Source organism: Streptomyces sp. P3 (assembly GCF_003032475.1).
Taxonomy (GTDB): Bacteria; Actinomycetota; Actinomycetes; order Streptomycetales; family Streptomycetaceae; genus Streptomyces.
In genome coordinates this window covers 6185363-6416048 of the sequence record NZ_CP028369.1, presented here as the reverse complement: position 1 = coordinate 6416048, position 230686 = coordinate 6185363, and the positions used below count along the sequence as shown (strand labels likewise).

Sequence of the window (230686 nt, the reverse complement as noted above, 5' to 3'; positions counted from 1 at the left end):
TGCGAGTGGAAGGCGGTCCACCGCTCGGTCTCCACCCTGGCCCGGGTGAAGCCCAGCACCTGAGCGACGGCGGAACTGAGGTTGTCGTAACGGACCTTGCCCGTCGGTACTCCGCCCAGCACTCTGAAGGCGTGCACGTGTCCCTCGAAGAACGCCTCCTGACCTTCGGACGCGAAGATCCTTCTCTGCACTATGGCCTGTTCTGCGGGCAGCGCCGCAGAACAGGCCATAACGGATGCACTTAAAGGTGCATTTCAGGCGGAAATCCAGTCCAGCGCAGTTCAGCAGACAGGTGCCGCATGTCGTTGTAGAAGAGCACGGCGGCGGGACGACCGGGCGTGTAGCGGATGACCGTCAGGGCGGCATTACCGTGGTTGAGGCCGAGCCAGCGCCACTTCGGCGCGTCCATGGCGTCCCGGACCAGCCAGCCGACCAGAAAGTTGTGAGTGACGACCAATTCGTGGCGTGCCTCGCTGCCGGTAACGGGGCCGGTGAACTGTTCCAGTGCTTCGCGTGCAAGTACCGGGCCACGCTCTCGCTCCGAGGGCGTGAATTGGTCGAGGAATCGGAGAAAGTCGGCTGATTCCGGGGGAAGTTCCTCGCGGAGCGGTATGTGGGGTGGATAGTCCCCGGCAGCCTCCGAGGCTTGCAGGGCAGCACCGTCAAGCTGATCCTGGATCAGGTGCGCGGTCTGCGTTGCCCGGGGCAGCGGGCCGTGGTGCACCACCGAGATCGGGCTGTCAAGGAGTCGCTGGCCCAGCAGGACTGCCTGCCGTCGCCCGTGTTCCGTCAGCCCACTCTCGTCCGGCAATGCCTCCCCATGCCGGACGAGATATAGGTAGCGGGTGGCCGTTCCACTCATACCTGACATGTTTCCCTGCCCCTTTTCGTGATCTTGTGCACAGTCCTGAGGGGGACGTCGCGACCTCGAGCCCCGGTTCCTTCAGCCGAGTGCTCCGACACCGGCCTCACCGTGACCGGCTTGGGCGCGAAGGCGTTCGACCTGCTGTTTCTTGGCGGCGATGTGCCGCAGGCTCTCCTGCAAGCCGGCGACCTCGCCGAGCCACTGCATCCGCTGGGCCTCTCCCAGGCGCTGGCGGGTGTTGGCCTCGATCTCCAGCAGCCGGGGTTCCTGGGCCAGGTTCAGCCGGAGCATGGGGCACCTGACGCCCCGTTGACTGAACGAAGCCTGGAGATTGCCCAGTTCAGTGGGCGGATGGAGTCATTGGGCACTACGTTCACCGGTCGTGATGAAGGATGCTCCCCGACGAGATTTGGCAGCCCTGGCGGTTCCCCAGTGGGGTCGGCTGATGGAGACCGGCAACCGGTACGAGCCGTACCGGCTGATCGATCCCGACGGAGCGGCCGTCGAGCCGGTCGCCGTCTACTTCCAGGAGTTGCTGGCGGCCGGGAAAGCGCCGTCAACGGTTCGCTCCTACGGGATGGATCTGTTGCGGTGGTGGCGGTTCCTGCGGGCCGTGGATGTTCCCTGGGATCGGGCGACCCGCCGGGAAGCCCGGGATTTCAGCTGCTGGATCCAGCAGACCGTCAAACCCAGGAAGGTCAAGGCCCAGGAGCCGCGGGCGGTAGGGGAAGCCGGTGCCGCGAACCCGGTGACCGGGAAGCCGTCGACCGGATCCGGGTACGCTCCGGCCACCGTCGTGCACAGCGAGACGGTCCTGCGCCGGTTCTACGACGTGCACCGCGATGCGGGGACCGGCCCGCTGCTCAACCCGTTCCCGCTGGATCTTGCCCGCCGCTCTGGACGGGCTCACGCGCACCACAATCCGATGGCCGGCTGGAAGCTTGAACGCGTGGGCCGGTACCGGCCGAGCCTGCCGCGGCGAATCCCGCGTTCGATTCCGGAAGCATGGTTCAACAAACTGTTCGCGGCGCTGCCCTCCAACCGCGACCGGGCCTTGGTCGCCTTCTGGATCTCCACCGGGGTGCGGGCTTCGGAACTGATCGGCATGCGTCAGCGCGATGTCGACCCTGGCCAGCAGTTGATCAGCGTGGTGCGCAAGGGCTCGCGGGCGGTCCAGCAGGTGCCGGCATCTGCGGACGCTTTCGTATGGCTGCGCCTCTACCAGCAGGAGGTACAAGGCCAGGTTGTGCGAGGCCGCACCCAGCCGGTGTGGTGGACACGGCGAGATCCGATCCGACCCCTGACCTACCACGGTGCCCACCGGATGTTCGAGCGCGTCAACGCCTCGCTCGGCGCCGACTGGACCCCTTCATGACCTGGGGCACAGCACGGCCGCCCGTATGGTGCGCGACCCGAAGCTGGCGCTGTCCGACGTGCAGTGGGTGCTCGGACACGCTCACCTGTCCGCCACGGAGGTATATCTGACGCCGCACAGAGACGAGGTCGTGACCGGGGTGCTGGCGCACCACGCACGCCAGGCCCGCGAGAACATCCAGCCGGCGCCTCCGCCGCCGGCACCGGGCTACGACTCGGCGTCGCTGGACGTCCTGTTCGGGCGCTCGTCATGACGGCCGTCGTCAAGCACGCGACGCGCAAGACGTTGGAGATCACGAATGCGACCGCGGAGCAGGCCCAGGCGCGGAACAGCCGACTGCGCGAGCAGTTCCCGGCCCGGACCGCGGAACGGTGGTGGTCCCAGACCGCGCAGTCGTCTGAGGAAACGCTGCGACACCTGACGATGGCGCCGTTCCTTCCGGTGGCGAACGGCACCCGAGCGGGACGCCGCCGCGGGGTGACCAGGCTCCTGCACTGGCTGTCGAGCCAGCCCGGGGATACCTGGCAGCAGCGCTGGATGGCCACGGGAGCCGAGGAATTGTCCGGAGCCTCCTGGGTGGAGATCCCCAAGCGGTGGCTGAGCGAGCACGGGCCCTCACCGTCGCATGACCGGGAGGACCTGGCCTCTGGGCTGCTCATGCTGATCTGCGGAGACGTCATTCGTCCGGCTCTGCCGTGGATGCTCACCCGCTCGCACCGATATCTCGCTTCTGTGATGGCCGAGACCCGGGACCCGCATGGATTCGCGCGCCTGCGCCAGCTGGCCGCCGCCGGGCCGGCGAGCGCGCGCCAGGATGCGCAGACCGCCGCGACGCGGATCGCCATCCTGCTGGCCTGCAAGGGCGGGCGGATCGACGACATCACTGTCGGCGACTGCGTGGAGCTCATCGATACCCAGCGCCGGGTGCATGCCCGCGGCGGACAGAAGAAGGTCGACTTCTACCTGCGGCTGCGGGCTATGGGCTATGGGCATCTTCCCCGAGGACGCCCCGGCCACGATCCGCGCCTTCGGGCTCGCCCTGGGCCAGTCGAGCATCGAAGAGCTGGTGGACCGCTACCAGATCCGCTGCCAACCGGTACGCGACGTGATCGTGGACTATCTGCGCGAACGCCAGCCGTCGCTGGACTTCACCAGCCTGGACGCGATCTCCCGTACGCGCGCGGGCCTGTTCTGGGCCCGCATCGAAGATCTGGCACCAGGAATCGACTCTCTGCGACTGCCCCCGGCGGTGGCTCGCGCCTGGAAAGACGACCTGAAGGTCAAAAGGCGCAACATCGTCGGCCCCGACGGCAAGAGCATTGAAATCACCAGCCCGCGGCTCAACGCCAAAGACGAACTCATGCGCGTCCGAGCGTTCTACCTCGACATCGCGCAATGGGCGGCCGAGGAACCGGCCCGCTGGGGGCCATGGGCCGTGCCCTGCCCGATCAGCGACGGCGAGATCCACAAGGCAAAGGAACGCAAGAGACGCAAAGCCCGGATGGACCAGCGCACCCGCGAGCGGCTTCCCGTCCTCCCCATCCTGGTCAGCGCCACCGACCGGCGGCGCCGCGAAGCCGCCGGCCTGCTCCAGGCGGCGCGAGACACCGAGCCCGGAGAGCTGATCCCAGGCACGGACGGCGCCCTGCGCAGAACCATTGCCCCGAAGGCTGCGGGCCACCTCACCTGGGCCGAGGAGAGCTCCAGCGGGCGTCGGCGGAATCTCTCCTACGAAGAAGAGGAGGCCTTCTGGGCGTTCGCCGTGATCGAAGTCCTGCGTCTGACCGATGTTCGCAACGAGGAGCTTCTGGAACTCACACACCACAGCGTCATCCAGTACCGGCTCCCGTCCACCGGCGAGGTCGTCCCGCTGCTGCAGATCGCTCCGTCCAAGACCGACACCGAGCGACTCCTGCTGGTCAGCCCGGAACTCGCCGACGTCCTCAGCGCCATCATCAGTCGGCTGCGTCGCCCCAGCGGGATGGTTCCGCTGGTGGCCGCCTACGACGTCCGTGAGAAAGTCTGGAACCCGCCGATGCCACTGCTGTTCCAGCGTGGCGTCGGCTCCGAGCACCGCGCTTTCACACCAACCGCGATCCGCAAACTGCTGATCAATGCGCTGGCCGCGACCGGGCTGACCAACGCCGACGGTGAGGCACTGTTCTTCTCTCCCCACGACTTCCGGAGGATCTTCGTCACTGACGCCATCATGAACGGACTGCCCCGCACATTGCCCAGGTCATCTGCGGTCACAAGAACATCGACACCACAATCGGATACAAGGCGGTCTACCCTGCCGAGACGATCGAGGCCCACCGAGCCTTCATCGCCCGCCGACGAGCCTCCCGCCCCGGGGAGGAGTACCGCATCCCGACAGAGGAGGAGTGGGACGCCTTCCTCTCCCACTTCGAGAAGCGGAAGGTGTCCATCGGTACATGCGCACGCGCCTTCGGATCCCCTTGCATCCATGAGCACGCTTGTGTCAGATGCTCGCTCCTCCGGCCTGATCCAGCCCAACGGTCACGGCTAACTGACATCCGTGACAACCTGATCGCCCGGATCGCTGAGGCGGAGCGGGAAGGATGGCTGGGCGAAGTCGAGGGCCTCCAGGTCAGCCTCACCGGCGTGCAAGGCAAGCTGGACCAGCTCGATGCCGAAGCAGCCCGCCGACCCTCCACAGTCGATCTCGGCATGCCGACCTTCGCCGACGTCGCCATCCGCACCACCACTACTTCGACGGACCAGCACCGTCCCTGAAATCCATGGTCGCCACGAAGCTGAACTGCCTACGCTCCAACCCATGCGAACTGTCTTCGTGTTTCCCGCAGGTGAGCGAGCTGCGACCGTCGCCTCGCTCAATCGGCATCTGCCCGAGCAGCGCAATCCATGGACTCTGGACGGCAACCTCTACATCGACATCGACGATGAGCAGACCGGCTACCTCTTCTCCGATTGGGATCCCGAGGATGTGGCGATCCTCGAAGCGGCCGTCGGACATCACCCCACTTGGGCGGTGCAGATCGACATCTCCGGGCGGATCGACGGCACCGCAGAGGTTCACCGAATGATCGCGCTGCTGCTTGAGCATGGAGGCGTGGCAACGGACGACTACACCCCCCACCCATGGACCTTTCCGGAAATCCTGTCTGGAGCGGTGATCGACGGCCTGCGGTTCTTCGACTTCCGCGGCTACCACGAGCTCCACCGCGAGCACGGGCGCTCCTGACTCTGTCCGCTGCTCCCTCCTGCGCCCCGACCCCGCCCAGCGCGGCCGCCTAACGAGCTCGTGCATGGTTGGCGGCGGCACGTCGCAGATTGCGGTTTGGCGCCGGGGTTCACATGTGCGCATCGTCGAGGACGGTGGCGGTCTGTTGGTGGGAGAGCAGTGCGGCGACGGCTTGGATGATGTCGGTCATGTGCTCGCGGCGGCCGTGGTGGCGTGCGAGAGCTCGCCAGTTCTTGAGGTGGGCGATGCCATGCTCGACACGGATCCGGCGGGAGGAGTGGGCCTTTCGCTGGCGTTCGTGCATTTCCTCGTACCAGTCCGGGGCGTTCTTCTTGAACTTGCGGTGCGGTGGTGTCACCACCCGGCCGCCGGTCTGTGCTCCCAGTCCCTGGTAGCCGGCATCGGCCAGGACCTCCACGAAGGGCCCGTCCGCAAGCAGTCTGACCAGCCCTAACTGGCGCGCATGGGTGATGTCCGCGCAGCTTGCGGGCTCGACAGGACTGCAGAACAGCAGCCTGCCGTCAGCATCCGTGACGACCATCGACTTGACAGCGTTCTGCTTGTTCTTGCCCGAGATGAACTTCTCCCGGTCCTTGCGTCCGGCGGCCGGGCGGCGGACCCGGATCTCGGTGCCGTCGATGATCCCGGTCTGCCCGCTCGCACCGAGATAGTCGACGACTTCGGCGAGGGTACGCAGCCTGCTGCCGGGCGCGACGGTGCAGCCGCGCGCCGCCAGCAAGGGTCGTAGCTCACCGATTGCGCGCGTGATGGTGGAGCGGTCGACAGCGAACCAGCAAGCCAGCACATCGTGCGTGACGCCGTGCCGCAGGTGAACCAGGGTGGCCAGCAAGCGGTCGACGAAGACCAGCTTGTGCTTCGCCCCGGCCCCGACCGCCCGGCGCCGAGGGCGCGACTTGAGCACGGCCTGGTGCCGCTCGTGCCACAACGGGCCGATCTCAGCGACGAGTTCAGCGATCACATCTGGCGACAAGCCCGTGATCCGCTGGCTCCGAACGATGGCTGTACGCGCTCGATTCCCCACCACGGAAGCCATGATCAACGATCACGGCTTCACCTCGCCACCGCCAACCATGCACGAGCTCGTTAGGTCCGGGAGCACGGTGGTGAGGAGGGCGGGGTCGCGTGGGCTGACCGGAGTGCGGGCGACGCGTCCGTGCCGGGTCATCAGTGGTTCCCGAACACGTCGGCGAGGTCGTCCGGGTCGTATGTCCAGCCGGTCAGTGGCTGCGGTGGCGGTTTGGGCCGCGTGTAGTGCTCGTGGACCTTGGTGATGACCTCGTCGATCCTGGGCCGCAGGTAAGTGCTGGTCGTGGTGATGCGCCGGTGGCGCATCACCTGCTGGGCGTCGACCAGGGTGATGGCCGGGTCCTCGATCAGGCGCAGACACAGGGTGTGCCGCAGGTCGTGCAGCGTGATGTTCGCCCCGATCCGGGCGTTGATCCGGTTCAGCACCGCCCGCAGGGCGGTGTAGGTCAGCGGGCGCGTCGGTCCGCGCAGGGTCCACCACACCGGCTCGTCCGGGGCGGGCCTGTGGCCGTCCTGTGCCAGCTCGCCGAGGTGCAGCGCCAGCCAGGCGAAGGCTTCCGGGGAGGCCGGACATGCTTCCTTCTCCCCGCCCAGGCCCTTGGTCTGCACGTAGATCCGGCCCGCGCCCGGGTGGACGTCGCCGATCGTCATGCCCAGCATCTCGGCGGCCCGTGCGCCGCTGGACAAGAACATGGCGAACAGCGCCCGGTTGCGGTGGCAGCCCAGCGAGTTGAAGAGGTCCTCGACGACATCGTCGGGGACGGCGCGGGGCTCGCGGTCGACCTGCTTCTGCCGGTAGGCGCCCCGGCGGTGCAGCCGGAACGGCTCCAGCGGGTTGTGATGCGCCTCCAGTCGGCGCCCGTCACGCGACTGCGGTGGCACCGGGGAGACCAGCGGACCCTGCCCGCTCTGCAGATGATGGTCGTAGAACGCCGCAAGCACCGATACCGCGTGATTGATGGTTGCCGGGCATAGCCCGACTTCAGGTACGGCTTGCCGGTGCGCGCGTTCAGCGAACCCGGCGCGGGTGCGTCGGGGCGGTTCCGGTCCCGCGCCGGATTTTGGCACGTCCGCAGCCACAGGACGAAGTCACGTACGTCCACGCGCTTCGCACGGCTCCATTTGACGTCCACTGCCGCGAGGAACCGGAACCAGCGCAGCAGGTCAAATGCATAGGACCGGCAAGAAGCCGTGGTGTTGCCGCAGGCCAGCAGCTCCCGAAGGAACTCGCTTGCCGGTGTGATCGGCCGCCCGGCGCCATCGACTACCACCCAGGGCAGCGTGGCGGCAGTGGTCGCCTCCACGCTTCCGACCCGTGCCACCACCAGGCCGGACACTTCGCGTTCGGGTATCACTACGCCGTGATCCATCGCATCTCCGTCTCATCGGGCACATCCCGAACGGAGACTCCTCGCCCTCACCAAGCCGACACGTAGGACACGCCGATAGTGCGGTCAACGGGTCGGTGCACGGCCTTGCCGGAGTAGGACAGGCGGAAGGTGAACAGCGAGCACTTGGTCGAGACCCCGGCCAGCTTCACGTAGACGTCGCCGAAGTCGGCCTCCGCCTCGACGCCGGGACGGTGCGACTGCGGAATGAACACCTGCGCCGGCCCCCGTCCCTCCTCCACGCGGATCTGCGGGCGGCGGCGGGCCACGTACTCACGCACCAGCGAGTACGAAATCCCTTCCATCCCCAGCTCGTCGACCAGCCGGTCGTAGATCCGCTTCACGGTGTGACGCTGCTTGTGGGGCGCATCCAGATCCGTCTTCAGCATCTGATCGATGGCCGGCTTGAACGGGTCCAGTCGCGACGAGCGCGGCGGCGGCTTGCGGCGAGGTGCCGGCCAGGCCGAGGACAGCGCCTCGCGCACCGTCCTGCGGTGCACGTCGTACTTACGGGCCAGAGCCCGGATCGACAGCCCCTCGATCCGCGAATCCCGCCGGATGGCCGCGAAGAGATCGACCTTGGACTTCGGCCGCATCGACGCCTCCTCCCACCGGAGAGCACATCGATACTCCCACCACAAGAAGGACGGCGGGCCAAAACTCGCTCACATCACCATCCCCCCAACGCCGGTGGGGCCAGCCCTGAGCGCCAAGTGGGGCCACGGACCGCTGTCAGAGCCAATGCCTACCTCAAGGTCGCCGGCGGGCTTATTGCCGACAGCGCGCAGCAGGTCGATGGTCCGTCGACGACCCGTACGACTTCGATGCGCGGCTGCACGCCGACAACCTCGCCGGGGCTGCGGGCGATGCCTGACGCGCCTTTCAGTGGCTCTCCGTCCAACACCCGTCACCGCCTTGGGAAGGTCACCGAGCACACCGACCCCACCCCCAACCTCACGATCCCGCTCTCTAGCCGGACGCCCAGCTGCAGCCCCGGGGATTCCTCCGCGCGGGTGGACCACGACTCCCCGGCGCCCACGTTCGTTTGTGATTCGCGCTGTCCCGCTGACCATGACGGTAGGCGGGAGAGGCCCGCCCATCATGGTGACGCGGGCGGAGCGGCGGATGCGCAACAGATTCGGTTTGACGGTCTCACTGATGGCGGTCTGTCTGGCCACCGGCAGCCTCACAGCGCCCTCCCTGGCCGCCCCCGTGAACACCCGCGCCGCCGACGTCACCACGGTCTCCACGGACAGCTACCGCACCGGCTGGGACTCCGATGAGCCCGGCCTCGCCCCTGACCAGGTGTCCAGCTCCGACTTCGGCCAACGGTTCTCCACCGCTGTCGACGGACAGGTCTACGCCCAGCCGCTGGTCGTGGGGAAGACAGTCGTCGTCGCCACCGAGAACAACAAGGTGTACGGCCTGGACTCGGCCACAGGCGCCGCGATCTGGACAAGGAGCCTGGGTGCGGCCTGGCCCGCCTCGGCCATCGGCTGCTCCGACCTGGCCCCCGACGTCGGCGTGACCGCCACGCCCGTGTACGACCAGGCCACGGACACCGTCTATCTCACGTCCAAGGCCAATGACGGGCCCGACGTCCAGCATCCCAACTGGTACGTCCATGCCCTGAGCGCCACCACCGGCGCCGAGCGCACCGGCTGGCCCGTCAAGGTCACCGGCGCCCCGACGAACGACCCGGCCCACCCCTTCAACGCCTACACCGCGATGCAGCGCCCCGGCCTGCTGCTGATGGGCGGCTCGGTCTACGCGGGATTCGGCTCCCACTGCGGCCACGCGCCCTACGTCGGCCATGTCCTGAGGGTCGACACCGCCACCCGCAAGACGACGCTGTGGTCCGCCGGCACCTCCTCCGACAACGGCAAGTCGAGCGTCTGGATGAGCGGCGGCGGCCTCGTCTCCGATGGGCCCGGCCGCATCCTGCTCACCACCGGGAACGGCGACGCCCCGGGCGTCGGTCCGGGCTCCAAGCCGCCGGGACAGCTCGGCGATTCCGTCGTCCGCCTCGGCGTCAACAGCGACGGCACGATGTCGGCGAAGGACTTCTTCAGCCCCTCCAACGCCCCACTCCTCGGCCTGCTCGACGCCGACCTCGGCTCGGGCGGTCCGACCGCCCTCCCCGACGATGCCTTCGGCACGGCCCAGCATCCCCACCTCCTGGTCCAGATCGGCAAGGACGGCAGGCTGTTCCTCCTCGACCGTGACGATCTCGGCGGCCGCAGCCAGGGAGCGAACAGCACCGACAAGGTTCTCGGCATCTTCGGCCCCTACGAGGGCGTCTGGGGTCATCCGGGCGTGTACGGCGGGCAGGGCGGCTACGTCTACACGATCGGGAGCAAGGGCCCGCTGCGCGCCTTTCGGTACGGCGTCACCGGCGACGGCGTGCCCACGCTGATCGACGCCGGCCGGTCCTCGGAGACCTTCGGCTTCAGCTCCGGCTCCCCGGTGATCACCTCAACCGGCAGCACTCCTGGCTCGGCCGTCGTGTGGGCCGTCTACGCCGATGGTTCGAGCGGCGCGAACGGTCAGTTGCGCGCGTACGACGCGAATCCCGTGAACGGCACGGTGACGAAGCTGTGGTCGGCGCCGATCGGCACGGCCTCCAAGTTCTCGGTGCCCGCCGCGGACGGCGGCCGAGTCTACGTCGGAACCCGTGACGGCCATGTCCTCGCGTTCGGTCGGCCCTCCACCTGACCTCCGCGCGAACTCGGAAAGCGCCCTCCTGCGCGACTCAGTGGGCTGCCGGCACCGCTCCTGGGCGACGGTAGACGTAAGGGGGACGTTCCCGGGAGGGGCTGTAATCGACGAGTCCGCGGACGAGGTGGTGGTCGGGGGAGAGTCGGCACGCAGGATCGGTGCGGTCGGCGTCACCGGTGAGGGCGTACGCCTGACAGCGACAACCGCCGAAGTCCTCCTCCCGGCGGGGACAGCCGCCGCAGGGGCCGGTCATCCAGTCGGTGCCACGGAAGCGGTTGAAGGCCGCGGAGTGGTCCCAGATCCAGGAGAGCGAACAGTCCCGGACGCTGGGCGGGTCGAGGTCCGGCACGGAGGCGGCGGCCGGGCACGGCAGTACGGTGCCGTCCGGTGTGACGGTGAGCGAGACCGCACCCCACCCGCCCATGCAGGGCTTGGCGGCGCCGTCGAAGTAGTCGGGGACGACCCAGAGCAGGTCGATGCTGCCGACGAGCCGCTCCCGCCACCGTTCGACGCTCTCCCGTGCCCGCACCAACTGGTCGCGCGCCGGCAGCAGCGCGGCACGGTTGAGCAGACCCCAGCCGTAGAACTGGGTGTTGGCCAGCTCGATGCGGTCCACGCCCCAGGCCACGCCCAGTTCGACGAGGGCGTCGACGGCGTCGAGATTGTCACGGTGCAGCACCACGTTGAGACCGAGAGGAAGCCCAGCCCGGCGTACGAGTGCCGCGGCCCGCTCCTTGGCGGCGAAGGCCGACGGGCGGCCGGCGATCCGGTCGTTCGTCAGGGGATCCGCGTGCTGGACGGAGAGCTGAACGCTGCGCAGCCCCGCGGTGCTCAACGCGCTCAGCCGGGCCTCGTCCAGGCCGGTTCCGCTCGTGACCAGCTGGGTGTAGATCCCGGCGGACTCGGCAGCGGCGACGATCTGCTCCAAATCGGCGCGCAACAGCGGCTCACCACCGGAGAGATGGGTCTGCACGACGCCCAGCACACCGGCTTGACGCATCAGGTCCGTCCACTCCCCAGTGCTCAACTCGGCCGAGCGACGTTCCAGTTGCAGCGGGTTGGAGCAGTACGGGCAGTGCAGAGGGCAGGCGTGGGTGAGTTCGGCGAGCAGGGCCCAGGGGCGGGGCGCGTTCACAGTGTCCGGGGAAGCCTGGGGCATGGTCATTCCAGCCAGCCCTCCTCGTGCAGGCGGTCGAGGAAGGGGGGGACCTCGGTGGCCACGGGGGCGCCCGGGTAGCGCTCGGCCAGTACGTCGACGATCCCGCAGACGGTGCGGGTGCCGTCGCACAGGCCGACGACCTGGCCGGCGTGTCCTTCGAGGACGACAACGCGTTCCGGCAGGAGGAGCAGGTCCGCCCCGCGCACGCTGTCGTGCCGCAGCATCAGGGCAGGGGCGAGGGCCGGGCGCCACAGGCTCTCGGACACCGGCATCACACCTGCCCCCGGCCGGGCGGCTGATCGTCCTGGCCCTGCTGCACGGCGTCGAGCAGGGCCCACAGCACGTCGCACTTGAAGGCCAGTGCGGCCACGGCCCGCTGCTGGTCTTCGCTGGTGCGGGCCCACTCCAGGACGAGGGCGAGGGCCTCGCCGCTGTCGCGCCGCCCCTGGCCGACGCGGGCGCGGAAGTAGTCGAGCCCGGACGGCTCGATCCAGGCGTAGTGACGCTCGAAGGCGTCGATGCGCAGGCGCATCAGGTCGGGAGCCGTCAGTTCGGTGAGCGATGCCGCGACCGCTTCCAGCGGCGGGCTCAGGCGGCAGAAGTTGACGTAGCCGGCCACGGCCAGTCGTACACCGGGCAGTACCGACTCACTCGCCTGCAGGCTCCCGCGGTCGAGGCCGGCCGCCTCGCCCAGGCGCAGCCAGCGCTCGATACCCCCCTCGCCTTCCCGGCGGCCGTCGTGATCCTCGATGCGCCGCAGCCACATGCGCCGCAGCCGTGAGGAGTCCAGCTTCGCGATGATCAGCGCGTCCTTGACGGGGATGTGACGCTGGTAGTGCAAGCGGTTGGCGATCCAGCGGCGCACCTCCACCGGGCTGAGGTCGCCTTCGTGCATGCGAACGTTGAAGGGGTGGCGGTCGTGGTACCGCTCCTGGCCCACCGCACGCAGGCGGGCCTCGAACTCGGCGGGGCTCCAGGGTTCTGTCGGGGCGGCGCAGGCCGTGGTCACAGTTCGATCACCATCTTGTCGTCGGCCACCTCGATGCCCAGTCCCGCGAGCCGCTTGTGCTGCGCTGTGGTGGGGTCCACGAGGGGATTCGTGTTGTTGAGGTGCGTGTACAGGCAACGGGCGGACAGCGTGGCCAGGATGCCTGCGGTGCCGCCCGGTCCGTCGATGGGCAGATGCCCCATGCCGGTGGCGGTGCGGGAGGAAATACCGGTGCGGCGCGGCTCTTCGTCGTCCCAGAAGGTGCCGTCGACGATGACGCAGTCGGCCTCGGCGGCGACCTGGTGCAGCGCGTCGGACCACACGGCCACGGCCGGAGCGTAGACAGCTGACCTGCCGGTTGCCGTGTCGTACAGGTGCAGGGCCACCACCCAGGAGTCGTCGTCGGGGGCGTCGTCAGCGTAGCGGGGGCGCTTGCCGGACACGGGGACGGCGCTGATCCGCACGCCGCCGCCGGACGGGACCGACGCGTCGACGCTCAGCAACCGGGTGCTGTGGCACGGCAGTTCGCGCCAGGTCAGAGCGGTGTAGGGGCCCAGTACCTCACCGAGGCGCAAGCGGTCCTGCAGCGCCTGGCGGACCGGGCCCGTCGCGAGAATCTCCAGGCTCTCGGCCTCACGCAGCCGCGCGATGCCCAGGGTGTGGTCGAGTTCGGCGTCGGTGAGGACGACCCCGGCGACCGGTGTCTGCCGGGGGCCGGGTCCCGGGTGGAGCACCGGGTGGGCTTCGATCTGGTCGCCGATGTCGGGGGTGGCGTTGACGAGGTACCAGCGGCCCTGGTCCGCGCGGACGGCGAGCGAGGCGTGACGGCGGCGCCGCTCGGGACGCGCGCGTGCCCCGGAGCACCCGGAGCACGCGCAGTTCCACTGCGGGACGCCGCCGCCGGCCGCGGTGCCGAGCACCTGCAGCAGCATGGCGGCGAACTAGCGGGCGGAGAGGGAGTAGGCGGTGACCTCCAGTGCGGTTTCGACGACCGTGTAACCGGGCGTCTGCCAGGAAATTCTGTCGGCCTGCTCGGCGAGGGTCCCGGCCGGCTGTTCCGACTGCTCGTTGGTGTCCGCCATGGTGTGTACCTTCCTTTCTCTTCTGCAAGGAGTATCGAGCACCCATTTCCGTGCGGGCCATCTGCATTCCGCCATCCGAAGGCGTGGCCACCCGGACGGGCTCATTTGGAGCCGGTGGACGACCGGCGGTGGATGGCCGAGCACCGGTACCGGGCGGTCCTCCAGGTGATGGACGGGGCGCCGGTCTCGCAGGTGGCCCGCCAGTTCGGAGCGTCGCGGCAGTCGGTGTACGCCTGGGTCGAGCGGTACCACGTCGGTAGGCTGGACGCATTGGTCGACAAGTCCCGCCCTGCGTTCCGCGCAATTCAGGGGCCGACGAGGGTGACGACATCGGCTGGACCGTGTCGGTGGACTCAACCGTCTGCCGGGCTCACCAGCATGCCGCCGGAGCCAGGAAAAGGGGGGCAACACTGGACCGGGCCGAACCCGACGATCACGGTCTCGGACGCTCACGCGAAGGCCTGAGCACGAAGGTCCACCTTGCCGGCGACAGCCGTGCACGACCGCTGGCCCTCAGCGTCACCGCAGGCCAGGCGGGCGACGCACTGGCGTTCGAGGCCGTCATGGCCAGCATCCGTGTTCCACGATGTGGGCCCGGCAGACCGAGGACCCGACCGGATGCGGTCCTGGCAGACCGCGCGTATTCATCCCGCGCCATCCGAAGTCACCTCCGTCGGCGCGGGATCCGTGCCGTCATCCGTCAGCCCTCCGACCAGGTCGGACACGGTCTGCGGCGAGGTCGCGCCAGCGGTCGGCCACCCGCCTTCGACGCCGAGGCATACAAGCAGCGCAACGCGGTTGAACGATGCATCAACCGGCTCAAGCAATGGCGCGGCCTGGCCATGAGAACAGACAAGCTCGCCATCGCCTACCAGGCCGCACTGCACCTCGCGTCCATCCTCATCTGGGCTCGGCGATAGGCCGCTGCCTCCGCGATCGACTACCCAGCGCGCGCCCGCAGGCCAGATTCCCGTGCTGACAATGTGCTCCACGAGCCTGAAATGCCTCACCGATGGGCACGGCGTCTTCGTCCGGGTACTCGTCGTGCTGCCAGTTGGAGACAACGAACCCCTCGCTCGATCCCATGGCTCCTGGCTCCACGGCATACTCGCCGGGATCGCCCTCTGCTTCGAGCAACATCACCATCGCCCGCTCGGTGTTCGTCACGAAGCCCAGCGATCGGCCCGACGAACTGCTCAGCCATGTCTCCAGCTGACTTCTGGCGACCCTCGCCCGAAGTGTCTGCAGTACCACCTCGGACGACTCAGAGACGGCGCTGCCATCGTTGATCACCCAGGACTCGATCACGAACACGACGATCTCACGGACGGATCTGAGAGACAGTCCCAGGGCGGACCGCTTCCAGGATCTGCGTCCAGGACGTGGCACCCATTTTCCAGCACGGTGACGAACCGGGAGGGCCAGCCGGGGATGAACTGGGAGGCCGTCTTCGCCCTGCCGTGGACGTGGCAGAACAGACGCTCCGGCGAGCACGGTGCGTCCGGCCGCAGCCACGGCGAGACGTCGACGGCCCTTGCCAGGCATTGACGGCGATGCGCGGACCGGGCGCCATGCACCGCGTCGGCTTCGCACCCTCAGGGGCGTTACCCAGGGGCGTTGCAAGGCCGGGGCTGGCGTGTCACCGTCCGTTCACCAGGGATACCCGGGAATGTGGGGTTCCGGGAGCAGGCTCCACGTGTGAGACGAATCATGGGAATCGTCCTCGCGGTACTGCTGATGGCGGGTGTGGTGGTCGCCGTCGTCGCGGGTCGCAGCGATGAGGACAAGGGCACGGCAACGAAGACCGTGCGGATGGTGATCGGGTCGGAGAAGGCGGAGTTCTTCGCGGATCCGGACGTGGTGAAGGCCCTCGCCGCCAAGGGCTACACCGTCAAGGCCGAGACCTCCGGGTCCTGGGCCATGGAAGGGTTGAACCTCAAGGGCTACGACCTCGCGTTCCCCAGCAGCCAGGCGCCCGCCGTCGAGCTCGCGGCCAAGTACAAGGTGCAGGGGACCCTCCCCCGCCCCTTCTACTCGCCCCTCGTCGTCGTGGCGCACAAGAGCGCCGCCGGGGTGCTCGCGGCCAACGGCCTGGCCACCCTGGACGCCGCGCACCGCGGCACCCTGAAGATGGCCGCCTATCTGGACGCGGCCCGCGCCGACCGGACCTGGCAGCAGCTCAAGGGCGCCGAGAAGTACGGGGAGCTGACCGGCACCCTCTACCTCTCCAGCACCGACCCGGAGACCTCCAACTCCGGCGCGCTCTATCTCGCCGCCGCCTCCTACATCGCAGGCGGCGGCAAGGTCGTCGCGAGCACCGCCGAGGTCGACAGGACCGCGCCGCTGCTGCACAAGCTGGTCAGCGTCCAGGGCGCCCAGCAGTCCAGCACGGAGGCGGCTTTCCGGGACTTCGTCAGCGGCGCCGGCAACCCGCTCGTCCTGGTCTACGAGTCGCAGGTCGCCTCCCTCCTCGCGGACGGGCAGCAGCCCGACGACCTGGTGGTCCTCTACCCGGACACCACCGTCAACAGCGACCACACCGCCGTGCCGCTCACCGAGAACGGCTCCGGACTCGCCCAACTCCTGTCCACCGAACCGGGGTTGCGCAAGCTGGAGATCCGGCACGGGTTCCGCCCGCAGGGCGTCGCCGCCGAGTTCGCCTCGGCCGGCACCTACCTCAAGCAGCAACTGACCGGCGTCCGCCAGGCGCCCGTGCCCACCTCCGCGGTGCTGCACGAGCTGGCGCGATGGGCGCGCGGATAAGGGGGACAGCAGCAGATGAGCAGCACCGACAACGACTTCACCCTCACCCCGCCCGAGGCCGTCGCCGCCGTTGCGCGCGAGCGGGCCGGCGGACTCGTCCCCGTGGACGACGGCGTCCGCACCGACATGGCGACCAGGGCAGCCGCCTTCGTCGACGGACTCGCCGCCCTCGACGCCCGCTCGCCCGAGTTCGTCGGCAAGGTCGGCGAGATCACCGCGCTCGGCGCGGGCGAGATGCGCACGGCCGCCGCACAGTCCAACCGCATGCTGGAGCGGACCGTCCGCAGCCTGCCCGACAAGGGCGGCGACGCCCAGTCGAAGGTGGCCGGCTCGCTGGTCGAACTCCGGCGCGTGGTCGAGGACCTGGACCCGCGGGACCTGCCGACGAGCAAGGGCCGCAAGTTCCTCTCCAAGCTCCCCGGCGGCAACAAGCTCCGCGACCACGTCGCCAAGTACGCCTCCGCGCAGGGCACGTTGAACAAGATCGTGGGCTCGCTGCGCGGCGGCCAGGACGAACTGCGGCGCGACAACGCCGCGTTGCAGACCGAGCGGGTCCGGCTCTGGGAGACCATGGGCAAGCTCCAGGAGTACATCGTCCTGACCGACGCCCTGGACTCCGCCGTCGAGCAGCAGATCTCCGGCACCGAGCTCACTGACCCCGAGCGGGCTGACAGCCTGCGCGCCGACGTCCTCTTCCCGGTCCGGCAGAAGCACCAGGACCTGCTCACGCAGCTCGCGGTGTGCGCACAGGGCTACCTCGCCATGGACGTCGTCCGCCGCAACAACGACGAGCTGATCAAGGGCGTCGACCGGGCCGCCACGACCACCGTCTCGGCGCTGCGCATCTCGGTCATGCTGGCCTCCGCGCTCGACACCCAGAAGAAGGTCATCGAGCAGGTCAACGCCCTGCGCGGCACCACCGAGGACCTCATCCGGGGCAACGCGGAGATGCTGGCGACGCAGAGCGGGGAGATCCAGCGCATCGCCGCCGACCCTGCCGTCGGCGCCGAGACCCTGCGCTCCGCCTTCCAGCAGATCTACCGCACCCTCGACGCCATCGACACCTACAAGGTGCAGGCGACCGAGGCCATGGCGGTGACCGTCGAGAACCTGACGGCCGAACTCCAGCAGGCCAGCACCTACCTGGACCGCAGCCGCTCCCGCAGCGCGCTGGAAGGCGGCCTCTCATGAGACGACCCCCCAGGCCCCTTCGGCCCCTTGGTCCCCTGCGGCCCCTCCTCGCGCTGACCACGCTCGCCCTCCTGCTCACCGCCTGCTCGGCGGTGGCCGACGGGGACGAGAAGGACCCCGACGCGCCCCGGCCCGGCACCCTCCGCGTCCTCGCCTCCAGCGAGCTGAGCGACATGGCCCCCGTGCTGGAGCAGGTCCGCAAGGACACCGGCGTCACGATCCGGCCCACCTACATGGGCACGCTCGACGCCGTGAACGTGCTGGCGAAGCCCGGCACGGACGGCAGGTACGACGCCGTGTGGCTGTCCTCCGACGACTATCTGCGGCTGCGCCCCGACGCGGCGAAGAAGGTCGTCTCGGAGACGCCGATCATGTCCAGCCCGGTGGCCATCGGCGTGCGGACGGCGACCGTCGGCTCCCTCGGCTGGAAGCCCGAGCACGTCACCTGGTCGCAGATCGAACAGGCGATCCAGGACGGCGAACTCACCTACGGCATGACCGACCCGGCGCGCTCCAACTCCGGTTTCTCCACGCTCGTCTCGGTCGCCTCGGCGCTCTCCGCAGCCCAGTCCGCGCTCACCGACGCGGATGTCGCGAAGGCGACCCCGAGGCTGAAGGAGTTCTTCAAGGGGCAGCAGCTGACCTCGGGTTCGTCCGGCTGGCTGGCGAGCGCGTACGCCCGGCGCGGCGACGTCGACGCGCTCCTCAACTACGAGTCCGTACTCAAGGGCATCCCCGGGCTGACCGTGATCCGCCCCACCGACGGCGTCGTCACCGCCGACTACCCGCTCTCCTCCCTAGCCGCGACCGACGCGACGACCCGCGACAACGTCAAGCGGGTGACCGACGCGCTGCGCACGGAGGCCGTCCAGCGGCTGATCACCGCCAGGACGCACCGCCGCCCGGTCGTCGCCTCCGTCCCGCCCGCGGCCGGACTCGACACCGCCCGCAGGCGCGAACTGCCCTTCCCCGGCACCCGGTCCGTCGCCGACGGGCTCCTCGACGCCTATGAGAACGACCTGCGCCGCCCCTCCCGGACGGTGTACGTCCTCGACACCTCCGGCTCGATGCAGGGCGACCGGCTGCGCCGCCTCAAGTCCGCCCTCACCGACCTGACCGGCGACTTCCGGGACCGCGAGGAGGTGACGCTGATGCCATTCGGATCGGACGTGAAGAGCGTGCGGACGCATGTCGTCAGCCCCGCCGACCCCGACGCCGGGCTCGCCGCGATCCGCAAGGACACCGAGGAGCTGTCGGCCGACGGGGACACGGCCGTCTACACGTCGCTGGAGAAGGCGTACGACCACCTCGGCGCCGACCGGGACGCGTTCACGTCGATCGTGCTGATGACGGACGGCGAGAACACGGCGGGCGCGAAGGCCGGCGACTTCGACGGCTTCTACAAGAGCCTCAGCGCCGAACGGCAGGACATCCCCGTCTTCCCCATCCTCTTCGGCGACTCCGACCGGGGGGAGCTGGAGCACATCGCCGAACTGACCGGCGGCCGCCTCTTCGACGCCCGGAAGGGCTCGCTGGACGGCGCCTTCGAGGAGATCCGTGGCTACCAGTAGGTTCGTCGGATACCTGGAGTCCCGCAAGAACATCGGCGGCAGCGCGGCGGGACTGGCCGGCCTGGTCCTGACCTTCACGGGCGTCGCGGGCCCGTACTGGCCGGTCGTGGTCGTCGGTCTCTACGGCGTGGGCGCGCTGATCGCCCCGCCGGAGCGGCCCCCGCTGCCCGACTTCCCGGACCCGTCCGCCCAGCTCGACGCAGTGCGCGGCGACTTCGAACGCCTCGGTGCCTACCTCGCGGAGGTCGACCTGCCCCCGGCCGCCGGGGGCCGCCTCAGCGAACTCACCGGCCTGCTGACCGCCCTCCTCGAACCCGGCTGGGTCGCGGAGATCCTGGCCCAGGACTCAGAGGGCGTTCACACCCTGTCGAGGGCGGTGCGGCAGGACGTTCCCGAGGCGGTCGACACCTTCGTGCGAACGAGGTGGTGGACACGGCTGGCACCGGGCCAGGATCCCCCGGAGCGCCATCTGGAACGCCAGTTGACCCTGCTCCAGGAGGAGGCGGAGCAACTGGCGGGCGCGCTACGGGAAACAGAGGCCAGACGCCAGGAAGCCCACACGCGTTACCTGGAGGACCGCGCGCATTAGCCGCCTCGGGGCCGGGGGTCGGGATCGATCACGGGCGAGGGTCCGTCGTCGTGTTCCCGGTCGGGGCGGAAGAGGAACACGACGACGGACCCAGAGCCGCATACGCCGCTGTCGCGGCCTCGCCGATCATGGTGCGGGCCTGTCACAGTGCGGCCGCTGCACCAGCGCAGGCGTCCGCCAGGGCCAGGGGTCGTAGCCACGGCGCCGCTCGAACGGCGGCAGCCCGGGCAGCACCACGCCGGCCCACTCCGACACTTGCGGGCCCGTGCCGAGCAGGCCGTCGCAAAAGGACACGTCGCGCTGTTCGTTGCGTCCCCGCCACCACCGGTCCGGCCGCCCGGACAGACCCATCCCGCGAATTCCCAGGTCCAACCACCGCTTGTAGCCGCCCGGGTCGAGCCACTCGACGTCCTCGCTGCGGGCCACCCGCGGGGCGTCGAACCCATCGAAGGGGTTCAAGACGCCGTAGCGTTTCACCCACCGGGAGAACTTCTTCAGCGCGGCTAGGGCTGTGACCGTGATGGTTCGCGGTGTTGGTGGTCGTGGCGGTTGGATGTGCGGTGACGTCCCATCCAACCGCTGCAGGCGCGGTGACAGAGCCTGTCCGTGTGCGCCGACTCACCGACCAGGAGGGGCAGCGGCTGCAGCACCCATCCGCCCGGCGGCGGGATCGTGGGCTGCCCGGGCGGTGTGGGTGTGGAGTGCGTCATCGTTGCGGTCGATGACGACGGTGACGGGCGGCGGGGTGCGGCGGGTGGTGGTCATGCCAGGCGGCGAAGAGCTCACGGGGCTGCCTCCCCGCCCCCTCTCCCGCCGAGCCCCCCGGCCTCCCCGCGCCACTCGCTCCATACAGCCGGGTGACCTCGCCGGTTTCGTCGTCGCGCGAGCGTCACCCGGCCGTCGCAGGGCTCAGGGCTCAGGAACCCTGCGGAGGATTCCCGAGCGGATCATTCAGCGCCTCTCCGCTCGTCGGCACCCCGTGTATCGGGCCCCACCGTCTCCGGGACGCCGGGCGGGGGTGAATGACGGGTGCCAGGCAGCTTCCGGGTCCGGAGACGAGCTGCCTCTCAGCCGCGCTGTGCGGCGTCGTAGACGGCCCGCGCGGTCTTGTCGAGCGTCGGCCCGTACATCGGGGAGCCGCCGTCGCCCGCGCCGTGGCTGTTGACCGACACCACCGTGCCCTTGCCGGTGGCGGCGTTGAAGCCGGCGAGCCACGGACCGCCGCTCGCGCCGCCGCCGAGGTCGCACGGGATGCGCTGCTCGCCTTCGGGGGCGCCCTGGGAGGTACCGGCGCAGTGCAGCAGTTCCTCGCCCCGCTGAGGGTCGGTCGCCGGATAGCCGAAGGCGGTGACCCGCTCACCGGCGGGACGGCCGAAGGCGATGTTCTGCGCCCCCACCGCGTCGGTGAGTTGCTTCCCGTACTCGGGGGTGGCGACGACCATCGCCGCTACGTCGTTCACGGTGTCCTCGGCCCAGGAGCGCGGTGTCACGGTCGCCTTGACGGCGTAGCGGCCGTACGGCGCCTTGCCCTTGGCGTAGCCGGGGACGAAGACGATGTCGCTGTAGGTGTTGACGGGCGAGGAGCCGAGGCGCGCGCAGTGAGCGGCGGTCATGATCACTGAGTGGTTGCCGCTGGTGACGGCGCTGGCCGTGCACCAGGTGTCCTGCCCCCGCGAGTCAGAGAAGAAGAGCCGGCCGATGCTGGGAATGCCCTTGCCTGTCCAAGGCTTGCTGAGCGGTCCGGTCGGCCCCAGGTCGACGGTGCGGCTGACCTGCTTCATACGCGCGGGCGTCCAGTACGCGAGGGCAGCGGTCCGCTCCGCCGCCGTATAGCCGACCGTACTGACCTGCCCGCCTCCCGCGGCGGCCGCCGCAGGTGAGGCAGGGGCCGCCAGGGGACCGGCCAGGGCCAGCAGAGCGGTGGCGAGAGCGGAAACAGTTCGGCGCGCGCCGCGGGACGGGCTGGGCGACATGGGTGTCCTCTCGAATGATGGGGATCGGGACATCACTGGGGAGGATGCGATTGCGGCGAGTGGGGTGCATCCGCTGTCTGATCTTTCGTGGCCACGCGGCCCCGCAGGTGAGAGGTGGTCCCGGCCGACCTCCCGCTCGCCGCCTGCGAACGGGCCCTGTCCCCGAAGGAGCCGGTGCAGTTGCCCCACAGGCACTTCGACGCCTACACGGTGCATTTCGAGGAGTCCAGCGGCGCCGCGCTGTCGTGGTTGCACACTCACCTCGCCCCGGGCGCGGGCCTCAACCGGCTCGTGAAACGGAGGAGGTTGCGGCTGCTGCCTGCACCGCCTTCCCGGCGGGCGAAAGCCACCCCTCACTCCTCGCGAAGCACTTCCGGAACATACTGAACTTGATTGGGTGATGTCGGAGCAGTTCGCCTGACGGTGGGAGGGCCGTTCCGGTAGCCCTGGACTGTGAGATACGCGCAGGGCGGCGGGCTGACCGACGCCGGGAGGGCCGCCCGGGAGCAGATTCGGCTGCAGGCCGTGGAAGGCTTCGAGGGCGGGCAGAAAAGTCGGGAGATCGCTGCCGCGCTGCGGGTCAGTGAGCGGTCCGTGGAGCGGTGGCGTCGCCAGTGGCGCGAGCGTGGGAAGGACGGCGTCCTGTCGAAGGGATCCCCGGGCCGACCGAGGCTCAGTGATACGCAGATCGCCCGGCTGGAAAGGGAGTTGGAGCGCGGACCGCTAATCCACGGCTGGGTGGACCAGCGGTGGACCCTTGCTCGGATTAAGACACCGATCGGTCGCCTGTTCCACGTCTCGTACACGGTCAAGGGCACATGGCTGCTGCTCAAGCGGCATGGCTGGTCGTGGCAGCAGCCTGCCCGGAGGGCCATGGGCCTTGTCCCCGAGCGTGACGACACCTCGGTCGAAGTCTGGAAGAAGGAGACCCGGCCGCAGGTAAGAGCATCGCGGCGGAGCGGGGGGCCTGGATCGTCTTTGAGGACGAGGCCGGGCAGTCGATGACTCCGCCGCGTGCCAGAACCTGGGGCCGCCGGGGCTGCACGCCGGTGGTGCGGGTGCGCGGGCCGCGGTTCCGGGCGAGTGTCGATGGTGGGCATGACCTGCTACAAGCCTGGTGAGCGGTCCCGGCTGTTCTATGCGGTCCGGGAGTACAACGGGCGCAAGGACCAGCCGAAGGGCTTCGGCTGGCGCGATTTCCGTGATCTGATCGTCCGGGCCCGCATCCAGCTGGGTGGCCCGATCGTGCTGGTCCGGGACAACGTCCGACTGCATCTGACGAGGCCGCTGCGCGAGTTCATCGACGCGAACGCCGAGTGGCTTACCGTCGTTCAGCTGCCCACCCACGCGCCCGACCTCAACCCAACCGAGGGCGTGTGGTCCCTGGTCAAGCGAGACATCGGCAACCTTGCCGCCGCCAGCCTCAGTCAAGTCACCCGCGCGGTCAAGCATCGGCTCAAGAAGCTCCAGTACCAGTCAGACGTGATCGACGACTGTCTTGCCGGCACCGGCTTGGCCCCTGGGCACGTGACTCTCCAGGCCTGGGCCTGACTGTGTCGCTCGTCCGGCGATAGGAGACGATGCAGCCCACGCCAGCGCACGAAAGCGAGCAACGCAATGACGGAACCCGCTCCGATGGATCTGATCCACCTCGCCGATCCGGATGGGAACCGCTGTATCGTGCGCGTCACAGGACGGTCCCAGCCGGGCGTGCTGACCGGCCACGACATTCTGCACGCGGACGTGCTCGTCTCCGCGAGTTTCGTCGACGCCCGGCTCGACCTTTACCTCTTCCAGCATGACCTGGACTCCTGGGAGCAGGAGCTGTCCAACCTGGGACCAGGCCAGACGGTCAGCATCGGCGGAGACCGCGGCCTGAGCCTCGGCATCCACGTGCATGAAGACGGCTGGCTGTCGATCCAGGTCAGCGACCCGGACCGCCTCACGACAGCCCTGGGAACCCGACCCCAGGAAGACTGGATCGTCGAGCACCGCGGGCGCCTGGAACAGGTCCGACTGACCTGGCCCTGCGAAGTCATCGAGACGGCACCAGGAACTTACGAGTGGAGCCCCAGTCGCAAGCGGTGACCGCCTGATCCCAGCAACCGACATCCCGCTTTCAAGTTCAGTAGCAGCGCGTCCACGCGCCACCTGGCAGCGTCAGCCATGCCGTGGACCTCGTGGGGTGCCGCACCCACCCCGTTCGCCGGCCCATCGGCGACAGGTGAGTCAGCGCGCCTCGCCACCCAGATTGACCTGCACAGCCGGTGGTGCCCTGTCTCGCTCCACCGGTCGCACATCGGATCAGACCGGTTCGCGCTGCGGTTCGCGTCGCGGTTCCGGGTGGGCCGGTACCGCCGTCCGTTGCGACAGCCTGGTGATCCGTGCATAGCCATAGACCACTGACGCCGTTGCCAGCATGAGCAACGGGCCGAACACCCACGGATGGGCGGCCATCTGAGTCGAGAGACAGCGGTACGACGCCAAGAACGCAGTGAAGACCGCCGCGCCGTGGACGACGAACCGCTTCGCCGACCGGTCCCAGCCACGGTCGAACGAGCGCAGCGCCATATCGATCGTGAGGGTGAACACCACACCGGCGATGATGTCCGCGCCGTAGTGGTAGCCGAAGCCCAGCGTCGCGCCCAGCGGCCGTGCGCAACACGTCGAGCGGCACGGGGGGTTCGCTCCAGCGCCAGTCACCGATGACCTTGCACCAGCCGGAGGAGGCGGCGGCCTCCTCGACGGCGGCTGCCGCCAGCTCGTCGAGCCCGACGTCCCGCCCGAATCCGGGGAAGAACCGCCCCGGCGTGGCAAGCCACCGCCCCGCCGACCGCACCCGGGGCAGCCCGGCGTCCTCGTGTCCACCCAGCCGGTCATCCGGGCAGCGGTACCCGGAGTGCGCACGAGCAGCACCCCGGCATCGCGGTGCTGGACCAGATGCCGCCGCAAGTCCCGCTCGTTGAAGGGCTGTTCGAGCGACTCGGTGCCGGGGTGGGTGCGGGTGTCGACGAGCCCCGGCACCAGCCATCCTCCATCGACGACGGTCTCGGCCCCGGGCACGGGCTCGGTGCGCAGCACGTCCCCGTCGATCCAGAAGCTCCGCTCCTCCCGCTCGGGGAGCACCACCCCGCGGACGTGCAGCACCATGTCGGCCCCTCCACCCGTCCGCAAGTGTCCCGCTCGCAGCGAAGATCCTTCCATAACTGATCAACGTGGGCGGGCTTCCGGCCCGGCCGGCAGAAGCGGGGGCTCCTCATAAATGCGCACAGGATGCCCCCATGTCCACCGAAGTCAGCGGCATGATCGAGTGTCGTCCAGGTATTCGCCTCCGAGGCCCAGATGACGAGGACTCGTGGGGGGGGCGCCGCCATCGATCTCTCCCTGTTCGACGGCAACGCCTACGTCGCCCTCGCCTGCCTCGTCGATATCCGCAACTACATCTGTTTCGTCCCTTGACCGAAGACCGCGGCTTTCCGAGACTCACACCCTCCCGGTGGGTCGCCGGCAAACAGCCCGACAGTCCAATCTCCCGTGACGGCGGGCTCTCGCACAGCCCCATACGGAACAGGCCCGGGACCGATCAGGGGTCCACCGTTACGGCTGCTGTTCGGTTCACACCATGTCAGGCACAGCCGTCTCAGCTTCGCTGAACGGTTGTTGTGGCACGCAGCAGGGGCGGATTGAGCAGCCAGGCCTGTCCACGGCGATAGAGAGCGGCTGGACGGCCGGTAGGGGGCAGCCACTGGTCTCCTGTCGGCTGCACGAATCCCGTGGTGTTGAGGATTTTGCGGCGGAAGTTGCTGGGATCCAGTTGCCGGCCCCAGATCACCTGGTACACCGTGCGCAGATCTCTGAGGGTGAAGGTCTCCGCGCAGAACGCGGTGGCCGCAGCGGTGTACTCGATCTTTCGGCGGACCTCTTCCAGGGCCTCCGTCAGGATTGCCCGGTGGTCGAACGCCAGGTCGAGCGTGCCATCCTCCAAGTGCGCCACGGGTGCCCAGAACGCGCGTGCGGCATCGGTCCCGCCGACGGGGGCCGGCAGATGTGGCCCCAGTGCGAGGTAGGCGACCGTCACGACTCTCCCCCGCGGGTCGCGCCCTGGGTCTGCGTAGGCGCCGAGCTGCTCCAGGTGCAGTCGACTGCCGTCGATGCCGGCCTCTTCCGCCAGCTCGCGCAGGGCGCCGTCGCGTAGGGTCTCGTTCTTTTGTACATAGCCTCCGGGCATCGCGGGCATGCCGTGGAAGGGGTCCAGGCCGCGCTCGACCAGGAGCACCATCAACTGGTCGTCTCTGAGGGTGAAGATCGCGAGGTCTACGGTCAGCCAGGAGGGTCCGATCTCGTCCGAGTCTTTCAGCCAGTCGTCCACCCGCACCCCTAAAGGTCTCATTGACTTAAACTCCGCCGACACTTATGGTCACAACAACCTTAACCATAGGAGCCGGGGGTAGGACATGACCACGTCCGACGCGCCACCAGCACGGGAGACAACGCTCGAACCCACGGCCGCCACCCGTCATCTGTGTGCCGGCGTGTACGTGGACGAACGTTTCCGTGACCTTGTGATCGACGAGGTATGCACCGCGCCGCATCGCAGGGTCGCCCCTTCCTACGGCTTCGACATCGTCCCCGTCATGCGGCACGCATGGCGTGCCGCTGCCCTCAGAGCCCTCGCCCGTACCACGGTCGTCGCCACGACAGCAGGTCCCCTGCTCACCGGAAGCATTCCCGCGGCCATCCTCGTTGCCAGCGGCTTCGGTCTCCTGCTACTGCTGCGTCTGGCCGTACTGCTGCGGGGCGTCGACAGCAAGTCGACGGCGGCCGGCAAGTCCCGACGTCGCGTCCCAGATCCCTTACGGGCTCATCGCCATCTCCTCAGGTTCTTCCTCCCGCGCGTCACCACGCCCAACACACGCGTGGTCAAACGCGTCGTCACGACCACACTGTGGCTGGCCCTGACCATCCTGGTCATCGGCCTCCTCTATCCCCGGCAGGCTCTGGTGGCGCTCCTGCTGGCGGCGGTGCTCACACTCGTCTACCTGGCCGTCGGCGCCACGCGTCAGCTGATCCTCAACCACATACTGCGCACACCTGCTCTGCGCCCCTCCCACCTGTCCGGCCGCCAGCGGGCAGCCGACCGCCAGCAGCACCACATGTGCGCCGTGTACCGCCGAACCCGGCACAGCGACGACGAGGACGACGACCTCACCATGTTCACGCTCTTCGGTGACGAATCGCCGTTCATCGGGGCGGGGGAACTCGTCTACCAGTGGAACCCGCCAATGAGCATCCCGCTGCTGCGGGCCGAATCCGACGAGGAACCGCTGCATGAGCGTGAGCACGCGGTGCCGCCCTTCAAGGCACACGAACTCGTCGAATACTTGAGCGCAGCCGTTCTGCCGTTGAACGCCGACAGCCACGATGTTCGGCTGCCTGCCGAGGTCCGGGACCGCGTCTACGTCGCCGAGACCGATGTCGCCGTCGACCGGTCACTGCTTCCGCACCACTTCACCCGCAGCGAACTGCGCTCCATCATCAACACGCCGGAATCGAAGCAGCACCACTTCCTCGAGATCATCACACCCGCCGACGGATCCGAATTCGTCGCGACCGTCCTGCTGCATGTCAGCCTGCAGGGACGCACCCTGAGCCTGTCCACGGCAGCATGCGTACTCGCCCACACACCGCGCGCATTCCAGCGGGGTGAAGAGTTCGGCCACCACGGCGCTACCGCCGTCATATGGGCAGCCTTCAACGAGCTGAGAGCGCTGCCCACCGACATCCAGTACTCATGGCGGGTCTTGCGATACCTCTACAGAGTGGCCAAGGCCGCCATCCTGCCCCGGGACCTCACCAAGACCCCCATCCGCAACATCCTCATCGGCAGTCGCGTGAGCATACGGGAAGAGTCGTCCCAGACCTGGACCAAGGTCCAACTGGAAAAGAGCGACATCCTCGGGCGCCTGAAAACCATAGAGCAGCGCCTTCTCAGCGCCGCCGGCGACTTCCTCCAGGCCAGGGGCGTCGATACATCCAGTTTCAACGACCGCGCACTCAAGATAATCAACAGCGGAATTTTCAACTTCGGCGACAACAACAGCTTCACCAACAATGCCGTAGGAGACGCAGCTCAGGTCAACGTCCCCGCGAACCAGCCCACACAGGCCGACAACGGAGCAGCCGCATGACCAACAACAAGGGCATCATCAGCCGCGGCAACAACAACACCTTCAGCACCATCGCCATAGGAGAGAGTGCCCAAGCCTCCACGACCACCCCTCTGCCCTCCGCGGAGCCCGCCACCGAGGCAGGCATTCCGTGGGACCTCGGGATCGTCACCATCCTCAGTGAGGAACTCCGCTCCGTCATCGACGAGTTGAAACTCCGCCGCCACAAGACACCCAGCGGCCTCTACTTCTACCAGGGCGAACATATCGCCCCCGACGCCACGTTGCGCATCGTGGCCACACAGACGCAAAGCCAGGGTCAGCGCTCCACCATGGCCGCCCTGGAAAACCTCCGCCGTCACTACAATCCCCGCCTGTGGGCCCTCGTCGGCATCGCCGGAGGCATCCATGAGGACCACGCCCGAATCGGCAACGTCATCGTCTCCACCGACGTCGTCTACTACGAAAACCGCAAGATCAATCCTCAAGACACCCGCCGCCGTGGAGAACACCGGCAAGCGCCGGCGCACATCGTCCACGCCGTGAACGCCTACTTCACCGAGTACGGGACACCGGCACGCATCAACGGCCAAATGACCGCACACGCCAGCGACCAGTACGAGGTCTACCCCGGAGTCATCGGGTCCGGCGAAGCCGTCATCGCCGACCGGGCCAGCGACATCCGCACCTACCTCACCGACTACCACGAAAAAGTCCTCGCCGTAGACATGGAAGCCGGAGGCCTCAGCCAGTACTGGCAGGAGAACTCGGTCCACGGCACGGCCAACCCCGGCTGGATTGTCATCCGCGGCGTGTCCGACAACGCAGACGAACACAAGGGCCACAGCCATCACGAACTCGCCGCACGAAACGCCGCCCATGTCCTCAGCCGGCTACTCCCCTACTTCTGAAGGTCCGGCCCCGAGCACCACCGGTACAGCCCAAAGTGAACTCCCACCACCGGAGCCTCAGCATGAACGCCTTTCTGCTCGGCGTACTCAGCTCGCTCGCCACCAGCGCCCTGCTGCTCGTCCTCAGCCGCTTGCACGCCGCGCGCCCCCTGTGGTGGCTCACCGCCGCCTGTTCCTGGTTCAACGGCACAGGACTCCACCGCGTCTACCGCCGTCAAGCCTCCGCAGAGCGCGCCATGCGCCAGGATCTCGCCCGCGCCCAGTGGGTCAAAGTCATAGCAGGACGCGGCAACGTACTCACCCGCGAAGCATTCGCCCCCCTGTGGTCCGGCACCATCTCGCCCGCATCCGTCCAGATCCTGCTCCCCGATCCAGACACACCACACGATTCCTGGCTCGACCGCCGCTCCCACAATGTCGCCCGCTTCGACCCGGGCTACACCCCTGACCTGCTCAGAAGCCAGGTCCGAGCCAACATCGACTACCTCACCCAAGCCGCCCAAACACACACCGGGCTCCGACTGCGCCGCTACAACCTCCCCCACACGTGCCGCATCATCGCCACCGACAAGGTCGCCTACCTCACCTTCTACAGCGACAACGCTCACGGCAGGAACTCACCCTGCCTCTACGCACGAGCACCCGGCCTCCTGTACACCATCGCCCTCCAGCAATTCGACACCGCATGGGCGAACAGCACGGAAGCTCCCACCCCGCAGCACCCCTGACATCGCATCGGACTGGATGCCCGCGGACCGGCCGCCGACGACGTGTACTGCATGGGCTACGCCAGCATCACTCCGCATTGCGATCAACGGGCCGCAGCCGACAGAGCCTGCCACTACCTGGAGAACAACGCCGCCCATCTCCACCAGGGGCTGTCCCGTCAGGCCACGGCGTCTCCCCCTCGGCCGGCCGGCCCTGAGGCGGCACACGCCAGTCCTCGTCCCCCCACTGCTCCTCCGCCTCCGCCCCGCTCAGCGTCGCGCTCACGTCGAAACCGCAGCGGTAGGGGTCCATGACCAGCTCGGGCAAGGTCACGGCGGCCGGTGGGTACTGCCACTCCTGCATACAACCTCCAGCGTTCGGCGTTCGCTCGGTGTCCAGGAGGCGCCCTGCACGTCCGGCAGTTGCAGCGACGGCGGCAGACCACCCGAACGACCCCAAACCCATCTCGTCACACCGCAACGCCACCCGGCACGACCTCTCAGGTCCTCGCGCCCTCCCGCACGAGGGCCGAGCCGCCCGGACTCTCAGCGGCTGTCAACGACCGCGGGCGCGGCGGCCGTCGGCACTGCACGGCGACAAGGGTTACGGCCACCCCCCGCCCTGCGTCGACGTCTCCGCGAGCGAACCATCGTTCCTCGCGTCGCCCCGCTCGGAGCCGGGAGCGACCAGCGCCTGGTCCGGAACCGCCGGGCGGTCGAGCACACCAAGTCCTGGCTCGGCGGATGCCGTCGGCTCCGCCGGCTGCGAACGCAGGCCCGAGCATGTCCTGGCACTCACCGCCATGGCCGACGGTCACGAGTCACCATCGACTCACCGCCGGAAACCAGATCCAGTGCCCGGGGCTGCGGGGTGCCACACGCAGGGGTCGCGCGCACGAGCGGACGCGGCAGTCGGCGGGAGGCGGCGGACGGCGGCGTGCGGGTCAGTAGAGTGGTTGCCGAAGCGAGGGAGGAGCAGTTGAGAGCCGCGCGAACCCTGGCGACCCTGGACGAGGTCGCCACCAGTGACCACGTCTGCCAGATGCTGGATCCCACGGACGACGTCATGGACCGCAGTCGGGCCTTTGTCGCCGACGGTGCGCTGTTCGGCGACAAGGTGGTGATCGTCGGACCTGCCATGCAGACGCAGAGCGAATTCGCCCGGCTGGTGCTCGACCCGGCGCGGCTGGAGGGTTCCTTGCTGGCCGCGGTGCGCCGCGAGGCGGCGAGCGCCGGGCGGGAGGGTTTCCGCTCGCTCCGGGTTCTGCACCACGCCTGTCCCGACGGCTCCGCCCAACGTTCGGAAGAGCTGCTGCGCAGCGAGCTCGAGCTGGAGGAGTTCGCCGCGGACAGCGGTGCACTGGTGGTCTGTGCCTACAGCGGCGCCGGCTGGGACGCTCCTACACTGGATCAGGTCAGGTGCGTACACCCCCACCATCTGGGCAGCCGCCCGGCATCACCCGCATTCCAGGTGTACCGGACGAGAAAGGACGGCTGGACGGTGAACGGGGTCATTGACAGTGAGGGCGCCTCGGCCTTCGGGGCCGTCCTGCGCACCCTGCTCGCCCGGACGGCGACGGTGCGCCTGTTCTGCGACGCCCTGGACTTCCTCGATGCGGCCGGAATGAGTGCCCTGGCCGACGCGGCCGGACGCCTGCCGGATCGCAAGGTGGTCCTGGAAGGGGCGAACGAGACCGTGCGGCTGGCCTGGGAACTGTCCGGCTTCGCCGCCCCCCGCGTACCGGTGGTGATGGCGCTGTGACCATCTCCCGTCCCCCTTCCGGGCCCGCCACGCCTGCCGAGCCCTCCCTCACCGGGTACCGCCACGAGCTGTATCCGTACTCCGGTCCGGGCGAGTTCGCCGAGGGCACGCTGGGCTTCATCCAGGAGGCGCTCGACGGCGGCGAGGCCGTCGTCGTGGCCGTACCCGAGGACAAGGCCTCCCTGCTGCGCGCGCAGATCGCCGACGACGCTGCGGTGCGCTACGTCGACACCACGGTCACCGCGCACCATCCAGGCCGGCTCATCGGAGCATGGCAGGAGTGGATCAAGGAGCATGCCTCCGACGGGCGCCCGGTGCGCGGGATCGGCGAGTCGCCCTGGGACGAGGCCCGCAGCCGTGCCGAGGCGCAGGAACTGCGCTATCACGAGTGGCTGCTGAACAAGGCCTTCGCCGACAGTGCGGCCTGGTGGCTGCTGTGCCCCTACGACGTCGCCGGCAAGACGGCCGCGCTGGACGAGATGACCCGCTGCCACCCCGAGATCCGCACGGGCGGGCGCACCGTGCCGAGCGCGGACTACGACCCGCAGGCGCCGTACGCCTTCGTCGCGCTGACCGATCCCTGTGATCCCTACGACGAGTTCGTCTACACCAGTGGTGACCTGCCGGCGGTGCGGGAGAAGATCGAGCGCTGTGCCGAGCGGCACGGAGTGGACGGCCGGCGTCTGCGCGAACTGCACCTGGCCGCCACGGAGGTGGCGGCCAACAGCATCCGGCACGGCGGCGGGCACGGTGTGCTGCGGACCTGGAGCGAGAACCGCCGACTGATCTGTGAGTTCCGCGACGCCGGTTACATCGACGATCCCCTGGCGGGCCGGTTGAAGCCCAACGGAACGCAGATCGGTGGACGCGGTCTGTGGCTCGTCCACCAGCTGTGCGACCTCGTCGAGATTCGCTCCACCGCGGACACCGGCACCACGATCCGCCTGCACACCGAGCTCTCCGGCTGACCGCCCCCCACCCCTCACACACAGTCCGGCCCCGGCCCGGTTGGCCCCGGCCCGGTCCCCCGGTCGGCGCCGGGAGCGGAGCCGACGAGGCCCGCCGGCGTGCTCGGTCCGGCCCCTGCGCAGGGAACCCTCGGGGCGCGGTGAGGGTCCGGCCGAAGTGTTCCGACCGGGACCCTCACCGCGGTTCGCGCCCGCTGCTCACGCCCCCGTTCGCGCCCGCGACTCGTGCCTGCATACCGCTCAGGCGCCGGCAGGGGCGCCGCCGAGCAGCGCGGAAGCCTCCTGGAACGGATCGAGAGCCCTGGCGGACGGGGCGGCCCGGGGGACGTCGCGGCAGGTGAAGCCGAGCTGGGTCATGGCCCGCACGACTTCGTCGGCAGTGAAATCGCGGCGGTCCTGGCGCGTGACCACCTGCCCGACCTGCTTGACGGGGTAGGTGCGGCGCCCGACGATCACGGACGTGCCGAGGACTTCCTCGGGCTTCACGCCCTTCATCGATTCCAGGACGCCGCTCCTGGTGAGGTCGAACGGAAAGCGGGCGATGACACAGCGCATGATGCCTCACAGGAAGTAGGGCGACGAGGGGTGCTGGGGTCTGGACGATTCAGCGGGCGAGGAGCGCGAGGGGTCCACGGCGTCGGCCGAGGGCCTGTGCACGGCGAGGGTGTTCGGCGAGCGGGACTGCGTCTGGTCCGGTGTCAAGGGGGTGCCTCCTGCCGGAGCGCGTGAAACCGCGGATCACGAGCGACACGTATCAATGAATTACCTCATCAGAAGAACAGCGCGGGGTATCACGATAACGGGCCGGAATGGAAATGCGGAATCGGATCTGAAGCGAATCTGCGGCGAATCTGAATTGCAGTGGATCCGGTACGGGTGCAGGTGACGAAACGCGTGACGTCATGCGGTCATGAAATCCCGGACGCCGACCGGCGGCGCTCCGAGGGGGTGCGCGTCGTCGAGGGATCGCTGCGGGTGGTCTGCCGTCGCCGTGGGAATGCCCGCAGCTGGGGCCCGCACCCCGAGGAATGCGGGCCCCAGCTGCGAAGTGCGCGCCGACGTCAGGCAGGAACGATGTTCTCGGCCGTCGGGCCTTTCTGACCGGGCGCGATGTCGAAGATGACCTTCTGGCCTTCGAGCAGCTCGCGGAAGCCCTGGGCCGTGATGTTCGAGAAGTGGGCGAAGACGTCGGGGCCGCCGCCGTCCTGCTCGATGAAGCCGAATCCCTTGGCCGCGTCGAACCACTTCACGATGCCTGACGCCACGTCATGTCTCCTCTGGGGCAGTACGCCGGGATCCGTGCCGCACGGGTACCGGGTCGCCGCGATGATGCCCCGTCCGGGCGAAGACCGGCAGTACATAAAAGCTTCCGCCAGCCATGAAATACCGGTGCCGGAGCTTGAATTTTTTGGGAACCACGACTGTAACTGAGATCGACAGTAGCATGCGGCAGCGGCCCGCGTGCCGAGGATATTTCCCCTCTGCCGGGTGCGTTGAAAACGCTCCCGGCGTGGCGTGGTAAATCTTCACGCCGGGGTCACAGATATTGTCCGGCCCGGATCGCGGTGTTTCGTGGACGGGCGATCGCTTTTCAGGCCGCGGGGGCGCAATGTTCCCGCGACGGCTGTCCTGCACGGAGGCTCGGGTGCCTCGGGTGCTTCGGCCCGTCGCGGCCGCAGAGTCCTTGCGCTCGCCGCGGCAGACCGCGGCGTGACGGCCCCGGCCGTGCGGTCCGGGCGACGACCAACCGGACAACCGGCGCTCTGCTCTGCAGGTGACGGGGCGCTGTCCGGCGGCGCGGGCCGGGCAGGTGTCTGAACGGGAGCGTCGCGGTCGGCGTTGCTCGGCACGCGCACACGGCGTCGAGCCCCTGTGATGACCGCGGTCGCCGTCAGGGGCGCTGCGGTGGCCCCGCGCCGGCGGGCGCGTCCGTGGTGGACGCACCGCAGCCCGGTGGTGTGGGACGTCACCGGCGCCATCAGGTCGCCGAGCGGCGCGCAGGCACGGCGGTCCTCACCGTGTCCGCGGTGCATCGACACCGCAATGCGGGGCATGAGCCCCTCGCACGAGCCCTCCCGGGGGACCGTGCAGGCGGTGAGCCAATTGCTGTGTCGCGGCGCCGTTCACCGTGGGACCGCGCCGACCAGCAGCACCGCGGGCGCCCCGGCTGCGTGCGGGCTGCTGTTGCTGTGCCGGGTCGCTCCTCCTTGCCTGTCCTATTCCTGGCCGCGCGCCGTCACCGCAGCGCGCTCGGGGGTCAGAAGGTCGGCCAGATGCCGGGCGGACGCGTCCCAGGACCAGGATTCCCGGACCCACCGGCGGCCCGCCTCGCCCATCCCGGCGGCCCGGTCGGCGTCGAGCAGTATCCGGGTCAGCGCGCCCGCCACCGCCGCCGGGTCGGTGCCGTCCACGACGTGGCCGGTCCTGCCGTCGAGCACGGTGTCCGGAGCGCCGCCGGAGTCGCCGACGACGACCGGCAGACCGCTCGCCGACGCCTCCAGGAACACGATGCCGAGCCCCTCCGCTTCCAGACCGGCCCTGCGGGTGCGGCACGGCATCGCGAAGACGTCCGCGGCGGCGTAGTAACGCGGCGTCTCGGAGTGCGTCTTGCCGCCCGCGAAGACTACCGAGCCGTCGTCGGCGCGGCGCCGGGCCAGCCTGCGCAGCCGCGCTTCGTCGGGGCCCCGGCCGACCAGCAGCAGCACCGCGTCCGGGACCTCACGCCGGATCAGGGGCAGGGCGCGGATCAGCATGTCCTGGCCCTTGCGCGGGACCATCCTGGCCACGCACACGATCACCCGCTTGCCCTGCAGCCCGAGTTCGGCGCGCAACCCTGCGCCGTCGCCGCTGTCGGCGTCGGGCCGGTAGACGTCGGCGTCGACGCCGGGCACGAGGCGGCTCATCCGCGCGCGCGGGCCGAGGGCGGGCGCGATCCGGTCGCGGGTGTACTGACCGAGGTAGGTGACCACGTCCACGCCGTCGCCTATCCGCCGCATCATCCGGCGGGCTCCGGGAATCCTGGCCCACCAGATCTCATGACCGTGAGTGGTCGCCACCATGCGCCGTATGCCGCTGCGGCGCAGGGCCGGTGCCATCAGGGCGAGCGGTGCCGCCGCTCCGAACCAGACCCGGTCACAGCCATGGGCCCTGGCTAACTCGACGGCTTTCCTGGTGACCCGCCGGGTCGGCAGGAGCATGCCGGTGGAGTCCCGCACGACCGGAAACGGAAGCGTCGCGTCATAGTCGGTGCCGCCCGGCTCGTGCGAGGTGTAGACGACGACACCGTCATGCGGCATACGCGTGACCATGGCGTGCACGAATGTCTCGATCCCGCCCTGCCGGGGCGGGAAGTCGTTGGTGATGACGAGGGTGGACCCCATGGGTGTGTCAGTCCTTCAGCAGGTGTGGACAGGGCGTGCCGTGAAGAGATAGTTGCGGCAGTCGACCGTGACCTCGGCCACGGGCTCCCACCTGCGGTCGCGCCAGCGGTACATGCCGTAGCCCAGGGCGGTCAGGCGGCGCACGAGAGCGGCAGGCTCCATGCCGTACTTCGCGAGGTGGCGGTCCTCGATCTCCAGCAGGAGGACGGGCCGGTGGCGCAGCAGCGTGGTCCGGGCGCCGGACAGCACGGCCGCCTCCGCCCCTTCCACATCGGCCTTGATGAAGTCGACGCGGTCGAGACCCATGCCGCGGCACAGACCGTCCACCGTCCGCACCGAAGTGGTCACCGGACGGGACCGGGCGAACTCCGCGTTGGGGCCCGGCCCCGACGCGCCCTCGGTGAGGTACGCGCGCCCATGGACGGGCAGCAGTCTGCGCCGGGGCAGACTCATCGTGCCCCGCCGCCGCGCCCGCTCACCGAGGGCGGCACGGTGCACGGTGACGTTGCCGCAGCCCAGAACCGCTGCCGCGGTACGCAGCCAGCGCGCGGGGCCGTGCAGCGGCTCCACGCTGTACACAGCGCCGGAAGGACCGGCCAGCGCGGACAGGGTCCAGGTGTAGAGGCCGTACTCGGCGCCGATGTCGAGGCATACCGCGCCCGGCCGCACCCACGGCCTCAGCCCCGCCACCTCCTCCTCGACGAAGCTGTACCGCGACGCCGCCCAGCGCAGCGCGAGCGCCACCGACGTCACCCTCACCCCCGCGTAGCGGGAACCGGTCCGGCGCACCGACGTGCCCGTCATCCCCCGACCCTTCAACTGCGAGGCGAAACACCCCGCACCTCACCGACAATGTGATCATCCGACCGGGAGGGTAACACCGGGGAACATCGCCTCCAGGAGGGCGAGGTCTGTATTCGGAAATGCGGAATTACTCTCTCCGCTACGGTGCGGAAGCGACGCGCGGTGCATTCCGCCCAAAGGACGCGCCGGCCTCGGATCACCGCGCGGCGCCGGACGTCACGGGCCCCGTCCGGCCCTTTCACCCGGCCCGGCCGCCGTCCACGGTCCCCAAGGTCCCGAACGACCGGATGGTCGGCCAAGGGACCGGACGCTGCCGTTATGCACTCCGCGCTGGTGATCGGGCACAGGGCTCATGGGAGCCTCCGTCGCGCTGGCACTGCGCGCGCACGGCGTGCCGGTGCACTTACGCGATGCCGACCCGGCCGCGGCACGGATGCCCGCCGCTCGGGGCCGGAACGCAGCACCTCATGGCTCGTCGCGTCAGCGGCGGACGGTGGACTCGGCCACGTTGTTGCCGCCCGTCATGTCGGCCAGGCGCTGGTCGTGCCGCAGTACGGCCGGGACGATCACCGCTCCGCTCCCCTGGCGGCAGGATCCGCCACCTGGAACGGATCACCTTCAGAGGGTGCCCCAGCGCACCGGCGAGGTGGTTCACGGTGCGCGTGGACAGCGGTGGACCGCACTGGTAGGTAAGTGCGCAGGAGTTCTCAGTGTGCCCTTTGGTTTCCGTCACACGCCCTCAACTGCATGGGAAAGGCTGCCAGTTGCGCCCGCCACATCGCACCGGCTCCGACGCGGGAGGGTGCCCTTCGGCTCCCGCCCCGGTATCTGCTGATGCCGTTGGACAAGAGGTGAGGCACGGTTGGAGGCGTGAGTGAAGGACCCTGATATGTCCCGCGGTGCCCGTCTGGCCGCCCACGAGGCCGTTTCCACATCGCTGGCGCTGCGCAGTGAGCGCAGTCTGCGCGAGTTCGTGGACGCCGGCGCACCGCTGGGGTCGGGCATCGGCGGGAAGACGGTCCTGCTGGAGGTCGAGGGAACCCCGGTCTTCGTCAAACAAGTACGGCTGACTGATCTGGAGCGACGGCCGGAGCATGTTCACTCCACCGCGAACCTGTTCGGACTTCCGGTCTTCTGCCACTACGGCATCGGCACGATCGGCGGCCCGGGGTTCGGGGCCTGGCGGGAACTGGCCGTACACACCATGACGACGAACTGGGTGGTTGCGGGAGACCACGAGGGCTTCCCTCTGATGTACCACTGGCGGGTGATCCCGGACTCTGGCCAGCCGCTGCCCGAGGAACTGGCCGATGTGGATCGAGCTGTCGCCTACTGGGGAGGCGGATCAGCCGTACGCCGGCGGATCGAGGCTCTCCGGCATTCCACGGCAAGCCTCGTACTGTTCCTGGAGTACATCCCGCAAAACCTGCACGACTGGCTGGGTGTACAGATCGAGGCCGGCGGCGAGCCGGCCGAGCGGGCCTGCGCCATGGTCGACGACGAGCTGAAAGCCAGCATCTCGTTCATGAACGCCCGCGGGCTTCTGCACTTCGACGCCCACTTCGAGAACATCCTCACCGACGGCCGACAGCTCTTCTTCACCGACTACGGACTCGCGATCTCCGCACACTTCGACCTCACACGGGACGAGGCCGACTTCTTCGAACAGCACCGCACCTACGACCAGTACTACGCCGTCACCCACCTGGTGAACTGGCTGGCCGTCGCTCTCTACGGATACACACCGGAAGAACGCAGAAAGTTTGTGAATGCGTGCGCCCAGCGGGTGGCCCCACAGGACGTTCCCGCGTCGGTCGCGGCGCTCCTTGTCCGTTACGCGCCGGTCGCCGCGGTGATGGGCAATTTCTACCGCGAGTTTCAGCAGGGGAGCCGAGCAGTTCCCCATCCGCTGGCAACGATCTCGGACGGGGCGAAGCACGTGATCAGCGGCAGCCGCTCACAGGCGGGGGGTAAACCGGCCGTCGGGTAGCTTCAGCAGCCAGCCACGGTCGACGAGTCCGACGAGCTTCCCGCGCAGTGGTTCCAGCTTGGCCCGCACGTTGACGTCCACTCCCGGCATCCCACCGACCTGCCGGGCCATGACGGGTCCAGCTGCCTGCCGTACGGCGGCGGGTATTCGCTGGTAGTCCGGTGGAAGCAGCAACATTTGCACCCCGAGCTTGCTTCTTATCTCCCGGCTTCGAACCGTGTGTCGATCTGGGTCGCTCATCCGGGGATTCGCCGGACGCGGGGGCGGCCTTCGTCTGATCACTCGCGCATGGGCCCGCACCCGGGGACGAGGCCAAACCGGACACCCTGGCGCGGATCGCCGAGGCCGTACCCCCGCACTGCGGAGAACTCATCGGCACCCTCGCACGTCAATACGCAGCCACCTGGCTCGAATTCGCCGAGGAAATCGACCAACGCGACCGCGCCGTCCCCCACAAAGCAGCCGTATAGCAACCCATCCCCACCACCCCACCACGAACACCCGGCCCCCACCGCGCCCGGCCAACCCACCAACCACAACGACCAGGAGCCTCCCGCACCCCGCACCCCGCACCCCCACGCCCCACGCCCGGGAACGAAGCCACGAGGGTCCCCGCCAACCGCCGACACATAGAGCGTGGCTCTCTCATGGGTTGATCGGATGTATCTGTCCGGTTAGTGATCACTGATGTGATGTGGGACCGGATCGAGCCATTGATGCCGGCCGATCCGGCCCGTGGGCGGAGGTGGGCCGATCATCGCCGCGCCCTTGAGGCCATCGCGTGAAAGTACCGCACCTGCTCGCCGTGGCTCGATCCGGCAGAGGAGCTCGGGCCCTTTCCGACCGAACACAAACGGCTGATCAGATGGGAGGTGGACGCCACATGGGAACGGGTCCTCACGGCTGTCCTTGCCGAGGCTGATGCCGGTGACGACGTGAGCCGGACAGTCTCAGTGGACTCAACCGTCTGCCGGGCGCACCGGCATTCAGCGGAGCAAGAAGAAACAGCAACCGGCCGGTCCGAGCGCGAGGATCACACACTCGGGCACTTCCGCGGTGGTTGAGAACGAAGGTCCGTTTGGCCAGTGACAGCCGAGCGCGGCGAGGCTCTCCTTCGAACCGCCCAGGCAGCCGGCCACCACTGGCCTCGTCAGGGCCGTCAGCCCCTTCTTCCGCCCGCGCTGTCGCGGGTTCTTCGGCAACGGACCCGCGCACGTTCAGGGGGCTCTCCCTAGAAGTGGGGTACCACGGCGACGGGGCAGCCGACGTGGTGGATCGCGGCATGGGTGACGGCTCCGGTGCGGGGGCCGACGGGATGTTCGGCGAGGCGGTGTCCCACGACGAGGAGGCTCGCTCCGGTGGCGGCCCTGACCAGCGCCGTGGAAGGCTTCTCGTCCACGACCGTCTCGAGGACCTCGACGTCGGGGTACTTGTCGCGCCACACCTGGAGCACAGCCCTGAGGAAACCCAACCATTCCTCGCCCTGCCAGGTGTCCTTCACCAGACCGATGTCACCCGGTCCGAGGCCGATGGGGGTGACCGTGTGCCAGGCGTGCACGGCCCGCAGGCGGGCGTTCCGGAGCCGGGCGGCTTCGAAGGCGAACTCGATGACCTCGTCGCATGCCTCGCCAAGGTCGACGGCGAGCACGACGTCCCGATAGCCGGTGTCCGTCGCGGCACTTCCGTCACCTGCCGGTACGTGTTCGTCCGCCGCCTCCTCGTCCGCCCGGACGAGAACGACGGGGCACGTCGACTTCGCGACCACGCCGAGCGCCACCGAACCCACGAGAAACCCGGTGAACCCGCTCCGCCCGCGTGAGCCCAGAACCATCAGATCGGCCTGGTCCGCCGCCTTCAGCAGGGCGGTGACGGCCGGGCCTTCCCTCTGCTCTTCGGCCAGACGGACGTCAGGGCACTCGGCGCGGACATGCTCTACCGCCTGCCGCAAGAAACGCCGGGCCAGATGCCGCTGGGCGGCACTGGCGATCTCGCGCTCCTCTCGGCGGGAGTGCCAGTCCCAGGCGTGCACCAGGTGAAGCGGTCCGTGCCGTCGCTCGGCCTCGCGAGCCGCCCATGCGGCTGCGGCCAGACTTTCGGCTGATCCGTCGACTCCGGCGACAACGGGTCGAAGCATCTCGGCACCTCCAACGCTCGGTCTGTCATCGGATACCAGCGTCACTCCGCGGCCTGCGCGGAGGCAGAGGCTGCCTGGCCCCCTCCGGGGGCCGTACGGCCCCTCTCCGTGAGGCCCGCCGTCAGCTCGGAAGCACGAAGTGACGCTTCTCGCCCGGTCGCATGCAGACCGCTCGGTGTGGATCAGCGGCGGTGGGGGCAAGCGTATGTGCGTGGGCTGTTGCTGGACGGGCCCTTAGGACAGTTCGCGCTTGAGAATCTTCCCGGTGGCAGTCATGGGCAGGGCGTCGACGAACTCGACGATGCGCGGGTATTTGTAGCCTGCGAACTGCTCTTTCCCCCAGGCTGTCAGCTCGGCCTCAGTCGTACTGTCGCCGGCCCTCTTGACGACGACGGCCTTGATCTCTTCCCCGTGACTCAGGTGTGGAACTCCGATCACAGCGACCAAGGAGACCGCGGGGTGCTCCATGAGCACCTCCTCGAGCTCACGCGGGTAGACGTTGAACCCCCCGCGAATGATCATGTCCTTGGACCGGTCGACGACGAAGTAGAAGCCGTCCATGTCCTTGCGAGCCAGATCTCCGGTGCGGAACCATCCTTGGTTGATGGACTCCGAGGTGGCCTCGGGGCGCTTGTAATAGCCCTTCATGATGTTGTAGCCCTTGATCGCGATCTCCCCGACCGCGCCGGGGTCGTCCTCCACATCCGACCAGTCATCTTTGATGAGCTTCATATGGACCCCGGTGATGGGCCGGCCGATCGATCCGACACGGGGCTCCTCGCCGTACTTGGCGAATGACGCGATGGCCACCGTCTCCGAGAGCCCGTAGCCCTCGAGGATCGTCACACCGAAATGTTTTTTGAACTCTTGGTGGATCTTCGCGGGAAGCGCGGAACCACCGGACACGGCGATGCGCAGGTTGGCGGCCAGTCGGACAACGTCAACGCTGTCGTCGAGTGCCTCGAGCAGGCCCCAGTACATGGTCGGTACGCCGCCGAAGAACGTCACGTCATGGCCGAGCATGAGCTCCAGCGCCTCTCGGGCGTTGAACCTCGCTTGCAGGACGAGTGTGCCGCCGAACCCGATGGCGCCGTTCTGGATGACCATCTGGCCGAAGGCATGGAAGAGTGGAAGCACGCACAGGTAGACGTCGGGTTTCGCGGGGTCCGACTCGAAGAGCTGGACACCGGCTCGGGCGATGTCGTACACGTTCCGGTGTCTGAGTTCCGCGCCCTTGGGCTGCCCGGTGGTACCGGACGTGTAGAGGATGACCGCGGTGTCGTCGTCGGCACGCTCGACCGTCTCGAACGTCTCTGGCTGCCCGGCGACAGCGGCGGCAAAGATCTGGTCCGGCGTGACGCCATCCACAGATGCGCCGCTGCCGATGAGGAAGAAGTGCGCGGCCCGATCGGCGGCCTCAAAGGCCGACCATGCCTCGCGCCCGATCGGGAGATCCGGACTACCTTCGAAGGCGAAGTACGCCGCCGCGTCCGAGTCGTTGAGGTGGTAGGCAATCTCTCGCGCCTTGAGGAGCACGTTCAACGGCACGACGACCGCGCCGGCCTTGAGGATCCCGAAGTAGATCGTCGTGAACTGCGGGATGTTCGCGCAGGACAGGGCAACCTTCTCGCCAGGGCGAACGCCGCGCTCGATCAGCAGGTTCGCCACCCGGTTCGACGCCGCGTCGAGTTCCGCGTAAGAGATCCGATCGCCACCGAAGACGATGGCCGTGCGCGCCGGGTGTACCGACGCGGTGTGGGTCAGCAGTCCGGACACATTCCGGGTCGAACTCGTCATCAATGGCTCCTGGTCTGTGCGTAGTCGGGGCACCGCGTTGTTCCTGACATCAGGTGGTCAGGAAGTTTTCGCCTTCACGCGTGTCGAGGAGTCCGAGAATGCTCTGGACCGCGTTGTCCTGCGCCAGGCCTGAGTCCATACCGGGCGCGATGATGCCGCGGGCCCTGGAGACCACGGTCCATCTGCGCGGACGAAACACCCGCGCATCCCGGCGACACAGGCCCTCGACGATGGCTTTTGCCGCTTGCTGGGGGCTGATGCGCTTACGCAGGAACCTCGGCTGGGTGCCGAGCAGCGCCTGGGCTACTGGATCCTCGTCGAGGCCCTGCCGGGTCATGTCCGTGTTGATCACCGCGAAGTACGCGGTCGTGACGCTGACGCCGTGAGCGGCGAGCTCGACCCGCAGTCCACGGCCGAGTTGCTCGACAGCTGCCTTGCTCATCGCGTACGGGATTGCGCCGGCCCCATTGACGAAGGCGAACACCGACGAGATCAGTACAAGCCGACCACGGTTCTCGATGAGGCCCGGAAGGGTGGCACGGACCGTGTTGAGCGCACCACCGACGTTCACGTCGAAGAGTCGGTCGACCGCCGAAGTCGATGACGCCCGGAGGGTCACGCCCCGCCCGAGTACACCTGCGTTCGCGATCACGATGTCCAGGCGGCCGGCGTCCCTGATGACGGTCTCGACCGCTCGGCTCATGTCGCCGAGGTCGGTCACGTCGCCGACCAGGTAGGTGACCCGCTCATCGATCGCCTCGCCCGCAGCCGGGCGTTGCAGATCGATCACGAAGACCCGGGCGCCAGCGGCGGTCAGGGACCGCGCGGCGGCCGCACCCAGGCCCCGGCCGCCGCCGGTGACGAGGGCGACCTTTCCGGCGATCGACTGGTCGGACCTGTCAGTCATCGAGGAACTCCAGAACTTGGGGGACGAACTCCCGGTGGTGCTGGAAGACGCCGCCGTGCCCGGAGTTCGGGTAGATCTTCAGGCAGGCATTCGGGATCCGGCGGGCCATGTCGGCTGAGTTGCTGCTCGCGACCATGAGGTCGTGATCACCGTTGGCGACGAAGACCGGTTGGGTGATGACCGAGAGGTCGTCGGGTGCGTGCAGTCCGGCAGCGCGGATGGCCTTCAGCTGCGCGCGTCGAGCCTGCAGGGAGATTTTTTTGTCGCGATTGTGGGTGCGTTCCTTGAGCCGGGTGAGGTAGTCCTTTGCGGCTCGTTTGCCCTCGGCGTTGCGGGGGAAGAACAGGAACGTCCTGGCGTCTTTCAGGGTGAGCGCGGACTTGACGTACGCCCTGAGCGCGACCTTGTTGATCTCCTTGATGCCGCCGCCTCCGCGGGGACCGGTCCCGGCCAGGATGATCCGGCGCACGAGTTCGGGTGCCTGCAGGGCCACCATCTGTGCGACTCCGCCGCCGAGCGAGAACCCGAGGAGGTCGACCTTCTCGAGTCCCATCGCGCGGATGAAGGCGACGGCGTCGCGGCCCATCTCCTCGACGTCGGGCGGCACGGATCCTCCGGACGCGCCGACCCCGCGGTTGTCGAACGTGATCACTCGGTGGCGGGCGGCGATGCCGTCGATGATCCTTGGGTCCCAGTCATCAAGGACGGCCATCAAGTGGTGCAGGAACACCACCGGAACGCCTTCGGTCGGGCCGAGTTCGCGGTAGGCGAACGGCACCCCGCCGACGTCGATCGTGCGGGTGGGTACGTCGATCCACTTCATGCTCTTTGTCGTCTTCATCTGGCCTCACCGGATACGACCGAGGACCGCGGCTCCATGCAGTTGCCTTACGGTCATTTAACTTACGGTTGTAATACATACAGGGAGAATGAAGTGGTGGCAAGTGCTCTGCGTCACTGAGCTTGACTCTGTCGGGGATCTTGGAGTTTCGCAGTGCGGCAGCATGATCAATGGGCATGCTCGGGTCGCTCCGATGACCGATGCAGCTGTCGAGGTGCCCGTTGTCCCTCCGTCCCCGTTCCGGCGAGCAAGTCCCGCCTCTGACTGGGCAGATCGCGCGGGCGAGCAACCCGGGCGGTACGACGGCGATATGGGTGCGTGACCGGCTCGATGGGCTGTGGTGCGACGAGGACTTCGTCGACTGGTATCCGCGTGACGGGCGTCCGGCTCTTTCGCCCGCCCAGCTGGCCACCGTCTGTGTGCTGCGGTTCCTGCTCGGTCTGTCGGACCGGCAGGCCGCCGAGGCGGTCCGCTGCCGCATCGACTTCAAGTACGCCATGGCCATGGAGCTGGATGATCCAGGCTTCCATCACAGCGTGCCGGCCGGTTTCCGCGACCGTCTCGCCGAAGACGACCGTGCCGACTGGCTCCTCGACCTGGCGCTCGCCCGCCTCAAGGAGGCCGGCCTGGTGCGCGAACGCACCACGCAGCGCACCGACTCCACCCATGTCCTGGCCGCGGTGCGGGATCTGACCCGCCTGGAGCTGATCACCGAGGCGGTCCGCGCCTCACTGGAAGAAGCCGCCGGCGTCTCTCCTCACCTGCTGGACGATCTAGTCGATGAGGAATGGGGACGCCGCTACGGCCGCCCGGTCCGCCTGGGCAAGAACCCCACCAAGCCCAAGACCAGGATCCTTGCCACCGGAAACGACGCCGTCCGGCTCCTGGAGCACCTCTACCGTCACGGAGCGGACCGCGCGTTGGGCCCGCGTGTCCAGGCCCTGCGCCAGATCATGGTGCAGAACTACCACCGTGACGCCGCAGGACACCTGCGCTGGCGCACCGCCGAGGCAGAAGGCGGACCCGGGCTGCCGCCCTCGTCCCGGGCGATCGTCTCTCCCTACGACACCTCGGCCCGCTACGCACGGCACCCACACATCATCAGCTGGAAGGGGTTCTCCGCCCACCTGACCGAAACCTGTGCTCCCGACGGCCCCAACGTGATCACGGACGTGGCCACCACCGCTGCCACCACCCACGACAGCCAGGTCCTGCCCGGCATCCACACACGGCTGCGGCGCTGCGGCTTACTGCCCGCCGAGCACCTGGTCGATGCCGGCTACACCTCCCTGCCCCACCTGGAAGAAGCCGCACGTGAACACCAAGTCACCGTCTCCGGGCCACTCCGCAGCAACCCCACCCGCCAACACCGCCGAGGCGAGGGCTTCGCCCGGGACGACTTCCACATCGACTACGACAAGCAGCAGGTCACCTGCCCCCAGGGCCAGATCAGCGCGGGTTGGCACGGCCCCTACCCGACCTCCTCACCCACCGCAGCCCCACTGATCGTGGCCAGGTTCACCAAGAGCCAGTGCCACCCCTGCCCGGCCCGCGCCCAGTGCACCGCCTCCCGCGAAGGCACCCGCACCGTGGGATTTCCCCCACGAGAACTCCGCGACCTGCAACTCCGCGTCCGCACCGAGCAGCAGACACCCGAGTGGAAGACCCGCTACGCAGTCCGCTCCGGGGTGGAGGGCACGGTCAACGAGTTCGCCCACGGACACGGCATGCGCCACTGCCGCTACCGAGGACAGGGAAAGGCCCACATCCAGCACGTCCTGACCGCCATAGCCATCAACATCGAGCGCCTCAGTGGACTGACGCCGACTGAGGAAACCCTCACGCCCCGCCGGCCGACTGCCTTCCAGAACTACCTCGACCGGCGCGAGATACCTCGGCCGAAGTCCTGGCGAACCCTCGGCACCTGACCTCGGCAACTCCAAGATTCCCGACAGAGTCACCTGCGGGACGGGGGGCCTTCGCGCGGAAGTGGCGGAACCCCCGGCGGACCCGGGCCGGGGTGAGCCGACGGGGCTCGCTGGGCCGTTCCCAGGGGCGACGGAGGTCTTCGGCGAGCGGTCGGGCGAGGCGGAGTTGGGCATGGGCGGCGATGATCAGCCAGGTCCACAGGTCGGCAGGTCCACAGGTCGGCAGTGTGCGGGTCGCGGACCTTGGGGACGGTCCAGCCCAGAGTCTGCTTGAACAGCCGGAAGGTGTGTTCGAGATCGAATCTGCGGAGGAATGCCTGCCAGCGCAGGTCGATGTCCTCGCCGGTCATCGAGGTGCGTGAGGACCACAGCCAGACCGGTTTCGGGTCGCGGTCGCCGGGCAGGTGATCCACCTTCAGCCGGATCAACGTGCCGTGGATCAAAGGGAGTTCGCCGCAGTGGTCGAGCCAGGGTCCACGGACGGTCAGGCGGGGGTGCATCCGGTCCCAGGCGAGGGCTTCGGCCCGGCGTGCCTGGTCGGCCGGGTGCGAACGCCAAGGTCCAGGTCAACCGGGCATCTCTCCCGCCGGACGCCGACCTCCGTGCGGCCTACGCGCAATCGCTCACATGGCCGGGATTCCAGGAGCGTGTGCCGCGATTCGGTCAGATCGTCGCGGAAAAGGGTCCCGAGTTCGCGGCTCCGCATGGGTGCATTCCTCGGCCTCGTCAATCAGCAGTCGTAATCCTCCCGCTCACGATGGCACCACGACGGCAGGCACGGCTGCCTTCCCGGCAGGCCCACCCATCGCAAGATGTCCGACGCGTTGCCTGCCTGCGGCATCTCGGCGCCATCCAGCAGCCCGTCCTGGTCGCGCATTGCGACGCACACCTTGGTCCCCACCCAGAACTCCTGCACGGTGTGCAGCATCGCCAACGGTTACGACGAACCCATCCCCCATGGCAGACGACCCCGGCATCGAAACCCTGCACCATGTCTCCGCGCTGGTCACACCCCATGAGCGTCGGCTGGAAGGCGGCGGGCGAGCGCGCGGGCTCCGCAGGCACTGCCCGTCAGCCAGGGTAGGGGTACCTTGTGCCTATGGGTACTGACACCCATGCCTTCCTCAGCGATCTCGCTCGGGGCCTGACACCCCGAGCGGATCAGATAGCCCATGTAATACTGCAGCACCTACGCAGCGAGCTTCCCGAAGTATGGAAATACGAGGACATTGCCGCCGTGGCGCCAGTGGCGTTGTCTGAACACATCGCAGCCAGTCTGAATTTCCTTGAGCGCGGCCTCGACATGGCTGAGGTCAGGACACCGCCCGCCGCCATCGAGTTCGCCGGCCGACTCGCTGAGCACGGGGTGCCGATCAGCCAGCTCCTTCGCGTCTACCGGCTCGTCCACGCGGATCTGCTGGATCAGCTCTATACGGAAACAGCCCGTGCCGCCGGGTCCCAGGAGCTGATCAACGCGACGACCGTCACCCTGAGCGCGATGGCCTTCGAGTACGTCGATCGCACGTCGCAACAGACTGTCGCCGCTTACCAGAGGGAACGCGACCGCTGGCTGCAGAAGCGGCTGACCGTGATCAACGAGGCGGGAACACGGATCGGGACCACCCTGGACACCACCCGTACCGCGCAGGAACTGACGGATGTCGGTGCCGACCACCTCGCGGACCTCGTCATCGTCGACCTTCTTTCCTCCGCTCTCCAGGAAGAGGAGACAAATGCGGCAGCCGGTCCGGCGACGCTCCGCCGAATCGCCCAGGCGGTCTCACACGGCTGTCCCGCCCCGGCACTCGGCACAGGACAGACACACACCTATCCGGATGGCTCGGAGCCGGCTCACGTCCTGGCCACCGGACAGCCCCTCCGGCTCGCCCTCACCGCCGACGACGTCCCCGCCTGGCTGGCAATGTCAACAGACCACGCGCGCTCCCTGCGCGCTCTGGGCCTGCACTCCTTGCTCCTGGTCCCGCTGCGGGCTCGCGGAAACGCGCTAGGACTCGCCCAGTTCGTCCGCCGTCGCCCGGCGGACCCGTTCGATGACGACGAGCTGCTGCTGGCCCAGGAGATCGCGTCCAGAGCAGCGGTGAACATCGACAATGCCCGCCGCTACACCCAGGAGCGCTCCACCGCGCTCACCCTCCAGCGCAGCCTCCTGCCGCACCACATGCCGCAGGACACCTCCGTAGAGACCGCCTCGCGCTACCTGCCCAGCGGATCACGAGCGGGCGTGGGGGGCGACTGGTTCGACGTGATACCGCTCTCCGGAGCCCGCGTCGCCCTCGTCGTGGGCGACGTGATCGGTCATGGCCTGCATGCCGCGGCCACCATGGGCAGACTGCGGACAGCCGTCCGCACGCTGGCAGACATCGACTTGCCCCCCGACGAACTGCTGACCCATCTCGACGACGTGGTCATCCGCCTGCAGCATGAAGAGGAAAGGGACACGGACGAGATCAGCGCCACCTGCCTGTACGCGATCCACGACCCCGTATCCCGCACCTGCTCCCTGGCCAGCGCCCGACACCTTCCGCCGGCCGTGGCGACTCCCCCGGCCGCCGACGGCACCGGCCCCGCCGCCCGCGCGGTCGACTTCCCGGAGCTGCCGATCGGCCCGCCCCTGGGTCTGGGCGGACTCCCCTTCGAATCCGCCCGGTTCGAACTGCCACCAGGCAGCCGGCTGGTTCTGTACACCGATGGCCTCGTCCAGAGCCGCTCTCGTGATGTCGAGGCTGCCCTCGCCCTGCTGCGCGACGTTCTTACCCAAGCACCGGCGTCGCTCGAGGAGACCTGCGACGAACTGCTGTCCGCGCTGCTGCCCAGCCGCCCCGCCGACGACGTCGCACTCCTTGTGGCACAGACCAGAGCTCTTGACGCCGATCACGTCGCCGCATGGGACCTGCCCAGCGACCCGGCAGTCGTCTCCAAAGCCCGCATCCATGCATCCGATCAGCTGACCGTCTGGGGGCTGGGAGAACTGGCCTTCACCACCGAACTCGTGGTCAGCGAGCTGGTGACGAACGCCATCCGCTACGGCAAGAGCCCGATACAGCTACGGATGATCCTTCAGTCCGCTTTGACGTGCGAAGTGTCCGACGCCAGCAGCACCGCCCCGCATCTGCGCCGCGCCCGGGTCTTCGACGAGGGCGGGCGCGGCCTGCTCCTCGTTGCCCAGCTCACCGAACACTGGGGTACACGGCACCACCGCGAAGGCAAGGTCATCTGGGCGGAGCAGCAGATTCCAGCTTTCCTGGGCGAGACTTCATCCGCTGCGCAGTGAGGTTTTGCGCGACGGGAAACCGGCAATGGCTCGCGTCGACGCCGACGCGAGACTCGCGTATCGGGTCGTACCCGCATGTCCGCGTTGAGGGCAGCGGTCGTGGAGTGGTCTCGCAGGCCGGGGCGGTGCTGCTGGTGGAAACGGTCCGCAAGACGGGTCTGGATACTGCGATATCGGCGGCTCTGGCGCCCTGGCGCAAGCCGCGGGCGCTGCACGATCCCGGCAAGATCCTGCTGGATGTGGCGCTCGCGGTCGCTCTCGGCGGCGACTGCCTGGCCGACGTCGGGATGCTGCGGGCCGAGCCGGCCGTGTTCGGGCCGGCGGCCTCGGACCCGACAGTCTCCCGGCTGATCGACACGCTCGCAGCGGGCGGCCAACGCACCTTGAACGCGGGGTCAAGGCCCAACCAACTCAGGCACTGAAGAGATGTTCAGTTGATCGTGCGGGCGGCACGGACGTGCCCCGCCCCCGTCAGCTCTGGTTACGAGCCGGGCGCACGATGCAGGGTCCTGAGGTGGCCCGTCGCTCAGGCGTCGGCTGCTCGATAGAGCCACCTGGTGGACACGCACGGGGCCGATCCAGTTCAGAGAAGTGACCAGGCCAAACGAGATGGCGCCGCTCCAAATGGTTCGGGGCTTGGCAGACCTCCGCCGCGTGTAGCCCCGAGCACCACCAGCCTAGGAGCACCCACCCCGGCCCGCACCCGCCGTGACCCAGGGCGTCGGCGTAGTCGTCGGGCATCCGTTTTCGTGATCACGTGAGCTGAAGGAGGGCGAGCGGACGGTTCCCTGCCCACGGACGTACGCCTCGGAGCTGTTGCGTCTGCCAGCACCGTCAGGTGGAGCGAGCCGACTGTGTTGGGGGATGATCTCCTGCGTGGCTGAAGAGGCAGGTACTGGTGCGGACGACGCTTGTCTATGGGATGAGCGACTGAGCTGGGCATTCGGACTGATAGCGGATGATCCGGCTGCGAGGACCGCAGCGCTTGCCCATCTGGCTGAGGCACGGAGGCAGGTCGAGGACGCGCGCGGTCGGTTCAACGAGACGTGGCGGCTGACGCGGCCCCTGGGAGCGGACGAGCAGTACCGGGAGCCGGCCTTCCTCAAGGCGCGTCGGAGGTATCAGCAGGCGCAGAGACGTTCGCTGCCCGACGGGCTGTGGGATCGCCCTGCGAGCGAGGATCTGGCCACTTGGCAGGGGTTGCCCTACGCGTTGCTCTTCCTGGAGTGGGAAGCGAGATTCCCGCAGGACTGGACGCAGCATGCGAAGGCGTGGAGTACGAAGGAGAGCCTGATCCGGGAGGTGGCCCGTGCTCGCCAGGAGGAGGCGATCAAGGCGAAGCTCACCGACCTGGTCGAGATCGTCGTCCACCGTGTGTATCGCTGCAAGGACCGCGAGTACGTGCGGGTTGCCCAGGCTGTCGACAGCGCTGACCTGCGCGGCAGGCTCGATCGGGCAGCCGATTCCGACAGTCCGTGGACCCGGAGCCATGCAGGGTATGTGCTCTGGCTCCTTGACCGCCCTGACCTGCCGAATACCCGTCATGTCTGGCAGACCTGGGTGGCAGGCAAGGCTGCGGCGTTGATGTGACCTGAGGACGATGCCGGGAAGGTCCCGTGATCATGGAGTGTCTACGCCTTCGTGACCTGCCTGGAAGTCCCTGCGCGGCGCGGCTAAGGCTCGGGGGCGGAAGATCCACCTGCTTGCTGCGGTGGAGCACAACACCGGGCTCGTCCTGGCTCAGCTCGACGTCGGCGAGAAGACCGGGGAGACGAGGCGCTTCCAGCCGCTGCTGGACAACGTCGCCGACCTGGCCGGAACCGTGGTCATCAGCGACGCGCTCCACACGCAACGCGAGCATGCCGCCTACCTCCTGGGCCGCCGGGCCCACTACATCGCTATCGTCAAGGGCAACCAGAAGAACCTGCGTAGGCAGCTGAAGTCCCGGCCCTGGAAGGACATCCCGCTCCCAGGCCGTACCCACGGTACAGGCCACGGCCGCGCCGAGATCCGTCGCATCAAGGTCGCCACCGCGGGCAACCTGCGCTTCCCCGGCGCCCGCCAGGCCGTGCAGATCAAGCGCCGACGAACCGACCGTAAGACCGGCAAGACCACCCTCACCACCGTCTACGCGGTCACCAGCCTGACCGCCGAGCAGGGCACTCCCGCCCAGCTCGCGAAGCTCATCCGCGGCCACTGGAAGATCGAAGTCCTGCACCACGCCCGCGACACCACCTTCGCCGAGGACGCCTCCCAACTGCGGACGGCAACGCACCCCGCGCCATGGCGACCTGGCGCAACCTTGCCGTCGGCGCCCTGCGAATGAGCGGCGTGAAGAACATCGCCTCCGGCCTCCGCCAGAACGCGCGCGACGCCCGCCGACCCCTCGCGCTCCTCGGCCTCGCGTGATCACGAAACGGACGCCCGACCGACTACGCCGAAGCCCTGCGCCGTGACCCGGGACATCTACGCGGGGCTAGCCAATCGTCCGTGAGCCGATCAGTGGTCCTACTGGCGCACCACTGGAATGACGGCCTTCTCCCAGCCCTTCGTCTCGTCACTGGACCAGCTCCCTACAACGGTCACGGGCCGGGGAATGTGGAGGATGGCGTTCTTGGCGTCGTTGAGCCCCTGATTGGTCAGGCGTTCCAGCAGCTTGATTGCCTAATAGCAAGTGGTGGCGGGCCTCAACAGCATGCACGCCACCACGAGCAGGGGCTGCGTGCCGCTCTATGCGGAGGTGTCAGTAAACCCGGCCGGCCGGAGACATCGCAGTCTCATGCTCGAGCGTCTCGAGAAGCATCCGCGTGGGGCCGGAGGCGATCGGGGACATCGCGCGGACGCTCGGAGCGTGACCTCCGCCCGGTGGTGAGTGCTTGGGTCCCGAACCCCTTCGGCAACGAAACCGAACGGCTGGACGGGCCCGTCGCCGCGGCGTGAGCGAGATGTGCAACCGGGGTGGGCTGACCGGTCTGTTCGGCTACTGCAACGGCGTGATCGGCGGGTGCCCGCCGGGCTCCTGCGGCCTGAGTGGACAAATATCGTCGTACTAGTGATCATGCCTTTGAGGAGTGAGAATGCGCGTTCGTAACGCTGCGATTGCCTCCGCCATGGTGATCGGTGCGATGGTGACGACGTCCCCCCGTGCGACGGCTGCCGACACGACCACCACGTTCACCGTGACCGCGACGACGGGGCTGACCATCAGCGCGCCCGGGAGCGCCAACCTGTCCTCGGCCGCGCCCGGCGGGACGGCGTCCGGCTCACTCGGCAATGTCACGGTCAACGACCAGCGTTCCCAGTTGAGCACCACCTGGACCGCGACGGTCGAGCTGACCACTGTCTTCACGACGGGCAGCGGCTCGGCTTCCGAGACGATCTCGGGGGCCCAGGTGACGTACACGCCGGGGAACCCCATCACTGAGACCAACCCTCCGCACACTCCGGGAACCGCCGGAACCCTGGCCGCGCAGCGCACGGCGTATTCCAGGGGCACTGGTGACGGCGCCAACTCGGTCACATGGAACCCGTCGGTATCTGTGGACGTGCCCGCGAGCAATGTGTCCGGCACCTACACCGGCGTCATCACTCATTCGGTGTCCTGAGTGTCCGAAGGCGTGCGAAAAGGCAGGTCGGTCCGATTCATGGGCGCGGCTGCGGCCGCGCTCGCTCTGCTGCTCCCGGGGATGCCGCGATCCGCTGCGGCGACGGCGAGCGACGGTTCGGCCGATCCCGGATACATCGGTTTCCGTCTCCTCGAAGCCCCGGTCGTCCGTCGTGACGACCCTCGTGCGTTGAAGTACATCGTCGACCATCTGAAACCGGGAACTGTCATCGAGCGCCGGTTCGAGGTTGACAACCAGACCGCCACCGGGCGCAAGGTGCAGCTGTACCCGGGCGCGGCGAAGATCGCGGACAACGCGTTCGTCTTCGCCGAGGGCCGGACGCCCAACGAACTGACCAGGTGGACCAGGGTCAAGCCGTCCGCCCTCACTCTCGGACCGTGGGAGAAACGGGAGGCGAAGGTCACGATCACGGTTCCCGATACGGCGACGCCCGGAGAGCGCTATGCGGTGGTGTGGGCGGAGAGCGGAACTCCACCCGACGAGCATCACAACATCGGCTCGATCATGCGCGTGGGAACGCGGGTGTACCTGGACGTTAGCAACAGCGGTGAGTACGCGGACTTCCGGATCCAGAAGATCATCGCCGTGCGCGACAAGGACGGGAGGCCGAGTGTCGTCGCCCGTGTCCGCAACACGGGCAAGCGGGCCCTTGATCTGAGAGGGAAGCTGCACATCGGGGAGGGTCCCGGCGGGCTGGACGCGGGGACGCATCCGGTCACCGAGGGCATCACCCTGCCACCGGGAGGCTCGGGAACCGTCAAAGTGGAGGGGCTCGAAAGGAGTCTGCCCGCCGGGCCCTGGAAAGTGCGGTTGGAGCTGGAGAGCGGAATGGTGCGGCACAGCCTCTCCGCGCGCCTGACCTTCCCGAAACCGGGGGGCATCTCCGCCGCGTGGATCATGAGCTCGTCAACCCGCCCCTACTGGTACGCCGGGGCAGGTTTTCTGGCTCTGAGCGGTGCCGTTCTGATGTTCGTCAGGTCCCGGTCCCGACGGATCGCTTGAATGTACGAGTGAAGAGAGGATCTTCCCTTGCCGAACGGGTGAACACGGCCCGACTCCGGTGCCGAAAGCCACAGGGGGTTCCTTTTTTCATTCAGTATGAAAATGGCCATTCAGCGGACTATCGGAAGGAGCATGGGTGGGATCGCGATCCCTCTCATGGCCCCGCCTCTCTTTGCGGATCGGGACCGGCGGAGCACTGTGCGCGAGTTTCCTGGTGCTGCCTCCAGAGACAGCGGCCAGCACCATGACGGTCTCGGCGGTCTTCGCGGTCCCCCAGGCCGTATTGGCGCCCCCCGTGATCACCGTGCCGTCCCCGACCAATATGGGGACGGTACGGGCCGGCGCGACATTGAGCGTGGCACTCGGATCGGTAAGGGTGACCAGCAGCGGCAACAAGAGCTGGACGGCGACGGTTTCGGCGACCAGCTTCAAAACGGGGAGCGGCTCGGCCTCGGAGACCATCCCGCAGAGCAATCTGAGGTACTGGTCCGGCCCCCTCGTGACGAAGTCCGGCCCGGGAACCTTCACCTCCGGCCAGCCCAGCTCGAGTTACTCGGTAGCAATGGACGCCTCCCGCACCGCCTTCTCGTACAGTTCGACCCTGACGGTCAGCAGCTCCGTGACCTGGCAACCGACGCTGAGGGTGTCGGTGCCCGCCACCGCGGTGACAGGCACCTACACCGGCAAGGTCACGCATTCGGTCGCCTAGCGGTCGGATGCGGCCTGCGTCTTGCGGTTCATTCCAGTGGTGTGGCTCAGGGAGTGGTGTTGAGCAGGACCGACACCTCGTCTGTGTCGTAGACGGCGGCCGTCGCGTCCGGCAGCGAATCCTCGTCGAAGTCCCCCACTGCGACGGAGAACGCCGAGGCGGGGACGCCGAAGTCGGACCTGGTGCCGAAGGTGCCGTTACCGTTGCCCGGCAACACCGACACCGATCCGTCACCGTTCGCGGTCGCGAGATCAACGGCCGAATCACTGTCGAAGTCCGCCAGCTCCACCGAGAGGGGCGACGAGTCGGTCACGTAGTCGGCCTTGGCGTCGAGTGTGCCGTCGCCGTTGCCCAACAGCACCGACACCGTGCTGTCCTCCAGGTTGGCGATCGCCAGGTCGGCGTTGGTGTCCCCGTCGAAGTCCTCCGTCACGACCAGACCGGGCTGAGCCCCCGTCGCGTAGTCGACATGGGTGTCGAAGGTGCCGTCACCGTTGCCCAGGAGAACCGACACCGTGTTGTCACCGACGTTGGTGACGGCCAGGTCGGCATTGTCGTCCTCGTCGAAGTCGGCCACCTCGATCCCGTAGGTCCAGGTTCCCGCTCCATAGTCGACGTGGGTGTCGAAGGTGCCGTCACCGTTGCCCAGGAGGATCGACACCGTGCCGTCCATGACGTTGGTGACGGCCAGGTCGGCGTTGGTGTCCTCGTCGAAGTCGGCCACCGCCACGGTGTACGGATACGCTCCCACGCCGTAGTCGACGTGGGTGTCGAAGGTGCCGTCACCGTTGCCGAGCAGAACCGACACCGAGTTGTCGTCAGCGTTGGCCGAGACCAGGTCGACGTGGCCGTCCTCGTCGACATCAGCCGTTTCGATTCCGCTCGGGAGGCTGCCGACGGCGTAGTCGACGTGGGTGTCGAAGGTGCCGTCACCGTTGCCGAGCAGAACCGACACCGTGTTGTCGTCGAAGTCGGCCACGGCCTGGTCGAGGTGGCCGTCCTCGTCGAAGTCGGCCACCTTTATGACGACGGGGCCGCCGCCCGTGCCGTACTCGACGTGGGTCGCGAAGGTCGGGGCCCCCGCCCACGCGGTCCCCTGAGTCAGGAACAGCGCCGTGGCCAGGGCCACGACCGTGACGACATATCTGCTGCTTCGTAGGCCCATGTGGGCCTGATCATGCTGGGGCATGTTTTCCTCCTCCGCGCCGGCATACCGTTTGTCCGAGCGGCGACCCGAGAAAATGCCAAGTCGATGACTTCTACGACGTGGCGGGAATCGTGCTCGGTCGTGGGCGGCTTCAGCACGCTTCCCTGATGGGCCGTCAACGCCGGCGCAGAAAAGAACGGGCCCTTACGTGAGAAGGTCTCGATAGTCGGGAGAATTCACCCGTGAGGCACGAGAAAACACACTGAAACCACACATACGGTCTCGCCACCGATGACATACCGTCAATCCGCAGAACAACGCCATGAAGGACCAATTGGCGCATTCGGCCGTCTCGCACTGGTGGTGAGAAATCCGTCGGCGTGCGCCGGAGCCGACCGACCGCCGACAGCTCCCGCGGGGGTGGAACCGGACCCGGCCCTGCTGCTGCACGGACGACTTCACCCGGGACGCGGGCCGCCGTCTGATGGGCCAAGCCCTGCAAGGAGGGGCTGGAGTTCACGGCGGTCGTCGCCGCCACCGACATGGTCGCCGTCGGCGCGCGCACCGCCGTGCACGAGGCGGGCCTCGACGTCCCGGGGGACGTGTCCCTCGTGGGCTACGACGACATCCCGTTCGCCCGTGACCTGCGCCCCCGCCCTCATTGTGGTCCACGTCCCGTACGAGAAGCTGGGCCGTTTCGCCGTCCGTACGGCACTGGGCAGACGCGCGGACGCCCGGCGGAGTACCTGTTGAGGGGGACGCATGTGGTGGTGCGCGACTCGCTGGCGCAGGGGGGCGACGACGGACGCTGAGCGCCGGACTGCGTGACCACTGTCGGCGGACGGCGCCGGAGCGACGGGCCGCCGTACCACTGACCGCAGTTCCGTACCGCGCGTGGGCGAGCCGTCGGCCCGGTCCGACGCGGGTGCGGATTCCTCCTCGGGGCCGAGGGCGCGGGTGGCCTCGGCCGCGGACCGCACGACGAGCTCGGGGTCTCGCAGGCCGTGCGCGGTATACGGGTCGTCCAGGGCCTCCGGGCTGCCGTCCAGTACGGCCGATCCTGGCCCGGTTCGGCCGTCTGCTGCGCCGACCTGGAGGCCGGGTCGGGGGGTTCGTTCCACGGGTTCCGGTGGTCGTCGGGGTCGCTGCCGAGCTGAAGGCTGATCAGATGGGATGTGACGGCGTCAGCGGTGTGGGCCGCGGCGTGGGTGCACGTCGACTCCGATGCCGGGCACCCACAGTTCGCCGTTGTCGCCCGCGCTGATGTCCCAGGCGGTGACTTCGTCTGGGCACACGGTGCCGCGGGCGCGCAGATCGGTGACGATCATGCGTGCGAGCGTGGCGGGCGCGGTCGGGTCCGTTTCGGGCAGTCTGGTGCGCCAACGACCCACCTCGTCCAGGTCCTGCCAGCCTCTGGCGCGCATCTGCGTGGCACGTTCGGTTGTCTGCTCGTGGTCGCGGTCGTCGATGGAGGCGTAGAACTCACGGTTCGTCTTCGATGGCTCGTAGGAGACGATCATGGTGCGTCCCCAGTCGCGTGACGCCCAGAGCTTGAAGCTCACCCAGTCGCCGGGAGCTTGAAGGGCATGTGCTCCGCCCAGGAGGCGATAATCCCCGCCAGATGCTCCTCGGCCTGTGCCCAGCCGTTGGCCGCGGCATGTCCGTTGAAGGTCCAGCCATGGTCATGGCCGGGGCCGTGGCGGTCCAGCTGCCACGTGTAGGGCAGGTCGCCCGAGTCGAGACGGGAGAACTCTGCCTGGACGAACGCTTTCGCCTCGTGCGCGGACAGAACCACCTCACTGTGGTCGCCGGACAGCAGCAGGATCCGCTCGCTTCTGCTCCACCGCACACTCGGGCCGTGTGCGGTGCCACCCAGCAGCTTGGGCGGCCCGATGCGCGCCACGCTGGCCTCGTAGAGGGGCCGCAAGGCATCACGGCATTCGATCAGGCTGCTCGCCCGCCGTGAGTCAGAACCGTGAACCGCCGATCCAGATCGGCATCGTCGTCAGTGAGAAGCCTTTGCGCCAGGTCCGCCACATCATGGCGGACCATCCCCGTGCCCGGACAACGCCGCTTCACCACTACGCGTTGCGTGAGCTGGTCGCGTACGAAGACGACCGATCGGCCCGTTGCGGTGCTGGCACAAGTGACCGTCCCCAGGACCAGAAAGGACGCCGCTCCAAGCGCCGACAAACTCGCCGCTCACCGGACTGGGGAATGGGCACAACGAGGTTAACCGGCACTCCGGAGCAGATCCTCGAACACCATCACGGCCAGTGGAGGCCGATGCAGCCGGTGGTCGCTCTCCCCCGAGGACGGGTGGACAGGACAGGGGAAGGGTGCGGTGACAACTCGGCCATGATGGCGACGCGGGGTCTTCGGCGCAGCGTGATGCACTCGTGGACACCGGCGCACCGGAATGCCGGCCAGGTCCAGAGGGCGCTGCGGACAGCGGATGCGATCACGAAACCGTCGGCGGCTTCGGGGTAGAGCGCTCAGGCGCTGTTGGGCCGGTCTCCGCGAGCGCCTGCGCTGTCACGCGGCGCAGCGAGGGGGCGGTGAGCCAGAGGTTCGTCCTGCCGGCCAGGTACGCCACCGCGCGGCCCACCCAGTCCGCGTCGCCGAGAAGATGCGGCGTGCCCTCGGCGACGAGCTGTCGTAGCAGGTACTCCAGCCGGAGGGCGTCCACCGCCCGGTACGGGCGCGCGTGCCGGTCGAAGCGCATCCGGTCGTCCTCATACGGGTGGAGACACGGCTGGCTGATCGGCGGGTACAGGAGGCCGCAGAAATGTCGCGTAAACGTGGCGTGGCTGGTGTGGGCCCGGGTACGGCCGGTGGTCGACGTCGTCCCTACCGCCGTCGACGTCACGGCCGTGGTGTACGTGATGCGCGGTGTGTTCAAGCGCCGGCACCTGCTCGCCGAAGCCCGCCGCCACCTCTCCTACGTTCTGCGCGGCCGACCGCACCAGGCGGGCCTGGACGAACGGATCGTGCAGGCGGTCGTCGACGACTGCACCCGCCCGGTCGGCGCCGGATGATGACCGTCGACCTACGCGCCCTGTACCCGAGCGACACCGAGGACCAGGCCGTACTGCGCCCGCTGGCCCGCAAGCGCACCGCGCATCCGTACGACAGGCCCTTCCCGGCGGTCGGACGCAGGTCATAGGCGGGTGCTGAGCCGGCGCACGTGCGGACCCCACTGCTTGATGTGGGCCTGCGCGATCGTCTTCGCCAACTCCGCCTCGTCCAGCCGAAACTTCTCCACCCGCGCACGGTCGGCGCAGTCACGGCAACCGCGCGGGGCGTCGCCGTGTTGCTGCGCCGCCCTGGCGATGCTGTCGTACGTCGGGACGATGTCCGCCTTGCGCCTCTCACAGATACAGGGCCACTCCGCCTTCACGCTGCTGAAGGCGGACTTGGGTCTGCAGCCGTTCCGCAGCATCAACTGCCGCGCCTCTTCCAGATCGACCGGTCGTCCCGACACCAATGTGACCGCCCCCGGTGCGTGCCCCGTAACGTCGCAGCGACTCTATGCGCAGGCACCGACATATCGTCCTGGGGCCGGGTTTCGGCCCGAGCCACTGCCAGAGCACGCACGGTGGGCGAGTCACGGGTGACGTTGGAGCGGCTGCTGTCCGTCATGAGGGTGGGCGCCGTGGCCCGTCTCGCGCCGTGCTCACCGCGCTTGCGGGTAGGCGGGGCCCGTGGTGGCCTCCTTCGGCCGTGATACGTGGGCGACGAGGAAGACCAGCACGCCACAGGTGGCGACCAGGATCCAGCCCGGGCGGGACGCGTGCGCGAGCCCCCTCGGGCTGGTGGCCGTGGCCAGGCCGCCAGCGAGAGCGATGCCGACGGCGGAGCCGAGTTGCCGTGCGGTGGAGGTGATCGCCCCGGCCACGCCGGCACGGGCAGGTGGCAGTCCATTGACCGCGGTGTTGGTGATCGGGGCGTTGGCGAACCCGAACCCGACGCCGATGAGCGAGTATGCGGCCAGAAGCAGGAGCACGCTCGTGTGTGGAGTGAGCCGGACCAGGCAAAGCCCGCCGGCCGTGATGAAACCACCGGCAAGGAGCAGCGGAAGCCGCGGTCCCGTGCGGCCGACCATGCGGCCGGACCACGGGGCGCAGACAGTCGCTCCGACGGCCAGGGGCAAGGTCGCCACTCCGGCGGCCAGCGGCGTCCATTCCCGGGTGTGCTGCAGGTAGAGGGTGTTCAGCAGCAGTGTCATGGTGAGAGCGACGAAGACCGCCACCGCGCCCAGGACGGCACCGCTGAAGACCGGGCTCCTGAAGATCCGCGGATCCATCAGCGGCTCACGTCGGCGGGACTCGACCCACACGAATCCGGCTGTCGCCACAGCAGCCCCTGCGTATCCCGCCAGCGCCGCAGGCGACGTCCAGCCGATGCGAGGCCCTTCGATCAGGACGCCGACCACGACCGCGAGGACCACGGTCAGCAGGACCTGGCCGGGCAGGTCGAGACGCCGGACCCGCGGTGCCCGGGACTCCGGCACGAACACCGCACTGAGCAGCAGAGCGGCCGCGATGACCGGTGCGTTGATCCAGAACAGCGCCCGCCAGCCGAGCCCCGCGAGCAGCGCACCGCCCGTGACGGGACCAGCGGCCATGCTCAGCCCGAACACTGACGCCCAGATGCCGATCGCCTGCGCCCGTTCCTTCGGGTCCGGCATCGCGTTCACCACGATCGCGAGCGCCACGGGGCTGAGCATCGAGGCACCGATGCCCTGCAGGGCGCGGGCCGCGATGAGTACGCCCACCGACGGGGCGAGCGCGCAGAACAGCGAGGCCGCGCCGAACACGGCCAGCCCGCACTGGAACACCCGGCGGCGTCCGAAGCGATCCGCCAGTGCGCCGGAGGAGATCAGGAGACTGGCCAGGACGAGGGTGTAGGCGTCCACGATCCACTCGAGACCGCGTGTGTCGACATCCAGGCCACGCCCGATGGCCGGCAGACCCACATTGACGATGGTGGTGTCCAGGCCCACCAGGAACATGCTCAGGCAGCAGACGGCCAGTACCGTCCAGCGTCTGCGCGCACTCAGCATGGGTTGAACAGGGGGTGTCGTCGCGGTCACGGTCTACCTCTGATGTCCGGGAACAGTGCCCGGCAAGGCTCAGCCCAAACGACAGTCGCAGCCCATCAATTTTGCGAACACTGCAAAAATGAACCATGAACACAGGAGCCAGGGATGCGGAGCTGGAACAGATTCTCGATGGCATCGGGGCCCGGCTGCGCATGCTGCGCCGGGAACGGGGGCTCACGCTCGAGGCACTCGCGGCCACGACCGGGATCTCGGTCAGCACACTGTCCCGGGTGGAATCGGGCAAACGGCGCCCGACTCTGGACCTGCTCATTCCACTGGCACGAGCCCACCACGTCGCACTCGACCAACTGGTGGCGGCGCCCGCCAGCGGTGACCCTCGGGTGCACCTCCGGCCCGTGCGCAAGGAGCGCGGCAGCGTCCTCGTACCCCTGACGCAGTACCCGGGCCGAGTGCAGGTCTTCAAGCAGGTACTGACCCCCCGCCGGCCGGAACTGGTCACCCACGAGGGCTACGAATGGCTCTATGTCCTCGCCGGTCGGCTACGCCTCATCCTCGGGGCGCAGGACTTCACGCTGCGGCCCGGCGAAGTGGCCGAGTTCGACACCACCGAGCCCCACTGGTTCGGCCCCGCGGACACGAGCACTGTGGAGATCCTGCACCTGTTCGGTCCACGAGGAGACCAAGCCATCGTCCGCACCAGACCGTCCACAACGGATCTCGCCCCGCCGACCGCCCCCAACCCACCGTCAACAACGTCATGACCCGCAACACCTAGTACTCCAGCAGTGCTTCGTAAGGCTCTGCCTCCGGCTCTGCTGGTGGTGAGGGCTCGGCCGCAGGTGGTGCAAGCGCCGGTCAAGCACATCAGGCTTATCGCACGCCGCCCGCGGCAAAGCAGTAGGTGGCCGTTTCTCGGCTTCATGCCGGTTCGAGGGGCAGACCTGAACGCTCGTGCAGGGATTCGAGTGCGGTGGGGTCCACGGCCGCGACGCGCAGAGTTTCGGTGAGGTAGGAGTAGCTGGCCACAATGCGCCTCGATGGGTCGATGAAGCTCAGCCAGTGACCGCCCTTTTGCATCTCGCGAGAGCCCAGGTAACCGAGTGCCGACTCAATGACCCCCAGTTGCCGCTCACGGATACAGCACGTGGCTTGATGTGGAAGCGACTCCACAGCCTGCATGCCAGCGACATTGATCAGGAAGGACGACAGTCTCCGGCATTCGCTGTACCACGTCCCGCCCGACTCTCTCCGGCCATGGACCCTGGGGTCGGGCCAGCCGAAATCGTCCGGGCGCATGCTCAGTCGGGCGGTCCCTCGATGATACCCGCTGAAGACCAGATGTCCGTCCTCGACGTTCAGGTCCTCTGGAGCGCTCATCCAGAAGGTGTGCTCGTGGCTGCTCATGCCCATCAGCTTCGGGTGCCGACCGGCGGCAGCGTAGTAGTCGCGCAAGGCGTCCGGCAGGCTGATGCCCAAGCGATCCACGGCAGTCGTGACTTCGGCGTCAGTGCATCCGTCCTGCGGAGTCCAAGCACCGAACGCGGTCGACATGAGTTCCTGAAGCGACTCTTCGATCATGGCAGGCCCCAAGCCGATGGGATCATCACTCACTGCGAGTGAGCGTTCCGTCCGCGATGATCATAAGTGACCTGCCCACACCCTCTGCTGTGACGACAGATTTTGCAGTACGGACGTGGCTTTGGGCCGGCTGCCGGGCTGACCAGGCACCTGGCACCTGGCACCTGGCACCTGGCACCTGGCACCTGGCACCTGGCAGCGTCAGCCGACCAGCGGCGGCTTGCTCGGCCAGTTGGAGGTGGCTCCCTTGCGGGCGAGGCATCGGGGCAGGGGGTGGTGGCGGCCCAGGCGATGAGGGATTCGGAGTGCAGTCGGCCTCCCTTGTCCAGGTCAGCGAGGGTCGGCCCTTCACCCGGATCGCGTTCCCTCGTACAGCTCCGCCAGTTCGGCTGCGACGGCGGTGAGTTCGGCGCGGGCCTCGGGCGGGTCGTAGACCTCGACGCTGGCGCCGAGGGAGAGCAGCGCGCGTATGTCGGGCAGTTCACGGAAGGCGAGCTCGGCGTGGGCCCAGTCGTCGTCCACGGGTTGGGGCGGGGCTGTCAGGTGGGAGGAGAAGAGCCGCTGGAAGATCTCCAGCTGTGCGCGGCGCACCCGGCAGCGGACCCGGATGCCGTCCGGCAGGTTCTCGAAGCGTTCGCGCAGCAGAGTCCAGACGGTGGCGAGGTCCTGGCCGGGGCGACGGCGGACGGGCTCGTCGGTGACCTCGGCAGCGTGGATGCGGTCGGCGCGGAACAGCCGGGGTTCCTCCTCCCGGTCGGCGACCAGGTACCAGATGCCGGCCTTGCTGACCAGCCCGTACGGGTCGACGGTGTGACTGCGCGGGGTGCGGGCGTCGCCGCTGCGGTAGATCAACGTCAGGCGCCGGTCCGCGAAGACGGCGTGCTGCAGCTGGGCGAGGTCCGTGTCGAGGACCGTCTCCGTGCCGTGCATCCAGCGGGCCGGGTCGACGAGGATCCGCTGGCTGGTGCGCTCGGCGTCGTCGCGATGCGGGGCGGGCAGCGCGGCCATCACCTTGCGCAGGGCGGAGCCGATCGCCTCGCCCAGCCCCAGGGCCTCGTGGGTGCCCTCCGCGGCGAGCACGAACAGGGCGCGTGCCTCGTCATGGGTCAGGCCGGTGACGTCGGTGCGGTAGTTGGGCAGGAGCCGCACCCCGCCGCTGCGTCCGCGCTCCGTCCACACCGGGACGCCGGCCGCGGACAGCGCCTCGACGTCGCGGTAGACGGTGCGGACGGAGACCTCCAGCAGCTCGGCGAGCTCGACATGGGAGACGCGCCCCCGCGTCTGCAGGAGCAGCAGTATCGACAGCAGTCGGTCGGCTTTCACACGGCTGAGCCTAAATCCTGACACAGGGTGTCACGAATGGCTGGGATGCTGCCCAGGCAACGCAAACATCGCAACACGGAGAAACAGGCACAGACCATGGCAGATGCCCTCCTGGTGGACACGACCGGCGGCACCGTCCGCGGACTCACCCTCCCCGACGGCGGCCGGCTCTTCGCCGGCATTCCCTTCGCCGCACCTCCGGTGGGTGAGCTGAGGTTTCGTCCGCCGCAGCCGCCCCAGCCGTGGCAGGGCGTCCGCCCGGCCGATCGTTTCGCACCGGCCCCCGCCCAGGGCGTCTCGACCCTGATGCCGGAGGCAGGTCAGAAGTCCTCCTTCCCCACCTTCCCCACCGCCGAGATCACGGAGACCTCCGAGGACTGCCTGTACCTCAACGTGTGGACGCCCGGGACACCGTCTGAGGGAGGGCCGCTCCCGGTGATCGTGTGGATCTACGGTGGCGGCTTCGAGGCCGGCTCGGCCGCACCCCCCTACAGCGACGGCGCCTCCCTCGCCCGCCAGACCGGCGCCGTAATCGTCACCGCCGACTACCGGCTCGGGGCCCTGGGATTCCTGCACCTGGCGGACCTCGGCAGCCAATGGGCGGGATGCACGAACCTCGCCCTGCAGGACCAGATCGAGGCCCTGCGGTGGGTGCGGGACAACATCGCCGCCTTTGGTGGTGACCCGGGCAACGTCACCGTGGCGGGCCAGTCCGCGGGAGCGTTCTCCATCGGCGCGCTGCTGGCCGTCCCCACGGCGGCCGGTCTCTTTCACAAGGCGATCCTCCAGAGCGGCAGCACCTCCCGGCTCTTCGACCGGAACACCGCCACCGCCATGGCCGAGGACCTGATCACAGCCCTCGGCCTCGACGACGCCGAGGGCCTGCTGACCGTGCCCGTGCAACGGATCCTGGACCTGCAGAGCACCGTCGTCACCGGGGACATCGGCCGGCGCAACCTGCCCGGCGGCCGGTCCTGGGGCGCCGTGCTCGACGGCAACGTGCTGCCCGCCGCGCCACATCAGGCCGTCACGCAAGGGGCCGCCGCCGCGATCCCGCTGCTCATCGGCGCCACCCGCGACGAGGTGCGCGTCTTCCAGATGATCGGCGGCGACTCCTTCCGGCCCGCCGACGAGGCAGCTCTGCACGCCGAGATGCGACGTGCGGGGATCGCCGAGCCGGACAAGCTCCTCGCCTCCTACCGGCACCGCGTTCCCGAGGCCGACGACCTGGCGAACCTGCGCAGCGCCTTCCTCAGCGACGCCGTCTACCGCAGGCCGGCGACGCGCCTGGCCCAGGCGCAGGTCGCCGCAGGCGGCCGCGCCTACCACTACCTCGTGCTCGACGAACCCTGCGGCCCGGCCATGGGCGCCTTCCACGGCGTCGACCTGCTGCACGTCTTCGACAAGCTCTCCCTCGTCGGCGCAGCCACCCCCGAGCACCTGGCCGCACGCGACACCCTGGTCGGCGCATGGGCCGCGTTCGCCGCCACAGGCGACCCCGGCTGGCCCGTCTACGACGCGCACGCCACCGGCAACTCCCGGGCCGTCGGCGGCCCCCCGACCGCCGAGCAACCGATGATCACCGAGCCCCCAACGGACGACGCCACCGCGCTCTGGCCCACTGGGACCTGAGCGGCAGGCTCCGGCCCCAGTGGGCCAGAGCGGCACCGAATCCCAGGCAGCCGGCCGACCGCGCAAAAGCCGTGCCAATGCTGACGCTCGATGTCAGGTACGGGGCGAAGACCGGCTGCCGTCGCGACGATCTTGCACACGAAACCCTTCTGAGGAGCAAAGCACCATGGCCTATGCCTTCGATCCCGAGCTGGCCCAGTGGGCCGCGATGATCAACGATCTGCCCTTCGCCGACATCGTCGCAGCCCGCGACGCCGAGAAGGCGATGACGGCGAACATGCCCGTGTACGAGCCGGTCCAGCCGGTCGACGTCCACGACACCCTCGTCCCGGGGCCCGAGGGCGCGCCGCAGATACCGGTCCGGATCTATACGCCGACCGCCGCCGGGGCGGAGGGCGCCGTGCTGCCCGGGCTGGTGTACATGCACGGCGGCGGATACGTGCTCGGCACCCTGGAGTTCTGCCATTCCGACCTGCTGCGGATCGCCGACCAGGTAGGCGCCGTGGTCGTCTCGGTGGACTACCGGCTCGCCCCGGAACACACCTTCCCGGCCGGGTTGGAGGACTCCTACGCCGCACTGGTGTGGACGACCGCGCACGCGGCGGAGCTGGGCATCGACCCGGCCCGCCTCGCCGTCGGCGGCGACAGCGCGGGCGCCGGGCTCGCCACGGCCGTCACCCTGCTGGCCCGTGACCGCCGCGGCCCGGCTCTCTGCTTCCAGTACCTCGGCGTCCCCAAGCTGGACGACCGGCTGACGACGCCCTCGATGCGGGCCTTCACCGACACCCCGGTGTGGAACCGTCCCATCGCCGAGATCTGCTGGAATCACTACCTCGGCGGCGAGGAGCACCGCGGCGGCCCCGACGTCTCGCCCTACGCGGCCCCGGCGCGCGCCGGGGACGTCTCCGGGCTGCCCCGGGCGTTCGTCTACGTCTGCGAGTTCGATCCCCTGCGCGACGAAGGGCTGCACTACGCGCAGCGGCTGACGCAGGCCGGAGTCCCGACCGAGCTGCACCTCTACCCGGGGACGTTCCACGGCTCCACGGGGTTCACCATGACAGCCATCGGCCGGAAGATGGTCGGGGACGTTCTGGACGGACTCCGGCGAGGCCTGGCGCGCCGGGAACAGTGAGGCCCCCACCCGTAATCCCCAGCGCCGTGAGGTGAGGACCGTGACGCCGGGCGGGCGGGCGGGCGGGGCAGGACTACTCTCCGGGCAGGAACAGTGGTTCCTGTGCGGCGAGTTCACCGAGGCCGTTGACTTGTTGTGGCCGGAGCCGAGGAAGAGGCTTGCGCGGTCACCGGCCCCCGCACAGCGACGCTGACAGCGGTCGTCACAAAGGTGAGCCCGGGCGGCCCGGACGAACTGGGCAAGCAGGTCGGATTCAGCGTCTACGACGGTGGCAAGGACAGGGGCCGCTCCGACGACCGCGTGGGCTTCTCCTGGAACGGTGTAAACCTGCTGCCGGGCGGCGACACCGAACCTGCGGAAGCCCCCGTCGGAACCTGTATGGCCCCCGCGCCGTACGCCCCGGTAACCAAGGGCGGCTACACGGTCCGGCACGCCGAACTGCCTCCCATGCCGAAGCGCTGACACCCCCTGCCGGACGCTTCTCCGACCTTGCGGATCTCCGTGCGCGGCGGTGCCGGCGGTTGTCACAATCGCGGGCCCGGCGGTGTCTTCATGTCTGACAAGCAAACGCCCAAGGAGGACACCATGGCACTGCGCGTTCCGAAAGCCGAACTCCCCACCGAACTCAGCGAAAACATGATCAAGCAACTTGGGGCCGTGGCCGAGCCCGTCGAGGTGGTGTGGCACAGCCCCAAGGTCGCCACGTCCAACCTGGAGTTCTCCGCCAAGCTGGCCGAGTGGGACGAGGCCGACGCGAGCCTCAAGTCGTTCGCGCACATGGCAGTCGCGACGCAGGTCGGCTGCAGCTGGTGCCTCGACGTCGGCTACTTCCAGGCGCAGAACCAGAACCTGGACCCGGCCAAGGCGAGCCAGGTGCCGAGGTGGCGGGAGTCGGAGGCGTTCACCCCGCTGGAGCGGGACGTCCTCGAGTACGCCGAGGCCATGACGCACACGCCGCCGACCGTCACCGACGAAATGTACGCGAGCCTGCTCGACCGGCTCGGCCCGGCGGCGATGGTCGAGCTCACTGCGTACATCGCCTTCGTCAACATGGCGACCAGGAACAACAACGCGAACGGGATCAGCTCGCAGGGCTTCTCCGACGCGTGCGAGATTCCGCTGGCCACGCGTCCTGACACCCGCGTGGCGTCGTCGGCATGACCGAGAACGCCTTCGTCGCCCATCGCAGCCTGCTGTTCACGGTCGCCTACGAGATGCTCGGGTCGGCGGCCGATGCGGAGGACGTGGTGCAGGAGTCCTGGCTGCGGTGGGTCGACGTCGACCACTCGCAGGTGCGTGACCCACGGGCGTACCTTGTTCGGGTCGTCACACGGCAAGCGCTCAACCGCCTGCGTTCGTTGTCGCGCAGCCGCGAGGAATACGTTGGCGAGTGGCTGCCGGAGCCTGTGCTGACCAGCCCCGATGTCGCCGACGATGTCGAACTCGCGGAGAGCGTCTCGATCGCGATGCTCACCGTGCTGGAAACGCTCGGGCCGACGGAGCCGGCGGTGTTCGTGCTCCGCGAGGTCTTCGAGATGCCGTACGACGAGATCGCCGGGGCCGTCGGGAAGTCCGCGACCGCGGTCCGGCAGATCGCGCGGCGGGCACGCGAGCATGTGGCGGCTCGGCGGCCGCGGGTGCAGGTGAGCCGGTCGGAGCAACAGGCAGTGGTGGAGCGGTTCTTGGCCTCGTTGCGAACCGGGCGGTTGCAGGAGCTGATGGAGGTCATGGCACCGGACGTGGTCCTGATCGCCGACGGTGGCGGGCTTGCGGCCGCTGCTCTGGCTCCGATCCACGGGGTCGAACAGGTGGCGAAGGTGCTCGCGCGCGCGAACCGGGTGGAGGCGACCGCGCTCGACGCGACGGCCGTGTGGCTCAACGGCGCGCCCGCGGGCCGGATCGAGATCGACGGCGAGTCGGTCACGGCGCTGAGCCTCGTGGTGGAGAACGGGCAAGTCACCCGGGTCTACCTGGTGAGGAACCCCAGGAAGCTGACGCGGCTGGACGCATCGGTCGAACTCGCCAGGTGAACAATGGCTGTTGCTCTGGGTCGTGGGTGTTCCGGGCGGCGAGAACCGCCTGGAACACCCACGACCGCAGTTTGAGGACGGGTTACTGCAGCCGTCTCGGCAGGCCAGACGCCGCGCCCCGGCCGTGGCCTTCCAGCCCTTCGGGAACGGCTACGGGACGTCCACGTCCCACGCAGGCCGGCGACGCCGCGGACGTCGGCTCGCCCGGCGGGGCCGATCAGTACGCGCACTTGTACGGCGCGTGGGTGCCGGGCAGCGGGTGCTACGCCTCGACCGTTTCCTTCGACACCGTCGTCGACGCTCCTTCCAGCAATTCCGACGGCTATGGCTTCGCCCTGGGATCCGGTGACGTCGGCGACGACGATCAGCCGGTGGGTTCCACGCTTCCAGGACGAGTGGCAGGACGACGGCGGCTTCTACGCCCGCACGGTGCAGCTCCCCAGCGGCGCCTGGATCGGATCCCAGCACCAGCAAGGGGTTGCGGACATCACCCGCAGCCATCACATCGCCGCAACCCGGAACGGCGACACATACGACGTGACCATCGACAGCGCACTCGTCGGAAGGTTCCCAGCACCGGCAAAGTGCCGCGGACTGCTGCTGCGGGTGTGGGGCGGCGCCATGCTTCACGTCGCCCATCTCGAAGTCTGAGCCGCCTTCCGCGTCGTCTCTCTGTCCCGTCTCTGCAACCACCTGATGACCTGTGCAGAGAGACGGCTCACCTCCTGCTGCACCGTGCACAGTGAAGAGTCCGAACCCGGCTACAGCCCAAATGGCGGCAGGAAAACAATTCGCAAATGAGCCTCTGTCCAATCCGCCACAGGATAGCCGCACAGAGAGTGAGTCCGTGATGACGCAGCACTTCGCCGCCGCTTTTATGAGGATTCCTCTCCGAGCGGCGATCATTCCGAATAGGTCGGATCCCCCTGAACCGGAGGCGACAGCGAGAATGGCGAGGGGGCTCCAGCCGGTAACAGGAGCCCCCTCTCTCTCGTCCCTGTCGATGCGCTGCTGTGCCCAGGAAGGCAGTTCGGCATCTTGAGGACGCGCGGCCGGAGCCGCTCACAGCACCAGGTCACCATCACCATGGCTCTATCGCAAGATCCTTCGGACGTTCCGAAGGACCTGGACGACAGATGCGCAGTTCGGGTGGCTTGTTCGGAAACCGGGCGCGCCTCGCCTCCGGAGCAGGACACGGACTTCGGGCGCTGGACGGGGAGCACAGCGACGACTCGGCGGCTGGCTGGAAGGTGCTTGGAACGAGCCGCTTGAACGAGCGGAAAATCAAAGAACGAACCACTAATTGAGCGTGATTGTTCGGTTTATTTCCGATGACGCCAACCGGGTTGTTTCGGTTCCGCAGAGACAAACAATGAGAACCAGACACCTCACTCCGCATCTCGGCCGGTAACCGGAAGTGGAGCTCTCAAGTCGGCACTTGTGCCGCGCCCAGGAAGGCAGGTAGCCCGTCATGTCTCTGCGCCTTTACCGAAGGACACCCCCACAGCCCGCACCCGCATCTCAGGTTCAGTGCGGAACGGCTCTCACGCCCGGACACCGCATCACCGTCTTCACCGTGATTCTGGTGGTGGTCGTCGTCTGCGTCGCGAGCGGGCAGTCCGTCACGACCGCTCTCGGCATGGTCATGGCCGCCGGCGCCGCCGCGGCGCAGATCGGCTCCTGGCTCAGCGAGCAGCGTCTGACCGCCTCGTCCCCGGGCGGCGCCCAGTGACCGAGCAGACTCAGGACGCAGCGGGGGCGGGAGACGCGGGCGGCCAGGTGTCCGACCCACTGCGGATCGCGGATCAGCGGGAGTTCCGCCAAGCGCTCAAGGAATTACGCGAGCGCAGGGGCATCACGCTGAAGCAGTTGGAGGTCAAGACGGACCGGCAGGGTTCGAAGCGGCTGACGTCTCCGACGGTCAGCACCACGCTGAAAGCGGATGATCTCCCCGACTGGGATTTCGTGGCCGCCTACGTGACCGCCTGCGGTGTGACGGGCGAGGGGCTCCAGCGGTGGGAGCGGGCCTGGGACGCCGTCAGGAAGGGGACGGCGCCGGTGGAGCCCGACGCCACCGTGAGCGCCCCGCCGATGCCGCCGTCGGAGCCCGACGGGCGGTGGCGGCAGCGAGCCGGCGGATGGGTGAGGACCCGCCGGGGTCTGGTCGCCTGCGGCGCAGCGGCGACAACAATGGTGCTGGCCGCGGCCATCGGCGGATGGCAGATTCACACGCGTCACGTCCAGGCACAGCGCGACCACGACAAGCAGGTGCAGGACGAAGCATTCGAGCGCAAGCACTGCGGCAGCCGGAACACGTCCCTGATGACGCATGCCGGGGAATGCACCGGCGTGACGGACGGCCAGGACGGCGCCGGGGTCTTCGGCACCGGCCTCGAGCCGGTCCTCACCGCTCTCGACGCGGAGAACCGGCAGACGGTGAAGGACGGCAACTTCGTCACGATCGGATTCCTGGCGCCGCTGACCTCGCGGGGCAAACAGAAGGACCTGACGCTCGACCAGTTCGTCGGGGAGATCGAAGGCGCCTACACGGCCGTCGAACGGGCGAACGAGAGCGACAGCCACCCGAAGATCCGACTCGTCCTGGCCAACATGGGCAGCGGCGAGGAACGGTGGGAACACGCCGTCGACGGCCTGAAAGCCGAGAAGGGACTCGTGGCAGTGGTCGGGATGGGCCTGAGCCAGCAGCAGTCCGTCGACGCCGCCCGGGCGTTGAGCAAGGTCGGCATTCCGATGGTCGCCGACCTCATCACCGCCGACGGGTTCGACAGCACCGGCGCCATCGACCCCCGCGGGCCGATCAACGGCCTCGTCCGCATCGCCATGCCGAACAGGGACCAGCTCACCGCCCTCGGAAGGAACCTCGACACCGGCCCGCACACGGTCGCTCTGATCGGAAGCGACGTGACCCCCACCGGGGGAAGCGACCTCTACACGAAATCCCTCGACCACGGCTTCCGAACGATCCCGTCCCTCAGCAAGTACCTGGACGACGACTCCCCCGACTTCCCCTTCAGCCCGCAGGGCGGGGCCGACGCCGCGATGCCCAGCATCAGCCAGAACCTCTGCCGCGGCGCCGACAGCATCGACGTCGTGTACTACGCCGCCCGGGCCAAGTACCTGCCCACCTTCCTCGAAGCCCTCCGGCACCGCAGCTGCTACAAGAAGCCGATCACCGTCGTCACCGGCTCCGACGCGGCAGCACTCGACCCCGGAATGAAAGCCCTCCACGACCCCGAGGCGCCCATCACCCTCATGTACGCGTCCTTCCCCTCCCCTGCCGGTCTCGCCGCCGCCACCAACCGCGACCACGGCCTCTACACCGGATTCGTCCAGGCCTTCGTCTCCGACCACCACGGCCTGCGCTTCCCCGCCGACCACCTCAAAGGGAGCTACTGGCCCGTCCTCGCCCACGACGCCGTCCTGACCGCCACCACCGCCATCCACACCGCCACCGCCAACACCAATGGCCACACGCCCAACCGTTACGACGTCACCAACCAGCTCTACACCCTCGGCAACGAAGCCGTCCCCGCCGCAACAGGCCGCCTCGGCATCAACCGCCACGGCAACCGCACCAACCTCCCCGTCACCGTCCACACCGTGCCCACCCCCAACTGAACCGTCGGCCGAAGAGGCAGGCAGGGGGAGACCGATCCGGTCTCCCCCTACCTGCCGACCGCGAAAGCTCGCCAAGGCTCACCAGTCGCGACGATCCGGGGAGCGACTCCGTCGCTGAGTGTTCTCGGGCGGGACGCGGCCGGCGCGATCCGGCGTTCAGCGGGTTTCTCTAGTCGCCTGATCTGCCGGGCAGGTCCGGCACGCTGCGGGTTCGCTCTGCGATCCAGCCTGCCATCGCCCGTACGCCGAGGCCGATGGCGCGCTCGTCCGGGGCGAAGTCGGGGTAGTGCGGGTAGCTGTGGGTGATGGGGGCGCCGGGAGCGCGGACGCCGAGGAAGGTGAACGTGCCCGGGACGCGGTTCAAGTAGAGGGCGAAGTCCTCGCCGCTGAAGGGCGGGAAGGCGGCGTGGAGGTTGGTCACTGCGTCTCGACCGAGTGTGCGGCGCAGGTGGTGGGCGAGGACGAGGCCGTCGCGTTCTGGGCAGACCATGGCGGGGAACGGCTCGGCGGGGAACGTCACACCGGCGCCTGGGTATGACGTGGCCAGGCGGCGAATGTGCTCGCGTACCTCCGGGTACCGCTCCGGTGGCCAGCAGCGGTAGGACACACTCACCTTGGCTTCCTGCGCTCGGGCCCGGATGGCCACGAATCGGGCCAGCGGCCCGTCGGGGGTCTGGGCGTCGGCGACCATCCGCTCCAGGTCCGCGGGAGTCTGCGGCGGTGTCACCGTCGCGAGCGCGCCGATCTCGGCGGCCAGTCGTCGCGCGGCGTCGGGCGCGTCGGGCCCGGAGAGCGTCACTTCCGCCTTGTCCTGACCGGGCAGCCCGTAGCCTGCGGTGACGGCGAACCGCCCGACGGGGAACGGTCCGCAGTGCAGCGCGTGGATCTCCTCCACGCGCGTGCGCTCCAGCACTCCCGCCTCGATCATCGCGCGGGCGCCGGACAGTGCCTCCTCGGCGGGTTGGAAGAGGAAGACCACCGTTCCGCTCAGTTGCTGCCGCAGCCGAGCCAGGACCTGAGCGACGCCGAGGGCCACTGCGGTGTGGATGTCGTGTCCGCACAGATGGGCCGGTGCCGGGCCTCCCCCGACGATGTCCGTGGGCGGCACCGCGTCCATGTCTGCCCGGTACGCGACGGTCCGACCCGGGCGCGAGCCCCTCAGCACCCCGACGACGCCGTGGCCGCCCACCGCCGTGGTGACGCTCAACCCCGCCGCGCGCAGCTCCCGGGCCACCACAGCGGCGGTGCGCTGCTCCTGACCGGGCCCTTCGGGATGTCGGTGGATGTCCCTCCGCAGCCGAATCAGCCGCTGCTTCAGACGCGCCGCCTCGGCGTCCACCGCTTGTTGCCCCGCGGGGCGCCCCCACCCTCCGGCGACGCCCCTCCCCGCAGCTCCCCACACGATTGCCGCACCGGCCCCCGCCGCACCAGCCAGCAGGGTACGGCGCGCGGGAGAGCGCTCCATGGGACGATCCACTGTTCCCCCTTCATGATCCCTTGAGGTGGCCATCCGGAGACCTGACTGGCAGTCGGCTCTCGACACAGTCTTCTGGACCGCCGCCGCCAGTTCAGCGGAAAGCCTGACTACGACACGATCGCCGCCCGCACCTGCCGTTGCCCATCAGGCTGGCCACCACTTGGGAGTGGGGATATCCCCATCATGGCGGGACCGCTGTCACCTCGGATCGAGCAAAGCCGCACCGTCGGCGTCGTGCGGGTCGGCGGAGCAGACGCGCACGGGCGCCAGGGCGAGTGCGCCCCGGCCCCGGCCGCGTCTGCGCCGTCCAGCCCGCCCTGCCTCATCCTCAACTCAGCCGGTGCATGGACGAAATGGGGTCGCGAAGGGGATGCCCGACCCCGCACGCCGGCACGCCCGCACGCTACTCAGCAGTTGGGCAGCGGGTTCGTCTCGCTGGAGATCGCTGTGTCCTTCATCCAGCCCCACTGCCCGTTGTCCGCCTTCGTGAACTCCCAGCGCGTCGGGTGCGGTCCGCCCACCCAGGCCTGACCGTCCATCTTGCAGTCGAACCAACTGGGGTTGGAGTACATGTAGCCGACGATCACGTCGGGGTCGGGGTACTGCGTGCTCGCTCCCATAGTGCCGTAGACGGGTGCCCCCGAAACGTTGTTGCACCACCAGCGCCCACCGCTCTGCCAGCACCCGCCGGCCGTCCCGGCGGATGGCGCGCCGGCCCCCACCACGGCGACGGCTATTGCGGCGGTGGTCAGCACCGCACCCACCCTGCTCCTCTTGCGCATGTGAATCCCCCGTAAGTCCCTTGCGTGGCGCTCCCCTCACGGAGCACCGTGACACCCCCCATCACAACACGGGCGGATGCCGATGACGATGGATCGTCCCGTACACCACAAAACAGCTACAAACCACGCCTCGGATCCCGCACCTACGCAGCTCGCCTCCGTCAGCTCGTCATGCCCATATGCTGGATCGACCTGCATGGACTTCCCGGCGTTGCCGTGCCGGTCAGGGCTGAGACGGCATGGGCGACGGGCCCACGCCCGACCCCCTGATGCCGGGCCTCGACCGGCCCGGCATCCCTTCGCTCAGTCAAGGCCGGGCGTGGGCTCCTCCCACCCGGCGCGAATACACCGGGCCACTCGCGTGCCGCTCTCGACCGCGCCGTCGATGAAACCCGCCCACACGTTGGCATGGTCGCTGCTCGCGAAGTGCAGGACCCCGTGGCTCTCCTGCTGGGCCCGGTGATAGCGCGTCAGTTGACCCGGTCCTGGCTGGCGCGGATCCTGCCCTCCGGCAGTGCGGGGGTGACGTCGAGCTGGTGCAGGGTGTTCTGCGGGAGCGTGATCACCACACGCCGAGCACGGCACCGATGCGGGCGTGCTCCACGTCGAGCGTCGGCCGACGGAGATCTACCTGGCGCGGATCGAGCTCCACCCCGACCACCACAGACACGGCATCGGCAGTCGGCTCATCCGCAGCCTCCTGCACCAGGCTCGCCAGCAGGCCCGGGACCTCACCCTGGACGTCCTCGTCGTCAACCGGCGGACCCAGGACCTCTACCGGCGACTGGGCCTGCACGAAGTCACTCGTCACGGCGAGAACGACACCAAGATCACGATGTCCACCAAGCCGCCTCAGCCTGGTTCGATGCACAGATCTTGACCATGACCCACACGGTCAACCGCTTCGTCAGCGCGGCTGAGGCCAAAGGCGGCGGCGAGCACTTGGAGCGGGGCGGCCGACCCGATTCTGACTGAGCGTCACCGTTTGTCGCAGAAGGGGTTGTTCGGGCGATACGCGTCAGTGCAGAATGCTTCCACTCGCTCGCACGGGACCGATCACCCAGGGGTCACATGCAGTTCATGCAGCAACGGGAGCATCATCCGGTTCGAACCGCCGTCTTGATCGCGGCCACCGTGATGACCCTGTTGCTCGGCGGTTGCACTGGCGAGAGCCCGTCAGACGATTCCACCGCGACCGTGGGCGCAGAAGGCGGAGAAGTCAGCGGAGACGCCGGCGAGCAGCGTGTCACGGTCACCGTTCCGCGAGAGGGCGCAAGGAACGGCACCGAAGTACAGTTCCGGGAACTCCCCGAGGTGGACACCGGCCCCACTGACAAACACCTCGGCGTGGCCGGCTTGGGTGCTCCCGTGGAGATATCGACCACCCGAGGCGCCCTTGCGCGGGGCCGCGTCAGCTTGTCGTACGACTCCAAAAAGCTGCCCCGTGGTGTGACGGCCAAGCAGATCGGCATCATGGTCTTCGACTCCGGCCTGGGTGCCTGGTTCCCGCTGCTCGATGCGGCAGCAGACCCGAGAACGCACCGCGTGACGGGCACGGCACCGCACTTCTCTCTGTTCAGGACGTTCTTCGTGAAGCCGGGAGAGCAGCTCCTGCACATAGCCGGCCGCGGAATAAAGATGACAGCCGACGCCGGCACCACGGTCATGGGTTACTTTCAGAAACTCATCACCGCCTCGGCGGTCGCCATCGTCAAGGACCTCTTCGCGATCCCACCAGATCTCAAGTGCGACAAACCGAGCGGCACTGTCGTCGCCAAGGCCAGTACCGCCGTCGGCGACAACTCCTTCTCTGCCTGCGCCGACGGCGACGGCAAGCAAGTCACCCTCAACATGGTCAACGGTATGGCGTATCCGATTCGGCTCGACCGTCTCCCGAGTGGGGTCACCGTAACCGGCAGGGACGTCCTCCTCGGTAGCGGTGACTCCATCACCGTCATTCGCAACGTGTTCTGGATGACACAAGGGCAGAGGATCATTGCGGGGGCGAAGGCCGGGAGCGTCACTGTCAACGAGAAAATGAAATCTGCCCGGCTTCACGGCCATATGGACGGCAGTGCAGTCGCCTTCGATGTTCTCCTGGGTACGCTATTGGCCTTCATGCCCGCCCTCAGTGCCGACAAGACATGGATCGAGGGCATCGCACAGAAGGCGGTGAATTCTGCGTCCGCCAAGGAAGGAGGAGCGGGACTCGCCCGGGCGACACGGGCGACGGTCGACGACGCATCCACGTCAAAGAAGCCCGAAGGCCAACCTGACGTAGTCAGTCAGTTCGGCACCTTGATGGGGGCCGGCGACTGCCTCCTGGACGTCAAAGACGCCTTGAGTGAGAACGGTTCGGCCAACAAGCGCTTCGAGTCGGCGGTCAAGGCTGCTCAGACCTGCGCCAAGCTTGCTTTGGGCCGGGTCGAGGCAACCGAACTCATCCCAGCCCTCCTTGACAGCCTCAAGCTCGTACCTGAGATTGTCCAATCCCAGATCGCAGGGATCAGCAACATCCTGACCGGCGGAAAATACAAACTCACCAGCGTCTTCGTCGATCTGAGCCGTTTCGATTCCGCTGCAATCATCAAGGCAGAATATCAGGGGACCTGGCAGGCTCACCGTCGCAAAATCTCCATCGAAGCGAACGGCTCTGGAAGATACAACTGGTCCCCCTTCTTGGACTATGCCGACCCCAGCAATGACCCGCCGTGCGCCACCGCCCAGCCCGAGGGGTGCGAAGTCAGTTTTCGGCTCACCCTCACACCGGCCGGGGCGACAGCTGAAGTCACAGCGTCCAACGACCTCGAAGAATGGCCGATAGGCCGCAAAGTACGGGTTTCCAGCAATGTCGGAGCCGACACAATAGTATTCGACACCGATGACAATGTCGATTATGACGGAGCTGGGAGCAACGAATTCTGCGGTCCTCGTGCCACCCGGTACTGCGGAGCCTGACCCGCGCATCGTCCGGGTGAAGGGGTCAGCCTGTGCAGCGAACCCGGCCAGCCCGCGCAGCCAGAACGCGCAGGCAGCCGAACTCGTCTGTTTGCGCGTCAGACGCAGCCGCCACCGGCCCCGCGCCGCTCACCGCCGCCCGGGCCCGGCAGTGCCGGCACGGCTGGGCCGCCTCCCCTTCCCTGTCGGGTACTGCTGGAGCAGGCGGCCAAGCCGACTGAGGGGGACTCCCAGGCGGGACGCCGCGGCTGCGCGCAAGCGGAGAGCCGGCCGCGCCGACCCCCCGGCCACGCGCCCGGCTCCGGCCCGCCCCTTCCCGCTCTCATTCCTCGCCCGAGGGAACTCGCCGAGGTCGGCCGGCGGAGACTACCCTCAACCCCCTCCCCCGCCCCCGTCCTGCGGGGTCAGGCCTTCCTCAAGCGCAGACCGAGTTAGGTCAGCCCGCCCACCGGGAGTCGAGCGCGATGGCCTGCAGACGGTCGAGCGTGAGCGGGGGCTGCGGTCGCGTCACCTCACCGCCCTCGGCGTAGGAGTTCACCTCCTGGACGATGACCCGGCGACCGTCGCGGTGGAGGGTGTCGACCAGCCACACCACGGCCGAACCACCCTTCTCCGACGCCCGCTTGGCCCGCTTCACCTGCGTGCCGTCGGCGAGGGTCAGGGCTCGGCACTCGATGTACGTGCCCTCGCAGCCCATATGTCCTTCGAGGACGTCGCCCATGTCGTGCTGGGAGTTCACCCCGATCATGCTCTTTCCGTGGCCGTCGTCCCAGACCAGCGCGCCGTAGCCTTCCTGGCCCTGCTGGTCGGAGACCTTCGCGCCCTTGGGCAGCAGGGACTTCAGCACCCGGATCATCTGACGGCCCGACAGCGACGTGCCCGAGTCGGAGCGCGCGAGGGACGAGGACGAGGCCCTGACCTCCGCGTCGGCGATCCGCGGAGCGGCGGAGGCCTGCGCCGCCGTGCCGAGTCCGAGAGCCAGGACGAGGCCGGCGGCGACGGCCACGCCGCGGCCCGGACGACGGCGTGCGGGAGTGCTGCTGTTCATACGGTGACTTCCTTCTCTGTCAAAAGGTGAGCGAACCCTGCGTCACCGGACGGCGCAGGGGTGGGGCTTCGAACACCGTCCCGCCATACAGGCGCAAGGCGGTGGCTTTCGTGCTGCCGGCGCGGCGGTCGTGCCGTCTCGGCCGGTGCGACGTCCACAGATTCCACGGCCACGGGGACCCTCGACAACGGTCACCGCCGCACCCGGGACGATGGAACCATCCCACCCCTGTTGACCTGGGAAAACAGGGGTCCTTGGGATGCTGTTCCGGGACGCGTGGGTGACTCCCGCGGTGTCGGCCGGCCTGCCGTCGGGGCTGCGGAACCAGTGGTAAGTCAGTGTCTTGAGGCTGATGGCACGAACGGGCGGTCAACCAGGTGCGGACCTACGACCTGCTGCGGTCGTTCGGCGGCCCGCGGCCAGTGGCGGAACGCTCTGATGACGCTCGTGAACGAACTCGTCGGAGCTGCGGACGTCGGTCAGGACGTGTTTTCGCGGTTCATCGCTCTGCTCGGGCTCAGCCGCAGATCTGGCGTCCCCACTCCCCGTACGGGTAGGCCGTCCCTGACCCTGTGTCGGCGTTGCCGGTGCCGCAGGAGCGGGTGTTGGGGGTGTAGACCATGAGGCTCCACTGGTAGGGCTCCCCTGCGGCCACGTTGCCGCGGCCCACGGTCAGGGCGGGGCCGTCCGAGCCCGCGGGGCGGGTGATCTCCGCCTTGTTGCGGCAGGGCTCACCGCTGCAACGGGTTTGGTTGGAGTAGACGCGGATCCATTGCGTCATGCAGGTGTTGCTGTAGCGCATCTCGATGGTGCCGGCCTGACTGGTCGTGTTGGGCAGGTAGAGCGGCGCGGAGGCGAGAGTCTTGGCGTTCGACGCACAGCCTGTGGCGGCCGGGTCCGCGCCGTCATAGGGGCTGGCGGCATGGGCGGCGGAGGCGCCCTGCCATGTGAGGACCGTCGTGCAGGCGGCCGCGGCGAACGTCATCGCCAGCGTCTTGCGGCGGCGGCCCCTGTTCAGTGAAAGCATTCGTGTACCCCGTTCTGATCGTCGTGTTTCCAGTCATGTGCTTCTGGCCCTGGTTGCACTGCTACTTCGGACTTGAGCACAGTGGGACATCCGGCAATCGATTGTCCGGATGGCTTATGTAGATGTTGGAGATGTAGCCGCCGTACTGGGGCAGGTACGCCCACCAGTCGTTGGTGTACGGGGGCACGGAGACGGACTGGCCCTTTTTCTGGCAGCCCACCAGTACCTCAACCCCCGCGGGCAGTCGCGTCAGCGCGTTGTCGCCGATGCGTGGTTCACTGCGGACGACGACCTCCGAACTCCACGTCCCGTACCATTTTCCGGACGGCGCGACGCCACCGGGAACACTGAGTGAACGGGTCAGTCGACCGATGTCGGTGAAAGCCTTCCCATACGAAGTACCGGGCTGGTGCAGTGTGTAGACGGCCACGATCGAGCGGTCGCCGGCGCCGACGGTGCCAGTGGAATGCAGGGCGGGACGGGTCAGATCCACGGCCGCGGCGGCGGGACCGACGCCGGCCGCCGCCCTGGGCGAGACCGGGCTCGTGTGGCCGCATGTGCCCTTCGGGTACGAGTCGCCCGACCAGCCCTGCTTCACGGCCCAGGGTCGGTTGAAGGCACCGACGATGCCGAAGTGCTGGTCGAATTTGTCCGACGCGCAGCGGGTCGACTGACGAAGGTTGTCCATGATGAAGTTGCGTACGGGCGCGTGGGCCTTTTCCAGGATGTAGCGGTAGATCGTCACCGTGTCGCGGGCCGAAATGGCTGTGTAGCCCCAGAAGTTCGGGTCGCCAGGGGGCTCCGTGTCGCTCAGCCCGAGGTTGCCGCGCATACGGGTGACGATCGATGAATAGCCGTGGCTCGACCAGTATTGACTGGCCGCGTCGTCATCGCTGCTGCGGAGCATGGGGTCCAGCCAGGCACGGTCGGCGGCCGGAACGACGTAGTCGGAGCCTCGGTTCCAGAAATAGTCCAGAGCCATCAGCAGTTTGACGATCGAGGCCGAACGGAACTGCATGCTCGGGTTCAGTTGCTCGGTGAAACCATCGGTCTGGCGATCGAAGACAGCGATCCCGGCGGTGACGCCGACGGGCACGACGGCACTTGTTCCTCCCACGGCCGAGGTGTTGTCGGGTCGTGATGGTGCGGCCGCGGCCGGCGGGGAGAACGCAATGCCGATGAAAGCCACGGAGAGAAACGCGGTGACCATGGCGAGAAGGCTCCTGCGCCTGTGGCCCGCGGCGGCCTTGAGGGAGGCAGTGGAACGCATATCGTCATCGACCCTTGCTACCGGCAGTTCGTGATGGAGTTCACGGGGTTCCAGTCCACGTGGTAACCCTGCGAAGAGAATGCGGAAGGCATGTCCCACCAGCTCAAGTCCCTGAAGTACAGCCGTGGAACGGTACCGGTGGTCTGATTGTTCATCCAGGATCCCTCGGAGACCCAGGGGATGAAGTAGTTGTCGCAGTTGTACATGCCGATGGAGTCGCCCCCGCCCCACTGGAGCTGATAGGCGCAGAACCACCCGTAGGGCACTGGATTCCATGATGAGAAGTCCTTGCACACGGTCGCCTGAGGGGCGGCTCCGCTGTGTTGCGCGAGCTGTCGGGGCCGCGCTTCCCCGGGGACGGTTACGTTCAGGACCGCACCGTTCATGCTGATCTGGTTCGGCGAGACCTGCTTGCCTCTCCCCTGCAGCTTGACCAGATAGTCGTCGACCTTGGCCTGCAATGCCGCGGCCTTGTCGGTCGACAGCCCGGCTGCTCGTGCCTGTGCCGTAAATCCTGCGTCGGTCGAGGACGCGACCGCTGCTCCCTGCGCGCCTGCCCCTATGAAGAGCCCCATGACCAGAGCAGTGATCAACCACCGGATGCTCACTCGCAACTTGAATCCCCCTGCTTCTACCGGGCCGCCTTGGCCGCAGCCCGCTCGCAAGTACTGCACACCGTTGCCGGGTTTGGCCGTACGTGCGGATCGACTGCAGCATATGAAGGGCGGACGACCGCTTGCTATCCGTTCTCCGCTGACTGGTTCGCGCATATCGGATTGCCAGAACGGTGCGCATTCGTCACGGCCCGGTGGGCAGAGCCCGGCAGAAACAGATCTCCGCTCCCAGCAGGACCTCCGGGAAGGATGGGACGCGATGGGCGAGTTGGCCTGCTGAGCCGCAAACGCCAGGTCAGCAGTCATGGGACCGTGTGATGGCGACTGGTGAGGAACGGTCATGGTTCCGTCACCTTCGCCGCGCGGAGCGGTCATGCACCGCTGTGAACCTCCTGTGTGTCCCCGCGACTGAGCCGGGGAGAAGGAGGGGCTCAGACCGTGTCAGCACTGCCCGTTCCGCCCAGCCGCGTGCGTCGAGCACGGAGCCGTGGCGTGCTCCTGCGAACCATCACCGTGGAGACCTACCGCGCGTTCCTCGCGTCCTCCGCCGCCACCGCGCGCGGCACCGGGTTCCCGCAGGGCCCGTCACGGGCCGCCGTCAAGGAGGGCTGGCGCGCCCAACTGCTCGGTTGGGGAACGAATCCGGAGGCGGGTGCGCTCAGGGGCGTGGCCCTGGTGCTGCTGCGGCAGGTCTCCGGCGCCAGCGAGGACGTCGCCCATCTCCCCGAAGAGCCCTTAGCCGACCGGCGTTTCGCCTCCGCCCTCGCGGACGGCGACTCCGTGGTGGCCGAGTGGCTGGGGACCGCGCATGTCTCCGCGCAGCTCGAACAGGTCCTTGCGCACAGCCTGGTGGATCTCCAGCCGCAGGACCACTCCGCCGTCCTGCCCCCGCACGGCCGTCCGGCCCTTTCGAGTGCCGTGCGACGGGCCATGGCGTACTGCGAGGACCACGCGGGTGACCTGGTGTCGGTAGCGGACATGGCGGCGGCAGCGCGGGTCAGCCCTCGTACCCTCCAGGACCGCTTTCGGACCGACCTCGGGACCACCCCGACGGCCCACCTGCGGCGCGTACGGCTGGACCGGGTGCACCAGGACCTGCTGCGCATCGCGGACGGTTCCGCGTCCGGAACCGTCACCGACGTCGCTGCGCGCTGGGGCTTCACTCACCTGGGCCGCTTCGCCGCCTACTACCGTGAGGCGTACGGGCAAGTGCCGTCCCGCACCGCGGAAAGACGCTAGAGTCCGCCGCTTCGAGGAGTACATCGGTCCCGTGTATGACCTGATGGATGCCGGCGTGGATCAGGAAGCAGGCCGGCTGTCACTCCTCTCGCAATCGCGCCCATGTATGAGTGTCGAGACCGTCATAGGGTCCCTGGCGGGCGAGTTCGACGCCGTCGCGTCCCAGGGCCACGATCACGGGACGGACTCCCCGACGTCCGGGCGGAGTCATCCACACGGCAATGAGCCTGCGCTGCTCGGGTACCTCGATGCGGCGGCCGCCCAGGAGAACCTGCCGCACGTCTCGCCCGAGTCGCAACGTGACGCAACTGATCCACGGGGCCGCGGTGATGGAGCGCGGAGGGTCAAGTCTGCGGGTGAGACTGAGCACGCCACCGCCGTCATGAACCTCGAGCACATCGGCATCGGCAGGACCGTCCTCGCAGCCGCTACTGCTGCTGCCTCCCACGTACCGCCACCGCTCGCCGAACCACTCCAGAAGTGCAACAGACTCACGGGCCCGTGACGACTTCGGACGCCAAAGGATCCAGATCGCGCCGACACCGGCAGCGTCGTCGACGTCGGCCGACACCACGCTCACCACACGCCGCGGCATCCACCACGGTTGCGGCTCGTCACCCGCCAGCGCCCGCTGCACCACACTCCGCAGGAAACCCTCCCGCCCAGACCCCGCCCACACGACCTTTCCCCATACCTGCATGTGCGTGCGATACCCGGCGCCCGGGGTATTAGGCCGCAGCCACTTCCGCCGCGACAGGAACGACTCTTCGTTTCCTGTACGAGCTGCGGGCGTGGTCGGGGCGACGGAGCAGGGGTGCGCAGAGGGACCGACCTCAGCGGTCTCTCGGATATCGCGGCTTCTCAGCGGCGATGGGCCAGGACCGCTATGTCCGCGCCGAAGCCGACCACCAGCCGCCCGTCGGGCGCCACTGTCAGTGCCCTGATGCGGGAAGGAAACTCGTACGCACCGATCTGCTGCCCTGTGCTTGCGTCCCACGTCCATACGGTTCGGTCGCCGCCGGCGACGACGACAGGGCGACCGTCCAGCATGCCGGTCGCCCCCGAGCGCACCTCACCGGTGTGGCCCGTCAGCGGCGGTGCCAGCAGTTCGCCCGTGGTCAGGTCCCAGAGATGGACGCCCTCTGCCCTGTCGCCGGTCAGAATGACGTTGCGGCCTTCGAGTTCCTCCAGGGCCAGGGCGCCTGGTCGCCGCGGCTGCACTCCGATCCATCGGCTCGCGGTGAGGTCCCAGACGCGGCCTTCCCCGGTCACACCGACGAAGCTGCCATCGACCACCGCGAAGAAGTCGATGGAGGGGCTGGTGTATTCGCTGGTCGATCGTCCGTGCAGCTCTTGACGGGTGGTCAGGTCCCATATCCGCACCGTCCTGTACCGATCGTCGCGCGTGAGGAGGGTGAGCCGTCCGTCCACCGTCCCCGCCGCCAGCAGATCCACGCCGGCGGTATGGCCGGTCAGGGGTTCACCGAGTTGTCCCGCACCGTCGAGGTCCCAGATCCGCACACTCGTGTCCGAGCCGCCGGTGACGATGACGCGACTGCCGTCCACGTCGGCCGTGATGAGCCCTGTCACCGAGCCGGCATGACCCGTCAGCCGGCCGCCACCCGTCCCCTTCTCACCGTCGAGGTCCCAGATGCGGACCGACCTGTCGTCGCCTCCGGTTACCGCGAGCTGTCGTCTGTTCACCACCGCCGTCGCCGTTCCCCGCACGGCCGCCTCGTGACCCGTCAGCGACGGCTGCAACGGCCGGAGGGTGGCCAGATCCCACACTCCGACCGCTCCATGGCCCGTTGCGACGAGCGCGGCGGGATGGTCGTGGAGCACCGTCACGGCCGCCGTTTCCACGAACACGGCCGCAGGCTCACCGACCTGCTCCCGTGTGGCCAGGTTCCAGACGTGCACCTCGTAGGCGTTGGCGCTGACGGCGATCGGGCACTGGCACTCCGGATCCGTCACCAGAAAGTGCGCCGCGGTGTTGACGTCCAGACTGACGCAGCGCCCCGCCTCCCCTTCACCGTCACTGTCGCCTTCCACCGTCCGGTCGGACGCCCGGTCCGCGAACACGGGAGGCTGCTCGGGAGGTTCGCCCAGGGGGCCGAACTCCCGTCCCGTGATCAAATCCCACAGTCGGACGGTCTCCTCCCCCGTGATCGGGTCCGTCGCCGCGAGTTCCTTTGAATGGCTGGTGACGGCAACGGGACGGCCGTCCACCACCGCCGTCGCCAGAGCGGACACAAAGCCGGTGCGGATGGTCAACGGTTCAGCGTGCTGGGAGAGCGTGGCGAGATCCCACACTCTCACCACGTCGTCGACGCACGCGCCGACTACGACCGGCCGGCCCTCGACCAGTCCCGCGGCCAGCGATTTCACCCAGGAGTCGGCGTCGGCGGAGCACGTACCGACCAGTTCTCCCCGCGCCAGGTCCCATACTCGGACGCTTCGATCGGAACCGGCGGTCACCGCGACGGGTCGGCCGTCCAGCACCGCCGTCACCAGCGCAACGACGGCGCCGGTGCGCGCGGACACGGCCTTCCCGAGCCGGCTGCCCGTCGCCAGATCCCACGCGTGCAGCGTGCCGTCCGCACAACCGGCGACAGCGATACCACGGCTCCCCACGACCACGGTCGCCAACGCGCTCACCTTGGCCGGCACCGGCAACGCGTAACGCAGCCGGGAGTCCAAGTCGCTGCCGGTAGCCCACTGCACGACCCAGAGGTCGTTCATCCCCTGGCGGACCGCGACCCGGGCGATGTCCCTCGCCAGTTCTCGGTTCCCGTACCGGGCGGCGTCCAGCGCCAATACCTGCCGCCGCACCCCCGCGCCGGCGTCACGGTGCACATGCCCCGACGTCCGGTACACGACAGCCGCCAGCGTCTCCTCCTGCACATCAGCGCCGTCCAGGCACGCGAGGATCAGCTCCGGATCCCCGTGCACCAGCCATCCCGGATCGGTCAACCGGCCCCCCGCCGCCCCACCGTCACGGGCCGGACCGCTGCTTCGGCGTTCACGAGACATGACCGGCATGGTAGCCACGCCGCCCTCGTCAGCCACCGGGGCACTCACTCCGAGGAGGTGTTTCCCGCGGCGACAGGGGCCAAGGGGTCGTCGGTCGGGTGACGAGCGGAGCGGAAAGCTGCCGGACACCAGGCTGCCTCCTGATTGTCAGTGCCGTCTGCGAGACTCGTCCCATGATTCCGAAGGTGCCCTTGGACAGCCCTCGCTGGCATGGTTTGGACGGTGTGAAGGCCGAGGAGGTGCAGGTGCTCCTGGAGCAGTTGACCTCTGCCGGTGCCATCGGGGGCGGCGACGCGTGGCGGCGCACCTGGACGGATCTGTCCAGCGGCCTGTTGGACGACGGGGTCGTCGCCGACGGGGCCTATGCGGCCCTGCCGCATCTCGTCGAGGCGGCAGCGGTCCTGCCTCCGGAACAGACCGTGGATTTCTGGGTGGACCTCGGATTCCTCGTGACCGCCGATTACCGGCCACCCGTCCCGGCCGATCTTGAGGCGGGCTTCGGCGCCGCTGTGCGGCTGGCCGAGCGGGCGGCCGCCCGGAGCCTCCTCGCCGCCGATGTCCCCGGACCGGTCTGTGCCCGACTCGCCCTCTCCTGCGTGGCCTTGGCCGGACACCTCATGGGCGAGGTGCTGTGGCAGTTCCCGGAGGAGGGAGAGAGCGAGCTCCTGTTGTCGTGTCCCGCGTGCGGAAGCGACACGGAGATACCCGACTTCTACGTGGGCGCGGCGCGCCCGCCCCTCGATGCGTCACTGCTGCCTGAACCCTCCTCCCATGTCCGGCAGGACGGACATCCCTGGAGCGAGGCCGCCGCTGCACTGCGGGAGGAGGCCCTGGGGGAGGGCTGGGAGCCTTTTCTGCGGGTGGCTCGCGACGTCGCGGCGCAGGGAGTCTCCCCCGAAACGCCGGGACAAGCCGTCCTGTGCCTGGTCGCCGGGATCGTCGCGGTCAGGGGCACGCCGCAGCGGGCCGCGGGGGAACTGGCCCGCCGGCTGATGTCCCTCACCGGGCACTTCGACTGCTGGGACTGCGAGCGGACGTGGACGATCGCGGACGGCCTGGCGGAGAGCCCGGAGGGTGCGCTCTCCCCACACCGTCCGGATCGAGCGCCGGCGGACTCCGACGGGTCGGCAGCCGGAGCGCAATCGGCGGCGGCCGGAGGAACCAGCCAAGCGGCGACCCGGTTCCGGCAGGAACAGAACGCGGTGATCGCGGCCGACGGCACGCTCTGGGGCCGTATGTCGGTCTTCTCCGATTCCTTGCCCGGTTCGTCCGGGGGTGTCGACGCCCTGGCGGTGGTATCTCGCCCCGGTCGGCCGACCCTCGTGGCCGGCGGCGGGGACAAGGGCGTGGTGTGCCTGTGGGACGTGACCGACGGCCGACTCGTCCACGACCCGCTGCCAGGGCATCCTGACGCCGTCCGCTCGATGACGCCCCTCCCGCTGCCCGACGGCCGCGTCCTCCTCGCAAGCGGAGGCGACAGCGGGACGATCGCCGTGTGGGACCCGTTCACCGGGCAGCCGGTGCGTGAACCTGCCGGCGACTGGCCCGGCGGGGTGACCGCGATGTGCACCGCTGTCGTCCCCGACGGCGGCACCCTTCTCGTCACCGCCACCCCACGAGGCACCGTCCGAGTGTGGGAACCGGACAGCGGTGAGTGCGTCAGGCGCCTCAACCCCTACGGCAGTCCGATCCGGTCGATCACCGCCGTCCCGATCTCCGCCGACCACACTCTGATCGCCGCCTCGGACACCGCGGGCCGCGTGCACGTGTGGGATCCAGCCGTCGACGACCCCTGGGAGAGCTGCGCGGCCGTGCAACTGGACGCACGGGCGCTCGCCGGTGCCGACCACCAGGTGGCGGCCGTGGAGGCTGTCCTGACGCCCGACCGAACCATGCTGGCCACGGCAGACGGCCTCGGTGTCGTCATGCTGTGGGATCCGGCCACCGGCGCCCCGGTCGGCGATGGTCTGCCCAGCTCCACAGGCACCGCCGGCCCGCCGCTCATCACCGCCGCCACGCCGCACGGCGGCCGCACGGTCCTGGTCGCCGGCGCCCGTCACGGTCACCGGCTGCGGCTGTGGGAACCGGAGACCGGCGCGGTGCGGCACATCGCCCTGGAGGTGTCGCCCACCTGCCTGGCGACCGCGGGCGCGGACCTGATCGTCGGACATGACCGCGGAGTCCTCAGCCTCCCGCTCACCAGACAGTGAGCGCGATCGGCCCCACGTTCAGGACACCATGGCGTAGACCGCGGTTCCCAGGAGGAGAAGGGCCAGGGTCAGGACGACCGTGCAGGTGAGACGGAACCGGAATCTGCTCCAGTACTCCGCCCGCTGACCTTCGCGGCAGTGATCGCTTGACTGGCTGCCCGGTCTTGTCGTTGTGCCAGATCGTTCCAGGTCGAGCTGTCCCTTGAAGGTCTGGTTGATCGACTCGATGACCTGCCGCAGCGGCGTGACCAGATGCGCCCCGGCCCGCTCGGCCTCTCCCTTGCGGGCCGGCCGCGGCAACTCCAGGTGACGCTCGGCGAGGTCCCGTTCGAACTCGCGGCCGTAGTAGTTCTTGTCCCCGATGATCGTCTGGCCCGGGTGGGAGGCCGCCACGTCGGGTGCGGCATCGAGCATGTCGCGCAGTGTCTCGCGCTCGTCGGCCTTCGCACCGGTGAGGGCGGAAACGCGCGGGTTCGCGGATTCCTGGACTGGTCTAACGACGAACCCGGCCGCCTGTCCATCGTTGGAGGCGGCTCGGGGAGCGGGTTCCACGGCCATTACTGGCGTCGGCGCTTCAGGGTGATGGTGGTGGGAGGTCGGGGGAGAGGCCGGTTCCCGCGAGGAATCCCCCGAGGGACATCGCGGCTCACGCCGGCTTCGGTGCGGGCCGTCTCCCTGCGCCAGCACCTCTCGGCGGCGATCGGCGCCTCCCCGACCGCCTACCGGCGGGCCTTAACGGGCGCCCTGCCGCTGGTCTGACGGCCGCGGGTCTCAGGCGTCGATGCGTACCCAGGTATGGCCGGCTCGGAGCCATAGGGTTCCGTCGCGGCCGTGGCCGCACTTCATGACCACCCGCCCGGGCACCCGCACTCGCTCCTGGCCGATGGCAACGCACACGTCGCCGACCAGCTCCGCGCGGGTCACAGTGGTCCTGCGCTTGTAGTGGTCGCGGCTGGTCAGAACCACCCGCGTGCCGCGCACTGCGACTCCATCCGGGGCCTTCACCGGGCTGCGATAGCTCATGACTTCGCCGGTGGAGGGTGTGATCCGGGTGAGGAAGGTTCCTTTGGGGCTATACCAGACCAGCCACACCGACTCGCCTTCCGTGGCGGCCGTGCAACCCTCCAGTGGCCAATCGGGAAGTCTCCCCTCCGGCACCCACGTCGCGACACCCCGGGTGTTCCAGCCCGCCAGGCCAGCCCCGGACTCCGGGTGGTTGCCGTAGATGCCCTCGTCACCGTAGGCGGTCCAGATGCCCCCGCTGCGGTCAGTGACCAGGGCCGGGATGTCGTCACCGATACAGAAGGCACCCTCCGGCTGGCCCTCGGGGGAGTACACGACGGCGTTCTTCCACCAGGCTCCCTCCGTGTCCCGGTGGGTACGGCCCGATGCCAGCAGGAACCGGGAGCCTGGGAGCAGGGCCAGGTGGCTGGGCCGCACGTCGATCCCTTCGACCGGGATACGCCGCTGCTCCTGCCCGGAGGCGATGACCAACTCTCCGTCGAACGGCGTTTCGGCACGCCATCCGACCCACCCGCGAGGATACTTGTCGCGGCTCAGGTACCGCCGCTGGACCAACATCACGGCGAGTTCGCCGGCCGGTCCCACGGTCCACCACAGCGCACGCCACCCCGCCTGAACCTCCTCGGGGGACAGCCTCCATGCGACGGGCAGCTCGTCGATCGTCATGGGTATTCACCTTCGGGACTCCGGTGGCCTACGCCATCCGAAGATCGCCACGTTACAGGTCGGGCAATCCCCATTCCCGCCGGGGAAGCGAAGACCGGCCCTTCGCGAGACCCGGCCACCGCCAGCGGACACCCTGCCTTCTCCGTGTTATGGGGAAGGCAGGGTGTCAGACCTGCCCACTGCTCATCCGTCAGCAGGCGAGAGCGGTCGCTCGTGGTCTACCGCGGCCGGTAGGAGGTGGCTAGGACGGAGACGGTGACCTGGTCGGGCATGAGGACGTGACCATCCAGGTCCGCGCTTGGCATGTGGCGCGCGCTCGGTGTCATCCCCACCAGGTCGAGGACCTCCTGCCTGGCCAGAGATGCGGGGTACTCAATCAGTTCGGTGACGGCGGCGTCGAAGAAGGGATTCAGCGCCCTGTGCAGGCGCTCTTCTTTGGCCGGGTCGATCGTGACCATTGCGGGGAGCGGACCGCGCAGCTCGGTCAGGTGCCGCTGGGTGGGACGCACGACGATTAACCGGCCGATTGAACGCAGCACTCGGTGGAACTCGGAGGGGTTCCGGGGCGAGAACACGTCCAGCACGACGTCAGCCACCCCGTCGGCCAGCGGGAACGGACGGAAGACGTCCCAGGTCGCTGCGGCGGCTCGTTCATGGGCTCGCCCCGCCGAGCGCAGTGCGCGCACTGAGGTATCCAGGCCGAGCCCACGGGCGAAGGGCAGTTGATCAAGTACACCGGCCAGGTAGTAGCCGGTGCCGCACCCGACGTCCACGACCGTGCCTTGTTCGGTCACAGCGTCTGTCGCCAGGCGTGCCACGGCCTGGCGGATGGGCCCGTACTTGCCGGTGGACAGAAACCGGGCCCGGGCCCGGGCCATGGCGGCGTCATCGCCGCTGGTGGCGCTGGTGCCCGACAGAAGGCTGACGTAGCCGTGGCGAGCGACATCGAAGGTATGGCCCGTCAGGCAACGCAGCGCACCACCACGGGGATGGAGGTGCGCGCGGCACGTCGGGCAGTGCAGCAGGTCGAGGAATGATTCGAGGGCAGGGCGAAGCACGGACACGAGGCTCCTGGCAACGGTGGAGGGAAGGGACCGTGCCCGTCTACGTGCATCCGAAAGGGGGCCGCCCCCGGAACACTCAGGTCCAACGCCTGGTCACCTGGGTGCGGCAGCGCCGAGAGAACGGGATTTACGCAGCAGGCACGCCGAGGAGGGCGACGCCGTCCGGCATCGCCCTCAAGACCTCCCGATCACAGGAAGCAGTAGTGCGGGGTGCTCGTGAATGCCACGCCACAAGTCTACGATCTTCGACGGAAGTCTCCCGCGCCGCCTCTGAAGTTAAGAGACACGACCGCTACCTGGGCAGCTTCGCGGTTCGCTCCGGGTAGGCGGTGCCGACGTAGCGCATGGCGGTCTGTTCGCTGATGCCGAAGAGCCTCATGAGCTTGAGCGGGTCGCCGGTGGCGAAGGCTTCGTCGAGGATGCGGTCTTGGCGCAGTCGGTCGAGGGTCGGCCCGTTGGGCAGGATCTGGCTCAGGGTGACCCTGTGCACGGCCGGGTGGTCCGGGTCGAGGGCGGTCTTCTGGCTGACCAACAGGTGGGGGTTGACGGAGGCGGGCCAGCGCTGGTGGCGGTAGACCAGCCAGTCAGCGGCGAGCTGGTGGGTGAGCTCCTCCAGGTAGAGGGTGCGTCGCAGCAGACCGCGGCGTATTTCGAGGGTTCCGCAGGCGAGGTTCAGATCAGCGGTGCGCACGGTGCGGATCTCGGCGGCGGGAACGGCGTGGACTGCGGCCAGGGCGATAGCGAGGCGCGCGAACGGGGTCTCGGTACGGTCGAGCAGACCGACCAACAGGTCGGAGGGAACCGGCCGCGGGATGCCTGTCAGATCGCCCACGGCGAGGTAGCGCGCAAGGTCGCGGAAGATCACCCGCTTGCGCTTGAGGGCCCGAAACAGGCTGCGCAAGGCGGTGGCGAGCTGGCGTCGAGCGGTCCCAGTCAGATCCTCCAGCGTGACCTGGAGATGATCCGAGGTAACTTCCCGAAGGGTCGTCATACCAGCCGCCGTCCATGCGATGAGAGCCGGTTGGAGGGTGGTCAGGTAGCGGCGGACACCCTCCCAACTGCGCGGCTCGTCCTCACGGGGCCCTTGGCCGCGCAGCACGTCCACCCATATGCGGACCTCGTCGGCGACACGTTGCGGCAGCGCGTGGAGCGCGGTTTCGATCCAGGCCAGGTCGCGGTCCTGGTGGAGTTCGGGGTCGTCGACGAGCAGGCCGCGGGCACGCAGGAACTGGCAGACGGGTTTGGCCGCGAGGTGCGTGTCCAGCCGAGTCAGGTCGTGCACATCGCGCTCGTGGATCGCGTTCTCGACTCCGAGCCAGTACCCCAGGATGGCGAGGGTGCGGATGTTCTTGCGGAAGCCCGACGCCTCCTGGTCGCGGCGAAGCTCGGCGAAGTCCTCCACCAGCGCGACGGCCGCGCCGGTCAGAGGCAGTTCGCCCGGCGGCCGACTCCGCAGCCGGGCCAGCACCGGCGACCAGTCGCGGCGCATAGTGAACAGACTCTCCTGCCCCGGCCCGACCGTCGTCGCAGGCGTCACGTCCGCGAGCAACGGTAGGGGCTCGTCGGCCTGGAGCGGCAGGGCGGTTCCGCCCACGCTGGCAGGCAGGTCAATCACCAGTTGCGTGGCTGTCACGGCGGTCGGTCGCGCCCGGTCGGCGTCGCGGTGGGGATGGCAGGTGCGGCAGTGGCCGGCACGCAGCGGTAGCCCGTCCCGGTGGCAGCGCGTGCAGTCCCCGGCCTGTTGTCGCTCCCGCCAGAATCGGCAGGGATCGCAGAGGAATCCCGCATGCTGCCTTTCGGGCATCCAGGCTTGGCAGTCACTGCACTGGCGCGGTGTGAACCATGAGTTCGGCACTGGGGCGACATCGGGGGCCTGGGGTCGCCCAGCCTGGGCGAGGTGTCGTGGTTGCGGCGCGGCCAGCAGGCCAGCGCGTAGCAGGACCAGGCAGACCGTGTCACCGTTCGTCGGTAGGTCCCGCAACAACGTCTCGGGGGCCGGCTCGACGCCTTCCGCTTCGCGCACGGCCAGAGCGAGGCGGACCATCTTGGCCGCCCGGTAGTACCAGGCTCTGGTCAAGCGGCGTTCGGCCGTTAACGCCTCCAGCACGGGTTGTGCCTGGTCCCAGCCGGCGACCGTCCGGGTGGCGAGAGCGCGGACCGTGGCGTCGGTGAGGGTGCGCGGCAGCGTGAACAGGGGAAGCTGGCCCCACACCTGCGGCTCCAGTACCGCCGCACCGGCCGGCTCTTCATACTGCTGACTCAGCGCGCGTCTCCACCTGGCGTTCACCCCACGCCCGCCGCTCTCACCGCGCACGATCTTGCGGGCCTGCGTCGCGTAGTGGCGGTAGGTGCCGATCGTGAGCTGAAGGGCACGCGGCCGTGCCCCGGGGACGGCCAGCGCCCATTCCGCGTCGTCCTCGGCCCGGATGGCTTGAGAAGCCGTATGCCTATCGATCATGAGCGCGGTTCTGATCGAACGGGGTCCCAGGTCGAGTGATCTTGGCCGCGCGGGCGCATGAAAGCAGGACCTCCGGTGCAGCACGAGGGTTGCGAAGCCAACTCGAGCGCCAGGAGGCCCTGTTGTCCCAGTCTTGCGTGACGGACCTGTTCCCGTCCAACTCCCGCGTGTCGGCGTGCGATTGCCTCGCTCACCGGTTCGGGAACGCGGCCGACCGCCCGGAGAGGGCGCCGGTGTATCCCTCCGACATGACGGATGAGGAATGGGCGGTGGTGCGCGACGCGATGCCGGTCCCGGCCTGGCTGGAGGGCCGGGGCGGACAGCCGGAGGGCTACTGCCACCGGCAGATGCTGGACGCGATCTTCTACGTCACCGACAATGGGATCAAGTGGCGCTCCCTGCCTGTCGATTACCCGGCATGGGACCGCGTGTACGCCTACTTTCGCAGGTGGCGACGGGCGGGCCTGGCCCGGGAGTTCCACGACCGGCTGCGCGGAAGGGTCCGTGAGGCCGAGGGCCGTCAGCCAGAGCCGACGGCAGCGATCATCGACTCGCAGTCGGTGAAGGGCGCCTCCTCGGTGCCCGCCGCCTCACGCGGCTACGACGGCGGCAAGAAGATCAACGGAAGGCGCCGGCACGTCATCACGGACAGCATCGGCCTCGTCTTGATGGTGCTGGTGACGGCCGGACACGTGACCGACCGGCAGGCCGCCCGCGTCATGCTGCCCCATCTGCGGGCGCGGTTCCGCACGATCACGCTGGTGTGGGCCGACGGCGGCTACACCGGCTGCCTGGTCGACTGGGCGAAGGAGAAACTCCAGCTCACGCTGGAGATCGTCAAACGCAGCGACGACATGAAGGGGTTCGTGGTGCTGCCGAGAAGGTGGGTGGTCGAGCGCACCCTGGGATGGCTGATGCGCTCGCGGCGCCTGGTGCGCGACTTCGAGACACTGCCCGCCTCCAGCGAGGCGTTCATCTACTTCTCGCAGGCCATGCTCATGAGCCGCCGTCTTGCCCGGACAGCCTCCCGGCCCCGGCAGGAGCGGTCACAGTGGACTGCCGCGGCGTGAACCGTCCAGACGGCGACACCGCCAGCCAGCCCCGCTCGGCCAGGCGCCTCGCCTTGGACCGCACCCCCTCGATCTTCGCCGGCACCAACTCCAGCCCCAGCCCGGACGCGATCTCCTTCGCCGGCACCCCCTCACCGCCTCCCGGACCGGACTCCACCACCTCCACGATCCGCCGGTAATCCGGCGCGAGCGCCTCCACCGTCGTCCCCTCCCCGAAGTGCGGCACGATCGACCCCGCAACCGGGACCTTCACCGCTGTGGTCTCCGGCACCGGTTCTGGCGCCTCCCGCACGGCCGCATCCGCCGCATCACCAGGGGCGGCCAGGGCCTCGGCCAGCTCCGCCCGAGCGATCGCCCGGCGTTCCAACACCGCCTCGGCCGCGGCGAGTTCGGACAAGATCCGGTCCGCCTCCACCTGAAGTTCCTCCACCCGCACCCGGGCAACGGCCTCCCGCTCCTCCAGCAACCCCATCACCGACGCCACCGGCCACCTCCGCATCATCCAGGACGAACTGATCGCCCGAACGCTCCCACGACGACACCGGAACCATGCCTGAGCAGCGGAAACTCAGTGATCACATCCGGAAAGACAACGGCTTCTGAAGGCAGGACTTGCACAGTCCCTCGGTGTTGAGGTGGGCCTCGTGTCGGCATCGCGGGCACACCCCGCGTGCGGGGAAATCGTATTTCCAGTGCTCGCAGCCGTGGCAGATCCGGCGCCCATACAGCACCGACCAGCTCAGGCACATCTCGCAACTGCGGGCACGCCCCGTCTTCTTCGCCATGCCCGTTCCTCAGCTCGGCGGCAGTGACCGTGGCCCGCCGCTATGGCGGGTACGGGGGACGGGCCTCACCGGCCCCGGCTCCCGCCCCTCGGCGCCGACCGCCAGTTGGCCGGAGTCCTGGGCGGCCTGCGCGTCGGCGACGGGCTCGGCCTGGAGCAGGTCGGCGACCGTGCAGTCGAGCGCCGCGCACATCAGGTCAAGGTCGTCCAGGCGAACCGTGACCGGCTTGCCACCCCACAGCGCGGCGACCTTGCTCAGTGACGGGTTGAACCCCACCTGCTGGAACGCGGCCAGCACTTCGGTCGGCCGCCATAGGTCCCGTTGGGCGGCGACCATCCGCAGATTCCACTTCACCGCAGGTTCCCCTTGTCCATCACCAGTCGTTGGGCTGCCCGGGCACTGGCGGCCAGATTCGCGTGTTCCGGTTCGGCGTGCGCGGTCGCCATGTACCGGAGTGTCGTGGTGGCCCAGGCGTGTCCGAGGACCTTCTGCACCTCCCACAACGTCATCCCGCGCTCGTAGTTGTGGGTCGCGCAGGCGTGACGCAACAGGTGCGGGAACAGGTCGGTAACCGGCCCGGTCAGATAGGTGTCGGCCGCGTTGTGCAGGGCCCGGCGGAACGTCGAGGGGACGATCGCCGGGGCGATCGGCAGGTTCAGCGCCGCGACCGCGGTGGGCTTGCGCTCCGACGGCCACAGCGGCGCCTTCGGGTGCTCGGCGTCGTCGCCGAACTCGCCGCGGATCTCCTCGATGTACCACCACAGGAGGGCCCGGCCCTCCTGGAACATGTAGGCCTCGCGCGGCCGGGGCCCCGACCCGCCGGCTCCCTTGCCGAGTACGACGAAGCGGCCCCACTGGCCGTGCTCCCAGTGCAGGTCGCCCATGCACACCCCGCACAGCTCGTTGGCCCGGACTCCGGACAGGTACGCGATCTTCGTCATCACGTAGTCGCGGCAGGCAACCAGGTACTTCCGGGTGCTTGGCAGGTCCTCGCGCCAGCGGCGGAAGAAGTCCCGCATCGCCGTCTGCGAGGGCGGGACGCGCAAGCCGAAGTCGCCGCGGTGCCGGGGCCGGTTGAACGGGTCGATCGGCGACTCAACGGCGTGGCCGAAGCGGCGCATGATCTCGCCGGCGTAGCGCTGTTCGAGGAACGCGAAGTACGCGTCGATCTTGTTGATCTTGCCGCGCAGGGTCGACGGTGCCCGCTTGCCCGCACCGGCGAAGTATCGGTCCAACTCCCGGGGCGAGAGCTTCCATGGCACCGTGCCGTAGAACTCGCAGACCTCGATCACCGGCTTGATCAGCCCGTCGAGCGTCGTCGGTGCCAGGCCGGCCGCGTCCCTCGCCCACTGGTACTCGGACAGCGTGTCGAGGAAGAAGCTCTCCTCGTCGTGCTCCGAGACGCGGGCCTGGCGGCGTCGCTGAAGGGTGACGACGTCCGCGAGACCGGACTCGACCGACACCGCAGCCGGATCTACCGGCACGGCCAGCTCTGGCCCGGGTCGCACGAGCGTCAGCACGCGACTTTCGGAATCTGACACGAAGCCGCAGATTACGGCGACCACTCTCAGAATCTGCGAGTTACTGCTGAGATCTCACACCAACGAGTGAACTACCCACACAAGGCGATCTACCAGCTGAGATGCGGATTCACGGCCACTGGGAGGGCTCCGGGAACCCGCGCGTACTCCAATAAACAGGACCGGTAGCCCGCCGAGCGTGCACACCAGGTGCAGCCGCAGCCCCCAGAAGTACCGTGAGTGCGACGCGCGGTAGCCGTACCGGGTCCAGCCCGCCAGGTCCGAGCGTTTGGCGGTCTCCCGCGAGCATCCGCAGCCGACCGGGGTGGAGTCGACCAGCCACACATCGTCGCTCCACAGAGAGGTGTCCCGGGCCAGGATCCAGGATCATGCTGGTGAGCAGCGACGACGCGGCGCGCAGCCGCTTGCTGTAGACGGACTGCTGGGGCACGTAGGGAAAGAGACGGCCGAGGTCCCGCCCGACGCGGCGCAGCCAGCGCCGCTCGGATGTGTAACCGAGCAGCGCCGACATGACCGCGAGAGTGACCAGTTCGGCGTCACCGAGCGTGGGCGCGATCCCGACGGCCGGGCGGCACGGGGCCAACCACGGCGAAGCCTTCAACTCGTCGTCGATCCGGGCATAGAGTGCCGTTGCGAGGGTGTCCAGGTCCGTCTTCACACACTGACATTGGACGCCCTCGTCCTATGTCCGCAGGCCATCCCTTGGACTCATTCATCCAGGTGGGTCTGCGGGAAGATCAGCTGTCCGTCACCAGGGATGTTTCATGTCCGCCAGCGGGAGGCCAACTGACCGCCGGCGGGGAGTCTGCCGTGTCCTCTGACACCTGCCGGACCAGGTCGGCTGCGGTGCCGGGTCCGTCAGTCGTGCGGCACCACCGCGACCGGCGCGGAGGCGTGTTGGAGTACCGCGTGGGTCACCGGGCCGATGCGACCGCCGACCAACGCCTGGTTCCTCTTCCGCCCGACGACGACCAGCGACGCGTCCCTCGAGGCGTGCACGAGATGACGGCCTGCGCTGCCGACGACGGCCTGCGCGCGCACCTCCACACCGGGGAACTTGTCCTTCCACGGACGCAGGAGGTCGCTCAGTCCCTGCCGTGTTTCCGCCGCCAGCTCGGCCTCGAGTCCCGAATCCAGGACGGCACCGTAGCCGTAGACGGCCGCCGGGTTCCAGCCGTGGACCACCCGCAGGCAGGCCGCGCGACGCCGGGCGGTCTCGAAGGCGAACTCGACGACCGCGTCGCCCGGATCCTCCAGGTCCAGCCCCACCACGACGTCGCGGTACTGGGTGTTGCTCGACGCGGCGCCCGCGGCGTCCGGCAGATGCTCGTCCTCGGCATGCTCCCCGGCCCGCACGAGGACGACGGGCCGTTCCGTACGTGCCACCACGGCAAGGGCGACGGAGCCGACCAGGAAGCCGGCCACCGTGCCGAGGCCCCGGGAGCCGAGGACCAGCAGTTCGGTGTCCTCCGCGGCCGCCAGCAGAGCCGGGACGGCCTCGTCCTCTGCCTGCAGGGTGGTGATCCGCAGGCCGGGGTGGCGTTCCGTGAGCCGGGATTGCGCCTCGCGCAGCAGGTGGGCGGCCCAGTCGCGCTGCGCTTCGAGCACGCCCGGTGCCGAAGCCCCCATGAAGGGGGTGTACGGCGCCCCCAGCGCGTCCCGGGCATGCACGAGACGCAAGGGCGCCTCTCGTTGCGTTGCTTCGCGAGCAGCCCAGTCTGCGGCGGCGAGGCTTTCGGGCGAGCCGTCGAGGCCGACGGTGATGGCTGGCATGTGCGGACCTCCTTCAGGGGTGCGCTGTCAGTTTCCAGTCCGCGCGGCTGCCGCACGAGGGGCCAGGAGTCCCGGTCGGGGGCCGATCGGCCCCCACGAAGAGGCGACCGGCGCTGTGCCCGTCACGGCGGGATCGATCAGCGCACGCCGTATGGGCCGGGAACCAAGTCCCGGCCCATGAAAGCCATGCCGATCGCTCGCCTCAGCAGTGCGCCGACGTGCGGTGCTCCTTCCGGTCCGGCCGGCGCGGCTGGTCCAGCCGACGCGGCTGGTCCGGCACCGGCGGCAGCGCCTTGGGGATCCGACGGCGCAGCAGCCGGACGGCAAGACTGTCGAAGACCGCCGCGAGGACAAATGTCAGCCCCATGGCCAGCACGAACAGCACCACGAACCGTTCCCAGAACTCCGGTGTGAGACTGGTACCCACTGTCCTCAGCCCTCCCTGGTCGGCATTGTTCTCCCTGCTTCCACCCAACGCCTCGACAGGTCAGGACGCATGAGCCGAAGGGACCGAGGAGAGGTCCGAAACAGCCCTTGTACGCGGGGCCGCACGGCCCGGTGCGCGTCGAGCCGGGGACGGTCGGTCCTGGTGGCCGAGCCGGTCCCGGTGGTGTGATGGAGGTGGCGGGGAGAACCCGGCAGAGGCACGGAGGAGCGGCCCGGACGGCCGCCGTCGTCGGAGCGGGCACGGCATCGCGCGCTGCCGCGCAGAGAGCCGCGCAGCGCGCGACCGGCACAGTAGCGGTGCCGCTGGCCGGGGAATCGAATCGGGCGAGTGCCCGACGTGCGCCCGCGGCCTGCGGTTCAGCCGACGGCGGGCTCGGGCATGCCCCGCAGCCCCGGGCCGTGGCGCACCCCCGCGACGAACGGATCAGGGGCGTCCGCGGGAGAGGGACGCACCCGCCTGGGCCGACCGGCCCCGTGGAGGGGACCGACAGCACCTGCCCCTGCCGGTCCCGGCGGCCGGACGATGGAGAGGTACCCAGCCAGAAGCCACCGGAGGAGACCGGCGTCATGGTCCGTTACGTGTACGACTTCGCATCAGGCGGCCGGGACATGGCCGCCCTTCTCGGCGGCAAGGGCGCGAACCTGGCCGAGATGACCCTGCTGGGCCTGCCCGTTCCGCCGGGCTTCACCGTGACCACCGAGGCCTGCCGGGTCTTCCTGGCCACCGGCACCGAGCCGGACACGCTGGCCCGCGAGATCTCCGAACATCTCACCGCCCTGGAAGAGGCCGCGGGACGGCGGCTGGGGCAGCCCGACGACCCGCTCCTGGTCTCCGTCCGCTCCGGGGCTCGCTTCTCCATGCCCGGCATGATGGAGACGATCCTCGACATCGGTCTGGGAGACGAGTCCGTACTCGGTCTGGCGAAGGTGTCCGGGGACGAACGCTTCGCCTGGGACTCCTACCGACGCCTTGTGCAGATGTTCGGCAGTACGGTCATGGGCGTCGACAGTTCCCTCTTCGAGGAAGCCCTGGCCGACCTCAAGCGGGTCCGGGGCGCGGCGGACGACCTGGGGCTCAACGCGGCGGACCTGGTCGCGCTCGTCGCGACGTACAAGGACCTGATCCGTGCGGAGACCGATGAGGACTTCCCGCAGTCCCCGGTCGAGCAACTGCGCCGCGCGGTCCTTGCCGTCTTCGAGTCCTGGAAGGGCGAGCGCGCCCGGCTGTACCGCCGCCGCGAGCACATCCCGGACGACCTGGGCACCGCCGTCAACGTGCAGACCATGGTCTTCGGCAATCTCGGGTCCGACTCCGGCAGCGGCGTCGCCTTCACCCGCGACCCGGCCACCGGCCGGCCCGGCCTGTACGGCGACTACCTTTCGAACGCGCAGGGTGAGGACGTCGTCGCAGGCATCCGCAACACCGTTCCGCTGACCGCTCTGGAGGAGCTGGACCCGGTCTCGTACGGGCGACTGCGCGGCCACATGGGCACTCTGGAGACGCATTACCGGGATCTGTGCGACATCGAGTTCACCATCGAGCGCGGCCGGCTGTGGATGTTGCAGACCAGGGTCGGCAAGCGCACCGCCGAGGCCGCGTTCGCCATCGCCGCCCAGCTGGCCGACGAGGGGCTGATCGCCCCTGACGAGGGCCTGGCCCGGGTCAGCGGGGACGGCCTCGCCCGGCTGATGTTCCCCCGGTTCGACACCTCGGCCGTCGGCGAGCCGCTCGCGCACGGGCTTCCGGCCTCGCCGGGTGCGGCCGCGGGTGTGGCGGTCTTCGACTCGGCCGAAGCGGTCCGCCGGGCCGCCGCGGGAGAGAAGGTCGTCCTCGTACGCCAGGAGACCACCCCCGACGACCTGCCGGGCATGATCGCCGCGGAGGCGGTCCTCACCAGCCGCGGCGGCAAGACCAGCCACGCCGCCGTCGTAGCGCGTGGCATGGGCACGGTGTGCGTGTGCGGTGCGGAGGAGATCGCCGTCGACACCGCGGCACGCAGGTTCACCGTGGGCGACACCGTCGTCGAGGAGGGCACGGTCATCTCCGTCGACGGCTCCGAGGGCGCCGTGTACCCGGGCGCCGCACCCCTCGTCGACTCCGCGGTCATGCGCTACTTCGAGACGGGTGAGCGGTCCGCCGGGCTGGTCGAGGCCGTGGCCCGCAGCATGGAACGGGCGGACGGCGCCCGGCGGCTGGAGGTACGGGCGAACGCCGACACCCCCGAGGACGCCGCCCGTGCCCGGCGGTTCGGCGCGCAGGGCGTCGGACTGTGCCGCACCGAGCACATGTTCCTCGGCGAGCGCCGCAAGCTGGTCGAGGCGATGATCCTGGCCCGCGACGAGACCGAGCGCGAGAAGGCGCTGGGTGCGCTGCTGCCTCTGCAGCGGCAGGACTTCATCGGCATCCTCGAGGCGATGGACGGTCTGCCGGTGACCATCCGGCTCATCGATCCGCCCCTCCATGAGTTCCTGCCGGATCGCACCGAACTCGCTGTGCGTATCGCCACGGCCGAGGCCCAGGACACCGGACCAGCCCCGCACGACGCCGAACTCCTCGACGCGGTCAACCGCATGCACGAGGAGAACCCGATGCTCGGACTGCGCGGAGTACGCCTCGGCCTGGTCGTGCCGGGACTGGTCGCCATGCAGGTACGGGCGATCGCCGAGGCCGTCGTGGAACGCGTGCGGGCAGGCGGCTCCCCCAAGGCGGAGATCATGGTGCCGCTGGTCGGCGCCGTCGAGGAACTGCGCATCGAGCGGGCCGAGGTGGAACGCGTCCTCGCCGAGGTGTCCGAGGAGTCCGGCGTCCCCGTGCACTGCCCGGTCGGCACCATGATCGAGCTGCCCCGGGCAGCGCTCACGGCCGGCCGGATCGCCGAGGAGGCGGAGTTCTTCTCCTTCGGCACCAACGACCTCACCCAGACCACCTGGGGCTTCTCCCGCGACGATGTCGAGGCGGCGTTCTTCTCCGCCTACCTCGACAAAGGCATCTTCGCCACCTCCCCCTTCGAGACCCTCGACCGTGACGGAGTGGGACGGCTGGTCCGCATCGCGGTCGACGAGGGTCGCGCCGCACGCTCCGATCTGAAGATCGGCGTCTGCGGCGAGCACGGCGGGGACCCCGATTCCGTCCACTTCTTCCACGACGCGGGACTGGACTACGTCTCCTGCTCGCCGTTCCGCGTCCCGGTCGCGCGTCTGGAGGCCGGACGGGCGGCGCTCCCCGAGGCGGGGACGAGCGACAGCAGGTGACAGGGACCTGGCTCCGCCGGGAAGAGCCCGACAGGACGCCCCCGGGGTCCTGTGGCCCCTGCCCCTGCCCCTGCCCCTGCCCCTGCCCCTGCCCCTGCCCCTGCCGAGATACGACGAGAAAGGAAGTGGGCACCATGGCACGCATCGTCGGTGAGGTGATGACCGTCGACGTCGTCGAGGCACACCCGAAGACGACGTTCAAGGACGTGGTACGGCTGCTGGACCGGCATCGGATCAGCGGCCTGCCCGTGGTGAACGAGGACGACAAGGTCCTCGGAGTGATCTCGGAGACCGATCTGATCCGCCGCCAGGCGGCCAGGTCCCCGGACGGCGGGATCGTCACGGCGCAGGAACTGATGTCCACGCCCGCGGTCACCGTGCATCCGGAGCAACGCATCGCGGACGCGGCGCGCGTGATGGAGCGTCATGGTGTCGAGCGCCTTCCGGTGGTGGACGAGGAGGACCGGCTGATCGGCATCGCCACCAGACGGGACCTGCTGCGCGTCTTCCTGCGTACCGACGACGAGATCCGCCAGGAGGTCCACGACGAGGTACTCACCCGCGTCCTCGGCCGACCGGACCACGGCGTGACCGTCTCGGTCCGCGACGGCATGGCCACGCTGGTAGGGCCCCTGGAGCACAGCGGAGACCTTCCGCTCGTGATCCGGCTGACCTATCGCGTGGACGGTGTGGTCGGCGTCGTCAACAGGCTGACCGTCCGCACCGCCTCGGGGCCGGTCGGCCCCGCCGAGGGACCAACGGGACCTGGGGCGGAACACCTCTGACGAGAGACGCTGCTGATGGGAGCGGTCCCGGACAACATCCCCCGCAGTACCGCTCCCTCCCAGCGCCGCCAACCGCGCGGCGCCGCCCTCTCAACGACGGAGGCTCGCCCCATGACCCGCCACGACGACCGCAGCGCGACCACCGACTCCGCCGCCGCGCCGTCCGACATCGCCATCGCGGTGGACCGCCTGGTGACGAACGGGCTCAAGGCACTCGCCGACTACGAGGCGCTCGACCAGGAGCAGGTCGACCACATCGTGAAGAAGGCCTCGGTCGCCGCTCTGGACCAGCACACCGCGCTCGCGCGGCTCGCAGTCGAGGAGACCGGGCGCGGTGTCTTCGAGGACAAGGCGGCCAAGAACATGTTCGCCTGCGAGTACGTCACGCACGGCATGGGCCCGATGAAGACCGTCGGTGTCATCGCCCGCGACGACATCGACGACATGACCGAAGTGGCCGAGCCCGTCGGTGTGGTGTGTGCGATCACCCCGGTCACCAACCCGACCTCCACCACGATCTTCAAGGTGTTGCTGGCGCTGAAGACCCGTAACCCGGTCGTGTTCGCCTTCCATCCCTCCGCCCAGCACTGCAGCGCGCGGGCGGCCCGCATCGTGCGGGACGCGGCGGTCGCGGCGGGCGCGCCGGAGCACTGCGTGCAGTGGATCGAGACGCCCTCCGTCGAGGCAACGGGCGCCTTGATGCGACACCCCGGCGTCTCACTGATCCTCGCCACCGGCGGCAACGCCATGGTCAAGGCAGCCTACTCGGCCGGCAAGCCCGCCCTGGGCGTGGGCGCCGGCAACGTTCCCGCCTACGTCCACCGCAGTGCGGACGTGCGCCGGGCCGTCAACGACCTGGTGCTGTCCAAGTCGTTCGACAACGGCATGATCTGCGCCTCCGAACAGGCCGTCATCCTGGACGAGGAGATCCACGACGCGGTCCTCGCCGAATTCCGCACCCTGCACGCCCACCTGGCCACCGCCGAGGAGAAGGCGAAGCTGGAGGCCTTCCTGTTCCCCGTCGGCGCCACCGGCGCGGGCTGCGAGCCCAAGGTCAACTCCGCGGCGGTCGGACAGAGCGCGTACTGGATCGCCGAACAGGCGGGCTTCACCGTGGCCGACGACACCTCCCTCATCCTGGTGGAGACCGACCGGGTCGGTCCGGACGAGCCCCTGACCCGCGAGAAGCTCTGCCCGGTTCTCGCAGTCCTGCGGGCCGACTCCGAGCAGCGGGGCTTCGACCTGGCCGCCGACATGGTGGCCTTCCACGGGCAGGGCCACAGCGCCGTCATCCACACCAAGGACATGGAGTTGGCGGAGGAGTACGGCCGCCGTATGAAGACGGTACGGATCATCGTCAACGCCCCGTCCTCGCAAGGCGCCATCGGCGGCATCTACAACAGCCTGCTGCCCTCGCTGACGCTGGGTTGCGGCTCCTGGGGCAGCACGTCGGTGTCGAACAACGTCTCGGCCGCCCAGTTGCTCAACGTCAAGCGCGTGTCGATGCGCCGCAACAATCTTCAGTGGTTCAAGGTCCCACCGAAGATCTACTTCGAGCCGCAGTCCATCCGCTACCTCGCCTCGATGCCGGACGTCCACCGTGTCACCGTCGTCACCGACGCGACGATGACCCGCCTCGGGCTCGTCGACCGGGTCGAGCGCGTGCTGCGACGCCGCCGGGAACCGGTCACGATCCAGGTCATCGACAACGTCGAACCCGAGCCCAGCATCGACTCCGTGCGGCGCGGTGCCCGTCTCATGGGCGACTTCCGTCCGGACACCATCATCGCCCTCGGCGGCGGCTCCCCCATGGACGCGGCCAAGGTGATGTGGCTGCTGTACGAGCAGCAGGCCGAGGGCAAGGACGTCGACTTCGCCGACATGCGGCACAAGTTCTCCGACATCCGCAAGCGCGCCTTCCGCTTCCCGACGCTGGGCAGGCTCGCCCGCCTGGTGTGCATTCCCACCACCTCCGGCACGGGTGCCGAGGTGACACCGTTCGCCGTCATCTCCGACCCTGCCACCGGCAAGAAGTACCCGCTGGCCGACTACGCGCTCACCCCCAGCGTGGCCATCGTCGACCCGCTGCTCACCACCGCGCTGCCGCGCGCGCTGGCCGCCGACAGCGGCTTCGACGCCCTCACCCACGCCATCGAGGCGTACGTGTCCGTCTACGCCAACGACTTCACCGACGGCCTCGCCCTGCACGCGATCAGGCTGATCTTCGAGAACATCGAGGGGGCGGTGAACGACCGCGCGGCGCGGCCGGAGGCTCAGGAGAGGATGCACAACGCCGGCACCATCGCGGGCATGGCCTTCGGCAACGCCTTCCTCGGCATCGTCCACGCCATGTCCCACACCCTCGGGGCCACCTTCCACATCGCGCACGGCCGCACCAACGCCGTGTTGCTGCCGCACGTCATCCGCTACAACGGAACCGTCCCCACGAAGCTCACCGGCTGGCCGAAGTACGAGAACTACCGCGCCCCCGACCGCTTCCAGGACATCGCCCGGACCCTCGGCCTGCCCGCGGCCACCCCGGCCGAGGGCGTCGAGTCCCTCGCCGCGGCGGTGGAACGGCTGCGCGCCGCCGTGGGCATCGAGCCGACGTTCCAGGCCCTCGGCGTCGACGAGCACGCCTTCCTCGACGCCCTGCCCCAGCAGGCCCTGAACGCCTTCGAAGACCAGTGCGCACCCGCCAACCCCCGGATGCCCATGCTCGACGACATGCGCGAGCTGATGCGTACGGCCTACTACGGCCGTCCGGAAGCCGAGCAGGTGGAACAGCCATAGCTCACGTACCGGTGACGGTGACATGACCCTTCGGCCCCTGTTCGGCGGACTGCCGTCGCACAGGGGCCGAGTCACGGCCCGGTGACTACCGCACAGAAGACCGCCGTCCGGGGCGACACTGCGCCCTTCCCCTCCGTCCGCCCTCTTCAAAGGCTCCATGGCTGGAACTGGTCCACTGCCCGGCAACCCCTGGAGGGCACCTGGACGACAAGCGGATCACCGACTGCGGGGGCTATGACCTGTTCCCCGACGTCGCCCCACTCAAGGGACCACACACCGCCTTACCCACCCCCCGTAAGGCACCAGGACCGGGCAGCGGACAGTGGGCCCCGTGCAGCAATGTGGGCGACCGGACCCGGGCGCGGGCCGAGGACGCTCGTCCGGCGGTGGGCCCCGATGACGACGACGGCGGCCTCCTGCGTCGCGGCGAGCAGTTCTTCGGAGTGGTGGAGACGTTTCGGTTTCCACCGTGACGTCGGGATGCCGGTCCCGTAGTTGCGTGAGAGCACGGTGCCGGCCCGGCTTCGTCCGCTTGCTCCCTGGCGGACCGTGCCCGGACCGGACTTCGCGCCGGCACCATGGAGGGAGATGCCGATGACTCGGTCCGTGCAGAACACGAGGCCGCGCGCCGCTCGGCCTCGTGGAGGTCGTGGGCCGTCGCCTGCTCGTACGCGTCATGCGCGTCCGTGTCATGCGCGCGGCCCGAACAGCCCTTGTCCCAAGGGCTGTTCGGGCCGCGTGAAGGCGTGGCGATCAGGAGGGGAGGTGCACGCCGTACAGGGTGCGTCCGCCGACGAGGTCGCGTCCGGTGACCAGTTCGGGGTCGATGCGCACGAAGGCCTCCTGCGGCGCGGGAGCCCAGGAACGCGGCCCGGTCCGCAACAGCCGTGCGTGCTCGGCGGGGTCGGTCACGAGGGTGGCCGTCCCCATGACCACGACGCTCCATCCGGAGTGGGTGGCGACGTCGACCTCGTCGGCCTCGAAGGCGACCACCGCTCCGTCGATCGCACTCGCCAGTTCCGAGGACGCCGAGGTGCGCACCAGCACTGCGCCGTCCTGGTCGAGGCAGAAGTTGACCGGCAGGACTGCGGGCAGCGCCTGCCGCGTGTACACGATGCGCCCCACCGGCGCCTTGGCCAGCAGACTCAGGCATTCCTGCCGGTCGAGTGCACGCAATCCGTCGTTGGCGTCCATCTGCCTTCTCGTCTCTCCCCTGGGCATCCCGGTCCTGGCACCGTCCATCGTCAAACGGCTCGGGCGTCCCCGGCCAGGGACCATCGGTCCCCGGCCTCCGGAGAAAGGCCCTGCTCAGACCGCGACGCGACGTCCCGTGACGGCGTACGGTCCGATGCGCACCCACCGGTCGCACCCGCATCCAGTCCACGGCGCGGCGTAAGCCCGTGGCGCCGTCCGACGCTCCTCACCACGGTCAGTGACCGTACGCCCGTGGTCGCGCACCGGCACGCTCCGGCTTTTGCTGAGAACATCGTCGATGCGGTGCCTCTGCTCCTTCTCTAGGTGTGCGTCAGTGTGTCGGCGATGCCTCCCGCCCAGGCGTGGATCGCGCCGAAGTCCCGGAAGTCACCGCCCTTGCCGGAGCGGAGGATCATCCCGGCCACCCGCCCTTTGGCGCCGTCTTCCAGGCATCCGCCGAAAGTGACGTGGTCCCGGACGCCCAGCCGGGTCATGGCCCGCTGCACGCCTCGCACCGGCGGGATGTCCCGCTCGGAGGCGGAGGCGTCGAGCGGGCCGCTGCTGAAGAACCACACCGGACGCTCCGCGAGGGGCACGCGGTTGCGGCGGACGAACCGCCGTGCGTCCTTGTGCCAGCGCCCCGCGTAGAGGCCGCCGCCGACCACGACGGCGTCGTAGCGCGCCACATTCGTCACGGACCGGGCCGGAAGCGACTCGACGGTCAGCCCGCCCTTGCGCAGGACCTCGGCCACGGCTTCGGCGATCTCCGCTGTGGATCCGTTCGTCGTTCCGTACGTGACCAGCACGGTGTCGGTCATGGTGGTCCACCTCCTTTCACAGCCGGCGCAGCCAGTCGTCGGCCACGCCGTGCACTGACTGTGTCTGCTCCTCGGTACGCAGGCGTGCGTCGTCCAGTCGGTAGGTGAGCCTGCCGACCACGTCGACCACGCCGTCGATCCGCCGGGTCATGGACGGGGCGATCTCCGTCTCGCTCCTGCGCTCCATGTGTCCGGAGAGCGTGACGACGCCCTCCGCAACGGAGACCTCGACACTGCGCGGCGGCAGCGACAGCGTGCGAACCAGGACTTCCTCGATCACCTCGGTGCGAATCTCGGCGTCGGGCCGCAGGAAGACCTGGAGGAGGTCGCTGCGGGTGACGATGCCGACGAGCCGGTCCTGCTCGTCGACGACGGGGAGCCGCTCCACGTGCTTGCGGACCATGGTGCGGGCGGCCTGGACGATGGTGTCGTCGGCGTGCACCGTGACGGGCGGCTGTGTCATCAGCCGGCCTGCGGTTCGGGCCTTGCCCTTCGCGGTCTGTCGCTTGGCGCCGGGCGTCAGCTCGGCGAGCCGCGTGCGGTGCTTCGGCCCGTCCGGGTCCGGGACGGTCACCTGGTGCATCATCAGGTCCGTCTCGGACAGGACACCGACGACCTTGTCGTCCTCGTCCACCACCGGCAGTCCGCTGATCCGGTGGCTCGCGAGCAGCCGGGCCACCTCCTTGAACGGGGTGCCGTACTCGGCGCGGACGACGTCCGTGGTCATCACGGTGCCGACCTTGTCGTGTCGCATGGCGGTTCCTCCTCAGCGCAGTCGTCGCAGGTAAGGGTCCTGGGGGCGGCGGGCAGGAGGCGTATGCGTGCGTCGGGCACGCTGACGCCGTCCGGTGTCACCAGGACGGGATTGAAGTCGGCCTCGGCGAGTCGCGGCAGGTCCGCCGCCATCCGGGAAAGCAGGTGGAGCAGCTGTTGGGGTCCTTCGAGGTCGACGGGGGTGTTTCCGTTCGCGCCCGGCAGCAGCGGGGCGCACCGCGGCCTCGGCGAGGCCGATCACCCTGCCGTCCACCTCCGCCGTCAGGACCCGGTGCCCCGGGCGGGCCGGGGCGCGGGCCCGGTCGGCGGCCGTCGCGGCCGGGCGCAGGCTCGCCGCCGAGAAGCGCGGGCGGAGGTTCTGCGGCGACATCTCCTCGCAGAGCCCCTCGTACGACCCTCGCAACTGTTCGTGGTCGTCCGGCAACACAGGCCGGATGCACACGGTGGTGCCGTCCCCGAACAGGGCGTCGTCCACCCTGGGCCGGTGGAGCAGGTCGTCCGTCATGGCAGGTCTCCTCCATGCTCTCGGTACTTCGATCGTCCGGCAGAGCGAAGGAGGAGCCCATGGGCTGTACGGGGCCACCTCGGGGCCGGTCGGCCCTGCTGCGGCTGCCGGCCGGCCCCGCTTTCGCCGTCACGACGAGCGATTCGGAGGATTCAGTCGTCCGCCACCAACGCCGTCAGGTCCAGGAGACGGTTGGTGTAGCCCCACTCGTTGTCGTACCAGCCGAAGACCTTGGCGAGGGTGCCGTTGGCCTGGGTCAGCGCCGGGTCGAAGACGCAGGACGAGGGGTCGCCGATGACGTCGCGGGAGACGATGGGAGCCTTGGAGACGCGCAGGATGCCGTTCAGCGGGCCGTTCGCGGCCGCCTCGAACGCGGCGTTGATCTCGTCCGCGCTCGCCTCTCGGGTGAGGACGACGGCGAGGTCGGTGAGCGATCCGTCCTCCACGGGCACCCGGACCGCGATGCCGTCCAGGGCCCCGGCCAGCTCCGGCACCACCAGACCCACGGCGCGGGCGGCGCCGGTGCTGGTGGGGATGATGCTGAGGGCGGCCGAGCGGGCCCGGCGCAGGTCCTTGTGCGGGCCGTCGAGGAGGGACTGGTCGTTGGTGTAGCCGTGGATGGTGGTCATCACTCCTCGCTCGATGCCGAAGGCGTCGTCGAGCACCTTCACCATCGGGGCGACGCAGTTGGTGGTGCAGGAGGCCGCGGAGACGATGCGGTCGCGGTGCCGGTCGTAGGTCCGGTCGTTGACGCCCATCACGATGGTGGCGTCCACCCCCTTGCCGGGCGCCGACAGCAGCACGGTGTGGGCGCCGCCCTTCAGGTGCAGGGCCGCGGAGTCCCGGTCGCGGAAGCGGCCGGTCGACTCGACGACGATGCCGGCGCCGTAGTCCGACCAGTGCAGGGCGGCCGGGTCACGTTCGGCGGTGACGGCGATACGGCGCCCGTCGACGGTGATGGAGCTGTCGTCATGCTCGACGGAGCGGCCGATGCGACCGAAGGTCGAGTCGTACTCCAGCAGGTGGGCCAGGGTGGCGGGTGAGGTGATGTCGTTGACGGCGACCACCTCCACGTCCTGGGTGCCTTCCTCGGCCCGGTCGAGGGCGGCACGCAGATAGGTGCGGCCGATACGTCCGAAGCCGTTGATGCCGACGCGTACGGTCATGGCAGGGCATTCCTTCCGGCAATGAGGTTGTTCAGGCGTTCCCGGTCCAGTCGGCTGTCTTGAGCAGGTCGGTGCCGTGCTCGCGGATCCGGGCCTGGTCCGGGTCGGGCCCGGGGTCGTGGCGCTTCTCGATTACTAGGGACTCACCGAACGCCCGCACCACCGCCGCCTTCACGGTCCGCTTCTCCTCGCGAGTGATCGGGAGTGATCCGGAGTGGCCGGGATGCGGCGGGCCGGATGGCGGGCCCGCCGCGTCGGCGGCGTTCAGCGCAGCCAGCTGTGGTCGCGGACGAACGGCAGCCTGGCCCACAGCCGGCCCGCGCCCAGGGTGTCGCCGGCTGCGGCGGCGGCCAGCACGACCAGGGCGACGGCGTAGATCAGGTGGTAGTCGACGAACGGGTTCGTCGACATGCTCGCCGAGCCGTCGGAGAGGTGTCGGGCGGGCGGCCACTCGGCAATCCACATCAGCGCCATCATCGCGGTGCCGGCGAATGCGGCGATACGCAGCGCGACCCCCGCGACCAGGGCGAGGCCGATTCCGAGCAGGCCGAGCATGAACAGCCAGTTCGCCCACGGGTCGCCGGCCCAGGAGTGGAAGGTCGACTCCATCGGCCCGACGGCGACGGAACCGAGAAAGCCCTTCGTCGGGGAGCCGCCGTCGATCCAGCCCTTGCCGGACGGGGTGGCGTAGCCGAGGCCGAAGGTCTTGTCGAGGAAGGCCCACAGGAACACGAACCCGGTGAGCAGACGCAGGGACGCGAAGGCGTAGGCCCGCGCGGAGTGCGTGCCGGTGTCCGCCGACACGAACTCGGATGCGGAGGCGCTCCGGTGCCCGCGGAACGAGGGCAGGTGGAAGCCGGAGCTCCGGCGAGGGTGCTCGTGCACGGCCATGGTCGTGGTTCCCTTCGAAGGGGTCGGGTCGGTGCCTGACGTCACTCACTCTGGCCCCGCACGCCGGGCGGTGCCGGATGCCGAAGGTCCGCGGCCGCTGGGCCGAACGGCCCTGTCCTCAGGGGTCGTTGGACTTCGTGGCCCTCGGCGAGGAGGACAACGACGAGGCCCGAGGCGTCCCGTCCCGGAAGACCTTCACCGGGCGGGTTTCACGGCCGACGGGCCGGCCGCGGCGACGGCTGGCCCGTCGGCCGCAGCCGTGAAGCGGTGCACGGGGTGGTCGTACGGCGCCATCTCGAACTCCGGGGTGCCCCCTCAGCGAGGTCGGCGGGTGCGCTCGCAGGCGTACTCGTCATGCGTGTCGGGGAGGACGTTGAGCGCGTTGACGTGCGTCGCGCCGGCCCGTCCGGCACGTGGCCGTACGCCGCCGGCAGCTCCTCGAGGTCCAGGTACTCGCCCGTCTGCGGAGTCGTCGCGGGAGCGGCCTGGTCGCCTGCCATCTCGTCCCGGCCGTCGTTGACGGCGTAGGTGCGCATCTCGTGCGTACCGGCGTCGAGGGCACCGTCGGGGCCCGGAGCACCGGGACGTGCGGACCGCTCCGTCAACCGGCGGTGAGATCCGGGCGGATCAGGGTGCCCGAGCGGCCGTGCACGATCTCGTACGCCGCGTCCAGGGCCCCGATCGCGGCGAGCCCTCCGGTCCGCTCGACGAACCGGGCGGCGGCCTCGGCCTTCGGACCCATCGAGCCGTCCGGGAAGCCCCTGCGCAGCAGCTCGGCCGGGGTCGCGTCGAGGAGGGGTCGCTGGGCGGGGGTGCCGTAGTCCTCGTACACGCACGGGACGTCGGTGAGGATCAGCAGGAAGTCGGCCTTGATGTCCTCGGCGAGCAGGGCGGCCGTGAGGTCCTTGTCGACGACGGCTTCCACGCCGGTCAGCGCGCCGGTGTCGTCGTCCGCCGTCACGGGGACGCCTCCGCCGCCCGCGCAGATCACCAGTGCGCCGCTGTTCAGCAACTCGTGGACGGTGTCGGTCTCCAGGATCCGTTCCGGTGACGGGGAGGGGACGACGCGGCGCCAGCCGGTGGTGTCCTGTGCGACGTGCCAGCCACGCTTGCGGGCGAGAGCGCCGGCCACCTCCCGGGAGTAGACCTGGCCGACGAACTTGGTGGGCCGCGCGAACCCCGGGTCGTCGGCTCGTACGAGGGTGTGGGTGACCAGGGTGGCGATGTGGCGGCCGGGCAGGGCGTCGTGCAGGGTGCAGGCGAGCAGGGAGCCGATCATCCCCTGGGTCTGGGCGCCGAGCAGGTGCAGGGGGTAGGGGGCGCTGAGGGCGGGGTCCGCGGCGCTCTCCATGGCGAGCAGGCCGATCTGGGGGCCGTTGCCGTGGGTGAGGACCAGTTCGTTTTCGTGGGCGAGGGCGGCCAGCGCGGTGGCGACCCGGTCGATGTTGGCCTGCTGCACGGCGGCGTCGGGGCGTTCGCCGCGGTGGAGCAGGGCGTTGCCGCCGAGGGCGACGACGATGCGCATGGTTTCAGTCCTCCAGGGTGGCGACGAGCACTGCCTTGATGGTGTGCAGCCGGTTCTCGGCCTGGTCGAACACGATCGACGCGGGCGAGGAGAAGACGTCGTCGGTGACTTCGAGTCCGTCCAGGCCGTAGCGGTCGAAGAGGTCGTTGCCGAGTCGGGTGCGGCGGTCGTGCAGGGCCGGCAGGCAGTGCATGAACCTCACGTCCGGGTTGCCGGTGGCGGCGAGCGTCTTGTCGTTGACCTGGTACGGCAGCAGCAGCTCGATGCGCTCCTGCCAGGTGTCGGCGGGCTCGCCCATGGACACCCAGACGTCGGTGTGCAGGAAGTCGGCGCCGCGTACGGCGGTCTCCACGTCCTCGGTGAGGAGGATCCGGGCGCCGCTGCGCTCGGCCAGTTCCCGGCAGGTGGTGACCAGCGCGGGATCGGGCCACAGACCGGCGGGGGCGGCGATCCGCACGTCCATGCCGAGCAGGGCGCCCATGGACAGCAGGGAGTTGCCCATGTTGTTGCGGGCGTCGCCGAGGTAGCAGTAGGCGATGTCGGGCAGGGGCTTGGGGCTGTGCTCGTGCATGGTCAGGAGGTCGCACAGGCTCTGGGTGGGGTGTGCGGTGTCGGTGAGTCCGTTGTAGACGGGGACGCCGGCGTGGGCGGCGAGCTCGGTGACGAGGAACTGGGCGGAGCCGCGGTACTCGATGGCGTCGAACATGCGGCCCAGGACGCGGGCGGTGTCGGCGATGGACTCCTTGGCGCCGATGTGGGTGTCGCCGGGACCCAGGTAGGTGGTGGCGGCGCCCTGGTCGGCGGCCGCGACCTCGAAGGCGCAGCGGGTGCGGGTGGAGGTCTTCTCGAAGATCAGGGCGAGGTTCCGGCCGTTCAGCCGGGGCTGTTCGGTGCCGGCCCGTTTGGCGGCCTTGAGGGAGGCCGCCAGGTCGAGGAAGTGGCGCATCTCGGCGGCGGTGAAGTCGAGTTCGCTCAGGTAGGAGCGGCCTCTCAGGTCAATGGTCATGACGGTTCCCCTTCTGGGGGTTCAGGCGGCCGGATCGCGTTCGATCGGGCAGCTCATGCAGCGGGGTCCGCCCCGGCCGCGGCCGAGTTCGGCGCCGGCGATGGTGATGATCTCGATGCCCTGCTTGCGCAGGTAGGTGTTGGTGGTGACGTTGCGCTCGTAGCCGACGACGACTCCGGGGGCGACGGCGAGGAAGTTGCTGCCGTCGTCCCACTGCTCGCGTTCGGCGTTGCGGATGTCCTGCGGGGCGGAGAGCATCCGGATCTTGTCGAGGTCGAGAGACTCGGCGAGGGCGGTGGCCAGATCGGAGTTCGGGGCGACGTCGAAGCCGCACTCGCGAGTGCTGCTGGGCCTGAGCGTCCAGGAGCGCAGGGAGTCGGCGAGGCCCGGGTAGATGACGAAGGTGTCGCGGTCGAGCATCGTCAGCACGGTGTCGAGGTGCATGTAGGCGCGGGCGGCGGGAAGTTGGACGGCGATCAGCCGCCGCGCCGTGCCCCCGGCGAACAGCCGGGCGGCCAGGTTCTCCACCGCCTGCGCGGTGGTCCGCTCCCCCATGCCGACCATGACGGCCCCGTTGCCGAGGACATGGACGTCACCGCCTTCGAGCGTGCCCACCGAGCCGTCGAGGATCGGTGCCGGGGCGACGCCCGCGAACATCGGGTGGAAGCGGTAGATCGCCTCGGCGTGCAGGCTCTCCCGCCGCCGGGCCGCCCTGGCCATCGGGTTGACCGACAGCCGGTCGTACACCCAGCAGGAGTTGTCGCGTGGGAAGAGGTGGTTGGGCAGCGGGGCGAGGGCGAAGTCGTCGGCGTCCAGCGCGTTCCAGACCAGGCTGTGCGGGGTGGCGAGCGGCAGGTCGCTCTTGAGGAGTCCGCCGATGAGGTGCCCGGCGAGGGTCTCGCTGTCGAGCTCGGCGCACAGTTCGCGGACCGGGTCGATCAGCGCCGGCCCTACGGTGGCCGGGGTGACCACCCGGTCGAGCAGCCAGTCGCGGGCCTCGGGAGAGTCGAGAGTCTGGGCGAGCAGGTCGGCGAAACAGTGCACTCGGGTGCCGTGGTCGCGCAGTACCTGGGCGAAGGCGTCATGCTCCTCACGGGCGCGCTTGGCCCAGAGGATGTCGTCGAAGAGAAGCGCGTCGACATTGCGTGGGGTGAGCCGGGAGAGTTCGATGCCGGGGCGGTGCAGGATCACCTGGCGCAGGCGGCCGACCTCGGAATCGACATGGAACGTGGTCATGGCGTGGTTTCCCCTGTCGTGAGGTGGACGGTGGTCAGTCCTGGTGGCGGTGGGTGTCCCGCTTGCGCGGGCCGCCGACGCGGTTGGTGCCCAGCCCTCGGGAGAGACGCTTGGGCGGGGCCGGCGTCTCGGGGGCGCGCTCCTCGCGCGGGGCGCGGGCGGCGGGGATCACCGCGGCCTCCTCGCCGTACCGGCCCTGGCCACGCTTCAACCAGACGTAGACCGGCACGCCGAGCAACAGGACGAACAGTCCGTAGTAGACGGTCTGGTAGCCGCTGCCCTGGATCGACCAGTAGGAGAAGACCAGCGCCAGAGCGGCGACGGTGACGTCGCGGGCGAGGCGCCGCGGGCTCAGGGTCTCCCGGCCGCGCACCAGCAGCCAGTACAACTGGGCGGCGGCGGAGAACAGGTAGGGGATCACCGCCGTGAAGACACTCAGCAGCATGATCTTCGTGAAGACGTCCTCGAACCGGGTGTAGCTGAACACGGTGATCAGCGACGCCAGCACGGTGGAGGCGAAGATCCCGAAGGCCGGGACGCCGCTCTCGCCGCGCAGCTTCGCGAAGGCATCGGGGAAGAGCCCGTCGCGGGCCGCGGCGTACGGCATCTCCGCGCACAGCATCGTCCAGCCGTTGAGGGCGCCGATGCCCGAGACGATCGCGGCGACGGCCACAACGTCCCCCGCCCAGGTGCCGCCGAAGATGTTGTTCGCGGAGTCGGTGAACGGCGCGGTCGTGTCGCCGAGCGCCCCGTGCGAGACGGTTCCGAAGACCGCGAGCGTGCCCAGGATGTAGAGGACGGCGCACAGCACCGTGCCGTACACGGTGGCGCGCGGCACGTTGCGCTCCGGGTCCCGGACCCGGCCGGCGACCACCGAGGCGGCCTCCAGGCCGAGGTAGCTGAACAGGGCGATGGCCGCCGCAGCGGAGATCGCGCCGAGCGCCGACCGGCCGCTGGCGTTGAAGGCACCGAAGTTGTCCGGGTCGATGAAGAACAGACCGATGGTCGCCATGAAGACGAGCGGCACGAACTTCAGCACGGTGGTGACCACCTGGAACGCGCCCATGTTGCGGACGCCGCTGAGGTTGATCGCGGCCGCCACCCAGAGCCCGCCCAGAGCGAGAGTCATGGAGACCCATGTCTTGTGGCCCGTGTTGACGAACACCTCGACGTAACCGACCCAGGCCACGGCGATCGCCGCGTTCCCGGCCCACGCCGTGATCCAGTACGACCAGGCGTTGAGGAATCCGGCGAACTCCCCGAACGCCTCCCGGGCGTAGACGTACGGCCCGCCGCTCGCCGGAACGCGCTTCGACAGCGCCCCGAAGGTCAGCGCGAGCGCAAGCGCCCCCAGGGTCACGACGACGAAGGCGACCAGGGAGACCGGCCCGTACGGGGCGAGGGCGGAAGGGAGGGCGAAGATTCCGGTGCCGATGATCGTGCCGATCACGAGCGCGGACGCGGCCGGGAGACCGAGCGCCGCCCGGGGCTTGGGCGCCGCTCGTTCACCACTCGCTGGGGTCCTGGGCATTGCTGTGCTCCTTGTGCCGGTCGCTGTGGATGAGTCGGTCGCGAACGATGCTGCTGCGTCATGGCGAACCGTGGGAGCGGCCGGACGGGGCTCGTAGCGGTGCCGAAGGTCCCGCTCGGACAGGTCCGTACAGCCCCGACACGTGCCGCGCGCACAAGCTGATGCCTGTTGGTCCTGGCTCTTCGCCCAGCACGCCCGGCAGCCGGGCAGCCGGGCGCCGAGGCTGCCGCACGGGTACGGTCCTACGAGTTCGGCGCCACGGCCGGCCGGTCCATGTGACAGTGCCTCAAGCGGTACCGCCCGTGTGCGGCAGGCGCACCCGACCGCGCCGCCGCCCGGACACGTCGAGGCCTCCACCGGGGCCGCCGTCGCAACTGCCCTCAGCAGCTCGGGAATGCGCGCCGGTTGAGCCGGCTCAGGAAGTTCCGGAGGAGAGATACCCGCCGCGGGGGCAGGTCGCTGTCGCAGGCGATCACCATGTCGGGGCAGAGGCGACGGCAGAGGCGACGGCACACGCGGAGCGCGCGGCGCCCGGCGACTCCTGCAAGTCTGCCGTCATGCAGGCGAAGCCGGTGATGCCCCGCCGACCGGCCCACCGCGTCAGTCCGGAGGAATGCGAAACTCGAATTCGGGACGGTCCCAGGCCACGACGGGCGGGTTCGCGAACGCGGTCCCGGTCCGCACCGCACCGACACGGTGGTAGAAGTCCTCGGCGGGAACATGCGACACGACCTTGACCCGGTCGATCCCGGCCGCTCGGGCCTCGGACTGCATGTGCGCGACAAGGAGCCGTCCAATACCACGTCCCTGCACGTCGTCGGCGACGAACAGCAGGTCGAGCTCCGGTGGAGCGAGGACGAGCGAGTAGAACCCGAGGACCCGGCCTTCATGCTCGTCGGCGCCGACGGCCACGAAGACGCGGTGAGCCTCGATGTAGTCAGGACCGACCCGGTAGTCCGCGACTGCGGCCGCGTACTTGCCCTTGTAGGCACCTGAGCCACGCACGAGCCGCGTGAGCCGTTTGGCATCCCGCGCGACGGCCCTCCCGATCGTGATCGGCTGGCTGACCGGGGAAGTGCGAGAACCCATCGGGAGAGTATGGCGCACCGGCGAATGCCCTCGTGCGGCGGATCGGCCGCTCGCGCAGGCATTCGCGGACCTCTCCCGGAGAATGTCCGAGGACGGCGACCGCGGCGGTTCGGGCGGCCTGCGGTCACGACGACCTCCGCGAAAGCCCGTCGGGATGGTCGCCCGACGGGGCTCCGCCGTGTCTCAGCCACTGTGCGCGGGGTCCCGGCTGCAGCTACCTGACCAGGCGGAAGACCTCTCGGGCCGGTCCATCCGACGCTGGAGACGGCCTTCGCCGACACCCCTCTCGAACACACGGGGATCGTCGGCGGAGGCAGGGGCGGCTCTCGGCGCTCACGGAGACCCGATCCTTGGCTGAATCGACCTGGTCCGCCGACGTCAGTAGCCGTCCTGCCTCACCGAGGCTGACCGTGACTCACCCTTCCGTAGGCGCGGCCAGGCGGGCGGCGCGCAGGCTGAGGTGGTGCCGCTCCGGGAGGCTGGCGGTTCGACGGGCGGCGGTGCGGTAGTCGGCGACGGCGGTCTCCCGGTCCCCGGCGAGTTCGTGCAGATGGGCCCGGACCGCGTACAGGCGGTGGTGGCCGGTGAGCGCGGGGGGCGGGTCTGCGAGCAGGGCGAGTCCGGCGGCCGGGCCGTCCACCATGGCGAGCGCGACCGCCCGGTTCAGAATGATCAGCGGGTTGTCGGAGAGGCGGGCGAGCACCCCGTACAGAGCGAGGATCTGCGGCCAGTCGGTCTCGGCGGCGGTGGGCGCCTCGTCGTGGACGGCCGCGATCGCCGCCTGCACCTGGTACGGGCCGACAGGACCGCGCGGCAGGGCGGCGGTGATCAGCGAGACGCCCTCGGCGATCGCGGCTGTGTCCCATCGGCCGCGGTCCTGCTCGGCGAGCGGGACGAGTTCGCCGTCCGGCCCGGTACGGGCGGGCCCGCGCGCCTCGGTGAGCAGCATCAGCGCGAGCAGGCCGGCCACTTCGGCGTTGTCCGGCAGCAGCACGTGGACGGCTCTGGTGAGGCGGATCGCCTCCCGGGAGAGTTCGACGCGCCGCAGCTCGGCGCCGGTGCTGCTGGCGTAGCCCTCGTTGAAGATCAGGTAGAGGACGTGCAGCACGGCGTCCAGTCGAGCCGGCCACTCGGCGCCGTCCGGCATGCGGAACGGCACCCCGGAGTCCTTGATCCGATGCTTGGCCCGGCTGATCCGCTGCCCGATGGTGGCCTCGGGGACCAGGAACGCCGCGGCGATCTCACCCGTGGTCAACCCGCCGACCGAGCGCAGTGTGAGTGCGATCGCCGAGGCCGGTGACAGCACGGGGTGGCAGCACAGGAACAGCAGGGCGAGGGTGTCGTCGTGCGCGCCCTCGTTCCCTGCGTCGGCCCCGGGTGCGGACCGCCGGTCGGCCGGGACCTGACCGGCCACCAGCTCCTCGCGTCGGCGGCGTGCCTGCTCGCTACGGACCTGTTCGGTCATCCGGCGGCTGGCGACCTGGATCAGCCAGCCGCGCGGGTTGCGCGGCACGCCCTCGGCCGGCCACTGCCCGGCGGCGTCCAGCAGGGCGTCCTGTACAGCGTCCTCGGCGGCGGCGAAGTCCCCGTGGCGGCGGGTGAGCACGCCGACGACCTGCGGCGCGAGCGTGCGCAGCAGGTCGTCGACGGTTGGTTCCAAAGTCGTCACAGGGGGATGTTCACAGCTCGGTGGGCGGGGTCGCCATGACCTGGCGTACCTCGATCGGCATGTTCAACGGCCGTCCGCCCGGACCGGGGGCGCCGGAGATGGCGGCGGCGATCCCGATGGCCCGCTGCTCGGTGTCGCAGTCCACGATCCACCAGCCGGCCACCCACTCCTTGGACTCCGGGAACGGGCCCTCGGTGACGACCGGTGCGCCACCGCTGTGGGAGCGCACGATCCGGGCGGTCTCCGGCATGGCCAGGCCCTGGGCGTCGACCAGTTCGCCGGCGGCGTTGAGGCCGTCGTTGGTCTCCTTCATGAACTGGATGTGGGCCTGGATCTCCTCGGGCCTCCATTCGTCGAGCTTGGGGAAGTCGGCATTCTTCTCGCTGAACTGCATCAGCAGCATGTACTTCATGGTTCTGCTCCTCGATCGTCATGCCCGCTTTGGGCGGGGGCCGTCACAGGTAGGTAGAAGCACGCTCGGCGTTTTCGACATCCTCGACAGGATTCCGCGAAAAAACTTGGCGGCCGCCGGGCGGCGGACGAGATCCGTGGGTGAAGACGGCCCCTGACCAGGACGTGCCGTCCGGCTCGTGTGCTGCCGCCGACGGCGGCCGCCGCTCTCTGTTTCACCGTGCCCGCCCCCGAACGGAGTGTCAGCGGGCCGGGCCGGGCCCGGATCCCGATGTCGTCCCGGTGCTGCCTTGCCCGGCCGCCGGCTCGGTCAGAACGGTGCGCGCCAGGTCGCGCGGCCATCGGTGTGCGGGGTCGGTGTCGTAACGCTGGTGCCATGACAAGTACACCGCGGCCGGCGGCAGGTCGAGGGGCAGCGGGAGCAAGGTCAGGCCGCTCCGTGCCGCCGCCGGGCGCGCGGTGGACTCCGGAACGGTGACCAGCAGGTCGGAGTTCAGCGCGAAGCCGAACGCGGCTCCTTCGGTGGGTGCCGTCGCCACCACTCACCGGGTCAGACCGAGAGCGGCGAGGCTGTCGTCGAGGACATTGGACAGCCTTCCCCGGCGTGAGACGCCGATGTGGTCGGCCGCCGCGTAGTGCGCTGCGGTGACGGTCTCGATACGTGTCAGCGGGTGCTCCCGGCGCACGGCGATGACATGGGCGGTCTCGGCCACTCGTTCGGCGCGGATCTCGGGTGCGATGGGGCGATCGGCGTTCGCGGCGAGGTCGACCTCGCCGCGGCGCAGTTCAGGAGTGTCGACGCTGGACTCCGCCAGGAAGCGCAGCCGTACGCCCGGCGCCTGTTCGCGCACGGCCGCCAGGAAGGCGGGGCCGGCATGGGCGACGAGCGCGTCGTGCCAACGCAGCGTGAAGGTGCGTTCCAGCGTCGCGAGGTCGAGTTCGCGGCTTGGCGCCAGCACGCCCCGTACCTGGTGCAACAGGTCGTGGACCTGGCCCCGGACGGCTATGGCGTACGGCGTCGGCTTCGTGCCGCACATGATCCGGTCGAGCGGGTTCGCACCCTTCGCCGTCTCGATCGCCCGCTGACTGATCGGGACAGATCCGGAGGACGACCTCTCACGCGGGCAGGTTCAGCTGCCAGGAGACGCCGAACCGGTCGTTGACCCAGCCGAACTTCGGGCTGAATCCGTAGTCTCCCAGCGGCATGAGCACGGCGCCTTGCTCGGCCAGGGCCGCGAAGAGGCGGTCCAACTCCGCCTCGTCCCGACACTGGACGAAGAGCGAGACCGCGGGCGTGAAGGTGAAGTCGTGCTTCACGGGGCTGTCGATGCACATGAACTGCTCACCGGCGAGGGAGAAGGTCGCGTGTTGCACGCTCCCCTCCTTGCCGGGGCCCTCGGCTCCATAGCGGCTGATGCCGATCACCTCGGCATCGTCGAAGAGCGAGACGTAGAAGGTCATCGCGTCTTCGGCGTTTCCCTCGAACATCAGAAACGTGGTGATCTTCCGTGACGACACGATCTCCATGCGGGTGGCTCCTTCGACGCTGCAAGGTGGCAGGTGGCAGGTGGCAGGTGGCCAGGCTAGCTTCGGCACCTATCCGGGCCCCGCCCCTGCCCCGAGTGCGACACCGAGACGGTTCCGCTCCTCACCATCGCCTCCTCGGAATGGGACGGCGGCAGCGAGTCCTGGATCGCCGAGGAGGAACGAACGCGGCCCCTTCTCCACTGGGCGCCCAGGACGGCAATTTCAGAGCGATGTCACGACACCCGTTCCAGCGCCCGGCGCAGGCGCTCCAGCCACTCCTCTGCCGTGCCTCGTACCTGTGGGTGGTTCGCGAGGAAATCCTCCCAGTCCACGGACCCCAGGGCCACCGCGTCCAGGCGCAAGGCGTCTACGGCCGCCGTGTTCCCCGGCTCGCGGCGGAACACCTTGGCCAGCAGCCGTGGGGACAGCTTCGTGGCTTCGGACTCGGCGAGAAGTACGGCGTCGTAGAGGTCCTTGGCCTGCGCCCGTCCCTCCGTGGCGCAGTCGGCGTGCAGCCACAACAGCTTCCAGGCGAGCGACAGTTCACGGCTTGCGGTGCGCAGCACGGTCGGCCCGGCGCCGTCGCCGTGGGGTATGCCCGTCCACACGGGTGGCTCGGGGAGCCATTCGTCGCGGGCGAAGTCCAGCCGGACTTCGCCAGGCGGTAGGCCTTCGGTCTTCCAGGGGATGATCACGCGTATGCCCGGGGTGTCGGACTGCGAGTAGGTCCACGTGCCGTCGTCCCGGGCGGCGCCCGCGTCGAGCATCACCCCCGGCGCGGCCATCGGCCGCTCACGCACCAGGGCGAGCAGCGTTTCATGTGCCGGACTGTCCTCCGGGCCTGTTTCGACGACCCAGTGCAGTCCTTCGGGCGGTACCACGGTCCGTAGGCCCTTGGTGTCGAAGTCCTCGAACTGCCAGATCTCGTACCGGCCGGCGCCGTCGGCCACCTCCGGCCAGTGCCGTACGAGGTCCACTTCCTCCACGTACGGATACGGGTGCTCGGGATCGACCGGCACCAAGAGGGGCCGGGGAACGATCCAGTCGAGGTCCGCCGGATCCCGCGCGTCGGCGCCCACCCACGCCGGCATCACCATGCTCCCCCGCAGGACCAGCTCGTCGCTCAACGGGGACCCGGCGACGAGGCCGAGCAGGTGGTCCAGCACAGCCCGGTGCGCGGTGCGCCACCGGTCGCCGTCGACGGTGGAGGTCATCGGGCGTCCGTCCGCTCGTCGATCCATCCGCTGTCCAGGGCTGGGCGATCGTCGTGCACGACAAACTCTTCCTCGACCTCGACGGCCTCGAATCCCGCCGTCGCGAGCGCGCCGAGGAGAGCGTCGAGACGGCGGCGGGCCTCGATGCGGCCGACGCCTCGGCAGCGTTGGGTGACGAAGCGTTCGTGGCCGCGTCCGCCCAGATCGCGGCGGGCGTTGCGCGACACATGGGCGCAGTGCGACTGGGCGAGCGCGCGCACCGCCGCCACCTCGGTCTCGTCGCGGAGGGCCAGCTTGACGTGGTGCTCGAAGTAGTAGCCGGGAGGGAGCCCCTGGGCCTCGGCGGCCGTCCGCGGCACGTCCTCGTTCCATGGTGCGGCCTCGATCTTCACACGGGCGACGCTGAACCCCTCGGCACACAGCCGCTCGATCCATGACAGCGCGGCCTTTCGCTGTGTTTGCAGGACTCCGTGGCCGCGCACCGTCAACATCGGCTGGTCGGGGGTCGATCCCCGGTCGAGAACGATGCGTGTGTACTTCGCACGGTGGCCCTCCGCCCAGCGGCGTATACGGTCCTCATCCGCGGCCATGGAGGTGCACGCCACAGTGAGATGGGTCTCGAACTCCCCCGCGAAATCCTTCACTACCGCCCCACACTCACCGGTCTGCTCACCTTGGCCAATCTACTGACAGCCACTGACAGAGAGGCATCGGTGAACCGTCCGCCCCGGTACGGGCCTCGGTACGGGCCTCGGTCTTCCGGACGTCGATGGTCTGGACGTCTGCCGCCGACCAAGGGCCCGCACGTTCGAGGCGTCCGCTCGCCCGGCATGACAAGGCTGCGCTCGATGACGCGCGGGCCCCTGCCACGGACGACGACCGGACCCTGCTGCGCGGGTTCCTCGGCAGCGAGCTCGATCTTCGATGAGCGGATGCGCCACCGCGCTTCTGGGAGAGAGCGCCCCGACGGCCTTCCCGAGGCCGTCTCCGGTCTTCACCGCAACCCGCAGTCTCAGCCGGCTGACACTGATCTCGCCCGGGCCGCACGGAACAGCTGACGGCACCGAGGACAAGACACGATTTCCGGGCGCTCGCGGGCGTGCTCGTGGACGTTCGAGGAACGCCTCAGCTGACCCGTAGACCGACCGCCAGCGTCAGCTCGAGGACCCGGTCAGGCGACCCGAGATCCGGAAACAGCTCCCGCAGCTGCGACATCCGGTACCGCACGGTCTGTGGATGGATGAACAACGCCGCCGCCACCTCGTCCCGCCTGCCATGGTGCAGCAGCCACGCCCGCAACGTCTCCTCCAGCCGTCGCCCGGTTGCGACAGGCAAGGTCCGCAATGGTGCGAGGGCTCGGGCACGCAGGTCTGCGAACGCGTCCGCGTCGGCGCTCAGCACCAGCTCGGGCAGGTGGTCCTCGGTGTCGCGGATATCGGGGGAAAGGGCGCGCGCGCGTACGGCTCGTGCGTACGAGGCGGACGCACGCGTCCATGGCCTGGCCGGGCCTACCACGGCGGTGCGGTCGGTCAGCTGTCTCAGGAGATGAGGTCGGTCGGCATCGGGGACGAGCAGCACGCCCAAGGCGTCCGGCAGATCGTCGAGGACGAGGGTGCTCGGGTCGAGCATGCGGTAGGCAGGCCGGGCCTGGGCGGCGGGCAGCAGGACCGCCGTCAGCGAAGCCGGAGGCTGCCACCCGGCTCGTTGAACAGAGGCCAGCAGCACGTCCGGGCTCGCGCCGGCGAGGAGGTCGCGGACCAGTTGTTCCAGGTGGCGCTCATGAGCCCGGCCGCGGGCGGCCAGTTCGTCGGCGTGGCCCGCGGCGCTCGCGGCGGAGAGCTCGTCGATGTAGGCGAAGGTCAGCTCGGCGAACTTGGCGACCTCGGCGGCGGGCAGCCCCGCGGGTACGGCGCCGGCGGCCAGGCATCGCCACGCCACGCGGGCTCCGACGCGGTAGGCGCTGAGCAGGGCGTCCATCGACCGGCCGTCGCGTACCTCGCCGCGGCCCAGCTCGTAGGCTGCGTCACCGCCGTCGCCGCCCGTGGCGTTCCCGCTCGCGAGGTCCAGATAGTGCCCCAGGGCGGTGCGGACGGCTCGGCGGATGGTGCCGCCCATGCGACCCGAAAGGGCGTTGGCGTAGGGAGGGACCTCGTCGATGATCGCCTGGACGACCTCGTCGGCGGTGGCCTTCAGCGCGGCCCGAAGTGCGGTGACCGTCGTCTCATCCAGGGCCAATTCGGTGGCCCTCCGGATTGCATGGCTCATGTGTTGTTCCCTGCGAACAATTCAGTCGACCAGATTCACGTCCTGCGGACAGGACTTTACGCCCTGAGGCGCATCAAGCTGGAGTCATGACGAGCGCAGCCCTCCGCAGTAGGGCGTGGAAACTGCTGGAGATGGTCACGACGCCGCTGCTGCCGTCGGACTACCTCGACCTGGTCAGCCCGCTGCGTGCGGGCGCCGACCTGCGTGGGCGCATCGAGGCCGTGCACCCCGAGACGGGTGACGCCGCGACCATCGTGATCAGGCCGGGACGAGGCTGGCGGGGCCACACAGCCGGTCAGTACGTGCGGATCGGGGTCGACGTCGACGGGGTGCGCCTGTGGCGTGCCTACTCGGTCACCTCGCCGGCAGACCGCCAGGACGGCCGCGTCACGATCACCGTGAAGGCGATCCCGGACGGCAAGGTCAGCAATCACCTGGTCCGCAGCGCGAAACCGGGCACGCTGATCCAGCTCGACCAGGCGACCGGTGACTTCGTGCTGCCGGCGGCCAAGCCCGCCAAGGTGCTCTTCCTGACGGCCGGCAGCGGCATCACGCCGGTGATGGGCATGCTGCGCGACACCGAGTTCGACGACGTCGTCATGGTCCACTCCGCGCCGCGGCCGCAGGACGTGATCTTCCGCAACGATCTGCACGACCTGGTCGCGGACAAGAAGCTGCGTCTGACCGAGCTGCACACCGACACGGACGGCGTCCTCGACATCGCCCGTCTCGACGAACTCGTGCCCGACTGGGCCGAGCGCGAGACCTGGGCCTGCGGTCCCGCGGGCCTGCTCGACGCCGCCGAAGAGCACTGGACCGGGCACGGTGTCCGAGAGCGCCTGCACACCGAACGCTTCCGCCCCGCCATCGTCGTCGCCGGCGACGGTGGCGAGGTCACGTTCAGCACCTCCGGCAAGACCGTCGACGCGGACGGCGCCACGCCGTTGCTGGACGTCGGCGAGGAGGCCGGCGTGCTCATGCCGTCCGGGTGCCGTATGGGCATCTGCTTCGGCTGCGTCACCCCGCTCAAGGAGGGCGCCGTCCGCGACCTGCGCACCGGTGAGATCACCGAGGCCGAGCCGGGCGTCCTCATCCAGACCTGTGTGTCCGCTGCGGCGGGCGCCTGCGCCATCGAACGGTAGGAGCACCTTGACCGCCATCGACCCCACCGCCCACCTGACCGCGGAACAGATCGAAGAGCTCGGCCGCGAGCTGGACGCGATCCGCGACGAGGTGATCGCCGACCGCGGCGAGAAGGACGCCGCGTACATCCGCAAGGTCATCTCGGCGCAGCGCAAGCTCGAGCTGGTCAGCAGGGGCGTGCTGCTGTTCTCGATCTTCCCGCCCGCGTGGCTGATCGGCACCGCCGGTCTGTCCGTGGCGAAGATCATGGACAACATGGAGATCGGCCACAACATCCTGCACGGCCAGTGGGACTGGATGCGGGACCCGAAGATCCACTCCACCACCTGGGACTGGGATCACGTCTCGCCGGCCGAGCAGTGGAAGCACTCGCACAACGAGCTGCACCACACGTACACCAACGTGATCGGCAAGGACAACGACCTCGGCTACGGCATCATGCGCGTCGACGAGGACCAGAAGTGGCACCCGTTCCACCTCGGCCAGCCGCTGTGGAACTTCATCAACGCCTGCTTCTTCGAGTACGGCATCGCAGCGTACGACCTTGAGCTCGGCAAGAACCTGCACAAGCGCCGCCGCAAGAACCCGGAGTTCCGCGCGCGGGCCAAGGCCGTGGGCCGCAAGATCCGCAAGCAGGTGGTCAAGGACTACGTGATCCACCCGCTGCTGTCGGGCCCGTCGTTCCTCTCCACGCTCGCCGCCACCTTCACCGCGAACGTGGTCCGCAACATCTGGTCCCACTCGGTGATCATGTGCGGGCACTTCCCCGAGGGCGTGCAGGTCTTCGAGCGCCGGTCGATCAGGGGCGAGACGCGCGGCCAGTGGTACCTGCGCCAGATGATGGGCTCGGCGAACATCAGCGGCAGCAAGGCCATGCACTTCATGACCGGCAACCTGTCGCACCAGATCGAGCACCACCTGTTCCCGGACCTGCCGAGCAACCGGTACGCCGAGGTCGCGGTGAAGGTGCGCGCGTTGTTCGAGAAGTACGAGCTGCAGTACGTCACCGGGCCGCTGCCCAAGCAGGTGTTCTCCGCGTGGCACAAGGTCGTCCGGCTCTCGCTGCCGAACAAGAAGCCCAAGGTCAAGGTGCCGGACCGCGAGCAGGAGCTCGTCGCGGCCTGATTCCCGGGCATTGCTCCAGACCTTTCGCCGGTACCGGCGGCACCGCCCGTACCGGCGGGGTGCCGTCGGTTTCGGCGGGGGTCGAGCAGGCAGCCGCCACCCTATGCACGATCGGCCAGGCGGTGTTCGGGTCTGCCGGTCCCGGGAGGCCGAAGCCGGGAAAGGGCCTCCGGGGACCGGACGCCATTCCCGGCTTCGGGAGCCGACTGCGACCAATGCGCGTCGGCAGCCGCCGCAGTGCGTCTGCGAAACCGTTTGCGACAGCACCGGTGCCCGCGCCGCCCCAGCCGTACGTCATGAGAACTCCCTGTTGCCCTGCGACGCCCGCTCTGAAGCAGTGGCCCTCACTGACTGCTGCGTGACCGGCGTCGTTTCGAGGACGCTCTGGTCACGCCGCCCGGCGTCCGGCTCATGACGATCCCGGCCGTGGCGCGGTCGCCGGCCGGCGGGTCATGCCGGCATTCGGTTGTTCCGGGCCACGTCGCCGTACCAGTGGGCCGATGGCTTGACGACCCGGTCCTGGGTGGTGCGGTCTACCGCCACGAGCCCGTACGTGGGGCGACAGCCGTCCCACCACTCGAAGTTGTCCAGCAGCGACCAGTGGACGTATCCGGTGATGGGAAGTCCGTCGCCGATCAGCCGGTGCACGACACGCAGCCCCGCCCGCAGGTACTCGACGCGGTCGGCGTCGTCGTCGGTCGCGACGCCGTGCTCGGTGATGACGATCTCCTTGCCGGGGAAGAGGTGCGCCACTCGCCGGATCGTCGCCGCGACCGCCTCCGGTGCCCACCGATAGCCCAACTGGGTGCGGCGGATCCCGTCGGCGGGCACTCCTTCCACAGGTACGGCGGCCGCGGCTTGGCGGCGCAGCTGCGGCAGTACGAGCGCCTGCGACAGACGGCGGCTGCGCGGAATCGCCGCACTGACGTGCCCGAGGATCCGGGGAGCGTTGACGTCGAGGCGGGTGTAGGTCTGGACCGACGAAGTCGTCCTCGGCAGTCTCTGCGAGGAAGCGGTCCTCGTGGAGCCCGCGTGCCTGGCGGCTCCTGTGACCCTGGCCGTTCCCGGCGACGAGGCGGGAGCCGAAGCCGCCGTCGACGCCGTCGCGACCTGGCGCGAGATGGCCGTCACCGGCGTGTGCGCCGACGACGACGTGGCAGCCCTGGCCGTCCTGGCGGGCCTGCGCGAGCAGGGGCTGACCGCGCAGGCGGACCTGGCGGTGATCGGAGCCGTCGACTCCCCGGCCGCGCGCCTCGCCGCTCCGCCGTTGACGACGGTGGCGGTGGCGGTGGACATGCGGGACACCGCGCGCCACCTCGTCGCGGCGGTCACCAGCCTGCTCGAAGGCCGGCCCATGCCGGTCGGCCCCGAGGTCACCGGGGTCATCGAGCGTCGCTCGGTCTGATCTCGGCGCGCGCCCCACGGCACTCAGCAGCCCGCCTGCCGCCGACTCGCACGGAAGCGGGACTGCGGACGGATACGTGAACCGCACCGGGATCGGTGGGGGCTCCATACGTTGGTCGCGGCGCGGTTGCGCTCGGCGTCGGCGCGTCGGCCGCGCGGGGGTGCGGAGTCCCGGTCCGGCGGGACTGGTCAGCGCCTACGGGCGCGGGGGGCGTACGGACTGACGGATCACCAGTTGAGTGCTCAGGACAATGTGGTCGTCACCGCTGATGCGCTCGGTGCGTTCCAGCGCGAGCCGGACCGCCGTTCGGCCCAGATCCTCGTACGGCACCCGGACCGACGTGAGTGACGGGCTGAGGTCGGCGGCGAAGGGGACGTCGTCGAAGCCGACGAGGGAGATGTCCTCGGGGACGCGCAGCCCTGCGTCGCGGAGGGCGGCCAGCGCCCCGAGTGCCACCATGTCCGTTCCCGCGACGATGCCGGTGAAGTCGACCCCTGCCCTGAGGGCGTCCCTGGTGCGCTGGTAGCCGGAGACTCGCGTGTACAGACCGGGGACGTCCAGTTCCCGCGTGTACTGCAGATCGTGCGCGCGCAGGGCGTGGAGATAGCCCTCCCGCCGTTGCACTCCTGTGCTCAGCTGCGGATCGCCGCCGAGGAAGAGGACCCGCCGGTGCCCCTGTACGAGCAGGTGGTCGGCGGCCTGGAAGGCGCCCCCGCGGTTGTCGTAGTCCACGACGGTCACCGGGAGACCGCCGGGCAGGGGCGGGCGGCCCACCAGAACCAGACGGGACCCAGCGGCGTCCAGGGCGCGCGCGTACCCGGCCATGCGCTGGAAATATGCCTCGTCCTGCACCGCCCCGCCGACGAGGACGACCGCGGCGGCGTGCTGCTCGCGCATCAACTGAACCAGGTCGTCCTCGCGTGCGGAGTCCCCGTGAGTGGCGCACACCAGGCTCAGTCGACCCCGCAGAGCGGCCTCCTGCTCGACACCGGCGGCGACGTGAGCCAACGAGGGCCCGGTGATGTCCCGCAGGACCAGGGCGACGGGACCGGCAACCCGCCCGGAGAGCGCTTTGGCGTGGACGTTCACCACGTAGTGCAGCGACTCCACGGCGTCCGTGATGCGCTTCCGGGTGGCGGCTGACACGGGGTAGTTCCCTGCCAAGGCCCTGGAAACGGTTGCTACCGACACGCCCGCCCTCTCGGCGACGTCGCGAATCGTGCTGGGGCGTTCCTCACCCACCGAATTCTTGCGTCGACGCTTGGCAGCACTGGGATCGGGAGCTGCCGACGAGGCGTGTCCATTCGCTGTCACGACTTGACGTTACTGCATTCGACGCCCTTGTGGAGCCTCATGAGCAGTTCGATTTACGTCTGAGACAGAAAACGATTTCTGCCCCTCCGGACCTCGATGCCTCCCGAAACCCCGGAGTCCGTCCCCCCTCTTCACCAGGGCTGCGAAGGGCCTGGGCATCCGGTACGAGGCCACCGGCGGGAGTCGCTGCGAACAGACGGCCGGCCTGCCCGGTCGGGTCCCGCCCGCCCTCATCACGCGTCATGGCGCGACACCATTGGCTCTGCGGCGCCGCGACAGCGCGTCCGGACGGCGACCGTGCCGTCGCCCGGCATGGTCGAGCAGGCGGACGACGCGCGTTCGGTACTGTCGCGGTGCACGTGGGGCGGCCGGGAGCGCACTCTGCCGACGTTCCTCCCGGCCGGACCGTCGGCATCGCCGTCGGCCGTCGGGCCGGCCCGCCTCTTCGACGAGCGGTGGGCCGGGCGTCACCTGCGGCGGGCCAGCGGCAGCCAGATCCGCATGGAGCCCGCTTCCCGGTTGGCCCAGGCGTAGTACGGCACCGCGGTCAATTCGACGCATTCGCGGGGTTCGCCCGGCGCCGCCGAAGCATGGTCGACGTAGGGCCAGTCGGCGGACGGGTCGTCGGCAGGGAGCAGGCTTCCCGGCACACTCACCGTGCGCACCCCGCCGAGCAGTTCGGTGCGGCCGTGGACGGTGAGCGGCGCGTCGGGCTGCAGGGTGACCTCGTCCGGGTCCAGCCGGCCCGGTTGATCGGTCTGTTCCAGGCAGTAGACCAGCGGACCGCGTTCGATGGCGGCGCAGCCGCGGACGGCGTCGACACGCGGGGACGGGACGGTCAGCCGAGCCGGCATCGCGAGGTCGAGCCGAACGGTGTCGCCCGGGACGAACTCCCGGGTCACCCGAAGCCAGCCGGCCTGTGCCCCGCCTTCGACGGCGGCGCCGTTCACGGTCAGGGTGTGATCCGCACACCACGCCGGCAGCCGCAGGGAGAGCGTGCGAGCCAGGGCGGTGGGAGCGTCCTCGACGGTGACCGTGACGGTGCCGTCCCACGGATAGTCCGTCGCCACCCGCACGGTGAGGCCGTCACCGCCGTAGACGCCGGTGGCGTACTGATGCAGCCGCAGCCCGCTGCCGTCGGCTGTGGCCATGTAGTGCGGGAGGGCGGCGAGCAGGCGCATGACGTTGGGCGGGCAGCATGCGCAGCGGAACCAGGGGGTGCGGCGGGCGGTCTGGTCGCCGGGGCGTTCGTGGGGGCGGGTTCGCAGGTGGAGCGGGTTGACGTACAGCCAGGTCCGGCCGTCCAGACCGGCACCGGCGAGGAAGCCGTTGAAGAGGGTGCGCTCGACGAGATCGGAGTAGCGGGCCTCGCCGGTGAGCAGGGCCATGCGCCAGGAGAAGTGGATGGAGGCGATGGCGGCGCAGGTCTCCGCGTAGGCGCGGTCGGCGGGCAGTTCGTGGGGGTCGCCGAACGCCTCCCAGTCGTGCCGGGAGCCGACGGCGCCGGTGAGGTAGGTCTTGGTCGTGACCATGTCCCGCCACAGCCGCTCCAGAGCCGTACGGAGTTCCCTGTCGCCGGTCTCCGCGGCGAGGTCGGCGGCTCCGGCGAGGAGGTAGAGCTGGCGCACGGCGTGGCCGGTGACTTCATCGGCTGCCCGGATCGGCGTGTGGTCCTGCCAGTACTCGGCGCCGGGGTCTCGGTCGTGGCCCCGGTCGGCGCCGGAGGAGAGGCTGCCGTGGCCGCGTCGTTCCAGAAAATATTGGGCGAGATCCAGGTACCGCTTCTCGTCGGTCGTCCGGTGGAGTTCGACGAGTGCGGTCTCCACTCCGGGGTGGCCGCAGACCGTGTCCGCCTGCTTGCCCGGACCGAAGACGGAGTCGACGTGGTCGGCGAGCCGACGGGCCACGTCGAGCAGCCGTTCGGAGCCGGTGGCCCGATGGTGCGCGAGGGCGGCCTGGATCAGATGCCCCGCGCAGTACAGCTCGTGTCCCCAGCCCGGCTCGGTCCAGGGGATCCCGCCACCGAGCTGGTAGTACGTCTGCAGATAGCCGTCCTCGCGCTGAGCCGCGGCGATCACCCCGACTACGGCCTCGACTTCTGCGGCCAGCGCTTCGTCGGGGGTGTCCGCGAGCTGCCAGCAGGCGGCTTCCAGCCACTTGTAGACGTCGGAGTCCTGGAACTGGAAGTCGCCGGAGAACCCCGTGCTCGCAAGGGCGTCGGTGCGCAGGAGTGCGACGGCGCGGAAGTTGGCGAGGTTGCCGGCCTGCTCCAGCCGCGCCGGGCCCTCGGCGAGGGAGATCCCGGCGTTGACGCGGCGGCGCTCGGCCCAGAATCCGTCCTCGATCCGGGCCGCGGATGCGGGACGCAGGGGGGAGACTGCGCGCACGGAGGGGTGGACCGGTCCGGTGTGGGTCGTGTTCAAGGGTGCCTCCGGAGGAAGGGGGTGGGGGACGGGGTGACGGGACCGGCACTGCGCGAATCCGCCGACCGGCGGTGTCCCCGGCCGACGGGTCGGCGCGGGGTCCTTCAGGCGCTGATCGCCAGTTCGGCGCGATGGACCGGGTGGGCAGGCGGCAGGCCCGCCGTCAGGCGTTCCAGCTCCGATATCACCGTGCCGCCCAGCCGCGCCAGTTCATTGCCCAGGGAACCGGCGATGTGCGGCGTGAGGAACACGTTCGGAAGGCCGTAGAGCGGAGAGTCCGCCGGCAGCGGCTCGGGGTCGGTGACGTCCAGGACCGCGCTGAGCCGACCGCTCACCAGTTCCCCGGTGAGCGCGGTGTGGTCGACGAGGGCGCCCCGTGAGGTGTTGATCAGCACGCCGCCGTCGGGGATGAGCGCCAGCCGTTCGCGGCTGAGCATGCGGCGGGTCTGCGGGATGTCGGGGGCGTGCACGCTGACGATGTCGCTGGTGCGCAGCAGCTCGTCCAGTTCCAGCGGGACGGCGCCCAGTTCCGCGACCTCGGCGGCCTCGACGTAGGGGTCGTAGAGGGCCACCGACAGATCGAGGGGCCGCAGCAGTTCCACGACCCGGCGGCCCACCCGGGACGCGCCGATCAGACCGACCCGACGACCGAGGTTGCCCACTCCCGCGTACTCCGTCGGAGCGGGATAGACCCGCTCGGCCCGGAAGCGTTCGCGCAGTCCGAAGGCGTCCTTGCCGGCCAGCAGAATCATGGCGAGCGTGTACTCCGCCACGGGCAGGGCGTTGGCGTGCACCGCGCTGGACAGGGCGAGGCCGCGCTCCCAGAACGACTCACCCACGAGGTGCCGGACGCTGCCGCCGGCGTGCAGCACGGCACGCAGCCGGGGCGCCGCCGCGAGGGTCTCCGCGCCGATGTGCGGGCAACCCCAGCCGGTGACCAGGACCTCGGCGCCGCCCAGGGCCTCCGCCACGGCGGGATCGGAGAAGTCCTCGACGACGAGCGTGGGATCGACCTGCGCGAGTTGCTGGACGCGGGTCATCAGCCGCGGCGGGAAGAGTTCCGGCAGATGCACCGGATTCATGGCGAAAAGGGCGCGCGGTGGCATTGACTCGGACATGACGCTCCTGGCGGGAGTGGGCGGACCGCGGGAAGATGCCGGCGATCGGGATAGTAAACGTATTCCACGCTAGGAGCCGAAGGCGCCTCGGGTCAATGGCCCAAGCCGGGAGGCGATCAAGCCGCGGACAGCGCTCACCCTCCCGCGAGGATGGCATCAACAGTGCAGCTCAGCGGGCACAGCGGTAATGCTGGAGAAAGTTGAACGAAACAATCCGGCATCCGCCCCTTGTGGATCCCGCCCCGCCAGCCGTACGGTCCACAACAACAAACGGTTACTGCCGCCGTCCACGCGGTGCCGGATTCTCTCCCGCCGCGTCGCCCCGACCGCGCCGTCTCCCCCACGTGCAGGCGCCGTCCCGTTCCTTTCGTGGAGGACCGATGTCCAAGTCCCGTATCCGCCCCAGAGTGCTTGTCCCGGTGGTCGCCGTCGCTTCTCTCTCCCTGCTGCTGACCGCCTGCTCGGACGACTCGGGCTCCGCCGCCTCGTCGACCACGAAGGGCGACGTCACGCTGGAGTTCTGGAGCTGGACGGACGGCATCGAGGCACAGACCAAGGTGTGGAACAAGGAGCACCCCGAGACGCAGATCAAGTTCGTCAACGCTGCCGGTGACACCGCCTACCAGAAGCTGCGGGCCGCGGTGAACGCGGGAACCGCGCCCTGTCTGTCGAAGATGGACGGGATGAACCTGGCGAACTTCGCCGCCGACGGACTGCTGACCGACATCGGCAAGGTCGCGGCCAAGTACAAGGGCGCGTACACGGTCGCCGCCTGGAACGCGGTCAGCCCGGGCGGCACCACCTTCGGCATCCCGATGGGTTCGTCGCCGCTGTTCACCGCCTACCGCGCGGACCTGTTCCAGAAGTACGGGATCGAGGCCCCCAAGACCTGGGACGACCTGATCGCCGCCGGCAGGAAGGTCCAGCAGAAGGACAAGAACGTCAAGATCTACAACATGGCGGGCGAGGACCCGAGCTCCCTGGTCGACCTGTCGTGGGAGGCCGGCGCGCAGTGGTACAAGGTGGACGGCGACCACTGGGTCGTGAACTTCACATCCCCCGAGGCGCTCAAGGCCGGCGACATCGTCCAGCGGCTCGTGGACAACGACCTGGCCTCCAACGCGTCGTACGCCGACCCGGGCGTCTTCAAGACCTGGGACCTCGGCAAGACCATCGCGATGACCACCTCGACCTGGCAGCTGCCGATCTACGACACCAACTTTCCCAAGTCCAAGGGGAAGTGGCAGCTCGCCGACTCGCCCGTCTTCGACACCGCCAAGCCGCAGACCTCCAGCAACTTCGACACCACCGGCGTCCTCAAGGGCTGCAAGTACCCCGACCGCGCCGCCGAGTTCGCCGCCTGGCTGAGCAGCAGCAAGGAATCGCTGACGGCACTGACCGACCCGGCCTCCAAGTCGGGCCTGTTCCCCGCGGTCAAGGACGTCTCGCCGTACGTCGACAAGATCGTCCCGACCGGGATGTTCAACGGGAAGTCGGACAGCGCGCAGGTGATCACCACCGCGGCCTCGAGGGTCGGTGAGCAGTGGCAGTACGGCCCGAACTACGCGGCGATGTACTCCGAGATGCAGAAGCAGTGGGGCCAGGTCATGAAGAAGCAGCTGACGGTCAAGGACATGCTGACCTCGCTGCAGAAGTGGACCGTGGACGACCTCAACCACAAGGGCGTCAAGGCCGTCGCCGGCAGTTGACACCCCCGTAGGCCCCACCCCTGCCCCGTAGGCCCCCACCTCTGCAGGCCTCACCTCTGGAGACACCCGTGTCCACCCTGACGCGACCGCCGAAGGTCGCCACCGACTCCCCGGCCCGGCGGTCCTCCCCCCGCCGGGCCGGGAGACGGGGAGCCCACAAGGGACTGCTGTTCGCAACTCCCTTCCTGGTCGGCTTCCTGGCCACGTACGTCGTGCCGATCTGCTACGCCTTCAGCCAGAGCCTGCGGGAGAAGAAGAGCAGCGGTCTGGGCTTCGGCCCGACCCGGGTCGTCTTCACCGGCCTGTCCAACTTCGCCTCCATCCTCGGTGACGGCGACTTCTGGTCGAGCATGCTGCGCACCCTGCTGTTCGGCGCGGCGCAGATCACGGTGATGCTGGGCCTCTCGCTGTTCCTCGCCCTGCTCCTGGACGGGGTGGCCGCCCGTGCGGTGCGGTTCTTCCGCGCGGCGCTGCTCATCCCGTACGTGGTACCCGCCGTGGTGTCCACCGTGATGTGGCTGTTCCTGTACAGCCCGACAGGCTCTCCGCTGCTCGACCTCGCCCACCGGGCCGGCACGGACGTCTCGTTCTTCGGCGGCCTCAACACGTATGTCTCCCTGGGCAATCTGCTGACCTGGCAGGGGATCGGCTTCAACATGATCCTGATCTCCGCCGCGTTGCAGGCGCTGCCCCGCGAGCTGTACGAGGCGGCCAGGCTGGACGGGGCCAGGGAGTGGCGGATCGCCTGGTCGGTCAAGATCCCCAACATCACCGGCATCCTGGTGCTGACCGGCATGTTCTCCCTGATCGGCCGACTCCAGCTGTTCGCCGAACCGTTGCTGCTGCGGCAGATCGCACCCGAGTCGATCAACACCGACTTCACTCCGATGATGGAGATCTACGACAAGGCGTTCAAGACCGGCGACTACCAGTACGCCGCCGCCGAGTCGCTGGTCCTGGCCGTCGTCACCGGGATTCTGGCCTTCGTCTTCTACCGGGTCACGAACAGGAAGATGTCATGAGCACTGTCGCATCCGGGGGCGGCGTGCGCCCCACCCGCCGCGCGGTGGCGCTCACCACCGGCCTGCTGGTCCTCTTCCTGATCTACTCGCTCGCCCCGACGTGGTTCCTTATCGTCTCCGCGACCAAGAACCAGACGGACCTGTACTCCACGTTCGGCCTGTGGTTCTCCTCCAACCACCTGGCGGACAACCTCCAGGACATCTGGACCTACCACGACGGGGTGTTCACCCGCTGGATCGGCAACTCGATCCTCTACTCCACCCTCGGGGCGGCCGGTTCCACCCTCGTCTCGCTCGCCGCCGGATACGGGCTGTCGAAGTTCGACTTCCGGGGTCGGGGCGCCCTGTTCGCGGTCATCGTCGGCGCCTCACTGCTGCCGAGCACCCTGCTGGCCTTCCCGCTCTACCTCGTCTTCGCCCAGATCGGGCTGACGAACACCATCTGGTCGGTGCTCATCCCGTACTTCATCAATCCGTTCGGCGTCTACCTGGGCAAGGTCTACGCGGACAGCTCCATCCCCACCGAACTGATGGAAGCGGCCCGTCTCGACGGCGCCGGCGAACTGCGGATCTTCTGCTCGGTCGCCCTGCGACTCGTACGGACCGGCGGCATCACCATCTTCATGCTCGTCTTCATCGACATCTGGAACAACTTCTTCCTCCCCCTGTTCATGCTCACCGGCGAGCGCACCTTCCCCGTGAGTCTGGGCCTGTACTCCTGGCTCCAGCAGGCGCAGACCGCCCGCGACATGAACACCCTCGTCCTCACCGGGTCACTGCTGTCGATCGTTCCGCTCGCGGTCTTCATGTTCGCGCTCCAGAGGTACTGGCGCAGCGGAATCCTCATGGGCAGCCTCAAGTAAAGGATCAGCCGTGCCCAACGCACCCAGACGACGTGACGTCCTCAAGTACGCCGGCACCACCGGTGCCGCGGCGGCCGGCCTCGGACTGCTGAACATCCAACCCGCCGCCGCGGCGCCCGCCTCGGAAGTCCCCTTCCGGCCGGCCGTCTGCAAGCCTCTGGACGTCGTCGTCTTCGGCGACGCGAACTCCGAGACGACGCACGGTCTCACCGCCACGCTCTCCGACACGGTCACCGGCGGCCTCGGGCAGCGGGCCCGCGTCCTCAACCCCACCGAGCCCGCCACGTACTGGGGCGGCGCCCTGAAGTTCGACGTCGCCGTCAGCCCGACCCGGACCACCTACGTCACCGTGCGGCTGTGGGGCGACGACTTCGACTCCACCTCCCGGCAGGCGGCGTCCGGCACGAACATGTGGCGGCTTCAGCTGTTCTGCGACGGCCTCCAGGTCGGCCACCAGGACGAGGGGGCCGTCGACAGCCTGGACATCCTGGACACCTCGCCGCGCACGCCCGGCCGGTTCTTCTTCCACACCCTGCCGCTGCCCGAGCGGCTCACCCGGGGCAAGGAGAAGGTGACGCTGGAGATCCGTTCGATGGGCCGTATCTGGTCCTACGGCCAGAACACGGACCAGCTCTACTACAAGATGACCACGCCGTCGCGGGGCATCTACCGCCTCTACACGCACACCGAGCCGTGCTTCGTCCCGCCCAGGGGCGAGGCGCAGGGTCCCGCGCCCGTGCCGACCGTCCGGGACGTCGAGGGCCCCGAGGCCCTGGAGGCGGTGCGTCAACGCGTTGCCAAGGACCAGAAGGCCTACCTGACCAGCGTCAACCCCGCCGGCATGGACGCCTGGGCCTTTCAGTCGCTCGCCGAGGGGTACCTCTGGTCCGGCAGCCCCGCCCACCGAAACCCGGCGGCGCTGGACCGCGTGCTGCGCGCCCTCGACGGCCGGTACATGGCGTGGAAGAACGACGCGACCGTGCTGACCGGATCCGACCAGCAGTGGCAGGGCTTCGGCCGGGTCGGACTGGTACTGGCGCTGCTCTGGGAGCACCTGGACGACCGTCTGGACCAGAGGGTGACCGGCTCGCCGTACGAGATCTCCAACCCCGGATTCGAGGAGGGCGGCGAGACTCCCATGGGCTGGGAGGTGCCGGGCTGGGGGAAGACCGCCGACGCCGACTGGACGCGGGACACCACCGTGTCCCGCACGGGCTCCGCCTCGCTCAGGGTCACGGCGAGCGCGGTGAGCGGCTTCATCACCGTCTACTCCTCTCCCAGGACCCGTGTGGGCAAGGGGACGCACACCTACGGCGCGTGGATCAGGACGGACGGCGTCACCGGTACCGGCGCCCACATCGACCCGCTGTTCTTCGACGCGAACGGCAACCTCGTCGGCAGCGACCACCGCCGGTTCGCCGCCACCGGCACCCACGGCTGGGAGTACGTCTCCCTGGACCTCGAGACACCCGACGGCGCCACCCAGGTCGAGTTCCACCTGCGGCTGTCCGGCCCCGGCACCGCCTGGTTCGACTCCGTCGACCTGGTCAAGCCCACAGAGCTGCGCAACCCCGGCTTCGAGCAGGGCGCCGGGACCCCCTCCGGCTGGGCGGTGCCCGGCTGGGGCAGGACCAGCGACGCCTCCTGGGCCCGGGACACCGCCGTCAACCGGTCCGGATCCGCGTCGCTGAAACTCGCGGCCACCGCGACGAACGGCTTCGTCACGGCGTACAACGCGGCGAAGCTCCAGGTCGGCAAGGGGACGCACACCTACGGCGCGTGGATCAGGACGGACGGCGTCACCGGTACCGGCGCCCACATCGACCCGCTGTTCTTCGACGCGAACGGCAACCTCGTCGGCAGCGACCACCGCCGGTTCGCCGCCACCGGCACCCACGGCTGGGAACAGGTCTCCCTGGACCTCGAGACACCCGACGGCGCCACCCAGGTCGAGCTCCACCTGCGGCTGTCCGGCCCCGGCACCGCCTGGTTCGACGACCTGACCGTCACCGCACCCACGGGCGCCGGCACCCCCGAGCAGCCGGTGCGGCGCGCCGCCTACATCGACATGCTGAAGTCGAGCCGGGACTACTGGCGGCAGAACTTCCCGCATTACACCAACCAGTCGCAGATCTGTGCCATCGGCATCTACCAGGCCAACCGCGGCCTGCGTCTGCTCGCCCCGCAGCTCGCCCTGCCGGAGGACAGGGCCCGCGACTACATGTACCAGTCGCTCGGCATGAAGCCCTTTCTCGGCAAGGAGGACGCCGACGGCAACCCGACCAAGCCGCTCGGCGAAAGCTACTACCAGGTGACCCGGGCCGGCCTGACCCGGGAACTGGGCTATGTGGGCAGCTACGGCGAGGTCGTCGACTGGCTGGTCATGATGTACGAGTCGGTCACGCGCGGGTACCAGGGCCAGGAGGCGCCGGAGCTGCGCGAGCAGATGGTGAAGATCATCAAGGCCCGGGGGCGGTTCCGGGTGGTCGACGTCGACGAGACGGGCGCCCGCGTATCCCGGATCGAGACGGTCGTCGGCTGGCGCAACGAGGTCTACCCCGGTGAGATCGCCTACGCCTCCCGTACCGCGTGGGACTCGCACCCGGTGATGTCGGCGGCGGTGTTCACGGACCCGGACATCGTCGGCTGGACCCAGGAGATGGTCGCCGACGGGCAGTTCTACAAGCAACTGGACCTGCTCATCCACCACACCTGGACCCGCGTCGGGCTGGCCGGCCTGCGGCTGGTCTCCCGCGACTGGGACACCTACCAGGCTCTGCCCGCCCGCCCGGGGCGCATCCCCACCGACTGGAACCGGCCCGACTTCGTCTTCACCGACGAGGAGAACGGCGTCCTGGCCGTGAAGAACGGCGAGGAACTCCTCTTCGCCTCCCTCTACTGGCGCGCCCGCCAGGGCGTCAACGACTACGCCCGCATCCACCACCTCACCCCGACCGACCAGCGCTCCGCCACCATCCGTCAACGCTCGGCCGGCTCGACCGACGACACGTACACGGTGAACGACTGGATTCTGTGGGACTACGCGATCAACGACCCCGGGGCAGGGCACATCCCGCCCGGTGGCTTCCCGCCGCCCGGCGACACCCTGCACCAGGCGCTGGCCGGCGACGTCTACCATCTGGCGCCGGTCCCGGCGGACGTGCCGGACCCGGCCGTCGGCGTCCACTTCGAGGGCGTGGAGACCATGCTCGTCGGACGCGCTCCGTTCTACCTGTGCGAGTACGGCGACTACCTCATCGCCATGAACACCAGCACCGACCGGACGTACACCCTGCCCACCCGCCAGGACTTCGGCCCCGCCCGCGACCTCGCCACCGGCCGGACGGTCGGCGCCGGACAGCGTCCCGAGGTCGGCCCCCGCAGCACGATCGTGCTGTACCGGGGGCGGCGCGCGGCCGACTGAGCCCCCGGGAGGGAGCCGCACCGGCGCCCCTCCCCTGTTTCTCCATTCCCTGCCACTCAGCGTCGAGTGAAAGAGGAAGACGCATGACCGAGCCGATCCCTTCCACACCCGAGTCCCCCAGCCGTCGCCGTTTCCTGCAGATCACCGCCGTCGGCACTGCCGCGTCGGCCACGGGGCTGGCCGCGATCCCGGCGGCGGACGCCCTGACCTCATTCATCCACCCCGGGGTGCTGCACAAGCTCTCCGACATCCAGCGGACGAAGACCCGGATCGCGGCCGGCACCGAGCCCTGGCTCAGCGGCTGGAACGTGTTCAGGGCGAACGCCTACTCCCAGTCGACGTACGCCATGGCGGGCCCCCGCACGACCATCGACCGCGGCACCACCGAGGTCGGTAACTGGGAGTTCTGGAACGACTGCAACGCCGCCTACCAGAACGCCCTGATGTGGAACCTGACGGGCAACACCGCCCACGCCGCGAAAGCGCTGCAGATCATCAAGTCCTGGTCGTCCACGCTGACCTCGATCACCGGAAAGGACGCCCAACTCGCCGCCTCCATCTACGGTTTCAAACTGGCGGCGGCAGCCGAGCTGATGCGGTACACGGCCCCTTCGGGCAGTTGGAGCGCTTCCGAGATCACCCGGACGGAGAACCTCCTCAAGAACGTCTTCGTACCCCTGGTGAGGACGTTCGGCGACGCGGGCTGGGGCACCAACTGCATCAAGGCGATGGCGGCGTTCGGTGTGTTCTGCAATGACACCTCCCTCTACAACGCCGCCGTCGACGCCTTCTACCTGCACGACTGCTGCAAGCTCAGCCGGGTGATCAGGGACTCCGGCCAGTGCGTGGACAGCGGCCGCGACCAGGCCCACACCCAGCTCATCCTGGGCAGCATGGCCGAGGCCTGCGAGATCGCCTGGATCCAAGGCCAGGACCTGTACTCCGCCTCCTCCAACCGGCTGCTGGCCGGCTTCGAGTACACCGCGAAGTACAACACCGGCAACGACGTCCCGTACGCCGTCTGGGGCTCGTGCAAGCTCACCTTCAACTCCCTCTCCACCATCGAGCGCGGCAACCTGCGCCCCATCTACGAGATGGCCTTCAACCACTACGTCAAACGCCGCAGCCTGCCCGCCCCCTGGACGTACACCGCCATCGGGAACATCCGCCCGGAGGGGGCGGCGTTCCAGTGCGACCACGTGGGCTTCGGCACCCTGCTGTTCACCCTCTGAGCGGAGCGTCCGTGATCCACAACCCCGTCCTGCGCGGCTTCGAACCCGACCCGGTGATCCTCCGGGTCGGCGACGACTTCTACATCGCCACCTCCACCTTCGAGTGGTATCCGGGCGTCCGGATCCACCACTCCCGGGACCTGGTCGACTGGCGGTCGCTGGGCGGGGTTCTGGACAGCACGCGCCTGCTCGACCTCACGGGCGTCCCGGACTCGGGCGGAATCTGGGCGCCCGGGCTGTCGTACGCGGACGGCCTGTTCCACCTCGTGTTCACCGTCGTCGACACCTACGCGGAGGGCTGGAAAGACCTCCCGAACTACGTCACCACGGCCGCCTCGATCGAAGGGCCGTGGTCCGACCCGGTCCCGCTGCACGGCCGGGGCTTCGACGTGTCCCTGTTCCATGACGATGACGGCGCCGGCCGCAGCTGGCTGCTGAACATGCGCTTCGACTGGCGTCCGGACCGCGAGGGGTTCGCCGGGATCGAGCTCCAGGAGTACGACCGCGGGAGCCGGACCCTGCTCGGCGAGCCCCGCACCATCTCCGTGGGAACCCCGGCCGGGGTCGCCGAGGGCCCGCATCTCTACCGTCGCGACGGCTGGTACTACCTGGTGCACGCGGAGGGCGGCACCGGCTACGAGCACGGCGCGGCCGTGGCCCGCTCACGTGACCTTTTCGGCCCGTACGAAGCCGACCCCGCCGGCCCTCTGCTCACGTCCCGCGACGACCCGTCCCTGGAGCTGCAGAAGGCAGGGCACTGCTCACTTGTCGAGACGGCGACGGGCCAGTGGTACGCCGCCCACATCGTCGCCCGTCCCCACACACAGCGGGGCCGGTGCGTGCTCGGCCGGGAGACCGCGCTGCAACCGGTGACCTGGACCGAAGACGGCTGGCCCCGGATCGCCGGAGCCGTACCCGCCGTCATGCCACCGGCGCCCGAGCTGCCCCCCGCGCCCGTCCCCGCACCACCGGCGGACGACTCGTTCGCATCTCCCGCCCTCGGCCCCGACTGGTGCACCCTGCGCCGCCCCGCCACCGACGACTGGATCGAGCCGGCCCCGGGACGGCTGCGTATCCGGGGAGGCCAGTCGCCGGTGGGCCGCCGCACGCCGAGCCTGCTCGCCCGGCGGGTGACCGCCCCACGCTGTTCCTTCGAGACCAGCCTGACCTTCGCACCCCGCACCCCCGACCACCTGGCCGGTCTGACCGCCTACTACAACACCCGCAACTGGCACTACCTGTACGTCACCGCCGAGGACGACGGCTCGCCCGTCCTGCGGGCACTGAGCTGCGAGGCGGGCCGTCTTGTCGCCCACCGGCCGACGATTCCGCTCGAGCCGGGACGCGCGGTCGTCCTGCGCGCCGAACTCGAGGTGCCCGTCCTGCGTTTCTCGTACGACACCGGTCGGGGCATGCTGGAGGTGCCCGTCGAACTCGACGCCACCGTCCTGTCGGACGAGTACGCCGACGAGTTCCACGAAGGGCAACTGCGCGTTCTCGGCTTCACGGGCGCCATGCTGGGACTGTGGGCGCAGGACCTCGACGGCGCGGGAGTCCACGCGGACTTCGCCTACACGCACTACCGGACCTCCGAGGACGGCACCGTATGACGATCACCGACCTGGGACGCGTCCGCCTCTTCCACACCGTCGTCGGGCCCGCCCGCGCGGCCCCGCTGCTCCTGGTGCACGGCTGGGGCGGGGACGGCCGGGAGTGGTCCGCGCACGCCGAGGCGCTGGCCGACCGGTTCCCTGTGATCATCCCCGACCTGCGCGGGCACGGCCGCTCGGAGGTACCCGACGAAGGCAACACCCCCGCGGAGATGGCCGACGACCTGGCCGCGTTGCTCGGTCACCTCGGTGCCGGGCCTGCCATCACCGTGGGCCACTCCATGGGCGGCCAGGTCGTCAACCTGCTCGCGTTGCGGCATCCGGAACGCGTCCGCTCGGTCGTCGCCCTGGATCCGGCACACGGCGCGCACGGAGCGGAGGTCGAGCAGATCCCGGCCCGGCTGGCCGAGTACCGAGGACGAGGGGCGTGCGCAGCGGCCGGTTTCATCGAGGGTGCCTTCTCGGCAGGCGCCCCGGCCGGACTGCGCACGGCCCATGTGCGCGCGATGCTCGGCACCCCGGACCATGTCGTCGCCCAGTCGTACGCCGGCATGTACACCGACCCCGGCGCGGTCGGCGTGCGCCCGCACAGCGAGGCGTACCTGCTCCGCCGCACGCAGCCAGCACTCACCGTATGGACCTCGGCGGAAGCGGCCACCTGGGAACGGGGCACCCTGCGCGTCCCCGGTTCCCGCGTCGACCACTGGCCCGACAGCGGGCACTACCTGCACGAGGAACATCCCGAGCGCACCGTGCGCCTGGTGAGGGATTGGGCGCTACGTGACCGAGAGATCGAGTAGGGCCCGGCCTGGTGGCCGCACGCCCGCAGGAACGTCCGGGACGACGAGATGAGCACCGTCGCAGAAGCGGTACGTCGGGCACTGGCGCCTTACCGGCACCGGGAACGGCAGCCCTCCGCACGACCCGCCTCAGCCCAGCCCGTTGCCCTCATCGCGCGCCTCTTCCCCCTGTTGGCGGACACGGCGAACGACAACTGAGCCGGCGGTTTCCGCGCTTCACGAACCATCGTGCCCTTGTGGCGACTCGGCCCCGTACCGACCTCGTACGAACCCGACACCCACTTCTGCGAATCGACCCGTGTCAGTCGGTCAGGAAGCGGTGGAGCAGGTCGACGACGGGCTGCACGGGCACGGTGGGATCGAATGCGCGCTGGACACCGATGCCGATGCCGAGGCTGAGCAGGATCAGGGCGGCGGTGTCCGCGGACACGGCGGGCGTGACGCCCAGTTCCTGTGTCTGAGCCCGGATGAGGTCCGCGAGGACCTCGGTGACCGTACGCCGTCGGTGGGCCAGCTGCGCGCAGACCTGTGCGTCGCGGCGGTTGGCGGTGGCGAACTCGACTTCCAGAGCGGTCCACGAACTGTCGCCGATGTGCTGCTCGGCCCAGCGGGCGAAGCCGGCGAGCCGGTCCTCGATGCGGGGCGCATCGCCCATGGCGGCGGCGATGTGCGCCACTTGCTGCATGGCGATGCGGTCGAGGACGGCCAGGCAGAGCTCGTTCTTGGTGGCGAAGTTGGAGTACACCGCGCCCTTGGAGTAGCCGGCGGCCTCCGCGACCCGCTCGATGGAGGTGGTCGTGAAGCCGTCGCGCAGGAACAACTCGTGCGCGGTGTCGAGGACGTGTTCGCGGGTGCGGGCCTGGCTCTCGGCTCGGGTCAGTCTTGCCACCCCCGCAGAATACCGCTAGCTTCCAGATTCCCTTGATATCTGAATTCTAGGAGGATCTGTGCCACGACGGCGCGCGCTCGTCATCGGGTGCGGCGGCACACTCGGATTCGCGTGGACCATCGCCGCGCTCACCGCCGTTGAGGAGCAGCTGGACTGGGACGCGCGAACCGCCGAGGTGCTGGTGGGGACGTCCGCCGGAGCAGAAGTCGTGTCCGCTCTCGGCTCCGGACGGTCCGTGTCGGACCTCCTCGCGGCGTTACGGGCCGAACCGGACGCGGACCCGCTGCTGCTCGACCACGTCCACACCCACCCCGGTGTGCTGCCTCCTGTTCCGTGGCCAGGGCTGCCGGGAGCCGGGCTGGCCGCGGCCGCCGTCCGGGGCCGGGTCTCGCCGGGTTCGGGGCTGGTGGGTCTGCTGCCACGCGGCCGGGGTGATGCGCGCTGGTTGCACCGGTTCGGCGCCGCCCTGGCGGACGGCGGAACCTGGCTGGACTCCACGCGCACCTGGCTGGTCGCGGCCGACGCGCGCTCCGGCCGGCGGGTCGCGTTCGGCGCGCCGGGGGCCCCGACCGCGGACCTCGGCAGTGCGATCGCCGCGTCCTGGGCCATCCCCGGTTGGTTCCCACCGGTGCGGATCGGCGCACGCACCTATCTCGACGGCGGAGCGTTGTCGCCGACGTCGGCGGACCTGTTGGTGCCCCTGGGACTGGACGAGGTCGTGATCGTCGCTCCCATGGCGACCTCCGGGGGTGCGCCGGCCACCGGCCTGAGCCGTTTCGAAAGGGTTCTGCGCCGTTGGATGACCCGGACCGTCGACGCGGAGGAGCTCCGGCTGCGCGCGGCGGGATGCCGCGTGGTCCGCATCGAGCCCGGCGCGCGGGAGCTGGCCGCGATGGGGCCCAACTTCATGGACCTGCGGCGGCGGCCGGCCACCCTCGACGTTTCCCTGCGCACGGCACCCGACCGCGTCAAGCGAGCCATCGACAGGAGCACCACGGCATGAGCACACATTTCGAGGTCATCGTCGTCGGCGCCGGCATCTCCGGAGTGGGCGCCGGGGCCCGGCTGCGTGAGGCCGGCATCCGGGACTTCCTGATCATCGAGGCGGCCGACGACTTCGGCGGCACATGGCGGGCCAACACCTATCCCGGCTGCCAGTGCGACGTGCCGTCCCGCCTGTACAGCTATTCCTTCGCCCCCAATCCGGACTGGACGCGGGTGTACGCGCGCCAGCCTGAGATCCTCGCGTACGTGAAGCGGGTCGCCGACACCTGCAGGCTGCGCGAGCACACCGTGTTCGGGGTGTCCGTGACGGAGGCGCGATGGCAGCCCGACCAAGCCCGCTGGCTTGTGCGTACGGATGCCGGAGAGTTCACCGCCCGATTCCTCGTGGCCGGAGCCGGACCGTGGAACGAGCCACTCCTTCCGGACGTCCCCGGCCTTGACCGCTTCCCCGGCGAAGTGTTCCACTCCGCGCGCTGGAACCACGACTACGATCTGCGCGGCAAGCGGGTCGCCGTCCTCGGCACCGGTGCCTCGGCCGTGCAGTTCGTCCCCGCGATCGCTCCCGAGGTCGCCCGACTCCATCTGTTCCAGCGCACCGCCCAGTGGGTTCTCCCCAAGCTCGACCATCACATACCCAATGCCGAACGCTGGGCGATGCGCCGTCTGCCCGGCGCGCGGGCCACGGTGGCCTCCCTGGAGTACCGGGCCATGGAGACGCTCGGACGCGGATTCAGGCGCCCCGCTCTCATGCGCGGCGTACAGGCCATCGCGCGGGCCCATCTGCGGGCGACCGTCCACGACGCCGGACTGCGTCGCAAGTTGACCCCCGACTACACCCTGGGCTGCAAACGCATCCTCTTCTCCAACCACTACTATCCTGCGCTGAACCGGCCCAATGTCGCCGTGCACGCCGCTGCCGTGCAGTCCGTCGAAGGCGCCACCGTGCACGGGGCCGACGGCAGTGCCGCGGAGGTGGACGCGATCATCCTCGGCACCGGCTTCCACATTCTCGACACACCGCTCGCGGGTCTCGTCCGCGACGGAGCCGGCCGCGCGCTCGCCGACCACTGGCGGGGTTCCCCCGAGGCGTATCTCGGCACTGTCGTCGCGGGTTTCCCCAACGCCTTCCTGCTCCTCGGCCCCGGCCTGGGCACCGGGCATTCGTCGGCCTTCGCCATCCTGGAGGCGCAGCTCGACCTCGTCCTCGGCGCCATCAGGGCCGCACGGGAAGGCAGTTGGACGGCGTTGGAGGTACGCGGCGACGTTCAGGCGGCGTACAACACGCGACTGCAGGCCGCTCTGGCCGGCACCGTCTACAACTCCGGCGGATGCAGGAGCTACTACCTGGACGTCAACGGCCGCAACAGCTTCAGCTGGCCCTGGTCCACCGACCGGCTCCGCGCCGAGGTCGGCCGGTTCGACGTACGCGACTTCACCGTCACCCCCCGCGTCCCCGGCGGCGTCACCGGCCTACGGCAGAGCCCCGCGTGACCGGAGTGCGGCAGCCGCGGCGCACGGTCCCCGCAGATGTCAGGGCACCCCGGCCTGGCGTGCCGTCAGGCGTCCACCAGGCCGGGAAGGTGCTCGGCGAGATGCATCGCGTGCAGCTGCGCGAACTCTTCGTGCGAGCAACGTCCGTAGGCGGGGTGGGGGGCGTGCTCTGCGGTGTGGCCCGAGAACAGGGCCACCGCGTCCGTGAGGCCGGTCGCGGCCTCGGTCACCGGCAGTGCCGGATCCAGGGGCGGCGCTCCGTCGATCTCGGCAGCGAGCGAGTGCTTCATGGCACCGCGGCGCAGGAAGACCCGTTTGGCCAGGGTGCCTGCCGTCGCCCGGAACAGGGCGGGCTTGAGCGCGGGGTAGCCGGTCACTGAGTAGCGGACGGTCTGGGCACAGTGCTGCAGCGTCTGGGACAGGTTCCAGGCACTTCCCGGAGCCAGCAGCTCGGGCTCGGGGCGGCCGAGGTTCTGGTGCAGTCGCTCGGCGAGCCGGGCGAGATCGATCGGGGGCATGCGGTGAGCCTACAGTGATACAGGGCGAAACTATTTCCTTCCCGCGAGCCCGCCGACTCGAGGCCGGGCCCACTCCATCGCCGCCCGGGACTCCGGTGAGGTGCACGCGGCCGAGCAGCGCCGTGCTCGTCGTGCGGGGGGGTGCCTCTATGTCCTTCGTCAAGGCGCCCCTGTCGGTTTTGGGGTGATTCGGTCTTGCTGGGGTCATGCGGCGAGCTCGACGTCCGCGGGTGTGCGGGATTCGTAGAAGGTGCCGTCGCGGAGCATGGCGAACAGGACGCTGATGCGTTGGCGGGCGAGGCGGAGGAGGGCCTGGGTGTGGGTCTTGCCGCGGTTGCGTTGCTTGTCGTAGTAGGTGCGGGAGGCGGGGTCGGCGTTCATGCAGGCGAAGGCGGACAGGAACATGGCGCGTTTGAGCTGGCGGTTGCCGCCTCGGGGTGCGTGTTCGCCGTGGATCGAGGTGCCGGACGACTTCGTTGTCGGGGCGAGGCCGGCGTAGGAGGCGAGGTGGGCGGCGGTGGGGAAGCTGGTGCCGTCGCCGACGGTGACCAGCAGGACGGCGGCGGTCCTGACGCCGACGCCGGGCATCGACGTCAGGACCGGGGAAAGAGGGTGGGCCTCCAGCAGGGCGTTGATCTGGGCTTCCAGGGCCCGGCGCTGTTCGTGGACAGCGGCGAGCGAGCGGGCCAGGGAGGGCACGACGATGTCGAGGGTGCCGGTGCCCGGGACCACGACGGTCTGCTCGTCCAACGCTTCGAAGACATCGTCGATCAGCCGCTGGGCCATGCGTGGGGCCTTGGGCCGGATGAGCTCGACGAGCCTGCGGCGGCCGGCTTTGCGCAGTGCGGCCGGGGAGCCGTAGCGCTCCAGCAGCCAGGTGACGGCCTGGTGGTCGAGGCGGGGGCCCAGGACGCGCTCCAGCGACGGGTGGAACTGGGTGAGCAGGCCGCGTATGCGGTTGGAGGTGCGGGTGGCCTCGGCCGCGAGGTCCTGGTCGAAGCCGACGAGAACCGTGAGTTCGGCGGTGATCTCGTCGGTGAGCTCCAGCGAGCGCAGGGTGTGCGGCATGGTGCGGGCGGCGTCCGCGATCACGGCTGCGTCCTTCGCGTCGGTCTTGGCCTCGCCCGGATACAGGTCGGCGATCCGCCGCATCGCGAGTCCGGGCAGGTAGGCGACCTTGCAGCCGGTGTCCCGGGCGACCGTGAGCGGGAGGGCGCCGATGGAGGCGGGCTGGTCCACGATCACCAGGACGGTGCCGAACTTGGCCTTGAGTTTGTCGAAGACGGCCCGCAGTTTCGGCTCGCTGTTGGGCAGCTGCTTGTCGAGGACCTTCTTCCCGGCCGGGGTGAGCCCGTGGCCGTGGTGAGCACTCTTTCCGACGTCCAGGCCGAGGAACACGCCCACGTCTTCGGTGTCGAACATCGCGCCCTTTCCAGGGTGTTGAGCGTGCCGGCCTCGGCAGTGGTGTCGTGCGCGCGCATCCACGTTATGCAGACCTGCCGCCCGCGAGCTGTCCGGCATTGCGCCGGACCGGGCGGTGGCCGGACCTCTCATCAGCGTCTCCGACGGCACCTCCCGAGCCCGGTGACACCACCCCCCAGGTCATCCGTTCGACAGGGGGACACAGTCATGCCGGGCCCGGAGGCCAGCGGCCCTCTTGCAGGACCGCGAAGAACATAACGGGGTTTCGCCGAGGCTGCTTCAGGACTCGATCGACGGCAGGGGCGGCGGGAGTCGAACGCGGGGCATCCGGCGCTGGAGGCCGGGCGCGCGGAGGTGATCGCCGAGGTCTCCGCGAGGGTGAGCAGAGCACCACGCGCGCCGCGTGTCCCCCACGGCCGCTCCTCCGGTTCGGCACACCGGCAGGCGTCCACCCTCGAGCGTCACCTTCACAATTTACACACGAAAGGAACACCCAACAGTCACCTCGGGTAGGCTCCAGGCGCTCCATTCGCACCACTGAGGGGGGAATCCTCATGCGTACACGCCACGCCCTGGCCGCAGTTGTCGCCGCGGGCACGATAGCCGTGATCGCCGCCGGGCCGGCCCAGGCCACCGAGTACACGTCCGCGCTGAAGATCAAGGGCGTTCAGTACGACGCCCCCGGCAGCGACTCCAACCGGTGTTCCGGCGGCAACACCAAGAACGAGTACCTGACGATCAAGAACTACTCCCGCACCGCGACCGTCGACCTCAAGGGCTACGTCGTCAAGGACGCCACGGGCAACAAGTTCACCTTCACCGCCAGCCACAAACTCGAGCCGGGCGACTACGTGAAACTGCGCGGCGGCAGGGGCACCGACTCCGACTCGGGCAACGTCGTCTACCGCCAGAACTGCAACTTCATCTGGAACAACGACAAGGACACCATCTACCTGCTCAAGCCCTCCGGCGCCAAGGCAGACGTCCACTCCTACACCAAGCGGGCCAACGACGCCGACGGCAACGGATACATCAACTACCACGGCTGACCTCCCGCCGAGTCGATCCATTGCCACGCGGGGTGACTGCGGGCGCCGCCCCTTCCCGCCCCACTCGGCCGGAAGGGGCGGCGGCGTCCGGTACGTCGCCGCCGAGACCGGTGGCTGCCGAAGCGGACTCGGTCCGACTTCTCCGTGTGGTCGGTGCGCACCGAGGTCCAGCCCGACGAGAGCTACCGTCCCGGCCCGTTCGATGCCGCCGCCGGTGCTCTCGGGTGCTCAGCACTCGATGACGTTGACGGCGAGGCCGCCACGGGCGGTCTCCTTGTACTTGACCTTCATGTCGGCGCCGGTCTCCTTCATGGTCTTGATGACCTTGTCGAGGGAGACGTGGTGACGGCCGTCGCCGCGCAGAGCCATGCGGGCGGCGGTGACGGCCTTCACCGCGGCCATGCCGTTGCGCTCGATGCAGGGGATCTGGACGAGGCCGCCGACGGGATCGCAGGTGAGGCCGAGGTTGTGCTCCATGCCGATCTCGGCGGCGTTCTCGACCTGTTCGGGGCTGCCGCCCATGACCTCGGCGAGTCCCCCGGCGGCCATGGAGCAGGCGGATCCGACCTCGCCCTGGCAGCCGACCTCGGCGCCGGAGATGGAGGCGTTCTCCTTGAAGAGGAGACCGATGGCGCCGGCGGCCAGCAGAAAGCGGACGATGCCGTCGTCGTCGGCGCCCGGGACGAAATCGAGGAAGTAGCGCAGGACGGCGGGGATGATGCCGGCCGCGCCGTTCGTCGGGGCCGTGACGACCCGGCCGCCGGCGGCGTTCTCCTCGTTGACCGCCATCGCGTACAGCGTGATCCACTCCATGGAGCGGGCCTGCGGGTCGCCTTCGCTGCGCAGGGCGCGGGCGGCCGCCGCGGCCCGGCGACGGACCTTGAGACCGCCGGGGAGGATGCCCTCGCGGCCGAGGCCCCGGGAGACGCAGGCCTCCATGACGCGCCAGAGCTCCAGCAGGCCCGCGCGGATCTCCGCCTCGGTGCGCCAGGCCCGCTCGTTCTCCAGCATCAGCGCGGAGATCGACAGGCCCGTCTCCCGGGCGAGCCGCAGCAGTTCGTCACCGGTACTGAACGGGTGGGGCAGCACGGTGTCGTCGAGCTTGATGCGGTCCGCACCGGCGGCCTCCTCGTCGACGACGAAGCCACCGCCGACCGAGTAGTACGTCTTCTCCAGCAGGGGCACGCCGTCGGCGTCGTACGCGAAGAGGATCATTCCGTTGGCGTGGTAGGGCAGTGACCTCCTACGGTGCAGGACCAGATCGCCCGAGACGTCGAAGTCGATCTCGTGAGCGGGACCGATCTCCTCCCCGAGCAGACGCAGACGTCCGGTGGCTCGGATGCGCTCGACGTCCAGGTCGGCCCGGGCGACGTCGACCGTGTGCGGCTCGTTGCCCTCCAGGCCGAGCAGCACCGCCTTGGGGGTGCCGTGGCCGTGGCCGGTGGCGCCGAGGGAACCGAACAACTCCGCCCGCACGGCGGTGGTCTGGGCCAGCGCCCCGTCCTGCTTCAGCCGCCTGACGAACATCCCGGCGGCGCGCATCGGGCCCACGGTGTGTGAGCTGGACGGGCCGATGCCGATCGAGAACAGGTCGAAGACGCTGATTGCCACGCCACGCTCCGTGGAGTTGGAGGGGGCGTGCCGGTCGGTGCCGGCACGCCCCCTGCGGGGGTTGTCGGTTACAGGCCCGGGTAGAGCGGGTGCTTGGCGGCGAGTGCCTTGACCCGCGCCTTGAGGGCTTCGGCGTCGTACGACGGCTTCAGCGCCTCGGCGATGATGTCGGCCACCTCGGTGAAGTCCTCGGCGGTGAAGCCGCGGGTGGCCAGGGCGGGGGTGCCGATGCGCAGGCCGGAGGTCACCATCGGCGGGCGCGGGTCGTTGGGGACGGCGTTGCGGTTGACGGTGATGCCTACCTCGTGGAGGCGGTCCTCGGCCTGCTGCCCGTCCAGGTCGGAGGCGCGCAGGTCGACCAGGATCATGTGGACGTCGGTGCCGCCGGACAGCACGTCGACGCCGGCCGCGCGGGCGTCAGGGGCCGTCAGCCGCTCGGCGAGGATCCGGGCGCCCGCGACCGTGCGCCGCTGGCGCTCCTTGAACTCCTCGCTCGCGGCGACCTTGAAGGAGACCGCCTTGGCCGCGATGACGTGCTCGAGCGGACCGCCCTGGAAGCCCGGGAACACCGACGAGTTGAGCTTCTTCGCGAACTCCGTGCTCCGGGCGAGGATGATGCCTCCGCGCGGGCCGCCGAGGGTCTTGTGGGTGGTGGAGGTGACCACGTCCGCGTACTCGACGGGGTTCGGGTGCAGCCCGGCCGCGACCAGCCCGGCGAAGTGGGCCATGTCCACCCACAGGAACGCGCCGGTCTCGTCGGCGATCCGGCGGAACGCGGCGAAGTCCAGCTGCCGCGGATACGCCGACCAGCCCGCGATGATCACCTTCGGGTGGTGGGCCTTGGCGAGCTGCTCGACCTCGTCCATGTCGACCAGACCGGAGTCGTCGACGTGGTAGGGAACGACGTTGAACTGCTTGCCGGAGAAGTTGATGCGCATGCCGTGGGTGAGGTGGCCGCCGTGGGCCAGATCCAGACCGAGGATGGTGTCGCCGGGCTGGGCCAGGGCGAACAGCGCCGCCTGGTTCGCCGAAGCACCGGAGTGCGGCTGGACGTTGGCGTACTCGGCGCCGAAGAGTTCCTTGAGGCGGTCGATGGCGATCTGCTCGGTGACGTCGACGTGCTCGCAGCCGCCGTAGTAACGGCGGCCGGGGTAGCCCTCGGCGTACTTGTTGGTCAGGACCGTGCCCTGGGCCTCCATGACCGCCACCGGAGCGAAGTTCTCCGAGGCGATCATCTCCAGGGTGGACTGCTGGCGGTCCAGCTCGGCGTCGACGGCGGCGGCGACCTCGGGGTCGAGGTCGTGCAGGGACTGGTTGAGCAGGGTCATCAGCGGTCTCCTGTGCGGTTCCGGAGGGAGGAGGGAGAGTGGGACGCTCACGAGCGGGCGCTCAGGACAAGGCGACCGCGGCGGCGGGGACGAGCGTGCGGCGGAGCCGGTTGAAGAACTTCGGCTGGTTGAGGGAGAGCACAGCCACGGGGTTGCCCTCGTGCCGGTAGACGGCCGTGAACACACGGCTGTCGAGGTCCCCCTCGACGACCTCGGGCTCCGCGCCCGGCACGACGTACCCGGCGAGCTGGATGCGCGTGCGGTACTGGTCGGACCAGAAGTAGGGGGCGGTCCGCGGGGCCGGGGCGGACACCCCGGTCAGCAGGGTCCGGGCGGCGGTCCTGGCCTGCTCGGTGGCGTTGCTCCAGTGCTCGATGCGGGCGTGGCGGCCGGTGAAGGGGTGGGGGCAGCGGGCCACGTCACCGACGGCGACGACGCCCGGGACGGTGGTCGCGCAGCCGGCGTCGCACACCACGCCGTCGTCCACCAGGACTCCGGAGCCGGCGAGCCAGTCCGTGTTGGGGCGCACGCCCACGCCGGCCACGACCACGTCGGCGGGCAGCACCCGCCCGTCCGCCAGCCGCACCCCGGTGACCCGGTCCTCGCCGAGCAGTTCGGCCACGCCGGTGCCGCACAGCAGGTCGACGCCGTGATCGGTGTGCAGGGAGGAGCACACCAGGCCCATCTCTCGGCCGAGTTGGCGCTCCAGCGGTACGTCGGCCGCCTCGACGAGGGTGACGTGCAGGCCGAGCCGGTGGGCGGTGGAGGCCACTTCGGCGCCGATGAAACCGGCGCCTATGACGACGACCCGGGGCAGGCCGTCCAGCAGCTCGGCCCGCAGGTCGAGGGCGTCGTCCAGGGTGCGCAGCGTGTGGACGCCGGCCAGCCCGTCGGAGCCGGGGAGTGTGCGGGGGCTCGCGCCGGTGGCGACGACCACGCCGTGGGTGCGTACCTGCTGCCCTCCGGTCAGGGTGACGGTCCGGGCGAGCGGGTCGAGACGGACCGCGCGTTCGCCGAGCAGCCAGTGCACGTCCAGGGCGTCGTACTCGTCGGCGTCGCCGAGGGCGAGCGCGTCGGCGTCGATGTCACCCTTGAGGAAGTCCTTGGACAGCGGAGGGCGGTCGTAGGGGGTGTGACGCTCCTCCCCCACGACGACGATCTCGCCGTCGTAGCCCTCTGCGCGCAGCGCCCGGACCGTACTCAGGCCCGCCAGTGACGCTCCGACGACGGTGATGCTCCTCATGCGGGGCTCCAGACGAAGAGATGTCTCACATGGCACAACGATTCGCGTTATGCGCAACATGGTTTAGGTGGAATTCGGGCGTGTCAAGAGGGCGGACCGCCGATCGTTCCCGATCACGCTCCGGGTTGCGTCGATCGCAACGATTCCGTCTGCACCCCGCCCGCCTGCCGAGGGGGCCGGAGCGGCAGGTGGACGGGGGGTCGGAAGAAGGGCGGGACCAGGTCAGTGCGCGGGCCCTGCACCGAGCTTGGTCTGGAGCCAGTCGTGGAAGGCGCCGATGTGGTGCTCGCTGGGCACCAGCACGCCGCCCTTGGCGTACATCCGCGAGCTCATCCCGGGCTGGGTGCGTTCACAGGCGTCGAAGTCCTGCCGGTTCACCCGGTCGAAGAGCTCCACGGACCGGCTGACGTCCTTGCCGCTCTCCACGACATGCGGGAGATACAGCCAGTCGCACTCGACGACCGTGCGGTCGACCGCCACCGGGTACATCCGGTGGAGGATCACATGGTCGGGAACGAGATTGATGAACACCTGCGGCCGCACGGTGATCGCGTAGTAACGGCGGTCCTGCTCCTCGGCGACACCCGGGATACGGTCCAGACCCTCGGAGCCGTCCACGGTGAACCCCTGGACCTCCTCACCGAACTCCGCGCCGTGACCCACGTAGTACTGCGCGGCGTACCCGTCCGCGAACTCCGGCAGCACCTCCGTCAGCTCCGGATGGATCGTCGCGCAGTGGTAGCACTCCATGAAGTTCTCGATGACGAGCTTCCAGTTCGCCTTCACGTCATAGGTGATCCGACACCCGACCGACAGGTTGCCGATGTCGTACCGCTCGATCGACTCGACGTCGCCGAGCCGCTCGACGACCGCGCCCAGCACGTCCTCCTCGAAGGACGGCGGCTCGTCGGCGAGGCACACCCACACATAGCCGAGCCACTCCCGCACATGGACGCCGACCAGGCCGTACTCGGTCCGGTCGATGTCCGGCATCGAGGTCAGGTTCGGCGCGGCGACCAGCTTGCCGTCCAGGCCGTACGTCCAGGCGTGGTACGGACACTGGAAGGCCCGCTTGACCTCGCCCGACTCCTCGGTGCAGAGCTTGGCCCCGCGGTGCCGGCAGATGTTGAGGAAGGCCTTGACCGACCCGTCCCGGGAGCGGGCGACGAGGACGCTCTCCCGTCCGACCTGGTAGGTACGGAAGGCGCCGGGTTTCGCCAGCTCGGAGGCGCGGGTCACGCAGAACCACATGGTCTCGAAGACCCGTTCCTGCTCCTGGGCGAAGACTTCGGGGTCCGTGTAGTACTCGCCGGGCAGCGTGGGGATGAGGCTGGGCGGCAGATGGTTGAGGGTCATCGAGTCACCTTCGCGGGGAATTCGTGATGCGGTGGCGGGCGTTCGGTGGCCGCGGGCGATCCACTCGTCGAGGCGGGGCGCCTCGGCCCCGATCGGGGCGGTCTCGCCGTGGCCGGTCGGGACGGTGGTGCCGGCGGGGAGCGTCAGCGGGAGGTCCCGGACGGAGGCGACGACGGCGCCGAAGCCCGGGAAGGAGCGGCCGGCGGGTCCGGGCCCCCGGAGGAGGGTCTCTGCGGAGACCAGCGCGTTCACGTGGAGGCAGACCGCGCCGGGCGAGCGACCGGAGGTGACGAGGCGCTCGATGCGGGAGGCCGATCGGGGCGGGGACGTCGAGGGCAGGCAGGCGCCGTGACAGGAGGACCTCACCGCGCCGCCGCGCCCGGACACGTCGGCGCCGACGGCGCTCACCTCGTGCGTCACGGTCGATCTCCTCGTAGAGGGGGGCCGAATTCGTGCTTCGGCCGGATGTGCTGGATGGCGGGAGGACGCCGATCGCTCCCCGGAGCTGTCGGCGAGGGAGGGGAGGAGTGTCTCCACCGGGGCCCGGACGGGGACCGCGGCCGAACCACAGTCGTTCATCGTGTTCTATATAGCGCAACTGCTTTCGCCATGAGCAACGACGACCAAACTGTCTCCTCGGGGACACCCACTGTCAAGAGGTCGGCCGCGCCGACTTGCCCGTACCCCCTCGACGCCGCCCCCTTCGCCGGACAGGAGGGACCGCGCGACCATGCGGGCGACCGGTTCCGGCCAGGGCACACGCACCGCGAACACCTCGGGACCTTCGGGCAGGACTGCTCCACCGGGTACGCGGACCGGGCGCGGTCGGCACCCACAACCAGGGCGGCCGGCTCACCCCCGTGCACGCCACGTCCAGCCGCCAAGCCCTGCTGGCCCACCTGTCGCAGCGGCGGCGCTCCGAGGTGCTGGAGGCGTCCGGGCTGCGGAAGCCGACCCCGCACCCTCGCCGCCGGGCCGAAGCCGGAGAAGGCAGCGCCTCCGGCTCGGCCTACCGCTTCACCGAGGAGCGCATGCGCGAACTCGTGCCCGTGCTGACACGGGGCGCCGAGGAGATCACCCGCAGGATGGGCTGTCCGGGGCTGACCTTCCGCGAAGAGCGGTCAGCCCAGAGGCAGCCGCGCAGACACCGCCGTCTCCGCGCCCCAACGGGCCGTCACCCGCACCGCGTCCAGCGTGGAGGCGACGTCGTGCACGCGCAGGCACCAGACGCCCTGTGCGGCCGCGAGCACGGACACGGCGGTGGTCGCGGCGTCACGCTCGCGCGCCGGGCGCGGTTCCCCGGTCGTCCGGTCGGCGAGCAGCCGCCCCAGGAACGCCTTGCGGGACGCGCCCAGCAGGACGGGGCGGCCCAGCGCGCGGACCTCGCCGAGACGGCCCAGCAGCTCCCAGTTGTGTTCGGGCTGCTTGGCGAAGCCCAGCCCGGGATCGACGATCATCGATCCGGGCGGGACACCCGCCTCCAGGGCGGCGTCGATCCGCAGCCGCACTTCGCCGAGCACCTCGTCGACCACGTCGTCGTAGACGGCGTTCTCCTGCATGGCGGCGGAGTGGCCACGCCAGTGCATCAGCACGTACGGCACCCCCGACCGCGCCATCAGGGGCAGCATCCCGGGATCGGCGAGGCCCCCTGAGACGTCGTTGACCAGCCGTGCGCCCGCCTCCAGGGCGCGGGCGGCGACCTCGGCCCGCATGGTGTCGACACTGACGACCGCGCCCGCCGCCGCGAGGTGCCGGACGACGGGCAGCACCCGTCGCAGCTCCTCCTCGACCGGTGGGCGCAGCGCGCCGGGGCGGGTCGACTCACCGCCGACGTCCACGATGTCCGCCCCCTGCTCCAGCAGGGCGAGCCCGTGCGCCACGGCGGCGTGCTCGGCGAACGACAGCCCGCCGTCGGAGAACGAGTCCGGCGTGACGTTCACGACGCCCATGACCAGCGTCCTGCCCGGACGTGGAAGGCCGTGCGGGTACAGGTCCGGCGTTCCCGGACGCGAGGATCTGCCGGTGGCGGGGGCCGTGACGATCACTGGTGTCCGACTTTCGACGCGCTGACAGGACCGCGTGGGCAGGACGCTTTCACGGCCTTGCCGGCATAGCGCTGTGGGAGCCCCTCACCGGAGCTCCCACAGGCGTGACGGGGTCGCCCCCGCCGGGGTGACTCAGACGTACTCCGTCGCCGCGTCCAGCAGCCAGTCCGCCAGATACCCGGCGAACGACGAACGGACCAGGATCCAGAAACCGGCGCTGGGCTCCTCACGCGCGACCAGGACGACCTGGGTGCGGCCCAGGGTGGTCTGGGCACAGCGGCCGGAACCGAAGGCCCTCGGATGCAGGTCCAGCGAGCAGCCGTGGGCCAGCAGGTCACGGGCTCGCGCGCCGGCGACGAGGACGGTGGTGCGCTGCGCGGAGACGTCGGTGACCGAGACCGGCTCCTCTCCCGCGGCCTCCCGGATCCGGCTCTCCAGTTCGCGCTCCCGGCCCGGCGGCCCCACGAGCAGCCACTCGTCGGGGCCGAGCCACAGCGCGGTCGACTCCCCCGCGCGGACGACGGTGTCGGGTTCCAGTGGCAGCGTGAGGCCCAGCGCGAGGCCGACGGCGTCCGCCGCCGCCCCCTTCGCGTCGAGACGCACGTCGAGCTGGGTGAGGAAGGGCAGTTCGGCCAGCCGGATCGCGCCACCGGAGGTACGGGTGGCGGCGGCCAGCCGGTCGGCGGCCCCGGCCAGCGGACTGCGGGGCCGGGAGGTCGGGGCGGTGTCAGCCATCGCGGCGGGCTCCCTCGGGGTCGTAGAGGACGGGGCTGGCGACGGTCACGGGGACCAGCCGGTCGCCCACGGGGGCGTAGAGCCGCTCGCCGATGCGGTCCCGGCCGCCCTTGATCAGGGCGAGCGCGAAGGTGCGGCCGAGAGCGGCGCTGCGGTAACTGGAGGTGACGTGGCCGAGCATCGGCACGGGCGGAGCCGGCAGTTCGCCGTCGGCGACCAGGTGGGTGCCCTCGGGGAGGAACGCGGCCGGGTCCTCGGGGAGCAGGCCGACCAGGTGCTTGCGGTCCGGGCGCACCGTGTCGGCGCGGGCGAACGAGCGCTTGCCGATGAAGTCGGGCTTCTTCTTGGAGACCGCCCAGCTCATGCCGAGGTCCTGCGGGGTGACGGTGCCGTCGGTGTCCTGACCGATGATCGGGTAGCCCTTCTCGGCGCGCAGGACGTGCATGGTCTCGGTGCCGTACGGGGTGATGCCGTAAGGGGCGCCGGCCTCGTACAGGGCCTCCCACAGGGCGAGGGCCTCCCACGGCGACACGTTGATCTCGTAGGCGAGTTCGCCGGAGAAGCTGATCCGGCAGACCCGGGCCTCGATGCCCGCGACGGTCGTCTCGCGCCAGGCCATGAACGGGAAGTCCTCGTTGGCGACGGCGAGCCCGGGTGCGAGGGCTCCGAGCACGTCACGGGAGCTCGGGCCGACCAGGGCGACCGTGGCCCACTGTTCGGTCACGGACGTGCAGTGCACCTTCAGCTCGGGCCACTCCGTCTGGAGCCACTCCTCCATCCAGTCCAGGACGGCCGCGGCGTTGCCGGTCGTCGTGGTGACCAGGTAGCGGTTCCGGTCGACCCGGATGACGGTGCCGTCGTCGAAGACCATGCCGTCCGGGCGGCACATGACGCCGTAGCGGATCATGCCGACCTTCAGGGTGCTCATCATGTTGGTGTAGAGCAGGTCGAGGAAGACACCGGCGTCCGGGCCCTGGACGTCGATCTTGCCGAGGGTGGAGGCGTCCATGAAGCCCACGCCCTCGCGGGTCGCCGCGCACTCGCGCAGCACGGCGGTCTCCATGTCCTCGCCGTCCCGCGGGTAGTACCAGGGACGCTTCCACTGGCCGACGTTCTCGAACAGCGCCCCGTGCCCGACATGCCACTCGTGGAGCGCGGTCGTGCGGACCGGGTCGCTCAGCACGCCCCGGTCGCGGCCCGCGAGGGCTGCGAAGGAGACCGGTGTGTACGGCGGGCGGAAGGTGGTCGTGCCGAGGGCCGACACGTCCACGCCGAGCAGTTCGGCGACGGCCCCGCTCGCCAGCACGCCCGAGGTCTTGCCCTGGTCGTTCGCCGTGCCGGCGGTGGTGTACCGCTTGGTGTGCTCCACCGAGCGCAGGCCGGCGCCGGTCGCGCGGGCCAGGTCCGACACGGTGACGTCACGCTGGAGGTCCACGAACCGGGGAGCGTCCGACTCACCCGGGACGACGTACACGTGCATCGGCGGAGTCGACCGTGGCTGTGGCGGCACGGCCGGGAGGCGGCGCTCCTCGGGCGTGTATCCCTCGGCCTCGATCGCACGGGCGCCGGCGGCGGCGCCCTGGGCGAGGACGGCTGCCGGGTCGAGGAGGCCGCTCGCGGCGCCCACGACCTCGACCGCCTGGCGGCCGGTGTCGGGCACGAAGGAGCCCAGTGTCTCGTCGTGGCGCAGCTTCCCCCCGGACTGGCTGAAGAGGTGCGCCACCGGGTTCCAGCCGCCGGAGACCAGCAGCAGGTCGGCCGCGAACTCCCGCTGTCCGGCGGACTCGCCGTACGGGGCCACGGTCACGGCGGTGAGCCGCGCCTCGCCCTCCGTGCCGGTGACGGCGTGCCCGGCCAGGACCTCGATGCCGGCGGCCCTGGCGCGCTCGGCCCACTCCCCCGGTTCGGGGCGCGTGTCGACGATGGCTGTGACGGCCAGGCCCGCCGAGGCGAGGTCCAGGGCCGCCGCGTAGGCACTGTCGTTGGTGGTGAAGACAACCGCGTGGCGGCCGGGCAGGGAGCCGTGGCGGTTGACGTGGGTGCGGGCCGAGGAGGCCAGCATCACGCCGGGGCGGTCGTTGTCGGCGAAGGCCAGCGACCGCTCGTGGGCGCCGGTCGCGAGGACGACGCGACGGGCGCGGATGCGCCAGACGCGTTCCCGGGAGACGTTCCCGGGGGCCGCGCCGCCGAGGTGGTTGGTGCGGCGCTCGACGGCGAGGAGGTGGTTGTCGTCGTAGTAGCCGAAGACGGTCGTACGGCGCAGCACCCGGACCTCCGGCGCGGCTTCGAGCAGGTCGGCGGTCTCACCCACCCAGTCGAGGTGTTCGGCGGTGCCGAGGAGGCTGCCGCCGGGTTCCGGCTGGTCGTCGGCGAGGATGACGCGGGCGCCGCTGTTCGCCGCCGCGGCCGCGGCGGCGAGGCCCGCCGGGCCCGCGCCCACGACCAGCAGGTCGCAGTGGGCGTGTACGGCGTCGTAGCGGGCCGGGTCGGGTTCGGTGGCGAGGCGGCCCTGGCCGGGGAGGCTGGTGGCGACCAGGCCGTCGTAGAGCTCGACGGTGGTCGCGGGGAGCATCGGCTCGGGGAAGGGTTCCACGATCTGGATGACGGCGTTGGGTTCCTCGACGCCGGCGGAGAAGATACCTCGGGGGCGGCCGAGCTTGATGCTGGTGCCCGCCTGGATCACTCCGTTGGCGAGGAGGGCGGAGGCGAGGGTGTCGCCCCGGTGGCCCTGGTACTCGGTGCCGTCGAAGGTGAAGGTGAGGAGGGTGCCGCGGTCGATCCGGCCTCGGGTGGGGTGGCGGAACGGTTGGGTCGCCCCGCCCGTCCCGTCCTGAAGGGGCTGCGCACCTTCGACACCGCTTCCGGGGGTTGCGCCCCCGGACCCCTCTTCGGCCTGAAGGGCCTCGTCCTCAAACGCCGGACTGGCTGGTGATGCCGGACGCGGCTCCGGGGTCGGTGGGCGTTCCTCGCCCGAGCGGTACACGGAAAGGATCTCGTTCGTCGAGGTGTCGCGCACCGCGTTGAACCAGCGGCGGCAGCCCGCCGCGTGGCTCCAGCGTTCGGCGAACGGGCCCTTGGTGTTGTCGCGGAAGAAGAGGTAGCGGGCCCACTCCTCGTCGGTGAGGGCCGAGGGGGTCTCGGGATAGGCCACGTGGGCCTGGCCGCCGTAGTGGAACTCGGCCTCGTCGCGGGGTCCGCACCACGGGCAGGGGATGAGCAGCATGGTTGGGCTCCCTAGTGGGCCACCGCGGCCGCGCCGTGCTCGTCGACGAGCGCGCCGGTGGTGAAACGGTCGAGCGAGAAGGGGGCGTTGAGGGCGTGCGGGGTGTCGTGGGCGATGGTGTGGGCGTAGACCCAGCCGACGCCCGGGGTGGCCTTGAAACCGCCCGTTCCCCAGCCGCAGTTGAGATAGAGGTTGTCGACGGGACTGAGCCCCATGATCGGCGACGCGTCGGGACTGACGTCGACGATGCCTCCCCAGGTGCGCAGGACGTGCGCGCGCGCGAAGACCGGGAACAGCTCCAGGGCCGCGGCCATCTGCTCCTCGATGATGTGGAAGGCGCCGCGCTGGGTGTACGAGTTGTACGCGTCGATGCCCGCGCCCATCACCAGCTCGCCCTTGTGCGCCTGGCTGACGTACACATGGACGGCGTTGGACATGACGACCGTGGGGTGCACGGGCTCGAGGAGCTCGGAGACCAGGGCCTGCAGCGGGTGGGACTGGACGGGGAGTTGGATGCCCGCCATGGCGGCGAGGACCGAGGTGTGCCCTGCCGAGCAGAGCGCGACCTTGCCGGCCGCGATGCGGCCCCGTGTCGTCCGGACGCCGACGACCCGGTTGTCGACGACGTCGAGGCCGGTGACCTCGCAGTTCTGGATGATGTCGATGCCGGCCGCGTCGGCGGAGCGGGCCAGGCCCCAGGCCACGTGGTCGTGCTTGGCGATGCCCGCGCGCGGCTGGTAGGTCGCGCCGAGGACCGGGTAGCGCACGTCCTGCGAGATGTTGACGATCGGGCAGACTTCCTTGACGCGGTCGGCGTCGAGCCACTCCGCGTCCACGCCGTTGAGGCGGTTGGCCTCCACGCGCCGCACGCTGTCGCGGACGTCCTGGAGGCTGTGCGCGAGGTTCAGCACACCGCGCTGGGAGAAGAGGATCGGGTAGTCGAGCTCCTCCTCCAGTCCCTCCCAGAGCTTGAGGGCGTGCTCGTAGATGCCCGCGCTATCGTCCCACAGGTAGTTGGAGCGGATGATCGTGGTGTTGCGGGCCATGTTGCCGCCGCCGAGCCACCCCTTCTCCAGCACCGCGACATTGGTGATGCCGTGGTTCCTCGCCAGGTAGTGGGCCGTGGCCAGACCGTGTCCGCCGCCGCCGACGATCACTACGTCGTACGACTTCGCGGGCTCGGGGTCACGCCACAGCCAGTCGGGGTGCTCGGGGAGGTCTGCGCCTGGGGTGCGGGGGCTCATCGGACGTCTCCGTCTTCCGAAAGGTGCGGATACGGCGGGTACTGGGGGGCGTGCGCGTTCATACGGCGGTGGCGTTCCTCTCGGCGGCCTCGACGACGTTGGCCAGCAACATCGCGCGGGTCATGGGGCCCACTCCACCGGGCATCGGCGCGATCCAGCCGGCGACCTGGGCGGCGTCCGGGTGGATGTCGCCGATCAGGCCCTGGTCGGTGCGGGTGATGCCGACGTCCAGGACGGCCGCGCCGGTGCGCAGCATGTCCTTGGTGATCAGTCCGGGTGACCCGGCCGCCGCGATGACGATGTCGGCCTCGCGGGTGTGCCAGGCCAGACCCCTGGTGCCGGTGTGGCACAGGGTCACGGTGGCGTTCTCGGAGCGACGGGTGAGCAGCAGGCCGATGGGGCGGCCGACCGTGATGCCCCGGCCGACCACGCAGACCCGGGCGCCGGCGAGCGGCACGTCGTGGCGGCGGAGGAGTTCGACGATGCCGCGCGGGGTGCACGGCAGCGGTGCGTCGACGCCGAGGGTGAGCCGGCCGAGGTTGACCGGGTGCAGTCCGTCGGCGTCCTTGGCCGGGTCCATGCGTTCCAGTACGGCGTTGGCGTCGAGGTGGCGTGGCAGCGGGAGCTGGACGATGTAGCCGGTGCAGGCCGGGTCGGCGTTCAGCTCGTCGATGACGTCCTCGACCTGCTGCTGGGTGGCGTCGGCGGGCAGGTCGCGGCGGATGGAGGCGATGCCGACCTGGGCGCAGTCGCGGTGCTTGCCGCCGACATAGGCACGGCTGCCGGGGTCGTCGCCGACCAGAACGGTGCCGAGGCCCGGCGGGCGGCCGCCGATGGCGGTCAACTTGGCCACGCGCTCCGTGAGTTCGCGGCGGATGTCGGCGGCGGTGGCCTTGCCGTCGAGCAGTTGTGCGTTCACCGGCGGTGTTCCTTCCCTCTTCGGTCGTGGCCGGGTGTCAGCCACGGAGGCGGGACATGCTGGGGTCGAAAAGGGGCTCCTCGGTGACGACCGCCTCGACGCGGCGGTCGAAGTAGCCGATGTGCAGCGCGGTCCCGGGGGCCGTGAGTTCGGTCGGGAGCCAGGCGTAGGCGATGCCCTTGCCGATGGTGTAGCCGTAGGCGGCGCTGGTGACGTAACCGACCGGCCGGTCGCCGTCGAAGACGGGTTCCTTGCCCAGCACGACCGACCGGGGGTCGTCGATGACGAGGCAGGACAGCTTGCGCCGGACGTTCTCCTTGCGGCGCAGCAGGGCGGCCTTGCCGACGAAGTCGTCCTTGTCGAGCTTGACGGCGAAGCCGACGCCGGCCTCGTAGGGGTCGTGCTCGTAGGTCATGTCGGTGCCGAAGGAGCGGTAGCCCTTCTCCAGGCGCAGGCTGTTGAAGGCGCCGCGGCCGGCGATGACGCCGCCGAGGGGGCGGGCCGCCTCCCACAGGGTGTCCCAGAGCTTCTGGCCCTGGTCGGCGGTGGTGTAGATCTCCCAGCCGAGTTCGCCGACGTAGCTCAGGCGCATGGCGGTGACGGGCACCGAGCCGATGTAGGCGGGCTTGGCACGGAAGTACTTCAGTCCGTCGTTCGAGAAGTCGGCGTCGGTGAGGGGCTGGAGGACCTCGCGGGCGAGCGGGCCCCACAGTCCGACACAGCAGGTGCCGGGGGTGATGTCGCGGACCTGGACCGTGCCGTCTGCGGGGAGGTGGCGGGTGATCCAGTCCAGGTCGAGGTTGCCGTTGGCGCCGATCTGGAAGGTGTCGCGGGACAGCCGGGCGACGGTGACGTCGCTGCGGATGCCGCCGTCGTGGTCGAGGAAGAGGGTGTAGGTCACCGAGCCGACGGATTTGGCGACCTTGCCGGTGCACAGGCGCTCCAGGAGGTCGGCGGCACCGGGGCCGCTCACCTCCAGGCGCTTGAGGGCCGTCATGTCGTACATCGCGACGGTCTCTCGGGTGGCCTGGGCCTCGGCGCCGACGATCGGCGACCAGAACCGCGCGGCCCAGTCGCCCGGGGCCGGGATGCTGCGGCCCTCGACGAGGCCGGCATTGGCCTCGTACCACTGCGGGCGCTCCCAGCCGTTCGCCTCCAGGAAGAAGGCCCCGTGCTCCTGCTGGCGGGTGTGGAAGGGGCTGGTGCGGATCGGCCGCGGGTCCCCGGACGGCTGGAGGGGATGGAGGATGTCGTAGACCTCGACGAAGTTCTGGCAGTCGCGGGCCAGGACGTACTCAGGGGACAGCTGGTGCGGCTCGAAGCGGTTGACGTCGCACTCGTGCAGGTCGAAGGAGGAGCAGTAGCCGTCGACCAGCCATTCGGCCATGGCCTGGCCCACGCCTGCGGAGTGGGTGACCCAGACCGCCTCGGCGACCCAGAAACCCTTGACGTCCCGTGACTCGCCGAGCAGCGGGAAGTTGTCGGTGGTGAAGGAGAACAGGCCGTTGATGCCCTCCTCGATCTTCGCCTCCTTCGTGGAGGGAAGGAGCGCCTGGGTCTCGGTCCAGGCGCCCGCGAAGTCGTCCTCGGTGAACTTCAGGACCGACGGCATGTCGTCGGCCTCGCCCACGGAGAGGATGTCGTCGGCGGAGATCGGCATGGGGCGGTGGCCGTAGTAGCCGATGCCGATGCCGTCGAAGCGGTCGCGGTAGTAGAGGTCGGCGTCCTGGTGGCGCAGGATCGGGCGGACGGCTTCCTCGGTCTGGCCGGCGAGGGCCGGGATCGGTCCGGTCCAGGCGAGCTGGTGGGCGAGCGGGGTGAGCGGGAGATTCATCCCGGCCATGCGGGCGATCTTCGGACCCCAGATTCCGGCGCAGCACACGACGATGTCCGCCGGGATCTCGCCCTGGTCGGTCAGGACGCCGGTGACCTCGCCGTCCGCCTTCAGGACGTCGAGGACCTCGTGGCGGGCCAGGAAGGTCACGCCGCGCTCGGTGGCCCGGCGGATCTGCGCCTCGACGGCGAGGACCGCCTTGGCGAGGCCGTCGGTGGGGACCAGCAGGCCGCCGAGGACCTTGTCGGGGTTGACCAGCGGGTGCTGCTCGAGGCATTCGTCGGCGGTGAGCAGGCGGGCGTCGATGCCCCAGGCGGTGATCCAGCCGTGCCGGCGCCGCAGTTCGGTCAGGCGCTCGGGGGTGGTGGCCACTTCGAGTCCGCCGACCTGGAGGAAGCAGGGCTTGCCGTCCACGTCGAGGGAGCAGAACTTCTCGACGGTGTACCGGGCCAGCTCGGTCATCGTCTTGGAGGAGTTCGTCTGGAAGACCAGGCCCGGGGCGTGTGACGTGGAGCCCCCGGTGGCGGGGAGCGGGCCCTGGTCGACCACGGTCACCTCGGTCCAGCCTCGTGCGGAGATCTCGTCCGCGAGAGCCGCTCCCACGACCCCCGCTCCGATGATGACCACTCGGGGTCCCGCCATCGCCGCACCTCCGGTCTGTTGGATCAGTCGAGCCGATCGAGTTGCTTTTCACGCAACGCGATTCAGGTTGCGCAACTCAATGTGCCTTTCGCGCAGGTGGGTGTCAAGGGTCCCGAGACCTCGGAAAACAGGGGGCCGACAAGCCCGGACACAGCGACGCCCGGTGGGCGGCGCGCATCCCGCACACGCCGCCCACCGGGCATGGTCAGACCGGCCTCCCGCGCCCGGTCTCCGCCACTACTTGATCCAGGCGTCCACCTTGGCGCGGTTGGCCTCGACCCACTTCTTGGCCGCGGCCTCTGGGGTCATCTTGTCGACCGCGATGTACTTGGCCACGACGTTCTGGTCGTCGTTCGTCCAGTTGAACTTCTTCACCAGGTCGTAGGCCGGGCTGCCCGACTCGGCGAACTTCGCGCTGACGATCTTGTCCAGGTCGTACACCGGGTAGTCGCACGCGATCTTCTCCGCGTCGGCGTCGCAACCCGCCTTGTACGCGGGCAGGTTCACCTTCACGAGCGGCACCTCGGAGAGGAACCACTGGGGCTCGTAGAAGTAGCCGATCACCCACTCCTTGTTCTTCTCCGCCTTGCGGTAGGCCTGGATGAGCGCGGTCTCACTGCCCGCGTACACCACCTTGAAGTCCAGCTTCAGGTTCTTCACCAGCGCCTCGTCGTTGGTCACGTACGACGGGTCGCCGTCGAGAAGCTGGCCCTTGCCTCCCGACTCCGAGGTCTTGAACTTCGCCGCGTACTTGTTCAGGTTGCTCCAGTCGGTGATGTCCGGGTGCTCCTTGGCCAGCCACGGCGGCACGTACCAGCCGATGATGCCCTTGTTCCCCGTCGGGCCGGCCTCCACGGCGGTCTTCTGGCCGGTGATGTACTTCTTCTTGAGGTCGTCGTGGCCCCAGTTCTCGACGACCGCGTCCACCTCGCCGGTCCCGAAGCCCTGCCAGGCGATCTCCTCCTTGAGGTCCTTCTTGGTGACCTTGCAGTGGAGGTCGTTCTCCGCGACGTACGCGACGACCGCGGCGTTGGCCTCGTAGCCGACCCAGGGGTTGACCGCGAGGTTGAAGGTGCCGCACTTGCCGGAGCCGTCCGCGCCGCCGCCGGTCCCTGAGGAGCTGTCGCCGACCTTCGCACCGCCGCAGGCGGTGAGGGTGAGCCCGAGGACCGCCATGCCGGCCGCGCCGGCTCTCCATCGTCTTGCTTGCCTTGCCATGGTCAGTTGCTCCTTACGCACTGGTTCGCCGCGCCGCGGCCTGGGTGATGCGGTCGAACATGACTCCGAGAAGGACGATGGCCAGCCCCGCGGCGAGCCCCTTCCCGAACAGCTGGCCCTGCGAGAAACCGGCCACGACGTCGTAGCCGAGGGCGCCCGCGCCTACCAGGCCGCCCACCACAACCATCGACAGCACGTAGATCAGACCCTGGTTGGTCGCGAGGGTCAGGGCGCCGCGTGCCATCGGCAGCTGGACCTTGGTGATGATCTGCCAGGTGTCGCACCCGGCGGAGGTGGCCGCCTCCACGGTGGCCGCGGGCACGTTCCGCACCCCATCCCCGATGATCTTGATGGCGACGGGAGCCGCATACACCACGGCGGCGACGATGGCCGTGAAGCGGGTCGCGCCGAACAGCGCGAGGAACGGCACCAGATAGACGAACGGCGGCATGACCTGCGCCGCGTCCAGACTCGGCCGCAACACCCGGTCCACGAGAGCGCTGCGGCCCATCCACACACCGAGAACGACGCCGAGCAGCATCACCAGCGCCGTCGCGACGACGGTCGAGGCCAGCGTCGTCATGGCGTCCGACCACATCCCGGTGGCGACCAGCAGGCCGACGCAGACGGCCGTGGTGATGCCGGCCCGTATGCCGCCGAGCACCGCGCCGAGTGCGATCAGTACGGCGCCGACCAGCCACCACGGGGAGTCGGTGAGCAGTGACTGGAAGGGGTTGAGCAGCCCGTTCGTGAGGGCGTCACGGACGGTGTTGGTGACACCCGACAAGTGGTCCTGCACCCAGGTCGTCGTGGTGTCCGCCGCGCTCGCGATGGAACTGCCGAGACCGCCCTCGCCGGGGAACTCGGCCGCCCACACGAACGTGTGCGACAGGTAGACCAGGACCGCGGTGACGGCCGCGCCCGCGCCCAGCAGCGGCCGCCGCCAGGCGAGGAACCGGTTCTTCGAACGCCGGGCCTCCTCCTCGCGGGTGCTGGCCGCGGTCGTCACCCGGTCGAGGACGATCGCCATGACGACGATGGACAGGCCCGCGTTGAAGGCGGTGCCGACGTCGAGCGACTGCAGCGCCTGCACCACGGTCTTGCCGAGACCGGGAGCGTCGATGAGGGCGGCGATGGTGACCATGGCCAGGGCGGCCATGATGGTCTGGTTGACGCCCATCACCACGGTCCGCCTGGACATCGGCAGCAGGACCTTCGTCAGCGACTGCCGACGTGTCGCGCCCAGTGACTCGGCCGCCTCGACGGTGGTCTCGGGCACGGACCGGATGGCGTGCGCGGTGATGCGGATGGCCGGCGGGGCCGCGTAGATCACCGTGGCGATGGTGGCGGAGGCTCCGCCGATGAGGAAGAACAGCGTCAGCGGGGCGAGGTAGACGAAGGTCGGCATCGTCTGCATGAAGTCCAGGAAGGGCGTCATGATCCGGTGGAACCGGTCGGACAGCCCCGCCCACACCCCGAGCGGGATCGCGAACAGCAGCGCCACCAGGACCGAGGACAGGGTCAGCGCCAGGGTGTCCATGCTCTCCTGCCACAGCCCCTGCAGCCCGAGGAAGGTGAAACCCGCCACCGCCAGCAGGGCGACCCGCCAGTTACCGAAAGCCCAGGAGACGTAGCCGACGATGCCGACGACTCCGAGCCAGCCGATCTGCGGGAGGGGCCGGCCGGCCGACGGCTGCGAGATCAGCTCCTGGACGAACGCGGCCAGAGTGTCGATGACGAGACGGATCTCGTTGAAGAAGTACAGGAACAGCGGGTTGGAGTCGCGGTTCGCACCGATCGAGTCGTTGACGTCGTTGAACCACCGGTGCAGATCGGTGAGGTCGGCCGCCGCCAGCGACAACGTCTGCTTCCCGCGCAGCACGGCGAACAGCACCAGCCAGACGACCAGGATCACGCCGATCACCAGGGAGCGTCTGATCCTGCGGGGCCCTGCGGCCGGGGCCGGCTCCTCGACGGGCCGGGTACTCTCCGGTCCGCCCGCCGGCTCGGTCTTCTCCACGACGACGGTCATCAGGCGCCGCCTTCCTGCCCGGCGACCACGGCGAGGATCTCCTCGTCGCCGACGATGCCGAGGAGTTTGCCGTTGTCGACGACCTTCACCGGCCGATCGGCCGCGAGCACCGCCCGGGTCGCCTCCCGCACCACGACGTCGGGACCCAGCTCGGGACCGTCCAGAGGATCACCGTCGGCCGGCGGCCGCATGATCCAGCGCAGGGTCAGCACATCACCCCGGGGCACGTCCTTGACGAACTCGCGCACATAGTCGTCCGCCGGAGCACCCACCAGCTCATCACCGGTACCACACTGGACCGTTCGCCCGTCACGCATGATGAGGATGCGGTCACCCAGCTTCAACGCCTCGGACAGGTCATGGGTGATGAACACCATGGTCTTGCCGACCTCGTGATGCAGCCGGATGACCTCGTTCTGCATGTCACGGCGGATCAGCGGATCGAGCGCCGAGAACGGCTCGTCGAAGAAGAGCACGTCCGGATCACCGGCCAGCGCCCGGGCCAGACCGACACGCTGCTGCATACCGCCGGACAACTGGTCGGGATAGGAGTTCTCGTAACCCGCGAGACCGACCAGCTCCACCACCTCCTGGGCCCGCCTGGTCCGCTCGGCCCGGCCCATGCCACGGATCTCCAGACCGAAGGACACGTTGTCGACCACCCGACGGTGCGGCAGCAGCCCGAAGTGCTGGAAAACCATGGAGAACTTACGTCGACGCAGGTCACGCAGACGCCCGTCGTCCGCCTCGCGGATGTCCTCGCCCTCGAAGACGATCTCACCCGCGGTCGGCTCGATCAGCCGGGTCAGACACCGCACCAGCGTCGACTTGCCGGAACCGGACAGCCCCATGACGACGAACACCTCGCCGGGCGAGACATCGAAGTGCACATCGCGTACGGCCGCGGTGCAGCCGGTCCGGTCCATCAGCTCACGACGGGTGAGACCGCACAACTCCGCCGAGCCCGGAACCGACTCGGCCTTCGGCCCGAACACCTTCCACAGATTGCGCACGGAGATGACCGGGGTGGGACCCGAGTCCTGGGGTGTGCCGCGCCGCTGCGGCACCTCGGTCTGGGTGGTCATGTTCGACCTTCTTTCGGCGTTCAGCCGCTGAACCAGCGCCGCGGCCGGGATTGGATGTTCTGCCAGATGTGCTGGACGACGTCGGCGATGTCGTACTCGCTCTCCACCACCCGCTTGCCGGTGTCCAGCGACTCCGCACGGGCGCAGTCCTTGGCGCCCCGTTCGATCAGATCGGCGGTGCTCGGCAGCAGCGCGCCGCGCTCCCGCTCCGAGGTGTGCCGCCCGGGCCTCTCGTCGAAGGCGCGACGGGCGGCGGCGATCGCCGCCTCGGCATCGGCGCGCGTACCCTCCGACACGGTCACGGCAAGCGTGCCGTCAGCAGGGCAGCGAATGTCCCGGCGCCCACCTGGCGGCGCGTCCCGCCACTCTCCGTCCACATGCAGGTCTAGGTCTGCCACGCCCCGAGCCTTCCGAATGACATTCGTTGCGCATCGTGCACCTGATTGCTTGTGATGGAACACTGTCGGCTGGCCAGACGGACGTCAAGACATTGACGTATGACGATTTGAGCATGCGGCCACTTGCCCGCCCACCCTTGGCCGCAGGTGACACCGAAGCGGCCATGTTGCGTATCGCTCATCATGTTGTGTATTACGAAGCGGCCGAGGCCGCCCACGTCCCCTCGGCCGCAACCTGGCCATGAGTACGTGACGTACGGGTGCGGAACGCGGGGCGGGCGGAGAGCCCGTCCGGACTTCCGCGTCCGGCACGAAACGGCGCAGGAGCGGTGTGCTCAGCCGTCCAGCCGGTCCAGCAGGGCCTGCCGCCACCGCTCCGTCTCCGCGATCTGGTTGAAGGTGAACAGGTGGAGCCCCGCCACCCCGGACGCCGGGTCGGTGAGGGCGTTCCGCATGCCGGTGAGCAGCTTCTCCGGCGCGTAGCCGCCCGGCGCGGCGAAGCGCACGAACCACGACGGGTGCCGGGTCAGGAAGCGGACCGACTCCCCCACCCCCGTCTTCGTCGCCATGGCCAGCAGCTTCGCCCGCTGCACGGGCCCCGCGACGCCCACATGGACCGGCAGGGTCACGTCCCGGCGCCTGATACGGACGAGCCACTCTCCCAGCACCCGCGGGTCGAAGCAGAGGTTGCTCACGATGTACGTGGCGTGCTCGCGCTTGTCCCACATCGCCTGGACGGTGACGTCGTCGTGGATGAGCGGATGACTCTCGGGATAGCCGGTGACCCCCACCCGGGCGAACGGCCCGCCCAGCTCGCCCAGCCGGCGGAGCACCGGCAGCGACCCGTCGTAGGGCCCGGCCGGCGGGTCGGCGTCGCCCGCCGGGACGAACACGTCGTCCACACCGGCCTCGCGCAGCCGGTCCACGACCTCCTTCAGGTGCAGGTCGTCCCGCAGGAGCCGGGCGGGGACGTGCGGAACCGTACGGTACCCGTGCGCGGCCAGCCGGCCGGCCAGGTCGAGGGTCGGCTCCAGGCCCTTGACCGGCGACGCCGCCACGGTGACGACGACGTCGCGCGGAACGTGGGCGAGGACCTTCTCCTCGGTGCTCCTCACCGGCAGCACCTCGAAGCGGACCGTCCTCAGCAGCGCGCGAAGCCCTGCGGCGGTCAACGTCTACCCCGCCTGCTTCTGCGCGTCGCGGTGGCGGTAGTACGCGGCCCTCGACGGCGTCGGCGGCTTCTTGCCGAGGATCAGGTCGGCGGCCTTCTCGGCGATCATCATGACGGGGGCGTAGATGTTGCCGTTGGTGACGTACGGCATGACCGAGGCGTCCACCACCCGCAGACCCTCCAGGCCGTGCACGCGCATGCTGGTGGGGTCCACGACGGACATCTCGTCGGTGCCCATCTTGCAGGTGCAGGAGGGGTGCAGAGCGGTCTCGCCGTCCCTGGCGACCCAGGCGAGGATCTCCTCGTCCGACTCGACGGACGGTCCGGGAGAGATCTCCCCACCGTTGTAGGGGGCGAGCGCGGGCTGGTTGAGGAGTTTGCGGGCCACCCGGATCGCCTCGACCCACTCGCGGCGGTCCTGCTCCGTGGAGAGGTAGTTGAAGCGAAGGGCGGGGTGCTCCCTCGGATCCTTGCTCTTGATCTTCACCGAGCCGATGGCGTCGGAGTACATGGGTCCCACGTGCACCTGATAGCCGTGGCCGCCGGCCGGCACCGAACCGTCGTAACGGACCGCGATCGGCAGGAAGTGGAACATCAGGTTGGGGTAGTCCACCTCCTCGTTGCTGCGGGCGAACCCGCCCGCCTCGAAGTGGTTGGTGGCGGCCGGGCCCTTGCGGAACAGCCACTGGAGCCCGATGAAGGGCGCCCGCCACTTCGCCAGGTACGGCTGCATGGAGACGGGCTTCTCACATGCGTACTGGATGTAGACCTCCAGGTGGTCCTGCAGGTTCTCGCCGACGCCCGGGAGGTCGTGGACGACGTCGATGCCGAGCGCCCTCAGTTCCCCGGCGTTGCCGACACCGGAGAGCTGGAGCAGCTGGGGCGAGTTGATCGCACCGCCGCAGAGGATGACCTCCTTCGCGCGGACCTGCTTCGCGGCTCCCTTGCCTCGCCGGTACTCGACGCCGACCGCCTTCTTGCCCTCGAAGAGGACCCGGGTGACGAGAGCGCGGGTGGTGACCGTGAGGTTGGGGCGCTTGCGGACGGGCTTCAGATACGCCTTCGAGGCGGAGAGCCGGCGTCCGCGGTGGACGTTGCGGTCGAACTTGGCGAAGCCCTCCTGGCGGTAGCCGTTGACGTCGTCGGTGGGGGCGTAGCCGGCTTCCTCGGTTGCCTTGAGGAAGGCGCCGAAGAGCGGGTTGGAGGCGGGGCCGCGCTCCAGGACGAGAGGGCCGTCGTGGCCGCGGAACTCGTCGTCGGGGTCCGCCGCGAGGCAGTTCTCCATGCGCCGGAAGTAGGGCAGGCAGTGCGCGTAGTCCCAGGCCTCCATCCCCGGGTCGGCGGCCCAGCGCTCGTAGTCCATGGGATTGCCGCGCTGGAAGATCATGCCGTTGATGCTGCTGGACCCGCCCAGCACCTTGCCGCGCGCGTGGTAGACACGCCGCCCGCCCATGTGGGGCTCGGGCTCGGACTCGTACTTCCAGTCGTAGAACCGGCTGCCGATCGGATAGGTCAGCGCCGCCGGCATGTGGATGAAGACGTCCCACGGGAAGTCCGACCGGCCCGCTTCCAGGACCAGAACCCGGTTCGCAGGGTCGGCGGACAGCCTGTTTGCCAGTGCACTGCCCGCAGAACCACCACCGACGATCACGAAGTCGTACTGCACAGGATCCATGGTGCCTCGTCTCACTCGCGCCGTAGATATGCGTGGCATGCTAGACCCGGTCGCGCTATACGCACCAGGTTGCGAACCGCGCAACTTATGGAACTTCGCTCCAGGGCGGTTACTTGCAGTCGTGTTGTTTACTGCGCGTATAGTTGCACTGTGAGCAACTACAGCCTTGACACAGAAACGTCGAACGCGCCCGCGGGCGGGGTGCAGTCGGTCGACCGCGCCATCAGCGTCCTGGAGATCCTCGCGCAGCGCGGCGAAGCGGGTGTCAGCGAGGTGGCGGCCGAGATCGAGGTGCACAAGTCCACGGCCTTCCGTCTCCTCGGCGCCCTGGAAGCGCGCGGCCTGGTCGAGCAGGCCGGCGAGCGCGGCAAGTACCGGCTCGGTTTCGGCATCGTGCGCCTGGCCGGCGCGGTCACGGGCCGTATCGACATCACGCAGCAGAGCCGTCCCGTGTGCGAGCGTCTGGCCGAGGAGATCGGCGAGACCGTCAACATCGCCGTGATGCAGGAGCAGTACGCGATCAACCTGTACCAGGTGCGCGGACCGGGGGCGGTCACCGCGCACAACTGGGTGGGTCAGTTGACTCCCCTGCACGCCACGTCGAGCGGAAAGATCCTGCTGGCCCACCTGTCGGCGCAGGAGCGCGCCACGCTGCTGGCGACCACGGGCATGAAGAAGGTCACCCCGCACACCATCACCGCGAAGACGAAGCTCGAGAAGAACCTCGTCACCGCCCGGGAGCAGGGTTACGCCTTCACCCTGGAGGAGCTGGAGATCGGTCTGCACGCCATGGCCGCGCCGGTCCGCAACCGGGACGGCGAGGTCATCGCCGCTCTCAGCGCCTCCGGGCCCTCCTACCGGCTCACCGAGGAGCGGCTGCACGAACTGTCCCCGGTGCTGGTCAAGGGCGCCGCCGAGATCAGCCACCGCATGGGATTCCTGGGCTGATTCACCCCTGAGGAGTGCCGAGGCGGTCGTTCACCCAGTCGTGGAAGGCGCCGATGTGGTGCTCGCTGGGCACCAGCACGCCGCCCTTGGCGTACATCCGCGAGCTCATCCCGGGCTGGGTGCGCTCACAGGCGTCGAAGTCCTGCCGGTTCACCCGGTCGAAGAGCTCCACGGACCGGCTGACGTCCTTGCCGCTCTCCACGACGTGCGGGAGATACAGCCAGTCGCACTCGACGACCGTGCGGTCGACCGCCACCGGGTACATCCGGTGGAGGATCACATGGTCGGGAACGAGATTGATGAACACCTGCGGCCGCACGGTGATCGCGTAGTAACGGCGGTCCTGCTCCTCGGCGACACCCGGGATACGGTCCAGACCCTCGGAGCCGTCCACGGTGAACCCCTGGACCTCCTCACCGAACTCCGCGCCGTGACCCACGTAGTACTGCGCGGCGTACCCGTCCGCGAACTCCGGCAGCACCTCCGTCAGCTCCGGATGGATCGTCGCGCAGTGGTAGCACTCCATGAAGTTCTCGATGACGAGCTTCCAGTTCGCCTTCACGTCATAGGTGATCCGACGCCCGACCGACAGGTTGCCGATGTCGTACCGCTCGATCGACTCGACGTCGCCCAGGCGGGCCACGACCTCACCGATGACGTCCTCCTCGAAGGACGGCGGGTTCTCGGCGAGGCACACCCAGACGTAGCCGAGCCATTCCCGCACGGCGACACTCACCAGGCCGTACTCGGTGCGGCCGACGTCGGGCATCTTGGTCAGGTTCGGCGCGGCGACCAGCTTGCCGTCCAGGCCGTACGTCCAGGCGTGGTAGGGACACTGGAAGGACCGCTTGACCTCGCCCGACTCCTCGGTGCAGAGCTTGGCCCCGCGATGCCGGCAGACGTTGAAGTACGCGCGGATCGAGTGGTCCCGGGCCCGGGTGACCAGGATGCTCTCCCGGCCGACGTCGACGGTGCGGAACGCGCCCGGCTTCGCCAGCTCGGAAGCCCGGGCGACGCAGAACCACATCGTCTCGAAGATGCGCTCCTGTTCCTGGGCGAAGACCCCGGGATCGGTGTAGGCGGAGCCGGGAAGAGTGGCGATCAGGCTGTCGGGCAGGCCGTTCGAGGTCACGGGTCACTCCTCGGTGAACATCGCGGAGGGGTCATTCGGACGCCGGGAGGAACGACTCCGAACGGCGTTGTACATGGAGCAACACTGCGCGCTGTGGGCAACCGCAGCATGGGGTGGCGCCGGGGTGCTGTCAAGATGTGCCGGCGGCCAGCTGTTTGCGCGCCCGCATGAACAGCCGCGGCTGGTTCATGCCGAGCACCGCGACCGGCCGCCCGGCACGCCGGTAGACGGCGAGGACGTCGCGGTCGTCCGCCGCGCCCGCCTCGACGGTGATGCTGTCGGCTTCGGCCGCGTGGCCGGCGAACTGGATGCGGACCCCGTACTGGTCCGACCAGAAGTACGGCGGCCGGGGAACGCCGGGTTCGACCGCGCCCCCCGCGAGCAGGGTGGCGACGGCGGCCTCCGGACGCTCGCGCGCGCCGGTCCAGTGCTCCACCCGGCGATGGTGGCCGGCCCGGGGGTCGTACCAGTTCGCGCAGTCGCCGACCGCGACCACCCCGGCCAGGCTGGTACGGCCGTCCGCGCCGCACTTCACGCCGTTGTCGAGGGCGATGCCGGAACCCGCCAGCCACTCGACACACGGGAGGGCTCCGACTCCGACGACGACGATGTCGGCGGGGACGCTTCGGCCGTCCTCCAGCAGGACGGCGTCGACCCGGTGCTCCCCGCTCAGTCCCTTGACGCCCGTGCCGCACAACAGCCGCACACCGTGGTCGGCGTGGAGGCCGGAGACGATGGCGCCCATGGTGGCGCCCAGCGGCCCGGCGAGCGGGGTCGGGGCCGCTTCCACGACGGTCACGTCGAGACCGAGGGCATACGCGGTGGAGGCGACCTCGGCGCCGATGAATCCGCCGCCGATCACCACCAGGCGTCCGCCGCCGGCCAGTTCGTCCCGAAGGGCGCGGGCGTCGTCAAGGGTGCGCAGGGTGTGCACTCCGGCAAGGCCCACGGAGCCCGGCAGGGCGCGCGCCACGGCGCCGGTGGCGATGACGAAGCCGTCGGCGCACACCTCACGTCCGTCGGCGAGACGGACGGAGCGCGCGGTGTGGTCGAGGCCGGTGGCGCGGACGCCGAGCAACCACTCCGCCGCCAGGTCCTCGCCCTCCGCCTCCAGGGCGAGTTCGGCCTCGCCGAGGGTGCCGGACAGGAACTCCTTGGACAGCGGGGGCCTGTCGTAGGGGCGGTGCAGCTCGTCCCCGATGACGACCAGGCGTCCGTCGAAGCCCTGCTTGCGCAGGGAGCGCGCCGCCGACAGGCCGGCGAGGGAGGCGCCGACCACGGCGACCGTCCTCACGCGGGACCGCCGGCGAGGCGGGCGGAGATGCAGGGCGGCAGGTTGGGCGCCTCGGTGGAGAGCCGGACGTAGATCACGCCGTCCTCGACGACGACCTCGTGCGTCCGGACCGGCAGCTTCGCCGGCGGGGAGTCCACCGCGCCGGTGCGCAGGTCGAACTTGGAGGCATGCAGAGGGCATTCCACCTCGCAGCCCTCCAGCCAGCCGTCGGCGAGCGAGGCGTCCTGGTGGGTGCAGGTGTCGTCGATGGCGAAGACCTCGCCGTCGTCGGTGTGGAACACCGACACCGGCGGGTCGACGTCGAGCCGGAAGGCCTCACCTCGCGGGAGATCCGCGAGACGGCACGCGGGAATCATCATGACACCTCGGGTGCGTATAACGAAACGGTTTGCGGTAAGCGCAACATCAGTCTGGAGTCGCCCAGAACCCTTGTCAAGGCATTCAGGGGCCCCTTCGAGTCCCATGGAGCGTTGCGACATTCACAACTCGACTCACATAGAACAACGAAGAAGCCCGCCTCGCCGGCTCGCCGCGACCGCGGGGCGAGGGCAGGCGCATGATCCCGGAGGCGGACGCGAAAGCCCGGCGGGCCGTGGCCGCACAGGGCGGTGCCACGGCCCGCCGGGCTGGCGGGTCCGCCGCTCCGGGACGGCGGAAGACACGGACCGCGATGGTTCATCCCACGGACAGCGGTGGACGCTCCGCCGCGGGCGACGGTCGCGCGACCTGGCAGGAAGGGAGAGGCGTCGACAACGGGGGCGACCGTCACCGAGGCCCGGTGCCGGTTACGCGGACGCTCCCGGGTCGTTGCGGACCAGGTCCACGATCATGACGTTCTCGGTGTGGACGTCCCGCTCGAGCGAGGAGGTCCACTCGCGCGACCCGGTCCGTGGCGCGTGTCCGGACGGAGGGCGGGCACGGACGGTACGGCTCACGCCCCCGGGCGCGCGCGGACCGGACGGCCCTCGAAGTCGGCGACGACGGCCCGGAGCCCGGCGGATTGCAGGGCCGCGGGATCGCCGGTCGCCGGTCGCACCCCCGGGTGTGGGGGAGGACCGGACCGCCGAAGGGGCCGACAGACCTGCGGGGCGAGGAGGCCCCCTGTTCTCCTCGTCGGACCTCAGATCCCCGTGGACGGGTCGGCGGGGACCGGTTCCAGGCGGACGACGATCGACTTCGAGGTGGGGGTGTTGCTGATCGCCGCCGTGGAGTCCAGAGGAACCAGGACGTTGGTCTCGGGGAAGTATGCGGCGCAGCAGTCGCGGGGTGTCGGGTAGGGCACCACGCGGAAGGCCGGCGCCCTGCGTTCCACCCCGTCGTCGTACTCGCTGACGATGTCGACCAGGTCCCCGTCGGCCAGGCCCCGGTCGGCGAGGTCGCCGGGGTGCACGAAGAGGACACGGCGGCCCTGGTGGATACCGCGGTAGCGATCGTCCAGGCCGTAGACGGTGGTGTTGTACTGGTCGTGGGAGCGGAGTGTCTGGAGCAGCAGGCGGCCCGGCGGCACGTGGGGCCGCTCCAGCGGGTTGGCGGTGAAGTTGGCCAGCCCCGTGGCGGTGGTGAAGCGGCGTTCGTCGCGCGGCGGGTGGGGCAGCGCGAAGCCGCCCGGCGCTCGTACCCGCTGGTTGAAGTCCTGGAAGCCGGGGATCACGCGGGCGATGCGGTCGCGAATACGGTCGTAGTCCTTCTCGAACTCCTGCCAGGGCACGTGGGAGCCCGCTTCCCCCAGCGCGGCCCGTGCGATCCGGCAGACGATCGCGACCTCGCTCAACAGGTGGTCGGACGCGGGGGCGAGTCGCCCTCGGGAGAGGTGCACCATGCCCATGGAGTCCTCGACGGTGACCAGTTGGGGCCCGGTGGGCCGCAGGTCGGCCTCGGTCCGGCCGAGGCAGGGGAGGATGAGCGCCTGTTCCCCGGCGATGACGTGCGAGCGGTTGAGCTTGGTGGAGATCTGCACGGTGAGGCGGCAGTTGCGCAGAGCCCGCTCGGTGAGGTCGGTGTCGGGGGCGGCGGCCACGAAGTTGCCGCCGAGCGCGACGAAGACCCGTACGTCTCCGTCACGCATGGCCCGGATGCTCTCGACCGCGTCATGGCCGTGCCGCCTCGGGGGCGTGAACGCGAACTCGGCGCCGAGCGCGTCCAGGAACGCGTCGTCCGGCTTCTCGTAGATGCCCATGGTGCGGTCGCCCTGCACGTTGGAGTGGCCGCGTACCGGGCAGAGGCCGGCGCCGGGGCGGCCGATGTTGCCGCGCAGCAGGAGGAAGTTGACGACGTCCCGGATGGTGGGCACCGAGTGTCGGTGCTGGGTCAGGCCCATCGCCCAGCAGACGACGATCTTCTCGGCGGCCAGCACCTCGCGGAACGCCGCCCGGATCTCCTCCTCGGGCAGGCCGGTGGCCGTCAGGACCTCGTCCCACGACACCTGGCGGGCGTGCTCGGCGAACTCCTGGAAACCGTGTGTGTACCGGTCGATGAAGGGCATGTCCAGGCAGGAACCGGGGGCCTCGTCCTCCGCCTCCAGCAGCATACGGTTGAAGGCCTGGAACAGCGCCTGGTCCCCGCCCAGTCTGACCTGGAGGAACAGGTCCGCCAGGCGGGTGCCGCCGCCGAGGACGCCGGACGGCCGCTGGGGGTTCTTGAACCGCAGCAGCCCCGCCTCGGGAAGCGGGTTGACCGCGATGATCCGGGCGCCCCGGCGTTTGGCCGTCTCCAGCGAGGAGAGCATCCGGGGGTGGTTGGTACCGGGGTTCTGACCGACCACGAGGATGAGGTCGGCGTCGTGGAGATCGTCCAGGGTGACGCTGCCCTTGCCGATCCCGATGGTCTCCGTCAGTGCCGATCCGCTGGACTCGTGGCACATGTTGGAGCAGTCCGGCAGGTTGTTGGTGCCGAGCATCCGGACGAACAACTGGTACAGGAACGCGGCCTCGTTGCTCGCCCGGCCGGAGGTGTAGAAGGCGGCCTGGCCCGGGTGGTCGAGGGCGGCGAGTTCCCGGGCGATCACGGCGAACGCGTCGTCCCAGGAGATCGGCCGGTAGCGGTCGTCGCCGGCCGTGCGGTACATGGGGTGCGTCAGACGGCCCTGCTGGCCGAGCCAGTAGTCGCCGGCGGGCAGCAGGTCCTCCAGAGTGTGCGCGGCGAAGAAGTCCGGGGTGACCCGGCGCACGGTGGCCTCCTCGGCCACCGCCTTGGCGCCGTTCTCGCAGAATTCCGCCCGGTGCCGGTGCTCCGGCTCGGGCCAGGCGCAGCCGGGGCAGTCGAAGCCTTCCTTCTGGTTGACCCGCAGGAGGGTGAGCAGGCTCCGGCGGGCTCCCATCTGCTCGCCGGCGTGCCGGAGCGAGGAGGTGACCGCGGGGAGGCCGGCGGCGTATTCCTTGGGAGGGCCGACCCGCAGCCGGGCGTCCCCGGGATCGTCGACAGGTGCGTTGCGAGTCATCTGAAGCGCCACTCCGGGTGGTAGGGAAATCAGGGCCGTTCCGTCGCCGGATGTCCCGGCTCTCGTGCACAGCCGTCGACACAGACTTCATGTTGTTGTGCACTACACAACAGTGCCGCTATATGCAACGACACCAAGAAAGCGTCATCCCGATCTCCTGTCAAGACCGCTGCGTCGCCGTATCGCCCTGGTCGACCCTGTCCGGGGGGTGCGTGGGGGCGCGCCGACTGTGCATGATGACCGGATGAACCATGGCGACCAGCGCTTCCACGTCATCGTGCTGTCGAACTTCGCGAAGGGCTTCGACAAGTACGCGTACGCGTACGGAAAGGCGGGGATTCCGGAGAGCACCTATCCCGACCGGTTCCACCTGCTGACCCGGGCGGAGTTGGGAATCGGCGTCGCCAAGGCGCGACGCCTGCTGGACCGCCTGGCCATTCCGGGCGACCGGCTGCTGGTGCTGGAAACCACCGTGGACCCCGGCAAGCTGGTGCCCAACGTGGCGACCGGCCTCGGCACGGAACTGCACGAGGCGCACATCCGGTTGTCAGCGATCCACGAACTCGACCACCTGGGCGACGAGTTCGCTCTGCGTGCGACAACCGTCGAGGATGCGACGGCGGCCTCCCTGCAGCTGCACGGATCGACTCTGCGTCGCTACGCCGACACGCGACCGCGCTCGGTGTCGCTCCTGCCGGTCGCCTCCGCCTGCCAGGCCCGGTGCTCGTTCTGCTTCTCCTCGGCATCGATCTCCAGCGACCAGGCGCCGGCTCGGGTCCCGTGGGAGGCGGTCACCCACTGGCTGGAGCGCGCCCGTGCGGCGGGCGCCGAGCGTGCGGTGATCACCGGCGGCGGGGAGCCCACCCTCATTCCCTTCGACGAGCAGCTTCGACTGGTGTCCGCCTGCTCGGCGGCCTTCCCGAAGGTCGTCCTGATCACCAACGCGCACACTCTGGCGAAGGGCCGGCACGCCGACCGGGCCGACCGCCTCGCAGCCCTGAGTACGGCGGGCCTGAGCGTGCTGGCGGTCTCCCGGCACCATCAGGACGACGCCGTCAGCGAGCGGCTGATGATGCTGCGCACACCGGTGAGTTCTGTCATCGGCACCTGGCGCGAGGAACGTGAGCGCTGGCCCGGGCTGCGGATGCGGCTGATCTGCGTACTCCAGCACGGCGGTGTCGCCGACGCGCAGGACGTCGCCGACTACCTGTCGTGGGCCGCGGCTCTCGGTGTCGAGGAAGTCTGCTTCAAGGAGCTCTACGTGTCCACCAGCACCGAGTCGCTCTACTTCGACCGCACCGCCAACGTCTGGAGCCGGGAACACCAGGTCTCGCTGTCCCTCGTCACCCGGTTCGCCGGGCAGCACGGCTTCGGACTGGCGAGCCGACTGCCCTGGGGCGCGCCGGTCTATCACGGCAGCTGGGCCGGACGGCCGATGCGGATTGCCGCCTACACCGAGCCCAGCCTGCTCTGGGAGCGCACCAGCGGGATCGCGCGCAGCTGGAACGTCATGGCCGACGGACGCTGCTACGCCTCCCTGGAGGACCGGGCCAGCGAGATCCTGCCGGAAGGCGCGACGGCATGAGGTTCGACGAGTTCCAGGGATTCCGGCGACGGCAGCTCAGTGCCTCATCCTCCCTTCTCGACGCCGCCGAGACCAACGTGTACCGGGCGCTTGCCCCGATCCGGCCGCAACCTCCGACCGACGTGGCCACGGTGCACCGGTGCGATCTCGCCCGCGCCTGGCTGCGGCGCTTCGAGCTGCCGCGGGAGTGGTCCGGCCACGCCATGGTCTGTCGGGGGGTCCGGCACGGGCTCGGCGTGCTGTTCCACCGGATGCACGCCGAGGATGCGCAGTTGTGGCTGCCCGGCGACGTGTACCCGGTCTACTTCGAACTGGCCCGTGCTGCAGGCCTGGAGCCCGGGTCCTACCCGACGCTGCCGGCGCCGGCCCTGCCGGGATCGCCGGCGAGCAGCCGGCCCGAATACCTGCTGCTCGCCAACCCCAGCAAACCCCTCGGCCGGTACCTGTCCGACGCCGAGTGCGCCGCGGTGGTGTCGTGGCTGCGGGGCTCACCACGCCGCAGCCTGCTCATCGACAGCGTCTACGACCTGGGAGCCCCGTTCGCCGCCGGCACGCGGCGACTGCTGGACACCGGCCGGGCGGTCCTGCTGCATTCGGTCACCAAGGGGTGGCTGTGGCCACGCACGTTCGGCGTGGTCCTGCTGAGTCCGTCGCAAGCCGCATGGGCCGAAGCGTTCCGGGCGGACCCGCCCACGCCGGCACAGCTGCACCTCGCCCACCGTCTGCTGATCGGACACAGCGACGTGCCCCAGCGGGTCGTCGACGAACTCGCCGCACGCGCCGAGCGGCTGTTCGAACGGTTGCCGGACGACGTGCTCGGGGCGATTCCCACGGCGAGCCGGACGTGTCCCGGCAACTACTTCTTCCCGGTGGAGATCCCGGCCGAGACACTCCGGTGCGAACACGGCGTGCTCGCCGCGCCGATCAGCGTGTTCGGGGACAACCGCTGGCCCGGCTCCGTCCTCACCAGCCTCGGTGACGCTTTCGGCCCGACGCCGGCGGCCACACGATGAACCGCTGAAGGACCTGGCCGTATGCGACGGCCCAGCCCGGCGTACCTGCACGGTCACAGCACGAGCCGGGCCCTTCACCAACCGTGCCGGGCACCCCCCGGTACGGTCCCACCTCTCGAACGCCGCCACCGCCGAGCCGTCGACGGGCCCCGCCTCCCGGAGAAGGGAGGATGCGGGTGGCCGGGGGAATCCTGGACCACGGATCCGCGTTGCCCCAGCATGGGCGAGTCTTCCCGCCACCGCCAGGACGTTCCCGATCCGTCCTGGCTCTCGAGCGTCCGCGCACGCCTCGCGGCCGACCGCGCCGACACGCTCGCCCGGTCGGCCGCGCTGAGCCGGGACTTCGACGGGATCGTCGCGGCGAACGCCCTGATCGCGGTCGACGACGAGCACGACCCCGAGGGAGGCACCACCGCCTTCGAGCGGGCCCATGTGGCGGGCCTGATGGCGCAGGCACGCGAGCACCTGGAAGAACTGGACCGGGCGCTGGAACGTCTCGAACAGGGACAGTACGGACGGTGTGAAGGCTGCGGCAGGATGATCCCGCCCGAACGCCTGGAGATCCGTCCGGCGGCCACCACCTGCGTCACCTGCGCCCAAGGCGGCCGGCGCCGGCGGCGGCCCCTCGCCTGACTCGGGCCCCGCCTCCACGCACCCGCCGGCCCCGACGGGACCCGCCGCGCACCCCGCTGATCATCCGCAGGGGCCGCCGGTATCTGAGCGTCGGCGTCCGCGGACCCCGACCGAGCGCAGGACGACGTCCAGGACTCGGTCGGGGTCCGCGGCACAGCAGTTGCCAGCCGCTCGGCGGGCACGGTCGCCGACGATGCCACCGATTCGACCGAACGGTCCCCTTGGCCGGGCCCGCCTCGTCGCTCGTCCGGGGCGGGCACCCGCTTCGAGGACGGGGGCTCGGTCGTGCGGGCGCAGACCACGGTCGCTCGCACTGTCACGTCCGACGGTCAGTCGGCGAACCCGCCGTTGCTCTTCAGGAGCTGTCCGGCCCTGGCCAGCATCTTCGACCGGTAGGGATTCGACGTGCTGAGAGCCTTCGCCACCTCAACGGCCTCGTCCAGCAGGGCCGACCGTCGCTCGGGGTACTCCCCCACCAGGGGCGACGCGCTCGCCTCCAGCAGGACGTACGCCAACTTCGACCCGTACACCTCCGGCTCGACCTGTGTCAGAAGGCGGTAGATCCACAGCCCCTCGGCACCGCGCACCACCCGTCGGTTGGCACTGAGCAGCCTGACCCTCGCCAGCATCACCATGTCCTGATCCATCGATCCCCCTTCGTCCCGCCACTCCCCGGCCTGTGCACGTCACACGGCGAGACAGCACGGCGAACGCACCGACAGCCGCATGAGGCTGTCGACACGTTGGCCGGAGAGTGGATGACGACGAGTCTGGCGCGCGAAATCCGCCGCCACAAGGCCGAACGGACGTGCGCTGGGTCCTACCGAGACCGCCTCCGAACAGGCATGATGGACCTGACACTCTCTCAAGTCCCGGCCTTGCCTCCCTCATGTGGACGCAACCACGTCGTCCCGTGGATCGACAGGACGCCCGCGAAGCAGGCAGGGACTGGTGCACGGTCGAAGCGAGCGTGGCTCCACATCGTGTGCCTCACGCTTTCCCGCGGCTCGACCCATCCCGGGGCAACGGATTGCCTGCCTGGTCTGTCTGCGTGGTCTGTCTACCCGGTGTGTCTGCCCGGTCTGCGCGTACGTCGTCGAGCCGGTGGCGTGAAGGTGTCTCGTGGGCTGCCGACCGGGAGGGGAGGATGTTGTTCAACTGCCCAGTTCACGACCGGTTCGCAAGGTTTCCGCAAGGTCTGTGGCGCACTGTTCGGTGGGCAACGCGGAATGCCGCTGGGCGACATCGAGATGACGATGCACTTCGTTGCCGGTCTTCGCCTGTCCAGCGCAGCGGTAGGCCCCGCCCGTACACGCCATTCGAACAAGGAACCCATGTGAAGAAGCCCCGTATGGGCCGCCTGGTCGCGGCCTCGGCCGTACTGATCAGCAGCGGCGCCGTAGTCTTCGTCCCCGCGTCGGTGGCCTCGGCCACCGAGGCCGACTGCGACGGCATTGCCGTCATCGGCCGCTTCAGGGCTGTCGAGTCCGGAGCCTCGTTCGACTTCCGGGGTCGCCGGGTCGAGCTGCAGAACGAGTCGGCGCTCGACCGTTACAGCCGCGCGGAGATCAAGTCCGGCCGCAAGGCCGGCGACCGGCTGTGGGTCGACCGCAGCTTCCACTCGTTCCCCAACACCAAGGGCATCGTCAGCGATCAGCAGGCGAAGAGCCAGGGCTGGAAGATGTGCGGCCCCTACACCGGCACCCGCACGCAGTCCGTCTTCAACTCCAACTTCGCCGCGCGTGCCTGTGCCGAGATCGAGGGCGTCACCAAGTGCGGCAAGTGGTACGTGGACTGACGTGTCCCGGCGGCAGGACACCTGAGCGGTGCCCCGCCGCGTGACCGCATCGGGCAAGGCCGTCACCCCTCCCCTGTGGACGGGCGGCGGCCTTGCCTGCCGTGTCGGACGTTCGTGACGAGCGGATCTCCGCACGGCCGGCGGCCCGGATGCCCAGCCCGGGCCTCTCCCACCCGCTCTCGACTCGAGACGGCGCGCACCTTGCCGCCGTGCGGGCCACCGGGTGGGCGAGAAGACCGCTCAGGCCCAGGGGCTGACCACCGTGAAGGAACTGTCGGCACGGAAGGTGGCGTTGTCCTGGTAGGGGTCGATGCGCAGCTCGTAGTTGTAGTGGCGCAGGTAGCGGCCGGGGTAGTTGTACGACTCCAGGCCGACCGAGCCGGCGACCGAGCCGGGCCGGGCGCAGAAGGTGGCGTCCTTGCTGAAGAGCCGCGTGCCGTTGCTCGCGTCGAAGCGGACCCGGTAGTCGGCGTGGCGCAAGTAGCGGCCGGACGAGTCACGGAACGAATAGCACTTGGAGTCGGCCAGGCCGGGGACGACGGTGAAAGTTGCGCTCTGCTTGACCGCGGTGGTGCTGGAGGAGGTCACGGGGTCGAGGTAGCCGAGGCTGTCCGAGCGTACGACCGCGTAGCGGCCGGGGAAGTTGACCGATCGCAGTGAGCGGGTGGTGTTCGTCGGCAGGGCGGTGCCGACGGTGACGGGGGCGATGCTGCTCAGGGTGGGGACGACCTTCTTGATCAGGCCGTCGGTGTCGAACTCCATTTTGTCGACGGTGGTTTCGCGGTGGGTGCCGTCTCCGCCGGGGATCGCGAAACGGTGGTAGGCGATGTACCAGTCGTCGGTGTTCGGGACCTGGACGACGGAGTGGTGGCCGGGACCCTTGATGCCGAGCGAGAGGTCCTTCTCGAGGATGACACCCCGCTTGGTCCAGGGACCGGTGGGCGAGGAGCCGGTGGCGTAGGCGACCCGGTAGTTCTCGTCCCGGGTGTCGTTCTCCGACCACATCAAGTAGTAGGTGCCCGCGCGCTTGATGACGAAGGCACCCTCCCTGAAGCCGCTGGGGGTGATGTTGGTGACCTTCGAGGCGTCGAAGGAGACCATGTTGTCGTTGAGAGGCGCGACGTACGCCTGGCCGTTCCCCCAGTAGAGATACGACTGCCCGTCGTCGTCGGTGAAGACAGCCGGGTCGATCATCTGACCCGTGTAGGCGCCGGCCTGCAGCAGCGGCTTGCCCAGGGCGTCCGCGAACGGGCCGGTGGGCGAGTCGGAGACCGCTACACCGATGTTGCCGTTGGCACAGAAGTAGAAGTAGTACTTGCCGTTCTTCTCCTCGATCGTCGGCGCCCACGCCTTGCTGTCGGCCCAGCTGACGTCCGGTCCCAGGTCGAGGATGACGCCGTGGTCGGTCCAGTGGACCAGATCCTTGGAGGAGTACGCGTTGAAGCGCGTGCCGCTCCAGTTCGGGAACCCGTCGGTCGTCGGGTAGATGTAGTAGGTGTCCCCGAACCTGATGATGTCCGGGTCGGCGGTGAGCCCCGGCAGGACGGGGCTCCTCATGATGAACGCCGCGACCGTCCAGGTGCGTTTGGCGCCGTCGGAGCCGGTCACCTCGTACGTGACGGGCTGGGTGAAGTCGCGCGGGGTCCCGGAGGCGGGGCTGATGGACGAGCCGTCGGCGAGGGTGAACTGCGGGGCGAGCGCGGTGAGGTCGGTCCCTTCGACCAGGGGAAGCGTGATCTTGCTGTTGGCGTCGTCGATGATGGCGTCGGTCTTCAGCGCGGGGTGGGTGACCTTCGCGATGCCCGTGGTGTTGCCGCTGATGTCGAGGACCTCGCCGGGTGCCAGCGCTCGGTCGTAGACCCGGAAGTCCCGGATCTTGCCCTTGAAGAGCTTGTCACTGGTGAAGACCGACTTGCCCACGTAGTTGGCCGTGGTGGTGCCGGACCCGATGGAACCGGGGGTGATGGTGACCGACGTGTTGCGGGCCACCTCCACGCCGTCCCTGTAGAGGACTCCCGTGTTGCCGGTCTGGGTGTAGGTGACGTGCTTCCAGACCCCGCGCTGCAACGTGCCGGCGGCCTGGGTGTTCTGCTCGGTGGACGGGCCCCCGGAAGCGACGGCGGTCCGGAACGAGTTACCGGTGGTGAAGAGATACCCGTTGCCGCTGCCGTTGCTGGTGTTGCCGAAGCCGTAGATGAAGTACGGCGTGGTCTGGGCGGGGTCGATCTGCACGTCCATCGAAACGGTGATCGCGTTCATGCCGCTCATGATGTTGTCCGGCACCTTGATGTAGGTGCCGGATCCGTCGAACGTGAGCCCCTCCCCGGTCCCCGACCAGCCCGCGGTGCCGTTGACGGTTCCGTTTCGGCCGTGCCCGGAGGAGTCCACCGCCACGGTGCCCGAGGCGGCGTCGAGTTTGTACCAGAGGGCCAGGCCGTCGGTGATCTCCGCCGCCTGGGCGGGTACGGCCGGACCTGTGAAGCCCCACAGGAGCGAGGCGGCAGCCACGGCGGCCAGAGTGCCTGGCAGGAATCTTGGGCGACCGCGAGGTCTCACGCTGTGCATGGGTTCACATCCCTGGAGAAGGCATGGCTGTGGCAGGGTGCGCGAGGCCTCGGCCGAGGTGCTGCCGTTCGGCCCGTATGACATCGCGTTGGCGAGTTTGTTGGGGGACACGATCAGCGTCAATAGTTTTCGAACGATGTCCGGCATGTCGAACACTTCGCTTTCTTCTCGCCGCGGCCGTGGGCACTCGCCGCACTGCGTGGGTCGTCGCTTGCATCCGGACGGATGAATGCGTCAGACATGCCATGTTTACCGGGAGACGCATCGTCATATTTCCCATCCACCGGTGCCAAATGTCATCTCACTGACGACAGTTCATCCCTTCACGCCCGTTGACATGGGCGGGGTGCATGACCGAACTTCATGCGTAACATCCGACGCCCTGGAGCCCAGAGGGAGGGCCGGGTCACTGAGGGCTGGAGACCGCATCCCTCGGACCGCCAGTCCGACCGCCTCACCCCGAACGTCCGAGCCGCCCGAACCGGGAGTAGAACCATGCCGTCAGGAAAAGTGTCCCGGCGCACACTGCTGGGTGCCGCCGGGGCCGCCGTGGCCGCGACCACGCTGCCCGTGATCCCCGCGTTGTCGCCCCTGCTGGCCGAGGCGGCCGCCGCGGACCCGCAGACCAACCTGGAAAAGCTGGTGAACATGCGGTTCGGCATGTTCAACCACTTCAGCCTGGGCACGTTCACCAACGAGGAGTGGGCAGCCCCCAACCAGAGCCCCGCCCTGTTCGCGCCCACAGCCGTGGACTGTGCCCAGTGGGCGGCCGCCGCCGCCGCGGCGAAGATGAGCTACGGCATCCTGACGACCAAGCATCATGACGGCTTCGCCCTGTGGCCGAGCGCCTACGGCACCCAGAACGTCGCGAACAGCTCCTACAAGCAGGATGTGGTGAAGGCGTACTGCGACGCCTTCCGGGCGAAGGGGCTCAGGGTCGGGCTCTACTACTCGATATGGGACCGCACCTTCGGCGTCGAGGCGTGGGAGAGCCGGCACAAGGTGACCGGACTCGACATCACCGATGCCATCCAGCCCGGCGACATGACCTTCATCCTGGGTCAGATCACCGAACTGCTCACCAACTACGGCACCATCGACATGTTCGTCACCGACGGCTACGCATGGCAGATGGGCCAGCAGGCCGTCTCCTACCAGCGGATCCGCGAGCACGTGAAGTCGCTCCAGCCGGACATCGTCATGATCGACCACGGCGGACTGTCCGTGCCCTCCCTCGGTGACGCGATCTACTTCGAGGAGCCGTTGGGAATCACCGCGCCGGCCGGAAACACCTACGCCGCAACGCAGGGACAGACGATCAGCGACGGATGGTTCTGGCATCCGTCCACGCCCACCACCGACCCCATGAGCAAGGCGGCGATCCTGTCGCACCTGGCGGACCTGGAACCGAAGTACACCTCATTCGTCCTCAACTGCCCGCCCAACCGCAACGGCAAGCTGGACGCCAACATCGTCAACCGACTCGCCGAAGTCGGGGCGGCATGGAGCCCCAACGCCTCCCGCCCGCCACTGCCCGCCCAGATGCTCCGCGCCGAACACCCCGTGACCCCCGTCAGCGCCTACGCCACCGGCTTCCACACCGGCGAGGGACCGCTCAACGCCATCGACGGGCTGAGCGACAGGGGCTACGAGACCTGCTGGTCCACGTGGGGACTGTCCTCGGCGCTGCCTCACTCGATCACGATCGACCTTGGCGGGGTGTGGAGCAATGTCTCCACCCTGGAGTACCTGCCCAAACAGTGGAACCGCAATAACTCCACCGACGGCGACATCACCTCGTACACCGTCCACACCAGCACCGACGGCACGAACTTCACCCAGGTCGCCACCGGCACCTGGGCCGGCGACCGCGCCACCAAGGTGACCGAATGGCCCGCCCGGAACGTGGGTTTCGTGCGGATCCAGGCGAACGCGGCCACCGGCGGCTACGCCAACATGGGCGGCGTCAGGATCGGTGGCCGGACAGCCAAGCCGACCCTGGTGTCGAATGTCCTGCCGGGCGACGGCACGGTCTACCGCATCGTCAACCGCAAGAGCGGCAAAGTCGCCGACGTGTACAACTTCGGCACCGCCAACGGCACCAACATCCAACAATGGCCATGGCTGAACAACACCGCGCAGAAGTGGACCTTCAGCTCCACCGGCGACGGCTACTACGAAGTCAGGAACGTGAACAGCGGCAAGCTGATGGAGGTGGCCGGCCTCTCGCGGGTGGACGGCGGCAACGTGTCCATCTGGGGAGACGACGACGTCCCCCAGCAGCACTGGGCGGTCACCCCGACCGGTGACGGCTATTACTGCCTCACCAACCGGTTCAGCGGACTGTCACTCAACGTCGACGCGGGCTCGACCGCCGACGGGGCCAACATCGACCAGGTCGCGTATCACCGCGCGCCTGAGGAGCAGTGGCAGATCATCGCCGTCTGACGAGCCCTGCGCCGCCGCCTGATCACACGGTTGCCGCCCGTACCTGCGACATCAAGGAGCGGTTGCGCATCCTCCGCCGGGCTGATCCGGGGCGGCGGCGAGCAGTTCCTGCAGGAGCTCGATGACGAGACCCGGCCGTCCTACGAACGGGCAGTGGCCCGTCTGCCACACGCGCGCGTCGGTACAGCGAGAGGCCATCCTCCGCTGCAGGACCGGGTCGAGGGCCCGGTCCTGCCCGCAGACGACGTAGGTGGAGGGAGTGTGCTTCCAGCTGTGATGCTCCGGAATGCCTCGCCCGCAGCCGGGGGCCTGCGCCCGCAGCAGGCCGACCGCCCAGGCGGCGAGAGGTTCGGGACAGTCTCCGTAGAGGGTGTCGGCGGCCCGGCCGGGGTGCAGGCTGGTCGAGCCGTCGGGCTCGAGGTCGATCGCGTCCTGGAGCTGCGGGGACGCACCACCCAGACCGGCCGCGCTCTCACCGACGTCCGGCACGAAGGCCGCCAGGTAGACCAGATGTCCCACCCCGCGCAGCCCGGTGATCACCGACCCGCCGTAGGAGTGGCCGAGCACGGTGGGAGGATCCGGCAGCGAGTCGACGACAGCCTGCACCGCGGCCGTGTCGGCGGCCAGTGAGCCCCGGTGGAGCTCGGGAGCGAGGACCTCGGTTCCCGCGGTCCGCAGGCGTTCGGCCACCAGGGCGAAGTGTGCGGGACGGTGATACAGGCCATGCACGAGCACCACGGCGGTCAATGCGTACGCCTCCTCGGGCCGGTGTCGAACGAGTGATCGGGGGTCGGTCGGCGGTATCGTCGCAGCAGTCCGTCGCCCCCACGAGGTGAGCGCCGCAGCGGATCACCACGTCCCGCACATCGTGATCATCCGCGATCGGGCGTCGCTTTCACTACCGACCCTGGTCCGCGGCGGCGGTCTCGGCGTGCCGCGCCTCGATCGCGCCGATCACCCGCTGCCGGGCCACCCGCCGAGCCTGCTTGAGTCTCGCGTCGGCCAGCAGCAGGGGCGCGTACCAGATCCAGCCCCATGCGCTGTAGGAGACGGTTCCGCTCAGCACCAGCGCCTTGTTCGTGGCAACGACCAGCACGAAGGCGGCGGAGTACGCGGCCACCCGGTAGCGGACCAGCAGCCGGAGCGGGGCACGCCACGGGCCGGCCAGCAGCTCCAGCGCGGCCGCCACCTCGGCGGCCCGCAGGTCCTCGGGATGGGCGGACGGCCGGCCTCCCTTCTCCAGCGCTTCGGCGACATCGGCGCTGTGGGAGGTCAGAGCCGCCCGCTCCGCCCGCACGGAGGCCGTCCTCTCCCGTAGGTCCTGCCAGTAGCCTCGTCCGGCCCGCCCGAGCGCGTCCTCCACCTGTGCCGCCTCGGGCGACCCCGCCGGAGCCAGCACGGCGATCCGCTCCTTGAGCGAGCCCGCCCGAGCGCTGCGCCCGGGGTACGTCCACCCGTCGGCCCGCAGGCACAGTTCCAGGTAGGAGACCAGCAGTCCGAGGTCGTCGGGCCACTGGGCGAGCCCGGCCCCGTAGGCCTTCTCCGCCTCGTCGTCGTGGTCGTCCTCGTCCTCCGCCGCATGTGCGAGGCCGAGCCACCGGTAGAGCACCGGATCGGGTCCGATTTCCGCCAGGCCGGATTCGGCCAGCTTCCGGACCTCCGTGAATCCGCCCACCGCGAAGAGCTCCTCGCAGTGGGCGGCGTATTCCTCATGTGTCATGCTTCCCGCCCCGGTCGATCAATAGGACCACTTTCTGCCACACGAACCCGCTGGTCAAGGCGGGTCATTGGGCACCCGGGCGCGAGGCGGACGTGAGCCGGGCCGCCGCGAACCGCGCATCGGGTCACTCGCTGAACGGGACAACCGGGTGAGTCGATCCGCGCGACGGAGTTTCGTGGCATCGGGGTGGGGCTCGTCCGCTCAGGACACACGCGCCCGAGCCCCGGACCGACGATGGCTGAGTACTTCGGGGGAGTTTCGTCCTGTGGGGTGCGCAGGCGGCGACCCTGCCCAAGCTGTCGCGCGTGTGGGATGATCGGTCTCATGATCGAAGCTCCAGCACGGAAGGGCGACTTCCGCCCCGCCCGATGACGTGGCCGGACGAGGCCGTGGCCAACGGCACGGCCACGACACCCGCCCACCCTTCCCGTATCGCGCTCTTCCAGGCGATACGCGCCGACCGCACCGGCACGGTCGCCACCCGGCTGCTCCGGCTCACACACGCCGACGCACCCGTCGTCCGCCGAGAGGCCTTGGACCTCCTGCGCAGCCTGGCCCGCGAACGGCCCTGGCCAGAGGCCGTCGACGCCGCTGTGGCCCGGCTCAATGACCTCGACGAGGAAGTACGGCGCCGAGCCGCGTGTCTCGTCGGTTTCCACGGGGAGCCCGGCCTGGTTCTCGCGGCCCTCGCCGAACTCGCCGATCCTGTCGTGCGCACCGTCCTGGCCAGAGCGCTCGGCCCGGCCGCCGCCCGTCTGACCGGCGACGGCCTCGCGTCGGTCCGCTTCCTCGCGCACCTGGAGACGCTGCGGACAGCGCCACCCCCGCGGTGGCGCTCCCTGGACGCCGCACTCCTCGACGATGCCCGGGAGGCCGCGCACCACCTGGAGGACGTCGGGCACCTCTGGGGCGCGGCCCTGTACGGACTCGGGCGCGAGCACGACACGTACGCCCTCGTGGCCCGCCTCCTCGCCGACCCCGCCACCCGGGACATCGGCGCCGACCTGGCCCGCGAGGCGTGCCACGACTGGCGGGCCGCACCGGTCGGGCTGCTGCCGCTCCTCGTCCGACACCACAGCCAGAGGATCACCCCGGCTCTCGGCAAGGCGCTCGCGACAGCCTCGATCTCCGAGGCGGCGATGCGGACCCACGGAGCTCTCCTCGCCGAGGTCCCCTTCACGCCGACCACGAGGGCCCGCCGGATCCCGTCCACCGCGACGTCGTACGACAGCGCATCCGCCGCCGCGCTGCTCGCCGCCAGGCCAGTGGGCATCACCCGTCTCGCTCACGCCTCCGAGATCTACGAGGCCCTGCTGGACGACGGCCCACTGACCTTCCGACAGGCGGCCCAGCTGTACAACCTGACGTTCCATCACCCCTGCCGCTCACAGGCGGAGTGCGCCCCGCTGTGGCTCCGACACGCCGGACCCTCCGCCCTGCCCCGGCTGCTCGCCCTCATGACACCTCACCTGGCCGACTACGCGGTCGGCGAGTACTACCTGGCGGGTCTCGCCCGGATGGGCGGCCACGCGCGCCCCGCACTGCCGGACGTGACGGCCCTGATCGACAGACGTACCCGCATCCCTGTCAACGACTCCACCCGCGACGCCGAGATGAGACTGGACGAAAGCCTTCTGGCCGCCGCCCGCAGCGCCCGTCGAGCGATCCTGGCACACGTCGGCCCACCGCATCCTGCCCGGCTGTCTCCCCCATAGATCGATCGCGTTCGGCAGGGCCCCGGGGGCGACAGCCCGCAGCCGACGGATCCGCAGTGGGGAGACGCTGTGCGCAGGCCGTCGTCACGGACGCCGGGTGGCGCACCGGGGAGGTCGACGTTCCCCTCGTCCCAGCGGGCGGCGCCTGCGACCACCGCGGTGTACCCGCCTGCCCGTTCCAGTTCCCGCCACATGTCCCGGGCGTACAGACCGTCCCAGACCACGCACACGATCAGTGCGGCCACGACGAACGCGGCCAACGGGCCGGCCTGCCGCCGCAGGTTCGCCCTGAGGACGATGCCGAAAGGAGACCGCTGCTTCGGGAACATGCCCTCAGGAGGGCGTGGAGGAGGCCGACGGTTCCCGGTGCTCAGGGGTGTGAAGGGGCGGAGGGGAGCGCGTGGGGCGCACGTGCTGGTCCGAACGTGACGGGTGCGCAGAGACGTCGCTCGGGGCGCTCACACCGGCCCGGCCGCGCCCCTGTGTGCTCGGGCCGCCGCTCGAACCTGCCGAACCGACCACCGGTGGGCGGCCGACCCGCGTTGGAGAACAACCTGACTCGAACCGGTTCGGTGCTGCCGCACGGCGGGGTTGTCCGCACCTGGATCGGGGTGCCTCCCCTGACAGCAGGACAATCCGCACGATCCGCGGTCCTCGCCGACGCTCCTTGCGTCGGGGGTATTGCTGCGGGATTTTCCCGGTGTTAGCTTCCTGCGAACCGATTCGATGGAGTGATCCTTCCGACGACCCGAGCCAGCCCCTCCCCCCACGACCGTTGCCGTGCCGGGCACCGACCCCGTTCGTCCTTGGGCATCCCGCCCCCCTCTGGATGCCCCGACGTCGAACCGATTCGACGTCGCAGGTCCGCGGATCCTCCTCACCGGCCCGGCATACGGCCCGGCAGCCACCGGCCGGGACCCGTAACTCACAGGATCGAGGACGCAGTCCATGTCATCCGCGTCATCCGCTGACAGTTCAGCCCGCCGCCGGGCCTCCGCCGCCGCGGCCCTGGCCCTCGGCGCGGGTCTGCTCGCCGCACCGGCCGCCCCCGCGCAGGCGGCGGAGACGCCCCCGCCCACGGCCCGCTACACCTTCGACGAGGACGACCTCGCCTCCGGAAGGATCACCGACAGTTCCGGCAACGGCCTGACGGCGAGTCTGGTCAACGGCTCCACCGCACGGACCGTCGAAGGCAGGGACGGCGGCAAGGCGCTCGCCCTGCCCGGCGGGGCCCCCACCTCCGACGGCGCCTACGTGCGCCTGCCCCGGGGAGTGGTCGGCGACGCGACCGACCTGACGGTGTCCGCCCGCGTGAAGTGGGGCGACGACACATCGTCCTGGCAGCGGATCTTCGACCTGGGCACCGGCACCACGAAGTACCTCTTCACCACCCCGTCCCACAACGGCGGCGTGCTGCGCACCGCCGTGACGACCGGCGGAGGCGGCGCGGAGTCGCAGGTCTCCGGATACGCGGCGCTCCCGGCCGGCGCCTGGCGCACCGTCACGGTCACCCTCGACACCGCCGCCGGACAGGTCACCACCTACCTCGACGGCGTGGCGGTCTCCTTCTCGGCGACGACCGTCAAGGCCAAGGACCTGCTGGACGGTTCGGCCACCGCCGCCGGCTACATCGGAAGGTCCTTCCACCCGGATCCGCTCCTCAAGGGCGCGATCGACGACTTCACGGTATGGCACTCGGCGCTCAGCGCCGAGCAGGTGGCGGGTATGGTCGGTGACGTCCCCACGCTTCAGGCACTGTCGCGGACGTCCTTCGAGGTCCGGACCACCGCCGCAACGGCCCCGCCCCTCCCCTCAGCGGTCCGCTCCACCTACTCCGACGGCTACGACCGCGACACCCCGATCGTCTGGGACGCCGTACCGTCGGACAAGTACGCCCGGCCCGGCACGTTCACGACGGCAGGCACGGCGGCCGGGCGCCGGGTGACGGCGACCGTCACCGTGGTCCGCGAAGGCGAACTCACCGTCGACCTGGGCTCGGACACCGGCGCCTTCCACGGCGGCGCCTCCGGCACCCTCTACGGCGTGTACGGACCCGACGTCCCCACCAACAACCTCATCGAGGGCATGGGTCTGCGCACCGTCTCCACCAAGGCACAGGACGGTCCCCAGCATCCGGGTGCCGACGCCCTGGAGGTGGTCGGGCCACTGGCCGACTCCACCGACGGTGACGTGTACATCTACATGACCGACATCCACCGTGGGTTCCCGTACGAGTGGCCGGGCGCCACCCCCGCGGAGAAGGTCAAGCTGTACGAGGAGAAGATCGCCAAACAGGTCGACCAGGTGCTCCGGCTGCCGAAGCGGTATCAGGACAACATCGTCTTCGTGCCGTTCAACGAGCCCGAGGGCAACATGTTCGGCACCGGTGAGTGGAGCTACGACAAGGTCAGCTGGCTGAACTCCCCCGACGCCTTCCTCGCCGCCTGGGACTCCTCGTACCGGCTCATCAAGGGCCGGATGCCCGACGCCCGCATCGCCGGCCCCAACACCAGCATCCTGTACGACCAGGTGAAGGGCTTCCTCACGCACACCCTCGCCGCCGGCACACTCCCGGACGTGATCACCTGGCACGAACTGAGCCACCCGGATGCCGTACGCGCCGGCGTCACCAAATACCGGACGTGGGAGCGGGCCCTGTTCGAGGGAACCAACCGTGAGGGCACCCGACTCCCCGTCAACATCAACGAGTACGCCTTCAACTACCACACCTCCGTCCCCGGCCAGATGATCCAGTGGGTCTCCGCGATCGAGGAGTCCAAGGTGGACGCCGACATCGCCTACTGGAACATCGACGGCAACCTTTCCGACTCCGCCGTCCAGTCCAACCGCGGCAACGGCCAGTGGTGGCTGCTGCATTCCTACGCCTCCATGAGCGGCCACACCGTCACGGTCGACCCGCCGTTCCCCGGCCGGAACTACACCATGCAGGGCGTCGCCACCCTCGACGAGAAGAAGAAGCAGGCCCGGCTGCTCTTCGGCGGCTCCGCCGGCAAGGGCCACATCACCTTCGCCGGCATCCCGGAAAAGGTCTTCGGCACGAGCGTCCACGCCTGGATCCGCGAGATCGAGTGGAGCGGGCAGGTCGGCGACAGCTCCGGCCCGAAGCTGCTCGCGGAAACGAATCTCGAGGTCGGCGCCGACGGCAGCGTGTCCGCCGACTTCGGCGACGGAACACTGCCTGCGCTCAAGGAGTCCTCGGCGTACGAGATCGTTCTCAGCCCGGCCGGCACGGCGAAGGACGTACAGTCCGCACCCGTGCGCTGGCAGGGCTCGTACGAGGCCGAGGACGCCGCACACACCGGCTCCGGCTACTCGAAGAACGGCCCCGAGGGGTCGACGGGCGACGTGTCGAAGTTCTACACGTCCGGCGGCTACGACGTGGGCGGCCTGCGCACCGGCTCGGACGTCACGCTCGACTTCACCGTGGACGTGCCCGAAGACGGCAGCTACGACCTGAGCGTCTTCGCCAACTCCCTCAACACCTTCGACAAGGTCCAGGAGCAGGGTCCCACCAACGTGTTCCTGCGGGTGGACGGCGCTGCGGCCGGCGAGCAGGAGCTGTACCTGCCGCTCGGCTACAAGTGGGTGGTGTGGGACCACAGCGACACCGAGGTCAGGCTCACCAAGGGCAAGCACACCCTGACGCTCGCCGCGAGGAGCCTCGACGGCAAGCGCGCCACCAAGGGCGACGCCATCGTGGACCGGCTGACCCTGTCCCTGCCGGACGCCTCCGCCCACACGCAGGTGTACGAGGGTGAACTGGCCTGGCTCGGCGGCGGGGCGCGCCCCGTCTACGACCTGCCCGAGCCGGCGGCCACCGGCTCGGGCGCCGCCCGGCTGCCGAAGAAGGGAACCGCCACCTTCTGGGTCTACTCCCCCGCCGACCGCGAAGCGACCCTCACGATCGACACCCTCGCCGGCACGGACGGCCGTGTCTCCGTCAACGGCCAGGACGTCCTGCGTCTGGGCAAGCGCAAGAACAGCGCCGCCGTCTCCCTCTCCGGCGGCGTCAACAAGGTGACGGTGAGCGGCGGTTCGGGCATCACCCTCGTCGACCGCCTCACGGTCACCCCGACCGAGGGCACCCTCAGGACGCGCACGTACGAGGCCCAGGACGCCGCGCTCACCGGATCGGCCGCCCTCAGTCCCCTCTCCCTGGCCACCGGCGGCACCGCGATCAGCGGCATCGGCGGCGACCCGGGCAACGGCAACACCGCCACGTTCACCGTCACCGCGGACCAGCCGGGCCTGCACGCACTGCGCATCCGCTACGCCAACCCCGAACAGTCCCCGGCCACCCACTACAACCCGGACCCGCTCACCCGTCACGCCGACCTCACCGTCAACGGCGGCCAGACGCGGCGGGTCTTCTTCCCGCACACCTTCCACCAGAACAACTTCTGGGAGCTGACCGTCCCCGTCGAACTCGCGAAGGGACGGAACACACTCACCTTCCGCTCCGAAGAACTGCCCGACTTCGACGGCACCACCTACGCCTCGGACACCTTCCCCGGCGTGCTGCTCCGCTCCCGGTACGCGCCGTTGATCGACCGGATCGCCGTCGCGCCGTACGCGAGAGAGGTGCGATGAGAGGAACGGCGTAGCGACGAGGCGGCGCGTGCGAGGGCCGGGCACTGTCGCGTGCTTCCTGGTCGACCGTCACAGAACATCGTCCGACGTCCCACCGCGTTGAGGGCCGGGCGGAACGCGGCGATACTGGCGCCCACAGGGGATCAAGGGAGAACACATGAGCCGGGTCGTCGCCGAGACCATGGTGCGCGTCGAGAACGTCCACAAGTCGTACGGCCAGGGGGCCGCCGCCGTCCATGCCCTGCGCGGTGTGTCGTTCGACATCCCGCGCGGGGAGATCGTCGCGCTCAAAGGGCGGTCGGGCTCCGGGAAGACCACTCTGCTGAACATCGTCGGCGGCCTCGACACACCGGACCGGGGGCGTGTCACCGTGGACGGTCTCGACCTTTCGGAGCTCGGCGAGGACGGCCTGCTGGCGCTGCGGCGGGACCGGGTCGGCTTCGTGTTCCAGTCCTTCGGCCTCATCCCGATCCTGACGGCGGCGGAGAACGTGGGTGTGCCGATGCGCATGCGCCGGACCGAGGTACGGGAGCGTGAGGAGCGGGTCGAGCTGCTGCTGTCCCTGGTGGGCCTCGCCGACCACGCGGCCCAGCGGCCCGGCGAGCTCTCCGGTGGCCAGCAGCAGCGGGTCGCCATCGCCCGCGCCCTGGCCAACAACCCCTCGTTGCTGATCGCCGACGAGCCCACCGGCCAGCTGGACGCGGAGACCGGCCATGCGGTGATGGAGCTGCTGCGGGCGGTGGTGCGCAGCGAGCACGTCACCGCGCTGGTGGCCACGCACGACGCGACGCTGCTCGACCTGGCCGACCGGGTGCTGGAACTGCGCGACGGGGAGATACGGGACGCGACGAGGGAGCAGGCCGAGTCGTCACCCGTCATGTGACGGGCCGCCGTGCGGGCACCGTCGTCGTCCTGGTCGCCACCGGCGCGGTGGTGCGGCGAGCCGCCCGCGCGCCCGCTGTCCGGTCAGAACCGGCGATCAGCTGTGCCCGCTGTCGTCCGGCCAAACGGTGATGTGGTCCTCCTCCAGATCCAGCGCCACCCGGTCACGCATGCCCAGGGTCCTCGTGTACTCGGCAGGCAGCTGGAGGCGGCCGGCCCGGTCGAGCATCGCGTACTCGCGGGCCACCAACGTCTCGTGGCCGGTGCTCTCGTCGACCTCGCTGCGGCGCAGGACCTCCGTGGAGGTGCGGCCGTCGCGGATGGCGACCGTGCGACGGACCTCGGTGGCAACGGCGCGGTCGTGGGTGACGATGACGATCGTGGTGCCCAGCTCCTCGTTCGCCGTGCGGAACGCGGCGAAGATCTGCTGGGCGGTGTGGGAGTCCAGCTCGCCGGTGGGTTCGTCGGCGAGCAGTACCGCCGGGTCGCAGGCGAGGGCCACGGCGATCGCGACCCGCTGCTGCTGACCGCCGGACATCTCCTGTGGGCGGCGGTCCCGGCAGTCGGCGACCTGGAGCAACTCCAGCAGCTCCAGGGCACGTTCGGCGCGGGCCCGGGAGCGGCGCCGCCCGCCCGCCAGCTGGAGGGGCAGGACGACGTTCTGGGCCGCGGTGAGATACGGCAGCAGGTTGCGGGAGGTCTGCTGCCAGATGAAGCCGACCACTTTGCGCCGGTAGTGCAGGCGGTCCTTCCCGGTCATGGCCAGCAGGTCGTGGCCGGCCACCCGGGCCACCCCGGCAGTGGGGGTGTCGAGGCCGGCCAGGATGTTCATGAGGGTGGACTTGCCGCTGCCCGAGGCGCCCACCAGGGCCATGAGTTCGCCCTCGCGGACGAGCAGGTCGAGACCCTGGAGGGCCTGCACCTCCACGCCGTCCGCCGAGAAGATACGGACCAGACGGTCGCAGGTGATGAGGGCGTCGTGGCCGTAGGCGGGCCGATCGCGGGTGGCGGTCGCCTTGTCGGTCAGTTCGGCGAGGGTGGGATTCGTCGTCATCGGGCTCCTTGGTCGAGGGGGCCGCGGCCCGCCGGGTGCGCGCGCGGGGCTGCCGCGTGCGGGCGGGGGTCGTCGGAGTGGCGGCCTGGGCCGCCGAGACAGCGAGGGTCGGGCGCCAGGGCCCCGGGGATCCCGGCCGGACGCGGGGATCGCTGCCGCCGGGTCCGACCGGCGTCAGGGGCCGGGGTCGCCGGGGGCCTCGAGGACCGGTGCCGAGGCCACCGGATTCCGGGGCCGGGGCCGGGGCCGCCGACGACGGTGTGCGTCGCCCTTCTCACCTGGTGTCACCCGCTCTCAACTCCCGCACCGCTCCCCTCCTCCCCGCCCACCACGCCTGTACCGCGGCGACGCCCACCGTCATCACCACGACACTCAGCGTGGGCACCGTCAGCGACCAGGGGTCGGTCGACAGCCGGCTCTGCTCCACGGGAGCGGCCGCGGGCGGTAGCGCCACCGCGGTCAGGTCCATGCCGGGGGCGAGCAGGCGGATCGCGCACCAGCCGGTCAGGGCACCGCCGGCCGCGGCGAGCAGGGCCTGGGGCAGGGACTCCAGGACGAGCAGGCGGCGGCCCTGCGCACGGGTGAGGCCCATGGTGCGGAGCCGGGCGAGCAGCGCGACGCGTTCGGGAGCGGCGCGCAGGAGTGACAGGAGCAGCGCGAGCACGGCATAGCCGGCGCCTGCCGCCACCGCCGCAGTGTAGAGGTGCTCGGCTCCGGACTGGAGGGGCGAGTCGACGTACCGGGCCCTCTCGTCGGCGCGGAGCCGGACCGACACCGCGTCCCCGGCCGCCTCGCGCAGCGCACGGCCGTCCGCTTCCGGGCCCGTCGCCAGCAGCGTCGTCGGCTCGGCCGCCGTGGCGCCGAGGCCCGCGCGGTCCACCACCAGGAAGTCGGCGCCCGGCACGGCCGGAGTGACGTCCCGGACGAGAACGATGCGGACGGTGACACTGCTGCCGTCCTCCATGGTGACGGGGAACGGGGACGAACCCTGGGCTTCCGCCACGCGTGGGGAGGCCACGGCGGGCAGCGCGGCGCCGGCCCCCGACCCGCCCCGGCCCTTCCTCACCGCCGCTTCGGCGAAGGCGCCGAGCCCCGTCCTTCTCGTCAGCTCCGCATAGCCGCCGGGATCCACGCCCACCACCGGCACTGCCTGGCGCCCGTCGTTCGGCTTCGCCTGGTACGCGATGCTCACCGCGGCCACGTCCCGCACGCCGGAGACCCGGCGCACCCGTTCGGCCAGGCCCGAGGGCAGTGGACCGACGGTCGACTCCAGCCGGGCGTCGGCCCCGACGGCGAGGAGCGCCGTGTGGTCCCTGGTCTCGCCGATGCCGGCCAGGACCGAGCCGCCGAACGAGGCCGTGGTCAGGGCGGTGAGCAGGGCGAGCAACGGCAGTACGGCGGACGCGGAACCGCGGCCGGCCCGAGCCAGGGCCAGATGGCCCACCACCCCACGCAGCCGCCCGGCCGGGCCTGCCAGGCCGCGCAGCGGAAGGGGGTAGAGGCGGACCAGCAGCAGCGCGGCGATCACTCCCACCAGCACGGGTGCCGCCGAGATCAGCTGGTCGCCGGAGCCGCCGGACGTCCCCTGCCGGCGCAGGGTCACCACCGCGCCGACGGCCACCGCCGCCAGCGTCAGCTCCGCGACCGTGCGTCGCCGGGACGGTCGTACGGACGTCACGTCCTCGCGGAGGACGGGAATGCGGACGAGCCGGTGGGCGGCCGCGGCGCGCAGGGGGAGGGCGACACAGGCGAACACCGTGACCGCGAGGGCGGCCAGTACGGCGGGCAGGGTGCGCGCCCCGGGAAGGGCCCGCATCGCCACGGCCAGGCCGAGCGCGCCGGCCGGGACGGCGACCACCGCCGTCTCCGCGAGCAGGCGGCCCGCGAGGCCGGCCGACGAGGCGCCGCGAGCGCGCAGCAGGGCCAGTTCGGTGCGGCGGCGGTCGGCGGCCAGACCGCCCGCCAGCGCCAGGACTACGGCGGCGACCGTACCGCCGCCGAACGCCGCGACCGCGATCAGCGGGGAAACGCCGGCGTGCAGGCGGGCGTAGGAGTCGAGAACGTCGTCGAGGCGGGTGTCGGCGTCCGTGAGGGGGTCGGTGGCCGTGCGTATCTGCTGGAGACCGGGGCCCGACACCAGTGCGGCGAGTGCGGACTTGAGCGCGCCCAGGTCACGGTGGCGCAGGGTGTGCGGGTCGGGGGCCAGCCGCCAGTAGCGGTAGGGTCGCCCTTCGGTGCCCAGCAGCGCGGGAGCGGCCTCGGGCGGCAGCAGCAGGGCGCCGAGCCAGTACCGGGGCGACTCCGGGTCGACGGGCGACACCCGCATCAGAACGGGCGTGCGCAGCAGGATGTCGGTCGCCCAGTAGGCGCCTTCCCGGTCGCGCGGTTCGACGATGCCGGTGATCCGGACGGCGAGCGTGTCCCGTCCCGCGCCGGGGACGTGCAGGACCGACCCCACCTTGATGCGCAGGCTCCTGGCGGTGTCCGCGCTGACCGCCGCCTCGACCTCGGGCGTCGTCGCGGTGACCGTGCCGGACGCGCGCGGCGGACGGCCCTCGCTCAGCCGGGCGTGGTCGGCCAGACCGGCCTGTGCGACGAGGGCGACCCGGGCGGGCAGCCCGCTCGGCCGGGGCAGCCAGGGCTCGGGCACCGCCTGGTTGGTGGAGGTGGCCACGCCGTACGACGACTGGCCCGGGTCGGGGACGAGGGGACGCCGGACCGTGCCGAGGATGCTGTCGTAGTGGCGCTTCACGGTGGCAGGGCGCAGTGCCTGCTCGCGTTGTTCCTGCGGCAGGTTCGGCAGCGGCGCCGGGGCGGACAGCGTGACGACGCTCCGGAGGTGGGGCACCTGATCGACGGAGTGGCGCAGGCCCGCGTCCTCGTACCGCTCCAGTGCGCGCGGGAACGCGGCGGCCAGGCAGGCGGTCACCGCCACCAGCAGCGCGAGGGCGAGAGCGGCACCGGGCGCGGACCGCAGGCGGGTGCGGACCCACGGGGCGGCGACGAGCGTCCCACGCCTGAACGGGATCACCGTGTTCACTCCCCCTCCCGCAGCACCCGCACCGGATCGGCCCGTCGCACCGCCGGCAGCGCCACCACGACGACCGGGACGGCGGCCACCGCCGCCACCAGGGCCGCCACCCGCAGCGGCGGCAGCACCACGAGCAGATCCGGAACGGGGTGGGTGGCTTCGCCGGTCAGCACGATGAGCGGCAGCACCGCACGGGTCAGGGCGAGGCCCAGGCCGGTACCCACGGCCAGCGCCAGCGCGACCAGGACGCTCTGCTCGCCGGCGACGGCACGGGCCAGCCGGCCAGGCGGGGCGCCCAGGGCGCGCAGCATCGCGAACTCGGCGTTCCGCTCCCGCAGCGCCCCGGCCGCGCTCACCGCGAAACCGAGCGCGGCGAGCATCGCCGCCGCGGCGGCCGCCGCGGTGAACGCGGCCTCCGGGCCCGCGCCGAACGGATCGTCGCGCAGTTCGGCGGCGATCTCGTCGCGCACGACGATCTGCTCGGGATCGAGGTCGGGCCGGGCGCGCAGGGCGGTGGCGACGTCCGCACCGTGCGAGGACGAGTCCGGCCGCAGCCACCACTCGGCGGGCGCGAGGGCGAGCCCGTAGCGTGCCTGGAGGACCCGGTTCACGGCGGACAGATCGACGAGCAGGGCACCGCCGTCGCCGTCTCCCTCCTCGCCCTGGGCCGTCGGCAGCTGCCGTAGGGCGCGCACGATCCGCACGGGCACGTTCTGCCCCTCCACGACGATGTCCATGGTCTGGCCGGGGCGGGCGCCGGCGGAGGCGAGGAAACGGTCCGTGGCGAGGGCGGCCACCATGGTGGTCCGGGGCTGTGTCACCTGCATGCGCAGCGTCAGCGACGGGCTGAGCCAGGGCTGACCGGAGGGAACGTAGCCCGTGCCGTACACCGCGGTCGGGTGTGCGGCGGGGCGGACGGCCGGGCGGGCGGGCGTGGTTCCGGCGTCTGCCGAGCCCTGCCCGTCGGTGCTGGAGGCCACCGTCCAGGGCGCCGCCGGCAGGGGCACCCGTTGTGCCGTGCCGGTGGCGGTCGTCGCGGTCAGGGCGTCGAGGGTCAGGGTGTGCTGTTCCGCACGGTTCGACGGCACGGGCAGCACGAGCCGTACCCCGGTGAGTTTCAACGGTCCGTGGCCGCTGGGCAGTTCGACCGAGAGTGTGTGCGGGCGGGCGTCGGCGGGGAGGCTGCCGGACGGCAGCGGGTAGGGGACGCCGTGGTCGTCCTCCAGCGTCTGGGTCACGGTCGCCGCGCTCTGCGTGCCCGGCACCGAACTGAGCAGGGTCGCCGTCAGCGTGATCCGGGTCGCCCCGGCGGGTACGCGTGCGCCCGCCGACTCGCCCGCCGGTCCCAGCCCCGCCAGCAGCCCGTTCATCGGGGCGGGCGCGAGGTCGGGGCGCATCAGGACGGTGTCCGCCGCGTGCGCGGTGTCCAGCGCCAGCACCGTCGCCGTGCGGTCGCCGGACAGCGGCAGCGTCGTCCGCACGGCGGGGGCGGCTTCGCTCACATGCGGCACGGCCGCGTACTCCTGTGTGAGGCCGAGCTCGCCGCCGCCGGTGCCCAGGATGCGTACCGGCGCGCCTGCCGCGAAGTCGGCCTGGTCGTCCTGCGAGCGCCCCAGGGAGGAGCCCTGGCCGATCGCCAGCACGCCGAGCGCGACGGCCGGCACGAGCAGCAGTACGGGTCCGGCGCCGTGCCCCGGTCGGCGGCTGAGCTGCCAGCCGGCCAGCGCCACGGCCAGCCCCCGCCCGCCCGCCGCCCGGCGTTCGGCGAGGCGCGCGGCGGGCGGCAGCAGACGCAGGGTCAGGACGGCGCCGGCCAGCAGCGCGAGGGCGGGCGCGGTGACCAGCAGCGGGTCGATGCCCAGGGCGCCGGCCGTGTCCGCGCTCACCGCGCCCGACGTACGGCGGTTCAGTTGCCAGAAGGCGACCCCGGCCACCGCCGTCAGCCCCAGATCCGCGCCGGCCCGCAGCCGAGCGGGCAGAGGGCGGGCGCGCAACGTGCGGAACCCGGTGGACGCGACCGCCGGCAGGGTCACCGCCAGCGCGCACCCCAGCGCCACCGCGGCCGCTGTCAGCCACACCGCGGGCCGTCCGCCGGCCGGCGCCTCGAGCTCCAGCCCGATCCGGGCCGGCGCCCCGTGTCCGGCGAGCAGCCGGGTCAGCGGGCCTGCCAGCAGCGGGGCGATGAGCAGCGCGGGCCCGGCCAGCAGCAGCGCCTCCAGGGCGGCGAGGCGGGCGAGGGCGGCGCGGGAGGCACCGCGGGCGCGCAGCAGCCGGGTCTCGGTGGTGCGTTCGGCGGCGAGCAGCCGGGCCACGAGCAGCAGCGCGCAGGCCGCGAGCAGCGCGAGTTGGAGGGCGACGATCAGGAGGGTGGAGCGGGAGACGAGCAGGGAGCGCTCGACGCGGTCGAGGACTTCGGGCAGAGCGGTGCTCGCGGTCGTCCCGCCTTCGCCGCCGTCCCTGGTGCGCAGCTTGAGCAGGGCGGCCGGCCCGGTGCGCGCGGAGGTGCGCAGGGCGTCGATGCGGTCGGCGGTGAAGCGGGTGAAGTCGGCGGAGGCGAGCCACGCGGACGGTCCCTCGCTCACCCGGCCGCCGGTGACCACGGAGGGCGCCGTCAGGAGGGGTCCGTAGGTGGTGAAGTCGGACGTCCGTCGTACGCCCCGGCCGCCCAGTTCGTCTGTCAGCCAATAGGGGGAGGCAGGGTCGGCGGGCCGGTACACGCCGGTGACGGCGATCGGTACGGACGGCCCGCCGAGCCGGTCGGTGACGGTGAGGCGGGCGCCCGGCGCGAGCCGAAGCCGCCGTGCGGCGGTCTCGGGCAGCGCCACCTCGACGTCGTGGGTGCCCGCGCGCGGGGGCCGTCCCTCGCTGAACCGCACCCGGGTGGAGTCGAGCGTCGCGAAGTGTGTGAGGTCGGCTTTGTCGCCGGGCCGGGCGGCTGCCGTCCTGGTGGTCGCGGGCAGGGCGTACGGGCCGGAGCGCACCAGCGTCCGCACGGTCACCGGCAGTCCGTCGAAGGTACGGCGGGCGCCGTCGCGCACGGCGGTGTCGGCGGCGCGGCGGTCGTCGGCCGCCACCTCGGCCGTGACGACCAGCGCGGCGTCGGCGGCGTTGCGTGGCCCGGCCAGCGAATGGCGCAGGGCCGCGTCGCCCATCGCGGCCGAGTAGGCGGCCAAGGCCGCCAGCACGGACGTGGTGAGCAGGACGGTGACGAGCGCGGCCGTGATCAGCGCCCGATGGGCTCGTGCCCTCGCCAGGACGAGCGTGGCACTCCCCGGGCGCACCCCGAAACGCCCCCCGTAAGTCGCCACCCGGCTCCCCCAAGCCCCGCTGACACCACTGACCAGATCTTTCGGTGATGTTGTCAGACCGGAAGCCGCGCGGTAAGCAAGGGTGAGGCGGCCTTGATCGGATTGTGACCGCAAATCGGCATCCACTGACCGGAATCCGGGCTGTGGAGGCTGCTCCGCGAGCCGCTGGGAGGTCACGGCAGTGGAGGCGAGCCCGCGTGCGGCGTTCGTCGAGGTCCTCGGGGGAGTCGGGCGGGGCCCCGCCGTCGCGTGCGACCGCGGCGAAGGCCCACCCGGCCCTCACCTGTGCCCGTGAAACCCCGACGGCGTGGAACACCCCGCCTCGTGCTGCCGGCACACCGGCTCCAGGGCACCCCGGGCAGCACCGAGTGGTGCGCACATGCGCCCGGATCCCCCCATTCGAGTCACAGCACCGTCACGCCCGGCGCGCGCTCCCCCTGTCGGTCCTACGCTCGCCAGCATCATCTGCGCAATCAGGGGGCAATCATGATCAGTCGACACATCATCGGTGCAGCGATCGGCGTACTCGTCATCGCAGGCACCGCATCAGCCTGCGGTCCCGACGACACCTCCGGCAGCAGCGCGACACCCGCCGTCGGCACGTCGAAGACCGCGGGCGGCGATGACGGCAAGGCGGAGACGAAGGCCGTCCCCGGTTTCATCGGCATGGGACTGCAATCCGCCCAGGACAGCGCCCGGTCGGCCGGTTTCCGCAGCCTCTCCTCCCACGACTCCCTCGGCCGCGGCCGTATGCAGGCCTTCGACCGCAACTGGAAGGTCTGCAGCCAGAACATCGCCGCGGGAAAGGTGGTGTCCGTGGACACCGAGCTCGACTTCGGCGCGGTGAAACTCGACGAAACCTGCCCTGCCAAGGACCAGACCGCGCCGGCCAAGGCCGGTGGCACGATGCCCGACTTCGCGGGCAAAAGCGTGAAGACCGCCCGCGCCGCCCTCGACTCCGGGACGTCGATCTCCGTGAAGGACGCCGCCGAGGACCGGTTCGTGCTCGTCGAGTCGAACTGGCAGGTATGCACGCAAAAGCCCGCCGCCGGAGAGAAACTGAACGGGCAGCCCGTCGAGTTCACAGCGGTCAAGTTCGGTGAGAGCTGCCCCTGATCGCGCTGCACGGGGCCGGAGCGAGGGGTAGCGCCCACCCGGTGCCGGGCTGCCGCGCGGTCTGCGGCCCTGACTGCGCGACAGCCTGGAACTCGTCGCTGTTCAGGCTCCCACCGCCCGCAGTGTCTGTGCCGGCCGTCCGGCGGCTCCGCGCGCCAGCCACTCCTGGTATGCAGGCGCCTGGCAGGCCGCTTCCCAGTATGCTCTTTCCAACTCCGGTGATTCGGCGTCGAGTTCGGCGTTCGTGCGGGCCGCGAGCAGCAGCCGCACACCGATCGGGTCGCCGTGCAGGGGCCGGATGACCAGGTCGGGGCGGGGCGGCAGTGCGGTCGGCTGACTGACCGTGACGACTTCGCCGATGGCGGCCAGGAGGTAGGCGGTGAGGTAGTCACCGTGCAGCAGATCGGGCTTGATCCCGGCGGCGCGCAGCACTCGGCACACCCCGTCCCACTCCCCGTCGACCGTGGCGTCCACCATCCAGCGGTCGTGAGCGAGGTCCGCGAGACGCACCTCGGGGTGGGCCGCCGCGGGATGGTCGGCGGCCATGGTGACGAACTGGGGTTCGCGCTCCACCAGGACGCGCAGACACAGCCCGTTCGGGACGCGCAGCGGGCTGCCCTCGACCTCGTGCACGAACGCCAGGTCGAGCCTGCCCTCGGCCACCTGCCGCAGCAGGGCGTTCGCGGACACGTCCATCTGCAGGCCGGGCTCGACCGCGGGCCTGCGGGCGCGCAGCCGGCTGAGCCAGCCCGGGATCGCCCGGCTGGCGGTGGCGCCGATACGCAGCCGGGGGCCGCCCGCCGTGTGGGCGGCCGCGGCCCGGGTCTCGGTCACGATCGCGGAGAATTCGTCCACCAGCGGCCGTGCGCGGCTGACCACGACCTGACCCAACGGCGTGGGGCGGCTGCCCCTGGAGTCACGGACGAAGAGCCGGCCGCCCAGCAGCTGCTCGATACGGCGCAGCTGGGTGCTCAACGAGGGCTGGGCCATGCCCAGTTCGCGAGCCGCCTTGTGCAGACTGCCGGCGTCGGCGATGGCGCACAGCACGCGTAAGTGCCTCACCTCGAGCTCCATGCGCGGAGCGTAGGGGCTGGGTCTGACGAGACGCCAGATGTTCAAACGCCAACATAACAACACGAGTCGCTCCGATAGCCGTGTGCTATCCCCGGTTGCCATCATCCCCGCGGCCGACCGGCTGCCCCACACTCGGCCCTACCGATCGTTCACCACCCCACACGAACGAGTAGGAGCCCCCCACATGACATCCACCCGTAGGTCCTCCACGTCCGCGAAGGCCTCCAGAAGACTGCTGGCGCTCGGCCTGGGCGTGACGTTCGCGGCCCTTGGCAGCGCGGTCCCGGCGAGCGCCCAGACAACCGGCTCCGCCGCCGCCCCTGTCACCGGTTACACCGGTTCGGCCCAGGAGTCGGCGAACAACAAGGCGTTCTTCGAAGCGGTCCTCGACTCGGTCGCCGAGAAGCAGGCGGCCAACCCGAGCCTGCAGTCGGTGACCGTCTACTACAACGCCTCCCAGGCGCCGAACTTCCGCTCCCAGATATCGAGCGCCGCCTCGATATGGAACAGTTCCGTGAGCAACGTCAAGTTGCAGTCCACCTCGGGCAGCGGCGACTTCGCCTACTACGAGGGCAACGACTCCCGGGGCTCGTACGCCTCCACCAACGGCCACGGCAGGGGCTACATCTTCCTCGACTACGCCCAGAACCGGCAGTACGACTCGATCCGCGTCGCCGCGCACGAGACCGGTCACGTGCTGGGGCTGCCGGACCACTACACCGGCCCGTGCAGCGAACTGATGTCGGGCGGCGGACCCGGCACGTCCTGCACCAACCGCTACCCCAACACGACCGAGCGCTCGCGCGTCAACCAGCTGTGGGCCAACGGCCTCGCCAAGGCGCTCGAGAAGCTGAACAAGGTGCGCTGACGACCCGAGGACTCATCGCCCGTCCGTGGGCGGTCCGTGCCGCCGATGACACGGCCCGCTTCGCGTTCGGCGCGATCTCCTCGCGCTTCAGGGCCCGTTCACCGTGAGGCGTACGGGCCCTCTCGCGCACGGCACATTCCCGTACGGCGGGTTGAGCGTTCCTGGCCAGACTCGTCTTCCGCATGGCGGCTTTGGACGAAGTACGCCGTCGAACTGTTCGCCGCGTCGCTCGCCACCTGCGTCGCCTTCCACGCGGGCCGCTATCTCCTCCGCCATGGCCTGCACCGCACCGGGCTCCGGGTCCGTATGGAGTTCACCATGGCCTGCGACCGCCCCGCCCGTGTCGCGTCGATCCGCCTCACGATCACACCGCCGCCTGGGCTCTCCCAGCAGCGCCACGCAGCGCTGCTCGCGGTCGCGTCGCACTGCACGGTCCCGAGCTGGATGGAGTGTGCCTCGGCGCCGCGGACGGTGCCCTTCGTGGCGTAGCCCTCGCCGGTGACGTCGTAGAGCCTCCCGCCGGTCCACAAAGCCCGTACGGTCATCTCGTTGAGGGTCAGCGTGCCGGTCTTGTCGCTGCACCCAACGGTCGCTGAGCCGAGCGACTCCACCGAGGCCAGGCGTTTGACGATGGCGCCGCGGCGCGCCATCCGGTGCACCCCGAGAGCGAGGGTCAATGCCAGGACGGCGGGAAGCCCACTCGGGCCGCCGGGCCGGTTCGGCCAGTCGATTAGGCCTGTGGACCTGCGCGCGTTCGGCGGTCGCCCGCGTGCTCAGTCCTACGGCTGGATCGACGCGCAGCTGTTCGGCGACCCGTGTGAGGGTCAGACGGTAAGGGTCCGACGCCCCGGTGGCGCGTTCCGCCGCCGATACCGATGGCACGGTCTCAGCCCTCGTCGGTCCGTCCACGGTCACACCTTTGCGCTCGGGACGACGGCCACGGGGCAGTGCGCGTGCCGCAGCAGCATCCGGCCGACCGAGCCGGGCAGCGTGTTCCGGACCCGGTGACGCGCGCCGACCACGACAAGCTGCGCGTCCGCACTCGCCTCGACGAGGACTCGGCCCTCCCTGCCCCGCAGCCATCGGGGGCGCACGGCAACGTCCGGGTACTTCGTCCGCAGGCTGGACAGCGGGCCGAGGGGTAGCCGACCGTTCCCGGCCCGTGTGTGCAGGACGACGAGATCGGCGCCGCGCCCCAAGGCTTCGGCGAAAGCGAATTCGGCCGCTGCCGTGAGGGCCGGTGAGGCGTCGTCGGCCAGCACGACAGGACCGGCCGGCTCCGGCCTGCCCCGCACGACCAGGGTGGGACAACGGCCGTGGGCGGTCAGCCGGTCGGCGACGGAGTCGTGCAGCAGAACGCCGTCGCGGGTCGCTCGGCGTCCGCCCACCACGGTGAGCGACGCGGTACGCGTCTCGATCTCCAGTACGGCCGCGGGCTCGCCGAAGAGGACGTCACACGTGATCGTGACCTGCGGCGCGACGCTTCGCGCCCTCCGCTCGGCTTCGGTCAAGGAACCGTTCACCCGGTCCCGCAGCCCTCCGCCGTCCGGATCCCAGGGCGGTATACCAGGCGGGACGTGCGTCGACGGCCATACGAGGGCGTGCGTCAGCCGCAGGCCCGTCCCACGCCGCTCTGCCTCCCACGCCGCGGTCTCCACCGCGGCCAGACTCGACGGCGAGCCGTCGACGCCCACCACAACCGGACCACCCATGGGGCCACTCATGGCAGCTCTCCCCTCTCCGGACGCTCCCGTCCTCGCCGGGCGGTCCTGTCCTGCGCGGCGGGACAATGACAGCGCAGGCGGCCGTGCCCGGCATCGCCGGCCGGGCGGTCCCCGGCTCGCCTCCACGGCTATCAGCCTCGGCCTTCCGAGACGGTCCCGCACTGGGCCATACGGGCCCCGAGGGCATACCGTCCGGCCCTCCCGCGCCGGGCCTCGCGCGGTCAGCCTGGGTGGAGGAGGCGCAAATGCGGTCAGGTTTCGTCTGCCGCACCAACCCGGAGGTGTGCCATGACCGGCCCTGCCGTCGTCGGACTCGACGGTTCCGCCGCGAGCGTCGCGCCCGCGATGGGGGTACCTCCCACGCCCTTCAGGCAGACAGGAAGCCGAGGAGGAAGGGCTGTTGCCGCACGAGCACGCCGAGGAAAACCAGCTCTGCCCCGCGCTCGCGCCCACGCTCGGCGGCCCGGAGGCCACGGCGACGATGAGCCGCGCGCACGCCGAGACGGAGCGCCGCGCCCTCACCTTCGAGCAGCTCGACGACCTGCGCGCCTGTCTCTACGGGCAGCACAGCGTGCTGCGCCTGCACTTCACACAGGAAGAGGAGAACTACTTCTCCCTCGCACCATGAGGTGATGCCATGAACGATCCCGTGAGGGACCCCGACGCCACCCGGGCCGTGCTCGAATGCGGCCACCTGGTCCGGCGGTTCGGTGAGCGGACCGCCGTCGACGACGTGAGCCTGCGCATCGCGCCGGGCGAGACGTACGGCCTGCTGGGGCCGAACGGCGCGGGCAAGACGACGACGATCAGGATGGTGTGCGGACTGCTACGCCCCGACACCGGGACCGTGCACGTGGCGGGGCAACCGGTGAGCACCGCCGCCGGGCCGGCCAAGCAGCTCATCGGCTTCGTCCCACAGGACGTGGCCCTCTACCCCGACCTCAGCGTCCGCGAGAACCTCCGCTTCTTCGGCCGCCTCTACCGGCTCCCCCGCCGCCAGTTGGAGCGCCGCGTCGACGAGGTGCTGCACCTCGTCGACCTCGGCGCACGGGCGCACGACCGCGTCGACTCCCTGTCGGGCGGCATGCGCAGGCGCCTCAACATCGGTGCCGGGCTGGTGCATTCGCCGACACTGCTGGTGCTGGACGAGCCGACCGTCGGCGTCGACCCGCAGAGCCGGCACGCCATCCTCGAGAGCGTCACCCGCTTCGGCGAGGAAGGCATGGCCATCCTCTACACCACGCACTACATGGAAGAGGCCGAACGGCTCTGCGACCGCGTCGGCATCATCGACCGCGGCCGCCTGGTCGCCGAGGGCACCCCACGCGAGCTGGTGGCGCTGGTCGCCGAGCGGGACCGGGTGCGGCTGACCGCCGTGGGCAACCTGGCGGCGTACGCCGACGCGTGCAGCCGCCTCGCCCGCGTCGAGGGCGCGGCACGGACCGTCGGCAACGGCGACGTCGTGGAACTGGTCGTCAAGGACGCCCGCAGCCTGCTGCCGGACCTCCTCGATCTCGCCCACGCACAGGGCGCCGACATCCGCAGCGTGGAGATCGACGAGCCCGACCTGGAGGCCGTCTTCCTCCACCTGACCGGCACCGCCCTGAGGGAGTGAGCCGCCATGCACGTCGTACTCGCCATCGCTGCCAAGGACCTCAGACAGCGGCTGCGCGACCGGTCCGCCTGGGTGATCGTGTTCCTGGCACCCATACTGATCTCGGCCCTCATGGCCATGGCGTTCAACAACAACGACTCGTTCCGCGCGAACATCGGCGTCGTCGACCTGGACCGGGGCCCGGCCGCCACCGGACTCACCCAGGTCCTGAAGAGCCCGGAGCTCCAAGGCACGGTCCAAGTGCAGTCCTACGACGACGAGAGCGCCGCCCGACGGGCCGTGGACGATGGCAGCGTGCACGCCGCCATCGTCGTACCCGACGGGTTCACCGAGTCGCTGCGGGGAACCGCGGCCGCACCGGTCCGGGTCCTGGACAGCGTCGACTACGGCCTGCAGGCCCAGCTCGCCCGGGCCGTCACCGAGTCGTACGTCGCCCAGGTCAACGCCGGCCGACTGTCGGTCGCCACAGCCATCGCCGCAGGCGCCCCACAGCGCGACATCCCCGAACTCGCCGCCAAGGCAGCCCTGTTGCGGCTGCCCGAGCAAGTCCAGCCGCAAGGCCTTCCCGACGACCCGCTGAAGGTGATCAGCTACTTCGGGCCCAGCATGGGCATGTTCTTCGTACTGTTCACAGTCGGCTTCGGGGCGCGCGGCTACTTCATCGAGCAGCAGCAGGGCACCCTCGACCGGATCGCTGCGGCACCCGTCGGGCGCGGTGCACTGCTGCTCGGCAAGTCGGTGTCGACGTTCGTCTACAGTCTGGCCGGGCTGGCCACCGTGACGGTCGTGTCATGGCTCGCCTTCGGCGCCAGCTGGGCGGACCCGCTCGGGGTCGCGGCGCTCAGCGTGGCCATGGCGGTGTGCGTGGTGTGTCTGACCGCGCTGGTCATCGCGCTGGTACGCACCGAGCAGCAGGCCCAGGGGCTCGCGTCGATCCTGGTCTTCGCGCTCGTCCTGCTCGGTGGCAACTTCGTCTTCGCCTCCGGCACGACACCGGCGATCCGCACCCTGGCCCTGTTCACGCCCAACGGCTGGGCCCTGCGCGGCTTCACCGACCTGGGCACCGGGGTGCGCGGCTGGGACGCCGTCGGCGCCCCGCTCCTGGGCATCGCTTCGTTCTCGATCGTCGTGGCCGCGGTGACGGCACTGCTCCTTCGGCTGAGGAGGACATCATGACCGCGCTCGCGGTAACCCGGGCCACCCTCGTGCGCACCCTGCGCGACCGCACGGCGCTGTTCTTCATGGTGCTGCTCCCGATCGCCATCATCGTCGTCATCGGGGTCACCGTCAGCGGCTTCGACCAGTTCCGGGTCGGTCTCGTCCCTGCCGCCCAAGCAGGGCCGGTGACGAGGGAGTTGACTTCGGATCTGGAGGACGCACCCGGGTTGCGAACCCGCACCTACGACACCGCCGAGGAGGCGCGGAACGCGCTGCGCCGCGCCGAACTGGACGCGATCGTGCTGATGCCGTCCGGCCTTGACGCGGACGTACGTGCCGGGCGTTCCGTCACCGTACGGGTCCTCGTGGAGCCCTCGGGCAGCGCCGGCCACTCGGCGGTGACCTCGGTGTCGGCAGTCGTCACCGAGCACGCTGCGCGCCTGCAGGCCGCCCGGTTCGCCGGCGACGAGGCCGGCGGCGACTTCGACACCAACCTCGCGCTCGCCCGCGGCGCCGAACAGGCCGCGACTCCGATCGCCGTACGCAGCGAAACCGTCAACGGCCAGAGCGATTTCCTCCCACTCGGCTACAGCTACAGCACCCCGACCATGCTGGTGCTGTTCGTGTTCATCAACGCCCTGGCCGGAGGTGCGGCCATCGTGGAGACACGGAGGACCGGGGTGTACACGCGGGCGCTCGCGGCGCCCGTCGCGGCCCGCACCCTGGTGCTCGGCGAGACGGTCGCCTACCTTCTGCTGGCCCTCCTGCAGTCAATGCTGATCGTCGGCATCGGCGCGCTGGCCTTCGACGTCGCCTGGGGCGATCCGCTCGCCGCGACTGTCCTGGTCGCCGTGTGGGCGCTCGTCGGCACCGGCGCCGGTGTGCTGGCCGGGGCCGTGTTCCGAACCCCGGAACAGGTGCACGCGATCGGCCCCGCGCTCGGCATCGGGATGGGCATGCTGGGCGGCTGCATGTGGCCGCTGGCCGTGGTCCCGGACTGGCTGGAGACCACAGGGCACGCGGTGCCGCAGGCCTGGGCGGTCGACGCGTGGACGACGCTGCTGTCGCGCAACGGGGACCTGTCGGCGATCCTTCGCGAGCTGACGGTCCTCGCGGCCTTCGCCACTGCCCTGGTCACCCTCGCGTCCCTCGCGCTGCGCCACCGGCTGACCACCAGTTCCGGCACGTGAACCGCCGACCGCCCCTCACATCGGGGCCGGTCGTCCCCCTGTCGCGGCAACCTCATCACGGGCCGGTACCCACGCGCTCTGTTCGACTTCAATACCGGTGTACTGCGCTGGAGTTGGCGGGTGGCGTACTACGCGTACGGCGCTCTGGGCACCGACCGCTACCCGCCCTTCACGCTCGCCGACGTCCCCGACTACCCCACACACTGGGACGTCGCGTACCCCGAACAGCTCTCCCGGGGCCTGGTCCTGGTGAAGTGGTGGCTGCTGGCCATCCCCCACTACCTGATCCTGGGCTTCGTCCTCGGCGGAGTCCGCGTGGTCTGGTTCTCGGACGGGCTGCTCGGGCTGCTCACCCTGTTCGCCGGGATCGCCCTGGCAGCCACCAAGCGCTACCCGCGCGGCATCTTCGACCTCGTGATCGGGCTCAACCGCTGGATGCTGCGCGTGGCCGCCTACGCGGCCCTCCTCACCGACGTGTATCCGCCGTTCCGGCTCGACCAGGGCGGCCAGGGCGGCCAGGGCGGCCAGGGCGGCCAGGAACCGTAAAGACCTGTCGTGACTACGGCATTCGTCTCCGTCTTCCTGTTCGTGCACGGTCTCCTCCATCTGCCGGCCTGGCTGGCGCCGGCCGGCAGGAGCGAGCCGTTCGACCCGCGGCACTCCTGGGCCTTCGCCGCGGCCGGACTGCCCCAGGTCCGAGCCCTGGGGAGGGCCGCCGTCGCCCTCGCCTCGGCCACCACCGTCCTGTGCGTCATCGCGTGCGCCGCCGCCGCGGTGCGGAGCGGCGGCTGGACGACCGCGGCACTCACCGCGGCCTACGTCGGCCTTGCGCTCAAGGCCCTGTGGTTCAACCCCTGGCTGTCCCGCGGCGTGCTGCTCGATGTCGACGTCATCGCCGGTGTGCTGCTGGCGTGGCCACCATCGCTGTACTGACGGTGCCGGGTCACGACCGCCCACAAGGGACCGTTGGGCACCCACGGGGACCCTCTCGGCCCACGCACCACCGTCCGCCTTCGGGGCACCGTGGAACGAGAGGCCATCCAGGGAGGATGCCATGACACAACGCGCCGCCGACAACACCATCGTGGTGGGCGTCGACGGGTCCGAGGCGTCCATGGAGGCGCTGCGCTGGGCCACTCGGCAGGCCAGTGCACTGCAGGCGGACGTCGTCGCCGTACACGCCTGGCAACCGATCGGGGCCGGGTTCGCCCCCTACGCCCCCTCCTCGGCGCGTCCGACGGCCGCCGAGCAGCAGCAAAGGGCCGCACAACTGCTCGCCGAAACACTGCGCGCGGTCTTCGGCCCGCAGGTTGGCAGTGCCGTACGTGCCGTCGTGGTGGAGGGACAGCCCGAGCGGGTGCTGGTGCAGCAGGCGCACGGCGCCCTGCTGCTGGCCCTCGGGCGCACGGCCCACAGGCAGCACGACCTGCCCTCCATGGGCAGCGTGGGCCGCGCGTGCCTGCGGCACGCGACGGTCCCCGTGGTCGCGGTGCCCGCCGCAGAACGCTCCGCCCGTCCCGTTTCGCCGCCCGGGGCCATCGGGGCGCCCGCTTTCGCGAGGAGCGGCGCCGCATAGCGGGCGGCGGGTAGTCGGCTATGCACCCTTCGGGCAGCCTGACGTCCACCGCCGCGGTCACCGGTCACCCGTCACCCGTCACCGGCAGCGATCGAGGAATGACGAGGTGAGGTCATGGACCTCCTGGTGGGGTTCGCGACCGCGCATGGCTCGACCCGTGAGATCGCCGAGCGACTGGCCGCCAAACTGAGTGAGGCGGGCCTGAAGGCCGAAGCGAGGGCCATGACCACGGTGGACGACGCGGACGCGTACCGCGCCTTTGTCCTCGGTAGCGCCGTCCATGGACAGACCTGGCTGGATCCGGCCAAGGCTTTCCTACGGGACAACCTCGGCCCACTGGGTGCCCGGCCGGTGTGGCTCTTCAGCGTCGGAATGCCGGGCGCCCTGCGCGGCCCCGGGAAACGCCTGGCGCTGCGGGAGGCACCGGCTCTCGTCGAGAGCCTGCCCGGAGATCTTACGCACCGGAACCATCGGCTGTTCTCCGGTGTCATCGGACGGACTGTGCGATATCCCGCGAGTTCCCGTGACTCCTGCCGGGGGCCAGAGTCCCTGGCCTGGGGCTTCTCCCTCGTTTGCATGCTCGGCCAGTTTGTGACGTAACTTCGGAATTCCTGAAGCTTTCTCGTTTTGGAGGAAGGCGGGCGGGCCGACCGGTTCTGGATCGTACGGACCGGGACCGTCGCCCTCGACCTGTATGTGCCCGGCCGCCGTGCCGCCGTAGTCGAGTCCCTGGGCCACAACGAACTGATCGGCTGGTCCTGACACTTCCCGCCCTACATGTGGCAACTCGGCGCAGCGGCCACGACTCCGGTGCGGGCCTACGAGTTCGACGCGCAGGCGGTGCGAACGATGTGCGCGGACGACCCCGCCTTCGGCCGCGCGGTGGCGACCTGGGTCGGCCGGGTGGTGGCCCACCGGCTGCACGCGTCCCGCATCCGGCTGCTCGACCTGTACGCCCCTTACGGGAGCGGCAGTCGGTAGTGATCGATGTCCCTGTTCCGTACCAGATCACCGGGTGGTTCGGGAGACGGCCGACACGGTCGGCCTCGCGTCGGCGCCCGCGGGCCCGACGACGCTCGCCCCCATCGGCGAGGTCCTTTCCCAGGGGCCGGGCGGGCGGGTGACGCTGCGCACGCTGATCGGCGCCCGGCAGGTGGTGGAATGCCGCTCGCAGCAACTCCCACGGATCTGCTGACCGGCGAATCCGGTGCATCCTCACCGAGAGACGAAGGTGCGCGGCCGGTCCTGCCTCCGGCCGCGCACCTGTGGTGCGGCGCGAGCGCGAAATGGCGCTCAGACGTGCCGCACCGGGATGGTCCTGGCGCCCGCCTTCGCCTCCGGGACCGGGACGCCCTTCCCGTCCCCACAGACACGGTCGCGGCCACCCCTCGTGGACGCGCCCATGGCTGCCCCCGCCAGCTGTCCGTGACCTGGGAGGGCACCGCGGAACGGCCCGATCCGCCTATTGGCGGTGCATGGTCTCCAGTGCCCCTTTCAGTACGTGCGGGTCGTGGTGCCCCTTGTAGACCTCGGGCGGCCGTCGGTCGAGTCCGAGCAGTTCGGCGACCGCCGTCCACGCGGTGCGGACGGAGTACTCGACGGTGAACACCACGTCGTCCGGTACCTCGGCGAACTGCCCGATGAACGCGAGGTTCACCGACCCCCTGGGCATGACCCGGGGCCGGTCGCCGTGCCGGCGGACCAGGAACTGGCTGGTGATGTACGGCATCAGGCACGGCACGACGGTCGAGCTCGCCAGGACGCGCTGCGTGAGGTGCTCGTCGAACCGCAGGTGGTGCAGAACCTCATCGAGGATCTCCCGCCCGGAGCACTCGGTCATCGGCTTGCCGGTGAGGTTGCCGGGCCGGTCCGGGAAGAGGCCGTATCCCCACCACACCGACACGCTCTCGGGCTGGTCCCGGTAGACGGGCTGGCGGTTGACCACGATGGTGAGCAGCCAGTTGGAAGCAGTGAAGGTCATCAGCCCGCCCCTGCCCGCCTCCTGTCCGCTGAACTTCTCCATCGCCTCGAGGAACACCCGGTCCCGGGCGGTGACGGTGAACGACTCCCACCTCGACTGCGGAACGTGCTTGTCGAAGACGCCGGGGTGGCCGAAGTCGTCCCGGCCCCGGGACAGTCGGTGCCACAGCAGCCAGGCGTCGGAGCGGCGCGCGCTGTGCGGGTCGGGCGCCTCGGTGTGGGAGCCGAGGCTGGAGGCGTCCGTCATCGAGCCGTTGGTGACCAGGACGAGGTCGTCGGGGGCGACGCGGATCTCGTCGTCACGGTCGTTCCGGTGCAGGAGGATCCGCTCGACGGTCGTACGCGGCCCCGGTGCGAGCACGAGATCCCGGACCCGGCAGCCGGTGTGGATGGTCACGCCCCGCTCGGCCAGCCAGGCCCGCAGCGGGCGGACGATGGAGTCGTACTGGTTGTAGCGGGTGCGATGGATCCCCGACATGGTGGCGAACTCGGGGAACAGGTGGATGAACCGCTTGAGGTAGCGGCGGAACTCGATCGCGCTGTGCCAGGGCTGGAAGGCGAACGTGGTGCACCACATGTACCAGAAGTTCGTGGTGAAGAAGTGGTCGGTGAAGCAGTCGGTGATGGCCTTGGCGTCCAGTCGCCCCTCGGAGGTGGCTAGGCAGCGCATCAGGTCCAGCCGGTCTCGCTCGGAGAAGCCCATCGAGGTCACGTCGACGATCTTCCCGTCGCCGTCGACGAGGCGTGAGACGTCGTCCCAGGCAAACGTCTCGTGCCCGGCGAGGATCTCCTGGGTCACCGAGACCGAGGGGTCGTCGAGCGAGGGAATGGTCGACAGCAGATCGTAGGTGCAGCGGAACTCGGCCTCGAACATGCGGCCGCCGCGCATGGAGTAGCCGGTCTCCGGGGTGCCACCCGCGTCCAGGCTGCCGCCAATGCGGTCCTGCTCCTCGAAGAGGTGGATGTCCGCCCCGTCGAAGTCGCCCTCGCGGATCAGGTACGCCGCTGCGGCGAGCGCGGCGACGCCGCTGCCCACGAGATATGCCTTTGCCATTACAGCTCCTTGGTGTGGCCCGCTCGCCCGTCGGCGGGGCCGATCGGTGTGCTCACCGTTTCTCGTGGTGCGGGCCGGAGTCTGTAGGCCTTTGGGCACCGGGACCGGTCCGGTCGGCCCCGGTCCCAGGCCGTGGGATCCAGGAGAGGCCACGAAGCCGTTTTGTCCCATGGACGGCCCGCGAAGTGAGGGCCGTTCGGCCCCATGGCACGGCCCGGTGGGCTGGCCTGACCACGGTCGGGATCGCGCCGGTCTTCCTGCTGTGGACGCAGACCGACACCGGCAACGCGCGCAGCCTGACGGCGCTGGCCGTCACCGTGCTCGCGCTGCTCGGCGCCCTCGCGGCGAACCGTCGGGCACGCGAGGGCTGGGCGTTCGTCCTGTCCGGGGTCACAGTCGCCGCGGCCGTCGCGATGCTCTTCCTCGCGCTGTACCCGGACGTCATGCCCTCCAGCCTGGACACGGCGTGGAGCCTGACGGTCTCCAACGCTTCCTCCTCGGCGTACACGCTGAAGGTCATGACCTGGGTCGCCGCGATCATGACACCGCTCGTGCTGCTCTACCAGAGCTGGACGTACTGGGTGTTCCGCAAGCGCATCGGCGTCGAGCACATCCCCGCCTGATCCCGGCTCGAAAGCCACCGCGGACTGAGAGGCGGTCACCGATGAAGCCCGTGGACCCGCGATTGCTGCGCCATGCCCACGCCACCCGGCTCTTCCTCGCGGCATCCGTGGTCCTCGGCACGATCGGTGCGGCGCTGCTCGTCCTTCAGGCCGTCGCCGTCGCCGATGTGGTGGTCGGGGCGTTCCAGGACGACAGAGACCTCGCGTCCCTGCGCGATCCGCTGCTCCTGCCGGCCGGTGTCTCGGCCGGCCGGGCGGCGGTCGCCCGGCCGGCCGAGACTGCGGCCCGCCGGGCCTCCGCGGCGGCAAAGTCACCGCTGCGCGAGCGGCTGCTGGCGCACGCGACCGCACTCGGCCCGGACCACGTGGCCGCCCAGCGCAGCGGCGAACTGACCACGCCGGCCACTCGAGGCGTGGACGCCCTCGATGACTACGGGGCCACCACCGACGGCCGGGATGGCGGAAGCGCCGGCACAACCCGCAGTCACCGGTGACGCCGGGCAGCCCCGGCAGCCGGCCTGTGTACGACGGGCAGCGTCGGGCGTCCCCATCCCGAAGCCACCTGCCGGGCCGGGCGGTACGGCCCCCTTCACCAAGGTCGGCCCCGCGCCGGACCATGACCGGGCCGAGCATGGCAAAGGCCGTTCGGCCCCCCTCTGAGGCCCCTCAGCCCCTGCCCCTGCCATGTGCCCGGCGGGAATCTGACAGTGGAAGGGTTCGCACAGGAGCGTGCGGACACGGATCCGGGGAGGTGTCGGCCGTGCTTCGCCCCGTTGTCGTAGGCCTGGACGGTTCGCGTGAGAGCCTCGCCGCCGCCGACTGGGCGGCCCGGGAGGCGCTGAGGCGCGGTCTGCCGCTGCGCCTGGTGCACGCGTGGGAGGGCGGGATGTCGCCCGTTGAGTCGGAGCTGCCCGAGGTGGAGGCGCCGCGCTACTGGGCGCGGCGGATCCTGCGCGGCGCCATGGACCGGCTCAACGAGCGCTACCCGCAGGTGCATCTGAGCGGCGAGCAGATCTCCCGGCCGGCGGCCGACGCTCTCGTCGCGGCCGGTGACGACTGCGAGCTGCTGGTCCTGGGCAGCCGCGCGTTCAGCGGCCTCGGTGGGTTCTTGGCCGGTTCGGTGGCGCTGGCGACGGTGGCCCACGCGTCGCGGCCCGTCGTTCTCGTACGGGCCGATCAGGCCCTGGAGGACGAGCACCTGCCGGACCCGGAGGGTAACCACTCGGCGCGCACCCCGTACCGCGACGTCGTGGTCGGCGTGGACCCGGCGTCTCCCTGCGAGAAACTGCTTGCGTTCGCCTTCGAGACCGCGACACCGCGTGCCGCACCGCTACGGGTCGTGCACGCGTGGCAGCTGCCCTACATGCCCACCGCGGCAGAGGCGAAGGCACGCAAGGCGGTCAGCGCTGCTGCCGAGAAGGCGCTGGCTTCCGTGCTCGGGCCGTGGCGGGAGAAATACCCCACCGTGGAGGTCCGCGAGCTGGCCGGGGAAGGCCGTCCGGCACAACGGCTGCTGGACGCGACGCAGGACGCCGGCCTGCTGATCGTCGGCCGCAGGATCCGCCCGGCCAAACTCGGCGTCCACACCGGTCCGGTCGCACACGCTGTGATGCACCATGTCCGGTGCCCGGTCGCCATCGTCCCTCACGAGTGAGTCCCTGGTCGATACGATCACGGGCCCCCGCGTTCAGCGCGCGGGGGCCCGTGATCGTGGTGTGTCAGGCGACGAACTCTCCCACTGCCGCCTTCAGTTCGCTCAGTCCCTTCTTCGCGTCGGTGAAGAGCATGCCGGTCTTGGGGTCGGTGTAGAGCTCGTTGTCGATGCCCGCGTAGCCGTGTCCCATGGACCGCTTGATGACGACCACGCTCTTGGCCTTGTCGACGTCGAGGATCGGCATCCCGGAGATCGCGTTGCCGGGGCGGCGGGCGATCGGGTTGGTCACGTCGTTCGCGCCGATCACCAGGGCCACGTCCGCCTGCGGGAACTCGGGGTTGACGTCGTCCATCTCCTTCAGCTGGGTGTAGGGCACGTTCGCCTCGGCCAGGAGAACGTTCATGTGGCCCGGCATGCGGCCCGCGACCGGATGGACGGCGTAGCTGACGTCGATGCCGTGGTCGGTGAGCAGCTTGGCCAGGTCGCCGAGTTCGTGCTGGGCCTGGGCGGCGGCGAGACCGTACCCGGGGACAAAGATGACCTTGCTGGCGTAGGCCAGCTGGACCGCCACATCGTCTGCCGAGACCGATCGCACCTGGGCCGGGGCTGCGGATCCCGTCGCGGCGGGGGCGCTGTCGCCGGTGCCGAAGCCGCCGATGACGATGTTGGCGATGGAGCGGTTCATGGCGTCGGCCATCAGCTTGGTGAGGATGCCGCCCGAAGCGCTGACCAGCATGCCGGCTATGATCAGCGCGGTCTCGTCGAGTACGAAGCCCGCCATCGCGACCGCCGACCCGGTGAAGGCGTTCAGCAGGGCGATGACCACCGGCATGTCGGCGCCCCCGATCGGCAGCACCATCGTCACGCCGAAGAGCAGCGCCACCGCCACGAGCCCGTACAGCGCGACCCGGCTGTCGGGTGCCAGCACCAGCCAGACCGTGCCGGCGACGAAGGAGGCCGGCAGCAGGACGTTGAGCAGTCGTGCGCCCGGGAAGGCCACAGGTGCTCCGGAGACGACGCCTTGCAGCTTGCCCGCCGCGACCAGGGATCCGGAGAAGGTGACCGCTCCGATGACGATGTCCAGCGCTCCGGGCAGGGAGACGCGTGCGCCCAGGGCGGCCGGCTGGTCGGCCTGGAGCAGGTCGCCCACGGCGATGAGCGCGGCCGCGCCTCCGCCGACGGCGTTGAAGAGACTGACCAGTTGGGGCATGGCGGTCATCTGCACCTCGCGCGCGGCCCACAGGCCGAGCGCCGCGCCGACCAGACCGCCCGTGACCAGGACGAGCCAGCCGGTCCGGCTGATCGCGCCCTCGTCCGCCACCAGCCACACGGTGGCGCCGATCGCCGCGGCCATGGCGGCGGCGGAGAGGGCGTTGCCGCGGCGGGCCGTACGCGGGTGGTTCATCAGGTGCAGGCCGAGGACGAAGCAGGCGGCCGCGGCGAGGAAGATGTAGTGGACGGCGTTGGAGACAGTGTCCATGGCGCTCACACCTCTGCCTTCTGGTTCTTTTCAGCCGCGGCCGGCCGAGGCTTGGCCTTGAACATCTCCAGCATCCGGTCGGTGACGACGTATCCGCCGACGACGTTCATAGCGCCGAAGGCCATGGCCACGAAGGTGAGGACGTAGCCGAGCCAGGTGTGGGACTCGGCCGCGATCAGCATCGCGCCGATGACGACGATGCCGTGGACCGAGTTGGAGCCGGACATCAGCGGGGTGTGCAGGGTCGCGGGGACCTTGCTGATGACCTCGATGCCGACCAGCACGCTCAGGACGAAGACGGTGATCGCGGTGAGGAGATCGAGGTTGTTCATGAGGATGCTCCTCCCATGAGTGCGGCCGTGATCTCGTCGGCCGGGTCGAGGGTCAGTTCCCCGTCGCGCACCAGGTGCCCCAGAAGCGCGACGAGGTTGCGGGCGTACGCCGCGGACGCGGCGGTCGCCATGGCGGAGGGCAGGTGCCCGGCACCGATGAGGGTGACTCCGCCGTCCAGGACGACCGTCTTGTCGGGCTCGGAGCCCTCGACGTTCCCGCCGAGTTCGCTCGCGGCGAGGTCGACGACGACCGAGCCGGGCTTCATCCGCTCGACCACGGCCGCGGTCACCAGCAGCGGCGGCTTGCGGCCCGGCACCTGCGCCGTGGTGATCACGACGTCGGAGCGGGCGATGTGCGTGTCCAGCGCCTCCCGCTGGGCCTGCTGTTCCTGTTCGGTCAACTCCCGTGCGTAGCCGCCCTGTTCGGTGCCCGGTTCCCCTTCCGGCGGGCTCTGGATGTCGAGGAACCGGGCGCCGAGCGACTCCACCTCCCCTCGGGATGCGGGGCGTACGTCGTACGCCGAGACGACAGCGCCGAGACGCCGGGCGGTGGCGATCGCCTGCAGCCCGGCCACTCCGGCGCCGAGGACCAGGACCTGGGCGGGACGCATGGTGCCCGCCGCGGTGGTCAGCATCGGGAAGAAGCGGTCGTACGAATCGGCGGCGAGGACCGCCGCCTTGTAGCCGGCGACGCTGGCCTGCGAGGTCAGCGCGTCCATGGACTGGACGCGGCTGAGGGTGCGGGGCAGCAGATCGAGGCTGACCGTGCGCACGCCGCGCCCGGTCAGTTCCTCGACCAGGGCGGGGTGCCGCAGCGGTTCGAGCAGGCCGATCAGAGTCTGCCCGGCGCGCAGAGCTGTCGCGGTCTCCTCGTCGGGCGGGCCGACGCAGAGGACAGCGTCCGCGCGTGCGTAGAGCTCGTCCGGGGTGACTACGATCGCGCCGACGGCGGTGTATTCGGCGTCGGTGAACCAGGCGCCGGCTCCGGCTCCGGTCTCGATCAGGACGTCGAGTCCGGCCCGGCGCAGGAGGGTTACGGCCTCGGGGACGAGGGCGACACGGCGTTCGCCGGGCGCCCGCTCCCGTACGGCACCTATGGTGAGGGTTGCCATGATCTGCTGCCTCTCCCTGTGACCCGGTGGTGCCGGGCCCTAGAACTCGAAGACGAGCCGGGCTTCGGCCCGTCCGCCGAGGACCTCGTCGAAGGAGTCGTTGACCTCCTCCAGGCGCCGCTTCTCGGCGATCACCTGGGTGCGTCCGGCCGCGTGCAGTGCGAACACCTCCGCGAGGTCCTGGCGGGTGCCGACGATGGAGCCGATGACGGAGATCCCGCCGAGCACGGTCTCGAAGATCGGCACGTTGATGGACGCGTTGTCGGCGGGCAGCCCGACCATCACCAGACGCCCGCCCCGGTTCAGTGACCGGTAGGCCTGCTCGAAGGCCTTGGCGCTCGCGGCCAGCACGACGGCCACGTCCGCTCCGCCGGCCTGCCTGATCTCCTCGACCGGGTCGTGTGTGCGGGCGTTGACGATCTGGTCGGCGCCGAGCTTGTGGGCCAGACCCAGCTTGTCCGGTTCGACGTCGACGGCAGTGACGAAGCCGCCGACGAGCCGCGCGTACTGCACCGCCAGATGGCCGAGACCGCCGATGCCGAAGACGGCGACCCGTTCGGCCGGGACCACGTTCGCGACCTTGATGGCCTTGTACGTGGTGACGCCCGCGCAGGTCAGCGGCGCCGCGTCGAACGACGACACGCCCTCGGGTACCCGGACCACGGCACCTGCGTCGGCGACGGCGTACTCGGCGTAGCAACCGTCCACGGAGTAGCCGGAGTTGACCTGGCTCTGGCAGAGAGTCTCCCAGCCGGAGACGCAGTGGCGGCAGGTGCCGCAGGACGAGCCGAGCCACGGGATGGCGACCCGCTTGCCCACCAGGTCCTCGGAGACGCCGGCTCCGACGGCCTGCACCGGGCCGACGCCCTCGTGCCCTGGGATGAACGGCGGCCGCGGCCTGACCGGCCAGTCGCCGTGCGCGGCGTGGATGTCGGTGTGGCAGAGCCCGGAGGCCTCCATACGGACGAGCACCTGGCCGGGGCCGGGCTCGGGGACGGGCAGCTCCTGGATCTCCAGAGGCTTGCCGAAGTCGGTGACGACCGCTGCCTTCATGATCAGCTCCTCGGATGGTGCGTGTGTGCGGGCCCGGGTCTCCTCCGGGTCCTCGACGTGTGTGACGAACCGCAGCCCGTCCCCCGCTGCGAGGGAGAAGCCGCCCGGTGTTCCCTCCTCGACGTCCAGAACGAAGCGCGGGCGGCCGAGCGCCTCGTACAGGTCGGCGTCGATGTGGAAGGTGCAGCCGTCCAGGACGCCGAGCAGCATGTCGCCCTCGCCGAGGACGAATTCGCCACCGGGGAAGCACATCGGGTCGCTGCCGTCGCAGCAGCCGCCGGACTGGACGAACATCACCGGCCTGCCGTGGGCGGCGCGCAGGGCTCTGATGGCCCGGTGCGCCGCCCGGGTGGCGGTGACGCGCCCGGCGTTGCCGTTGTGAAGCGTCGCAGGCATGTCGGTGCACCCCTTCGGATCCGCTGGGACTGGTGGAGCTGCTGGACCTGGCGGACCGCTAGAACAGCCCGAGCGGCTTGGTGCCGTAGCTGACCAGGAGGTTCTTGGTCTGGCTGTAGTGCTCGAGCATCATCTTGTGGGTCTCGCGGCCGATGCCGGAGACCTTGTAGCCACCGAACGCGGCACCCGCCGGGTACTGGTGGTAGCAGTTCGTCCAGACGCGGCCCGCCTTTATGGCGCGGCCCATCCGGTAGGTGCGTCCGGTGTCGCGGCTCCACACGCCGGCCCCGAGGCCGTACAGCGTGTCGTTGGCGATCTCGAGCGCCTCGGCCTCGTCCTTGAAGGTGGTGACCGCGAGGACGGGTCCAAAGATCTCCTCCTGGAAGACCCGCATCTTGTTGTGGCCCTTGAGGACGGTCGGCTCGTAGAAGAACCCGTCCGCGAACTCCCCGCCGATGGCGGGACGGTGGCCGCCCACGAGCAGTTCGGCTCCTTCCTTCACGCCGATCTCGACGTAGGAGCCGATCTTCTCGACCTGCTGCCTGGAGACCTGGGGGCCGATCATGGTGGCCGGGTCGAGCGGGTTGCCCTGCTTGATGGCGCGGATGCGCTCCAGACAGCGGCCCATGAACTCCTCGTAGATGCCCTCCTGGATCAGTGCGCGCGAGGGACAGGTGCACACCTCGCCCTTGTTGAACGCGTACAGCACGAGTCCCTCGACGGCCTTGCTGAGGAAGTCGTCGTCCTCGGCGGCCACGTCGTTGAAGAAGATGTTCGGCGACTTGCCGCCCAGCTCCAGGGTGACCGGGATGATGTTCTCGGACGCGTACTGCATGATCAGCCGGCCGGTGGTGGTCTCCCCGGTGAAGGCGACCTTGGCGATGCGCTTGTTGGTGGCCAGCGCCTTGCCGATCGCGGCGCCCGGGCCGTTGACGACGTTGACGACGCCGGCGGGGAGGATGTCGCCGATGACCTCCATCAGCTTCAGGATCGACCACGGGGTCGGCGAGGCGGGCTTGAGGACCGAGGTGTTGCCCGCGGCGAGCGCCGGGGCCAGCTTCCACGCGGCCATCAGGAGCGGGAAGTTGAACGGGATGATCTGCCCGACCACGCCCAGCGGCTCGTGGAAGTGGTAGGCGATCAGCTCCTTGTCGATCTCGGTGATCGAGCTCTCCTCGGCGCGGATCGCAGCCGCGAAGTAGCGGAAGTGGTCCGCGGCGAGCGGGATGTCGGCGGCGAGGGTCTCACGGACGGGCTTGCCGTTGTCCCAGCTCTCGGCGACGGCGAGCTCCTCGCGGTGGGCGTCGATGGCGTCCGCCACCTTGTTCAGCACCGCGGCCCGCTGGGCCGCGGACGCCCCGCCCCACTCGTCCTTCGCGGCGTGCGCGGCGTCCAGGGCGAGTTCGATGTCCTCGGGACCCGACTTCGGGACCTCGCAGAAAGGCCTGGCGGTGGCGGGGCTCAGGTTGGGCGAGTACTCACCGGTGGTGGGCGCCTCCCACTTGCCGCCGATGAAGTTCTCGTAGCGGGGCGAGACGTCGACGGGGCTGCCCGTCGCGCCCGGAGGCTCGTACGTCATGATCGTCACCTTTCACGAGGGTTGTGGTGATGCTCAGCACGCTAGGAGTGGGAACGCTGCAATACCGCTGCATGCCGTCGGACCTGCGATGGGATGGCCCCGACGGCGTCCAGTGCGTGCGCTCGGGCCGCCGCGGCGGCGCGCTGTGGAGAACCGCCCGGCAGTGTGTGGGCGAGTGCCAGCCATGCGGCGGGATCGTCGGCTCCCCAGGCTGCCCCAACCCAGCGGCGCAACTGCCCGGCGTCACCGCCGGCCAGGACGGCACCGCGCAACTGCTGTTCCAGGGCCCGCCGATGCTCCACCACGGCCGGCGCCTCGGAGCGCGGCAGCAGCGGGCCGGGGTAACGGGCCAGCGCCTCGGCGACCCGCCCCTCGGCAAGCAGCGCGGCCACCTCCCCGAAGTCGCCGCGCACCGGGAGCAGCAGTCGGTACGGCCGCGATCCGAGCACGGCCGGGCCGAGCACCGCACGCAGCCGGGTCATCTCGGCCCGCAGCGTCGACGCCGGCACCTCCCGCTCCGACAGGTCCACCGCGAGCCGGTCGCCATGCACACCCCGGTCCTCCAGGGCGAGCGCCAGCACGATCTCGCTGTGGCGCGGACTCAGCCGGTGGACGCACCCCGCGCTTTCCAGCAGCGCACTGTCCCGGCCGAGCGCCGAAAGCCGTATGAAGCCGCGGGAGGCCGGCGCACGTCCGTCGAGGCCCAGCGGCACCGTACGTTCGAGCTCGGCCTCGGCCGACAGCGCGGCAGCGCGTACGGCGGCCAACGCCGGGGGCGTGGCGATGGTGCCGCCGCCCGAGAGGTCGACGACCCCGAGCACGCGTCGGGTACGGGGATCGCGCACAGGGGCGGCGGCGCACGACCAACCGTGGACGGCGGCGCTGTAGTGTTCGCCCGCCACGATCTGGACGGCGCGGCCCAACTCCAGTGCGGTACCCGGTGCGTTGGTCCCCGCCTGCCGCTCCGACCATACGGCGCCCTCGACGAAGCGCATATGCTCGGCCCGGTCCATGGCAGCGGTGTCACCCTCGACCCAGAGCAGGGTCCCGTCGGCGTCGCCGACCGCGAAAATGTGACCGTCGTCCGCGGCGCCCGCGCCCAGCAGCTCGCGGAACAGGGGAAGTACGGTGGCGAGCGGGTGGGCCCGCCGGTAGGCGTCCAGTTCGGCGGGGGTTCCCCGCAGGGGCGGCAGGCGGCTGCCGTCGGGCCGTATGCCCCGGCCGGAGCAGCGCCGCCACGAATCGGCGACCAAGGCCCGGATCCCTGGCAGCTCTCCGGGCGAGGTCACGAACCTCTCGTGTGCTGCGCGCAGCGCGGACACAGAGGCGACGGTGGAACCCTCCATGGCACCTCCCACATTCGAGCCTCCGCCCGTTCGCACCAGCCTCACCGGCACGGGTATGAGGTCGCAGGGGCCGAACGTCCCCGGCTACAGGGCCCCTTGGACTCCCCCCTACGGCCTTCAGGAGCGGTCCTCACTCCAGCGTCATCCAGCGCTATGGGCGGAGAGATGGGCCGGGCAGCCGTAACGACCCGCCACATGGCCTCACTTCGGCCGTGATCCGCAGGAGCCGTCCGCCGCAACGCCGCTCACATCAGTGCGATCGTCGTGCGCCGCGCGCCAGGGTGATGCGTGCAGGGCCCGCCGACCGGGCTGTCCGGCGATGCCGCCCCGCCCCTGATCACATGGTCTTGCGTCGCCACTGCGGCTCGACCTGGTCCCACCGCCGGCCCCACTCCTCGGTGCGCCGACGGTCGAGCCGCCACCGTGCAACGCGCCCGGCGCCGTACGTCAAGCCGCCGAGGGCGAGCGCGGCCGAGGCACCCAGCAGGCCCGCTTGAGCCTCTGCCTGAGCCGCGGTCGGCGGCTGTGAGGCGATCCGGCCCTGGTCGTCGAGCCAGATCACCACCCTTGATCCAGCCTGGAGCCCGGAGTCCACGGTGGCCCGTCCGGTATCCGTGGTGCCGTCCGGCGCCGTCCAGCGGACCTTCGCGCGGACGCGGTCGTCCGTCGCTCCCTCCGCCGTCGGCATGGCCCGTTCGGCGGTCTCGAGAAGGACGGCCC

The 230686-nt window shown here is 69.9% G+C and carries 193 protein-coding genes and 19 pseudogenes (1 of these 212 only partly in view); 88 read left to right on the top strand and 124 right to left on the bottom strand.

Going from position 1 to position 230686, the window contains the following annotated elements; all coding sequences use genetic code 11:
* Positions 1-241: 241 nt before the first annotated feature.
* Both C6376_RS28450 and C6376_RS28445 read right to left on the bottom strand, forming a co-directional pair.
* Positions 242-862 (bottom strand): histidine phosphatase family protein, encoded by a 621-nt coding sequence (locus C6376_RS28450; RefSeq protein ID WP_107446034.1) that lies wholly within the window; start codon positions 860-862, stop codon positions 242-244.
* An 81-nt stretch (positions 863-943) separates the two neighbouring features.
* Positions 944-1156 carry a hypothetical protein gene (locus C6376_RS28445; RefSeq protein WP_107446033.1) on the bottom strand — a complete coding sequence of 71 codons (213 nt, stop codon included), beginning with the start codon at positions 1154-1156 and terminating at the stop codon, positions 944-946.
* A 154-nt stretch (positions 1157-1310) separates the two neighbouring features.
* Here C6376_RS28445 and C6376_RS45555 point away from each other — a divergent pair, with 154 nt between their 5' ends.
* Both C6376_RS45555 and C6376_RS45550 read left to right on the top strand, forming a co-directional pair.
* Positions 1311-2240: a tyrosine-type recombinase/integrase gene (locus C6376_RS45555; RefSeq protein ID WP_254076094.1), complete on the top strand. Its 930-nt coding sequence runs from the start codon at positions 1311-1313 to the stop codon at positions 2238-2240.
* A gap of 25 nt (positions 2241-2265) precedes the next feature.
* A complete protein-coding gene (locus C6376_RS45550) occupies positions 2266-2493 on the top strand; it encodes a hypothetical protein (protein WP_254076093.1) in 228 nt (75 codons plus the stop codon).
* 362 nt (positions 2494-2855) lie between these two features.
* Here C6376_RS45550 and C6376_RS44770 read toward each other — a convergent pair whose 3' ends face one another.
* Positions 2856-3233, bottom strand: a complete 378-nt coding sequence (locus C6376_RS44770) for a hypothetical protein (protein WP_216825613.1) — start codon at positions 3231-3233, stop codon at positions 2856-2858.
* Between C6376_RS44770 and C6376_RS44765 the strand changes: the two genes are divergently transcribed.
* The 3 genes from C6376_RS44765 to C6376_RS28430 all read left to right on the top strand — a co-directional run bounded on the left by C6376_RS44765 (position 3226) and on the right by C6376_RS28430 (position 5466).
* Complete coding sequence (locus tag C6376_RS44765) at positions 3226-4770, top strand: hypothetical protein (RefSeq protein WP_254076092.1); 1545 nt, start codon at positions 3226-3228, stop codon at positions 4768-4770. The two genes, C6376_RS44770 and C6376_RS44765, sit on opposite strands and share 8 nt — an antisense overlap.
* Positions 4771-4865: 95 nt before the next feature.
* The gene (locus C6376_RS46200; RefSeq protein WP_301554708.1) at positions 4866-4997 is read left to right on the top strand and encodes a hypothetical protein; all 132 of its coding nucleotides are present in this window, start codon (positions 4866-4868) and stop codon (positions 4995-4997) included.
* Between the two features lie 43 nt (positions 4998-5040).
* Positions 5041-5466, top strand: a complete 426-nt coding sequence (locus C6376_RS28430) for a hypothetical protein (RefSeq protein ID WP_107446032.1) — start codon at positions 5041-5043, stop codon at positions 5464-5466.
* Between the two features lie 109 nt (positions 5467-5575).
* On the opposite strand, the gene C6376_RS28425 is transcribed toward C6376_RS28430, so the two are convergent.
* The 3 genes from C6376_RS28425 to C6376_RS28415 all read right to left on the bottom strand — a co-directional run bounded on the left by C6376_RS28425 (position 5576) and on the right by C6376_RS28415 (position 8497).
* Positions 5576-6520, bottom strand: coding sequence for a transposase (locus tag C6376_RS28425; protein WP_254076091.1), 945 nt, complete (start codon positions 6518-6520; stop codon positions 5576-5578).
* A 131-nt stretch (positions 6521-6651) separates the two neighbouring features.
* Entirely contained in the window at positions 6652-7455 is an 804-nt protein-coding gene (locus C6376_RS28420; RefSeq protein ID WP_159083279.1) for a site-specific integrase, read from the bottom strand.
* Between the two features lie 475 nt (positions 7456-7930).
* Entirely contained in the window at positions 7931-8497 is a 567-nt protein-coding gene (locus C6376_RS28415) for a hypothetical protein (RefSeq protein WP_159083278.1), read from the bottom strand.
* 529 nt (positions 8498-9026) lie between these two features.
* Between C6376_RS28415 and C6376_RS28410 the strand changes: the two genes are divergently transcribed.
* Positions 9027-10616 carry a PQQ-binding-like beta-propeller repeat protein gene (locus tag C6376_RS28410; protein WP_159083277.1) on the top strand — a complete coding sequence of 530 codons (1590 nt, stop codon included), beginning with the start codon at positions 9027-9029 and terminating at the stop codon, positions 10614-10616.
* Positions 10617-10653: 37 nt separating this feature from the next.
* Here C6376_RS28410 and pqqE read toward each other — a convergent pair whose 3' ends face one another.
* From pqqE to pqqA, 5 genes are read right to left on the bottom strand one after another with little or no spacing between them, the layout of a single operon-like run.
* Positions 10654-11784: a pyrroloquinoline quinone biosynthesis protein PqqE gene (pqqE, locus tag C6376_RS28405; protein WP_107446028.1), complete on the bottom strand. Its 1131-nt coding sequence runs from the start codon at positions 11782-11784 to the stop codon at positions 10654-10656.
* The gene (gene pqqD, locus C6376_RS28400) at positions 11781-12050 is read right to left on the bottom strand and encodes a pyrroloquinoline quinone biosynthesis peptide chaperone PqqD (RefSeq protein ID WP_173985751.1); all 270 of its coding nucleotides are present in this window, start codon (positions 12048-12050) and stop codon (positions 11781-11783) included. Before pqqD ends, pqqE begins: the two co-directional genes overlap by 4 nt.
* On the bottom strand, positions 12050-12787 hold the full coding sequence (pqqC, locus tag C6376_RS28395; protein ID WP_107446026.1) for a pyrroloquinoline-quinone synthase PqqC: 738 nt from the start codon (positions 12785-12787) through the stop codon (positions 12050-12052). The genes pqqD and pqqC overlap by 1 nt, the downstream gene beginning before the upstream one ends.
* Entirely contained in the window at positions 12784-13698 is a 915-nt protein-coding gene (gene pqqB / locus C6376_RS28390; RefSeq protein ID WP_107446025.1) for a pyrroloquinoline quinone biosynthesis protein PqqB, read from the bottom strand. Before pqqB ends, pqqC begins: the two co-directional genes overlap by 4 nt.
* A 9-nt stretch (positions 13699-13707) precedes the next feature.
* Positions 13708-13848, bottom strand: coding sequence for a pyrroloquinoline quinone precursor peptide PqqA (pqqA, locus tag C6376_RS28385; protein WP_107446024.1), 141 nt, complete (start codon positions 13846-13848; stop codon positions 13708-13710).
* Between the two features lie 132 nt (positions 13849-13980).
* Here pqqA and C6376_RS46195 point away from each other — a divergent pair, with 132 nt between their 5' ends.
* Complete coding sequence (locus tag C6376_RS46195) at positions 13981-14313, top strand: helix-turn-helix domain-containing protein (protein WP_301554746.1); 333 nt, start codon at positions 13981-13983, stop codon at positions 14311-14313.
* Positions 14196-14768 (top strand): IS5 family transposase, encoded by a 573-nt coding sequence (locus C6376_RS28375; RefSeq protein ID WP_301554707.1) that lies wholly within the window; start codon positions 14196-14198, stop codon positions 14766-14768. The genes C6376_RS46195 and C6376_RS28375 overlap by 118 nt, the downstream gene beginning before the upstream one ends.
* On the opposite strand, the gene C6376_RS28370 is transcribed toward C6376_RS28375, so the two are convergent.
* Both C6376_RS28370 and C6376_RS28365 read right to left on the bottom strand, forming a co-directional pair.
* Positions 14749-15156 carry a hypothetical protein gene (locus tag C6376_RS28370; RefSeq protein WP_254076090.1) on the bottom strand — a complete coding sequence of 136 codons (408 nt, stop codon included), beginning with the start codon at positions 15154-15156 and terminating at the stop codon, positions 14749-14751. The two genes, C6376_RS28375 and C6376_RS28370, sit on opposite strands and share 20 nt — an antisense overlap.
* 37 nt (positions 15157-15193) lie before the next feature.
* Positions 15194-15380, bottom strand: a pseudogene (locus C6376_RS28365) (transposase); the annotation flags it as partial.
* Positions 15381-15546: 166 nt separating this feature from the next.
* Here C6376_RS28365 and C6376_RS28360 point away from each other — a divergent pair.
* The 4 genes from C6376_RS28360 to C6376_RS28345 are packed head-to-tail and all read left to right on the top strand — an operon-like array spanning position 15547 to position 19962.
* Positions 15547-16611, top strand: a complete 1065-nt coding sequence (locus tag C6376_RS28360) for a hypothetical protein (protein ID WP_107446022.1) — start codon at positions 15547-15549, stop codon at positions 16609-16611.
* A gap of 15 nt (positions 16612-16626) precedes the next feature.
* A complete protein-coding gene (locus C6376_RS28355) occupies positions 16627-17802 on the top strand; it encodes a toxic anion resistance protein (RefSeq protein WP_107446021.1) in 1176 nt (391 codons plus the stop codon).
* On the top strand, positions 17799-19373 hold the full coding sequence (locus C6376_RS28350; protein WP_107446020.1) for a VWA domain-containing protein: 1575 nt from the start codon (positions 17799-17801) through the stop codon (positions 19371-19373). The genes C6376_RS28355 and C6376_RS28350 overlap by 4 nt, the downstream gene beginning before the upstream one ends.
* Positions 19360-19962 carry a hypothetical protein gene (locus tag C6376_RS28345; protein WP_107446019.1) on the top strand — a complete coding sequence of 201 codons (603 nt, stop codon included), beginning with the start codon at positions 19360-19362 and terminating at the stop codon, positions 19960-19962. Before C6376_RS28350 ends, C6376_RS28345 begins: the two co-directional genes overlap by 14 nt.
* A 126-nt stretch (positions 19963-20088) precedes the next feature.
* Here C6376_RS28345 and C6376_RS28340 read toward each other — a convergent pair whose 3' ends face one another.
* From C6376_RS28340 to C6376_RS28330, 3 genes are all read right to left on the bottom strand, one after another.
* The gene (locus C6376_RS28340; RefSeq protein WP_159083275.1) at positions 20089-20421 is read right to left on the bottom strand and encodes a hypothetical protein; all 333 of its coding nucleotides are present in this window, start codon (positions 20419-20421) and stop codon (positions 20089-20091) included.
* Between the two features lie 159 nt (positions 20422-20580).
* Complete coding sequence (locus C6376_RS43950) at positions 20581-20727, bottom strand: hypothetical protein (protein ID WP_159083274.1); 147 nt, start codon at positions 20725-20727, stop codon at positions 20581-20583.
* 302 nt (positions 20728-21029) lie between these two features.
* Positions 21030-21935 (bottom strand): serine protease, encoded by a 906-nt coding sequence (locus tag C6376_RS28330; RefSeq protein ID WP_107446017.1) that lies wholly within the window; start codon positions 21933-21935, stop codon positions 21030-21032.
* A 453-nt stretch (positions 21936-22388) separates the two neighbouring features.
* Here C6376_RS28330 and C6376_RS28325 point away from each other — a divergent pair, with 453 nt between their 5' ends.
* The 3 genes from C6376_RS28325 to C6376_RS28315 all read left to right on the top strand — a co-directional run bounded on the left by C6376_RS28325 (position 22389) and on the right by C6376_RS28315 (position 24023).
* Positions 22389-22940, top strand: a complete 552-nt coding sequence (locus tag C6376_RS28325) for a winged helix-turn-helix domain-containing protein (protein WP_107446016.1) — start codon at positions 22389-22391, stop codon at positions 22938-22940.
* Between the two features lie 93 nt (positions 22941-23033).
* A complete protein-coding gene (locus C6376_RS28320; RefSeq protein WP_367881056.1) occupies positions 23034-23486 on the top strand; it encodes a transposase in 453 nt (150 codons plus the stop codon).
* An 84-nt stretch (positions 23487-23570) separates the two neighbouring features.
* The gene (locus C6376_RS28315; RefSeq protein WP_107446015.1) at positions 23571-24023 is read left to right on the top strand and encodes a DUF5959 family protein; all 453 of its coding nucleotides are present in this window, start codon (positions 23571-23573) and stop codon (positions 24021-24023) included.
* 216 nt (positions 24024-24239) lie between these two features.
* On the opposite strand, the pseudogene C6376_RS45535 reads toward C6376_RS28315, so the two are convergent.
* Positions 24240-24584, bottom strand: a pseudogene (locus C6376_RS45535) (inositol phosphorylceramide synthase); the annotation flags it as partial.
* A gap of 991 nt (positions 24585-25575) precedes the next feature.
* Entirely contained in the window at positions 25576-26304 is a 729-nt protein-coding gene (locus tag C6376_RS28295) for an NUDIX domain-containing protein (RefSeq protein WP_107449238.1), read from the bottom strand.
* 85 nt (positions 26305-26389) lie between these two features.
* Between C6376_RS28295 and C6376_RS28290 the strand changes: the two genes are divergently transcribed.
* The 5 genes from C6376_RS28290 to C6376_RS28270 all read left to right on the top strand — a co-directional run bounded on the left by C6376_RS28290 (position 26390) and on the right by C6376_RS28270 (position 32450).
* Positions 26390-28123: a hypothetical protein gene (locus C6376_RS28290; RefSeq protein ID WP_107446014.1), complete on the top strand. Its 1734-nt coding sequence runs from the start codon at positions 26390-26392 to the stop codon at positions 28121-28123.
* Entirely contained in the window at positions 28120-29013 is an 894-nt protein-coding gene (locus tag C6376_RS28285) for a hypothetical protein (protein ID WP_107446013.1), read from the top strand. The genes C6376_RS28290 and C6376_RS28285 overlap by 4 nt, the downstream gene beginning before the upstream one ends.
* 62 nt (positions 29014-29075) lie before the next feature.
* Positions 29076-29741: a hypothetical protein gene (locus tag C6376_RS28280; protein ID WP_107446012.1), complete on the top strand. Its 666-nt coding sequence runs from the start codon at positions 29076-29078 to the stop codon at positions 29739-29741.
* A 958-nt stretch (positions 29742-30699) separates the two neighbouring features.
* Entirely contained in the window at positions 30700-31482 is a 783-nt protein-coding gene (locus C6376_RS28275) for an MEDS domain-containing protein (protein ID WP_107446011.1), read from the top strand.
* Positions 31479-32450 carry a sensor histidine kinase gene (locus C6376_RS28270; RefSeq protein ID WP_107446010.1) on the top strand — a complete coding sequence of 324 codons (972 nt, stop codon included), beginning with the start codon at positions 31479-31481 and terminating at the stop codon, positions 32448-32450. Before C6376_RS28275 ends, C6376_RS28270 begins: the two co-directional genes overlap by 4 nt.
* Positions 32451-32690: 240 nt before the next feature.
* On the opposite strand, the gene C6376_RS28265 is transcribed toward C6376_RS28270, so the two are convergent.
* The 4 genes from C6376_RS28265 to C6376_RS28250 form a co-directional block, all read right to left on the bottom strand.
* The gene (locus C6376_RS28265) at positions 32691-33005 is read right to left on the bottom strand and encodes an SCO5918 family protein (protein ID WP_107446009.1); all 315 of its coding nucleotides are present in this window, start codon (positions 33003-33005) and stop codon (positions 32691-32693) included.
* 506 nt (positions 33006-33511) lie between these two features.
* Positions 33512-33715, bottom strand: a complete 204-nt coding sequence (locus tag C6376_RS28260) for a cold-shock protein (RefSeq protein WP_107446008.1) — start codon at positions 33713-33715, stop codon at positions 33512-33514.
* Between the two features lie 951 nt (positions 33716-34666).
* Positions 34667-35830, bottom strand: a complete 1164-nt coding sequence (locus C6376_RS28255) for a glycosyltransferase family 4 protein (RefSeq protein ID WP_107446007.1) — start codon at positions 35828-35830, stop codon at positions 34667-34669.
* Positions 35831-35845: 15 nt separating this feature from the next.
* On the bottom strand, positions 35846-36634 hold the full coding sequence (locus C6376_RS28250; protein WP_107446006.1) for an FkbM family methyltransferase: 789 nt from the start codon (positions 36632-36634) through the stop codon (positions 35846-35848).
* A gap of 889 nt (positions 36635-37523) precedes the next feature.
* Here C6376_RS28250 and C6376_RS28240 point away from each other — a divergent pair.
* Positions 37524-38624, top strand: coding sequence for a protein kinase family protein (locus C6376_RS28240; protein ID WP_254076089.1), 1101 nt, complete (start codon positions 37524-37526; stop codon positions 38622-38624).
* On the opposite strand, the gene C6376_RS28235 is transcribed toward C6376_RS28240, so the two are convergent.
* A complete protein-coding gene (locus C6376_RS28235; RefSeq protein WP_107446005.1) occupies positions 38592-38801 on the bottom strand; it encodes a hypothetical protein in 210 nt (69 codons plus the stop codon). The genes C6376_RS28240 and C6376_RS28235 overlap by 33 nt on opposite strands.
* 515 nt (positions 38802-39316) lie before the next feature.
* Between C6376_RS28235 and C6376_RS45525 the strand changes: the two are divergent.
* A pseudogene (locus tag C6376_RS45525) lies at positions 39317-39714 on the top strand (transposase); the annotation flags it as partial.
* Positions 39715-39855: 141 nt separating this feature from the next.
* On the opposite strand, the gene C6376_RS28220 reads toward C6376_RS45525, so the two are convergent.
* The 4 genes from C6376_RS28220 to C6376_RS28205 form a co-directional block, all read right to left on the bottom strand.
* Entirely contained in the window at positions 39856-40758 is a 903-nt protein-coding gene (locus C6376_RS28220) for a universal stress protein (RefSeq protein ID WP_107446002.1), read from the bottom strand.
* Between the two features lie 234 nt (positions 40759-40992).
* Positions 40993-42555: a long-chain fatty acid--CoA ligase gene (locus C6376_RS28215; RefSeq protein ID WP_107446001.1), complete on the bottom strand. Its 1563-nt coding sequence runs from the start codon at positions 42553-42555 to the stop codon at positions 40993-40995.
* A gap of 49 nt (positions 42556-42604) precedes the next feature.
* Positions 42605-43462, bottom strand: coding sequence for an SDR family NAD(P)-dependent oxidoreductase (locus tag C6376_RS28210; protein ID WP_107446000.1), 858 nt, complete (start codon positions 43460-43462; stop codon positions 42605-42607).
* The gene (locus tag C6376_RS28205) at positions 43455-44303 is read right to left on the bottom strand and encodes an alpha/beta fold hydrolase (RefSeq protein ID WP_107445999.1); all 849 of its coding nucleotides are present in this window, start codon (positions 44301-44303) and stop codon (positions 43455-43457) included. Before C6376_RS28205 ends, C6376_RS28210 begins: the two co-directional genes overlap by 8 nt.
* 314 nt (positions 44304-44617) lie before the next feature.
* On the opposite strand from C6376_RS28205, the gene C6376_RS28200 reads away from it, so the two are divergent.
* On the top strand, positions 44618-46231 hold the full coding sequence (locus tag C6376_RS28200; RefSeq protein WP_254076088.1) for an IS1182 family transposase: 1614 nt from the start codon (positions 44618-44620) through the stop codon (positions 46229-46231).
* A gap of 37 nt (positions 46232-46268) precedes the next feature.
* Here the strand turns inward: C6376_RS28200 and C6376_RS45520 are convergent.
* Positions 46269-46755: pseudogene (locus C6376_RS45520) on the bottom strand (transposase); the annotation flags it as partial.
* A gap of 206 nt (positions 46756-46961) precedes the next feature.
* Positions 46962-47159: a hypothetical protein gene (locus C6376_RS28190; protein WP_107445997.1), complete on the bottom strand. Its 198-nt coding sequence runs from the start codon at positions 47157-47159 to the stop codon at positions 46962-46964.
* Positions 47160-47330: 171 nt separating this feature from the next.
* Here C6376_RS28190 and C6376_RS28185 point away from each other — a divergent pair, with 171 nt between their 5' ends.
* The 6 genes and pseudogenes from C6376_RS28185 (at position 47331) to C6376_RS28160 (ending at position 54151) form a co-directional block, all read left to right on the top strand.
* Positions 47331-49523 carry a SpoIIE family protein phosphatase gene (locus tag C6376_RS28185; RefSeq protein ID WP_107445996.1) on the top strand — a complete coding sequence of 731 codons (2193 nt, stop codon included), beginning with the start codon at positions 47331-47333 and terminating at the stop codon, positions 49521-49523.
* 59 nt (positions 49524-49582) lie between these two features.
* Positions 49583-49888 (top strand): annotated as a pseudogene (locus C6376_RS28180) (transposase); the annotation flags it as partial.
* Positions 49889-50399: 511 nt separating this feature from the next.
* Positions 50400-51113, top strand: coding sequence for a hypothetical protein (locus tag C6376_RS28175; RefSeq protein WP_173985749.1), 714 nt, complete (start codon positions 50400-50402; stop codon positions 51111-51113).
* A gap of 121 nt (positions 51114-51234) precedes the next feature.
* A complete protein-coding gene (locus C6376_RS28170; RefSeq protein WP_254076087.1) occupies positions 51235-51849 on the top strand; it encodes an ISAs1 family transposase in 615 nt (204 codons plus the stop codon).
* A gap of 751 nt (positions 51850-52600) precedes the next feature.
* On the top strand, positions 52601-53128 hold the full coding sequence (locus C6376_RS28165) for a hypothetical protein (protein ID WP_107445995.1): 528 nt from the start codon (positions 52601-52603) through the stop codon (positions 53126-53128).
* A 39-nt stretch (positions 53129-53167) separates the two neighbouring features.
* Positions 53168-54151, top strand: coding sequence for a peptidase (locus C6376_RS28160; RefSeq protein WP_254076086.1), 984 nt, complete (start codon positions 53168-53170; stop codon positions 54149-54151).
* Between the two features lie 87 nt (positions 54152-54238).
* On the opposite strand, the gene C6376_RS28155 is transcribed toward C6376_RS28160, so the two are convergent.
* A complete protein-coding gene (locus tag C6376_RS28155; protein WP_159083273.1) occupies positions 54239-54613 on the bottom strand; it encodes a hypothetical protein in 375 nt (124 codons plus the stop codon).
* A gap of 100 nt (positions 54614-54713) precedes the next feature.
* On the opposite strand from C6376_RS28155, the gene C6376_RS43945 reads away from it, so the two are divergent.
* Complete coding sequence (locus tag C6376_RS43945; protein ID WP_159083272.1) at positions 54714-54860, top strand: hypothetical protein; 147 nt, start codon at positions 54714-54716, stop codon at positions 54858-54860.
* 46 nt (positions 54861-54906) lie between these two features.
* Here the strand turns inward: C6376_RS43945 and C6376_RS28150 are convergent, their stop codons facing one another.
* Positions 54907-56049 carry a VCBS repeat-containing protein gene (locus C6376_RS28150; RefSeq protein WP_107445993.1) on the bottom strand — a complete coding sequence of 381 codons (1143 nt, stop codon included), beginning with the start codon at positions 56047-56049 and terminating at the stop codon, positions 54907-54909.
* A gap of 500 nt (positions 56050-56549) precedes the next feature.
* On the opposite strand from C6376_RS28150, the gene C6376_RS28145 reads away from it, so the two are divergent.
* On the top strand, positions 56550-56819 hold the full coding sequence (locus tag C6376_RS28145) for a hypothetical protein (protein ID WP_254076085.1): 270 nt from the start codon (positions 56550-56552) through the stop codon (positions 56817-56819).
* A gap of 372 nt (positions 56820-57191) precedes the next feature.
* On the opposite strand, the gene C6376_RS28140 is transcribed toward C6376_RS28145, so the two are convergent.
* From C6376_RS28140 to C6376_RS44535, 3 genes are all read right to left on the bottom strand, one after another.
* Positions 57192-57569: a hypothetical protein gene (locus tag C6376_RS28140; RefSeq protein ID WP_107445992.1), complete on the bottom strand. Its 378-nt coding sequence runs from the start codon at positions 57567-57569 to the stop codon at positions 57192-57194.
* Entirely contained in the window at positions 57566-57934 is a 369-nt protein-coding gene (locus tag C6376_RS28135; RefSeq protein WP_107445991.1) for a hypothetical protein, read from the bottom strand. Before C6376_RS28135 ends, C6376_RS28140 begins: the two co-directional genes overlap by 4 nt.
* A gap of 534 nt (positions 57935-58468) precedes the next feature.
* Positions 58469-58732, bottom strand: coding sequence for a hypothetical protein (locus C6376_RS44535; RefSeq protein WP_173985748.1), 264 nt, complete (start codon positions 58730-58732; stop codon positions 58469-58471).
* Positions 58733-58820: 88 nt separating this feature from the next.
* Between C6376_RS44535 and C6376_RS28130 the strand changes: the two are divergent.
* A pseudogene (locus C6376_RS28130) lies at positions 58821-59143 on the top strand (conjugal transfer protein TraA); the annotation flags it as partial.
* Between the two features lie 24 nt (positions 59144-59167).
* Here C6376_RS28130 and C6376_RS28125 read toward each other — a convergent pair.
* Together C6376_RS28125 and C6376_RS28120 are read right to left on the bottom strand one after the other, a co-directional pair.
* Positions 59168-59491: a hypothetical protein gene (locus C6376_RS28125; RefSeq protein ID WP_159083271.1), complete on the bottom strand. Its 324-nt coding sequence runs from the start codon at positions 59489-59491 to the stop codon at positions 59168-59170.
* 192 nt (positions 59492-59683) lie between these two features.
* Positions 59684-61072: an MFS transporter gene (locus C6376_RS28120; protein ID WP_107445989.1), complete on the bottom strand. Its 1389-nt coding sequence runs from the start codon at positions 61070-61072 to the stop codon at positions 59684-59686.
* A 125-nt stretch (positions 61073-61197) separates the two neighbouring features.
* On the opposite strand from C6376_RS28120, the gene C6376_RS28115 reads away from it, so the two are divergent.
* Entirely contained in the window at positions 61198-61833 is a 636-nt protein-coding gene (locus C6376_RS28115) for a helix-turn-helix domain-containing protein (protein ID WP_107445988.1), read from the top strand.
* Between the two features lie 157 nt (positions 61834-61990).
* Here C6376_RS28115 and C6376_RS28110 read toward each other — a convergent pair whose 3' ends face one another.
* Together C6376_RS28110 and C6376_RS28105 are read right to left on the bottom strand one after the other, a co-directional pair.
* Positions 61991-62683 carry a hypothetical protein gene (locus tag C6376_RS28110; protein WP_107445987.1) on the bottom strand — a complete coding sequence of 231 codons (693 nt, stop codon included), beginning with the start codon at positions 62681-62683 and terminating at the stop codon, positions 61991-61993.
* A gap of 315 nt (positions 62684-62998) precedes the next feature.
* On the bottom strand, positions 62999-63973 hold the full coding sequence (locus C6376_RS28105; protein WP_107445986.1) for a YafY family protein: 975 nt from the start codon (positions 63971-63973) through the stop codon (positions 62999-63001).
* Between the two features lie 96 nt (positions 63974-64069).
* Here C6376_RS28105 and C6376_RS28100 point away from each other — a divergent pair, with 96 nt between their 5' ends.
* The 8 genes from C6376_RS28100 to C6376_RS28070 all read left to right on the top strand — a co-directional run bounded on the left by C6376_RS28100 (position 64070) and on the right by C6376_RS28070 (position 72406).
* Positions 64070-65605, top strand: coding sequence for a carboxylesterase/lipase family protein (locus C6376_RS28100; protein ID WP_107449235.1), 1536 nt, complete (start codon positions 64070-64072; stop codon positions 65603-65605).
* A gap of 166 nt (positions 65606-65771) precedes the next feature.
* A complete protein-coding gene (locus tag C6376_RS28095; protein ID WP_107445985.1) occupies positions 65772-66737 on the top strand; it encodes an alpha/beta hydrolase in 966 nt (321 codons plus the stop codon).
* A 210-nt stretch (positions 66738-66947) separates the two neighbouring features.
* Positions 66948-67199, top strand: a complete 252-nt coding sequence (locus C6376_RS28090; protein WP_367881055.1) for a hypothetical protein — start codon at positions 66948-66950, stop codon at positions 67197-67199.
* 123 nt (positions 67200-67322) lie between these two features.
* Positions 67323-67898 (top strand): carboxymuconolactone decarboxylase family protein, encoded by a 576-nt coding sequence (locus C6376_RS28085; protein WP_107445984.1) that lies wholly within the window; start codon positions 67323-67325, stop codon positions 67896-67898.
* Positions 67895-68767: an RNA polymerase sigma-70 factor gene (locus C6376_RS28080; protein WP_107445983.1), complete on the top strand. Its 873-nt coding sequence runs from the start codon at positions 67895-67897 to the stop codon at positions 68765-68767. The genes C6376_RS28085 and C6376_RS28080 overlap by 4 nt, the downstream gene beginning before the upstream one ends.
* A 324-nt stretch (positions 68768-69091) precedes the next feature.
* The gene (locus tag C6376_RS28075; protein WP_159083270.1) at positions 69092-69418 is read left to right on the top strand and encodes a hypothetical protein; all 327 of its coding nucleotides are present in this window, start codon (positions 69092-69094) and stop codon (positions 69416-69418) included.
* Between the two features lie 925 nt (positions 69419-70343).
* The gene (locus tag C6376_RS43940; RefSeq protein ID WP_159083269.1) at positions 70344-70499 is read left to right on the top strand and encodes a hypothetical protein; all 156 of its coding nucleotides are present in this window, start codon (positions 70344-70346) and stop codon (positions 70497-70499) included.
* Positions 70496-72406 (top strand): helix-turn-helix transcriptional regulator, encoded by a 1911-nt coding sequence (locus C6376_RS28070; protein WP_254076084.1) that lies wholly within the window; start codon positions 70496-70498, stop codon positions 72404-72406. Before C6376_RS43940 ends, C6376_RS28070 begins: the two co-directional genes overlap by 4 nt.
* Before the next feature lie 169 nt (positions 72407-72575).
* Here the strand turns inward: C6376_RS28070 and C6376_RS28065 are convergent, their stop codons facing one another.
* From C6376_RS28065 to C6376_RS45515, 3 genes are all read right to left on the bottom strand, one after another.
* Entirely contained in the window at positions 72576-73871 is a 1296-nt protein-coding gene (locus tag C6376_RS28065) for a M20 family metallopeptidase (RefSeq protein ID WP_107445980.1), read from the bottom strand.
* Between the two features lie 419 nt (positions 73872-74290).
* Complete coding sequence (locus C6376_RS28060) at positions 74291-74665, bottom strand: hypothetical protein (protein ID WP_107445979.1); 375 nt, start codon at positions 74663-74665, stop codon at positions 74291-74293.
* 303 nt (positions 74666-74968) lie between these two features.
* Entirely contained in the window at positions 74969-75097 is a 129-nt protein-coding gene (locus C6376_RS45515; RefSeq protein WP_254076410.1) for an FAD-dependent oxidoreductase, read from the bottom strand.
* A 160-nt stretch (positions 75098-75257) separates the two neighbouring features.
* Between C6376_RS45515 and C6376_RS28050 the strand changes: the two are divergent.
* Positions 75258-75545: pseudogene (locus tag C6376_RS28050) on the top strand (GNAT family N-acetyltransferase); the annotation flags it as partial.
* 191 nt (positions 75546-75736) lie between these two features.
* On the top strand, positions 75737-77623 hold the full coding sequence (locus tag C6376_RS28045) for a hypothetical protein (protein WP_107445976.1): 1887 nt from the start codon (positions 75737-75739) through the stop codon (positions 77621-77623).
* A gap of 436 nt (positions 77624-78059) precedes the next feature.
* Here the strand turns inward: C6376_RS28045 and C6376_RS28040 are convergent, their stop codons facing one another.
* The 4 genes from C6376_RS28040 to C6376_RS28025 form a co-directional block, all read right to left on the bottom strand.
* Positions 78060-78671 carry a hypothetical protein gene (locus C6376_RS28040; RefSeq protein WP_107445975.1) on the bottom strand — a complete coding sequence of 204 codons (612 nt, stop codon included), beginning with the start codon at positions 78669-78671 and terminating at the stop codon, positions 78060-78062.
* A 517-nt stretch (positions 78672-79188) separates the two neighbouring features.
* Positions 79189-79698: a DUF2690 domain-containing protein gene (locus tag C6376_RS28035; protein ID WP_107445974.1), complete on the bottom strand. Its 510-nt coding sequence runs from the start codon at positions 79696-79698 to the stop codon at positions 79189-79191.
* Between the two features lie 61 nt (positions 79699-79759).
* Entirely contained in the window at positions 79760-80908 is a 1149-nt protein-coding gene (locus C6376_RS28030; RefSeq protein WP_107445973.1) for a hypothetical protein, read from the bottom strand.
* A 77-nt stretch (positions 80909-80985) separates the two neighbouring features.
* Entirely contained in the window at positions 80986-81561 is a 576-nt protein-coding gene (locus tag C6376_RS28025; protein WP_159083268.1) for a hypothetical protein, read from the bottom strand.
* A gap of 513 nt (positions 81562-82074) precedes the next feature.
* Here C6376_RS28025 and C6376_RS46480 point away from each other — a divergent pair.
* On the top strand, positions 82075-82821 hold the full coding sequence (locus tag C6376_RS46480; protein WP_216825612.1) for a helix-turn-helix domain-containing protein: 747 nt from the start codon (positions 82075-82077) through the stop codon (positions 82819-82821).
* A 79-nt stretch (positions 82822-82900) separates the two neighbouring features.
* On the opposite strand, the gene C6376_RS28015 is transcribed toward C6376_RS46480, so the two are convergent.
* Positions 82901-83461 (bottom strand): hypothetical protein, encoded by a 561-nt coding sequence (locus tag C6376_RS28015; RefSeq protein WP_254076083.1) that lies wholly within the window; start codon positions 83459-83461, stop codon positions 82901-82903.
* Between the two features lie 221 nt (positions 83462-83682).
* Positions 83683-85854 carry a WD40 repeat domain-containing protein gene (locus tag C6376_RS28010; RefSeq protein WP_159083267.1) on the bottom strand — a complete coding sequence of 724 codons (2172 nt, stop codon included), beginning with the start codon at positions 85852-85854 and terminating at the stop codon, positions 83683-83685.
* Between the two features lie 173 nt (positions 85855-86027).
* On the opposite strand from C6376_RS28010, the gene C6376_RS28005 reads away from it, so the two are divergent.
* A complete protein-coding gene (locus tag C6376_RS28005; RefSeq protein WP_254076082.1) occupies positions 86028-88064 on the top strand; it encodes a WD40 repeat domain-containing protein in 2037 nt (678 codons plus the stop codon).
* A gap of 136 nt (positions 88065-88200) precedes the next feature.
* On the opposite strand, the pseudogene C6376_RS46475 reads toward C6376_RS28005, so the two are convergent.
* The 4 genes and pseudogenes from C6376_RS46475 to C6376_RS27985 form a co-directional block, all read right to left on the bottom strand.
* Positions 88201-88523: pseudogene (locus C6376_RS46475) on the bottom strand (transposase); the annotation flags it as partial.
* Between the two features lie 312 nt (positions 88524-88835).
* Entirely contained in the window at positions 88836-89753 is a 918-nt protein-coding gene (locus C6376_RS27995) for a hypothetical protein (protein WP_107445970.1), read from the bottom strand.
* Between the two features lie 218 nt (positions 89754-89971).
* Positions 89972-90817 carry a putative RNA methyltransferase gene (locus C6376_RS27990; RefSeq protein WP_173985747.1) on the bottom strand — a complete coding sequence of 282 codons (846 nt, stop codon included), beginning with the start codon at positions 90815-90817 and terminating at the stop codon, positions 89972-89974.
* Between the two features lie 292 nt (positions 90818-91109).
* Positions 91110-93275, bottom strand: coding sequence for a hypothetical protein (locus tag C6376_RS27985; RefSeq protein ID WP_216825611.1), 2166 nt, complete (start codon positions 93273-93275; stop codon positions 91110-91112).
* 248 nt (positions 93276-93523) lie between these two features.
* On the opposite strand from C6376_RS27985, the gene C6376_RS27980 reads away from it, so the two are divergent.
* Positions 93524-94345 (top strand): IS5 family transposase, encoded by an 822-nt coding sequence (locus tag C6376_RS27980; protein WP_254075816.1) that lies wholly within the window; start codon positions 93524-93526, stop codon positions 94343-94345.
* On the opposite strand, the gene C6376_RS27975 is transcribed toward C6376_RS27980, so the two are convergent.
* The 7 genes and pseudogenes from C6376_RS27975 to C6376_RS43930 form a co-directional block, all read right to left on the bottom strand.
* The gene (locus C6376_RS27975) at positions 94272-94829 is read right to left on the bottom strand and encodes a hypothetical protein (protein ID WP_216825569.1); all 558 of its coding nucleotides are present in this window, start codon (positions 94827-94829) and stop codon (positions 94272-94274) included. The genes C6376_RS27980 and C6376_RS27975 overlap by 74 nt on opposite strands.
* 91 nt (positions 94830-94920) lie before the next feature.
* A complete protein-coding gene (locus C6376_RS43935; protein WP_159083266.1) occupies positions 94921-95130 on the bottom strand; it encodes a hypothetical protein in 210 nt (69 codons plus the stop codon).
* Between the two features lie 9 nt (positions 95131-95139).
* Positions 95140-95484 (bottom strand): helix-turn-helix transcriptional regulator, encoded by a 345-nt coding sequence (locus C6376_RS27970; protein ID WP_254076080.1) that lies wholly within the window; start codon positions 95482-95484, stop codon positions 95140-95142.
* Complete coding sequence (locus tag C6376_RS27965) at positions 95481-96650, bottom strand: site-specific integrase (RefSeq protein ID WP_173985746.1); 1170 nt, start codon at positions 96648-96650, stop codon at positions 95481-95483. Before C6376_RS27965 ends, C6376_RS27970 begins: the two co-directional genes overlap by 4 nt.
* Before the next feature lie 174 nt (positions 96651-96824).
* A pseudogene (locus C6376_RS27960) lies at positions 96825-97329 on the bottom strand (IS982 family transposase); the annotation flags it as partial.
* Between the two features lie 200 nt (positions 97330-97529).
* Positions 97530-98444 carry a universal stress protein gene (locus C6376_RS27955; protein ID WP_107445969.1) on the bottom strand — a complete coding sequence of 305 codons (915 nt, stop codon included), beginning with the start codon at positions 98442-98444 and terminating at the stop codon, positions 97530-97532.
* A 202-nt stretch (positions 98445-98646) separates the two neighbouring features.
* Positions 98647-98871, bottom strand: a complete 225-nt coding sequence (locus C6376_RS43930; protein WP_159083265.1) for a hypothetical protein — start codon at positions 98869-98871, stop codon at positions 98647-98649.
* Between the two features lie 587 nt (positions 98872-99458).
* On the opposite strand from C6376_RS43930, the gene ppdK reads away from it, so the two are divergent.
* The 3 genes from ppdK to adhE all read left to right on the top strand — a co-directional run bounded on the left by ppdK (position 99459) and on the right by adhE (position 105721).
* Positions 99459-102143 (top strand): pyruvate, phosphate dikinase, encoded by a 2685-nt coding sequence (ppdK, locus tag C6376_RS27945; RefSeq protein WP_107445968.1) that lies wholly within the window; start codon positions 99459-99461, stop codon positions 102141-102143.
* Positions 102144-102277: 134 nt separating this feature from the next.
* Complete coding sequence (locus C6376_RS27940) at positions 102278-102928, top strand: CBS domain-containing protein (RefSeq protein WP_107445967.1); 651 nt, start codon at positions 102278-102280, stop codon at positions 102926-102928.
* Between the two features lie 111 nt (positions 102929-103039).
* Positions 103040-105721, top strand: a complete 2682-nt coding sequence (gene adhE / locus C6376_RS27935; protein WP_107445966.1) for a bifunctional acetaldehyde-CoA/alcohol dehydrogenase — start codon at positions 103040-103042, stop codon at positions 105719-105721.
* Positions 105722-106474: 753 nt separating this feature from the next.
* Here the strand turns inward: adhE and C6376_RS27930 are convergent.
* The 19 genes and pseudogenes from C6376_RS27930 to C6376_RS27835 form a co-directional block, all read right to left on the bottom strand.
* The gene (locus C6376_RS27930) at positions 106475-106915 is read right to left on the bottom strand and encodes a pyridoxamine 5'-phosphate oxidase family protein (protein WP_107445965.1); all 441 of its coding nucleotides are present in this window, start codon (positions 106913-106915) and stop codon (positions 106475-106477) included.
* Positions 106916-107235: 320 nt separating this feature from the next.
* Positions 107236-107733: a flavodoxin domain-containing protein gene (locus tag C6376_RS27925; protein ID WP_107445964.1), complete on the bottom strand. Its 498-nt coding sequence runs from the start codon at positions 107731-107733 to the stop codon at positions 107236-107238.
* Positions 107734-107749: 16 nt separating this feature from the next.
* A complete protein-coding gene (locus C6376_RS27920) occupies positions 107750-108487 on the bottom strand; it encodes a CBS domain-containing protein (RefSeq protein ID WP_107445963.1) in 738 nt (245 codons plus the stop codon).
* Positions 108460-108711, bottom strand: a complete 252-nt coding sequence (locus C6376_RS27915) for an acetate--CoA ligase family protein (protein ID WP_254076408.1) — start codon at positions 108709-108711, stop codon at positions 108460-108462. The genes C6376_RS27920 and C6376_RS27915 overlap by 28 nt, the downstream gene beginning before the upstream one ends.
* 453 nt (positions 108712-109164) lie before the next feature.
* Positions 109165-110178 (bottom strand): type I glyceraldehyde-3-phosphate dehydrogenase, encoded by a 1014-nt coding sequence (gene gap, locus C6376_RS27905; RefSeq protein WP_107445962.1) that lies wholly within the window; start codon positions 110176-110178, stop codon positions 109165-109167.
* 31 nt (positions 110179-110209) lie between these two features.
* Positions 110210-110353 carry a hypothetical protein gene (locus tag C6376_RS43925; protein ID WP_159083264.1) on the bottom strand — a complete coding sequence of 48 codons (144 nt, stop codon included), beginning with the start codon at positions 110351-110353 and terminating at the stop codon, positions 110210-110212.
* Between the two features lie 89 nt (positions 110354-110442).
* A complete protein-coding gene (locus C6376_RS27900; RefSeq protein WP_107445961.1) occupies positions 110443-111069 on the bottom strand; it encodes a DoxX family membrane protein in 627 nt (208 codons plus the stop codon).
* A gap of 601 nt (positions 111070-111670) precedes the next feature.
* The gene (locus C6376_RS27895; RefSeq protein WP_107445960.1) at positions 111671-112594 is read right to left on the bottom strand and encodes a carbamate kinase; all 924 of its coding nucleotides are present in this window, start codon (positions 112592-112594) and stop codon (positions 111671-111673) included.
* A gap of 4 nt (positions 112595-112598) precedes the next feature.
* Complete coding sequence (gene argF, locus C6376_RS27890; protein ID WP_107445959.1) at positions 112599-113600, bottom strand: ornithine carbamoyltransferase; 1002 nt, start codon at positions 113598-113600, stop codon at positions 112599-112601.
* Positions 113601-113621: 21 nt separating this feature from the next.
* The gene (locus C6376_RS27885) at positions 113622-114836 is read right to left on the bottom strand and encodes an arginine deiminase (RefSeq protein ID WP_107445958.1); all 1215 of its coding nucleotides are present in this window, start codon (positions 114834-114836) and stop codon (positions 113622-113624) included.
* Positions 114837-114870: 34 nt separating this feature from the next.
* The gene (locus tag C6376_RS27880; RefSeq protein ID WP_107445957.1) at positions 114871-116367 is read right to left on the bottom strand and encodes an APC family permease; all 1497 of its coding nucleotides are present in this window, start codon (positions 116365-116367) and stop codon (positions 114871-114873) included.
* Between the two features lie 600 nt (positions 116368-116967).
* Positions 116968-117456, bottom strand: a complete 489-nt coding sequence (locus C6376_RS27875; protein WP_173985745.1) for a GNAT family N-acetyltransferase — start codon at positions 117454-117456, stop codon at positions 116968-116970.
* 415 nt (positions 117457-117871) lie between these two features.
* Entirely contained in the window at positions 117872-119116 is a 1245-nt protein-coding gene (locus C6376_RS27870; RefSeq protein ID WP_216825693.1) for an RNA polymerase sigma factor, read from the bottom strand.
* A gap of 19 nt (positions 119117-119135) precedes the next feature.
* Positions 119136-119537 (bottom strand): YciI family protein, encoded by a 402-nt coding sequence (locus C6376_RS27865; protein ID WP_107445954.1) that lies wholly within the window; start codon positions 119535-119537, stop codon positions 119136-119138.
* 241 nt (positions 119538-119778) lie between these two features.
* A pseudogene (locus C6376_RS27860) lies at positions 119779-120558 on the bottom strand (LysR substrate-binding domain-containing protein); the annotation flags it as partial.
* 94 nt (positions 120559-120652) lie between these two features.
* Positions 120653-121063, bottom strand: coding sequence for a VOC family protein (locus C6376_RS27855; protein WP_107445953.1), 411 nt, complete (start codon positions 121061-121063; stop codon positions 120653-120655).
* A 233-nt stretch (positions 121064-121296) separates the two neighbouring features.
* Entirely contained in the window at positions 121297-122277 is a 981-nt protein-coding gene (locus C6376_RS27845) for a nucleotidyl transferase AbiEii/AbiGii toxin family protein (protein ID WP_107445952.1), read from the bottom strand.
* Positions 122274-122867, bottom strand: a complete 594-nt coding sequence (locus tag C6376_RS27840; RefSeq protein ID WP_254076079.1) for a hypothetical protein — start codon at positions 122865-122867, stop codon at positions 122274-122276. The genes C6376_RS27845 and C6376_RS27840 overlap by 4 nt, the downstream gene beginning before the upstream one ends.
* A gap of 535 nt (positions 122868-123402) precedes the next feature.
* A complete protein-coding gene (locus C6376_RS27835) occupies positions 123403-124542 on the bottom strand; it encodes a CdaR family transcriptional regulator (protein WP_107445950.1) in 1140 nt (379 codons plus the stop codon).
* A gap of 86 nt (positions 124543-124628) precedes the next feature.
* Here C6376_RS27835 and C6376_RS27830 point away from each other — a divergent pair, with 86 nt between their 5' ends.
* On the top strand, positions 124629-125684 hold the full coding sequence (locus C6376_RS27830) for a ferredoxin reductase (RefSeq protein ID WP_107445949.1): 1056 nt from the start codon (positions 124629-124631) through the stop codon (positions 125682-125684).
* Between the two features lie 7 nt (positions 125685-125691).
* Complete coding sequence (locus C6376_RS27825) at positions 125692-126810, top strand: acyl-CoA desaturase (RefSeq protein ID WP_107445948.1); 1119 nt, start codon at positions 125692-125694, stop codon at positions 126808-126810.
* A gap of 450 nt (positions 126811-127260) precedes the next feature.
* On the opposite strand, the gene C6376_RS27815 is transcribed toward C6376_RS27825, so the two are convergent.
* Positions 127261-127641, bottom strand: coding sequence for a family 1 glycosylhydrolase (locus C6376_RS27815; protein WP_254076078.1), 381 nt, complete (start codon positions 127639-127641; stop codon positions 127261-127263).
* A gap of 190 nt (positions 127642-127831) precedes the next feature.
* On the opposite strand from C6376_RS27815, the gene C6376_RS27810 reads away from it, so the two are divergent.
* Positions 127832-128215, top strand: a complete 384-nt coding sequence (locus C6376_RS27810) for a substrate-binding domain-containing protein (RefSeq protein WP_254076077.1) — start codon at positions 127832-127834, stop codon at positions 128213-128215.
* 195 nt (positions 128216-128410) lie between these two features.
* Here C6376_RS27810 and C6376_RS27805 read toward each other — a convergent pair whose 3' ends face one another.
* The 3 genes from C6376_RS27805 to C6376_RS27795 all read right to left on the bottom strand — a co-directional run bounded on the left by C6376_RS27805 (position 128411) and on the right by C6376_RS27795 (position 133058).
* Positions 128411-129457, bottom strand: coding sequence for a LacI family DNA-binding transcriptional regulator (locus C6376_RS27805; protein WP_173985923.1), 1047 nt, complete (start codon positions 129455-129457; stop codon positions 128411-128413).
* Positions 129458-129996: 539 nt separating this feature from the next.
* A complete protein-coding gene (locus C6376_RS27800) occupies positions 129997-131952 on the bottom strand; it encodes a glycoside hydrolase family 127 protein (protein ID WP_107445947.1) in 1956 nt (651 codons plus the stop codon).
* Between the two features lie 104 nt (positions 131953-132056).
* Positions 132057-133058 (bottom strand): hydroxyacid dehydrogenase, encoded by a 1002-nt coding sequence (locus C6376_RS27795; protein ID WP_107449227.1) that lies wholly within the window; start codon positions 133056-133058, stop codon positions 132057-132059.
* A 392-nt stretch (positions 133059-133450) separates the two neighbouring features.
* Between C6376_RS27795 and C6376_RS27790 the strand changes: the two genes are divergently transcribed.
* From C6376_RS27790 to C6376_RS45495, 8 genes and pseudogenes are all read left to right on the top strand, one after another.
* Positions 133451-134779, top strand: a complete 1329-nt coding sequence (locus tag C6376_RS27790) for an ABC transporter substrate-binding protein (protein WP_107445946.1) — start codon at positions 133451-133453, stop codon at positions 134777-134779.
* 68 nt (positions 134780-134847) lie between these two features.
* Entirely contained in the window at positions 134848-135801 is a 954-nt protein-coding gene (locus C6376_RS27785) for a carbohydrate ABC transporter permease (protein ID WP_107445945.1), read from the top strand.
* Positions 135798-136664, top strand: a complete 867-nt coding sequence (locus tag C6376_RS27780) for a carbohydrate ABC transporter permease (protein ID WP_173985744.1) — start codon at positions 135798-135800, stop codon at positions 136662-136664. Before C6376_RS27785 ends, C6376_RS27780 begins: the two co-directional genes overlap by 4 nt.
* Positions 136665-136674: 10 nt before the next feature.
* The gene (locus C6376_RS27775; RefSeq protein ID WP_107445944.1) at positions 136675-140088 is read left to right on the top strand and encodes a Tat pathway signal sequence domain protein; all 3414 of its coding nucleotides are present in this window, start codon (positions 136675-136677) and stop codon (positions 140086-140088) included.
* Between the two features lie 83 nt (positions 140089-140171).
* Positions 140172-141320: an alginate lyase family protein gene (locus C6376_RS27770; RefSeq protein ID WP_107445943.1), complete on the top strand. Its 1149-nt coding sequence runs from the start codon at positions 140172-140174 to the stop codon at positions 141318-141320.
* Positions 141321-141331: 11 nt separating this feature from the next.
* A complete protein-coding gene (locus C6376_RS27765; RefSeq protein ID WP_107445942.1) occupies positions 141332-142930 on the top strand; it encodes a glycoside hydrolase family 43 protein in 1599 nt (532 codons plus the stop codon).
* Positions 142927-143730 (top strand): alpha/beta fold hydrolase, encoded by an 804-nt coding sequence (locus C6376_RS27760; protein ID WP_107445941.1) that lies wholly within the window; start codon positions 142927-142929, stop codon positions 143728-143730. Before C6376_RS27765 ends, C6376_RS27760 begins: the two co-directional genes overlap by 4 nt.
* 42 nt (positions 143731-143772) lie before the next feature.
* Positions 143773-143928: pseudogene (locus tag C6376_RS45495) on the top strand (ArsR family transcriptional regulator); the annotation flags it as partial.
* A gap of 103 nt (positions 143929-144031) precedes the next feature.
* Here the strand turns inward: C6376_RS45495 and C6376_RS27750 are convergent.
* Positions 144032-144619 carry a TetR/AcrR family transcriptional regulator gene (locus C6376_RS27750; protein ID WP_107445940.1) on the bottom strand — a complete coding sequence of 196 codons (588 nt, stop codon included), beginning with the start codon at positions 144617-144619 and terminating at the stop codon, positions 144032-144034.
* A gap of 58 nt (positions 144620-144677) precedes the next feature.
* On the opposite strand from C6376_RS27750, the gene C6376_RS27745 reads away from it, so the two are divergent.
* Together C6376_RS27745 and C6376_RS27740 are read left to right on the top strand one after the other, a co-directional pair.
* Positions 144678-145622: a patatin-like phospholipase family protein gene (locus C6376_RS27745; protein ID WP_107445939.1), complete on the top strand. Its 945-nt coding sequence runs from the start codon at positions 144678-144680 to the stop codon at positions 145620-145622.
* Positions 145619-147115: an NAD(P)/FAD-dependent oxidoreductase gene (locus C6376_RS27740; protein ID WP_107445938.1), complete on the top strand. Its 1497-nt coding sequence runs from the start codon at positions 145619-145621 to the stop codon at positions 147113-147115. Before C6376_RS27745 ends, C6376_RS27740 begins: the two co-directional genes overlap by 4 nt.
* A 65-nt stretch (positions 147116-147180) precedes the next feature.
* Here the strand turns inward: C6376_RS27740 and C6376_RS27735 are convergent, their stop codons facing one another.
* Positions 147181-147633 (bottom strand): DUF1569 domain-containing protein, encoded by a 453-nt coding sequence (locus C6376_RS27735; protein WP_107445937.1) that lies wholly within the window; start codon positions 147631-147633, stop codon positions 147181-147183.
* Between the two features lie 204 nt (positions 147634-147837).
* Positions 147838-149055 (bottom strand): IS110 family transposase, encoded by a 1218-nt coding sequence (locus C6376_RS27730; RefSeq protein WP_107442753.1) that lies wholly within the window; start codon positions 149053-149055, stop codon positions 147838-147840.
* Between the two features lie 554 nt (positions 149056-149609).
* Here C6376_RS27730 and C6376_RS27725 point away from each other — a divergent pair.
* Positions 149610-150104 (top strand): lamin tail domain-containing protein, encoded by a 495-nt coding sequence (locus tag C6376_RS27725; protein ID WP_107445936.1) that lies wholly within the window; start codon positions 149610-149612, stop codon positions 150102-150104.
* Between the two features lie 228 nt (positions 150105-150332).
* Here C6376_RS27725 and C6376_RS27720 read toward each other — a convergent pair whose 3' ends face one another.
* From C6376_RS27720 to betA, 16 genes and pseudogenes are all read right to left on the bottom strand, one after another.
* Positions 150333-151715: an L-serine ammonia-lyase gene (locus C6376_RS27720; protein WP_107445935.1), complete on the bottom strand. Its 1383-nt coding sequence runs from the start codon at positions 151713-151715 to the stop codon at positions 150333-150335.
* A 68-nt stretch (positions 151716-151783) separates the two neighbouring features.
* A complete protein-coding gene (gene glyA, locus C6376_RS27715; RefSeq protein WP_107445934.1) occupies positions 151784-153043 on the bottom strand; it encodes a serine hydroxymethyltransferase in 1260 nt (419 codons plus the stop codon).
* Between the two features lie 61 nt (positions 153044-153104).
* Complete coding sequence (locus C6376_RS27710; protein WP_107445933.1) at positions 153105-154286, bottom strand: NAD(P)/FAD-dependent oxidoreductase; 1182 nt, start codon at positions 154284-154286, stop codon at positions 153105-153107.
* Between the two features lie 222 nt (positions 154287-154508).
* Complete coding sequence (locus C6376_RS27705; RefSeq protein WP_107449225.1) at positions 154509-155642, bottom strand: aromatic ring-hydroxylating dioxygenase subunit alpha; 1134 nt, start codon at positions 155640-155642, stop codon at positions 154509-154511.
* Positions 155643-156763: 1121 nt separating this feature from the next.
* A complete protein-coding gene (gene folP / locus C6376_RS27695) occupies positions 156764-157591 on the bottom strand; it encodes a dihydropteroate synthase (RefSeq protein WP_173985743.1) in 828 nt (275 codons plus the stop codon).
* Between the two features lie 228 nt (positions 157592-157819).
* Positions 157820-158422, bottom strand: coding sequence for a sarcosine oxidase subunit gamma (locus tag C6376_RS27690; protein WP_107445931.1), 603 nt, complete (start codon positions 158420-158422; stop codon positions 157820-157822).
* Positions 158415-161645, bottom strand: coding sequence for a sarcosine oxidase subunit alpha family protein (locus tag C6376_RS27685; RefSeq protein ID WP_107445930.1), 3231 nt, complete (start codon positions 161643-161645; stop codon positions 158415-158417). Before C6376_RS27685 ends, C6376_RS27690 begins: the two co-directional genes overlap by 8 nt.
* A gap of 11 nt (positions 161646-161656) precedes the next feature.
* Positions 161657-162889: a sarcosine oxidase subunit beta family protein gene (locus C6376_RS27680; RefSeq protein WP_107445929.1), complete on the bottom strand. Its 1233-nt coding sequence runs from the start codon at positions 162887-162889 to the stop codon at positions 161657-161659.
* A 58-nt stretch (positions 162890-162947) separates the two neighbouring features.
* Positions 162948-163808, bottom strand: coding sequence for a bifunctional methylenetetrahydrofolate dehydrogenase/methenyltetrahydrofolate cyclohydrolase (locus tag C6376_RS27675; protein WP_107445928.1), 861 nt, complete (start codon positions 163806-163808; stop codon positions 162948-162950).
* 37 nt (positions 163809-163845) lie between these two features.
* Positions 163846-166284 (bottom strand): FAD-dependent oxidoreductase, encoded by a 2439-nt coding sequence (locus C6376_RS27670; protein WP_107445927.1) that lies wholly within the window; start codon positions 166282-166284, stop codon positions 163846-163848.
* Positions 166285-166521: 237 nt separating this feature from the next.
* Positions 166522-167502 carry an ABC transporter substrate-binding protein gene (locus C6376_RS27665; protein ID WP_107445926.1) on the bottom strand — a complete coding sequence of 327 codons (981 nt, stop codon included), beginning with the start codon at positions 167500-167502 and terminating at the stop codon, positions 166522-166524.
* A gap of 13 nt (positions 167503-167515) precedes the next feature.
* On the bottom strand, positions 167516-169534 hold the full coding sequence (locus C6376_RS27660; protein ID WP_107445925.1) for a proline/glycine betaine ABC transporter permease: 2019 nt from the start codon (positions 169532-169534) through the stop codon (positions 167516-167518).
* The gene (locus tag C6376_RS27655) at positions 169534-170619 is read right to left on the bottom strand and encodes a glycine betaine/L-proline ABC transporter ATP-binding protein (RefSeq protein WP_107445924.1); all 1086 of its coding nucleotides are present in this window, start codon (positions 170617-170619) and stop codon (positions 169534-169536) included. The genes C6376_RS27660 and C6376_RS27655 overlap by 1 nt, the downstream gene beginning before the upstream one ends.
* Positions 170620-170693: 74 nt before the next feature.
* Positions 170694-171017 (bottom strand): annotated as a pseudogene (locus C6376_RS27650) (aldehyde dehydrogenase family protein); the annotation flags it as partial.
* A 335-nt stretch (positions 171018-171352) separates the two neighbouring features.
* Complete coding sequence (locus C6376_RS27645) at positions 171353-172189, bottom strand: 5,10-methylenetetrahydrofolate reductase (RefSeq protein ID WP_107445922.1); 837 nt, start codon at positions 172187-172189, stop codon at positions 171353-171355.
* A 3-nt stretch (positions 172190-172192) separates the two neighbouring features.
* Positions 172193-173863, bottom strand: a complete 1671-nt coding sequence (gene betA / locus C6376_RS27640; RefSeq protein ID WP_107445921.1) for a choline dehydrogenase — start codon at positions 173861-173863, stop codon at positions 172193-172195.
* A 201-nt stretch (positions 173864-174064) separates the two neighbouring features.
* On the opposite strand from betA, the gene C6376_RS27635 reads away from it, so the two are divergent.
* On the top strand, positions 174065-174811 hold the full coding sequence (locus C6376_RS27635; protein WP_107445920.1) for an IclR family transcriptional regulator: 747 nt from the start codon (positions 174065-174067) through the stop codon (positions 174809-174811).
* Between the two features lies 1 nt (position 174812).
* Here C6376_RS27635 and C6376_RS27630 read toward each other — a convergent pair whose 3' ends face one another.
* From C6376_RS27630 to C6376_RS27615, 5 genes are all read right to left on the bottom strand, one after another.
* A complete protein-coding gene (locus tag C6376_RS27630; protein WP_107445919.1) occupies positions 174813-175943 on the bottom strand; it encodes an aromatic ring-hydroxylating dioxygenase subunit alpha in 1131 nt (376 codons plus the stop codon).
* Positions 175944-176073: 130 nt separating this feature from the next.
* Positions 176074-177237, bottom strand: coding sequence for an NAD(P)/FAD-dependent oxidoreductase (locus tag C6376_RS27625; protein ID WP_107445918.1), 1164 nt, complete (start codon positions 177235-177237; stop codon positions 176074-176076).
* Positions 177234-177596, bottom strand: coding sequence for a bifunctional 3-phenylpropionate/cinnamic acid dioxygenase ferredoxin subunit (locus C6376_RS27620; RefSeq protein WP_107445917.1), 363 nt, complete (start codon positions 177594-177596; stop codon positions 177234-177236). Before C6376_RS27620 ends, C6376_RS27625 begins: the two co-directional genes overlap by 4 nt.
* Positions 177597-178022: 426 nt before the next feature.
* Positions 178023-178172, bottom strand: a complete 150-nt coding sequence (locus tag C6376_RS43920; protein ID WP_159083263.1) for a hypothetical protein — start codon at positions 178170-178172, stop codon at positions 178023-178025.
* Positions 178173-178357: 185 nt separating this feature from the next.
* Positions 178358-180673 (bottom strand): FdhF/YdeP family oxidoreductase, encoded by a 2316-nt coding sequence (locus tag C6376_RS27615; protein WP_107445916.1) that lies wholly within the window; start codon positions 180671-180673, stop codon positions 178358-178360.
* Between the two features lie 244 nt (positions 180674-180917).
* Here C6376_RS27615 and C6376_RS27610 point away from each other — a divergent pair, with 244 nt between their 5' ends.
* The 3 genes from C6376_RS27610 (at position 180918) to C6376_RS27600 (ending at position 183904) form a co-directional block, all read left to right on the top strand.
* Positions 180918-182258, top strand: a complete 1341-nt coding sequence (locus tag C6376_RS27610) for a radical SAM protein (protein ID WP_107445915.1) — start codon at positions 180918-180920, stop codon at positions 182256-182258.
* Entirely contained in the window at positions 182255-183271 is a 1017-nt protein-coding gene (locus C6376_RS27605; RefSeq protein WP_107445914.1) for an aminotransferase class I/II-fold pyridoxal phosphate-dependent enzyme, read from the top strand. Before C6376_RS27610 ends, C6376_RS27605 begins: the two co-directional genes overlap by 4 nt.
* Positions 183272-183490: 219 nt before the next feature.
* Positions 183491-183904 carry a TraR/DksA C4-type zinc finger protein gene (locus C6376_RS27600; RefSeq protein WP_107445913.1) on the top strand — a complete coding sequence of 138 codons (414 nt, stop codon included), beginning with the start codon at positions 183491-183493 and terminating at the stop codon, positions 183902-183904.
* Between the two features lie 329 nt (positions 183905-184233).
* Here the strand turns inward: C6376_RS27600 and C6376_RS27595 are convergent, their stop codons facing one another.
* Positions 184234-184551: a hypothetical protein gene (locus C6376_RS27595; protein ID WP_107445912.1), complete on the bottom strand. Its 318-nt coding sequence runs from the start codon at positions 184549-184551 to the stop codon at positions 184234-184236.
* A gap of 689 nt (positions 184552-185240) precedes the next feature.
* Between C6376_RS27595 and C6376_RS27590 the strand changes: the two genes are divergently transcribed.
* Positions 185241-185702 (top strand): hypothetical protein, encoded by a 462-nt coding sequence (locus tag C6376_RS27590; protein ID WP_159083262.1) that lies wholly within the window; start codon positions 185241-185243, stop codon positions 185700-185702.
* Positions 185703-185942: 240 nt separating this feature from the next.
* Here the strand turns inward: C6376_RS27590 and C6376_RS27585 are convergent, their stop codons facing one another.
* On the bottom strand, positions 185943-188210 hold the full coding sequence (locus tag C6376_RS27585; protein ID WP_319595659.1) for a family 43 glycosylhydrolase: 2268 nt from the start codon (positions 188208-188210) through the stop codon (positions 185943-185945).
* A gap of 552 nt (positions 188211-188762) precedes the next feature.
* On the opposite strand from C6376_RS27585, the gene C6376_RS27580 reads away from it, so the two are divergent.
* On the top strand, positions 188763-190715 hold the full coding sequence (locus C6376_RS27580) for an alpha-L-fucosidase (RefSeq protein ID WP_107445910.1): 1953 nt from the start codon (positions 188763-188765) through the stop codon (positions 190713-190715).
* 51 nt (positions 190716-190766) lie between these two features.
* Here C6376_RS27580 and C6376_RS27575 read toward each other — a convergent pair whose 3' ends face one another.
* A complete protein-coding gene (locus tag C6376_RS27575) occupies positions 190767-191462 on the bottom strand; it encodes an alpha/beta fold hydrolase (RefSeq protein WP_107445909.1) in 696 nt (231 codons plus the stop codon).
* 151 nt (positions 191463-191613) lie between these two features.
* Positions 191614-192435, bottom strand: a complete 822-nt coding sequence (locus tag C6376_RS27570) for a hypothetical protein (RefSeq protein ID WP_107445908.1) — start codon at positions 192433-192435, stop codon at positions 191614-191616.
* A gap of 368 nt (positions 192436-192803) precedes the next feature.
* Between C6376_RS27570 and C6376_RS27565 the strand changes: the two genes are divergently transcribed.
* From C6376_RS27565 to C6376_RS27555, 3 genes are all read left to right on the top strand, one after another.
* Positions 192804-194150 (top strand): hypothetical protein, encoded by a 1347-nt coding sequence (locus C6376_RS27565; RefSeq protein ID WP_107445907.1) that lies wholly within the window; start codon positions 192804-192806, stop codon positions 194148-194150.
* A 948-nt stretch (positions 194151-195098) separates the two neighbouring features.
* Entirely contained in the window at positions 195099-198761 is a 3663-nt protein-coding gene (locus C6376_RS27560; RefSeq protein ID WP_107445906.1) for a LamG-like jellyroll fold domain-containing protein, read from the top strand.
* A 157-nt stretch (positions 198762-198918) separates the two neighbouring features.
* Entirely contained in the window at positions 198919-199644 is a 726-nt protein-coding gene (locus tag C6376_RS27555) for an ABC transporter ATP-binding protein (protein ID WP_107445905.1), read from the top strand.
* A 96-nt stretch (positions 199645-199740) separates the two neighbouring features.
* Here the strand turns inward: C6376_RS27555 and C6376_RS27550 are convergent, their stop codons facing one another.
* The 3 genes from C6376_RS27550 to C6376_RS27540 form a co-directional block, all read right to left on the bottom strand.
* Positions 199741-200697 carry an ABC transporter ATP-binding protein gene (locus C6376_RS27550; RefSeq protein ID WP_107445904.1) on the bottom strand — a complete coding sequence of 319 codons (957 nt, stop codon included), beginning with the start codon at positions 200695-200697 and terminating at the stop codon, positions 199741-199743.
* Positions 200698-200971: 274 nt separating this feature from the next.
* A complete protein-coding gene (locus tag C6376_RS27545; RefSeq protein ID WP_254076075.1) occupies positions 200972-203737 on the bottom strand; it encodes an FtsX-like permease family protein in 2766 nt (921 codons plus the stop codon).
* Positions 203734-207036 (bottom strand): ABC transporter permease, encoded by a 3303-nt coding sequence (locus C6376_RS27540; RefSeq protein WP_254076074.1) that lies wholly within the window; start codon positions 207034-207036, stop codon positions 203734-203736. The genes C6376_RS27545 and C6376_RS27540 overlap by 4 nt, the downstream gene beginning before the upstream one ends.
* Positions 207037-207522: 486 nt before the next feature.
* Between C6376_RS27540 and C6376_RS27535 the strand changes: the two genes are divergently transcribed.
* A complete protein-coding gene (locus tag C6376_RS27535; RefSeq protein WP_173985742.1) occupies positions 207523-208152 on the top strand; it encodes a PASTA domain-containing protein in 630 nt (209 codons plus the stop codon).
* Positions 208153-208254: 102 nt separating this feature from the next.
* Here C6376_RS27535 and C6376_RS27530 read toward each other — a convergent pair whose 3' ends face one another.
* A complete protein-coding gene (locus tag C6376_RS27530; protein WP_107449220.1) occupies positions 208255-209226 on the bottom strand; it encodes a LysR family transcriptional regulator in 972 nt (323 codons plus the stop codon).
* Positions 209227-209410: 184 nt separating this feature from the next.
* On the opposite strand from C6376_RS27530, the gene snpA reads away from it, so the two are divergent.
* Both snpA and C6376_RS27520 read left to right on the top strand, forming a co-directional pair.
* Complete coding sequence (gene snpA, locus C6376_RS27525) at positions 209411-210094, top strand: snapalysin (RefSeq protein WP_107445903.1); 684 nt, start codon at positions 209411-209413, stop codon at positions 210092-210094.
* Positions 210095-210139: 45 nt separating this feature from the next.
* On the top strand, positions 210140-210583 hold the full coding sequence (locus tag C6376_RS27520) for an OsmC family protein (protein WP_107445902.1): 444 nt from the start codon (positions 210140-210142) through the stop codon (positions 210581-210583).
* A 267-nt stretch (positions 210584-210850) separates the two neighbouring features.
* Here C6376_RS27520 and C6376_RS46470 read toward each other — a convergent pair.
* Together C6376_RS46470 and C6376_RS27505 are read right to left on the bottom strand one after the other, a co-directional pair.
* A pseudogene (locus tag C6376_RS46470) lies at positions 210851-210976 on the bottom strand (hypothetical protein); the annotation flags it as partial.
* A 29-nt stretch (positions 210977-211005) separates the two neighbouring features.
* The gene (locus tag C6376_RS27505; protein WP_254076073.1) at positions 211006-211818 is read right to left on the bottom strand and encodes a universal stress protein; all 813 of its coding nucleotides are present in this window, start codon (positions 211816-211818) and stop codon (positions 211006-211008) included.
* Positions 211819-212209: 391 nt separating this feature from the next.
* Here C6376_RS27505 and C6376_RS27500 point away from each other — a divergent pair.
* From C6376_RS27500 to C6376_RS45480, 10 genes and pseudogenes are all read left to right on the top strand, one after another.
* Positions 212210-212446: pseudogene (locus tag C6376_RS27500) on the top strand (hemerythrin domain-containing protein); the annotation flags it as partial.
* Between the two features lie 9 nt (positions 212447-212455).
* Positions 212456-213433: an ABC transporter ATP-binding protein gene (locus C6376_RS27495; protein WP_107445900.1), complete on the top strand. Its 978-nt coding sequence runs from the start codon at positions 212456-212458 to the stop codon at positions 213431-213433.
* A 6-nt stretch (positions 213434-213439) separates the two neighbouring features.
* Entirely contained in the window at positions 213440-214609 is a 1170-nt protein-coding gene (locus tag C6376_RS27490) for an ABC transporter permease (RefSeq protein ID WP_107445899.1), read from the top strand.
* Complete coding sequence (locus C6376_RS27485) at positions 214606-215781, top strand: ABC transporter permease (protein WP_107445898.1); 1176 nt, start codon at positions 214606-214608, stop codon at positions 215779-215781. Before C6376_RS27490 ends, C6376_RS27485 begins: the two co-directional genes overlap by 4 nt.
* Positions 215782-215832: 51 nt before the next feature.
* Positions 215833-216327 (top strand): annotated as a pseudogene (locus C6376_RS27480) (DUF4389 domain-containing protein); the annotation flags it as partial.
* 9 nt (positions 216328-216336) lie between these two features.
* Positions 216337-216714, top strand: coding sequence for a hypothetical protein (locus C6376_RS27475; protein WP_107445896.1), 378 nt, complete (start codon positions 216337-216339; stop codon positions 216712-216714).
* 121 nt (positions 216715-216835) lie between these two features.
* The gene (locus C6376_RS27470) at positions 216836-217357 is read left to right on the top strand and encodes a universal stress protein (protein ID WP_159083261.1); all 522 of its coding nucleotides are present in this window, start codon (positions 216836-216838) and stop codon (positions 217355-217357) included.
* 114 nt (positions 217358-217471) lie between these two features.
* A complete protein-coding gene (locus C6376_RS27465; RefSeq protein ID WP_107445894.1) occupies positions 217472-217957 on the top strand; it encodes a flavodoxin domain-containing protein in 486 nt (161 codons plus the stop codon).
* Positions 217958-217987: 30 nt separating this feature from the next.
* Positions 217988-218338: pseudogene (locus C6376_RS27460) on the top strand (cyclic nucleotide-binding domain-containing protein); the annotation flags it as partial.
* 34 nt (positions 218339-218372) lie between these two features.
* Positions 218373-218552, top strand: a complete 180-nt coding sequence (locus tag C6376_RS45480; RefSeq protein WP_254076072.1) for a hypothetical protein — start codon at positions 218373-218375, stop codon at positions 218550-218552.
* 267 nt (positions 218553-218819) lie between these two features.
* Here C6376_RS45480 and C6376_RS27450 read toward each other — a convergent pair whose 3' ends face one another.
* The gene (locus tag C6376_RS27450; RefSeq protein WP_107445893.1) at positions 218820-220391 is read right to left on the bottom strand and encodes an oleate hydratase; all 1572 of its coding nucleotides are present in this window, start codon (positions 220389-220391) and stop codon (positions 218820-218822) included.
* A 182-nt stretch (positions 220392-220573) separates the two neighbouring features.
* On the opposite strand from C6376_RS27450, the pseudogene C6376_RS45475 reads away from it, so the two are divergent.
* From C6376_RS45475 to C6376_RS27435, 3 genes and pseudogenes are all read left to right on the top strand, one after another.
* Positions 220574-221014: pseudogene (locus C6376_RS45475) on the top strand (cytochrome d ubiquinol oxidase subunit II); the annotation flags it as partial.
* 41 nt (positions 221015-221055) lie between these two features.
* A pseudogene (locus C6376_RS27440) lies at positions 221056-221448 on the top strand (ABC transporter); the annotation flags it as partial.
* 326 nt (positions 221449-221774) lie between these two features.
* Entirely contained in the window at positions 221775-222668 is an 894-nt protein-coding gene (locus tag C6376_RS27435) for a universal stress protein (RefSeq protein ID WP_107449219.1), read from the top strand.
* Positions 222669-222732: 64 nt separating this feature from the next.
* On the opposite strand, the gene C6376_RS27430 is transcribed toward C6376_RS27435, so the two are convergent.
* From C6376_RS27430 to C6376_RS27400, 8 genes and pseudogenes are all read right to left on the bottom strand, one after another.
* Positions 222733-224148, bottom strand: coding sequence for an NAD(P)(+) transhydrogenase (Re/Si-specific) subunit beta (locus C6376_RS27430; protein WP_107445890.1), 1416 nt, complete (start codon positions 224146-224148; stop codon positions 222733-222735).
* Positions 224149-224153: 5 nt separating this feature from the next.
* Positions 224154-224480: an NAD(P) transhydrogenase subunit alpha gene (locus tag C6376_RS27425; protein ID WP_107445889.1), complete on the bottom strand. Its 327-nt coding sequence runs from the start codon at positions 224478-224480 to the stop codon at positions 224154-224156.
* A complete protein-coding gene (locus tag C6376_RS27420; protein WP_107445888.1) occupies positions 224477-225592 on the bottom strand; it encodes an NAD(P) transhydrogenase subunit alpha in 1116 nt (371 codons plus the stop codon). Before C6376_RS27420 ends, C6376_RS27425 begins: the two co-directional genes overlap by 4 nt.
* 39 nt (positions 225593-225631) lie before the next feature.
* The gene (locus C6376_RS27415) at positions 225632-226645 is read right to left on the bottom strand and encodes a zinc-dependent alcohol dehydrogenase (protein WP_173985922.1); all 1014 of its coding nucleotides are present in this window, start codon (positions 226643-226645) and stop codon (positions 225632-225634) included.
* A gap of 69 nt (positions 226646-226714) precedes the next feature.
* A pseudogene (locus tag C6376_RS46190) lies at positions 226715-227041 on the bottom strand (DUF779 domain-containing protein); the annotation flags it as partial.
* Between the two features lie 58 nt (positions 227042-227099).
* Entirely contained in the window at positions 227100-228620 is a 1521-nt protein-coding gene (locus tag C6376_RS27410; RefSeq protein WP_107445886.1) for an aldehyde dehydrogenase family protein, read from the bottom strand.
* 41 nt (positions 228621-228661) lie between these two features.
* Positions 228662-229873, bottom strand: coding sequence for a GAF domain-containing protein (locus C6376_RS27405; protein WP_254076071.1), 1212 nt, complete (start codon positions 229871-229873; stop codon positions 228662-228664).
* Positions 229874-230303: 430 nt separating this feature from the next.
* Positions 230304-230686 carry the 3' portion of a hypothetical protein gene (locus C6376_RS27400; RefSeq protein ID WP_107445884.1) on the bottom strand. Its footprint extends 202 nt past the window's final position, so 383 of the gene's 585 nt are visible here — the last part of the coding sequence; the start codon falls outside the window, past its right edge — the gene reads right to left on this strand; its stop codon occupies positions 230304-230306.

Bases quoted from the DNA above. Each gene is read 5' to 3' on its own strand.
- C6376_RS28220 (WP_107446002.1), bottom strand. From the start codon at position 40,758: ATGCTTCGACCCGTTGTCGCCGGAGTCGACGGATCAGCCGAAAGTCTG.
- C6376_RS27840 (WP_254076079.1), bottom strand. From the start codon at position 122,867: ATGGCCGCGGATGAGGACCGTATACGCCGCTGGGCGGAGGGCCACCGT.
- C6376_RS27855 (WP_107445953.1), bottom strand. From the start codon at position 121,063: ATGGAGATCGTGTCGTCACGGAAGATCACCACGTTTCTGATGTTCGAG.
- C6376_RS28205 (WP_107445999.1), bottom strand. From the start codon at position 44,303: ATGAAGACGACAAAGAGCATGAAGTGGATCGACGTACCCACCCGCACG.
- C6376_RS28065 (WP_107445980.1), bottom strand. From the start codon at position 73,871: ATGGAGCGCTCTCCCGCGCGCCGTACCCTGCTGGCTGGTGCGGCGGGG.
- C6376_RS28060 (WP_107445979.1), bottom strand. From the start codon at position 74,665: ATGCGCAAGAGGAGCAGGGTGGGTGCGGTGCTGACCACCGCCGCAATA.
- C6376_RS28320 (WP_367881056.1), top strand. From the start codon at position 23,034: ATGACCTGCTACAAGCCTGGTGAGCGGTCCCGGCTGTTCTATGCGGTC.
- C6376_RS27530 (WP_107449220.1), bottom strand. From the start codon at position 209,226: ATGGAGCTCGAGGTGAGGCACTTACGCGTGCTGTGCGCCATCGCCGAC.
- C6376_RS28150 (WP_107445993.1), bottom strand. From the start codon at position 56,049: ATGCCCCAGCATGATCAGGCCCACATGGGCCTACGAAGCAGCAGATAT.
- C6376_RS27735 (WP_107445937.1), bottom strand. From the start codon at position 147,633: ATGCCCCCGATCGATCTCGCCCGGCTCGCCGAGCGACTGCACCAGAAC.
- C6376_RS28075 (WP_159083270.1), top strand. From the start codon at position 69,092: ATGGCTTCGCCCTGGGATCCGGTGACGTCGGCGACGACGATCAGCCGG.
- C6376_RS28030 (WP_107445973.1), bottom strand. From the start codon at position 80,908: ATGGTCACCGCGTTTCTCTCCGTGGCTTTCATCGGCATTGCGTTCTCC.
- C6376_RS28045 (WP_107445976.1), top strand. From the start codon at position 75,737: ATGCAGTTCATGCAGCAACGGGAGCATCATCCGGTTCGAACCGCCGTC.
- C6376_RS28165 (WP_107445995.1), top strand. From the start codon at position 52,601: ATGCGCGTTCGTAACGCTGCGATTGCCTCCGCCATGGTGATCGGTGCG.
- C6376_RS27555 (WP_107445905.1), top strand. From the start codon at position 198,919: ATGAGCCGGGTCGTCGCCGAGACCATGGTGCGCGTCGAGAACGTCCAC.
- C6376_RS44535 (WP_173985748.1), bottom strand. From the start codon at position 58,732: ATGCGCTTCGACCGGCACGCGCGCCCGTACCGGGCGGTGGACGCCCTC.
- C6376_RS27685 (WP_107445930.1), bottom strand. From the start codon at position 161,645: ATGCTGCTCATCCCCTGCCCGTGGTGCGGACCCCGCGACGAGGCCGAG.
- glyA (WP_107445934.1), bottom strand. From the start codon at position 153,043: ATGACCCTGCTCAACCAGTCCCTGCACGACCTCGACCCCGAGGTCGCC.
- pqqB (WP_107446025.1), bottom strand. From the start codon at position 13,698: ATGCTGCTGCAGGTGCTCGGCACCGCGGCCGGCGGCGGCGTCCCGCAG.
- pqqD (WP_173985751.1), bottom strand. From the start codon at position 12,050: ATGCCGGTGTCCGAGAGCCTGTGGCGCCCGGCCCTCGCCCCTGCCCTG.
- C6376_RS27425 (WP_107445889.1), bottom strand. From the start codon at position 224,480: ATGAACAACCTCGATCTCCTCACCGCGATCACCGTCTTCGTCCTGAGC.
- C6376_RS27465 (WP_107445894.1), top strand. From the start codon at position 217,472: ATGGACCTCCTGGTGGGGTTCGCGACCGCGCATGGCTCGACCCGTGAG.
- C6376_RS28450 (WP_107446034.1), bottom strand. From the start codon at position 862: ATGAGTGGAACGGCCACCCGCTACCTATATCTCGTCCGGCATGGGGAG.
- C6376_RS28155 (WP_159083273.1), bottom strand. From the start codon at position 54,613: ATGGTCTCCGAGGCCGAGCCGCTCCCCGTTTTGAAGCTGGTCGCCGAA.
- C6376_RS27415 (WP_173985922.1), bottom strand. From the start codon at position 226,645: ATGAAGGCAGCGGTCGTCACCGACTTCGGCAAGCCTCTGGAGATCCAG.
- C6376_RS27710 (WP_107445933.1), bottom strand. From the start codon at position 154,286: ATGAGGAGCATCACCGTCGTCGGAGCGTCACTGGCGGGCCTGAGTACG.
- C6376_RS28190 (WP_107445997.1), bottom strand. From the start codon at position 47,159: ATGCTGCACACCGTGCAGGAGTTCTGGGTGGGGACCAAGGTGTGCGTC.
- C6376_RS28040 (WP_107445975.1), bottom strand. From the start codon at position 78,671: ATGAACAGCAGCACTCCCGCACGCCGTCGTCCGGGCCGCGGCGTGGCC.
- C6376_RS27770 (WP_107445943.1), top strand. From the start codon at position 140,172: ATGACCGAGCCGATCCCTTCCACACCCGAGTCCCCCAGCCGTCGCCGT.
- C6376_RS27665 (WP_107445926.1), bottom strand. From the start codon at position 167,502: ATGGCAAGGCAAGCAAGACGATGGAGAGCCGGCGCGGCCGGCATGGCG.
- C6376_RS27900 (WP_107445961.1), bottom strand. From the start codon at position 111,069: ATGGCCGTGCACGAGCACCCTCGCCGGAGCTCCGGCTTCCACCTGCCC.
- C6376_RS45550 (WP_254076093.1), top strand. From the start codon at position 2,266: ATGGTGCGCGACCCGAAGCTGGCGCTGTCCGACGTGCAGTGGGTGCTC.
- C6376_RS28035 (WP_107445974.1), bottom strand. From the start codon at position 79,698: ATGCTTTCACTGAACAGGGGCCGCCGCCGCAAGACGCTGGCGATGACG.
- C6376_RS28185 (WP_107445996.1), top strand. From the start codon at position 47,331: ATGGGTACTGACACCCATGCCTTCCTCAGCGATCTCGCTCGGGGCCTG.
- C6376_RS27995 (WP_107445970.1), bottom strand. From the start codon at position 89,753: ATGACGATCGACGAGCTGCCCGTCGCATGGAGGCTGTCCCCCGAGGAG.
- C6376_RS28240 (WP_254076089.1), top strand. From the start codon at position 37,524: ATGTCCCGCGGTGCCCGTCTGGCCGCCCACGAGGCCGTTTCCACATCG.
- C6376_RS28315 (WP_107446015.1), top strand. From the start codon at position 23,571: ATGGATCTGATCCACCTCGCCGATCCGGATGGGAACCGCTGTATCGTG.
- C6376_RS27470 (WP_159083261.1), top strand. From the start codon at position 216,836: ATGACACAACGCGCCGCCGACAACACCATCGTGGTGGGCGTCGACGGG.
- C6376_RS27985 (WP_216825611.1), bottom strand. From the start codon at position 93,275: ATGATCGATAGGCATACGGCTTCTCAAGCCATCCGGGCCGAGGACGAC.
- C6376_RS27795 (WP_107449227.1), bottom strand. From the start codon at position 133,058: ATGCCACCGCGCGCCCTTTTCGCCATGAATCCGGTGCATCTGCCGGAA.
- C6376_RS43935 (WP_159083266.1), bottom strand. From the start codon at position 95,130: ATGGCGAAGAAGACGGGGCGTGCCCGCAGTTGCGAGATGTGCCTGAGC.
- C6376_RS27605 (WP_107445914.1), top strand. From the start codon at position 182,255: ATGAGGTTCGACGAGTTCCAGGGATTCCGGCGACGGCAGCTCAGTGCC.
- C6376_RS27705 (WP_107449225.1), bottom strand. From the start codon at position 155,642: ATGACCCTCAACCATCTGCCGCCCAGCCTCATCCCCACGCTGCCCGGC.
- C6376_RS27495 (WP_107445900.1), top strand. From the start codon at position 212,456: ATGAACGATCCCGTGAGGGACCCCGACGCCACCCGGGCCGTGCTCGAA.
- C6376_RS28285 (WP_107446013.1), top strand. From the start codon at position 28,120: ATGACCAACAACAAGGGCATCATCAGCCGCGGCAACAACAACACCTTC.
- C6376_RS28430 (WP_107446032.1), top strand. From the start codon at position 5,041: ATGCGAACTGTCTTCGTGTTTCCCGCAGGTGAGCGAGCTGCGACCGTC.
- C6376_RS27535 (WP_173985742.1), top strand. From the start codon at position 207,523: ATGATCAGTCGACACATCATCGGTGCAGCGATCGGCGTACTCGTCATC.
- C6376_RS43945 (WP_159083272.1), top strand. From the start codon at position 54,714: ATGGACGCCTCCCGCACCGCCTTCTCGTACAGTTCGACCCTGACGGTC.
- C6376_RS27550 (WP_107445904.1), bottom strand. From the start codon at position 200,697: ATGACGACGAATCCCACCCTCGCCGAACTGACCGACAAGGCGACCGCC.
- C6376_RS27875 (WP_173985745.1), bottom strand. From the start codon at position 117,456: ATGGGTTCTCGCACTTCCCCGGTCAGCCAGCCGATCACGATCGGGAGG.
- C6376_RS27660 (WP_107445925.1), bottom strand. From the start codon at position 169,534: ATGACCGTCGTCGTGGAGAAGACCGAGCCGGCGGGCGGACCGGAGAGT.
- C6376_RS27450 (WP_107445893.1), bottom strand. From the start codon at position 220,391: ATGGCAAAGGCATATCTCGTGGGCAGCGGCGTCGCCGCGCTCGCCGCA.
- C6376_RS28355 (WP_107446021.1), top strand. From the start codon at position 16,627: ATGAGCAGCACCGACAACGACTTCACCCTCACCCCGCCCGAGGCCGTC.
- snpA (WP_107445903.1), top strand. From the start codon at position 209,411: ATGACATCCACCCGTAGGTCCTCCACGTCCGCGAAGGCCTCCAGAAGA.
- C6376_RS27955 (WP_107445969.1), bottom strand. From the start codon at position 98,444: ATGCCAGCCATCACCGTCGGCCTCGACGGCTCGCCCGAAAGCCTCGCC.
- C6376_RS28235 (WP_107446005.1), bottom strand. From the start codon at position 38,801: ATGTTGCTGCTTCCACCGGACTACCAGCGAATACCCGCCGCCGTACGG.
- C6376_RS27565 (WP_107445907.1), top strand. From the start codon at position 192,804: ATGACGTGGCCGGACGAGGCCGTGGCCAACGGCACGGCCACGACACCC.
- C6376_RS28080 (WP_107445983.1), top strand. From the start codon at position 67,895: ATGACCGAGAACGCCTTCGTCGCCCATCGCAGCCTGCTGTTCACGGTC.
- C6376_RS45555 (WP_254076094.1), top strand. From the start codon at position 1,311: ATGGAGACCGGCAACCGGTACGAGCCGTACCGGCTGATCGATCCCGAC.
- C6376_RS28215 (WP_107446001.1), bottom strand. From the start codon at position 42,555: ATGACGAGTTCGACCCGGAATGTGTCCGGACTGCTGACCCACACCGCG.
- C6376_RS28100 (WP_107449235.1), top strand. From the start codon at position 64,070: ATGGCAGATGCCCTCCTGGTGGACACGACCGGCGGCACCGTCCGCGGA.
- C6376_RS27895 (WP_107445960.1), bottom strand. From the start codon at position 112,594: ATGCGCATCGTCGTCGCCCTCGGCGGCAACGCCCTGCTCCACCGCGGC.
- pqqE (WP_107446028.1), bottom strand. From the start codon at position 11,784: ATGACCATGCCCCAGGCTTCCCCGGACACTGTGAACGCGCCCCGCCCC.
- C6376_RS46195 (WP_301554746.1), top strand. From the start codon at position 13,981: ATGGCCGAGCACCGGTACCGGGCGGTCCTCCAGGTGATGGACGGGGCG.
- C6376_RS28290 (WP_107446014.1), top strand. From the start codon at position 26,390: ATGACCACGTCCGACGCGCCACCAGCACGGGAGACAACGCTCGAACCC.
- C6376_RS27600 (WP_107445913.1), top strand. From the start codon at position 183,491: ATGGGCGAGTCTTCCCGCCACCGCCAGGACGTTCCCGATCCGTCCTGG.
- C6376_RS44765 (WP_254076092.1), top strand. From the start codon at position 3,226: ATGGGCATCTTCCCCGAGGACGCCCCGGCCACGATCCGCGCCTTCGGG.
- gap (WP_107445962.1), bottom strand. From the start codon at position 110,178: ATGACCGTACGCGTCGGCATCAACGGCTTCGGACGTATCGGCCGCACC.
- C6376_RS28425 (WP_254076091.1), bottom strand. From the start codon at position 6,520: ATGGCTTCCGTGGTGGGGAATCGAGCGCGTACAGCCATCGTTCGGAGC.
- C6376_RS27790 (WP_107445946.1), top strand. From the start codon at position 133,451: ATGTCCAAGTCCCGTATCCGCCCCAGAGTGCTTGTCCCGGTGGTCGCC.
- C6376_RS28120 (WP_107445989.1), bottom strand. From the start codon at position 61,072: ATGCTGAGTGCGCGCAGACGCTGGACGGTACTGGCCGTCTGCTGCCTG.
- ppdK (WP_107445968.1), top strand. From the start codon at position 99,459: ATGGTCCGTTACGTGTACGACTTCGCATCAGGCGGCCGGGACATGGCC.
- C6376_RS27520 (WP_107445902.1), top strand. From the start codon at position 210,140: ATGACACGGCCCGCTTCGCGTTCGGCGCGATCTCCTCGCGCTTCAGGG.
- C6376_RS27880 (WP_107445957.1), bottom strand. From the start codon at position 116,367: ATGCCCAGGACCCCAGCGAGTGGTGAACGAGCGGCGCCCAAGCCCCGG.
- C6376_RS27845 (WP_107445952.1), bottom strand. From the start codon at position 122,277: ATGACCTCCACCGTCGACGGCGACCGGTGGCGCACCGCGCACCGGGCT.
- C6376_RS28160 (WP_254076086.1), top strand. From the start codon at position 53,168: ATGGGCGCGGCTGCGGCCGCGCTCGCTCTGCTGCTCCCGGGGATGCCG.
- C6376_RS27560 (WP_107445906.1), top strand. From the start codon at position 195,099: ATGTCATCCGCGTCATCCGCTGACAGTTCAGCCCGCCGCCGGGCCTCC.
- C6376_RS27830 (WP_107445949.1), top strand. From the start codon at position 124,629: ATGACGAGCGCAGCCCTCCGCAGTAGGGCGTGGAAACTGCTGGAGATG.
- C6376_RS28330 (WP_107446017.1), bottom strand. From the start codon at position 21,935: ATGTCGCCCAGCCCGTCCCGCGGCGCGCGCCGAACTGTTTCCGCTCTC.
- argF (WP_107445959.1), bottom strand. From the start codon at position 113,600: ATGACCATTGACCTGAGAGGCCGCTCCTACCTGAGCGAACTCGACTTC.
- C6376_RS27980 (WP_254075816.1), top strand. From the start codon at position 93,524: ATGACGGATGAGGAATGGGCGGTGGTGCGCGACGCGATGCCGGTCCCG.
- C6376_RS27410 (WP_107445886.1), bottom strand. From the start codon at position 228,620: ATGACGTACGAGCCTCCGGGCGCGACGGGCAGCCCCGTCGACGTCTCG.
- C6376_RS27925 (WP_107445964.1), bottom strand. From the start codon at position 107,733: ATGACCGACACCGTGCTGGTCACGTACGGAACGACGAACGGATCCACA.
- C6376_RS28410 (WP_159083277.1), top strand. From the start codon at position 9,027: ATGCGCAACAGATTCGGTTTGACGGTCTCACTGATGGCGGTCTGTCTG.
- C6376_RS27485 (WP_107445898.1), top strand. From the start codon at position 214,606: ATGACCGCGCTCGCGGTAACCCGGGCCACCCTCGTGCGCACCCTGCGC.
- C6376_RS27610 (WP_107445915.1), top strand. From the start codon at position 180,918: ATGAACCATGGCGACCAGCGCTTCCACGTCATCGTGCTGTCGAACTTC.
- C6376_RS28210 (WP_107446000.1), bottom strand. From the start codon at position 43,462: ATGACTGACAGGTCCGACCAGTCGATCGCCGGAAAGGTCGCCCTCGTC.
- C6376_RS27655 (WP_107445924.1), bottom strand. From the start codon at position 170,619: ATGACCACCCAGACCGAGGTGCCGCAGCGGCGCGGCACACCCCAGGAC.
- C6376_RS28250 (WP_107446006.1), bottom strand. From the start codon at position 36,634: ATGACGGGCACGTCGGTGCGCCGGACCGGTTCCCGCTACGCGGGGGTG.
- pqqA (WP_107446024.1), bottom strand. From the start codon at position 13,848: ATGGCGGACACCAACGAGCAGTCGGAACAGCCGGCCGGGACCCTCGCC.
- C6376_RS27490 (WP_107445899.1), top strand. From the start codon at position 213,440: ATGCACGTCGTACTCGCCATCGCTGCCAAGGACCTCAGACAGCGGCTG.
- C6376_RS28005 (WP_254076082.1), top strand. From the start codon at position 86,028: ATGATTCCGAAGGTGCCCTTGGACAGCCCTCGCTGGCATGGTTTGGAC.
- C6376_RS27670 (WP_107445927.1), bottom strand. From the start codon at position 166,284: ATGGCGGGACCCCGAGTGGTCATCATCGGAGCGGGGGTCGTGGGAGCG.
- C6376_RS27430 (WP_107445890.1), bottom strand. From the start codon at position 224,148: ATGGACACTGTCTCCAACGCCGTCCACTACATCTTCCTCGCCGCGGCC.
- C6376_RS27920 (WP_107445963.1), bottom strand. From the start codon at position 108,487: ATGCGACACGACAAGGTCGGCACCGTGATGACCACGGACGTCGTCCGC.
- C6376_RS44770 (WP_216825613.1), bottom strand. From the start codon at position 3,233: ATGCCCATAGCCCATAGCCCGCAGCCGCAGGTAGAAGTCGACCTTCTT.
- C6376_RS28085 (WP_107445984.1), top strand. From the start codon at position 67,323: ATGGCACTGCGCGTTCCGAAAGCCGAACTCCCCACCGAACTCAGCGAA.
- C6376_RS27740 (WP_107445938.1), top strand. From the start codon at position 145,619: ATGAGCACACATTTCGAGGTCATCGTCGTCGGCGCCGGCATCTCCGGA.
- folP (WP_173985743.1), bottom strand. From the start codon at position 157,591: ATGGGCGTCGTGAACGTCACGCCGGACTCGTTCTCCGACGGCGGGCTG.
- C6376_RS27865 (WP_107445954.1), bottom strand. From the start codon at position 119,537: ATGAAGTACATGCTGCTGATGCAGTTCAGCGAGAAGAATGCCGACTTC.
- C6376_RS28265 (WP_107446009.1), bottom strand. From the start codon at position 33,005: ATGCGCTGTGTCATCGCCCGCTTTCCGTTCGACCTCACCAGGAGCGGC.
- C6376_RS27780 (WP_173985744.1), top strand. From the start codon at position 135,798: ATGAGCACTGTCGCATCCGGGGGCGGCGTGCGCCCCACCCGCCGCGCG.
- C6376_RS27940 (WP_107445967.1), top strand. From the start codon at position 102,278: ATGGCACGCATCGTCGGTGAGGTGATGACCGTCGACGTCGTCGAGGCA.
- C6376_RS27570 (WP_107445908.1), bottom strand. From the start codon at position 192,435: ATGACACATGAGGAATACGCCGCCCACTGCGAGGAGCTCTTCGCGGTG.
- C6376_RS28145 (WP_254076085.1), top strand. From the start codon at position 56,550: ATGGTCGCCGTCGGCGCGCGCACCGCCGTGCACGAGGCGGGCCTCGAC.
- C6376_RS27730 (WP_107442753.1), bottom strand. From the start codon at position 149,055: ATGTTCGACACCGAAGACGTGGGCGTGTTCCTCGGCCTGGACGTCGGA.
- C6376_RS27725 (WP_107445936.1), top strand. From the start codon at position 149,610: ATGCGTACACGCCACGCCCTGGCCGCAGTTGTCGCCGCGGGCACGATA.
- C6376_RS27835 (WP_107445950.1), bottom strand. From the start codon at position 124,542: ATGAGCCATGCAATCCGGAGGGCCACCGAATTGGCCCTGGATGAGACG.
- C6376_RS27930 (WP_107445965.1), bottom strand. From the start codon at position 106,915: ATGGACGCCAACGACGGATTGCGTGCACTCGACCGGCAGGAATGCCTG.
- adhE (WP_107445966.1), top strand. From the start codon at position 103,040: ATGACCCGCCACGACGACCGCAGCGCGACCACCGACTCCGCCGCCGCG.
- C6376_RS27680 (WP_107445929.1), bottom strand. From the start codon at position 162,889: ATGAGCCCCCGCACCCCAGGCGCAGACCTCCCCGAGCACCCCGACTGG.
- C6376_RS28095 (WP_107445985.1), top strand. From the start codon at position 65,772: ATGGCCTATGCCTTCGATCCCGAGCTGGCCCAGTGGGCCGCGATGATC.
- C6376_RS43950 (WP_159083274.1), bottom strand. From the start codon at position 20,727: ATGACCACCACCCGCCGCACCCCGCCGCCCGTCACCGTCGTCATCGAC.
- C6376_RS27595 (WP_107445912.1), bottom strand. From the start codon at position 184,551: ATGGATCAGGACATGGTGATGCTGGCGAGGGTCAGGCTGCTCAGTGCC.
- C6376_RS28115 (WP_107445988.1), top strand. From the start codon at position 61,198: ATGAACACAGGAGCCAGGGATGCGGAGCTGGAACAGATTCTCGATGGC.
- C6376_RS27760 (WP_107445941.1), top strand. From the start codon at position 142,927: ATGACGATCACCGACCTGGGACGCGTCCGCCTCTTCCACACCGTCGTC.
- C6376_RS27580 (WP_107445910.1), top strand. From the start codon at position 188,763: ATGCCGTCAGGAAAAGTGTCCCGGCGCACACTGCTGGGTGCCGCCGGG.
- C6376_RS28010 (WP_159083267.1), bottom strand. From the start codon at position 85,854: ATGTCTCGTGAACGCCGAAGCAGCGGTCCGGCCCGTGACGGTGGGGCG.
- C6376_RS27505 (WP_254076073.1), bottom strand. From the start codon at position 211,818: ATGAGTGGCCCCATGGGTGGTCCGGTTGTGGTGGGCGTCGACGGCTCG.
- C6376_RS28280 (WP_107446012.1), top strand. From the start codon at position 29,076: ATGAACGCCTTTCTGCTCGGCGTACTCAGCTCGCTCGCCACCAGCGCC.
- betA (WP_107445921.1), bottom strand. From the start codon at position 173,863: ATGGATCCTGTGCAGTACGACTTCGTGATCGTCGGTGGTGGTTCTGCG.
- C6376_RS27885 (WP_107445958.1), bottom strand. From the start codon at position 114,836: ATGACCACGTTCCATGTCGATTCCGAGGTCGGCCGCCTGCGCCAGGTG.
- C6376_RS28415 (WP_159083278.1), bottom strand. From the start codon at position 8,497: ATGCGGCCGAAGTCCAAGGTCGATCTCTTCGCGGCCATCCGGCGGGAT.
- C6376_RS28350 (WP_107446020.1), top strand. From the start codon at position 17,799: ATGAGACGACCCCCCAGGCCCCTTCGGCCCCTTGGTCCCCTGCGGCCC.
- C6376_RS28445 (WP_107446033.1), bottom strand. From the start codon at position 1,156: ATGCTCCGGCTGAACCTGGCCCAGGAACCCCGGCTGCTGGAGATCGAG.
- C6376_RS27620 (WP_107445917.1), bottom strand. From the start codon at position 177,596: ATGATGATTCCCGCGTGCCGTCTCGCGGATCTCCCGCGAGGTGAGGCC.
- C6376_RS27615 (WP_107445916.1), bottom strand. From the start codon at position 180,673: ATGACTCGCAACGCACCTGTCGACGATCCCGGGGACGCCCGGCTGCGG.
- C6376_RS28255 (WP_107446007.1), bottom strand. From the start codon at position 35,830: ATGGGGTCCACCCTCGTCATCACCAACGACTTCCCGCCCCGGCAGGGC.
- C6376_RS27420 (WP_107445888.1), bottom strand. From the start codon at position 225,592: ATGGCAACCCTCACCATAGGTGCCGTACGGGAGCGGGCGCCCGGCGAA.
- C6376_RS27690 (WP_107445931.1), bottom strand. From the start codon at position 158,422: ATGGCTGACACCGCCCCGACCTCCCGGCCCCGCAGTCCGCTGGCCGGG.